The following is a 230,686-nucleotide window of genomic DNA, read 5'->3' as shown; positions in this document are numbered from 1 at the left end:
CAACCGGCCGATGTCGTCACCGTGGTCGTCGCGCTGGTCGCCGTTCCCGACGATGACGTCATCGACGTCGGCGGCTGCGATTCCGGTGCGCTCGGACAGAGCGGACAGGAGTTGCGCAACCAACTCCTGAGGGTGCACGTCGTGCAGTGCACCGCTCGGCTTGCCCTTGCCCCGCGGAGTTCGAACGCCGTCGAGTATCCATGCCTGAGTCATCTTTGTCGTGTCCTTGCTGCGAGTGACGTGTGATTCGGCAACCCATCGGTCCGCATGGTTGCTTGCCACGAAACTCTACTCATATACTATTTTCGTGTCGAGCTTTTGTGTGATGGCTCGGCCCCTACCGCTCAATACGCAGATCGGACAGATCATCATGCCGGGACAGATCCCGGTCGTCGACTACCTGGTGCTCGGCGACCCTCCCCATCTCCAGGCGCGGATGTGCGCGCAATGCGACGCGCTCTTCTTCGATCGCCGCAACGCCTGTGCTCATTGTGGTCAGCGCGACTTCACCATGAAGGCCCTCGCAAGCACCGGACAGCTCCGCGGCTACACCCAGGTCCACCGGGCAGCACCCTCGATTCCGGTGCCCTACATCTCCGCCATCGTCGAACTCGACGGTGGTGGCGTCGTCAAGGCAAACCTTCTCGACGCCGAACTGGACGACATCACTCCCGGTCTCGCCGTCACCATGACGACCTTCGTGGCCGGCGTCGACGACGACGGAACCGAGGCGATCGCATTCGGTTTCACGCCCGCGAAGGAGCACAAGTGAGTAGCGGCGACATCTGGATCATCGGTGCGTCCATGACGCCGTTCGGCCGTCACGACGACAAGGATCTCATCGACATCGCTGCCGAGTCAGCGCTCGCCGCGCTCGCCGATGCCGACGTTTCGATCAACGACATCAACATCCTCACCATGGGGAACGTTTACGAAGCGAACTCCCACAACGGACAGCGGCTACAGAAGCAGATCGGTCAGACGGGCATTCCGGTCTACAACGTCGTGAACGCCTGCGCGACCGGTGCTACCGCCCTTCGCGTCGCACTGTTGTCGATCAAGGCCGGTGAATCGGATATAGGCCTGGCTGTGGGCGTCGAAAAGATGGGTAAGGGAGGCCTGATCGGCGGTGCCGCCAAGAAGCGCGACGCCAAGAAGATTTACAGCCCCAGCGGCCGCTACGGCTCGGTACTCAAGACCGAGGGAATCCTGGGCACTGGAATCATGCCCGGCGTCTTCGCTCAGGCCGGAACCGAATACGCCCTTGCGCACGGGGTGACTGCAACCCATTTCGCCAAGGTCGCCCAGAAGAATCATGCCCATTCCGTGCTCAATCCGCTGGCGCACTATCGTAAAGAGTTCAGCCTCGACGACATCCTGAACGCCGATGTCATCGCCTTCCCCAACACTTTGCCGATGTGCTGCCCCAACACCGACGGCGCGGCCAGCGTGGTCGTGGTCTCCGATGCGAGACTGAAGACCATGGATCCCGATATCCGCAGGCGAGCCGTCAAGATCTCGGCGTCGGTACTGACCTCCGACCCATGGGTGGAAGGCTGTCAGGTGCAGCCCGACGTCAGCACACTCACCCGAAACGCGGCCGCCGCAGCCTATGAACAGGCCGGAGTCGGCCCCGCCGACCTCGACCTCGTCGAACTCCATGACTGCTTCGCGACCGCCGAACTGATCCACTACGACAACCTAGGCCTGTGCGAACCGGGCGGTGCCGGCGACTTCCTGGATTCCGGTGCGCCCTGGCGCGACGGAAAGACCCCGGTCAATGTGTCAGGGGGCCTGCTGTCGAAGGGACACCCCCTCGGCGCTACCGGTATCGCGAATATCTACGAGATCGCGACACATCTTCGCGGTGAGGCAGGAGACCGCCAGATCCCCGGCGCTAAGGTCGGGCTCACGCACGTCATCGGACTCGCATCGGCATGTGCCGTTCACATCCTCGAGGCAGGTGTGCACTAATGACCACGATCCAGCCGGCACTTCGCAGCGACATGTCGATCGACGAGTTGCGGACGGCCTTTCGCCGCTGGCTCACAGACCGGGCTGACTCGTTGGAGCAGTTCCGCGCACTTCCGACGGACGTCGAGGGCATCTTCTCGACTCTCTCGAAGATGCAGCGTGAGCTCTACGAGGCCGGCTGGATCCGATTGGGCTGGCCCGAGGAGCTCGGCGGCCTGGGTGGCGTGACGGCGTTGCGTGCGGTCGTCAGCGAGGAACTGGCCGGGGCCGGTTATCCCCCACCATTCTCGTTCGCAACCCAGGAAGTGCTGGGACCCGCCATCGCTCGTTACGCCCGATCTGAACTCGCAACCGAGGTTCTTCCCCGCCTGCTGCGCGGCGAGGAAAGTTGGTGCCAGGGCTTTTCCGAGCCGGGCGCCGGGAGCGACCTCGCCTCACTGCGCACGAAGGCCGTCGACGCCGGCGACCACTGGGTTGTCAACGGCGAAAAGATCTGGACCAGTTGGGCACAATTCGCCGATCGTTGCATCGTCCTGACTCGCACCGGGGCGGCCGACTCCGCTCATCGGGGGATCACGGCTCTTTTCGTCGACATGGACACACCGGGCATCACCGTGAGTCCGCTGGTCGCTATCACCGGCGAGGCAGACTTCTCCAGTCTCCACTTCGACAACGTGCAGGTGCCGAAGGCCCGCACCCTCGGCGACGTCGGCAGCGGCTGGGCCATCGCGATGTTCATCCTCAGCTGTGAGCGAGGTGCCGCCGCATGGCAACGGCAAGCATGGATGCGGTGGCGCCTGGACCGGCTCGTTGCGGACGCCGCGGAGCTCACCGATGCCCGTGCCGGTGAAGCTTTCGAACTCATCACGGCGCTGCGCCTGCTCTCTCGACGCACGCTGCGCTCGCTTTCCGCGGGTCGAGATCTCGGTGTACTTCCCTCGTTCGACAAGTACCTGATGTCGACCGCCGAGAAATTCTTGTTCGACACGGCGCTGCAAGCGATGCCGGAGACCCTTCTCCTTCACAACGATCGTGAGTCGAAAGACTGGCGCACCGACTACCTGTACTCACGAGCTTCCTCAATATATGGCGGCGCGAAGGAAATTCAGCGCAACGTCATCGCCGAGCGGATCCTCGGCCTTCCCCGGGAGAAATGATGGACACAGACGAAAAAGATCTGTTTCGCACCAGCCTGGAGAACGTGACCGCGTCGGCAAGTCCCGACGCATGGCCGACCGCTGTCGCGGACTTCGGCTGGCACGAACTGCTCGAGGAAGATGCGGAAACCGCCGTCAGCATCTTGTCGGACCTCCAAGGCAGATTCCTGCCCCACACATCCTTCGTCGATGATGTGGCACTGGCAGCGGCGAGCCGAACCGACTGGAGCCGTCACCCCGATGCACCGGTCGCGCGCATAGTCTTTCCCAGACTTGGAACGGCCGGGATCGGGAGCATCGTCCAGGACGGACCCGCGACAGATTCGGGTGACTGCACCGTCGCGGTGGCAGGAGTCGTTTCGCTGGACCCACGTGAGACCACGTCCCTGCTCGTTCCCGCACTCGACAGGGATCTCCTCGTCATCGTGATGGTTCCCTTCCGAGATGAAGACCTGACTCTCGAGCCTGCGGGGATCGAGCCGGAATCAGGGTGGACCCGCGTCACAGGCACCGTGGTGGCCAAGACCGTCGCAACTGGAGCGGAAGCCGCCAGCCTCTGGCAGGACATGCGCGGCGCAGCATACCGGGCCCTGGCGTACGAAATGAACTCGATCGGACGGGAGATGCTCGCGGCCACCGTCGAGCATGTGTCCTCACGAAAACAGTTTGGTCGCCAACTCGGCAGCTTCCAGGCCGTCAAGCATGCGCTCGCCGATACCCGAGTGTGGCAAGAATGCGCCGAGCTCGCATCCGACGCCGCGTGGGAGAGCAACACCCCTCAAGCAGCCATCCTTGCGAAAACACTCTCCGGCCGCTTCTTCCGCAGTGCCGCAGAAAACTGCCAACAATTGTTGGGAGGCATGGGATTTACCTGGGAGCACAGCTTTCACAGGTACCTTCGCCGCGGCCTGATTCTGGAACAACTGCTCGGCACCTCCGCCGAGCTTCGCGCCGAACTCGGCGCGACCGTCAAGAGCGGTGACATGCCCGTGCTCGCCCCACTGTGATCATGCAGGACGCGGGCTCCACCCGAAACCGGCCGAGCGGTCGGGAATCGACACCCGTACCGGAGAAACGATGACGTCGACAGTGGCCGAGGTGGTCAGCCTCCTCACCCTCGAGGAGATCGCTCCCGACACGTTTCGCGGCGCACAACCCAATGAAGATCGACAGCGGGTCTTCGGCGGCCAAGTCGCTGCGCAAGCCCTCATGGCAGCGGCCCACACTGTCCAGGGTCGTGTACCACACAGCCTTCACGGCTACTTTCTCCGGCCAGGTAATCCATCCGGTCCACTTCTCTATACGGTGGACTGTCTGCGGGACGGCGGGGCGTTCTCGGCGCGCAGAGTCACTGCGACCCAGGATGGCACCGCCATCTTCGAGGCGCTCGTCTCGTTCAGCGCACACATCAGCGGCATCGACTACCAGGAGAAGATGCCTACTGTCCCGCAGCCGGACAGCCTTGTCCGCATCGAAGCGCAACTCGCCCCGTACGCCGACGAATACGACGGATGGTGGATTCGTCGGCGCCCCTTCGATATGCGCTACGTGAATGCACCTCCACGCGTCGCGTTGGATCTCGACGTTGCGTCGCCACCGCAGAGCAGACTCTGGCTCCGACCCGACGGTGAGGTACCGAACGATCCAACCGTCAACAGCTGCCTCATCACCTTCCTCAGCGACCTGACCTTGCTGGACTCGGTCATGTTGCCGGCGCGCAGGACTTCCCGAGGTCCCGGAATCGTCGCCTCCCTCGATCATGCGATCTGGTTCCACCGGCCCGCTGACTTCTCCGATTGGGTTCTCTACGACCAACACTCGCCCAACGGCAGAGCAGGCCGCGGACTCGCATCCGGGCGCATCTTCAACCGTTCGGGAGCATTGGTCGCCAGCATCATGCAAGAGGGATATCTCGGCAAGAGCAGTTGACGCACCCCGGCGCGCTTCGCTCCGGCTACGACGCCCTCCAATGTCCCGCTCGCGTCCGGAAAGGAATACGCATGTACCGGCGGCTTTCCACAATTTCCACTGCGGCGGCAGCCCTCACCACCGCCTTTTGTTTGACGGCATGCGCCACGACCCCGGACTCCGCACACAGTGCCGAACAGACAGCCACTCGCGGCGAGACGGCCCCGATCACGCTCACCCTGATGCGCCACGCCGAGTCTGCAGGCAACGCATCCGGACTCATCGACACCTCGATTCCGGGTCCGGGCATCACGGACAAGGGCCGGCAGGAGGCACAAGCCGCCGCCTACAGATTCGCCGGACAGGACTTCGACGGTGTATCGCGTCCTCGATGGTACGAACACAGCAAACCGCCGACTACATGGCCCACGCCGTAGGCGAACCCGTCGAGGTGCTCCCGGGCCTGCGAGAAATCGAAGCCGGACAATACGAGGGACAGCCGGAATCCACGGCACAAAGTACCTATCTCGCAACCCCGGTCAGTTGGTTGCAGGACCACCGCGATGATCGGATTCCTGGTTCGATTGACGGCAACGAGTTCGATCGGCGATTCGACGACGCCGTGAAGCAGATATTCGACAGCGGGGACACCCACCCCATCGCGTTTGCTCACGGTGGCTCGATCATGATCTGGACGTTGATGAACGTAAACAATCCCGATCCCAGCTTGCTGAAGACCAATCCTCTGCGCAATACCGGGTATGTCGTCATTGCCGGATCCCCGAGCACCGGGTGGACGCTTGTGGACTGGAACGGTACGCCAGTCCCTCATTGACCCGACTAGTGCACGGGCAAGATGGGTGGGCCGCACCGTGTCGGCAAGACCCACCCATCACCGGTCGGACCTACACGCGTGCCACTTGCTCGGTGCTCGCAGGCGTGACGGAGGTGGGCTTACGCCAGCGAATCGCCGCGGTCACGATGAAGAGAACGCCCAAGACGGCAAGCCCGACGGGAAGCCATACGCCCAGGACCGACAGCAGCGAGCCGTTCTTCGACAACTCGCCCGCCAGGGCAGTGACTTCACTGTCCGCGGTGTGCAGCTTCACCGTCGAGAGCGGAAGCACGGGAACATCCTCGCCGTTCACCGGGATGGTCGCATACATGCTCTGTGTCTGGTTGACATCCAGAGGGGCACCGAATCGCTGGTCCACTGCCAGAGTCGCGGCGTTGGCGCTGCCGAACCCGAGGTCCAGAACATCGGGCAGGTTGGGGAGATTGTCCTGCAGGACTGCGCGGGATTCGTCGGGGACGACGCCCGCTTGCAGCAGGCCCGCGACGACGGCCTTGGGGAATTGTGACGGGAAGTCCTTGAACTGCGCCAGTACCGCCGGGCTTGCAATCGGACCGGACGCGTTGACTTCGTAGTTGTTTACCTCACGCCCCTCGAGAGTGCCCGAATCGACGAAGGTCGCTGCCTGCCCGGACCGAGTGACGGAGTCGTACAGGAGGTTACCGTCCTCAGCGGGCTCCATCGGGAAGCTGAACGCGATGCCCTCGTGGTCCTCGAATGTGGCCTTGTCGTCGGCGGGTATCAGGGTCTCCTTCTGCTCATCGGTGAGCGAGATCGGTGTGTAGTCCACGCGACTGACCGCGTAGCTGTGCACGTCCTTCTGCGTTGACCCGTCGGGCAGGGTGATGGTGGTGTTGCTGGTGACGATGGCGGTGTCACCGTCTGTCGCATCCACCGACAAGGATCGGTCGGCGGTGATCGGCATCTCCGGGGTGATCAGATTCGCGAGGTCGTTGGCCGCAAACGCCTGTGGGTTCAGTGCACTCATCGTCCCCTCGTACTTCTGGCTCTGGCTCAGGTCGGCCGGAAGCTTCGTCAGCGAGGGGAGAGCAACGAATCTGATCCCGCCGGCCGCTACGACGAGCGCCAGGCCGACCACTAACAGCACTATCGATGACCTGCGGATTGACATGCAGAACTCCTCGTTGTGGGTGAGCGAAATGCGATCGAGACAGCACCGCCGGAATCAGGGAAATCCGATTGCCGCCGGTGGGTTCCGACCCGGATGCGCTGCATCCGTGGAACCAACTCGACCAGGCGAAATGTGACGCCAGTCACCAACCATAGTCGGTTTGTGGACTATTTGTAAGTAGAGTTTGCAACCAATTGCGAATCGCCCACGCGGCCACACTGAGGGTTCCGACGACGTCTCGACAGAAGGATGATCCATCCATTCGCGCGAGTGGCATTTCGCTGTGCCATTCATTCCGGGTTGCCTGTCCCGGCCGCCGGCAGCCCGTTTTCAGTCAGCCGAGTGGCATCCGCCGATCCCCGATCGTCAGTTGCCGCCCAGGCCCGCGGCCTCACCTCACCGAAGGGGATCGAAGTGACAAGACAAAACCCGTACTCGCGGAGACGGGCCTCGATCGCAATCCTGGCGACCATCGCGACTGTGTGGACGCTCTCGATGACAGCAGCGACCGCCGCACCTGCGGCCGGGTTCGTGGAATACCCGGATCCGTTGCACGCGCCGTGTGAGGGCATCTATCACGCCTCGAGCGGGCGGATCTATATCGAAGAGATCGTCAACCCAGGGGAGAACGGGAACGTCGGAAGCCTTGGCGTCCTCGATCCGGCGACGGGTGCGATCGATCGCTACCCGCTTCCCGTACCGGGAACGACGGCCGGCGGAGCCGCATTAGGACCCGACGGAAATCTCTGGTTCACCTACTTCGGCTCCTCCAGCGGGGTGGCCTTCCTCGACCCCGACACCAAGGAGTACAGAACCTTCCCCACTGTCGATCCGACTGCGACTCCGACAGATATCTGGCCTGGACCGGACAATGCGATGTACTTTCCCGAGTCGATCGCACAGAAGCTGGGACGAATCGATGTAGCGACGCACCAAATCAGCGAAACACCGATTCCGGGCGGCGGATTGAATGTCCCCACCACGATCATCATGCCCGGAGCCGGAACTAAGATGATGTTCTCGGCGGCCCTCGCCAACCGGATCGTCGAGTACGACACGGCAACCGGAGAATTTACGCAGCACGACGTGCCCACGCCCGGTGCAGTGCCCCAGGGCCTGACGCTGGGTCCTGATGGCGCCATCTGGTTCAGCGAGACGCTGGGAGCGAAGATCGGTCGAATCGATTCCGTTTCCGGTGAGATCACCGAGTACCCGATCGCAACCCCCGAGGTACCCGTCCCCTCCATGGGCCCACTCGTTCTGGGTTCGGACGGCAACCTGTGGTCCGCCAATGGCGGCTTCACCGCAGGAAGCACAATCGGACGGTTCAACACCACCTCTCACCGCATCGACTACTTCACCCTTCCCCGTCCCGCCTCCGGACCGTGCGACATTGATTCGGCTGCTGCCGCGACCGGGAAGCTTGTCATCGGGCAAACGACAGGCGGGGCCGTCGCGGTCGCCGACATCGACGACCTGAACGCGATCAAGTAGACCGTCCACGGGCCCAGATGAACTTCCTCCTGTCCGGGATCAACTCGCGCACCCGATGGAAGATCATTGGTGGACGGCCGTACTCGAATCTGTCTGCCCGCGGGACATGGCGACCTGTAGGCCCGCCAGCAGCGCGAGTGCAGTCACCAGTCCCCCGCCGACCGCTATCCCGACATCCGAGGATTTGATCAGGGCCGACTCGGGGGTCCCGGACAGAGCAACGACATGCGCACCTCCCGTAGCTCGAGTCGCCTCCACGGCCCCCAAGGTGATGGGATTCAGTCCACTGAGGCTCACCGCCAGGAGTACGTTCGGAGTGGAAAGTCGGCCCGCCGTCAGTCTCTGGATCAGGGCATCGGACGGTGCCTCAGCCTGGCGATCTGATTGCAGGAACATCGCTGCCGCCACAGCCCCCAAAAGTGCCGATTCTCCGTTGCCGATGACAAGTATTCGCTCGGCCGCGGACAGCAGGTGAACTGCGCTGTCGACAGCCAACGGGTCCAGCGCACCGGGTGCCGTCCGGAGCCGGCCTGACATGTCCGCAAGGGTGGTGCGCAGGACCACGATGGCCGAGGCCGGGCCACCCGAACGATTCGGCGACGGCTCGTGGGCCGAGGCTCCGAGTTCCCGTAAGAGTGCATCGCGGAGCTGACCGAACCCGGTAAACCCCAAACTGCGGCAGGCACGGATCACGGTAGCGCCAGATGTGCGTGACTGTGCGGCGAGATCGGCGACCGATCCCCATGCGACGTCCTGCGGCCGCTCCACGCAGACTTCGGCGACTCGCCGCTCGCTTGCCGTCAGTGCTTGTGCAGCCAAGTAGATCTCGGACATCGACAGTCCGGGTGGTCCGGTCGATTTCGGTGGGAAATCGCTCGAGGCCACGGTCACCGACGCGGATGGGAGTGCGGCAGTTGTTCAGCCACGCTGCGCGGCTTGGAGGAATCGCACCGTGGCTTCCGACAGACCACCGTCGACGTACAGCACCTGTCCCGTTACGTATCGGGCGTCTTTCGATGCGAAGAAGGACACTACGTCCGCGATGTCCTCGGGCGCGGCCCTGCGGCCCAGCGGCACCAGCGTATTGAACCGCTCCTCACGGGCGGGGTCGGCCATCGCAGCGGCCGTCCCTTCCGTGGCCACTCCGCCGGGAGCCACGGCGTTGAATCGCACACCGGACTGGGCGAATTCCACCGCACAGAGCTTGGTCAATGACACCACCGCTGCCTTCGACGGTGAGTAGGCGCCGGTCCCCGGTGTCGGTACCTTCGCCGCCATCGATGCGATGTTGACCACCGAGCCGCCGGACGCCGTCAATTGGGGAAGCAGTTGCTGAGTGAGAAGCAGCGGGCCTACCACGTTGACGTCCATCACCCGACGGAACTGCGCGATGTCGACGTCCGCCAGCGACGCCGACGGGAAGATGCCGGCGTTGTTCACCAACACATCGAGGTCGTCCACGGTCGCCGCGAGCTCGTGCACTGCGTCCGGGTCCGATATGTCGCACGCCACCGCTCGACCACCGACTTCTGCCGCCGCCGCCTTCGCCGTCTCTGCATCCAGGTCGACGACGATGACGGAGTATCCGTCTTCCGTCAATCGTCGCGCGATCGCACGTCCGATGCCCTGTCCCGCGCCCGTGACCAACGCTGTACTCACTCGCCACACCTCTCTACAGATAATGCTCAGCTCGTCGCGGACTAGTCGCCCACGACAACAGTCTATTGATAGATAGTGCATTGCGCGACTATTGCGCTTATGCCAGTCTGACACTCCGACACCCCCGAGGCAATGGCCGCGGAAACAATTGCCGGGCGACTCGCTCGACGGTCGACACCATGAGCCTTTACGACATCGTTGATCTGAGTTCTACTGGAACCACCACAAGAGAGGTGACCGCATGATCACCCCATTGAGCCCACAGGCCGCCAAGACGTGGCAACTCCTCGCAGATCGCGCGACCGCAGAGCAGAACCCGCGCCTACGCGCGAATCTGGAGGTCGTGGCACGGCATGTCGAGGCCGAAGTTCGAGGCGATGTACCCGCCCTGATGGCGACCCTCGTGGCAGAACCGCGGTATCAAGTCTGGGGTGCCTCGGCGAGCGTCGGACCGCAGGGTTATGACGAGGTAGCGAACTTCTACCGGGCGGCGATCGAGATCGGGAAGAACCGGCTCGAGTTCGAAATTTCGCGGGTTATGGTGGACCATCACACTGTCCTCACCGAGGGCATATTCCGCCACGCATATTCCGGCGCCATGCTGACCGCCCGTGGTCATGACGGTCTACAGGACGATGCGAGCATCTGGTTCCTGGTGGAGTACCAGGCGCTGATTGTCTGGCCGATCAGCGCAGACGGGTTGATTCTGGGCGAAGACATGTATGCAGGCGAAACGCCCCGAATCGTGCGGCGACTCGGCGCGGGCGAACTCGATCACCTTGGCCCCGTCGACCGCGCCTGAGCGTTCGCGGCCGCTCGACCGCACACCTTCGACAACTCGCTCTAGTGAGACGACTCACACTACGATACGATAATCGTCCAGTAGATAATTGACGACGCCGGGTGCTTCCGGTATTCCAAAGACGAGTCGCCGGTCGGCGGTGCGGCGCGCACCGTGATTTCGGCAATCCCGACTCGGCGCACGCTCATGGCTTCGATGCCTGCAACCGCCATGAGTTTAAGCCACGTCGGCGGCGGAACCCGAGCACGCGCCACTGAAAGCACGACATCCCGAATCGGGCGTGCACCCCGTGCGGAGTCTCCTCGCGCGAAAGGAAGACCATGCTCAGCCCATACGACGAACTTCCCGTCCACCAGACGTCTCACCCGTTGTCGATAGTGTCCAACACTGACCCCGGATTCGACGACGGCTACTTCTTCAGTGTGTTCTCCGCTGACCAGGGGATCGTCTGCTTCCAGGGTCTGCGAATCAATCCCAATACCGACATCGTCGGTGGATACGTCGGCTTCATTCGCAATGGGGTACAGAGGACGGTCCGGTTCAGCCGGACCTGGCGCGAACTGTGCGATACCGCCGTAGGCCCTTATCGCATCGAGGTCGTCGAGCCCTACCGCGACATCCGTCTCACCCTCGACGACAATCCCTCCGGCATCCGATTCGATCTGCATTGGTTGGGCACCTCGCCAGCTTACGAGGAGGCCCACCATCTGGCGACCAATCGTGGTCGGCCGACCACGGACCAGACGAGATACTCGCAGGCAGGATCGGCGCGAGGATGGATCGACGTCGACGGTGAGCGAATCGACGTGGACCCAGAACACTGGTACGGCAGTCGGGACCATTCCTGGGGGCTGTACCACGAGCGCCCCCCGCTTGCACCGAACCCGCGGTTCCTTCCGCCACGGGAGGCGGAGGGCATCCCTCGCGCCCTGCGATTCTGGACCCTGTTCGGTTCCGATGAGCTGTCGGGGTTCTACGCCATCCACGAGTCACCCGACGGCAAGCAGGTACCGCTGAACGACACATTCGGCACGCCCTTCGAGGGCAGGCTTCACATCGGATGGGACACGGAGATAGTCGATCTCGTTGGCGGCTCACACGAACTCGAACTCGTACCCGGCACGCGGCTGTTGCGAGCCGGGACGGTCACCCTGCACGATGCCGACGGAGGGAAGTGGGTGCAGCACGTCGAGCCGGTGTCACCGCCATGGGTCACCGCCACCATCGGTTACCAGGCCGGCAGCTGGAAGGACGGCGGGTCGATGCGCACCTACCACGGCCCCGGGGTGAGCGTGGAGTGGGACGAATTCGATTTCGCGAAGCAGCCTTTCGATCACACGATGTATGACGGCACGGTCTACCGCAACCTGCACGGTAAGGAGTACCTGTCTCGGGTGACCACTACCGCCCCCGATGGTCGACGATGGGTCGGCGCCGGCCATACCGAATTGTTCCTCGACGGCCCCTTCTCACCGTACGAGTTGCAGTGATGGCACAACTCGGGGAAATCGACTTCGTCGAGCGGTGGTTCCACGAACGACTCGCCAGGATCGATCCGCAGGCGACCGCTATTCGAATCGACTCGGTCGATCGGCTTTCGCGGGGCGTGTCGCGCGAAACATGGGCGGTGGCCGGCACCGTATGCACTGCCGGAGTATGGAAACCGCGGCAGTTCATCGTCCGGCGCGACCACGCCAGTGGGAGTGTCATCCCGACCCCGCTGCGGACCGAGTACGACGTCTACCGGCTTCTGCGTGATTCCGCAATTCCGACGTCGACGGCGCTGTGGTTCGAAGACCACGCCGAGTGGTGCCCGGACGCGAGACCGGCGTACGTTCGCACGCACGTCTCCGGCGACTGGAGGCTGCCGTTCATCGGCAACACGGATGAGGCGTACGACGACGTCCGAATTGCCGCGTCGAAGGAACATCTCGACAAGCTCGCACTCGTGCACACCGCCGACTGGAAAGGTCTCGGATTCGGCGAAATCTTCGCGGTACCGGCCTCTCCTGCGGACTGCGCGGAGAACCTGATTCGCGCAAACCTGGCACAGCTGGCCCAATTCCAGTTCGAGCCGAGCCCGGCCCTTGCCGAAGGCGTCGCTCGCCTTCTACAGGTGGCTCCAAAACACTGCCCGCACATCACGCTATGCAAGGGAACCAACGGTCACGGCGAGGAGGTCTGGTCTGGCGGGCGCATCGTGGCGATGTCCGACTGGGAACTCGCCGCGCTCGGTGATCCGGCATACGACTTCGCCCAGATTCAGGAAATGATTCCCGAAATCGAACGGCACGGACGACGCCTCTGGGGGCTTCCGGAGGCGCTGGCCTACTACCACGACCGCACCGGCATCGAGGTCACCGTCGAGCGAATCGACTACTACCGAGACCTGTACGGGCTGCTGCAGTTTCTGTACACGCACCATGCGGCCGCCCAAGTCCGACGTCAACAGCGGCCCCCGTTGCGCTTCGTGTGGAACGCCGCCGAGATCGGATTCCACAGTGAAGTGCGCTTGGCCGCAACGTTCGGCAGCGCGCCCGGAAAAGTGAGGTCTTCGCAATGATCTATCCCACCACGGATGTGGTTCTCGCCTCGATCATCGACGCCGTCGAGGCCGACATCGCTCCGCACGTCCACGACGACTACGCCGCGAGTTTGTGCAAGACCGTGGCCCAGATGCTGCGCTCAGTGCGAGTTCGCGCATCCGAAGAAATTCCGGCCCTGCACGCCGGCAACGATGAGTTGCGCAGAATCCTCGCGACGGCCCTGGACCGAGAGGATCAGCCCGCAGACGTCCACGCATCCCTCACCGCAGCGCTCGATCAATCCCCCGCACCGCGTCACCCTGCCCTGGCAGAGCTTCAGCATGACGCATTCCGTCTCCGTGCCGCACTGACCGCGGTCATCGACGCCACGCCCGATGATCTACACCCCACCCGTCAGGCAGCGCGAGAATACGTGCGAAACCAACTCGAGCGCGAACAGCGCTGGCAGCAAGACGCATTCACCGGCCCGCGACGATAGTGCGGGGTGCCGAGGTCAACCACCGGCTGTGAGCACCTGCCGGATCCGAGTGACCTCGGCGCCCCGCCCGATCGACTCGACGAAGCTGTCGAAGGATCCGTGATCGTCGCGGAACGCGTCGAGGAACCCGAGCATTACCTCGGGCGGCGTGTACACCATCGATTCTTCATCTTTGACGATCGTGGCCATCGCTACCGGGTCGTTGGCGCGCATCCATTCGAGACTTCGTCGCATACCTGCTGAACTGCGCGCGTAGTCCTCGGCAATGTGCTCGTCTGGAACACCGAGGATCCCGAGAAGGACGGCGACGACAATCGCCGTCCGATCCCGTCCCGAGGTGCAGTGGATGATCGCGGGCATTCCCGCATCGGTGGCGAGAAGGGTCAACACCGCCGCGATCATCTCCCTGCCCTCGGCAAACATGGCACGGTACGCGTCGATCATCGGCGCAGGGGTACGCCACTCCTCCGACTGGGATCTCGTCGGCAGGGTCTCCCACGCCACAAGCGGCATCGCGTACGTTTCCGGGACCCGTTCGTACCACGAACACAAACCTTGCTGATCCACCTCTATTGGAGTCCGCAAGTCGATGATCGTCCTCAGGCCAATATCCGACAGCAGGCGCTGGTCGATCCGGTCGAGCCGCACAAGTGCATCCGATCTGAACAGCATTCGCTCACGGATCGAGGTCCCCGAGGCAGCAGGAAGCCCTCCAAGGTCCCGGAAATTGAAGCACCCACCGAGCTGGATTCCATTGGGACTGGTCGCACCCGACACCATGCTGATACGGCTCCTCGCTGCCTCGTCGAATCACGGGTTCCGGAAATTGGGAACTTGCTTCTTCATCCTGGCGCGGCCGGCCACCCGCGCCTCCTGACCTTTGAAGCTGACCGACTGGCTCAACGTCTCGCGGTCGATAGCCTGTCGAAACGACGACTCCGTCGACACGTTGACCAGGCTTTTCATCATCGCCAGGGCTGATGTCGGCCCGTCCGCCAACGTTTGCGCCCAGTCCTGGACGAAGACATCGAGTTCGGTGGCAGGCACTGCACGATTGGCGATCCCGATCTCTGCGGCTTCCTTGCCGGACAGCTGGCGCCCGAAGAACAGGAGCTCCTTCGACTTCGCGACTCCTATGAGACGAGGCAGGGACCAGGATGCCCCGCCGTCAGCAGAGATTCCGAGGTTCGCGAAGGTCTCGCCGAAGACGGCATCGTCTGCCGCCACGACGAGGTCACAGCACAGCGCGAAGTTGCATCCGAACCCGATGGCGGGTCCGGCAACCTTCGCAATGGTGGGCCGCGGCAGGTCATGGAGGAGTGTGCACAACTGACCCACACGACGCATGAAGGACAATTCGTCCGGCAAAAGCGGTGCACCGAGGTCCATACCGGAGCAGAAGGCGCCACCGGCTCCGGTGACCACGACTGCACGGTCGTCGGGCGTTCGTGCGATCTCCTCCAGAACCGAGATCGCCTCTTCCACGAGGTCACCAGTGAGCGCGTTCTTGCGCTGCGGACGGTTCAACGTGAGCGTCACAACCCCCTCGGACCGGGCGACCAGAACGTCAGACACTCCTTTCCCCCAACCCGGACAACCGAGCGACGCGCTCCCGGTGCTCATCCGCGGTGCCGAGGTACAGTTCGCCGAATTTAGCTCGGCGATAGTACAGGTGTGCGTCGTGCTCCCACGTGAAACCGATCCCGCCGAAGACGTGCAACGTTTCCTCGGCGATGTGCATGAATGCGTCGGCGCACACGGACTTCGACACGCTCGCCGCAATCGCAAAAGCGCTCGCATTCTCGGGTCCGGGGCTGTGCAGCCACTTCTCCCCGGCCGATGCTGCGGCATCAGCGGCGGACCGTGCCATCTCCAGCTCGAGCAGCACATCGACAAGCGTGTGCTTGATGGCCTGGAAGCTGCCGATCTTCCGATCGAACTGCACACGCTGCTTCGCATAGGCAACGGCCTGGTCGAGGCACTGCTGGCCCGCCCCGACCAGCTCCGCCGAGAGCAGGGTGACGGCCAGGTCGAGGCCACCAGCGACGGCCTGCGAGGCAGCTTCTCCGACTGCCAGGAGAGTTGCCGGCGTGTCCTCGAATTCGACGATGCCGAGTGGGCGCACCAGATCGAGCGACTCCAGCGTTCGCCTCTGCAGCCCGGCGGCGCCGGCGTTCACCGCGAAAAGGCCTGTTCCGGTGGGAGTAGCAGCGGTGACGAGAATGAAGTCGGCGGCCGCGGCATCGACGACGAAGCCCTTGGCTCCGGTGATGTGCCATTCTCCGTTCTTCTCCGTGGCTGCGGTCGAGCGGGGAGGCAGAAACCATCCGGAGTCGATCTCGTGGAACGCTACCGTTGCGACAACGGCCCGGTCGGCGACCTTCTGCAGGAGCCGCCGAGCGTCTGGTGCATCGCCGCACCCCAGCAGGATCGCCGAGGCCAGTCCCACTGTGGAGAACAGCGGTACCGGGGACAACGCACGGCCCGCCTCCTCGAAAACTGCGGCAGCGTCGGCGACCTGTGCGCCGGCGCCGCCGAGATCCTCCGCCACCAGCAGACCCGCGACGCCGACTTCTTCGGCGAGCGTTCGCCACAGACCCAGGTCGCAGCCGCCCCCGGGTTCCGCGGTCGATTCCAGCCACTCGCGAACGTCCCGATGTCGTGCGATCACGCTGCGGACGGCGGACCGCAGTTGCTCACGCTCTTCGAGCATCACGTCAGACATGAGAGCGAATGCTTTCGCCTGCTCGTGCCCGGATTGCGACTGGCGACTTCGGTGTGGTGCGGCTCGGCAGAGCCACGACGGCTGTTCCCGGCATCACGTTGTCTCCCCGCTGGTTTCGGGCGTACGTCTCGAGTTCGACGATGTACTCGCCGTCCTCGTCGACGCGCTTGCCCGTCACCGATCCGCCGAGTTCGATGACGTCGCCGAGGTAGACGAACCCTCGATATTCCGCGGTCACGTGCTTGACCCAGGCGTTGTCGCCGCACCAGTGCGTGAGCGCGAGGATCTGCCAGCATTGACGCTGGAATCCGACGTCGTACTGGTACGCGACGCCCATCGCGTTGGCCGCGGCCTGGTTGTAATGAACCGAGTAGATCGGCTCACGTGCCTTGGTCACCGGATCACGGAATGCCCACGCGGGGTGCGCTGCATAGTCGAGCGCAGCTGATGCGTTCGCCTTCAGCCGGGGAATGGGTGCGCCGCCACCGGCGACGAACGCGACCTCGTCGGTGAGCCCGATCGGGCCCTTTGTCATGGTCGAGACCGCATCACCGATCGTGACATCCTCCCACCACAGAGGATTCTCACCCCGCGGCTTTTCCGCCAGCACTCGGCGTTCGACGTCCTCGATCTCTTCGACGGTCCACCGGTGAGGCACCTGAATGTCGCGCTTCTTGCTCTTGCTCCGCGCGGCGCCTCGTTCGTAATTGACAACCTGCCATCGGATTTCGGCGACATCTTGCCCCAAGTGGTTGACATAGTTGTTGGTGAAGGTGTCGGTGACCATCTTGCCGGCGAAGTTGCTGGGCCGCGGGCCGGTGAAGCCGTCGTAGCGGCAGGTGGAGCTGATCTTGTCGTTCCAATAGATCGGGGCGACGAGGTCCATCTGGGTCGCGCAGTGGAAGGCGCCGAGGCCCGGCCATCCGAACTGGATTCCCGAGAAGCAGCCGATCGAGAACGAGGGCGGAGCAACCGGAGCGCCGTAGTCGGAGCGCCGGCCATGGTCCGCGTCCGTCCAGAGGGGGTTGATGTCCCCGATACCGCCAGCGAACTTCGCCACCGCGATGCGGGTTGCCTCCTCATTGTTCACCGAATGGTCGATCCGCAGCTGTGCGCCGATCTTCGCCGTCATCGAGTCGATCATCGCGTCGTCGATGACCGCTTCGGGCATCCGAGCCTCTTCCGTCTCCGGTGCAGACTGGATGGCGCCGGCGGTCACTTCGTACCTGCGTTCGGGTTCGCGGTCCACTTCTGACCCGACGGGATTCCGGCGTCCTGTACCGCCTTGGCCAGGTCGGAGACCGTCCATCGCCCTTCCGTCTGCAGCTTCCAGGCGGGATCCTTCTCCCAAGGCTTGATCCGCTGCACTCGGCTACCACCAACGAGGAAGACCTCGCCCGTCAGTTCGGATTCCGGCGACGCCAGGAAGACAACGAACGGGGAGACATTCGCGGGGTCCCACCGATCGAACTTTCCTTCGTCCGACGACAACGCATCACCGAAGGCGCTGACCGTCAGGCGCGTACGCGCCTGCGGGAGGATGGCGTTGACCCGAACTCCATACCGCTCGAGCTCCTTCGCGCTGACCTGCGTCAGGGATGCGACGGCGGCCTTGGCGGCGGCGTAGTTCGCCTGCCCCGGGTTGCCGAACACCCCCGACTCGCTGGAGGTGTTGATCACCGAGCCGTTGACCGACCGTCCCGCCTTGCTCTCTTCGCGCCAGTACCGTGCTGCCGCGCGAGTGACCAGGAAAGTTCCGCGGAGGTTGACCCGGACAACGAGATCCCAGTCGTCGTCGTCGATGTTGACGAGAACCCGGTCGCGCAGAATGCCGGCGTTGTTGACGACAACGTCGAGGCGGCCGAACGAGTCGATGGCGGTGTCGATGATCCGCTGGGCGCCGGCCGCATCGGAGACGTCGTCCCCGTTCGCGACGGCCTCACCGCCGTTCGCACGGATCTCGGCTGCGACCTCCTCCGCGGGAGTCGACGCCGCGCCGGTACCGTCCTGTCCGCCGCCGAGGTCGTTGACGACGACCTTGGCGCCCTCTGCCGCCAGCAGCAGTGCATGTTCACGGCCGATTCCTCGACCTGCGCCCGTCACGATTGCGACGGAATTGTCCAAGCTTCCCATGTGAAACTCCTCGAGTGTGTGTGGATGCCGCGCCCGCCCGCAGGCCGGCCACGGCGCCGAATGGGCAATCAGCCCTTGGTCGATGTGCTCGTCGCCGGGGCCGGTTCCTTCGGCAATCCCAGGACGCGCTCTGCAATGATGTTCCGCTGAATTTCGTCCGTTCCTCCACCGAGTCGGAAGCCCGGTACCCCCAACACGAACTCGGACCAGGAATACGTTCCCCACTCGCCCGTATCGGCGAGCAGTTTCGGTCCCAGAGCCTGGCTCACGAGATGTGCGAGAGCGGCCAGGTTTCGAGTGAGCGCCAATTTCGACAGGGACATCTCGGGTCCGGGCAGCTGCCCGGCCTTCGCAGCGGCCTCCGCACGCGCTCTCATCGCCTTCGCCGCGGCAACGCCGGAATAGACCTTGGCGTATGCCTGACGGATCGACGGATCGAATTGTGCACCCAGTTGAACGAGCATTCCCGCGAGGCGGTTCATGTCGAACAGCCCGCTTCCGCCACCCGCGGATCCTCCGATGGCGCCGCGTTCGTGCATGAGAGTGGCGAGAGCGACCTGCCACCCCTCGTCGACCTCGCCGAGCCTGTACGCGTCGTCGACACGTACGTTCTCGAGAAAGACCTCGTTGAAGTCGGCACCGCCGGTCATCTGCCGGAGCGGACGTACTTCGACGCCGGGTGCGTGCATGTCGATCACGAATGCGGTGAGGTTCTGGTGGCGGGGGGTCGGTGATGTCCTGGCAAGGAGCAGACCCACATCCGAATAGTGCGCCCCAGAGGTCCACACCTTTTGTCCGCTGATGATCCAATGGTCTTCGACCCGTATGGCTTTCGTCTTTACAGCCGCCAGATCCGACCCTGCAGCGGGTTCACTGAAGAGCTGGCAGCCGATGACGTCGCCCCGGTAGAGCGCCTTCAGCCAACGCTCCTTGGCGGTGTCGGATCCGAATTGGTCGAGGGTGGGTCCGACCATACCGAGGCTGACTCCGAGCGGTGAGCGCGACGGCGTCTCGTAGTTCCGCTCGATCTGCAGGTATGCTTTCTCGTACTTCGACGGCAGTCCGCGACCGCCCCATTCTCGTGGACCGCGGATCCATCCGAAGCCGGCGTCGAAGACCGTGCGCCGCCACTCGCATGCCTCCTCGGCATCCTCGGCGGTCGCGCCCCGGAAGAGGCTGAACGTGTCGTCGCCCTCACCCCAGGACTCAGCGGTACGCGGTCGCCGCGGCTGCGCGGCACCGTTGAGGAACTCTTTCGCGGCGGCTCGGAAGTCGTCGAGCGTGGGGATGGCGGTGTCGCCGTCCACGGTTCCGGTTGTCTCGATTGTCTGCATGCCGCTCACATCAGTTCCTCGACACTGCGGACAATCTTCGCCACCGTCGGATAGCCGGACAGCGCGGATGAGAACGGGACGGGCGAGTAGTCACTGCCCACGCGCTGCACGGGTGCCACCAGTTCGTTGAAGAGTTCTTCGTGGATCCGTGAGCTGATCTCGGCGCCCGGGCCACAGAATTGTGTTGCCTCGTGCACCACGACCGCACGCCGTGTCCGCTCCACCGAGGACAGGATGGTGTCGAAGTCGAGGGGAACAAGGGTCCGCAGGTCGATGACCTCCGCCTCGATGCCCTTCGCTGCCAGTTCCTCGGCTGCCTCCGCGACTACGGGTACCTGCGGTCCGTAGGTGATGAGGGTGACGTCTCGTCCGGGGCGTAGTACGTTCGCCTGTCCGAGCGGGATGCTGTAATGCCCGGTCGGCACATCTTCCTTCTTGCTGTACGCCAGCGAGATGTGCTCGATGTACAGGCACGGGTCGTCCGATTCGAGACAAGCCGCGAGCAGGCCCTTCGCGTCTGCGGGTGAGGACGGCATCACCACGTTGATTCCGGGAGTGTGCATGAACCAGGCCTCGAGCGACTGGGCGTGCTGAGCGCCGAACCGGCTGCTGCCCACGACTGTCCGGACGGTGATCGGTGTCGGGGTGGCTCCGCCCGTCATGTATCGGAACTTCGCTGCGTGATTGACAACCTGGTCCATACAGACTGCGATGAAGTCGAAGAACATGATTTCGGCGACGGCCCGGTACCCGCCGAGCGCGAGTCCGACCGCGGTCCCGACGATCGCTTGTTCCGCGATCGGCGTCGACCGGACGCGCTCGACGCCGTACCTGGTCGAGAGCCCCTTGCTGACCTTGAATACGCCGCCGGTGGGCTCGGCGATGTCCTCACCGAGGAGGATGATCTTCTCGTCGGCCGCCATCGCCACGTCGAGTGCGGAGTTCATTGCTGCCGCCGATGTCATCACGGCGGTCTCGGTGCTGCGTTCGATGGTGGTCACTTCACACTCCGTACCCAGGTGTCGTCGGCAAAAACGTCGGTGAACAACTCGTCCTCGCCGGGCAGGGGGCTGTTTTCCGCGAACTGGAAGGCGTCCGCGACGTAGGCTTCTGCTTCCCGGTCCAGCTCGTCGATTCGCTCGCCGGCCGTCAGCCCTTGTTCGATCAGCCACGAACGGAATGTCGGCGCAGGGTCGCGCTTCATGGCATCCTCCAGTTCGTCACGGGGAACGTACGAGAAGTCGGCGGTTCCACTGTGTCCTGTCAGTCGGTAGGTAACGCATTCGAGGAAGGTGGGGCCCTCGTTTCTGCGGGCCCGTTCGACGGCGGTTTCGAGGGCGTGCAGCGTCGCAAGTGGGTCGAAGCCGTCGACGCGTTCGGCGTGGATCGAATATGCGGCTGCTCGTTTCGCCAGTTCGACGGAGGGAGCGTACTCGGCGATCGGGGTGTGCTCCCCCCATTGGTTGTTCTGGCAGACAAAGACGATCGGGAGCTTCCACAGAGCGGCGAAGTTCATTGCCTCGTGGTAGGCGCCGATGGACGTGGCGGCGTCACCGAACGTGACGACGGTGGCTGCGCCGCTCCCGTCGAGCTGGTTGGCCAGCGCCAAACCCACAGCGATCGGGAGTCCGGAGCCGACGATGCCGGTGGTCGCCATGAACCCGACCGCGGTGTCGTGGAGGTGCATCGGGCCGCCCTTGCCTTTCGACGTGCCGTCGACCCGACCGTACAGCTCGGCCATGATCGATCGGAGGGTGACGCCCTTGGCGAGAGCGTCGCCGAGGTTGCGGTACGTCGAGACCAATCGGTCCTGCGGGGTCAGTGCCGCGCCGATCGCCGCACATACCGCTTCCATTCCCCGCACGGGGTAGAAGGCAGCCTGGAGTCTGCCGGCCTTCGCCTCCTCGGTCGAGCGCTTGTCGGCGAGGGTCGTGGTGACCATCAACCGGTACATCTGTTCGAGCACAGCGATATCCGGCGTTGATCCGGTATCGGTGGTCGTCGTGTGCGACAGCGTCTGTTCTGACATGTCGACCTCTCCGTCGTGTGTGATCACGCCTACCTACCGATCTGCTTGCGGTACAGGTCGTAGAAGTGGCGGATCTTGGTTTCCTGATACGCGCCGAACGTCACTCCCGGTTTGTTCTCGACGAGAGTGTGCAGTCCCTTCTGCACCCAACCGACGTTGTATTCGTCCTGGAAGAACACCCGCGCCAGCGTCCCCAGTTCGTCGGCGTCGACGAAGGTCTCGTCCAATCCCATTCGGCGGACCTTGGCCGGCGCTGGGCGCTCTCCCTGGAAGGGAGACAGAATGAGGCATTCCATGATGCAGGTTTCGGGATCGTCCCCATTGGGCTTGAACCGGTAGCACGTGCGGTTGTAGGCACCCCAGGGGTGGAAGTTCGGGTACACCGTGTAGAAGAAGGTGTCGACGCATTCGGAGTCCGACAGGCTCTGTGCCTTGTCTCCCAGGGTGTCGGCCATGGCTTTGCGGGTCGCGTCTGCGATCACGGTGCGAGCACGGACGTCGTCGGGCAACGTCTTGATCGGGGCGTCCTCGAGACCGAGGCCCATCATCGAATCGAAGATTTCTTGCTCGGTCGGCTGCACGGTGAGATGCGGGCTCGGGGTTCCCCGTGGTGTGACCGCGCGACTGACATTGCTCCAGTAGTCGTATTGGGAGTTGGCGTCGCCGATGCCTTGCAGCAACTGCGGGTGTGTGGTGACGACGTGGAAGGACTCCATGAACGCTTCCTGCGCCACCTTCCAGTTGCACGGCAGGACCTTCTCGACATGCGCCTGGGTGTAGCGATCCTCGAAGTCCCAGCGCGCGAATTGCGCCGGGATCTCTCCGAGGTAATCCAGGAGGGATTCGGCGTCACGGTCCATATTCACGAAGACGAATCCACCCCACGTGTCCACCAGCACCTCGGGCAGACCGAACTTGTCGGGTTCGATCTGTGGAAAGTCCCATTGGGCCGGCACGTGTTTCAGGGAACCGTCCAGGCCCCAGCAGAACCCGTGGAACTGGCAACGCAGTTCGCGCACACTGCCGGGCTCCTCCCGAAGCTGCCGACCCCGGTGAAGACAGGCGTTGTAGTATCCCTTGATCTCGTCGGGCGCAGTGCGGACGAGGAGAATGGAGATGTTCGCGATGTCGTAGATTTCGGTGTCACCGACATTCGGAATGAGTTCCTCGCGACAGGCAAACTGCCATGTCTTACGCCAGATTTTCTCCTTCTCCAACTCGTGGATCTCCGGTGAGAAGTAGAAGTACGCAGGGATATCTGCGGTTCCGAGATCGTGCGGCGACTCCATGCGGAGAAAGTCGGGCACTTGCTGGGTGTCGGCGTCCAGCAGGTCCTGATAACTCACTCCAGGCGAGCGGTCGATGCGTGTTCGCGGTTCGAGATCGGTCATAGCGTTGATCACACCTCCTTGGCAGACGGGGTCGGGGTTGATGCGTGGCTTCTCCCGAAACCCGAGGCGTGCCGGGACACCACTGCCTTCTCATGTGTCCCCACCCATCGGCACATCTCCGGATCCGCTGTACGGACCTCGCCGGAAAGCCAGACACCGTAGCGGTCGAAAACACCTGTTTTACCGCCTTTGTCGACCTCGACGCGCGCATCGGGCAGTGCGGAGTAGATGTGACCGTTGAGCGGGTGTCGCAGTTTGAAAACCATAATTACACCACCTTGCGGAAGGTCAGCGGAAGAGCCTTCAATCCATGAAGAACGACGTTGGGAAGATACTTCACATCGTTTGGGGCACAATCGAGTCGGATGTCATCGAGTCGGGACAGCAGGATTTCGATGCTGATCCCCGCCTCCATCCGGGCAAGGGGAGCACCAAGGCAAAAGTGCTCGCCCTTGCCGAACGCGAGATGCTGCCTCGACAGTGCGCCGTCGAGATCGAGGTCGTCCGCGGCTGGGTACGCCGACCGATCGCGGTTCGCCGATCCGTACACCAGCCAGATGAGGGATCCGGCAGGAATCGGTGTTCCGCCGATCTCGACGTCTTCGTTGGCGATGCGGAAGAGTCCCTGCACTGGGGGTTCGAGGCGAAGCACTTCCTCGGTGAGCGCACGGATCTCTTTGTGGTCGTGGCGCACTCGCGTCATGAGGTTGTGGTCCGTGACCAGTTTGTACATGATCGATGCCAGCAGGTTGGTTGTTGTTTCATTGCCGGCGATCAGGAACTGGACGAGCATTTGAAGGATCTCGTTCAGCGTGAGCGGTTCTTCTCCGCTCACGCTTGCCCTTACCAGGTCGGTGAGCAGATCGTCTCGGGGTCTGACGCGCCGATCTGCAATCTGGCTGGTGAAGTAGTCGTAGAACTGGTCGACTGCGGAGAACATGTCTTCCAGCTCGTCGTGTGTAAGGTTCAAGTTGCCGGTTTCGGCAGCGAAGGAATCTGACCACCACTTTAAGGTGTCAGTCATGGATTTCGGGACACCGAGGATGTTCGCGATCACCGCCATGGGGAGCTTGATCGCGAACTCCTGCACCAGGTCGACCTGTCCGACATCGATGAAAGTGTCGATCAGGTCGTTGGCGATAGCGTGCACTTCCGGCTCGAGTGCGGCGATGCGTCGGGCAGTGAAACCCTTGTTCACCAGTTTGCGTTGCCGCACGTGGATCGGCGGATCGGCGTTGAGGAGCACGGCCGATCGACTGATCTCGAGTCGACGCTGCAATTGTCCGCGGAGGATGGCGGACGCGTTCGGGTCTTCGGAGATCTTGCGTGCGAGCGGCGTAACCGACGCCGGAACACTGGCCATTGCCGACGAGTACGTCTGAGCGTCACTTAGTACCGACACGACGTCGTCGTATCGCGTCACCATGAAGGCGTTGAGTCGCTCCACCCACAGCGGTGCCTCTTCTCGGACTTGCGAGTAGGTGGTGTACGGGCAGCGGCCGCTCTGCGGATTCAACTCGAACAAACCGTCGAATTGAGTGTGAGTCACAGTCATGCTTCCTCCGTGCGATGGCGACTTCCGCTGCGACCGAGATTACTCTAACGATAGAACATTGACAAGAAGAGTGTTTGCAAACAGGCGCGGCGCGCAAAGGTCACATCAGGGGATCAGGAATGTTCCGATAGCAGCCCGTGCGCGCCGCCCGACTGCATCGAAAGCCACTACTGGAGTGTCCGATGGGCGCGTTTCATTCTTTTTGCAGGCCTCGCGGGTCGCGGACTGAAACCCGACACTCAAACGCAGCCCCTACGTCGCCGTGGAATCAGCTATATCAGCAGTTACCGACCCAAGCAGCGCCCCGACGGTAGCCGAATTTCGAGAACCACGCTCTGCCGATCGTCAATTAGCTAAGGCCGTGGGTGTCCCCAGGGGCCTGAGACAATCAGCCGCCATGCATGTCTTGAGTTGAGACGCCGTGCGGCAGTCGGCCAGCCTATGTGACGACTGCCGAGCCGGGCAGCTGATAACCTGGGTACTCTAGGGTTCGATTTTCACCGATCTGAGCATCTGTGCGTGCCCTGACCTGATGTGACAGAAGGAGAACGACAGTGGCACCCAAAGTCGCGAAGAAGCCGGTAGTGCGGAAAGCCGCGGAGAAAGCGGTTGCACCGAGAGCCGCGAAGAAAACGGTGACCCCGAGAGCTGCAAAGAAGACTGCACGCAACGCCGAGTTGACTGACGTAGAAAAGCTAGATCCCATGCAGTGGATCAAGTTCTACTGGCAGCAGCAGGTGGACGACGACCCGTATCCCTTCTTGGCGATGAGTTCGGTCCTGCGTCTGCACCAACTCATGACGTCAGTGCTGGAACAAGAGCTGAAGAAGGGCTTCGAGATGAGCCTGACGGACTACCTCATGCTGAAAACGCTCCAGCTCAGCGACACCGGCACTCGATTGCTAAGCCGGGTGGCGTGGCATCTTCTGGTTCACGCGACCACGGTGACGATTGCCACGGATCGTCTGGAAGCTCGCGGTTTGCTCACGCGGCAGGCGCACCCCAAGGACCGTCGAGCTACGCTCGTCACCATCACCGACGCTGGCCGCGTGCTCGTGGATGAGGCCACCGAAGTCCTGAGCAGAGCTGACTTCGGCCTCCCCGGCTTGACCCGGGATCAGGCGGAGGCTCTTGTGGAGATTGTCGCGCCGATCCGAAAAGCGGCCGGCGACCTCGACCGCGCCCACTAAAAGGCCTCGCTCACGGCGGCGCGGCGGGGTATCCAAGGCTGCCCAAGGTGGACACGCACCCTGCATGCTCGACCCAGGTTTCGGCGGCCTTCGTTTTGCACTGCCCGAGGCCAGGGTTCTCCCACCAGCTGTTCACATCGAGAGGTTTGATCTATACCGACGCGGTCGGCGCCATCGTCGATCGAGAACGTGGCCTGGGCAACAGCCACGCGCGCTGAAACCCCCGGCATCGAATGCGGATCGAATCCGCAGACGAGCGACCGGTAAGCCGAGACGCCGCACGTATCCTCGTCATGAGGTCCGTCCGATGGCCAGATCCCGCAGTGACCCGCCCGGATCAGGTTGATGCGTCGACCTGATCCGGGAACGCGGGGGATGACACATTCCGGGTGCGTCGCGCCTTACTGCCGCACAGGTGCCGATTCTTGATCCCAGTAGGGTGCGCGCAGCGTCCGCTTGTTGATCTTCCCTACCGCGCTGCGGTGCAGCGTCTCGACGAATTCGACGGACCGGGGGCACTTGTAGTGCGACAGCCGGTCCCGGCAGTAGGCGAGGACTTCACGCTCCGTCAGGTCTGGATCGTTCCGCACGACCAGTGCCAGTAGCTGCTCACCCATCTGCTCGTCCGGGATTCCGATGCATGCCACTTCGCCGATCCCGGGGTGGGCGGCCAGGACCTGCTCAGACTCGGCGGGGTAGATGTTCACTCCTCCCGAGACCACCATGTCCGAGAAGCGGTCCGTGATATAGACGTACCCGTCAGCATCCTGGTATCCGATCTCACCCAATGTGAACAGTCCGGGCTCGAGGTGCGCGTCCGTGTTGGAGGCGTTGTGGTAGACAACGCCGCGGCCGGTCGCATCACGGAAGTACAGGCGGCCGGTGACTTCGGGCGGTACCGGCTCTCCGTCGGCGTCGACGACCACCACTTCGAAGGGTGGAACGGGCCTGCCGACGGAACCACGGTGCTCCAGCCACTCCTGGGCGCTAATGCGGCATACCGTGCCGACCTCGCTGGCGCCGTAGCTTTCCCACACGACCGGTCCCCACCATTGGATGATTGCGGCCTTGACGTCGGTGGGGCACTTCGCCCCGACCTGCTGCACGAATCGCAACGACCCGAGGTCGTACCTCGACCGCACCTGGTCCGGCAGCGCGAGAATCCGTTGAAAGTGTGTCGGAACCATGATCGAGGAGCCGATCCGATCCCTCTCGATCGCCTCGAGCACCGCTTGCGGATCAAACTTGGGCAGCACCGTGACCGGAACGCCGGCCAGGAACAACCGGGTCCCCACCAATGGGCCACTGTGATACAGAGGCCCCACCACGAGGTGTCTCCCATGTTTGACCAGGGAGTTTTCGCCGAGCCGCACCAGGTGTTCGGCAATATCGGCGCCACCGGCGAAGGCAGTGGGTGGCAGTTCGGTTCCCTTGGGCCGTCCGGTCGTGCCCGAGGTGTACACCAGCGACGGCAGCGGCGTGAGGTCGGTGCTCGGCTCCGTGTCGGATGCGGCGCTGAGCCATTCGTGCCACCGATGACCTGCGGGATCCACCGTCTCCGGGATCTCGCCCCAGACAATGATCGTCGCGATGCCCGCCGTTTCTGCCGCGGCGCGGCCGCGCTCGAGCGTGTCGGCGTCGACGAATGCCACGGATGCGCCGGAGTCCTCGAAGATGTAGGCCGCTTCTTCGGCTGTCAGGTGGAAGTTGACCGGGACAGCCGAGGCGCCGGCAAGGGTGATGCCCCCGTACGCAAGGACGGCTTCGGTGGAGTTGCCACCGAAAACGGCTACGCGCCGGAGCGTACCGAGGTCGAGCGCGTTCAGTCCGTTTGCGATCCGCCGCAGAGCCGTGTCGGCCTGGTCCCAGGTCATCTCGGTGTCGCCGCAGCGCAGAGCAGGCTGCGCTCCACCATCCTCTGCGTTTCGCGAAGCAAACGTCATCAGCGCACACTCCTTCTGTCGTTCATGTGGGGACGGGGCCGCGCCGGGAACGAACACCGGCGCAGAGCCTGCAACTTACTCTAATAAACAACTATCGAGGAAGCAACGTAGTACGCTACGATCGAGACGCACCGAGCCCGAGTGCACGACGTCATCGACGCCACGACTCGCGCACATTCTGCGCGCGAGGTCACCGATGACCGAATTTTCTCGTCGAGTCGAAAGGCTGAAATGGCGGACTACAAGACTGTGAGACTGTCGAAGGACGGTCACGTGGGCGAGCTGCAACTGTGCCGTCCCAATGTGCTCAACCGCTTCGACAGCGACCTCCTCGGCGAACTTGGCGGGGCGCTGAGCGAACTCGGAAGGGATCGCGGCGTCCGCGCAGTGGTTCTCACATCGACCGGGCGCCACTTCTCCGCCGGAGGTGACACCGAGGCCATGCTCGCGGCCAACAGCGACCTGCAGGTCCTCCTGGAGCAGGTCGACGACGGCCGCCAGCTGTTCCGAACTTTCGCCGACTTCCCGAAGCCACTTGTGGTCGCCCTGCACGGGCACGTGTTCGGTGTGGCGACCAGTTTGATCCTGACCGCCGATGCGATCGTGTCCACTCCGTCGGTCCGTTTGTCCGACCCGCACGTCCAACTCGGGCTCGTGCCCGGAGACGGCGGCTGCGTGACCTGGCCGGCCAACTTGCCGATGGTCCGCGCGAAACGGCACCTGCTCTGGGGTGAACCACTCCTGGCCGAGGACGCATACCGGCTGGGCATGGTGACCGAACTGGTCGACTCCGCGGACGAGGTCGCGCCGCTGGCACGGTCGCTCGCCGCGAAGGTCGCCGAACTTCCCCCGGCCGCAGTCCAGCTCACGAAACGAGCGCTGAACAAGGGCATGCACGCGCGCATCGACGAGGTCTTCGACACCGCCTTCTACCTCGAAGCCATCAGCGCTTCCACCGGCGATCTTCGCGAAGCAGTCAATGCCTTCAAGGAAAAGAGGCCAGGAACATGGCAAGGACGATGACGAACACCCACAGCAGCGAGCGCGACACGCTCGAGCAGGTGTGGGGCACCGACGTTCGTTCGGCGGACTACGCGGGCCATCCCGGGCTGCTCTACGAGCCTCACCCGCGTTCGTTCGAGGAACTCCTCCTCGGCACCGAGCGGTGGAACACTCGCACGTACATGGTCCAAGGTGACCGTCGCATCACCTTCCGCCAGTTCTCCTCCGCGATTGCGCCGGCCTGCAAGCACTTTGCCGATCTCGGTGTTCGCGAAGGCGACCGGGTCATGCTCCTCGCCTACAACAGTCCCGACTGGGTTCTCGCGCTGTGGTCGCTGTGGATGATCGGCGCCGTGCCGGTGCTCGGCAACAGATGGTGGAGTCCGCACGAGATCGACAACGCCGTCGACGTGGTGTCACCGCGCTGCATTGTCACCGATATGCCCCAGCCGCCGGACTCGGTGACCGTCCCGACGACACCGGTGGCAGACCTCCGTCGGTTCTTCGAGGCAGCCGACTCGGAACTCTCACCCCGCCGAGAAGACACCACCTTGTCGCGGGGAGACGAGGACGCGCCGGCTCTCATTCTCTTCACTTCCGGCAGTTCCGGCATGCCCAAAGCTGTTGAGCTGTCACTTCGTTCCGTCATCGCCAATCAGCACAACCTGCTGCTCCGCTCGCGCCGGCTCCCCCAGCAACTCCCCGACGACGCACCGCAGGCATCGACCCTCGTCTGCACCCCGTTGTTTCACATCGGTGGAATCTCCAACCTCGTCACCCAGCTGATCAACGGCGGCAAGATCGTCCTGAACACAGGCCGCTTCGACCCGCATCAGGTGCTTACGTTGATCGAGCAGGAGAAGGTGCAGAGCTGGGGCGGTGTGCCCACCATGGCGAGCCGGGTACTCGAGCATCCCGACTTCGACTCGTTCGACCTGTCGAGCTTGCGGTCGTGGCCGTTGGGCGGCGCCCCGGTGACCCCCGGCCTTCTCGAGCGAATGCAGCGGAAGCTGCCCCAGCTTCGGGAGCGGGGACTGGGCAACACCTGGGGAATGACCGAATCCGGTGGGTTCCTCACCGTCGCCGGCAACCGCGATCTCGAGCGGTATCCCGGCACCGTGGGCCGCCCCTATCCGGTTGTGGAGCTCGAGATCCTCGGACCGGACGAGCGGGGCGTCGGCGAGATCCTGGTTCGCTCCCCAACGGTGATGCTCGGCTACATCGGCATCGACGACGGAACCGTCGATGCCGAAGGCTGGCTCCACACCGGAGACCTCGGGCACACCAATGACGAGGGCTATCTGTTCCTCGACGGCCGGAGCAAAGACATCGTCATCCGCGGTGGCGAGAACATTGCCTGCGCCCACGTCGAGGCCGCGCTGGCCAATCATCCCGACGTCATCGAGGTCGCCGCAATCGGTCTTCCCCACCCCGACCTCGGGGAAGAACTGGCAGCCGTTGTCGTCTTCCGTCCCGGAGGCACCCCTCCCACGTCCGATACACTGCGCGAATTCCTCACCGGCACGCTCTCATACTTCGCGATTCCAACTCGGTGGCAGTTCCAGGACACCCCACTTCCCACCCTGGCCGGCGAGAAGACCGACAAGAAGACTCTCGTCGCCCAGTTCCCGACCGACAATGACGAGCGAGGCTGAATCACCGTGGTCCGTCTGACACCGCCCGACGAGTACTTCACCCATCAGGTCTCGTACCCCCACGCGATGGTGGGATCGAGCGATCCCAGCTGGCGTGAGCGGTACTGGATCAGCATCCAGGACGTCGAGAACAAGGACACCGTTCTCAGCATCGGGATCGGGCAGTACCCGAACCAGGATGTACAAGAGGCGTTCGTTGCCCTGTCCTGCAACGGCAAACAGCACAACCTGAGACTTTCCCGGGCGCTGGCACCGGAAAGCCACGTCATGAAGGTCGGTCCGCTGACCATCGAGGTGATCAAACCCCTCGAAGAACTGCGTCTGACCCTCGAACCGAACCCGTCCGGGATCGAGTTCGACATCACGTGGTCCGGACGCATGGAGCCCACACTCGAGGGCCGCCATTTCCAAGTCAGTCGATCCAAGGTCACCTACGACGCCGTCCGGTACGTCCAGGTCGGCCGCGCGGCAGGCAGCCTGACCGCGCCCGACTATGCGGCCACCCTGACACCCGACACGTGGTGGAGCGAGCGTGACCACTCGTGGGGAACCCGGCCGCTGCCGCGCGCGCAGGGCGCCCCTCCCGGAGAACGCCCAGAGTGGAAGATGCTGATGTTCTGCCCACTTCAGCTGCCCGACTTCGGTCTCCATTTCTACTACTACGAGGCCGAACCCGGTCGGCCGGTGCACCTCTCCGCGGCGTTCTCGCGGCCGATCGGTGCACCGGAGGGAGATCAGGACGAGCTGATCGTCGGGGTGGACCACGACTTGCGCTGGGTGGACGGGGCCCCGGCCGCCACCCTGGCCGGGGGTCGCATCACCCTCACCCTGGACAGCGGCAAGAAACTCGAATTCGAACTGACCGCTCATCCCGGTCGCGCGCATCTGCGCGGCGGGGGATACGAGGGTTGGAACGGCTGGTACCAAGGTCACTGGAAAGGGGAGAACAGCCTCGAACACGAGGTGTGGGATCTCAACGACAAGGACAACTTCTACCGGTACGCGAAGGCAGGCAGCGACCACCTCGTGGAGGTGCGGCACAACGGCCAGGTCGGGTACGGCGTGATGGAGTACATGGTGCTGCCCGGTTACGCGCGGTACCCGGAAGCCATCCCCCCGAAGCCCGCGAAGGCGAAGGCAAGCGATGAGTAGCGCCGTGTCCACCGAAGAACTGACGATGCCGGAGTTGACCGACGCGTTGCGTGCCTTTCTGAGCCGGCACCTTCCTCCCGGTGCCGAACCCGAGATCGCGGCGCTCTATCGCGCCGGGACCGGCAGTTCCCGGGAAAACTGGCCATTCGATGCCACGTGGACCGAGGCCGGGGAACGATCGACTCATCGGCTCCTGATGCGCCGGGACCCGACCAGCGCGGTGGTGGATACGGCCAGAAGTGCCGAGTTCCGTCTCCTCGAAGCCCTGGAAGCAACCACGATTCCAGCGCCGCGGGTGCGCTGGCTCGACGACGAGGGCGCGGACCTCGCCCGCCCGACGATGATCGGTGACCGCTACGACGGCAGGGCGCATCGCGGTGTTCTCCGTGACAAGAATCCTCTGCACCTGACCGCTGAGCAGCGACTGACGCTGGCTCAGGGCATGTGTGACGTTCTGGGGCAGCTGCATTCGCTCGAAATCGACGCACTCGGGTTACGGCAGATCTTGCCGGTTCCGGCGAGTTCGCCGGCCGAACACGAACTCGAGCGGTGGATCGGCGAGCTCACCAGCAACGAACTCGAACCGCAACCGGGCCTGCGCCTGTGCGCCGAATGGCTTCGGGACCACCTTCCGACCGGCCCGGACCGCCTCGTGCTCGTCCACGGTGACTTTCGCCCGGCGAACGTGCTGGTCGACGGCGGCGATTTCGGTGTCCTCCTCGACTGGGAACTCGCCCGCCTCGGCGACCCCCTCGACGACCTCGGGTGGTACACAACCCCGCTGTATCGCGGCGAGCACTTCATTCCCGGTCAGTGGACCCAGGAGGACTTCCTGGCGCGGTACACCGCCCGAACCGGTATCGACGTATCACCGACAGCGCTGACCTTCTGGCAGATCCTATCCACGTTCCGTCTGGCGATCATCGCGCTCAACGGTGTCCGCAACTTCTGCGAGCTGGGATCGGATCGGCCGGCGGCGCCCGTCGATGCGCTGATCGCCAAGGTCGTCGACCAGGTACTCGCGGCGGAGAAAGGCTGAATCATGCGCCCCGCACCACAAGAGATCATCTCGGGAATCTCGAGGATCCTGAAAGAAACCATCGAACCTCAGCTCACCGACGAGCACGCCCTCAACAGGCTCCGCGAAGTCAGGGCTGTTCTTGCACAGGTCGATTGGAACGACACCACGACAAAGCTCGGCCTCGAGACGGAGTCGGTGGCTGCCGTGCTGGAGAACTGGCGCGTATGGACCGAAGCGGATGACGCCCGGGCGGCAGCGTTCGCCGCCCAACGCGCTCGACTCGACGAGCTCTCCGACGAGTCTCGTCGATCACCTCGCTACGAAGCCTTCGCCGTCCTCGATGCTCGGCATGCGCGGTACGGACAGCTGGTTGTCGACGTCGCGAGTGCCACATCCCGATGGGCCCGTGACGAGGACGGCCGCGCCGAGGCGGCGGAGCCGATCCTGCACAGCCTTCGGCAGCACTACTCCACTCGACGCGGCTGACCTCCGCCGCTCGACGGGTGAGCACCGCGCGCGAGGCGGCCCGGAAACCAGACGCAACAGCGGAGCATCAGGAGATGCCGTGACACATGACGATACTGCGGCGCGGGAGACCTCCACCCTCACGGAGGCCTTTCTTCACACCGTGGAGACCTGTGGCGAGCACCTCGCATTGACGTGCGGGGCCAGCGGGCGAGCCCTGACCTGGGCAGAGTACGGTCAGGAAGCCGCTGCCCTCGCGGACGGGTTCTCGTCGTCGGGCATTCGCGCCGGCGATCATGTCGTCCTCATGTTGACCAATCGAGCCGAGTTCTATCTGGTCGATACCGCCTTGATGCTCATCGGCGCGATACCGGTGTCGGTGTACAACTCGCCGTCGATCGACCGGCTGAGCTACATCTGGGGGCACTGCACTCCGGTCGCGGTTGTCGTCGAGGACGACCTTCAGCTCGAACGGGCCCGCGCCGCCGAAGCGAGGAGTAACCACCGTCCCCGGTTGATCGCGGTCGAGGCCGTGCCGGCGGACGACGACATCGTCAAGCTCGCAAGCCTCGCTGCGCGATCGCCGACGAATTTGGCTGAACTGTCGCGCCGCAGCAATCCGGACGACATTGCCACGATGCTGTATACGTCTGGTACGACGGGGAACCCGAAGGGTGTGCCACTGACCCACCGCAACTTGTTGTTTGCCGCTCGGACGCTCATGAGCCGGATGGGCATCAGCCTTCGCGGCCGCCGTCAGCTGTCGTACCTTCCGATGGCGCACATCGGTGAACGATTGGCGACCCACTACGTGCACATGTTTCAAGGCAGCGCGGTGACCTGTTGCGCAAGCCTCGAACTGTTCCCTGAGCTTCTGGCCCAGACCAAGCCACACATGCTGTTCGGTGCGCCGCGCATGTGGGAGAAGCTGTACGTCCGCATACAGGACTTGTCGGCAACGGATTCCACCATCGGACCGAGCGCTACGGTTCCCGGCCCCGGCGACGCCCTCCAGCGCCATCTGGACACGCTGGGACTCGGGCAGATCGACATCGCGATCGTGGGCTCGGCGCCACTCCCCCGACACATTCAGGAATTCTGGCTTGCTGCAGGCATACCCCTGGCCGACTGCTACGGCCAAAGCGAGACCTGCGGGGTAGGGACCTGGGACCCCCACCGACTCGTACTCGGAACGTGCGGAAAGCCTTTCGACGGAGTGGAGGTCACCGTCTCCGATCTCGGCGAGATCCTCGTACGAAGTGAGGCCGTGTTCGCCGGTTACTACCGTGACGACGCCCGAACGCGGACCGTCCTCGACAAGGACGGCTGGTTCCACACGAACGACCTCGGCTCAATGGACGCCGACCACAATTTGATCGTCCGAGGCCGGATGGACGACCTGCTGGTGCCCACGTCCGGGCACAACGTCAGTCCCGCACCGATCGAAGCGCGGCTACTGCAAATTCCACTGGTGAGCCACGCCGTGCTGTGTGGCAGCGGCAGGCCGTACATCACGGCGCTGCTGGTGCTCGATCCTGACGCCGTCGTCAAGCGCGCGGCCGACCTCGGAGTCGCGGAACGGTCGCCGGCGGAGCTCACTTCCGACCCGGCGGTCCGCTCGATCGTCAGCCGTCACCTCGACGAGATCAACGCGGGACTGCCGGGAGCGGAGAAGATCAGGTCGTTCGCGCTCGTGTCCGCGGAGAGCGAGTGGGACCCCGATTCCCCGTTGGTCACCGCCACGGGAAAGATTCGGCGGAACAACATCTTGCAGCGATATGCCGAGACCATCGAATCGATGTACGTCTGACTCGAGGTTTCACATTTCTCCCCTACGGCTTGCGCCGTAGGGGAGAAATGTTGCGCCGACCCGGCCAATGGTTGAAGCCGGGCCCCACCCCGAGGGTGGGTTCGTGGAGGATCGCCCCACGCGTCTGATGGTTACCGCGGAGATCGGGAATCTCCGTGCGACACGGCCGCTCGTTAGTGGGAGGAGACCACCGATTCCCTACGGGCGCGCCATGTCGCCATGTCGCAGTAGTCGCGGACTGTTGCGATGAGGCCGCCACCGTCCAGTTCGACGACTCCGACACACTCGATGGCTACCTCGCGTCCGGAGAACCAGAACCGGTCCACGCGCTCGAGCCAGATGCGGTCGCCGTCGAGCGCGGAGGTCACGAGGTCCCACTGCACCCGGTCGGAGGCTTCGAGTATTTTCGCGAAGGTGCCTGCGATGGCCTCCCGTCCACGGGCGGGCTCCTGAGGGACCGCGAAGTGGTAGACGCCATCCGGTGTGAAGCAGGCTGCGACCGCGGCGGCGTCGCGGGCGTGGACTGCAGCGAGGAATGCCTCCACGGCGCCGGGCATTGTCATGATGCAGCTCCGGACTTGGCCTTGTGAGCGGCTTCTTCGCCGGCGATCCGGCCGAAGCCACACGCGTTCGCCAAGGAGTTTCCGCTTCCCATGTAGGTTTCGCCGAGAATTCCGCCGGTGCATTCGCCGGCGGCGAACAGCCCGTCGATGGCCGAACCGTCTTGCCGCAGCACTCGTGCCTTCTGGTCGATTCGGAGCCCGCAGGAGGTCACGTTGACGGTCGCCGGGCGAACTTCGACAGCGTAGAAGGGCGGCGTCTTCAGCGGCATGAGGAACTTGCCCGCCTTCCCGAAGTCGATGTCTTCCCCCTCGATCGCGAGAGCGTTGTATCGCGCTACCTCACCTTCGAGGGTGTCGACGGGCACTCCGATCGCGTCCGCGAGAGCGGGCAGATCGGAAGCGGCCTTGGCCTTGCCTGTGGTGATGTTCTCGTCGACGAGGTCTGCCGTGTAGTTCTTGGGCCGGAAGGGCGGATGGTTCGGCCATACCTGCTTATAACAGTCCCGGTATCGGTCTGCCTGGTCTGTCGGCGGGCGCAGAGCAGCGTCGTCGAAGACGACGAACGCGCGGTTGCCGCGTGCCCGTACCAAGGTGTCGAGGATTCCGTACGGCGCAGTCTCGTCACAGAACCGGCGGCCGGACGCGTCCAGCAGCACGGTCCATCCCGGGAGGAACGCTTCGTTGAGTTTGGCGAAGTGGGGGTCGAGCGTCCGCAGGCCGCGGTCGAATCCAGTGAGCTGGGCTCCGAGCTGTTCGGCGAAGCCGATCGCATCGCCTCGCGACCCATCCGCACCGATATACCACGTCCAGTCCGTCGTCCACGACGAGGGGAAGTACTTCTGCAGCAGATCAGGATTGGCACCGAATCCCCCGGTGGCAATGACGACGGCGTCGGCTGTGATCGTCTCGCCTTCGGCGAGTACCCCTGTCACTTTGTCCCCGTCGGTGAGTAGTTGCTCGACACGGTGGCCCAGTGCCACATCGACGCCCGCGCGCTGACATGCCGACCACAAGGCGTTGACGAGGGCCTGTCCGCCGCCGTCGACACAGTGCGATCGCGGCTTTCGTTCGTCCCCGCCGAAAATCAGGCGATCGAAGAAGGCCACCCCGCGTTCGCTCAACCAGTCGATCGTTTCGCCGCTCCGCGCGGTCAGTCGCTTCACCGGACCCGCCGCGACATCCCAGTGGTTGAGCGACATGTATTCCTTGAACAGATCCGTCGGATCGTCCTCGATGCCTGCGTTGCGCTGGAGTTCACTGCCGCTGCCCATGATGACGCCGCCGGCGAGTCGTGAGGATCCGCCCACGACGGCCGTGGCCTCACTGATCAAGACCCGCTCGCAGCCCTGCTCGACGGCCGACAGCGCCGCGGCCAGGCCTGCGGCGCCGGCGCCGATGACAACGACGTCGAAATCCGAATCGGACACTCTCATGCTCCTTGCGTTCGAACTGCACGTATACCGAGGTCGAAACCGCGCAGGTGCGGGGTTTCGTTCAAACTGACGAGGGTGCGACGCGTGCGACCGGCTCGGATCCGCGCGAAGCCGGTGTACCCGGGCTCATGGATCGTCAGCCGGCTCGCACCGACCAGTCCTCCGATGAAGGCATTGGCGACGCCACCGTGAGAGACGACGAGGACTCGTTCGCCGGGGTGAGCGTCGATGATGCGGTCGAATTCCGCTGTGACGCGCTTCCTGAAGGAAGGAACATCAGTGCCCCAGGCACTCAGGTCGTCCCGGAGAAACGCCTCGTATCGAGGGTCGTTGTTGACGCGAAGATCTTCGAAGTGCAGATATTCGGCGGCGTCCCGATCGAACTCGGCGAGATCGGCCCTGATGTGGGGATTTAGACCCACGGCCTCCCCGATGATGTCCGCAGTGTCGATCGCGCGGGTGAGGGGCGAGGTGTAGAGCGCAGCGAAATCCTCAGCAGCGAGGTAGTCGGCGGCTCGGGCTGCCTGTTCGCGTCCTCGATCGCTGAGTCCCGGGTTCGCTCGTGCCGGCCCGGCGGCCGCTCGGTCCGGTTCAGCGTGTCGAACGAGTACCAGCTCCACCGAATTATTCCTCTCGACGTCACAGCGAGCCGACGGGGAACGCCGCTCGAAAACCCATACCCTCTACCACTCGATGTTCTATCAATAGAGTAAGCATGACCCCTGGAGATGTCCATTCATACTTGCGTTCTAGATATTCTATTGTAAGACTATCTGGTGTGACGTGATGCACATCGCGTCAGCGCATCTTTTCGGACGCCGCTTACCTAGAGCAACAGGAGCATCATGAGCACCCTCGACGAGCCGTGGTTGGCAGACACCCCGCCGAGCAAGCGGTTCCCCATCTACACCAGGTCCAACATCTCGGAGGTCTTTCCCGATGTGGTCACACCACTGGCCGCCACCGGTGAGGTCTGGCGCGGCGCAGAGCACGGGTGGCGCAACGGACTGATCCGATTCGGCGCGTTCGACAAGGACGAGTTCGACAGCGAACACGACGAAATGATCGGCATCTTCGGCGGTTACGGCTACCTGAACGTATCGGTCTCCCGAGTCATGGGCGTGCGGATGCCCGGAAGCAACCCCGACCTTGTCGACCAGTCCTACTTCGGCAGCCAGCCCGGTGTCCCGCCCTACGATCCTCGCCCCGAGGACGTAAACCCGGAGCTGACCGCACGCATGGGCGAGATCATCAACTGGGCGATGACGGCCGACGGGCTCCCCGAACTAGAGGAGTACCGCACCAGGGCTGCTGACCTGCGCAGGGAACGACCTGACCTCGACGCATTGACCAACGAGCAGCTTGCTGAACGCGCCCTGGGCATCCAGGAATCTCTGTTCCTTCCCTGGGTGAGTGACCACTTCTTTCTCATCTACGTCGCCTCCATCCCGGTCGGCGGTCTCGCTGCACTCACCGCCAGCCTGGGCGTGCCCGAGCTACTGACTCCGCTGATCAGCGGTTTCGGTGACGTCGACTCAGCCGCACCATCACTGGCGATGTGGGACCTCGGCAGAATCGCAAGGTCGTCCGATGCGCTACAGACACTCTTCACGGAAGGCGTCAAAGGCCTGGACACCCGCCTTCGCCAGTCCGTCGACGCGGACGTGGTGGCCTTCGTCAAGCAGTTCGATCACTTCCTGTACGAATTCGGGTCGCGCGGCGTCAACGAGTGGGAGATGAACACACCCACATGGCAGACACACCCTGATATCGCACTCGGCGCGATCGACCGAATGCGCATCGCAGACGAGAGCAAGGCACCACGAACAAACCTCGCACGAATGGCACAGGACCGTGCGGAGGCCATTGAGACCGTGCGGAACAAAATCGCCGGCGACGAGGCGACGGCGGCACAGTTCGAGGCCCTCCTACACGCCGCCGAAGTATTCCTTCCCGCCCGCGAGCGAAGCAAGACTTCGTTGGTCCGCATGATCGGCGAAGTCAAGGTACCGTTCCGTGAACTCGGCCTGCGACTCGCCGAAGCCGGGCATATCGACAACCCCGAGGACTTTGCACTCGTGACCCGGCAGGAATTCGACGGCTTCGTCGCGAATCCGGGCGGATACACCGAGATCATTCGGGAACGCCGGGCTCGCATGGCAGAGATGGCGGCCCTCGTGCCTCCGTTCATCGTTGTCGGCGAACCACCCGCCCCCGATACATGGGAACGACGGGACGCCCGGTCCGCGGAAACCGCCGCCGCTGGTGTGGTGCTTCAAGGTGTGGCCGCCTGTGCAGGCGTGGCCACCGGCCCGGCCCGGGTCATCAATGATCCAAGCCAGGCCGACGAGTTGGAACCGGGCGAGATCCTCGTCGCCCCTGGCACCGACCCGTCCTGGACGCCCTTATTCGTCTCGTCCGCAGCCGTTGTCGTGGATGTCGGTGCACCGATGAGTCATGCGGCCATCGTCAGCCGTGAATTGGGGATCCCCTGCGTCGTTTCCTGCACCGACGCAACACGGCGAATTACGAATGGAACTGTCATCACAGTCGATGGTGCTGCAGGAACAGTGACGATCGGCCACTGATCGGCCGTGAGAGGAGTGGTGGTCTGTGCAGCAGGCTTTGCCGACGCTGCGCGAACCACCCCCCTCACCCTCAGTACATCCGGAGACAGATAGCCAAGCTTTGGCGAGCCCAGTCCCGATCCGCGCACTGGTCGGAACAGTACAGATCGCCACTTCTCGTCGAGCAGAACAAGTCGCGCTCGCAGTAGCCGCAGAACATCTTTCGCACGGCACGCCTCGCACGCACCCCAGACCGAAAGTCGACGATACCACGACGCAGCCTTACGCAGAACGTGAGTTGCATTCCATTTCTCCCGTAATGGCACGACGACTGCATTTCAGCAATACTCCACTGGTAGACCTTCCATCACAAGAGCAGTTGATGAATTCTCAGTGTGTACGCATCGGATGACAGCCCGTCGTGCCGAATTGATTCCGGCTCCGGGCGAATCATCACAACGGGCCGCAAGGGTACCCTCTCGCACCCCGAACTGCAGTAGCCGGCTGTTGTCGGCGCAACGAGAAAGGCGGAACTTCATGGCCGACGACTTGACGATAGTGGAGCGTCTCACCGCCATCGAGGAAATCAAGCAACTAAAAGCCCGCTACTTCAGGTTTTTGGACCAACACAAGTGGGATGACTTTGCTGCACTCTTCGGCAGCAACCTTGTGGGTCAACATCGGCGAGTCGACTACCGGTCCGAAGGACCGGGACTCGTTCATCGCGTCGGTCCGTGCACACCTGGACGGTGCGGTGACGGTCCACCAGGGCCACACGCCCGAGATCACGATTATCGATGCCGATCACGCGACAGGTATCTGGGCGACGTTCGACCTGGTCGAACCTCCAGTGGACAGTGGGTTTCCGCTGCTGACCGGGTACGGACACTATCTCGATTACATTCGGGAAGACGGTGTCTGGCGAATCTCCCGGTTGGAACTAACCCGCATCAAGCGGTCCACAGCCTTCGATCGCGCCGGCGGATGAACTTGCCAGGTCTGTTCGGGGGAGCTCAATCAGGGGCAGAGAATCGGGAGATACGTGACGCGCTCAGCCCGCTGGCCCGTCTGGACCCGGTTTCACATGCCGGGATTCCGTGACACGCGGCAATTTGTGCGCGAGAAGTGAATCCCAGCTTCACAAGTAGGTGCTCGACGTGCCCCTGCGCCATCCGCGGGGAGATTCCTTGCGGGTGGCAATCTCGCGATTGGTCGGTCCCTCAGCGACCAGTTCGGCGACCTGAAGTTCTCGCTTCGTCGGCGTTGTCCCCGCCGGGAACTCCCGTGAAGAGGGCAAGGACATCCTCTCCTCGAGTGCATACGCGACGGCCTCTACAACGGCGAGCGCTCGACCTTTTCGTTGCGCCGCATCGAATGCCCTTTGGGTCAGCACTTGTCGGGCACCCGCGGCACCCAGCTCGCCGAAGGCGGCGCCCGGATCCAGACGATCTTGCCGTAGAGCGGGTGTTGACCCGGTGTTCGATGGCAATACTCGGACATCACAGCGCGACCATGTCCATGATTTACAGCCGCATCTCCGATCCCGAGATCCGCCGCCAATACGAGTCGGCGCTCGCCGACGGGCACCGGATCGCCGGCCCGGCGGCCGATGCCCTGCTGCACGATGCCCTCGACGACGACACCGTGGACTGGCTGAAGACGAATTTCCTCAAGATAACCGGGACACTGCCTGCGGCTACCCGCCGAGGGGCCGTGCGAATGCGACCTGATCCTGACCTGCCCGAAGTTCCTCACCACCAGCGAATACGCGCCACGGATCAGGGCCGCCCGCGACCGAACAAGTCCTGATCGACGACGCCCGCTCCCGCGGCTGGGACCGGGAAGTCGAAGGGCACGAAGCAACCTGCCGGTGGCTGCAGCACCTGCTCGAGGAACTCGACAACGACATCCGGTGAGAGGAATGGTGTGGGGCACAACAGGTCCGATGTCACCGACCAGTCATGCTGTGCACGCCAGTCCCGGACCGGCGCCGGGACCTCGTCGGTGCCGGGATCTGTTCCGGTGATCAGCGGTCCGTCCCCACACCGGCGGCAGCTGATCGCCAGACCGTGACCATTCGGACGAAATCGTTCGCAGCCTCAGTGGCTGTTTTCGTGGTTCTGCTGCCGCCGCAGGTGCCCTGACTCGTTGATGCTGACCAGGCGTCGCGAGCGGCCATGGTCAACCAAGACCCGGCTTATGCTCGTGTACTCCGGATCGTGGAACATGAATTCGGCGATGCCCAGGACCCCGCCGAGGTAGGCGTTGAGAACACCACCGTGGCACACGACTACCACACGCTCACCGGGCCGGCACTCGCGAAGCAATCTGTCGAAGGCTCGTGCGACTCGACTCCTGAAGCTGGTCACGTCGGTTCCCCATGGGCTGAGATCCTCGCGTAGGTATGCGTCGTAGCGAGGGTCCTTGTTTGCGATCAAGTCCTCGAAGAAGAGGTACTCGGTTGCATCTCGATCGAACTCCGCCAGGTCTGGATCGAAGGTGAGCCGCACATCCAGCTCACGCGCGATCGTGGCGGCGGTCTCGGCAGCGCGCAGCAGTGAAGAGGAGTGCACTCGATCCGCGCCTTCGGCTTTGAGATGTTCAGCCACGCGCCGTGCCTGTCGATGCCCGAGATCACCGAGCGGAGGATCAGCAGGATTCTGGCTTTCGCGCGGGTTTCCGGGCCGACCGTGGCGCACGATGATCAGTTCGACTGGCTCGTTGACGTCTTGATCCGGGTTTGCCACTGTCATCCCTCAGCGCTTCTCATCTGTTTCGACACTGCGAGATCGACCTTCGGGACGTCACCGGCGTCCAAGATCACGACAGTGCCTGTCGTACCGTCGACGACGATCCGGTCGCCTTCCTTGATGATCCGGGTGCCGTCGTCGGTTCCGATGACGTAGGGGATGCCGAGCTCGCGGGCAACGACCGCGCCATGGCTGGACTGGCTCCCGATGTCGATGACGAGTGCCTCCGCCAGCGACATCAGGGGCGCCCAGCTGGGATCGGTGAAGCGGCAGACAAGGATGTCTCCTTGGCAGAGTTCGATGTCGTCGGCAGCGTTGAGCACGAGACGGGCCCGACCCTCGACTCGACAGCCTCCCCATGCTTTGCCGGCGATCTCGGTGCGTCGGAGATCGCCGTTGGGTGCTGCCGTCACAGTAGGCATCCCGGTGAACGAGACCGGCAAGATCATGTCCGCGTATCGCTCACGTTCGCCTCGGCGGTATGCAATAAGGGGCCGCACGTCAACCGTGGAGTCTGCAAAGAGCGATTCGAGTTCCGGGATGGTGAGGAAGAAGGCGTCGTCGATCTCATCAAGCCGACCTGCCTCGACCAGCTCGGCCCCGACGACGCGTGCCGCGGCGCGGGCACCGTCGAGTGCCATCAGGTACGCGGCCTTACCCATTTCGAGCTTACGAATCAATCCAGCCGATCGGCGAAGCATGAACGACACCACCGGACGCTTCCGCCGTGGCAGGGCACGCAGCAGTTGCCTCTCGGCTTCCTCGCGGGCAGCCATCGTAGCTGCCTCACGATCGAGTGGTCGGGCGACGTCCGACCGGCCCCGGTATGACGCGACCAGACCTTCGACACGCTCCGGTTGTTCGCGCCACGACCGCGTGTAGACATTGCCTTCATTGGGACCGTGAAATGCATACTCGGCCAGAAAATCTTCGACGGTCACCTCGCCTCGACCGACCCTCCACAACCGTTCAGCCATCTCCGTCTCCGCGACATTGCCCCACCCCTGCAATGCGGGTGCCGCCAGCTCGGAAGCGCCCGCGGATTGCGCTGCGCTGTGCACAGCACCTTCGGCCGCGGGTAGTAGGAACCGGACCATCGCGTGCAGCGTCATCGCGACCGCAAAGCGGTCTGCGGCGCTCCTGAGGCGTTCGAGGGGGGACCCGGTCGGCGCGCTCCCCTTGCGGGAAACGTCATAAACCTCGCGTCGCCACCATGTACGTTGTTCGTCGTACATCCGTTGCATCCGTCCGTCCAGGCGGAGCATCGCAATGGGGAACTTGACCAGAACGATGGGTGCGCGAGCCGGGGTGCCTGGCTCCTGGCGGGTGTCGGGCCTGACGCTACCGAGGAGGTCCCGCTCGACCTCATCGGGCTTGACACCTGGAAGCCTTGCAAGGACCGCTCGAAGCAGGTCGACGTTGGCGGCCTGCCTTCCGTAGATGGAAGCAGTCGAGCGGCGGTTCATATCCTCGGCCATCGCGAGCTCGCTCTTGGCGAGGACACCGAACTCGTACATCGAGGTGAGCCAGGCACGCTCGAGACCATCGCCCCATACACTCCAGCACAACGGACTGAGGATGTCCGGTGTCGCTTCGGCGACGTTTGTCGTCGACCAATACCTCGCAGGTTCACTATTGCCACGTACCGGGTCAGTCATCTCGGCGTACTTCATGGATGATCCTTCTGTTCGTTGTCCCCGCTTGGCACGTCGCCGTGTTGCAACACCGCAGGCACGATGAAATCGGAGATCCACGGCCTCAGATCCGCGGGAAAGAGCGTTGAACTGGTCATAAAGAAGTAGTGGTTGGTCATGAACCACCGCACGATCTTCTCGTCTGAAAGATGGTCGGCGATTTCACCCCGAGCCCGACCATGGGCGAGGATCGGTCGCCAATACTCGAGTTCAACGCCGAGGAGTTGATCATCGGTAGCCACGAGCTCCGCTGTGACGCCCACCGTGTCGTCAGCAAACGCAACCGCAAGCAACATGTCCCTGTCGGTCCGCTCGACGCCCTCTGCGAGTGACTCGACGATCAGTTCCCGGACTGAGCCCTCCACGGGTAGACGCTGTCGTCGCTCGGCGTTTATCTTCGCGACCTCCGCGATGACCACCCGCTTGATCAGTTCGTCCTTGCTCGGGAAGTAGCGGTACAGGTTCGGCCGGGCGATACCGGCCCTGTCTGCGACATCGTCCATCCGCGTACCGTTGATGCCGCGCTCACCGAAAACGTCGCGAGCAGCATCGAGGATCACCGCGCGTTTGCCATGAGGCATGGGAGTTCTCCGTCGCTCTCAGGAGATTCGCTGCTCGGCGGGGATGCGGTCACGGAAGTATTCGAACCATCCGTAACCGAACTCGACCTTGCGGTCATCTCCCCGACGGGTCGTGATCCCAGCCATCGAACCGTACCCCGCCCATCGAGACGCCTCGAACGCATCCATGTGGCCGGTCTTGTCACTGCGATATTCCCAGACCTGGCCGGCCGACTCCTGATCGGCATAGTGGATTTGCCCCGATTCCTCCACGCGGTAGCGACAGTCGAGTTCGTTGTTCGCGAGCACAACCTTGCCGACGCCATCGAGATCCTCGACCACCGCTGCAACGCAGAGTCCGCGGTCGCCGCGCACCAAGTAGCCCCACTGCATGGTTCCGTCGTCGAGCAAGTTGCCGAAGGCGTTGAAGCTCCGCTCGAGTTTCTGGTAGAATTCCGCTTCCTTGGGCTCAACACCATGTTTCCAATAGCCGGTTTCGACGACCATGATTCCGCGGCACGGTCGCCCGAGAACTGTTCCGCTCACACGGTTGGGATAGGAAGAGTAAAACCACGGGTCGTTCGGCATAGGGGCGTATCCCTGGACTCCGAGAGCACCCGGCGTGCCCTCGAGGTGCAGCAGGTCACCCTCGTCCCACAACACCGACGTGTCGGTAATTTCCACCAAGAGCGGTCGCTCGTCAGCGGGAGCCAGACCCTCTCCGATCCGTTGAATGACAGGATCGGCCCAACGACGCATCTCCGGTGTGCTCGTGCGGCGCAGCTCACCACGGGCACTGAGGCTGGTCTCGGGCCGCAGACCGAGGGTGCCGAGTTCGTTGCACATCAGATAGAGGCCGCCGGTCATCGAACCCATGTACTTGCGCTCGACCACGTAGGAATTGCCCTGGTCGTCGCCGAGGTATGCGTAGGTGTATTGCACCTGCATGCCCAGACCGTGATAGGTCGAGGTGGGTTGCATGTTGGCAACCCTAGGGCGGAACGGGCCCACCACCGTATGGAAGTCGAACTCTGCAAACTCTGGAACGAGGCTGTTGGACATGAAGACTCCGCTGTTGAAGGAAGGACTGCCACCCGAGTGGAACGTGGCCTACTCGTGGCGATACACGAGAGTAGTTTGTGTATCGACCGTGACGATACATACAACACATGGTTGTCTCAAGGCTTTCGGCTATCCTCCGTGCGACGAGAAGATCTCGCCGACAGGCGGATACACAGCAGCCATTCAGGCCGGCAAGAGGCACGGCACCCACTCGGTTCCCTGCTCGTGATAGGTCAGCGTCGAATCCAGAATCGATCGATTCGCTTGCACCACTGCCTATAAAGGCAGGCTCGACCCCGAGTCGCGAGCAACCCATTTTCGTTCCGAGGCCAGGTTCGCCGACTGCGGACGCGCTATTCGTCAACGAGTAGACCACTTCCAGGAAGCGCGACCGCGGCTGCGAGGTCGATAGCACGTGAGGCGTGACACAGCGGCGAAATGCCTTCGCACGCATCGTTGCCGACGATTCCCACCGCAGTCCGAGGAGGTCGGCTTCGGTGGAGAATACGTGATTCTACGGACGACTGAGGATAGTGACAGTTCCGTTCGTACCGTCGACGCGGATCCGATCGCCGTCCTGAATCACTCGAGAGCCGTTGCCGGTGTTGATAACACAAGGAATACCTAGTTCTCGTGCAACGATCGCGCCGTGGCTTGCGGTGCTCCCGATGTCGATCACTACAGCGTCCACTAAAGTGAAAAGCGGCGTCCAACTCGGGTTGGTGCTGTAACAAACCAGGATGTCGCCATCCTCGAACAGGTCGTCCTCCTCCGTCGACACCAGTCGGGCCCTACCCTCCGCGATGCCGTTACTCGCTGCGATGCCTGTCAGCTCGCGGATGGCCGTTGTGTCCAACGTGGCTTGGATCGGATCGGGTACGCCGTAGAAGGTCATGGGGATCTCGACTGCCTCGTATTCCCTACGTCGTTGTCGACGAAACGAAACGAGTTCCCGTACGTTCTCTGGCGGATCGGCGAGTTCCTCGATGGTGAGGAAGAAGACGTCTTCGGAGTCGGAGAGCACCCTGGTCTGCTCGAACTGATTGCCGACGCGCCGGGCCGCGGCGCGGCAACCGTCCAACGCGATGTGATAGGCGGCCTTGCCGAGCTCGAGATTTCGGACCTGAGTAGCCGCTTGTGTGAACAAGAAACGCGTCAGTCTGCGTTGAGGGCCTGACATGCCGGCCACCAGCTCAGCCTCTGCCTCCTTCCGCGCGTCCATCGCGGCTTGGCTTCGAGTGGCACCGTGGTCTGTGCGCGCGGTGACGGACCGCACCAGCGAGTGAAGTGGACCCGGGTCTTCTCGCCACGACGATGTCCAGACCATTCCTTCGTTCGGCCCGTAGAACCCGTGCCGCGCGATGAAGGTGCCGAGGTCGATACGACCCGACCCGAGAGACCAGATGTCCTCGGCCAAAGCAGATTCGGAGACGTCACCGAAACCGGCGAACAAGGTGAGCGCGAGCTCTGGCCGCCCGGACTTCTCTGCGACACCGACCAGGGCGCCCTGCACGCCCTGCAGAAAGGTCCGCACACGGATATGGACGTTCATTGTCTCGTAAAAGCGTTGCCCGGCGGCGCGAAGGTCGGAGAGGGGATCGCCGGAACCATCGCCGTGCAGCACGTCGGTCTGCCACCAGGCGAGTGTGTCGTCGTGGAGCTGTTGGAGTTCCCGATTCGTCTGACGGTAAGCCCTGGGCAGCTTGGCAAGCATCGCCGGCACGCGTCGATTGCTACCCTTCTCGTCGGGCATCCCGCTTCGTACCGTTCCGCAAATGTCTCGCTCGAAGTCGTTCGGTGACGCTCCGGGAACCGACCCCATGAACGTCCGTACGTAGTCCACGTTGAGCGCGTGGCGGCCGTAGAATGGTGAGGTCTGCCGAAGATTCGGATCGTCGGGAAGGTAGACATCTTTCGAACTCATAATTCCGAGGTCGCACCAGGCGCGCCGGGTAGCGAGTTCGAAATTGTCCCAAATGCTCCAGTCGAGAGCCGCGAGGATGCCGGGTGTGACCTCACCTGTATTGGCGAGTGTCCAGAATCGGTCCGGTTCTGAGGTGACGTGCACGGGGTCGAACAGTGACGGTGTCGCGGGCGTGAGCACGTGCGTCTGATTTCCCGATCCGGGACCGGGACCGCCTGCTTCGAGGGATGACATCTCACTCCTGGTGTATGGCTGAACGCTAGAGATTGTGAGCATTGGCGAGACAAATCAGATGGAATCGAGTTCGTCGAGTCCAGACCATTTCGGCGGCTGACCTGCGCATTCGTGAACTTCCGGCTTGCGATGCAGTGTGGAACAGTGCCCCCGGAACCTCGGCGAAATCAGGGGGCGCCGCTTTCAGCTGGTATAGCTCAGTTGGGCTTGCCGTCGGGTCCGACACGCTCGACGGGGAAGCCCTCGTTCCAGGTGAGGCCGTCGACCAGTGCGCGGTCGTCGCCATCACGGCGTGTGCGGCCCAGTTGCGCCCTGTAGCCTGCCCAGCGTGACTCCGAGAACTGAGTCATCCGACCGGTTTTCGGTGCGTCTGTGCGGTAGGTGGCATCGCCTACTTGGAACGTCGCCTCGATCGGCCACCGATCCTCGTCGAGATCGAACCACGCGTCGGTGTCCGACGTGAGCTGCACGTCGCCGGTGCTCTGGATCACGACGCCCGGGGAAAAACCGTTACGGCCGGAGACCAAGTGTCCCCACTCGTAGGAACCGTCGTCGAACTTGTTGCAGAACACGTTCCACATGATCTGGTCGTCCAAGAAGTACCCGTATTCCTTCCACTCGACGCCGTGCTTCCAGAAGGAATTGTCGAACCAGATCGGACCGGAAACTCGCTTGCCCTGGAACAGGCCCGTCATCCAGAAACAGGTGCTCGTGTACAGCAGGGGCCGGTCGAGAGACGGGATGAAGAACTGCATACCTAGGCCGGCCGACTCCCCTTCCATCTCGACGATGTCACCCTCGCTGTAGGTCAGTCGGTTCTGGCTGAACTCGAGATCCATCGGCTGTTCACCCTCGGGAAAGCATCCCTTCGGGAGCTTCTGGAAAACTGGATCGTGCCACCGTCGTGTCTTGCCTTCAAGCACGCGCCGTAGTTCGCCGCGCGCGCTTCGACCCGAATCTGGGTGGACATCCAATTCGTTTTCGGCACTGCCGTTCTGGGTCATCACGAACAGGCCGGAGGTAAGTGAGCCGACGAAGTTGCGCTCCAGGCAGTAGGTCAGTCCGTCCTCGTCACGGAAGAAGCCGTACAACCACGACTTCTGGACGCCGAGGCCGTGCTTCTCGGCCAGCAGGTCCATCTCGTCGGGATCGGTCTCGAACGCTCCTACCGCGGGCCGTGTTCCGAAGTCGCCCAGTTTCCAGCGTGTGTCCATCCGTGCCTCCTATGACAAAATAGAATTTTGTAATGTGAGCGTAGACACATAGGAGCGTTTATGTCTATAGGTAGACATTCCATGGATGGACTATTGTCATGGGGGTGAAAGCCCGGGATCGCATTGTCGACGCAGCACGGGCGGAATTCCTTACTTCCGGGATCGGGCCGACGCGCATGGACACCATCGCCACCCGAGTGGGCATGGCCCGCCCGAACGTATATCGGTACTTCAGCAGAAAGCACGATCTCGTCAAGGAGGTGATTCTCCGTGAGGTCCGCGCCGTGAACGCGCAACGCCGAGCGACAATCTCCCTGGACGGTGGATCTGCCGACATCATGCTCGCAGCGCTGGTCTCGGGCGCAGAGCTAATCAAAGGTACCGAGTTCCTGTCAATGGCACTACGCACGGACAGAGAGCAGGTGACCAGGTTCTTGATCTCGAACGATGAAGACCTGTTCGCAACCCAGCATCAGTACTGGGAGCCCATCCTCAGACAGGCGAGAGAACGCGGCGACCTAAGGGCAGACTTGGACGACGACCGAATCATTCGCTGGTTCATGTCGAACAATTTCAGCTTGGTGACCCTGCCTGAGATGTACCCCGGCAGCACGACCGCATGGTTCGCAGACTTTGTGATACCGCCAGTACTGGCACAGAGATCTGAGCAGCAGCTCTGACCTCATGAGGTGTCACCGCCCCGGCCGTTGGTAGGGAGAAGATCCGCGAGTTCGCCCACACTCGGTGTCCACCACGAATGCCATCCACGTCGATGCCGACGCCGCCTGCGCCGCGGGCCATCCCGATGTTACTGTGCCACCGACTTTTGCGGCGGTGGTGGTCGAACCCGCGGTCGCACAGCTGCTTCGCAGCCCGGACACCGGCCTCGATCGATGTGCCCGTTCGCAGTTGTCTAATACGAGCACTACCTCACGGGCGACGAGGAAATCCTCGAGGACCTCCAGGAGCTGCCTCGCGGATCGGTCACGCAATCCCAGCGTCTCCGCGACCATGGTCACGACCAGTGAGTCGTCACGCAGCTCACCTAGCTCGACCAGAAACACTCCGTCCGCGAAGCTGAGCCGCGCCTGGTCGGCAACCCGCAGCGCCAGGCGGGTCTTTCCTACGCCACCCATACCGGTCAAGGTCACCATGCGGACCGTCGACAGCAGATTCTTGACCTCCACCGACTCCTCGCGACGGTCGATGAAGTTGGTCAGTTCCAGCGGGAGTGCCCCCGTTCGGCCCGAATGGACCGTACGTGGCCGGTCGTCGGATCCGTGCGGCGCTGGCGCGTAGGGGGAGGCGGTCTCGTTGGCCTCTTCAAATTCGGCGCGCGCAACCAGGTCGTCGCCGGCGAACCCATGCATAGTTCGCACGTGCCGGAGCTGGCTTGCCAGTTCCTCCACGGATGGACGACTGGCAGGGTCCGCTGCCATCGCGCCCTCAATCACGGCGCTGACATCGTCGGCGATGCCGTGCTCTCGCGGGTTCGGTGTCGGTTCGGTGGTGATCCGAATGAACTAAGCTAAGCAACCAGTTCCTCACCGCTAGGGCGCTCGAAGGCGGCGTGCCCGGTGACGGCGGCGAACAAGGTCGCGCCCACACCGTAGACATCGGCGGCCGGGCTTGGTGCGCCGCCAGCGATGACCTCGGGTGCAGTGAAGACCGGTGATCCCGTCACGACTCCGGTGGTGGTTTCGAATCCTCCCGAGACATGTGCAATACCGAAGTCTGTTAGCGCGGGCTCACCGTAGTCGGTGAGCAAGATGTTGGCCGGTTTGACGTCACGATGGAGGATACCGAGCTGATGTGCGGCGTGGAGTGCCCCGCCGATCTTGATTCCGACGCGCAATGTTTCCTCGAGCGTCAGCGGGCCGCTGCGCCGGATGCGCGCATCGAGAGAGTCGTGAACGTAGAAGGGCATGACGATATAGGGCCGGTCATGCTTTGTTCTTCCGACCTGCGGGATGTTGACAACATTGGGATGGCCGGTCAATCGACCCGCGGCACGCTGCTCGCGTAGAAACGGACATCGATAGACCACCCCGAACCCACCACGCCCGATCTCCCGGGCATCAACGAAACCATCCGCCGCCAATTCCGCGACCACCGTCCCGGCCACGCCGCGGTGGGTAGCGTAGGGATCGACGTCATTTATCGCCTACACCGATCCAGGGATCGTCGAGTAGAACACCAGCCGCACCTCGCTGACTACCCCGAGGATATCGTCCCGCACCTGTGATTCTCGGATTGCCGAATCCGCGTCAGTTGTTTGCTTGTTTCAAGCTACGCGACGGGATGACCCTCCCGCGTCGGGTTTGCGCCGGACGCGACCGAGCGCGCGGTTGTCGCCGTCAGCAGGTGGGGGCCGTCAACAGGTGAGTCTCTCGGGTACCGATGCCGGGGCCGAGTGGACTGCCCGACATTTCGACGGTCACTCGGTGAAGCGCTCGATCCAGAGCCGGATCGTCTCGTCGGTGGCGCCGAGCGAGCGCACCCACTCGTGCACGCCACCGGGGTGAGCGTCCCACTGAGTCAGAATACCCTCGATAGCCTCTGGGATGGCGCCTCGGAGATCGCGGTCGTTGGGGTGGGTCTGGCCGAGTTCGGGGGCAAACCGGGTGATCCGGGCAAGGACGGCGCTCATGTGCTCGTTGGTCGAGAGGTAGTCGGCGACGATGTGGTCGGGCTCGACGCCGGCCGTGCGCAACAGCAAGGCGATCGCGACGCCTGTGCGGTCCTTCCCCGCTGCGCAGTGCAGCAGCACCGGTCCGGGTGCGGTGGCTGCGATCTGCAGGACACCCGCGAGTTTTTTGCCCGCGTTGGTGAGGATGCCCTGGTAGATGTCGGTGAGCCGGGCTCCCTGGCTAGGAGCGGCGACTTCGGCGTCACTCAGGAGGGAGATCAGGTGCACGGTGGCGTCGGACTGCAGCGGGTGTGCGCGGGTGGCGAACTCGCGTGGGCTGCGCAGGTCGACGACGGTGCGGGCCGGCCAGTTGTCGACCGCGGTGGGGCGTGCGTCGCCCGGCGCAGGAAGTGCGCTGCGGTAGAGCACCCCCGCACGCGTGCTCCGCCCGCCGGCGGCGGGGAGGCCGCCGAGGTCACGCAGGTTGGGCAGGACGTCGATATCGGTCACTGTCATTTGAGCCTCTTTCTGAGATAGGACGCAGCGCGGTCGAGGGTCACCACGACCACCAGGACGACCAGGACGACCAGGACGACCAGGACGACCAGGACGACCAGGACGACCAGGACGACCAGGACGATGGTGAGGACGTTGCCGTATTCGAAGAGCCGGAGTTGCTGGGTGAGTTCCATGCCGATGCCGCCTGCGCCGACGATGCCGAGGAGCGAGGCGGCGCGCACGTTCCCGTCGAGCACGAGGAGGGTGTAGCTGGCGACGGTCGGCACGGACTGCGGCAGCAGTACCCAGCTGATGCGCTGGGAACGGGTGGCACCGGCTGCGGCGGCCGCTTCCCACGCGCGCATGTCCGTGGTTTCGAAGATGTCGGCGAACAGGCGTGCCATCCCGGCGGCGGATCCGATGATGATCGCCAGGGTGCCCGCGAGTGGGCCCAGCCCGACCGCAGAGACGAACAGCAGCGCCCACATTAGTTCCGGGACGGCCCGAGTGACGTTGATCGAGGACCGCGCCGCGTGATGGAGCCATGCCTGACCGAAAACCGAACGGGCCGCGAGCAACGCCCACGGCAGCGCCAGGAGGACCCCGACGGCGGTCCCGATGACCGCGATGGCAAGGGTTTCGCCCATCAGCGATACAGCGGCGGGAAGGATGGAGAGGTCGGGGGGGAACATGCGTCCGACGAAGTCGGCGATGTTGGGTAGTCCGTCGGCCAGTGCGGGCAGCGAGAATTCCGTTGCGTGCGCCGACCCGAGGATCATCACGGCGACCGCCAGAATTCCGGCGCCGGTCTGCCATGACGGCCGTCGCAGTGCCGCGAGGTCGGACATCGACACGGGCGGCGCCTGGGGGCGTTCGGTTTCGAGGGCCATCACTGCACCCCCGCCAGCGCACGCTCGGGATCGGCGTAGAGCTGATCGAGATCGTCCGCGCGCACCGACGCGGTGGGACGGTCGAAGACGAGGCGTCCGGCCCGCAAGCCGACGAGCCGGTCCGCGACGTGTCGCGCCAACTCGACATCGTGCAGATTCAGTACAGCGGTGAGGCCCTCGTCGCGGGCGAGGCGCACGATGTCGTCGACGACCCCGCGCGCGAGGACGGGATCGAGGTTGGCGACGGGCTCGTCGGCCAGGAGCATGTCGGGCTGCTGCGCGAGCGCGCGGGCGATCGCGACCCGCTGACGCTGCCCACCCGACAGCGCGTCGGCACGCTTGCGGAGTTGCTCTTCGAGACCGAGCCGGCGGACGGACTCGACAGCGATCTCCCGGTCACTGCGCCGGACGAAATGCACCAGGCTCGGCAGCAGCGGCTGGTACGCAAGTCGCCCGATCAGTGCGTTTGATAGCACCGTCGCCCGCTCGACGAGCTGGAACTCCTGGAACACCAATCCCACTCGCGCGTGCGCGCGACGCTTGGCGCGTCCTCGTAGTCCGCTGCGGTCGACTCCGTCGTGCAGTACGCGCCCCGACGTCGGCGCATCGAGGCCGGCGAGGCAGCGCATGAGCGTCGACTTCCCGGCCCCACTACGACCGAGGACCGCGACGATCTCGCCGGGCGCCACTCGCACCGACACCTCGTGCAACGCCGGGGTGCCGTCGGGGTATCGGTAGCTCACCGCGTCGGCTTCCACGCGCGCAGTTTCAACTCGTGAGGACGTCGTCATTTGCGCGACAGCTCCTCGAGATCCACACCGAGTTCGGTTGCGGCGTCGCGGAAGATCGCGAAATCGCTGTCCTGCGCCTGCTCGAAGCTTGTCGCACCGACCACGCCGAGTGCTGCGGCGTTATCGCCTTTGACGAACGCATCCACGATGCCCTGCTCCAGTGCGGGGTCGAGGTCCTTGCGCGCAATGATCACCAGGGAGACCGGAATGGGGTCGGATTCGGCGACGATTGTCTGTTCGGCGCCGTCGATCACACCCTTGTCCACCATCGTCTGATAGGACGACCGCGCGTCCGCGGCGCAATCAACCGAACCCTATTTGACGGCCAGTTCGGCCGTGTCGTGACCGCCGGCATAGCTGCCCTCGATGTCGGTCTCCGGGTCGAGCCCGGCGCGCTTGAGTAGGAGCTTGGGGATGTAGTTGCCGCTGGTCGATCCGGCGTCGACGAACGCGATCTTGCGTCCGCGGAGTTCGTCGATCGAGTCGATGCCGCTGTCTGTGCGGCACACGAACACCGAACTGTAGGCGGCGCCCTTCGCGACCACGAGCGGTTCGACACCGGCGACGGCCTCGGCGAGGGGCGTCGGGAAGGGGCTGAATGCGGCGACGTCGATGAGTCCGGACCGCATGGCCTCGACGATCGATAGGTAGTCACTTGTCGGCTTCACCTCCACGGCCTTGCCCGTGCCCGCGGCGATCAGCGAGGTGATCGGTTCGAACTTCGCCTGCAGGTTGGCGTTGGCCTCCGCGGGCGGCAGCCCGACTTTCAGCACGGCGGGCGCGCTTTCCTGGGCAGAGAGGAGTCACCGCAGGCGGCGGCGCCGCACACGGTGACCGCACACACGGCGGCGGCCAGTGTGCGGCTCAGTGTCGGGTTGATTCTCACGGGCGGGCCTTTCCAAGATGTATCCGAAGTTGGTACTCGAATATTCATCTAGACAAGTAGCCTAAACCACGTCCCTTCGTGTCCGACGAGTGAATGCCTTTTGAACAGCGGTGATGAAGCACGCTTGCACTCCGCGCCTCGTTGATGGTCCTCTAGACTTACTGCATGCCGAGCAAAACGTCCGCAGCCCGGGTGCCGCTCTACCGCCAGGTCCAGGACATCCTGTTGCAGCGACTCGACAGCGGAGTGCTGGGACCGGGTGACCGACTGCCGCCCGAGACCGACCTGGCCGCCGAACTCCGGGTCAACCGGCTCACAGTGCGGCAGGCTATCGGGGAACTGACCCGGGCCGGTCGGCTGGTAACGCGGCAGGGGTCGGGTACGTTCGTTGCCCCGCCGCCCCAGCACTTTCCCATCGAACTCGCGGCCAGCTACATCAGCGGTCCGGACGGGCTCACTGATGCCTTCGCCGCCGTCGGTCGCACGCTGACCGAGTCGCTCGTAGCGAGCAAGATCGTGCTCCGCGGCAGCGCACCGCAGGCCGAGGAGTATCTGCCCGAACGCCGCTTAAGGCGGATCGACACCGTGCTCGAGGTCGACGGCGAACCCTGGTTCGCGAACTCCGTGTGGATGGACGACCGCCGGTTTGCCGGGATCGACCGCCACCTGGGCGATGGCGTCTCCCTGTACACGGTCTGGCGCAACGTCTACGGGGTGCGATTGAAAGCCGCCTGGCGATCGTTCGCCGCCGCGGCGGCATCACCACGCGTGGCGGAACTACTCGAAATCCCAGCAGGCGCACCAATACTGATGCGCGACGGCCTGAACCTCGACGAGGACGACACGCCCACCGTGTACATCAACCGCGCCTGCCGCAGCGACCGGGTCCGATTCGTCGCAAACTACACCTCAAAAAGCGAGCCATCTACCTCATAGGCGTCATTATTTTCACCCCGCAATTGCTGGTGGACCGCGTGCGTCATCATGACACCCCTTCCAGTTTATTGGGACAGACCCCCAAGCCCCTGTAGCCAATAGCGGTAGGGGCGGGCTTACGCCCGGCGCCCGTTCCGTGTATGGCAACCACCTTCCACGGGCCCCTCTCTGTCAGGCTGTGATGAGACACTCGGCCTGACCCGAGATCACTCAATGAGGGCTTGAATGGAGCATCACCTGTGAGCAGCCCTACCTCTACGATCCCGGACGGTGAGCCGGTGGATCCGGCCCCGAAGCCGACCCGCCGGACCTTCACCGCGGAGTACCGCAACAAGATCATCGACGAGTACAACAAGGCCGCACACGGAGAGAAGTCGGCGGTCCTGCGCCGGGAGGGCTTGCATCAGTCCCAGCTCCGGGAATGGACCCTGACCCGCAACGCGAAGGCGGCCGGCAAGACACAATCCCGATCCCACACCGACGGGGAGGCGGCCACGCGCCGGGAGAACGCACGCCTGGCCAAGCAGCTGACGCAGGCGGAGGCGGCGCTGGAGATCATGGGAAAACTTCATGTGTTCTTGGAGTCCATCTCCGAGAACACGGGCACACCGCCATCGTCGACGAAGCCCTGAGCGGCACGTTCACCGAGCTTCGGGAGGCATCGATCCCGATCCGCCGCTCCTGCCAGCTGCTCGGCCGAGCACGCGCCACCCACTACCGGCATCAGCAACCACCGATCCTGGGCCCCAAGAAGCCCCGGGCGGTGCCGGACAACGGTCAGGCGCTGACCGCCGCGGAGCGAGCCCAGGTGCTCACCGTCATCAACAGCGCCCAGTACGCGGACCTCGCGATCTGCCAGATCTGGGCCCGCGAACTCGATGAGGGGAACTACCGGTGCTCGATGTCGAGTATGTACCGCATCGCCGCCGCCGCAGGTCAGAGTCGGGAACGGCGCCGGTTGGCGACCCATTCGGCGAAGGTCAAACCCGAACTCCTCGCCGACGGGCCGTCGCAGGTGTGGACCTGGGACATCACCAAGCTCCGCGGCCCCGGCAAAGGGGTCTGGTATCACCTGTACGTGTTGATCGACATCTACTCGAGGTACAACCCGGCCTAATTCGTTGCGCCTGGCGAAAGCGCTGATCTTGCGAAGGACTTCATCGACGAGGCCATCGCTCGTAACGGCGCTGTCCCGCATACCGTGCACGCCGACCGCGGCACGTCCATGACCTCCGGCCCGGTGTCGGCGCTGCTGACCAACCTCGGGATCACCCGGTCTCACTCGCGGCCGCGGGTCTCGAACGACAATCCGTTCTCGGATTATACCGAGTGTGTGATTATGCCGAGCCCGAACCCGAATGGGCGGGTTCGTGCTGGTCGGAGGACTGCCGGGGGCGAATCGTTCGGCATAATCACGTAGCCGATTGATGCTTACTCTGTACAGATTCTTCGTTCAGAGGAGGCCGAGATGAAGAAGCGACAGTCGGTAACCGATTCTGGTCCACTTTCTTTGTATGCAGAGGGGTTTGGGAAGAAGCTCGAACGCAGGGGCTACGCACCGGACTCGGTTCGTTGGAGGTTGCGGCAGCTCGCAGCACTGGATCGATGGTTACGCGAGCATCGTCTGGCCGCCGGCGATCTCGATGACGCGTGCGTGGATCGGATGGTCGCGGACCGACGGGCGGCGGGGCGAACGACATTGGTGGCAGTGGCGAACTTTTCGGTTCCGATCGCATATCTGCGCGAGATCGGCGTTGTGTCGCCGCAGGTCTCATCGCAGTCGGATCCGGTCACACAGATTCTCGAGCGGTATCGCAGATATCTGGTCACCGAACGTGGTCTTGTCACGAGTTCGATATCGGTCAACCTCCGTGTCGCCGAAGTCTTCTGCAGGAAACGAGATCTCCGGTTGGAGGAGCTATCGGCAGCCGAGGTCACCGCCCATATTGTGGCGATATCCACACGCTCGAGCATCGGGTGGACGAAGAAGACGGTGAGTGCGTTGGCCTCGTTTCTGCGGTTCCTCCACGCCGTTGGCGTCACCGCCCAACCGCTTGCCGCGGCATTGCCGAAGCTCGCCGGACACCGTCGCACCGTGCCATGTGAACTCGACGAATCCGATTTCGCACGCCTGCTCGGGGGCTGCGACTGCAGCCGCGACGTCGGGTTACGCGACTGTGCGATCTTGACGGTTCTCTGGCGGCTGGGACTGCGCCGTGCTGAAGTGGCCGGGTTGAGGGTCGATGACATCGACTGGCGGCGTGGTGAAATCACGATCCGAGGAAAAGGCAACCGCCACGAGCTTCTCCCGATCCCCATCGACGTCGGTGACGCAATCGTGCGGTACCTGCACGATGGTCATCGTCGGGTCCCGCCGGGCTGCCGTGCGTTGTTCGTTCAGGTGAGAGCGCCAGAGGGCGCGATGAGCCCCGACGGTGTGGGTGACGTGGTGGCACGCGTGTCCCGCCGCGTGGGGCTACCCGCGATGAGTGCGGATCGGCTCCGGCACGGCACCGCGACCCAGCCGGTGCGCAACGGCGCGTCCTGGCCCGAGATCGCCCAGGTCATGCGGCACCGCACCGTCGCGGTCACTGCGTCCTATGCCACCGTCGACCCTGCGCTCACGAGCGAGTTGGCGCGCCCCTGGCCGGGTGCGCTATGACCGACGTTGCCGCCGCGGTCGACTCCTATCTCGCCATGCGTCGCGGTGTGGGCTTCGCGCTCGTCGATGCCGGATCGTTGTTGCCGGACTTCGTCGGCTACCTGCACCACAACGGCGCTGAACATGTCAGCACCGAACTGGCCGTCGCATGGGCAATCCAGCCGGTGAACGCCGGGCCGATCTGGTGGCGTCAACGGCTGGGGATCGTGCGCGGCTTCGCCGAGTACCTGCGCACCATCGATCCGGACACCGAGGTGCCGCCACGGGACCTGCTACCGGCACGGCAGCAGCGGGTTGCGCCGTACTTGTACTCCGCCGCCGACATCGCGGCGCTAATGGCGGCCGCCCGGGCCCTGAACCCGCCGCTGCGTGCCGCGACCTACGAGACGTTCATCGGGTTGCTTTCGGTCACCGGCCTACGACTGGGAGAAGCTCTCGCGCTCAACCGCGACGACCTGGACAAGAAGCGATTACTGCTCATTGTCCGGCACGCCAAGCGAGGAGGCCGAAATATACCTTTGCACGAGAAGACCTTTCGTGCCCTGCAACACTATTTCGAGGGTGTCGACCGTTGCTTCCCGCAACCCGTGTCACCGTCGGTATTCGTTTCGATCCGAGGCACTCGGATGAACAAAGACTCGATACACGCGACGTTTCCCGCACTGATCGACAGGGCCGGGCTGACCGGGCGCGGACAACGACCCCGGCCCCGGATTCACGACCTCCGTCATACCTTCGCGGTTCGCCAACTGGTCGACTGGCACCAACAGCACGCCGACGTCGATGCCCGAATACCACTGCTGTCGGCTGTTCTCGGGCACAGTGATCCCGCATCCACGTACTGGTATTACTCCGATTCTCGGGTTATTCCGATGCCCGCTCCTTCCTGCGCGTAAGAGGCCTGGGACCTTGGCTGACGCGCTCTGGCAACTATCGCCTGTCGGAATAATCCGGTGTCACTCCTTAAGTCCGCACAGGCGCTGGATGATGTCCTCGCGGTCGTGCCAGAGCGGGGTCGGCAGAGGGCTGCGGGTTGTTGCGCTGTTTGCTTTCTCGAGAGCGTGGCGCTTCATCTCGGTGTCGGCGTGTGCGTAGATGAGCGTGGTCTCAGGGTCGGCGTGCCCGAGCCACTCGGTGAGCAGGGCCAGTGGCATGCCGGCCTGGTAGAGGTGCATCGCCCGGGAGTGCCGGAGCATGTGCGGGTGGATCCGGGCCGGGACGTCGGAGCATCTGGCTTTAGCGGTGGCGGCGTGCTGGCGAATGAGCCTGGCGACGTTGTCGTCAGACATCCGCGTCGGACGATGATTCCGCCTGGTGTAGAACATCGGGGTCGCCGGTTCCGGGCTGGGGTGGAACACCGCGGCGTAGCGGCCGAAGTGCTGGGCCGTCTCGCTGGTGATGGGCAGGCGCCTGGGTTTGGAGCCCTTCCCGAGCAGGTCCACGGTGAGTCGCCTGGTGTCGATGTCGGCGAGGGTCATGGCGAGCATCTCGGCGTCTCGGGCAGCCAGGTCATACATGAGGATCATGAAGAACTGGTCACGCAGCCCGATCCGGGTGCCCGGGTCCGGGGCGGCGAGCAGCGCCGTGACCGCGTCTGTGCTCATGTACTTCACCGGTGCCGCGGCCGGAGCCTTGAGTCGCGGGATGGCGGCGAGGTCGGCAAGGTAGATCGTGAGCGTCGGCTCAGCGGCCGCCGCGTAGGTGAAGAACGACCGGATGCACGCCAGTCGCTGGTTGTAGGTCGAGGGCGTCCACGACTTGGTGGCCCGCATGTGTTCAAGGAACCCGGTGACGGTGACCCGGTCAACCATAGTGAAGGTGACCTTCTCGACACCGATGTGGTGATGTTCGGCGACGTAGCCTAGGAGCATGTTCCAGGTCTGGCGGCACGAGGTGATCGTGTTCTCGGCTGCACCACGCTGGCGGGGCAAAAACGCTGTGAACCACTCGCGAAGGTGCCGGTAGAAGCCGTCCGCAGCCTGCTGGCGGGTCTTCATGACGTCACCGCCGGGATGATGCCGGCCGCGCGGGTCAGGCCGGCCGCTGCGAGGCGCTCGGGCAGCAAATGCACGTACCACGCTGTCGAGGAGTACTTCTGGTGTCCCATGTAGGCGGCGAGGTAGGGCAGCCATGCCTCAATGTCTTTGCCTTCTTCGACCCACCGCATCAGGGTGCGCGCGGCGTAATTGTGCCGCAGCGTATACGGGGTTGAGGCCGGCGCGATCCCGCCCGCACGTTCGCAGCAGCGGTGGTAGCTGGCGATGAGCCAGGATGGGGAGTACTGACAGCCATGCTGGTCCTCGAAGAACCACTCTCGGTCCGCGCGCCGCATGTCGGCTAGGTGATCGAAACGGGCAAGCAGCCCGGCCAGGTCCCCGCTGACGGGGACATGGCGGTCCTTGTTCCGTTTGGAGCGTTCGATCATCACCATCGCGCCTTCGGCGTCAACGTCGTGGCGGCGCAGGCGGCGGGCTTCGGGCGGGCGCAGGCCCGCGCCGAGGATCAGCCGGAAGATGACCGGGATCGTGTACTCGCGGAACGGGCTGCGGTAATCGGCGTCGATGGAGTCGGCCGCCCGGAAGAACGCGGCCAGCTCCTCATCGGTGAACATGTGCGGTAGGCCGCGGGTCGGGCTGGCGATCCACGCGGACGGCACGATGAACGCGTCCACGCCGGCCAGTTGGAGGTACTTGCCGAACTCACGGACCGCGCGGCTCCGGTAGGCGCCCCAGGTGCCCGTCGCGGTGTCCCTGCACCAGGCGGTCGCCAGTTCCCGGGTCAGCACCGTTTCGCCGGGGTGATGCGATGAGCAGAACCTGTCGAAACCGGCCATCGCGTTTCGCATGTCGCGCAGGCTGTGTCCGAGCGAGGTTCGCCATTCGAGCATCGCCTCGATGTGGGGTGCGAAATTGCTGGTGAATGTGTTCATCGCAGCCCCTCCTTCGTGCAGGCGAGATCCTGCAGCGGCAGGCAGCACTGTCGGAGCTGCTCGCTGGCCAGAGCGAAGTAGGGGCGGGAGGAATTGATGCGGGCGTGGCCCAGGATCTGCGCGGCCAGCGGCAGGCCGGCGCCCGACTCGATGAGCCTTGTCCCCGCGGTGCGCCGCAGGGCATGGAAGGACTTGCCGTCGTGGGCCACATGCTCGATGCCGGCCCGGGTCAGGCGGCGGCGCATGAGGGTCGAGCCGGTCGAGTTCCCGAGCTTCACGAACGGCGCTTGGAGCCGGACGAACACTTCCGGGGCGTCACAATCGGGCCGGCCATGCAAGATCCATTCAGCGACGGCGTTGCCTGCCAGTGCTGACAGCGGCAGTACCAGCGGCCTCGATGTCTTGGCCTGGACCAGCCGGATCTCGTCGCGGCGCCAGTCGATCTCATCCAGGCGCAGTGCGACGATGTCGCAGCACCGCAGCCCGGTCGAGACCGCGAGCAAGACCATCGCGTAGTCCCTCTTCCCGCAGGGGGTCTCGGTCTCGATCCTTTCAATGAGACGGCCGGTCTCCTCACGGGTAAAGCACGGCAGCGCCCGCACCCGCCGCGGCGCGGCATGCGCGAGCAAGCCATCGATGCGCACGTCGCTAAGCCCGGCGGCGTTGAGGAAGGCGAAGAACCTCTTGAGCGACCACACCAGGTTGCCGATGCCCGCTGGCCGCTTGGGCGCCATCTCGACCATGAACCCTCGTACGTCGTCCGCAGTGACGGTACCGGGAGCACCCCGGCCGATCCGGTCGAGGTAGGCCAGGAAATGACGGATCTCGCTGGCCAGCAACCTCACTGATCCCGGGGCCAGCTCTGGGCCGGCCGCCGCGGCGAACTGTTTCAGTACGGCACGGGAACTCTCGCTGAGCGTGAGATCAGGGTCTGGGCTCATCATCCGCCAGACCACGGCGCCGGTTGCCTGGAGCTCCAGCATCATGCGGGCTGACTTCACCAGAGCCTTTCGCCTGTTCGGGCCGATCTCACCGCGGCGGGCACGCTCCTGCTGGCACGCGACGAACTCGTCGACCACCCTGGCTGACAGCGCGTCGAGGCCCCGCTGCTCACAAAACTTCACGACCACGCCGCAGCACTTGCGGTAGCGAGCGACCGTGTCTGCCGACAAGCCCACGCTTGCCACCACGCCGAGCACGGCATCAGCCAGCTCGGACACCATCAATCCCATGACATCGACCTTTCATTCGATGGAGCCGCCGGTTCGGATGAATATGGCGGCACCGTCACCATGGGCGGAGAACGTCAGGGAGAGGAAGAGGTCCCGTGCGCGCACCGGATTATTCCGACAGGCGATAGTTGCCAGAGCGCGTCAGCCAAGGTCCCAGGCCTCTTACGCGCAGGAAGGAGCGGGCATCGGAATAACCCGAGAATCGGAGTAATACCAATAGGTGTCGACCGGGTTGCAATGCCCGAGCCAGAAGGACAATACGGCGAACGTGTGCCCGGGATCGCGTCCTGTCCGGTAGGCCTCGACCATCGTCAGGGTGGCGAAACTGTGGCGCAGGTCGTGCAGGCGTGGACGGGCGCCGGCACGATGGCCCAGTCCGACACGGCGGACCAGCTGGCCGAAGCCGCCGCAGACGGTGGAGTAGGAGACCGCGGTGCCTGTGCCGGTGACGAACAGCGGCCGATCGGTGCCGGTGCCCAGATCGCGTCGAGGCGGGTCGTGGAGGTAGGCCCGTAACGCCTCGGTGGTGCTGGTATCGAGGCAGACGATGCCTTCGCGACCGAGCTTCGCGTGCCGGATCATCAGGGTGTTCTGCTCGGTGTCGAGGTCGCCGACATTCAGGTGCAGCGTCTCACCGATGCGCATTCCGGTGACGAAGAGCAGCCCGATGAGGGTGCGCATGGTGGCGGCACGCAAGGGTGTGAACACCGCATCGGTGGCGTCCATGAGGTCGACGACCTCGCAGGTCGAATACAGATACGGGGTGGCTCGGCGAGACGAGGTCGGTGTCTGCCGGGAGGCCGGCACGACAACGGGTAGGCCGGATCCGGCGAGGTAGAGCGCGAAGCCCCGCACGATCGACAAGCGAGCCGACACCCAGGAAGGTGCTGCCTGATCAGGGAGGTTCGCCCAGGTCAGCGCATCGGCGTTGCTGAACAGCAGACCGTCGTCGCGGCTGTCGGGCAGCGAGGCGACGAACTGCGGGAGCAATCGTTCTATCTTGCGGCTCGGTTGGAATCCTCGTGCGATGCGGAAGTCGAGGTACTCGTCGATGAGGACAGTCCAGGTGGGCATCACTGCCCCCTGACCGGCCACGGGCGGGCAAGGGGACGCATCGACGCGAGGTCGAACGACGAGTACGCCATGGTGACCTGCCGGGTGGCGTGACCGAGCAGCTCACCGACCTCCTCGAACGTGCCGCCACCGACGAGCACGGCGCGAGCAGCACTGTGCCGCAACCGGTGTGCGTGCACCATCCCCAGACCCGCCGTGCGGGCATTGCGCTCGACCACCTGCGTCACCGCCCCGCGGGTCATCGGCACCGGCGCCCCGTAGTTTGTGAGGAATACTTCACGGTGAGGGGTCGGAGTGGGACGCCGCTGCAGGTACTCCACCAAAGCAGAGCCGACATCGCCGGGAATGGGCAACTCGAGGACGTTCCCTCCTTTGACCCGCACCCTGACTTTCGCATGCGCCCAGTCGATGTCGTCGAGGCGAAGTCCGCCGACTTCGCCGGCACGTAATCCGAGCCGGGACATCAGGACCAGCAGTGCGTAATCGCGGGTTCCGCCCAGAGTGCGCCGATCGGGTGCCGCCAACAGGCGTACCAGTTCGTCCAGGTGCAGCGCCTTGGGGATCTTGCCGGACCGATGAGTGATCACCGGGCCGACTGCGCCGGTCAGATCCGAGCTCATCTGTCCGGACATCCACGCAAACCGCAGAAAGATTCGCAGCGCAGTTGCCTTGAGTTTCAGTGATTGTGGAGCGTAACGTTCGCCCAGATCTGTGACATACGAACGGACCTGTGGCCCTGACAACTGTTCGAGGTCGACCGCAGCTGCCGACTGCGCGACAGTGTTCAGGAACGCTCGTGCGTGTCGGGTGTAGCACTGGCGGGTCATCTCGGATGCGTTCTTACCCGTGATCAGGTAACGGTCGAAGTCCTTGATCGCGTCGTCGATCATGATCCAGCGAGTGCCATCGTCGGTGGTGGACATGGCTGTGTTTCCTTCCCTTTGACACCAGGGAACACCAGCATTACGCCTGACTCGGCATTCGGTGATTATGCCGAACAATCCACCGGTGACGAGGCGACTACCAGCAACGATGCGACCCATGTCGGCATAACCCCGACATCGTCCTAACCCTTCTTAGGTCGAGTTCGACCTAAGAAAGGCTACGTCACCAACATCCCCGCCACACTGATGGACTCGGCGAGGTGATCGGCAAGTATCACGACCTTCGGCATGTCGAGCAGTCGTTCCGCATGTCGAAAACCGACCTACGGGCGCCGCCGATGTTCCACCACACCCGCGACGCGATCGAAGCCCACCTCACGGTCGTGTTCACCGCGCTCGCGGTCGCGCTATCTGCAGGCCGAGACCGGGGTCTCGATCGGGCGCATCGTGAAACCCTGCGCCCGCTACAAAAAATCAGCCTGACCATCGCCGGCCACCCACACCGCCGCCGACCCGCTCACCGTCGAAGCCGCAGCCATCCTCACCTCGCTGGAACTACCGACACGCTGACCGGGGCACTAAAACTGCGCAAGTCAGGGCCAAATATCGAGCCTGGTCAATCTGCCGCGCCGACCGCGCGCCGCCCGTGGAAAGATCCCACGATTCCCGTTTGGACCGCGCTCCGCCGTCCTGGGTGGCAGGTAGTTGGTGGCTCGACCGAGTACCGACTAATCTCGCCCTCGAACGCCGCCCGAGCCGGTATGGATCTGGATATCGGCCGAAACCACGTATTTATGGTCTCCTAACGGGCCTCTCGCCTATAGAAGGTGCCGTCGTCGTTAACAAGCAAGTCCGGGGCGATCAGCTCAAGATCATGGGCGAGTAATTTTGTAAGGGGGTGTCCCCCTGGATACCAAGTGCGCATTATTTCCAGAGCTTGCTGATAACAGTCACGGGCTTGTGGGGTCATCCCTGAAGCCGCGTTGGATTGACCCAAATGGCGGAGAGCTATAGCAACCTGAGGATGGTCATCGCCATAAAACTGTCTGAGGAGGTGAAGTGCCCGTTCGTTGAATTTTCGGCCCTTCGCAGGGTCGCCGAGTGCCCGCCAGACAAACCCTAAGTGATCGAGAATCGCTGCATATTTAGGGCTATTAGTACCGAAGGCCCACCCTATGCCGTCCAATGCCTGCTTGAGCAGATCAAGAGCCTCTGGGTACTTTCTCTGATTCGCCAATGCCACACCCAAATTGTGCAGGTTGATAGCGGTAAAAGGATGGTCTAGACCGAAATGTTCTGTGTTGATACGCAGCGCACGCTCAATCAACACTTGACCCTTCTTCGGATTATCTTCCTCACGCCAAGCTATACCGAGTAGTTGGGCCGTGACCGCTTCTCGCGTGTTTCCAGGAGGAAAATTCCATTCAATAATGCGCAATGAGCGTTTGAGCTGTTCGATCGCGTCCGAATGTTTTCCGAGATCTAAGAGGGCAGTACCGAGTTGGTCGAGATTTTGCGCGACGACGGCGGCGTTGCGACCGAACGCGTTTTCGTTGATCTCCAAAGCGCGCACAGCGAGCACGCGCGCCGTGTCGGGCTTCCCCAGGTCAAGCCATACCCCGGCCAAGAAATTGAGTGTGCTGGCCGCCTTGGGGTCGTCAAGACCGAACGCTGTCTCGTTGATGCTGCGGGCGCGTTCAAGTAGCTTAAGCGCCTTCGTAGGGTTCCCCAAGTTACGCCAGGTATTGCCGAGTTCGTTCAGTGTGGCAGCCACCGTGGGGTCGTTGGAACCGAACTCTGTCTCGTTGATTTCCAGTGCCTGGTCGTACAGTTCCGCGGCTTTCGACAGCTGACCGGTAGCGTCATAGGCGATACCCAAGCGCAGCAGGCTGACGGCCGCCTCTACCGATCGAGGACCATGTGCGAGTTGCGTCAACTTGAGTAGTCGACGCGCGGGAAGAATTTCGGCCTGGCGATTCCAACGAGCGAGGCTGTAGTCTGCGGCCCGCCTGAGCCAGACCGCAGAAGGTTCGTCGAGGGACGTCACCTTCGCCCACGCGTTTCCAGCGATCTTGTGGTCACCGCTGATGTGCGCGCGGAAGCCGATTTGCCCAATTGCCTCGGAGTCGCCGTTCGTGTGAGCCTCACCGAGGGCCGCGTCCCAAATCTCCTTGGGGGGTGATTCACCCTCTGACAAGCGGAGTTTGGCGATCTGCTGACTTGTATCAAAGGATTGTCCATCTGAAGCGGATGCAGTGAGGAGCGCCTTCCCACCCACAACCGGTGCCATAGCCCATCCAAACGCTTCAGTCATGTGTGACGGCGTCAGGAGTGTGGAGCTAAATTTGCGCCTCAACAGCTTTTCGAGCTGTTGACGCGTAATCGACCGCGGGGTTCCGGTAGATGCCCACGCCGTCGCAACATCGACGATCGCTCGTGAAAGTGTGCAATCGTTTCCGTACTGCTCGAAGGAACAACTCGTCTGGCCGGCCCGCAGTCGGACCAGCAGGGCTGTTAATCCCTGGAATGCTATGGCAATACCTTCGCTGAAGTCGATACCGGGATGCGCTTCCTCCGCACGAGTTTGCTCAGCGAGTGACGGCAACCGATCAATAGAGATAGGCGGACCAAACTCCGCTGCTAGAGGCGTATTGTCAGCGATCCATGCTTCGTATCTGGTGGACGGAATGGTCGCCACGATGCGCATTCCGGCAGTTCCGGACAACCGACGCAATAGCGCCACAGTCAGCCCACCATCGCTGAATTGGTCGAGGCGGTCTAGCCACACCAACAGACGTGTAGGCGAGGTAAGTCTGGAGAGGATCTCAAGATCGTCGACAGCACGCTTGAGCCCATCTGGTGGTTCCGGTACAAGGACCACAGGTTTTGTATGTAGCGAGCGCGACAATTCGTAGGCAGTGCGTGTGGTACCGCTGCCGGGTACTCCTAGCAGCAACACCAGACCGCTGGACTGAAGTTGCTTCTGCGCCTTCTGGTCGATGTCCCGGGCGACATATGTGGGGAGGTAGTCCGTTTTGGATTCTGGGAGCCCCACTCGGTCGATCCCCAGATCGTATGGGTTAACGTCCGAGATCGAAGGGGCTGGCCATAGCCGAAGGCAGGTTTCCACCGCACGTTTCCATTGCGCGTCCCTCTGCTCCTGCTTGAGGCGTTTCCGTTCCTCCTTGTCCGCGGCCATTCTTCGCTCAGTGCGTACCTTCTCGACCACCGCCCCAATGGTGAGTAAACAGAGGGCTGAAGCCGCAGTGAGCTGTGCCCAGGTCGGCCAATGCAACCTAATGGCCGCCGTCGCGATCGCAGTCGCCAGCGCGATCGATATCGCCCAAAGCGCCCAGTCGGGAACCTTGTGGATCCTGGTGCTTACGAACTCCATCTCAGCCCCTTAGAAAACTAGGGTTACGCACAGTTGTATTCTGCCGGGCCGGGGTACGAGGGGTGCATGTATTGGCCGTTCTAGGTAGGTAGCGACGAAATCGAACGAATACCATCCTGGATCAGGGTTTCGATCGGAGGATCGAACCGTGCGCGGAAGTACGGATGAAGCAACCGTCCCGACGGTTGCGGATCGGGTCGTTCAGGCGGCGCTGAAGCTGGTGCTGGAACCGATTTCGAGGCCGACTTCCTGCCGGTCTCCTATGGGTTCCGGCCGAGGCGGCGGGCGCACGACGCAGTCGCGGAGATTCAGTATTTCGGCACCAAGGGTTATCGCTGGTGCTTGATGCCGTCATCGAAGCGTGCTTCGATTCGATCGAGCACACGGCCCTGAGGGGCCGGGTGCGCGCCCGGGTCGCAGACAAGCGCGTGTTGTTGCTGGTCAAGTCGTTCCCCAAGGCCGGAGTGATGAGTGAAACCGGCCATCGCGAGGACAATCCGACCGGCACGCCGCAAGGAGCTTTATGCACAGCTGAACATAAGCCGCCTTGTGGCGTGCCCGTCACCGGACGCCGCACCAGACCATCCTCCATCACGCCCGCGCGCAGGATCGCGCGCAGCAATTTGAGAACGGACTGGTCACAGACACGTTCCTCGATCGCCTGCATCAACTTCTCGTGCGGAATCGCCGAGAAGCAATTGGCAATTGTCCGCCTCGAACGCCGGCTCCAGCACGATCTTCAGTGCAGCAGTCGCGATCCGGTCACGAACTAAAAGGAATCGACAGCGGTCTCCGCTCATCTGCCACGCCCGGCTTCGGAATGAACACCCGCCGGGCAGGAAGCGGCCGATACCGCCCCTCCCTCAATTCGTCAGCCAACTCATCGAGCAGCCGGACCACGGAAGTACTCGTCGACCTCGACCAGGGTGACCCTGTCGATACCCGGTGCGCCCTCGTTGCGCGCACCTTGGGCCCACCCACGCCATAGGACGTCTCTGCGACAGACTTTGTCCCACAGCGCATGAAACTTCTCGCCTGGGATCGGCCTTGGCCGCCCGGTACAGCGCATGCTGCAACCCGCGAACCGGATCTGCGGGAGAAGATCCCGCAGCGGCGGAACTAGTCACCCCGACACTCACGAGCCCCTCCAATACAGCACTACACATCGACGAAGTAGCGGCCCTTCCCTCACCTGCGGTTATGTTGTCCGCTCGGCTCGAGCAGTACTACGGCCGCCTCCGACGCCTTCCCAGCCGCGACACCCACTTCCCGGGTTACCGGTTATACGGCACGCCGCTCCGAAGAAGCACCAATCCGCAGGTTCCCGGGCCGGGAAGGGGGCCTCCCCCGGTTCCCGCCGCCACTATCGATACGTTCGAACACCCCATACGCCGGAGAGTCCTTCGGTGCCTGCACTTTCCAGGCCTTGGGCACCTTCCGTGGCCTTCACCCTGATGGAGCGGGCTCGGCACTCTCACTTTCCCACCCACAGGGCGGGCTACCCTAACGCGCCGCAGGTTTCGCTTCATGCCTACGGACCGCATCCTCGCTCCCCCTATTACAGGCACTGTCAACTTGAGCAGGTGTGGTCAGCGCTGGCAGGATCCTGGTCGTGACCAGCGCAGAAGTATCGTACAAGGGATTCCGGTACCCCGCGGAGATCATCAGCCATTGCATCTGGCTGTACTTCCGCTTCCCGCTCAGCTTCCGCGAGGTCGAGGAGTTGATGCTGCAACGCGGCGTTGTCGTCTCCCACGAGTCCGTCCGGCAGTGGTGCCACAAATTCGGGCAAACCTACGCCGACCGGCTGCGCCGCCGCCGACCGCGACCCGGCGATAAATGGAACCTCGACGAGGTGTACATCCGCATCAACGGCCAACAACACTACCTCTGGCGCGCCGTCGACCAGCAGGGCAACGTGCTCGACGTCCTGGTCCAGTCCCGCCGAAACACCAAGGCCGCCATCAAGTTCTTCCGCAGACTGCTCAAGGGGCTGCAGTATGTGCCGCGGGTCATCGTGACCGACAAGCTCGCCAGCTACCAGCTCGCACACCAGCAGATGCTGGCGTCGGTCGAGCATCGTCGGTCGAAGTACCTGAACAACCGCGCCGAGAACTCGCATCAGCCGACGAGGCAGCGTGAACGCGCGATGAAGCGGTTCAAATCGCCTGGTCACGCGCAACGGTTTCTGTCCGCGTTCAGCGGGATCTCACCGCACTTCCGGCCGCGCCGGCATTTGCTCTCGGCGGCGGGATGGCGAGCTGAGATGACCGACCGCTTCGCGGCCTGGCAGGACGCGACCGGGACCGCCCCTGCCGCCTGAATCGCGAACAGCAGCAGGAACAGTCACCCAACTTCATCCCAAAACAACTACGCTGACGCACCTTCCAGCCAAGTTGACAGTGCCGGCACGCGGAACGATTCCTGTCCGCCTTCTCGGGCATCTCTCCGCATTTCCGGCCCAACCGGCACAGACTCTCGGCGCCCGAATGGCGTACCGAGATGGCCGACCGATACGCGGTCTGGCAGGACGTCACAGCGACCGACGCCGCCGCCTGAAAGTGGACGGCTCGGCGGCGTACCGTAGCCTCATTCCCCAAATAGACAGCGCCGCTGTATTGTTCAACTAGCGTGACAGTGTCGTTTCCTCGATATGAGTGCTACCACGACCACGATCGCCACGACCAACAGATATACAGACCAGATCAACAGGAACGGTCGCAGCCACCCGGCGTCGATCGTTTGCCCACGGTCGCCGACGCAATGCAACGTGAAATTGGTGGAAGTCCCGTCGCCGGTCGCATAGGTGTCCGACACGACTATTCCCTCGCTCGTTGGTTCTTCGCAGAGCAACGGTGCAAGGTAGACCGCCTGACCCAGCCAGATCACCGACGAAACCAACGCGAGAATCCGGACGGACGCGACGACACCGGCCCCACCAGAATGTTCGCATCACGACAGGTCGTCTCCGACGTGCGGACTCCACAGCCAATTCCACGGGTTCGGTCACGGCCGCTGCACCCGACCAGAACTCCCCCGGCATCGAACACGACCAGTGACCGTGACCGCGGTGACTCGACCGCGCCCCATGGACGGTCACATCGGACGTGCATTGCGCCCTCGGATGCCACAACCTGCTGGTGGCTCCGGACGGTGCGGTAGCCGCCATCTTGGGCTGGGAGATGGCCAAGATCGGCAACCCAGCAACGTACCAATCCACTTCGCGGCACGGGTGCGATCAGGTGTGTTCATAAACTTGCCGCCACCGTTCGCCGCAGTCGCACAGTCCCTACGTCGCTAATAGCTCGCGACGAATCTCACGCGGTCGCTGCGGCATGAACGGCTGATGTACACGGTGGGCGTGTCGTCCTCGTCGAGGTTCAGGCCGTCGCGCAGGAGAACCGGTGCGCCCGGAGGGACTCCGAGCAGGTCTGCCACCCGCGGCGACGCGGCTCCGGCGGCGAACGAACGCCATGCGGCCTTCAGACGCACCCCGTAGACGTCGCGCCAGACCGTATACAGCGGGACGCCGTCTCGCAGATGTCGGTCGATTCCGGCGAACCGGCGGTCGTCGATCCAGACCGAGTTCGCGAACCAGGGTTCGTCGTCGACTTCGAGCACGGTGTCGATGCGCCGTAGCCGGCATCGGGGCAGATACTCCTCGGCCTGCGGTGCGCTGGCGCCGAGCACGATCTCGCTTGCCACGAGCGACTCGGTCAGCGTGCGTCCCACGGACCGAAAAGCTTCGCTGAGGCCGTCGGCGTCGTTGATGTAACTGGCCGCAAGTTCGATGGGAAAGTGCTGGGGCGGCGGGGCGACGAACGTGCCCGACCCCTGCCGCGAAACAAGCCGGCCGGCCCGGGTCAGTTCGCCGATGGCCTGCCGCACGGTGAGCCGGTTGACCCGCAGTTCGGCGGCGAGGTCGGTCTCGGGTGGCAGTCGGTCGCCCGGTCGCAGCGTGCCACTGTCGAGTCGCTGCAACAGGACGTCCTGTACCTGGCGGTAGAGCGGCACCCGGGCTACGGACGTTTTGCTCGGCATGGACATAAGTCTAGAGGACAGTGACAGAGGGAGTGGGTGCGATCAATCTTCATCGTTACTGTTCAAGAGGCATTCACTTCCCGGACATGACGGGGCGTGGTTTACGCTACTTGTCTAGATGAATATTCGGACATCAACTTCGGATACATCTCGGAAAGGCCCGCCCGTGAGCATCAACCCGACCCTGCGCCGCACCTTGGCCGCTGCCGCGTGTGCGGTCACCGTGTCCGGCGCCGCCGCCTGTGGTGACTCCTCTGCCCAGGACGGCGCGCCCGCCGTGCTGAAGGTGGGGCTGCCCCCGGCGGAGGCCAATGCGAACCTGCAGGCGAAGTTTGAACCGGTCACCTCGCTGATCGCCACAGGCACGGGTAAGGCGGTGGAGGTGAAGCCGACGAGCGACTACCTGTCGATTGTTGAGGCGATGCGGTCCGGACTCATCGACGTCGCCGCATTCAGCCCGTTTCCGACGCCGCTCGCCGAGGCTGTCGCCGGTGTCGAGCCGCTCGTGGTGGCCAAGGGCGCCGCCTACAGTTCGGTGTTCGTGTGCCGCACCGGCAGCGGCATCGACTCGATCGACGATCTCCGGGGACGCAAGATCGCGTTCGTCGACGCCGGATCGACCAGCGGCAACTACATTCCCAAGCTGTTGCTCAAGCGGGCCGGGATCAACCCGGAGACCGAGATCGAGGGCAGCTATGCCGGCGGTCACGACACGGCCGAACTGGCCGTCAAGCAGGGTTCGGTTGACTGCGCCGCGGACGCGCGGTCGTCCTATCAGACGATGGTGGACAAGGGCGTGATCGACGGCGCCGAACAGACGATCGTCGCCGAATCCGACCCCATTCCCGTCTCCCTGGTGATCATCGCACGCAAGGACCTCGACCCCGCAGTGGAGCAGGGCATCGTGGACGCGTTCGTCAGCGGTGACAACGCGGCGGCACTCGGCGTGGTCGGGGCAACGAGCTTCGAGCAGGCTCAGGACAGCGATTTCGCGATCTTCCGCGACGCCGCAACCGAACTCGGTGTGGATCTCGAGGAGCTGTCGCGCAAATGACGTCGACACGAAACGAACCTTCGCGCGTGGAAGCCGACGCGGTGAGCTACCGATACCCCGACGGCACCGCAGCGTTGCACGAGGTGTCGGTGCGGGTGGCGCCCGGGGAGATCGTCGCGGTGCTCGGTCGTAGTGGCGCCGGGAAGTCGACGCTCATGCGTTGCCTCGCCGGCCTGGAGAGTCCGACGTCGGGGCGGGTGCTGCACGACGGGGTCGACCGCAGCGGGCTGCGTGGCCGCGTCAAGCGTCGATCGCACGCGCGAGTGGGATTGGTGTTCCAGGAGTTCCAGCTCGTCGAGCGGGCGACGGTGCTGTCGAACGCGCTGATCGGACGACTCGCGTACCAGCCGCTGTTGCCGAGCCTGGTGCATTTCGTCCGGCGCAGTGACCGGGAGATCGCCGTCGAGTCCGTCCGCCAGCTTGGTCTCGAGGAGCAACTCCGCAAGCGGGCGGACGCGCTGTCGGGTGGGCAGCGTCAGCGGGTGGCGATCGCTCGTGCGCTGGCGCAGCAGCCGGATATGTTGCTGGCCGACGAACCGGTCGCCAACCTCGATCCCGTCCTCGCGCGTGGGGTCGTCGACGACATCGTGCGGCTCGCCCGCGACGAGGGCCTCACCGCGGTACTGAATCTGCATGACGTCGAGTTGGCACGCCGCGTTGCGGACCGGCTCGTGGGCTTGCGGGCGGGACGACTCGTATTCGATCGGTCGACCGAGACCATCTCCGACGCCGATCTCGATCTCCTGTACGCCGATCCGGCTCGCACCCTCGCAGGAGTGCAGTGATGACACTGGACGCAAAACCCGCCGAGAAGACGCCTGCGACCACCGATCTCGCGGCGCTGCGCCGACCCTCCTGGCAGACCGGCACCGGAGTGATTGTCGTGGTGGCACTCATCCTGTGGTCGGCACAGACCGCCGAATTTTCCCTGAATGCGCTTCTCGACGGACTGCCCAATATCGCGGACTTCGTCGGCCGCATGTTCCCGCCCGACCTCGCCATTCTCCCCACCGCTGTTTCTCTGATGGGTGAAACCCTAGCTATCGCGGTCATCGGTACCGCGGTCGGTGTCCTCCTCGCGCTCCCGTGGGCGCTGCTCGCGGCGCGGTCGGTGTTCGGTCAGGCCTGGCTTCATCACACGGCGCGGGCCTCGATCAACGTCACGCGGGCCGTCCCGGAACTGATGTGGGCGCTGCTGTTCGTTTCGGCGGTCGGGTTGGGCCCACTCGCGGGCACCCTGGCGATCATCATCGGATCCGCCGCTGGGATGGCCCGGCTGTTCGCCGACATCTTCGAGACCATGGATATGCGCGCGTGGGAGGCGGCCGCCGCGGCCGGTGCCACCCGCACTCAGCGCATCAGCTGGGTATTGCTGCCACAGTCCGTGCCGACCATCGCCAGCTACACCCTGCTCGTGCTCGACGGGAACGTGCGCGCCGCCTCGCTCCTCGGCATCGTCGGCGCAGGCGGCATCGGCATGGAACTCACCCAGCAACTCCGGCTCTTCGAATACGGAAACGTCCTCACCATCGTCCTGGTCGTCCTGGTGGTCGTAGTTGCGCTCGACCGCGCCGCCTCTTACCTCAGAAGGAAACTCATATGACCGTCACCGACATCGACATTCTCCCCAACCTCCGCGACCTCGGCGGACTCCCCGCCACTGACGGGCGCCGGACACGTCCCGGGGTGTTGTACCGCAGCGCACTGCCGATCGCAGGCGATACCTTCCCGACCACCGTTGCGACCTGGCCTGCTCGCACCGTCATCGACCTCCGCAGTCCGCGCGAGTTCGCCAAGGCGCCGCATCCGTTGCGGTCCTCAGACACCACCGTTTTTCAGGTACCTCTCATGTCCGACGACGACGTGTCCCAGCCACACCAGGGCCGCCTGATCGCCGACGTGTACCAGGGCGTGCTCGACAACTCCGGACCGGGACTGGCCCGAATCCTCGATATCGCCTCCACCGCACAGCCACCCGTGCTACTCCACTGCGCGGCAGGCAAGGACCGCACCGGCATCGCGATCGCCCTTCTGCTCCGCATCGCCGGAGTCGAACCCGACGACATCGTCGCCGACTACCTGTCCACCAACGAGCACATGGACGCCGTCTTGGCCCGCATCGCCCGGGTAGCACCCGAACTCGCGTCTACCGACCGCGATCTCGCCGGCGCCGTTCCGGGCGCGATCCACGGCGTCCTCGAACGGTGGGAAGCCTTCCCTGGCGGTATCGTCCGCTGGCTCGGAGGCCACGGCGCCACCAACCAGATGCTAGGGCGGTGGGTGGACCGGTTCACTGTCAGCGAGTAAGAGGCAAAGTCGAGGATGCGTGTGCCTCCGACAGTGCTGCTTTTACTCACCCCGCCGCCAGTCCAGGAGCGGGCCGTCACACCGCGTGACCGATCGTTCTCATAGACTGGTCCGATGACACGGGAAGAGCAGATCCTCGAGGCTGCAACGAAGCTGTTTTCCGAGCGAAGCTTCGACGGCGTCGGTGTGGACGCAATCGCAAAGGAGTCGGGCATTACCGGGTCCGCGATCTACCGGCACTTCACCAGCAAGGACGAGATCCTGTCGGTCCTGTTCGACCGCGCCACCGACGCACTTCTCGTGCGCATCGGCCGGCCGCTGGCGGATCCGCGGGACGAGCTGCGCCGCCTCGTCGACGCCCACATCGAGTTCTCGCTGAGCATGGACCGACTGGCCAGTATCTGGGCACGGGAACAGCGTGCCCTGTCGGACGCCCACCGCCGCAACCACCTGCGACGACAGCGCCAATACACTGACCGATGGATCGACTGCCTCAACGCGTGCTATCCGGGTCACCTCCGTGAGGACCTCGCCGCGACGGTGCGCGCGATGCACGGGCTCATCACCTCCGACATCACGCGTCCGCGCCGGACAGCGCGGCCCTCGCACCTCGCCGAACTGCTGGCGTCACTAGCCTTCGCGGCCCTCGATTCACTGCAGTCAACGGCTCCGCGCCCCGCGGCGACCCCGGCCGGCTGAGGGCCGAATATTTTTTGCCTTAAGGTCGCAAACAATCTCTACTTCAACGTTGCGCCAGGTTAGTCTGACGACGCGGCTACTGCAGAACGACTACTCCCCCGACGAACGAATTCGACCTCCGCCGATGGCCATGCAGGTCGACCTCCAGACTCCTATCTATCGAGCGACGCAGAACACCGGAACAGGCTTCCCGGCCCCCTTCGCGGGGTCGGTGGCGAAGTGCTTCTCGAGCGAAATGGCCAGGCAGGACTCCGACCTCGCCATGCAGCTCCATGGCGGCTATGGGTTTCCGTCGAGTACGAGGTGGAGCGACTCCGCCGTCACGCGCATGGCTGGGCACTGGCGGGCGGTACTCCGAACATCCAGCGGATGCGGATCGCCTCCGAGTACCTCGCTCGCCGATTCGATCAACGAACCTGAGCGCTCCCCAACTGACCGGGCACGGCGGGGCTCGGCCATTTCCATCAGCCGTCCGAGGTCACCGTGTCGATTGCTTCCTCGAATCGGTGGGGAACCTCAAACATCGGGTAGTGCCCGCACGCGGGCAGTGTGACGAGATCGCTGCCCAGCCTTTCCTGTAACCAAGACGCGCCTTCGGCGGAATGCACCGGGTCGTCCGCGCCGACCACTTGTACGACGGGCACGGTAAGCTCACCGACTCGCGGACTGAGATCGGTGCACAGGTAGCTCTCGTATGACGCAACCGCTGCCCATGACGGCATCTGGATCGACAGTGCCGCAAGCCAGTCCAGCAGCGCCGTTGTGGGCGGGACGTGGAAGCCCGCGGCGATGGCGCGCCGACGGGCGCCGATGCGATCGCGTGCCTCGTCCTCGATCATCGAGGGCAGAACCCGCTGTGCCGGCAAACCGAATGGATAGTTCTCGGTCCGGGAGGCACTGACCGCGTTGCTGCCGACCAGGACGAGCCGCCGCAACCTCTCCGGATGGTCGAGTGCGATCCGAAAGGCCACCTGACCGCCATAGGACCATCCGAGCAGGTCGGCGTCGCGAAGATCGAGCGCATCCAGAACAACCCCGAGGTCCGCTGCATGCCGCTCGATCGTGTATCCCTCGAGCGGCTTGTCCGACGCCCCCGTGCCCCGTAGATCCACGCACACCACCCGCCGACTCGGCGCAAGTCGACGGACCAGTCCGTCGAAGACGTCGTGACACATACCGATGCCGGCCAGCGCAATGATCGGGCGGCCGGACCCAAGGTCCTGGACGGACAGACTCACGCCGGCCTCCACCTCGATCCGGCTCGTTCCCGTGCTCACGGCTCTCCATTCCTGCCGGCGAGCCGCGTGACGTCTGCAGCAGACAGACCCCATTGTTGCAGGACCAACACCAAGGCAACGGTTTCGATGGGTCCGGCCTTCCTGCCGCCGAATCGCGGTGCCGGGGACGGAACCGTCAACTCGTTCTGCTGACGGAAGGAGTCCCGCGCGACATTGTGCGGGTGGGAAGGTGCCTCGTCGAGGGTGAGGACCGGGGTTGCGCAGGCGTCTGTGTGCTGAAGCAGATCGGTCCATTCCTGTCTCGTTCGCGTGCGAAACACGGCGGCGAACCGCTCCTTGGTCTGCGGCCATCTGTCGCGGTCCCATTGCGGGGCGTCGGCGGTCGTGATATCGAGAAACCGAAGCAGTTCCACGTAGAACTGCGATTCGATAGCGCCGACCGCCATATGGCCGCCGTCGGCTGTCTCGTATACCTCGTAGAAGGGCGCACCGCTGTCCAGGAGGTTGGTGCCCGGACGATCCCAGCCGCCCGCCGACTGAAAGGCGAAGAACAGGGTCGCCAGCTGTGCGGCACCGTCAACCATCGCGGCATCGACGACCTCCCCGCGGCCTGTCCGGGCCACCTGCACCAGTGCGGAGACGACGCCGAGGGCGAGAAGCATGCCGCCACCGCCGTAGTCGCCGACGAGATTGAGCGGAGCGAGAGGCCGCTCCCCATCTCGTCGAATCGCACCGAGAACACCGGCGATCGCAAGATAGTTGATGTCGTGTCCTGGGACCTGCGCCAACGGCCCGTTCTGGCCGTAGCCAGTCATCCGGCCGTAGATGAGCCGCGGATTGACGGCCAGCAGCTCGTCGGGACCGAGGCCCAATCGCTCCATGACGCCCGGCCTGTAACCCTCCAGGAGGACGTCGGCCTCGGCGACGAGACGACGGACCGAGTCACGGTCGTCCGCATCCTTCAGATCAGCAATTACCTCGGTGCGACCACGCAGTTCCGCACCGGTCCCGGGAAGCCCGCCGGGGACGGCGGCGCCGGCGCGCTGAACCCTAACGACCGTTGCGCCCATGTCTGCGAGCAACATCCCGGCGAACGGCGCGGGCCCCATTCCCGCGAACTCGACAACCTTGATCCCCGTGAGCGGCCCAGTCACACCGTCTCCACATTTGCGGAGGCAGCTGCAAGCATCATCGCCGCGGTGTCCCAATAGAACGCCTGAATACCCGATGCCTTGTCGTCGCGGAACGTCCACCACTCCAACGCCCGTGACCAGCTATCACCGATTCGGAAGTGCAACTCCACCAGTACATTCCACCCGTCAGCACAAGGGTCCACCAGTACGGTCCCGATCCGCATGGCCCCCGGGCCGCCGCTGTGTTTCGCCGCAGAGGTCGAGAATCGGCGGACCCGCTCGATTCCGTCGAGCCGGCCGCCGCCGCGCAACGATTCCGGCCGATGCACGAAGGAGTCGGTCGAGAAGTGCTCGACAACGAATGCGTCAACAGCTTCAACCTCACCGTTGTCGATCAACTCGTAGTAGCGCTCGACTGTTTCACGCGCGGTCGCTCTGCTCGCGGCGTGTGCTCTGGGGTTGTTCATGGCCCTCGTTCCTCAATGTCGGTCGCAGCACCGCCACGACGATTTCACAGTTTTCGAAAAGTCGTTCTTCAATAGTTCGTTCCTGAGAATCAATCATTGGAACGGAATACTTTTCCCTCGTAGCGTTTTTCACGATACGCTGACCGCCAGATCCGAACACAGAGGAGTGATCGTTCACATGACTGGTACACCGTCCACTCGCGAGATCGTCGAGACCTTCACCGCGGCGCGCGGCCGCAACGACGCGGACTCGATCAGCGCCCTGCTCGCGGAGAACGTCGAGTGGCACCCGCCCTACGCGGTACGCCCGCGCCCGTTCGTCGGGCGCGACCGAGTTGTCAAAGCCCTCACCGGTGGTACGACCGGGCCGATCCTCGATGTCGACTCGATCAAGCGAGAGATCTTGGAGACCGTCGTAGACGGTGACACCGGAGTCGTCCGTCAGCTCATGACCGCGACACTGCACTCTGGCGGCGAGTACCGGAACGAATACTGCTGGGTCTACCACTGTGCGGACGGCCAGATCGTGCGTCTATTTGAGTACGGTGATTCACTCGCCACGGCCCGCGCCGGGTTCGTCCCGCTGCGTCCCGGCGAGTAGTCCCCGCCGGAACCCTCGAGATCAGTCGACTGGTGCCGCGTTGACTCCGGCGATAAGTAGATGCCCGGAGTCGACCGGCACGGTCACGCCGGTCACGTTCGACGCCAACTCCGAGTTGAGGAACAGCGCCGCGTTCGCAATCACATCCGGTGACATGAACGTCGAGCCCTTGAGCGCCCCATAATGCTTGCCGGCCGTGATGACGTCATCTCGCGTGCCTCCTGGGTGCCCGGCATACATGTCCCATGCCTTCTGGTTGTCTGTCATTCCCGTGTAGACCGCACCGGGACTGACCGCGTTACATCGGATGCCGTGCGGCGCCAACTCGAGTGCGATGTTCTTCATCAGACCGATGACACCGTGCTTGGCCGAAACATAATGGGCATAGCCAAGTCCCGGCTCGAGGCCGTTGACCGACGACGTGATGACGATCGAACCGGTCTGACGCTCGATGAGGTGGGGGGTCACCGCCTTGGCGGACCGCCACACACCGGACAGATTGATGTCTATCATGTCGGCCCACTGTTCCTCGCTGATCTCCCAGAACGGGTTGCCCGACCAGATTCCGGCGTTGGCGATGAGCACGTCGATCTTGCCGAACGCGGCAATTGCCCGCTGAACAACGTCGTCCAGTTGCTTCTGCGACCGGACGTCGGCCGTCACGCCGAGGGCGCGGCGGCCGAGAGCCTCGACCTCCTTGACAGTCCGGGCCATGTCGTCTTCCCGCGCGAGCGGGTACTCAACGGTCTCGAGGTCTTCGACGACGTCGACGAGAACCACGTCCGCCCCCTCCCTGGCGGACGTCACAGCGTGCGCTCGGCCCTGGCCCCGCGCACCGCCGGTGATGAAGACGACCTTGTCTTCGAGCAATCCCATGATCTCTCTCGCTTTCTCTCCGTGGGTAATTCACGACAGGTAAGTGAATGACGTCGACGCACCGACCCGCCCCGTCACGACAGCGCCACTGCTCCCTCGGCAATCAGCCTCTGTCGGCCAATGATCAGCGCGCGCCTGTGTCCGATGCCGATGACGCCTACGAGGCGCTCGTCCCGGTAGCTGTGGACGACGACGTCGCTGTCGACCTTGCCGACCGCCACCTCATGGCGGTCGGCGAGTCCGGGAACACCGTAGGCCTGGATGCGCAGTCCGACTTGGTCACTCCAGAAGCTCGGCACCGGTCGGAACTCCCCGGGCTCCCCCAGCAGTGTGCGGGCGGCCTGGTTGCCGGTATCGGTGGCCATGGACCAGTGCTCGATTCGGCGTGGCACGTCGTCGATCAGTGGATTGGGGAACCGGGCGACGTCTCCTACCGCAAACAACCGCTCGTGTCCGACGGCACGCAAGGAGTTGTCGCACAGTACGCCGTCGGACAGGTCGAGGCCGTTGCCGTCCAGCCATCCGGTCTCGGGTCGGCAACCAACTGCCTCGACGACGACGGGTGCGGTGAGCACGGTGCCGTCGTCGAGGTGGAGATTCTCGACGCGTTCCGTCCCTTCGCATGCGGTCGGCATTCGACCGAGCAGGAACCGGACGCCATTCGCTTCGTGGCGGCGTCGCATCGCCGCGCCTAGTTCCTCGCCCAGCACCCGGATCATCGGCTCGGTTTCCGGCGCGACGATCGTGACGTCACATCCCAGGGCTCTGGCAGCGGATGCGATTTCACATCCGATGAAGCTTGCTCCCAGGATCACCACCGTTCCGTGATCGCGCAGTTCGGGGGCGAGCGCACGCGCGTCGTCATAGGTGCGGACGACGTGTCGGCCCTTCGCCGGTCCGGGAAGGTCGAGGCGCCGCGGGGTGAGGCCCGTCGCCGCCACGAGGACGTCGAAGGTCTCGATATCCGAGTCGTCGAGTTCGACGCGGCCCGCGTCGAGGTCGGCAGACACGGCGCGAACGCCGAGTCGCCACGTGACGTCGTCGCCCAGATCGTGTGGAAATTGGAAATCGGTGAGTTCGGCGTTCTCGCCGAGTGCCGACTTCGAGAGCGGCGGGCGGTTGTAGGGTGCGTGCGCCTCGTCTCCGATGACGGTCAGCGAACCTGCGAAGCCGTGTCTGCGGAGTGCCTCGGCGGTGCGTAAGCCGGCCAGCGAGGCTCCGACCACGACGATCTTTTCCACGTTCACCCGTCCTGCAGTGTGATGGCCTGGACGGGGCAGGCGCCGACAGCCGCCTTCAGTGCTTCACTCCTGGTGGGGTCTGGAGATTCCACCCACTCGAGTTCGCCGTCATCGGTGATGTCGAAAAGGTCCGGGGCGGCGAACACACACTGGCCGTGGTACTCGCACCGGTCCATGTTCACGAGGACCTTCATCGTGCACCGCCGGCTGTGCGACGGATCGGCAGAGACTTTAGCTGGTTGGCGAAGATGTTGGCCCCTCGTACCGCCTCACCGGCGAGCTCGAACTTGAGCCCTCGTGCGAAGACTTCCTCGAGGAAGAGCCGTACCTCGAGGCGTGCGACGTGGTTTCCCATGCAGTGATGGACACCGCCCCCGCCAAATGCCATGTGCATGTTCGGGCTTCGGGTGGGATCGAAGCGGTGCGGTTCTGGGAAGACCTTGGGATCGCGGTTTCCCGCGGTGTACCAGAGGACGACCTCGTCGCCCTTCCGAATTCGGCAACCGCTCAGTTCTACGTCCTCCGTTGCTGTACGAGAGAAATAGTTGACCGGGGTGACGAATCGCAAGAGTTCCTCGACTGCGCCGCTCGAGCCGCCGTCGGCCACCGCGGCTTGCAACTGATCGGCGATCTCGGGATGCTTGATCATGGCGAGCATCGTCTGCCCGAGGAGGGTGTGGGTGGTCTCGTAGCCCGCGAGCACCAGGAGGGCGATGTACTTGACGTATTCCTGGTCGGTGAGCAGCTCACCGTTCTCGTCGCGTGCGTCGATGAGGGACGTCACCATGTCGTCTCCCGGATACAAACGCTTGTGATCGCGTAGCTCGACGACATACTGCGCAAGACGCTCCTGAGCGCGCACGTGCCGCTCCGGACCGTCAGGGGCGTCGATCGCGAAGATGTCGTTCGCGCAGTCGACGATCAATTCGCGATCCTTCTCCTCGTCGATCCCGAGAATCGACGCGATCACCAATCCCGGAATGCGCGCAGCGACGACGCTGATGAAGTCGAACGATTCGGTCTCGGGGATTTCGTCAAGGATCTGAACCACGACGTCCCGGATCCACGTGTTGAACTTGCTGACGACCCGCGGAGTGAAGCTCTTCGACACCATCCTGCGCAGGCGCGTGTGGTCCGGAGGATCCATCAACAGCAGCATGCCCCGCTGCGAGTCGAGCACCTCCGGAGCCGGGCGAGGATAGAAGCTGCCCTGCTCGACAGTGAACCTGTCGTGATCCTTCGACACCGCCGCGATCTCGTCGTAGCCGGTCAGTGCCCAATAACCCCCGGTCGGCGGCTCGACCCACGAGATGCCACCGTGCTCTCGGAGCAGGTCGAAGGCCTCGTGCGGCACGCCGGGTACCCAGGTCTGTGGATCGGTGAGACTTGTCGCTGACAAATCCGACATGTCATCTCCTCAATGTTCGCGCGCTGCCGACCTGATGCCAGAAACGCAAATTTTGAACCAAGGGTCTCAATATTGAGTGACAGCTCTCACAGTGTCAAGCAGCGCCAACCGTCACTCTTGCAGGCATCCATTGACCACGCGACGGGTGTCCTTTAGCTTTATGACATAGCGAGTCTCAACAATTCACGTTCGCGTTTCTACGTCGCGGAACAGTCGAAGGAGATCCCATGGGTCGTGTAGAAGGCAAGGTCGCTCTCATCTCGGGAGTCGCACGAGGGCAGGGTCGGTCACATGCCCTGCGGCTCGCCGAGGAAGGGGCCGACATCATCGGGTTCGACGTGTGCGCGAACAACGATGTGGTCGCGTACCCCCTGGCCACCGAGGACGATCTCAAGGAGACCGGGCGCCTGATCGAAAAGTTCGGTCGCAAGTCGTATCTGCGCAAGGCCGACGTCCGCGATATCGACGCCGTCAAAGCGGTCATCGAGGGCGGCGTCGCGGAGTTCGGACGCCTCGACATCGTCTTGGCCAATGCCGGGATCATGCCGACGATCGGTGACGAGTGTCTGCTGGACTCGGCGTACTACCAGTCGATCGACGTCATGCTCAACGGCGTGTACAACACGGTCTACCCCGCTATCCCCCACATCAAAGCAGGCGATCGCGGCGGTGCAGTCGTCATCACCAGTTCCACCGCAGGACTCAAGGGCACCGGAGACGGCACCTCGGGTGTGCTCGGCTACGTGGCCGCCAAGCATGGAGTCGTCGGACTGATGCGGGCCTGGGCCAACGCACATGCCGCCGACCGCATCCGCATCAACACCGTGCATCCGGCCGGCGTGAACACCCCGATGATCCTCAACCAGGCGTTCACCGACTACGTCGAGTCACATCCCGAGATCCTGGACAATGTGAAGAATCCGTTGCCGACCATCGACGGTCTGATCGACGCAAACGACGTGAGCAATCTGGTGCTGCACCTCGTCTCCGACGAAGGCCGGTTCACCACCGGCGCCACCATGACAGTCGACGCCGGATTCACGAACAAGATCTGAGAGGCACAGATGACCACCACCATCGGCTCCGAAGCCACCGCCTCCCACCTCGACGTGCGCAGTCCGGTCGACGGCTCCACCGTCGCCACGGTGGCGGCCACGACGCCCACCGAGGTTGTCGACATCGCCGCCCGACTGCGCGCCGCCCAACCGGAATGGCACGCGATCGGCCCCCGCGGCCGCGCGGAATGGGTGCGGAAATGGCGCGACTGGATCGCCGCCAACACCGAACGCCTCGTGGCCATGATCCAACAGGAGACGGGCAAGGCGTACGGCGATGCCATCTCCGAACCCGGTTACTCGCTGCTGGTCGCCAGCTACTGGATCGACCATGCGGAAACCCTTCTGGCCGAGGAACATCCGGAATCAACCATCCCCACACAGCGACTGATCGTCGAGCACGCGCCCTACCCGTTGGTCGGCGTCATCTCGCCGTGGAACTGGCCTCTCACGATGCCGATGCTCGACATCCCGGCAGCGCTCATGGCCGGCTCGGCCGTGCTCTCGAAGCCGTCGGAACTCACCCCACTGACGTGGAACGAAGTCGTCCGCGCCTGGAGAGAAGAAATCGGCGCTCCCGACGTCCTCGCCTGCGTAAACGGTGGCGGCAACATCGGCGTCGCGGTAGTCGACACGGTCGACATGATCCAGTTCACCGGCTCGGTGCGCACGGGGCGTCTCGTTGCGGCTCGGGCCGGCGAACGGCTGATCCCCTGCGGCCTCGAACTCGGCGGTAAAGATCCGATGGTGGTGCTGGCGGACGCCGACGTCGAGCGCGCCGCCAATGCGGCGGTCTGGGGTGCCTGCGTCAACGGCGGTCAGGGCTGCAGCGCGATCGAGCGGGTGTATGTGGAGGGCCCGATCTACGACCGGTTCGTCGAACTCGTCACCGAGAAGACCCGCGCCCTGCGACTCGGCACCGATACCGAGTCGCCGTTCACCGTCGATGTCGGCGCGATGTCGAGTGAGGCGCAGCTGCGGATCGTCGAAGACCACGTCGAGCAGGCCGTCGCTGCCGGCGCCCGGGTTCTGACGGGCGGCAAGCGCGCCGACGGCGACGGTTGGTACTACGAGCCCACTGTGCTGGTCGATGTCGACCACTCGATGGCGGTCATGCGGGACGAGACGTTCGGTCCCGTCGTGCCGATCATGAATGTGGCCGACGTGGACGAGGCGATGCGGCTCGCGAACGACTCCGAATTCGGGCTCTGCGGGAGCATCTGGACCGGCGACCGCGAGCGGGGAATCGCCCTCGGACGCCAACTTGAAGTCGGTGCACTCTGCGTGAACGACGCCTGTGTCACTAACTTTCAGCTCGCCCTGCCCTCGGGTGGATGGAAATCCTCCGGCGTCGGGGCTCGCTTCGGTGGGGCCGAGGGAATCCGCAAGTACACCCGCCCCCGCGCCATCCTGAGCAATCTCGCCGAACCGGCCACCGAGCCGCACTGGTACCCGTTCGGAGGCTGATCCGTGGCCGCCCGCGCTGTCGGGCGGCCACGTGATTCCTACTCCCCCACCCCGAAGGACACCCATGTCCCAACCCATGACCCGGTCGGCCCGCGAAGACTGGTTCGCCCCCGAGGGACCGCACCTGCTGGGCGCCACCTGCACCACCTGCGGATCCATCTTCTTCCCACCGCAGATCGGCTTCTGCCGCAACCCGGCGTGTGACGGTGAGAACTTCGACCGCACGCCCCTGAGCCGGAGCGGCACCGTGTGGTCGTTCACCGTCAACCACTACAAGCCCCCGGCGCCGTATGTCAGTCCAGAACCGTTCACGCCCTACACCGTGGTTGCGGTCGAACTCCATACCGAGGGCATGGTCGTCCTCGGACAGCTCAGCCCCGACAGCCCGAGAATCGCTGTCGGTGACCGCGTGCATCTGGTGTCCGAAGTGCTCGTCCGCACCGACGATGAGGAACAACTCGTGTGGCGCTGGGCCCTCGATCAGGAAGGACGTGAGGTCGCATGAGCGATGTGGCAGTGCTCGGGGTGGGTATGCACCCGTGGGGCAAGTTCGGAAAGAGTTTCATCGAATACGGGCGTGTGGCGGCACGCGCCGCGCTCGCCGACGCCGGAATCGACTGGTCCGAGGTCCAGATGGTCGCCGGTGCCAATACCTGGCGCGGCGGATACCCGGGACTCGTGTCCGGTTCCACCTTCGCTCAGGCACTCGGGTGGAACGGCGCCCGCATAAGTAGCTCGTTCGCGGCCTGCGCCTCGGGATCTCAGGCAGTCAATGCCGCTCGAACGCATATCCTTTCGGGACTCTGCGATGTCGCTCTCGTCGTCGGTGCAGACACGACGCCGAAGGGGTTCTTCGGTCCGTCGGGTAGCGACGAGAACGACCCGGACTGGCTCCGTTTCCGCCTTCTCGGCGCCACCAACCCGACCTACTTCGGGCTCTACGCGCAGCGTCGGGTCGCCCGGTACGGCGCCACCCCGGAGGACTTCGCCCGGGTGAAGGCTAAGAACAGCCGGCACGGCATCAGCAACCCGAATGCCCGCTTTCGCAAGATCGTGACGGAGGAAGAAGTACTGGCGTCCCCGTACGTCTCGGAGCCTCTTCACCTGCTCGATGTCTGCGCGACCAGTGATGGCGCAGCCGCGATGGTGCTGACGAGTGTCGAGTATGCGAGGCGCAAATCGGCGGGCAACCCCGTTCGCATCAAGGCGGTCTCGACCAACACCCCCGTGTACCCGAACGATCTCATCGAGATGCCCAATTTCGCCACCGATTCCACGGTGAAGGTGTCTGCACCCGAACTCGGCTTCCGCCGATCGATCGCCGCCCACGCGTATGCGGAGGCGGGACTAGGTCCCGACGATGTGGATCTCGCCGAGGTGTACGACCTGTCGACCGCGCTCGAACTCGACTGGTATGAGGACATCGGACTGTGCGCGCCGGGCGAGGCCGAAAAGCTACTACTCGACGGCGCCACCGAGCTCGGTGGCCGCGTTCCGGTCAACGCGAGCGGCGGGCTCGCAAGCTTCGGCGAGGCGGTACCTGCCCAGGCGATCGCTCAGATGTGTGAGTTGACCACTCAGCTGCGCGGCGACGCCGGCGAGCGTCAGGTCGACGGTGCACGCGTGGGCATCTCGGTCAACCAGGGTCTGTTCGGCCACGGGTCCGCAGCCATCCTCGCTCGCTAGTTTTGATCCTCCTCGTACGGCGCGAAGAGGCTGTACGAGGAGGATCAAGTCACATCCTCTCGACACCAACGAGATCCGCCCGGCGCACACAGGCGGCCGGGCGGATCTCGTTGTTCGTTCTAGGCTAGTCCTTCTTCACGCGCGGGTGCCACGGGCAACCGTCACACCCCGACACCGAGCACCATGTCGGCAACCCGATCGCGATGGTGATCTACGCTGCCCCACGCGTTCAGCAGGCTCCAGGTCCGCATCAGGTGAAGGTGGAGATCGGCTTCCATCGTGTATCCGATCGCTCCGTGGCACTGCAATGCGGCTTTGGCGGTGATGCGTCCCGCTTCGCCGGCCAGCGCCTTGGCCATCGAGCACAGTCGCGGAGCGTCGGGTGACGAGGCGCTCATGGCCATTGCGGCGGCATCGACCACGGGGCGAGCGAATTCGACGGCGATGTACGCGTTGGCCAAATGATGCTTCACGGCCTGGAAGCTGCCGATCGACACGCCGAACTGGGTGCGCATCGTGTCGTAGGTGACGGTAGCGTCGATCATCGACGACGCAAGGCCCAGGAGAAATGATGCGGTGCCGAGTGCCGCGCGATCTTCGGCTCGGGCAACCGCCGCCGCGACCTGTGGGCCGGAGGCAAGAACCGTGGTTTCGCCGAGAGCTTCGTCCGGCAATGTGGCCACCTGCCGTGATTTGTCGAATGCCGCGGCGGCGGGGGTCTCGGACTGCGCGTCGAGCGCTACCCTGTGAATGGTGTCGCCGCGCAGGAAGAGTGCGGAATCGGACATCGCGGCGTACGGGACGACAGAACCGGCCGTCGCGGTCACGAGCTGTCCTTCGTCGAGCACAGTCTCGAGCACGCTCGGAGCGAGTTCGGCGAGCAGCGGGACGGCCACCGCCGCGTGTTCGACAAGGGGGCCGGGCGCCGCTGCTCTGCCCAGCTCGTCCAGGGCAGCGGTAAGTTCACGCTCGCTACCACCTCCGCCCAGTTCCTCGGGCGCAAGTAAGGTGGGAAATCCAGTGGCCACTAGCGCTTCCCACACGGCTGGACGCTCCACGGCGTCGAGTTCCCACGCCTCCCGGACGTCGGCCGGTTTGCTCGAGCGCGATACGACGGCGGCGACAGAGTCGCGGAACATCCTCTGTTCTTCGGTCTGAGCGAAGCGCATGTCAACCCCTCGGTAAGCCGAGCACACGTTCGGCGATGATGTTGCGTTGGATTTCGTTGGTACCGGCAAAGATCGGCGTCGCCATCGAGGTGATGAAACCGTGGGACCACGGATCCTCGAGCTCCGCGCCTTCGGCGAGGAGGTCGAGCGCGGTCTCGTGCATGTGCACGTCCATCTCGGACCAAAACACCTTGTTGGCGCTCGATTCGGCCCCGATCTTGCCACCGTCCGCCAGCGTGGTGACCGTGCGCATCGCCATCAGCTTGTATGCTTCCGCGGCCATCCACGCATCGACGACTTCACGGCGCGCGGACGGCGACGCGCCCGGCGTGCCACGGTAGAGGTCGACGAGTCGATTCGCCGCTGCGGAGAATCGTCCGGGCGATCGAAGAACCAGGCCACGCTCGGACCCCGTGGTCGCCATTGCGACCTTCCACCCGTTGCCAGCTCCACCGAGGACGTCCGAATCCGGGACGAAGGCCCCGTCGAACGTCACCTCGCCGAAGCCGGTCTCACCCCCGAGCTTCTGCACAGGGCGGACGGACACCCCCGGCGCTGTCAGGTCAATCAGCAGGTACGACAGACCCCGATGCCGGGTCGACCCCGGTTCGGTGCGCACGATGGCGAACAGTTTGTCGCAGAACGCGGCGCGGGTACTCCAGATCTTCCGGCCGTAGACACGCCATCCGCCCCCATCTTCGTCACGCTCCGCGTAGGTACGCACTCCGGCCAGGTCGCTACCTGCTTCCGGTTCGGACCAGCCCTGCGCCCACATGTCCTCCACTCCGGCGATCCTCGGCAGCAATTCGTGTTTCTGCTGTTCGGTTCCGAATTCGAAGAGCGACGGCGCGAGGAGGAAGATGCCGTTCTGCGCCGCGCGGGGACCGAGCCCGGCCGCGAAGTACTCCTCCTCGAAGATCATCCACTCCCACAGGCCGAGTCCGCGACCGCCGTATTCCTTCGGCCAGGACACGACTGACCATTCGGCGTCGAACAGCGTGCGCTCCCAGGCGCGGTTCTGCGCGAACCCCTCCGGAGTGTCGGGTGAGGGCAAAGGTTCGGATGGTTTGTTGGCATGTAACCATTTTCGAGCTTCGAGGCGGAAGGCCTCGTCCTCGGGTGATTCGAAGAAGTCCACGCAACCGACCATATGGCATGGCAGACCGGAAATCCAGAGGTTTTGATACTTTATGTCTCTCTATTTTGGGGAAGGCTCGATCTCCTGAAATTCGAACGGGGTGCCGCTCGTGAACGAGGTGTCGACGTGAAGCACCCACTGCCCCTCATGGTTTTCGCTGCGCGTGAATGGTGTTCCTCGCACCTCGAGGTCGAGCGCGAACTGTTCTAGTCCGCGGACCGCGAGAACGACGGCATGCGGTCCCGGCCCCCACTTCCCCGCAAAGTCGGCGAGGTCGGAGTCCGCACTCGTCGGCTGAGCCAGCTCGATCCCAGCGCTTGCGCCGATCCCGAAGGTATAGCGAGCACGCCGAGCGACGGTATCGGTGACGAGGCCGGACGGGGTGAGCAGAAGATTCGCGTCCAGCGCGCGCACCGCCTCGTCCAGGTCCGCCACAAGGAACCGCCGGGCGGCCACCCGCACGATCGTGCCAGGGGCATAAGAGTCGAAGTCCGCGGGATCGGCGTATTCGGTCGGCAGTCCGGCGAGGTCCGGCGAGATCACCTCCGCGAGGAGGCCGCCGTCCACGGTCGGGTCGTATCCGAGCGGATCGTCGTCGGTGACCCCGATCCAGACACGCGGCGAGGGGAAGTCGTTTCCCGCCGGCGAGACCCGGTGACGCACTCCGCGCCGCTCCAGGTTCGTGATGACAGATTCGACGTCGCCGGCGAACACTGTCGCGTGGGTCCGAACAGGCCGGGGTAGTTGAGCGGACATGCGCTCCTCGAGGTGGTCGCCCGGTTCGGTCCGAGGCCGCGGGCCGATCACTTCGATGCGGGTCGGCGATACCTTCATCGATGGGTGCGCACGCATCCACACGGCCCGGAAACCATGCCCGGGCGGTTCGGAGAACGCCGAAGGGCGAGGCGTCGGCAGACCAAGCGAAGCGACGAGCTGTTGAGACGATCCGTCTGGATCGTCAGTGACCAAATCCGCGGAGACCAATGCGTCGTACATGAGCGTGAACCTCGAAACGTCGGTGAGAGAGGTTGCCAGAAGGCAGACAGTGAACGTACGTTCCGAACTAGTTGTACCTCACTAATCCCCTTCGTCGCGAGGAGTCGCCATGTCCGACGCCGTCATCCTGTCCGCCTGCCGTACTGCGATCGGCACCTCATTCAAAGGCGCGCTGCGGGACACCCCTGCCACCGAATTGTCAGTTCCTGTCGTGACCGAGGCGGTTCTCCGATCGGGGATCGCCCCGGAATCGTTCGACGACATCGTTCTCGCGGAGTCGCTTTACGGCGGGGGCGTCCTCGCCCGATACACCGCCCTCGAGGTGGGAATGCGTAACGTTCCCGGTGTGGCGGTGAACCGCCACTGCGCGGGCGGGCTGACAAGCGTGATGGTCTCGGCCGCAAACCTCCGCGGCGGCTTCGACGAGGCGATAGTCGCCGGCGGCGTGCAGTCGTCATCCACCGCTCCGGGTCTGGTGCAGCGCCTGGACGGCACCGTCGAGTGGCGGTCGGAGTCGCACCGCCCGACCTCGGACGCACCCGCGCACGACATGTCGATCACGGTCGGCTGGAACGCAGCTCGCCAAGCCGGCATCCGCCGCGAGGATATGGACGCCTGGGCCTACCGGTCCCACGTCCGCGCCGTCGCGGCAACGAGCGCAGGCCAGTTCACGGACGAGATCGTCCCACTGAAGATCACAACCTCAGACGGCTCGATCTCGACATTCGACGTCGACGAGCACCCTCGATCGAACACCAGCGTCGAACGGCTCGCCGGCCTGCGCGTTCTGCACCCAGAGATCGAAGGTTTCTCCATCACTGCGGGAAATTCGAGCGGGATCAACGACGCTGCCGCAGCCGTGACGGTCGCGAGTTCTGACCTGGCGAGTCGACTTGGCCTGACCCCACTTGCGGTGGTGCGGGGATGGGCGGCCGTCGGTGTCGAGCCCGGCGAGACCGGTACCGCCGCCGTTGCCGCGATTCGCAAAGCCTTGCAGCGCACGAGCTTGTCGCCCGGGGAGATCGACCTGTGGGAGATCAACGAGGCTTTCGCGTCGGTGCCGATCGCGGCGGTTCGGGCCCTCGATCTCGACGAAGACCGTGTCAATCCATGGGGCAGCGGCTGTTCGCTCGGGCATCCGGTCGCCGCATCCGGAACCCGCATGCTCACCACCCTGTCACACGAATTGGCACGTCGCGGCAGAGGCATCGCGGTCGCCGCGATGTGCGCGGGCGGCGGCATGGCGGCGGCAGTGATCATCGAAGCCATCTGAACCGAGAACAGACCTGCGAACCCTTAGAACGATCGTTCGCAGGGTCCGCAGACGATCGAAACACCCCTTGGCCTTCGCCGGTAGGCCCGTGCAATCGCGTCAGAATCGTTCTTGACGGTAACTCCCACCTGACCTATATTGAGACGCATAAGCTCTTTATTGGTCTCGACGACCGCACGGCATGCGGAACCTTCCACCCATAGGCATCACGGGGTTCCAAGTAACGGCTGACGCTCGTCCGACCCATCGACCACTTAATGAAGGAGTCCCTCGTGTCGGAATCCGTGCTCACCGGAACCCCCGCGACCCTGGCGACCGTCGAGGATCACCAGTTGCGCCTCGCACTCGAAGACGCGAACCTGCCGACGCTGATGCTCGTTCTCGCCCACCTGACCGGTGACACCAAGTGGCTTCACGAGCCGTACACCCCGCGCAAGGGCAATCCACTGGACGACAACGATTCCGCCGGGCTCCCGGCTGAACTCGGTGACGAGGTTCGCGCCGCGGCGTACGACGCCGTGACGGCCGTCCGCGAGGGCCGGCTCGTTCCCGGAGACCTGACCCCAGAACAGGTCGCGGAGTATCTCGAGATCGCACTGGGCGAGGAAGTTCCGCGTTCGTACGGTCCACTGCTGTCTGAAGAACTGGGGCTGCTCAGCCGGGACGTCGACGTCCACGAGCCGCCGTCCGGATTCTCGGCCCTCGTGGTCGGCACCGGCATGTCCGGTCTGTGTGCTGCCATCAAACTCCAGGAGGCCGGCATCGACTACACGGTCATCGAGAAGGACCCGGACGTGGGCGGCGCCTGGTTGGAGAACGTTTACCCCGGCTGCGGCGTCGACACACCGAGTCACCTGTACTCGTTCTCGTTCGATCCCAACACCCGATGGTCGCGGTACTTCGCCAAACGTGACGAGTTGCACTCATACTTCGCGCGGCTCACCGACGAGAACGACCTGCGAAAGAACATCCGCTTCAACACCGAAGTCCTCGGTGCCGTATTCGACGAAGAGTCCAACCTGTGGCGGGTGACCATACGTAATCCCGACTCGTCGATCGAGGAACTGACGACCACGGTACTGATCACTGCGGTCGGGATGGTCAACCGTCCCTCCATACCGGCACTTGCCGGCCTCGACACGTTCGACGGTCCGACACTGCACACCGCGGCGTGGGACCAGAGCGTCGAGATCGCCGGAAAACGCGTCGCCGTTGTCGGCACGGGGGCCAGTGCCATGCAGTTGGTCCCCTCGATCGCGGACGAGGCAGAACGCGTACTCGTATTTCAGCGGTCGAAGCAGTGGGCGCTGCCGCACCCCAACTACCAACGGGATGTCTCCGAGGGCGTCCGCCATCTCATGGATCACGTTCCGTATTACTCGGGCTGGTACCGTCTGCGCGCGTTCTGGAACTTCAGCGACCGACTGCACGCCGATCTCCAGATCGACCCCACCTGGGAACACCCGGAACGAGCGATCAACGCGGCCAACGACCGGCACCGCATCTTCCTGACGAAGTACATCACAGACCAGTTGGGCGACCGCACGGACCTGATCGACGCGTGCGTGCCTGATTACCCCCCGTACTCGAAGCGAGCCCTTCTCGACAACGGGTGGTTCGCGACCATGACCCGCGATGACGTCGACCTGATCACCGACGCCGTGGCCGAGATCCGCGAGCACAGCCTCGTGACGCGCGGCGGTGAGGAGTACGACGCGGACGTGATCGTCTTCGCCACCGGTTTCAAGATCCTTCAATTCCTGGCTCCCATGGAGATCATCGGGAAGGGCGGTGTCGTCCTGCGTGAACAATGGGGAGACGACGACGCTCGCGCCTATCTGGGCATCACGGTGCCGAACTTCCCAAACCTCTTCGTCCTCAACGGCCCCAACACTAACGCCGGCCACGGCGGCAGTGCCGTGATCGCGGCCGAGTTCCAGGTGCGTTACATCATGCAGGCCATCGACCACCTCGTTACGCACGACGTAGGCAGCGTGGAAATCCGTCAGGAGCCGTACGAGCAGTACAACCGTGAACTCGATGATGCGCTCGGCCACAGCATCTGGGCACACCACGGCACGACGACCTACCACCGCAACGCCGCGGGCCGGGTCGTGGTGAGCAGTCCGTGGAAATATCTCGACTACTGGAAGCGGACTCTGAACTTCGACCCCAGCGAGTACGAAGAGAGGCCTGCACCGACCTCGGTCTGAAGCCTCGACGACTATCGCGCCCTCGGACTTGTGACCTGGCGCACATCTATGGCATTTTTGAGAAGACCAGTACAAATATCATCACACTCAGCAGCGATACGAACCATGGCGCACCAGCCGGACAGTCAGGAGGACTCACCCACCATGAGTGCAGCAACCGTCGGTGCGAGCGCCGATCCCGCCACCGCAAGCGTCATCGCTCCAGTCGAGTCGCCGACTTTGGCCGCAGCGTTCCAGCGCACCGTGGAACTCCACGGAGACCGACCCGGGCTCCGGACGATTGGTGGTGACGTGGAGTTGACGTGGGGGGAGGTCGGCAGTCGGGTCAAGGCGATCGCCGGGGGGCTGTCGTCGCTCGGGCTCCGCAAAGGGGACACCATCGCGTTCCTCGCCACGAATTCGGTCGAGAACCACCTCGTCGATTACGCCGCCGTCCACGTCGGCGCGCTCCCATTCGGAATTTTCAACAGTTCCTCCCCCGAGCAGATCGCCTACCAGGTCGGCAACGCCGAGGCACGCATCATCGTCGTCGAACAGCAATTCCTCGCCAAAACCCGGGTCGCGATCGCGGAGCTCGGCCGCCTCGTCGAACATGTAGTCCTCCTCGACGGTGATCCCGCTGAGGGCACCCTGCCGCTCGCCGAGCTCGAAACGCTCGTCGATCCGGGGTTCGACTTCGAGACCAGCTGGCGGAGCCTCACGGCTGACGACCTGGAATGCATCATCTACACCTCAGGCACCACCGGACCGCCGAAGGCGGTGCAATGGTCGAACCGCACGGTGATGTCGCAGCTGCGTGCACTCGACGCCGCACTCCCCCTGCCGAAGAAGGCGCTCATCTCCTTCCTCCCCATGGCACACGCCGGAGGACGGATCAACGGCCCGCACACGGCCGTCGTCTACGGAGCCACGATCACCGCCTGCCCGGTCATGAACGACGTACCGAAGGCACTCGTCGACGCGCACCCCGACGTCCTGTTCTCCTCGCCCAGACTCTTCGAGAAGCTGCAGGTCGCCATCGAATCGCTCATCGAGTCCGAGAGCGACCCAGACCTGCGCGACCGGATCCGGAAGGCGATCGAACTGGGCCTGCAGATCGCACGCGCGGAAGAGGCCGGCACGGAGGCAACCATCGAGATGACGCCGGACCTGCTCGACGAGCGGGCGGCTGGCCTGAACCTCTTCGCGCCAGTCCTGCATCGGCTGGGGCTCGACAAGGTCAACGTCGCCATCATCGGTGGCGCGCCGGTGGCCGCCGAAGTCGTCCACTTCTTCCGCGCCGTCGGCGTTCCCATGCTCGAGGCATACGGCGCCACCGAGACGTCACTCAACATCTTCAACCGGATCGACGATTTCAAGACGGGAACCGCGGGCAAGCCGCTGCCCGGCGTCGAAGTGATACTCGGTCCCGACGGCGAGATCCTCTGCCGTTCGGACCTCAACATGGTCGGGTACCGCAACAACCCCGAGCAGAATGCCGCCACCATCGATTCCGACGGCTGGGTGCGTACCGGCGACATCGCCGAACTCGACGACGACGGCTTCGTGAAGATCGTCGACCGCAAGAAAGAAATCATCATCAACTCGGCAGGCAAGAACATGTCGCCGGCCAACATCGAGATGGCGATCCTCGGCGAGAGCTCCCTGATCGGCCAGGTCGTCGCGATCGGCGACGGCCGCAAGTACGTCACCGCACTCATCACTCTCGACCTGGACGCCGTGCCGACCGCAGCAGCCAGGCTCGGCCTCACCGGTATGCCGCTCGAGGACATCGTGCGCTCGCCGGACCTTCGGGCCGAGATCCAGCGCGCGGTCGACCGCGGAAACACGCACCTCAACAGCAACGAACAGATCAAAAACTTCGTGCTTTTGCCCGGAGCGTGGGCCCCCGACAGCGAAGAACTCACACCGACCGCCAAGCTTCGACGCCGCGTCATCTATCAGAAGTACGCGGAGCAGATCGACTCCCTCTACGCCTGACCGGCCTCACGCTCTCCCTATACGGACAAGGACTGACCATGCTGAGCCCCTATGACGAGCTCCCCATCCACCAGACGCCGCACCCGGTGTCCATCGTCTCCAACACTGATCCATCCTTCGACGACGGCTACTACTTCGGGGTGTTCTCACCCGAGGCCAAGGTATTCGTGTTCCAGGGCATGCGCATCAATCCGAACACCGACGTCGTCGGCGGGTACGTCGGCATCAATCGTGACGGGAAGCAGCGAACGGTGCGCTTCAGCCGCACCTGGCGCGAGTTGAGCAAGACCGAGATCGGACCATATTCGATCGAGGTCATCGAACCTTTCCGAGAAATCCGCCTCAAACTCGACGAGAACGACTCGGGAATCTCGTTCGACCTCCGCTGGTACGGGTCCTCTCCTGCCTTCGAAGAAGCACATCACTGGGCGGTCAACCGTGGCCGGCCGACGACCGATCAGACGCGGTACTCGCAGAGCGGTGAACCGCGGGGCTGGATCCAGATCGACGGCGATCGATGGGAGGTCGAACCCGGTGCCTGGTATGCGAGCCGCGATCACTCATGGGGGCTCTACCACGAGCGCGCACCCATGGCTCCTGACCCGAAGTGGCTGCCACCCCGCAACCCGGGTGGCATCCCCCGTGCACTGCGCTTCTGGACCATCTTCGGCGCCGGCGAGCTGTCGGGCTTCTACGGTTTCCACGAGGATGCCAAGGGACGCCAGGTAAAGATGAACGACACCTTCGGCACACCGTTCGAGGGTCAGCTCACGATCGGCTGGGACGACGAAGTGATCGACCTGGTCGGCGGCACGCGGGAACTTGAATTTGTTCCGGGCACAAGGCTTCTCGCTCGGGCGACCATTACCCTGGAGGATTCCGAAGGCGGCAAGTGGGTCCAGGAGATCGATCCCGTGAGCCCGCCGTGGGTGGCCAACACCATGGGCTACGACGCCGGCAGTTGGCGTGACGGCGGCTCGCTGCGCACCTACCACGGTCCGGGCGTCTCGCTCGAATGGGACGAGTTCGACTTCTCGAAGCAGCCGTTCGACCACGAACTCTACGACGGAACGGTCCGCAAGGACCTCATCGGCCGTGAGTACCTCTCGGTCATCACAACCACGGCCCCCGATGGACGCAGCTGGACCGGGGCCGGACAGACGGAGTTGTTCCTCGACGGCCCGTACGAGCCGTACGGATTCACGTCATGACTGCGTACGAGCAGACGCTCGACGACGTCGCGTTCGTCGATGCCTGGTTCCGGCACCGTAAGGACCGCATCGGTTCGGACGTCCAAGATATCTCGGTGGTCTCGGTCGAGCGCCTGACACGCGGTGTCAGTCGACAAACGTGGTCGCTCGATGCACTTGTCGACGGGACACCGCGGTGCTTCATCGTCCGTCGCGATCACGAGACCGGAGCGGTCATCCCAACGTTGCTGACCACGGAGTACGAGGTCTACCGGGGGCTGAACGACGCGCCGGTTCCGACCGCACGCGCCCTGTGGTTCGAGGACGACCCGCAGTGGCAGCCCGACCACCGTGCGGCCTACGTGCGGGAGAAGATCGCCGGCGATTGGTACCTGCCCTTCATCGCCGACGGGTCTCCCGAGCACGACGAGCGACGCATCGCTGCGTCCAAGGAACACCTGACGCAGCTCGCGCGACTGCACACGGCAGACTGGCAGTCACTGGGCTTCGGCGAAGTGTTCGCCGTACCAAAGTCTCCTGCCGATTGCGCCGCGAACCTGATCCGCGACAATCTACGCCGACTCGCGGAGTACCAGTTCGAGCCGAGCCCGGTGCTCGCCGAGGGTGTCGCCCAGCTACTCGAGAGCGCACCGCGAGATGTCCCGCGGATCAGCCTGTGCAAGGGGACGAACGGGCACGGCGAGGAGGTGTGGGCCGACGGCCGGATCGTCGCGATGTCCGACTGGGAGCTCGCGTGCCTCGGGGATCCCGCGTACGACTTTGCGCAACTTCAGGAGATGGTGCCGGAGATCGTCCGCGACGGGCGCGAGGTGTGGGGCTGGGACCAGGCACTGGAGTTCTACCGGGAGCAGTCTGGAATCGATGTCAGCCTGGAGAGGATCCACTACTACCGGGCCGTCAACGGACTCCTACAGTTCCTGTACACCCACCACTCCGGTTCCCAGGTGAAGCAACTCGGCGTCACCGATCTGCGTTTCGTCTGGACGGCGTGGGAGAACTCGTTCCGCAGCAACATCCGCCTCGCTCAGGAGTACGGATTCGAACCCGAAGGATCGGCGATCAAATGATCTACCCCGGAGTCGACGAGGCGCTACGCGCCATCATCCATACCGTCGAGGACGAGATCGCACCTCACGTCGAGGACGACCTCGCGCAGAGCCGCTGCCGCACAGTCGCGCAGATGCTGCGCTCGGTGCAGGTACGTGTACGCGAGGAGACGCAGGCACTCGCCGCAGACAACGCCGAATTGCGCGAGCTGTTCGCCGAGTGGTCCGGCACCCTCCCCGCCGATGTCGCCCCGCAGGTAGCAGCGGCGCTCGCCGATCCCGCTCCGGCCGTGTATCCATCGCTGACGGACCTCCAAGCGGACGCTGTGCGATTGCGTCAGGCCCTCGTGCACGTCATCGAGGCCGTGCCGGACTCCGGCGACCCGATCCGCAAGACGGCGCGCGACTACCTGCGACGCCAGCTCGGCAGGGAGAAGGCGTGGATGCAGGACGCATTCACCGGCCCCCGCCGCTGAGCAGGCATTACAGCGATTTGTGAACGATCGTTTCCACAAGTGACCACGCTGGTATACGCTGATGTGAGCGCTACTGGTACCCCGTGCCGCGAACGACTATTTCCGCCATCGCGCCACGGCCCCCGAGTTCGAGGAGAGACCCGTGGGTTATCCGATTCCCACCGATGCCCGGTTCAAGGGCCCGTTCCAACCGATGCGGTTCGAGGCAACCGTCGAGGAGTGCATTGTCACTCACGGCGAGATTCCCAAGGATATTGCCGGCGGTTTCTACCGGACCGGACCGACCTGGAAGCGTCCGACCAAGCAAGGCACCGACGGCCTGCTGTCCATGGATGGCATGGTGCAGGGCCTCGTCATCGAGAACGGCAACGCAACCTTCCGCAACCGCTGGATCCGCACCCCGAAGTATGTGCTCGAAGAGCAGCACGGCAAGGGCATGTTCGCATGGACCGACGGCGACTGGCACGACTGGCGCAACTTCGGCCTCGGTGACGTCGTCCGAGACATGTGCACAACGGGCGTGCCGCAGGGCACCAACAACATCAACATCTTTCCGTTCCAGGGCAAAATGGTCGCCACCGCGGACTCCGTCGGCGCGCCGATCGCGATCGACCCGATCACTCTCGACACCATCGGGATCGTGCCGTGGTCGACCCAGCTGTCGGCGGGCATCCATGAGAAGGCTGCGTTCGGGGACGCCGGGTTCACCGCACATCCGAAATGGGACCCGGAGACCGGCGAACTGTACGGCTGGGCCTATCGTGATCGCCAGCCGTACGTCACGCTGCACTTCGTCAACCCCGACGGCACGGTTCGCTCACGTGACATCACCGATGCTCCCTACAACACTGTGGCGCACGATATCTGGCTCACTCCGGAGCACGTCGTCATGCCCTTCCAGCCCTTCCTCGTCGACAAGCAGCGAATTCTCCAGGACAAGAGCGTCTACGCCTGGGAACCCGACCTGCCGATCGTCCTGGCGCTCATTCCGCGCTGTGACATCAACGGCCCCATCAAGTGGGTCACGATGGACGTCGAGCCGCAGTACGTCATGCACACCATGTCGGGGAACATGACGGGTAGTCGACTGACATTGGATGCGCCGATCTTCAACCGCCCGCCCTTCCCGTTCGAGCAGGACTTCGCGGACGGCGACGACGTCGCCCTGTTCTTCAGCATCGCCAAGAGTCACCTCGGCCGCTGGACGGTCGATCTCGAGACCGGTGCCACGAAGTCAGAGCAGCTTTCCGACCGACCGTCCGAACTGCCCAAGGTCGACGAACGGTTCTACGGCAAGGGCTACCGATGGGGCTACCAGGTCGGTGGCCGGGTCAAGCGCAGCGGCATGTCGATGAACAGCCTCGTGATCACCGACATGCACACGCTGCAGGATCAGGAATACCAGATTCGTCACGAGCAGCCGGCGGGCGTGCTCGAGGCCACGTTCGTCCCCCGCACCCTGGATGCACCCGAAGGAGACGGTTACATCATCGTTCCCGTTTCGTGGTGGGCAGAAAACCGCGGTGAATACCTCATCTTCGACACGCACGACATCACGAAGGGGCCGATCACCCGCATCGACATCCCGTTCCGTCTCGGCTGGACCGCACACGGACATTGGATGGACTTCCGCTGACGGCGATCGCCCCGGTTCTCGCCCGTGGGAGCCGGGGCGATCTCCTCAAACCCGAAGGGAAAGCAGGCGGTTACCGGCACTTCTTCATGATTTGCCACCGAGTATGCGATTATTGAGACGACCCAGCTCTCCGACCGCGAGGGACCCGCGCCATGACCGACCACACCACGGACTCGACCGTTCTCAGCACCAACGGATCCGGGTCTGACGAGCCGGTCCGTCGTGGACCGGGCCGTCCACGACGCAGCATATCCATGTCGGACGTCGCCGACGTCGCCGTCCAACTGTTCTCCGAGGGCGGCTATGACGCCGTCTCGATCGAGGCCGCCGCCGAACGCCTCTCCGTCTCCCGCGCCACCCTCTACCGCACCGTTTCCACCAAGGACGACCTGCTCGGCATCGTTCTCGAACGCCTCACCCGCGAATTGAGTGAAGGCGCCACCGAACTCATGGAATCCACCGACGATCCCGAAGAGGCCCTCCTCGGACTCCTTCGTCTACAGATCGACGCGGCAATCAAGACCCGCCGCTACCTCGCCGTGCTCTTCGGAGGCGTCGGCCTCGCACCGGAAGCCTACGCACGCTGGCAGGAGTGGAGCCGCGACTACGAGGCACTCTGGACCACCGCTGTCACCCGCGCCATGAAGGCCGACGTTCTGCAGTGGTCCGACCCCCGCATCACCACCCGACTCCTCCTGGGCATGGCCATCTGGGTCTCCCGCTGGTTCCGGCCCACCGAAGGTTTCACCGCCGATGAAATCGCTGAAGCCGCGGTGCAACTCATCTCTTCCCACCGCGTCAGCTGATGCATCCGAGTGCGGACCGCACGATGTCGGTTTGATAAGCGACCGTACAACCGACATCAAATCGCCCGGTACACCTGGCGGAGGGGCCAGTTCGCGAGGCTACGCCGAGGATGATCGACATCAATGTCGCGGTCTCGTCGCCACGAATGGACCACACCGCGGGACGACGAACGAATCACCAAAGTCGTGCACACGCTCGGACCCGTATTTGAGTTCGCACACTACGGATCCCGAGCCAGGCAAGTACCCACCGACCCGGGATGTAGAAACCCGAAACTGCGCCAGGCGTGCCCACTATTTGCTCGTGGAAAAAGAACGCCGGCTTCCCGTTCTCGACGAAACCGGTCATCATCCTTGTGTTCCGCACTGCGGGCCGAAAAGCGATGCACGTCAGAGTGCGCCACCAGCATCCACGAGGTGGGTGGTACCGGTCACCGCCCTTCCGCTGTTACCGACCAGGTACAAAACTGCGGCGGAAATGTCCGACGACTCCGTCAAAGGCATAGGAAGGGCGTTCAATGTGGCCGCCGCCTGCATGAAGTCGTCTCGGGTCGGCGCCTCCAGGTCGGGCCGGAACAGTCGATACGTTGCGTCGTTCAGAACCATCTCGGTCGCCACGGTGGTCGGGTGGATGGTGTTGACGCGGATACCGTCCGGCGCGAGCTCTTTTGCAAGCACACGCATGAATCCCACAAGGCCCGACTTGGCCGCCGAGTAGTGCGCGATATTTGCGTTCGGGCGTAGGGCCGCCAATGAGCTCGTGATGACGACCGAGCCACCTCGCCCGCCGGCGACGATGTGGGGCACAGCAGCGCGGACGGTCTTCCACACGCCGGTGAGATTGACGTCTATCATCGTCGACCACATGTTCTCCGTCATCGTGAGCGTTGGCGCCGGAGCCGAGATGCCTGCGTTGGCCAACACGATGTCCAGCCGACCGAATAGCGCTATCCCACGTTCCACCACCGACTCCAGACCGGCGAGATCGCGCACATCCACTTGCTCTGCGAGAATTCGCCTGCCGAGTTGTTCGACCTGGCGGACTGTCTCGGCGAGATCGTTCTCCGTGGCCGCAGGATATGGAACGGTGTCTGAGGTTGCCCCTCGGGAGTGGACACCGGATTTCATGCGGCGACTGACAGCGTAGACGACGCGATGAGTCGTTGTTCGAACTCCACTGGGGTGAGGTATCCGAGGGCGGAGTGACGGCGACGTCGATTGAAGTACGAGAGCCACTCGAACAACTCCAGCCGTGCCTGCGACTTCGACGTCCAACTCCGTCCGTGCAGCCACTCCCTCTTGAGTCCTTGGAAGAACGACTCGGCGAGAGCATTATCGTAACTTGACCCGACCCGTCCTCGACTTTGCTGAATCCCATGACGGCGGCATACATCGACGAAAGCTGCTGCGGTGTACTGTGATCCGCGGTCGCTGTGGAAGATAACGCCACCGACGTCACCACCGCGGGTGCGCACCGCCATCTCGATCGCGTCCGTGACGAGATCGGTGCGCATGTGGTCAGCGATCGACCAGCCCACCACCCGGCGTGAGAAGATGTCGATCACCGTGGCCAAGAACAACCACGAGGATCCCACCGGGATGTAGGTTATGTCCCCACACCACTTGGTATCGACAGCCGTAGCGGTGAAGTCTCGCATCACCAGATCCGGCACCGACGGAGCCGACTTGTCCGCGATGGTCGTGCGCTTGCTGCGGCGCAGGTGCCTGCCCACCACGTGGTGGATTCGCATCAGCCGGGTCACCCGTTTGCGGTTGATCCTGCGCCCGCGGGAGCGGAGTTCGGCGTGAACCCGCGGAGCGCCGTAGGCGCTCCGGTGCTCGGTATGGATTGCGCGGATCTCGGCGACTGTCGCGGCTTCCTCGGCCTGGCGCTCGACACGGGCCGGCTCCGTGATCAGGTGCTTGTAGTAGGCGGAACGGGAGGTCCCGAGCACCCGGCACAGCCGCTGCACGCCGAACTCGGCGCGATGGTCGGAGATGAAGTCCCAGCGGCGGGTCTTCACTTCACCTCCTTTGCGAAATACGCGGCTGCCCGGCGCAGAATCTCGCGTTCGAGCTGCCATTCCTTTTCCGCACCGCGCAGCCGCGCATTCTCCGCGCGCAGCCGCGCGAGCTCGTCCGCCTCGGTCCCGTCGGCGCCGGTACTGCGGTCCTGCGAGCGCGCGTTACGGGCGGTGTCCTTGCGGACCCACGTCCGTAGCGTTTCGCCACTGACGCCCACATCCGCGGCCACCGCCGCGTACGTGCGTTTGCCGTCGGCCGCGCGATACAACGCGACCGCGTCTTTCCGGAATTCCTCCGTGTACAGAGACTGGCGTCCCACCTCGACATCCCTCCTGGCTCTCCTAGAACCATTGTCCGGGGTGTCCACTCAAAGGGTGCAGCCTCAGTCGATCTGCTGGCAGGCGTCGACCGCGATGATGTCGGCCCCCTCGCTCGCGAGAGCGATCGCATGGCTCCGCCCCTGTCCGCGCGCGGCACCGGTCACGAATGCAACCATTCCATCCAATTGCCCCATGGTGTGAGTTTCCTTTCCACATGCACTGGTGATAGCAAATGCCACACCGGCCGGTTGGCCGGAGAACGATCTCGTTGGCACTTTCCAATCCGGCTGAGCTGACGATCTAGACGGGCCGCCAAGGCTGTGCTGACACGATTCAGAACATCGTGCCGGTCTGCGGTATTAGCGTTACAGGATGAGGCTTGCTGGCCTTCGACCTAATTGTCGGAGATCGGGCACGACGAACTCGATGATGAGTGTGGCGCACCCTCGATGACGGCCGCCACGAGGCCCACACCATCAGGCGTATTTCGCGACGGGACTGCGGCTGCGTCAGCGGCGAGGACCGAGGCGCGGCCCTATCAATTTCCCCAATCTTGTCTCACAATCTAGGTGATGTGCGCCACTCTGTCCAGTCCTTCGCGCGACAGAGATCGACAACCAGCTTCGGCAATCCCTGCGCCATGCCAGTTTCGAAAATTGGATCCGCCGGTCGTTGACGGCGCAATGTCCCGGTATGTAGATTTGTGAGACACATAGACTTAAAACTGCGAATCGTGGTGCGTCGCCTGTGCGTCGCCTGTGCGTCGCTTAGCCCTCCGCGACCGAAGGAGACTCCATGACTGCTCAAGACTCGCTTACAGCCACTGTGGCATCGAGCGTGATACAGAGTCCGTCGGATGGTCGCGAGCTGGCCCGGGTGCCCGATACCTCCCGGGCCGATGTCGTGGCGATCGCCGCGCGGTTGCGTGGAGCTCAGCCGGAGTGGCTCGCACTAGGGGTGGAGGGCCGGGCACAGTGGTTGCGCCGTTGGAGCGAGTGGCTGGTCGAGCACAATGACAAACTTGTCACTCTCATCCGCGCCGAAACCGGCAAAGCCCCTGGCGACACCGCTGGCGAGCCCGCCTATGGCGCCTCGGTCGCCGAGTACTGGATCGACAACGCCGGAGCGTTCCTCGAGCCCGGGCGCCCGGAGTCGACGAATCCGACGCAGGCCTTGGAGATCCAGTACTGCCCCTATCCGCTGGTGGGTGTCATCTCGCCGTGGAACGGCCCGCTCTCGATGCCGATGCTCGACATCCCCGCGGCCCTGATGGCGGGCTGTGCCGTCATCTCGAAACCCTCCGATCTCACTCCGCTCACGTGGCGGGAAGTCGTGCGGGGCTGGCGTGAAGACCTCGGCGCACCCGACGTGCTGGAATGCGTGCCCGGTGGCGGTGAGACGGGCGCTGCCGTGGTGGACGTTGTGGACATGATTCAGTTCACGGGTTCGGTGCGCACCGGCCGGATCGTGGCATCCCGGGCCGGCGAGCGGCTCATCCCTTGCAGCCTCGAGCTCGGCGGCAAGGACCCGATGATTGTTCTAGCCGACGCCGACCTCGAACGCGCGTCCAACGCGGCGGTCTGGGGCGCCTGCTTCAACGTCGGGCAGGGTTGCAGCTGCGTGGAGCGGGTCTACGTGGAGAGTTCAGCCTACGACGAGTTCGTTCGGCTCCTGACCGAAAAGGCAACACAACTTCGTCAGGGTTCGGGCGATACGGAGACCGTCGATATCGGCGCGATGTCCAGCGAAAATCAGATGCGAATCGTGGAACGGCAGGTAGAGGACGCCGTCCGTGCCGGTGCGCGGATACTCACCGGTGGGCAACGGCGGCCAGGTCCCGGCTGGTATTACCCACCGACCGTTCTGGTCGATGTCGATCACACGATGGATGTCATGCGCGAGGAAACCTTTGGCCCGGTCATCCCGGTCATGCGGGTGGCAGACGCCGATGAGGCCGTCCGTCTTGCCAACGACTCCGACTTTGGCCTTTGTGGGAGCGTGTGGACGCGCGACCGGGCTCGCGGGATCGCGATAGCGGATCTGGTGGAAGTAGGCGGAATATGCGTGAACGACGTCTGCTCCACCAACTTCCAGCTGTCGCTTCCGTCCGGCGGGTGGAAGAACTCCGGTGTCGGCAGCAGGTTCGGCGGCGAATCGGGTATCAAGAAGTACACCCGGCCCAGGGTCGTGCTCAGCACGACCGAGGAACCGGCGAAGGAACCGCATTGGTACCCGGTGGGATGATCTCGCCCGACGCCCCTCCCGAACAGCGGCCGGCCACGGCGGTGCTGCGCTCGCTGATGACGTCCCGGTGCAGCACTCGCGGGTTCACGGCCGAGCCTGTGGCGCGGGATCGGATCGAGACCCTGCTCGACCTCGCACGGCTCGCTCCATCATGGTGCAACACCCAGCCGTGGCATGTCGTCGTGACCGAGGGCGCCGGAACGGAGCGGTTCCGCTCCGCGTTAGCAGAGCATGCCGCCGACCATGAGCCCCGACCCGACTTCGCTTTTCCTGCAAAGAACTCCGTTATCAGCGCTGAACGTCGCCGCCAATGCGCCCGGCAACTCTACGCCGCGGTGGGGGTCGAGTGGGGCGACCGTGACTCGTCCGCGCGCGAGGCAGCGCGGAACTTCGAGTTTTTCGGCGCCCTGCACGTCGCAGTCGTGTCCAGTCCTGCCGAGCTCGGGATATACGGCGCGGTCGACTGCGGCCTGTACGTGCAGAGCTTCCTGCTTGCCGCGGAAGGTCTCGGACTCGACGCCGTCCCGCAGGCCGCCCTCGCCGTTCACTCGGAGTTCGTCCGCAAGCACCTGGGAATACCCGCCGATCACCGCGTCGTGTGCGGAATCTCGTTCGGACATCGTGACGAGGCGCACCCCGCGAACACCTTCCGCACCCCACGCACATCGACCGAGGATTACGTCCTCTGGAGGACACGATGACAACCGCCACCCGAACCGGCAATGATGAACATGTGACGTGCAAAAGCTGGGATGAGGTCTCCGTCGACGACGCGCTGCCCGAACTGCGCTACCCGATCACCCTCAAGACATTGCTCCTACAGTCGGTCGGCAATCGGGACTTCTTTCCCTACCACCACAACCGTGACTTCACCCAGAAGCTGGGGATACGAGACGCATTCGTCAACACGACGTTCTTCCAGGCCCTGTTCGGCCGCTACGTGACGGACTGGTCGGGACCGGAATCCGTGCTCGTTTCGATGACACTGCGCATGCGCGACCAGCTCTGCCCCGGCGACACCGCAATCGTCGCGGGCCGCGTCACCGATCGCTCCGCAGACACCACTCGCGCCCTCGTTACCGTCGACCTCGACCTACACAACGAACACGGCCCGGTAGCGAGCTGCACGGTCGTGCTGGTGATGCCGTCGGCCGACCTGGGTCCGGTAGTGGTGCAGATGCCCCCTGCGGCCCCCGAACCGCAACGCCTCGACGGCACGCCGGAGCAGGCGATCGCCGAACTGGGCCGCCGCATCGAACGGGACGGGCCGTATCCCGTCAGCGAAGCACAGATCATGTACTGGTGCGAGATGGTCCGCGATGGCCACCCCGGCTATGTCGACGGCGATTTCGCGACATCGCACGGTGGGGTCGTCGCACCGGCACAGTCGCTCATCATGTGGGCGCAACCGCGGGCAACGCAGATGGGCCTCGACTGGGATCACCCTGATGTCGACCTGCCCGATCAGAGACCGTGGCCGGAGCCGGCGGGTGGGCGACCGTTCGAATTCCGGGTGACGGGCACGACTGACATCATCGTCCAGGACGTGCACTGCGAGTTCGGTGAGCCGCTACGTCCGGGCGACCGCGTGACAGCGTCCTGCGAACTCATTTCCTGCTCGGGCCTCAAGCGCACCCGGTTGGGCGACGGGTACTTCGTGACGAGCCTGGAGGTATACCGCAATCAGCATGGCACGGTGGTGGGACACACTGTCATGACGATGCTGCAGTACGGGCCACCACCGAGTGATCGGCAGTAACACAGAGGAACCCGGGCAGTCTGGACGACGCCCGGGTTCCTCTGTGTTACTGCTCTGTCGAACCGGCCACGGCGAGCAGGTGTTCCATACTCGTCAGTTTGACGCGCGGACGTTGCTGTGCGACACCGAGACCGCGCTCCCGCTCATCGATGAGTATCCAACCCTGATAGTCGGTAACCACCCCACCATCGGCAGCCAGGTCGTCGTGGAACGACTCCGTGTGCCCTGGGGGATTCACCAGAAGACCCGCGTCGAAATCCTCGAGGAGTTGCTGGGCGGTTTCGACCGCGTCCTTGCGGTTCGTGCCGATGACGCCTGACGGTCCTCGCTTGGCCCACCCCGCAACGTAGACACCAGGTGACACCCTCCCCTGCTTGTGCCGAAATACTCCGCGACCGGCTTCGTACGGCACCGTCGCGATCGGCCGTGCCACGTAACCCGTGGCAGCGATCACGAGTGCCGTCGCGAGGGTCTCGGTGGTGTCGGTAGCAACGGCGAAGGTGGTGCCGTCGTCCCGGACACGCAATTCCGTGCGCGCGAGCGTGATTCCCTCGACCGCCGATTCTCCGACCACCTCGACGGGTGCAGCGAAGAACCTGAGGACCACTCGGATTCGCCGCCCTTCCGTACGCCGCCCGCCCAGATCCCGGTAGAGGTCGGCGAGCGGTGCGTCGGGGTGGTCGGATGCCGGGCCGAATGCCCGCAGATGCTCGTCCATCCAGTCGTGCGCTCCGGGAACGATGACGTCGACATCTTCCATGCCCGCCAGTTCCGTGAGCTCGGCTCGCGTGAACGCGGCTTGGGCGGGTCCCCGTCTACCGACCACAACGATCTCCGAAATACGCGACGCGGAGAGCACATCGACGGCATGATCCGCAATGTCGGTGGATCTCAGCGCCTCGATCCGACTTGCCAGGATTCGGGTGATGTCGAGTGCGACGTTACCGTTCCCCACGATCACGACGCGCTCGCCCGACACCTCGAGATGCCGATCCGAGTGCTCGGGGTGACCGTTGTACCACGGCACCACATCCGCGGCGGTGTGGAAACCCGACAGTCCTTCACCCGGGATGCCCAGTGGCCGTGGGACAGGTGCGCCGGTGGCGTACACGACCGCATGATGTCGCGCGGCGAGGGTCGCATGGTCGATATCGTCGCCGATCGTCACCCCGCCGTGGAAACAAACCGACGGAGAAGCGGCGATCTTGTCGAACACGCGCGTGACCGCTTTGATGTGCTGGTGGTCCGGCGCGACGCCGGCACGGACGAGTCCGTAGGGTGTGGGCAACCGATCGATCAACTCGACGTGGACACCGGTACCCTTCTCCCGCACCAGCGTGTCTGCGGTGTAGAAGCCGGCCGGCCCGGCGCCGACGATCGCGACTCGGAGGATGTCAGTCACGGTCGGCTCCGCGCGGAAGCGACGCAACGAATGCAACGTCCCGGTCGGTCAGGTCCACGTCCGTGGCACCACCCGGAGCGCCGATGTCGTCGAAGAACTGCTCGTTGGCCGCCCGGAATGCGACCAGGGGGTCGGGCAGGTCGTGTTCGTTGTAGATGGCGCGCTGGGGGCACACCGGAAGGCACGCAGCGCATTCGATGCACTCCTGCGGATTGATGTATGCCATCCGCCCGCCCTCGTAGATGCAGTCGACCGGGCACTCCTGCATGCAGGATTTGTCCAGGCAGTCCACACACGCCTGCGTCACCACGTATGCCATGGCACTTACCTCCTTCTGCGGTTCAGCGGATGTCGATCGCGCGCTCGGGACAGGCCGCCGCACCCTTGCGGGCCGATTCCTCCAACCCAGCAGCGATGTCACCGGATCCGATCTGGTTGTAGCCGAAGTCATCGATCTCATAGACCTCGGGCGCCGCCATGAAACATCGCGCGTGCCCTGTACAGGCGTCTTTGTTCACCTCGATCCTCATGCCGTCACCTCCACGCGGTCCCCGTACGTCCGCTCGTCGGGCCGCGTGACGATCCGCTCGCCCGGGGTGAAGGTCGCGCGCACGCTGGCCCATCCGGCCATGCCTGCCTGATTGGCGTTGCGGTGCGCCGCCGTTTCATCGACCAGGTAGTCCGGCATGCGCACGAGGACCTGCCCGACCAGATGTTGGAGGACGTAGCGGGCGAGGTGCATCCCCGGGCAGCGATGGATGCCGAGGCCGAAGGCGACGTGCCGGTTCGGGAATCGGTCGAGGACGACGGTGTCGGCGTTTGGGAACTCGTCCTCGTCCCAGCACGCGGACGCCTCGCTGACCAGCACCCGGTCACCGGCTTTCATCGGGCAGCCCCCGACCTCGACGTCCTGGGCGACCGTGCGGCCGTGTCCGAGGACCGGTGGGTACCGCCGCAGGAATTCGTCCACCGCAGTCCCCCACAGTTCCGGGTTTTGCCGGAGTTCCTCGCGATGGTCGGGGTGTTGGTGCAGGTGCACGAGGGTCGAAGTGGACCCGGATGCGGTGGTGTCGACGCCGCCGGCAATGAGAAGGCGCACCATCGCCTCGGCCATCTCGGCCGTCATGGGCTCGCCGTCGATCTTCTGTGCCACCAGGTAGGACATGGCATCCTCACGCGGGGTGCCCTCTGCCAGTTCCCGGCGGCGAATCGCGATCTCCTCGGTGATGCGGCGCGCCTGGAACACGGCGATGTCGGCGAACGCCTTCTGGGCACGCTCCGACTCCGGCGGATAGCCCACGGCATCGTGGAAGCTCTCGCTGATCCGGCGCCAGTCTTCACTCGGGAAGCCGAGCCACTCCAGAACTACCGCTCCGATCACCGGTGATGCCAAGTCGTAGACGAGGTCACATTCACCTGTTTCGATGACCTGGTCGAGGTGCCAGTCCACCCAGTAGCGGGCGCGCGCGCTGAGCGGGCCCTCCTGCACCTTCTGCAGCGACAGCACGCCGTTGAGCAGACGGCGGTATGGCAGGAAGTCCGGCGGGTCGAGTTCTTCGGGAACCTGAATCTTAAACGGGGACGGCGGAATACTCAGATTCGTCAGATCGGGCGTCTCGGGGTTCCGGGCCGTGGTGAACGACTTGTAATCCTGGAACACCTTCGACACGTGCTCATGCTTGGTCACGATCCAGTAGCCGCCGTGCTCCTCCGACCACGCCACGGGGCAGGAGTTCCGTAACTCCCTGTAGGCGTCCTCCGGAGCGTTACCGTCGGCCAGGAAGTGGTGGTTGAAGTCGACTGCGCTGCGCTGCTGCTGATCGGGTTGGGTCGTCACGAGTCCTCCGCTGGGGTCGTTGTGCGCGACGGGGTGCGGCGAACATACGCCCGACGCCTATTTTGGATCAGTACGTCTCAATACTAAGTGGCTCGGGTCACATGTCAAGCAGCCGTCATCGTCCGGTCCATTGCGGGGCCCGTCTTTCGATGAACGACCGCACCCCCTCACGGGCATCCTCCGCCGCCATCACCGGCTCCCAGGCAGAGTCCTGCTCACTCCAGCCGTCAGCGTATGCCCAGCTCGCACTGGCTCCCGCGATTCGTTTGGTCGCCGCGAGAGCCAGAGGTCCGTTCCCTGCGATCCGGTTCGCGAGCCGGAGCGCGGTCTCGAGCGCTTCGCCGTCCGGCACTGCCCGGGTAATCAGACCGAGAGCGGCAGCACGCTCGCCGTCGATAGGGTCGCCGGTCAGCAGCATCTCCATCGCGACCGCGTACGGGATCCGGCGGGGAAGCAGCAGTGCGCCGCCCCCGCCCGCGACGAGCGACAGCTGCACCTCGGGTAGTCCGAATTTCGCGGTCCTGCCTGCGACGACGAGGTCACAGGCGAGCATCAGCTCGAATCCGCCCGCGAGCGCCCACCCTTCCACCGCCGCGATCACCGGCTTACGCGGCGCAGACTTCGTGATTCCGCACAGCCCGCGGTCACCGACGACCGGCCACTCCCCGCGTTGCCAAGCCGCGAGATCCATCCCCGACGAGAAGCACCCGTCGGCGCCAGTAATGACGGCGACGCGCAGGTCGTCGTCGGCATCGAGTTCGTCGACAGCGGCGGCCACGGCGTGCGCGACCGCTTCGTCGATCGCGTTCCTCACCTCGGGACGATTGATGGTGATGACCTGCACCGCATCCCGACGTTCGACCAGCACAGGGGCGGACATCAGCGCTTCACCAGCTGAAGGTCGGAGCTGTTGCGATCCCAGGTCGACGGCGTGCATCCCTCGCCGCGGAGCTGAAACTTCAGCACTCGACCCAGCGGATTCTTGGGCAGCGCGTCCCGAAATTCAACATATCGGGGCACGGCGAAGTATGGGACGTAGTCGATCGACCACGTACACAAGTTCTCTGCCGTAAGAGTGGCACCGGGCCTGAGGACAACAGTCACCTTGACATCGTCCTCGGCGATCTCACTCGGGACCGAGTGTACGGCGACCTCGGCGATGTCAGGGTGCCGCATGAACGTCGACTCCATCTCGAAGCTGGAGATGTTCTCACCGCCCCGCCGCAGGTAGTCCTTCTTCCTGTCCGCGAAGAAGAAGTTACCCTGCTCGTCGAAGCGTCCCAGGTCGCCCGTGTGAAACCAGAGGTTGCGCATGACAGCCGCGGTGGCTTCGGGGCGATTCCAGTACCCCTCGAACATCACATGCGGCCGCTTCGGTCGCGCCACGATCTCCCCGACCTCGCCAGGTGGCAGTTCGCGGTCCGCCTCGTCGACGATTCGGACGTCGAAGTCATCGTTTCGACGGCCGCAAGCGTCAGGCACCGGAAACTCAGTCAATGGAGCAGACACGATCATCGCGGCTTCGGAATTGCCGTAGCCGGGAGCGCCCGCCACTTCGACGCCGAACCGCTCCCGCCATGCCTGCACCATGTCGTGCCGGAATGGTGCGCCGAGCGCGATTCGCAGCTGGCCGTGGCACCGCGCCATCGCATCGGTCTCGGGCATCTGGGCAATCAACGGGATCATCACTCCGAGGAGGCTGACCATCCGCGCATTGCTGCGTTCGATCTCATCCCAAAAGCGCGACACCGAGAAGCGCGGATAGACGCTGATGGTCCCCTGGAGCATCGCGGTCGACAAGACGGACCCAGCCGCGGCATTGACGTGAAAGAGCGGCAAGGGTGTCCACAGTGTCTCGTCCGCACGTCGCGTCGACATCGCGGTCACCTGTCGAGCCAAATTGCCGGCGTAGTTGTGGCTGATCATGCAGCCCTTGGCCGGTCCTGTCGTGCCCGCGGTGTAGATCAGCATCGAGAGATCAGACGGGTCGGGCGCCGAGCCCGGGTCGCGCGTATCGCCGCTGTCGAGGTCGTCGAGGTCCGTGACCCGTAGTCGGGTGCACCGCCCGCTCGCCGGCAGCGGCCCGCGCACGTACAGGTGCGCAACATCGGGCAGACCGTCCGATATGGCGAGAATGCGTTCGGCGTAGTCGGATTCGGCGATGACTAGCCGAGCACGCGCGTCAGCGATTTGGTGCCGCAGGAATTCGCCTTTGTACGCAGTGTTGACGGGCACGCTGACAGCGCCGGCGGCATTGATCGCAAACCAGGAAGTCACGGCGTCGAGACTGTTGTCGAGGACCGTGACCACGGTGTCGCCGCCGCCGATGCCTCGGGCACGCAGTCCATTGGCCATACTCATAACCCGAGTGAAAAATGACGCGTACGTAGAGGTGTCTCCGCTGAAATCGAGGAACACGGTATCCGGCGACATCTCAGCCGCGATTCGGAGTACCCCCGTCGTCGTGACCTGCTCCCCTGTCGACCAACCGGGGGAAAATGCCGTTTGGGCCATGCAACTCTCCTTCGTCTGTCGTATCAGGGTCGGCCGCGCGACGGGCTACAGACCCCTCGTATTTTGATACAGATAGTCTCAGCGTAACGCGGGTCACACTGTCGGTCAAAGAGCGGTAAGCAGTCGTTCTCTACGTACGATGCGGACTGCCTTCCACATCCATGCCACTCGGCCTCGCGAGCGCCCCCACTGCCATCGCGCCGTTAACCTTGGTCGTAAGGCGGCCCTCGGCGTCATAGACGGCCACCCGCACGAAAGCGAGGCTGCGGCCGATTCGGTCGACCTGCGCGTCGAAGGCCAACGGGGCAAGGTTCGGGAGATGGAACTCCGACGTCAGCGTCGCAGTGACCGGTAGTCGGTCACCCGAGATCGAACGCACGGTCACGGCCCCAAAACAATGATCGGCCGCCGCCAGGACCAATCCGCCGTGGACTGCCCCGTTCGGATTGAGGGGCCATGGAGAGGCAGCCATGACGAACGAGGCGCGGCCGACGTCGATCCGTGTGCATTCGAGCCCGAGACAAGCGCTGACGGCCATCCCGTTGGCCCAATCCAGCCACAAGCGTTCGTCGGCGCCGGGACGCGGAGGTGTGATGGCGGTATCAATCATGCATGCATCCTAGGCTTCTGTGAACGAGTGTTCACACGGTTGTCACCTGAGCATGTCTGCGCCGCCGGTAACCCCGGAACACGCGTAGCGGGCACCGGCCTATGGGGCCCATGCCCGCTACGAGGAGGGGATCCGCTCAGCTCAGGCGGCAGCAGGCTCCGGCAGAGGAAGTTCCTCGCGTCCCGTCCTCTTGGATAAAGTCACGAGCCCCAGCAGCGCCAGAGAAACCGCAGCGGTCGCCGCGGGCACGCTGGCGAACATGAAGATCGCCTTCGAGCTCATGCCCGAACTAAGCATGAGACCACCGATTGCTGGTCCGATCACCGAGCCGACGCGTCCGATGCCATATGCCCATCCGATTCCGGTCGAGCGCATGGGTGACGGGTAGATCGATGCCGCGACCGCCGTGACGCAGATTTGCGTGCCGATCGCGCCGAAACCAACTGCGAAGATCGCGATGAGCATGGGCACCAGGTTCCCCAGGGTCATGGAGGTGACGAGGATCGCGACGGCGGCGAGGAGGAAGCCACCGACCAGCATCGAGTACTTAGCGCGGACACGGTCGTAGAAGATGCCGAACAGCGAGCCACCGACCAGGCCGCCGAACGTGCACAGCGTCGACGACGCGACGGCGAGCTGAGAGTCGAGGCCGGCGTTTGCAAAGACGGAGGGTAACCAGCTGAAGATGAAAAGGCTCAACAAAAGTGCGCTGAAGAAGACGCACCACAGGAGAAGGGTGCTCACGGCTCTACCGTCGGTGAACAGCGAGCGGAGGGGGGCTTTGACGGTGTCCTTCTGCGGTACGAAGAAATCGTCTTCAGGATTGACCGTGACAGTCCTGTCAATCTTGGACAGGGACTCGATGATGATCTCCCGCGGAGCCCGAGTGGCGACGAGGAACTGGATAGACTCAGGGAGCATCCGCACCGAGACGGCCACGAGGACAACCGAGCAGAGGCCGCCGAGAACAAAGACAGACGGCCAGCCGAACGCGGGGATCATCAGGGTGGCCACGAACCCACCGATGAATCCGCCGCCGGCAAGTCCGCAGCTCACTGCGGTCACCAGCGCTGTGCGCGACCGCGCCGGCGCCAACTCCGAGCCCAACGCAAGAAGGATCGATGGGACCGCGCCGAGTCCGAGGCCTGCGATGAACCGAAGAACCGCCATCTGCTCTACGTTCTGGGCGAACGCCGCAGCGAACGTGAAGAGACCGAAGAGCAGCGAGCCGGCGATCAACATCTTCCGCCGGCCGAAGCGGTCCGCCAACGGAGCAATGAACAGGGAGCTCAAAATCATGCCGATGAGCCCGGAGAGAACCACTGGGGTAAAGCTCGACGGCGCGATCCCCCAATCCTTCGAGATTGCAGGTGTGACGAAACCTAGAGTGAGACTGTCGAATCCATCCACAAGGCCCAACGCGACAGTAAGAATCAAGGCGCGCTTCTGGGTCTTCGATATCGGCGCGTCGTCTACAATCTGCTGAACATTGTGAGTGCGTGCTGACTGCATGGGCTTTCCTTCAGGGAAGGGCACGGTGCCAGGGTGAACGAGATGGATCAATCGCCGAACCTCGCTGCTGCAAGATCGGCTGCAAAGCCGTGAGCCGAAGAGTGGCCGCAGAGATGCGCCCAGCCCGGCGCATTCCCGCAAATCAATCCGGAGGTGTGGGCCGAAGAGTCAGCTTCATGAGATGAATCCCTACGTCCTGCGGAAAGCCGCCCACGTCTTCTTTCTGAGCTTATGTGTATCATTATTAAGTGACTCGGAGCACAAAGTCAACGCTTTGCCTTGAATCACCGACGCCGCAGCCGGGAAGCACCGCCGCCACGCCGCACTGGAGTCGATCTGCCGATGCCGGCCACTGAACGCAGTGGAGCCAGTAACAGCAGGGCGAGGTCAATTCACTAGCGGTGGGCACAGCAGCGATCTAAGTCCATGCGCAGGCGCCAACCATGTTGTTGGTGATGGAGGCCCATTCCGCACCGTCGAAGCTTTGCCCTTCGGAGGGCGACCCGCAAAGTGCGTCGACCAGGGAAGCCGACGATCGCCGCCATAGCCCAGGAGGGCTAGATGCATCGCCTGGGGCTTGATGCCCCCGACTGGTGGCGCTCGCAGCGATGCTGGGGAATTCCTGGGCACCCACTCGCGATGACCACCGACTTGATGGAGGACGGGGTGACGTCGACGACGACTCCACGGCCGCACTGCGGGCCGAAGCAAGCCCGCCCGACGGACCCGACCAGCGCCTTACGCGGATCGCCACAAAGCGACTGCGCTCGCCAGCGGTCAACCTTCGCCCGACTCGATGACTATCCTTCCAACCGCCCACTCCTTATAATTTGATCCCGACCGTCTCAGTATAATGGGCGCGGCGCAGCGCGGCCCCCGGATGCTGCTCACCCGGAGAGGTGTCACTTGCCGTTCGCCAGGATCACTAAGAGGAAGTTGGAAATCGGATGATGTTCGATCTGGAAGGGAAGGCCGTCCTAGTCACCGGGGGCGCCTCCGGTATCGGTCTGGCGGTCTCACGGGCTGCGGCCGAACAGGGCATGTCGATCGCTGTACTGGACGTCAACGTCGAGGCAGTTGAAAGAGCGACGACCGAGCTGCGGGGGCGAGGCGTGCAGTGCCACGGGCTCACCGTCGACGTATCGGACTCAGCCGCTGTGGCCCGGGCGGTCGAGGCCGCGGAAGCCCAGTTGGGATCGCTCGAGGGATTGGTCGCGTGTGCCGGCATCTCCCAGAACACGCCGGTCGTCGATATGCCGGACGAGGAGTGGGACCGCGTCATGAGTGTCAACCTGCGAGGCGTGTTCGCAATCTCCCGCGAGGTGGGTCGTCGCATGGTCGAGCGCCAGCGAGGATCGATCGTGATAATTGGGTCGACCGATAGCATCGGGGGGCACTTGAACCATGCGGCGTACGCGGCCACCAAGCATGCCGTGGCCGGATTCGCCAAGAGCGCCGCGATCGAATGGGGCCGTGCGGGCGTTCGGGTCAACGTCGTGGCCCCCGGAGGTGTGGACACTCCGCTGCTGCGCCGGGCGCATGACGACGCGTCCGTCACGCGTCGCCTGCTGTACAACATCCCGCTCGGTCGACTCTCCCAGCCCAGGGAACAGGCAAGCGCATGCATGTTCATGCTTTCCGCCGCGGCGTCCTACATCAGCGGCACCACCCTGTGCGTCGACGGCGGACTGACCACGGGCTTCTTCTACAACGACCAGGTGAACTGATCGAGCGGCGGACGAGCGGCCCGGAACGAGCGAGGCCAAGAAGCAGCTTGGCCAGCCCAACCCTCCATCAAGACCGTAACTTCCGCCGCCGAAACAAAAGCACACTGGCGCTGAACACCACCGCGAGGACGACCCGCAGCTACCCCTTCAGGTATATCCGAACCCCGAGTCTGACACCCCTGCAACTAACGGCACGCCCAATGTCGGCACGTCCCTCACACCGCACATCGGAACTGATCAGCGGCGGGCCAACCGTTGACCTCACACGCCGAAGTCGGTATTTTTGCGACATATGGTCGCTTAAAGGCTCGGGGGCTTAATCACCATCCGAGGTGTTACGCGACGACTCGACCGGACAGAGTTCGGTCGAGCTGCACAGGATTACTCGAAGGATGCGTAAGTGACGAGCACAACCTGGATCGGAGTTCCGTCGGTGACGCGCCGCCTGCCTCGAACTACCCCATCGCACTCAATACCTCGCTTCTGCAGTCGGTCGGAACGGACGAGGCACTCGCCGCGCTGGGTCATCGGACCGAGAGGAAGAGACCATACTGAGTGAACGAGCGCAGACCGCGTACGGTGTGAGGCAGTCAGAGACCCAAGTTACGTTGAGCGCAACTTCGCCAGCACGCACGGTGGCATCGTTCATCCAGCCTCACGCGCAAACCGAGAGGTTAGACGCCGCTGCCTCTTCTACTCCACCGAAGGTTGCCGCGCGAAGGCATCGGCGTGTTAGTCGGAAGCGGCGGTCTACCGCCAGCGCGCTTGTCAGAAACCCAGATCAAGTTCTTCCACTCATGATAGTGACCGACATGTTCGAATCAACGAGAACGACTTCGCATTCACCCACATCGAACCGTGGCGGTGAAGGAGCAGGCCCGTCAAGCCCAGGCAGTTCCGTACTGGACACAGCGATACGTGACTACCGACTCCAACGTCGCCGTCGACTTGCGCACGCTCACAGCGCCGCTCCTGGACTCAACGACGCCACGGAGCTTGTGCGGCTCGCCGAAATGTGGGCACCATTCGGCGGAGTTCCTGCTGACCAAATATTTGTAAAGTATGGACTTACTCGGGAAACTTTCGACGCTCGTCTAGAGCGCGCACTCGTCCAGTTAGGTTACGCGCCAACTGAGATCAACGATTTGTTAGCCTCTCCTTCTGAATGGAACAACCCATGATGACCAACCGCAGACTGGTTCCTCCGGTCTCCACCGACCCCCACGCCCTGGATGACCTGCGCGCCGATGTCCGTGACTTTCTTGCCGATCAACTCGGCCGACGAGAGATCTGCCGACAGGTCGACTCGTGGCTGACAGGCTGGGACGAGGACTTCACACGCGCATTGGCGGACCGCGGATGGCTTGGCATGACTGTGCCCGTCGAGTACGGCGGTCACGGCCGTAACCACTCCGAGAGGTTCGTTGTTACTGAGGAACTGGTGGCAGCCGGCGCACCAGTGGCCGCGCACTGGATCGCGGACCGGCAGATCGTGCCGTCGCTGCTCAAGTACGGCACGGAGATCCAGAAGCAAAAGTATCTGTCGGCAATCGCGAACGGGGAGTGTTACTTCGGCATCGGCATGAGCGAGCCAGACTCGGGATCGGATCTGGCGAGCGTGCGCACCAAGGCCACCCGAGTCGACGGCGGCTGGTCCGTTACCGGTGCCAAGGTGTGGACCTCCGGTGCACACAAGGCCGACGCGTTCATCTGCCTCGCCCGTACTACCCCGGTCGATCCCACGCAGCGTCACAGCGGACTGAGCCAGTTCCTGGTCGACCTGCGGTCCCCCGGCATCGATATCCGGCCCATCGTCTCAATGAACGGGCAGCACCACTTCAATGAGGTTCTCCTCGACGAGGTCTTCGTCGACGATGACATGGTGTTCGGCGAGATCGGCAACGGATGGCAGCAGGTCACCTCCGAACTGAGCTTCGAACGTAGCGGTCCGGAACGCTTCCTGTCCACGTTCACGCTTCTCGCCGAGACCGCAGAGCAGATGCGCCAGGACACCCTGCCAAGGCACAGCGACCTCGGGCGGTACCTCGCGAGAGTCGCTGGATTGCACCAGATGTCGACTGCCGTCGCAAGTGCACTCGAGCGCGATGAACCAGCCCATATCGCCGCAGCCCTGGTCAAAGTCCTGGGCACGTCCACCGAAGGCGACATCGCCGATTTCGCGGACCTGCTCACCGGTAATTGCACAGCGGACCAGGTCGAATACCAAATGATGCTGAACGACGCGATAGTCCAACGCCCCGGATTTACGCTCCGCGGCGGCACCAACGAGGTATTGCGCGGGGTAGTCGCGCGAGGATTGGGGATGCGCTGATGCCCACACCAACCACCGTCGACCAGGATCTCGTAGAGATGATGTCCTCGTTGTTCGCGAACCACCGGGAACACCACGCACCCGAAATCGGCACTGCCAGGCTGGATATCGGACTATGGAACCATCTCGACGAGCTGGGCCTGGTCCGGTTCACCGGCCGGGAAGAGTACGGCGGTAGCGGTGCCAGCTGGTTCGAAGCAGCGGAACTGCTGCGTGCCACCGCGTGGAACGGTGTCCGCGTACCTCTTCCCGAACATGACTTGCTTGCCGGCTGGTTGCTCGATGTCGCCGGACTTGCCGTCGACGAAAAACGCCGCACCGTCTGCGTACTCGACGACAACGGTACCGCGTCCGGAGTGCCGTGGGCCGCGGCGTCCGAGAAAGTGGTCACTGTGTGGCGGCAATCCGGAACCTACCGAGTCGCCGACGTCGAGACCTCCGCGCTGACTGTCACCACCGGCGCCAACATCGCGAACGAACCGCGCGACACCGTCGCCGCCGACATCACGACCCTCGCGGGTACACCAGTCGCCGACGCCGTGATCGATCAGCTCCGGCTGCGCGGCGCCCTTGTGCGCGGTCTGCAAGTGTGCGCGGCGCTCGAACGCATCCTCGATCTGTCGATCGCCCACACCACCGAACGCATCCAGTTCGGCCGGGCGCTCGCCCAATTCCAAGCTGTACAGAACCTGGTCGCTGACATCGCCGCCGAAACCTCGCTTGCTCGTGCCGCCACCGACGCGGCCCTCATCCAGGCAGTCCGCACCGACTGGTCCGGAACGAACCTCGAGTTTCCCATCGCCGTCGCCCGCTCCTGCGCCGGCCACGCCGCGTCAGTCGTCGTCCGCAACGCCCATCAGGTGCATGGGGCGATCGGAACGACCCGCGAGCACCGCTTGCACGAGTTCACGAACTCTGCCCTGGCGTGGCGCTCGGAATTCGGCTCCGTCCACCATTGGGACGACACGCTCACCACCGCCGCCGTTAGCGCCGGCCGCAAGGACCTCTGGAGGCTCATCACCGGATGACGGCACCTCAGGTCCTACAGCCGGATCTTCCGTAGAAATCCACCGATGTCGGACACGGGTCTTCCACATCTTCACTATGGCACCCGCCCCTTCCAACACTGCTCCGCTATCCCACACCGCAAACCCACAGCTGCAACAGCTAGTCAGAATCTCGCCCAACGACATAGATCAGACCGAATTCGTCGGCGCCTGCGTCCTCAATCGCCTGGGCGCGAGACCCAAGGTACAAGAACTACGTCGCCTACCTCTATTCCGCCATCTCCATACTCACTCACCTCTTCATCGGGAAGCCCGGGACGTGGACCTGGTCCGAACACAGACCGCACCTTAGGCCGCCAAGACCGCGTCGACCGCCACGCAGAGAAAAGGACACGACAATGGCTGACCTCCAATACACCGTCGCGAACGGCATCGGAACCATCCTGCTCAACCGTCCACAACGCAAGAACGCCTTCACCCTCGACATGCTCGATCAGTGGGCTGGGGCGCTGAGATCAGCCCGCATCGACCCCGACGTGCGCGTCGTCCGCGTCACCGGCGCCGACGGCGCGTTCTGCGCAGGCGTCGACCTCGACGACTTCGCCGAAATCACCTCGACCCTCGGTCGCCAAGAGGTTCTGCACGACCGCGTCCACCGTGTCGCAGCAGCGGCAATGGAACTCGACAAACCCCTCATCGCCGCGGTCGACGGCGTCGCCGTCGGCGCCGGCATGGACATGGCCCTTGCCTGCGACATCCGCCTCGCCTCCACCCGCGCACGGTTCTCCGAAGCCTACGTTCGCGTCGGCCTCATCCCCGGTGACGGCGGCGCCCACCTGCTGCCCCGCATCGTCGGGCAGGCCCGCGCGCTCGAACTGCTGTGGACCGGACGATTCGTCGAGGCACAGGAAGCCCTCGACCTCGGAATCGTGCTGTCGCTACACAGCCCCGACGACCTCCCCGCCGTAGTCGACGACCTCTGCCGACGTCTAGCCGACGGCCCACCCGTCGCCATCCGCGCGATCAAACGCCTCGTCCGCAACGGCGAACGAACCGACTTCATGACCTCACTGTCGATGGTCGCCGCCGAACAGGCCGTCGTCCAGTCAACGCGAGACTCCGCCGAAGCAGCCGCGGCCTTCCGCGACAAGAGAACTCCCACATTCGTCGGCGAATGACCACTTGCTTCGCCTCTGTTCACACTCGCCGAACGGAACAGCACTGCGGTGACGACGAGCAATGAGGTGCGCTGTCCGCCAAGTATGCTGTCACGGGCGACCTCGGCAGCATGGACCGGGCGGCAAATACGTCGGTTATCCCCCGAAACGCCGCAGTACCTCGATTTCGTTGTGGCACATACTCCGTCCCGTTCGAGGTCGCAGCCGAGGAGTGGTTCCCCGCGGCGGCCGGGTTCGCCGTCACGGTCATCGTGCACATCGTCGACGCGCAGACGGGCGTGCCGCGGTATCTGCCGCCGGCGGAGCCCGCCGAGTGGGAGCGGGCGCTCTTCTCGACCGTCGACAACGCTCACGGGTACTTCCTCGGCGCCGTCGACCCAGGCACCGGCGGCCATCGACACGGGCAACTCGCATACCGCCTCTACCTCGACACCGACCGCCGGGCGATTCCCGTACCTCGGCAGGTGGTCGCCTGCCCGCACTACCTACTATCTGCCATCGACGGCAGAGCCGAGATCGCCATTCCCACCACGGCCTGACCCGGACGGCCAGCTGGGAGCTGGACCACGGTCTGCGGGCGCGGCTTCCTCCGCTGTCCGATCTGTGCGACCTCCGAAGGGGGCGACCTTGAAGTCGCGTCCACGCTGCTCGCTCATGCGGTTCCTCCATCCGTCTCGATCCGATCCCCTGCCAAAGACAGCTGGTCGCCGCTGCCCACAAAATCGAGGACGACGCCCTGGGGCGGAATCGAGACGGTGATCCACCCGGGGAGGGCTGCGGCACTTGGATACAGTTGTGCCACAAGCTCATTGCCACTTCTGAAGCCGACCACGACAGACTTCAGGAATCTCCCGGGTGGGAGCGCGGCGACAAGACTACCAGCGCACCGAATCCCGCGGCAGGGGACGTGTCATTTCGGCTGGTCAAAGAGCAATTCAGGTGCGGATTCGGCACCACCACCCACCGCCGGCGCTGATGTCGATCCGGTGCCGGCGGTGGCGAGCTTCTCGAACGACGAGGCAAGCATGTCCGCGGTCGGCCGCCATCACAATCGCCGCCCTCCCGGTCCGGTTAAGCTTCCCGGCATGGCGCTTGGACTCACCAGGCGCACGCGCGCCCACCCCGTCGATCTCGAACACCTCGCCTACGCTGCGTACGAGTTCCGGGAAGCGCTGATTCCGCGCCGCGGCATCACCCCCGACCGCTGCGATGCCGCAGCCACCGAGTTGCGGAACAGAGCACTCGTAGCTGAGGAACGATTCTTCGCTGCTGCCGCTGGGCTCCCCCGCCGCGAGCGCACACTCGCCGGCCACTGGGAGAACGCCGCGGTCATGCGGTACCGGTATTGGCTGGAGGTCTTCGCCCGCGCCGAAGACCTCGGCGCCGACATGCTCGCCCAACTCGCCACCCACCGGCGGCCGTCGTTGCCCGCGCTCACCGAACTGTGTGACGTCTGTACCCATGCCCGCACCCTCGATCAGCACCAACGGCCCGAGATGTTCGGGGCCATACCCCGCAGGGCCACCCGACTCCTTCGCACCGCCACCGCCGACTCGGCCGACGCCGACCACGGTATGGCCACCGGGAGGTCCTGCATTGTCGATCAAACTGAACTCCGGTGGCGGATCCGCCGCGATCTGACAAGCCTTCTCGTCGAGAATCCCTAGCGGGCAACGGAATCACCCGGGAAGCCGAACGCCACCTCGTCCCGTGGCTGAAACTGGCATGCGAAACCCTCGACAGTCCGATGAGCATCGACGGTCTCGAGGACGTCGCCGCGCAATGGCGCGAGCGCCGCCGGCCCTACATGCTCGCCGCCGCAGATCGGGCCGACGTGATCATCGTTGACCCGATCCCTCGTCAGCCCGCGACCCTGTGGTGGAAACTCGTCCACGGCGACGAACCACCACCGCCGCAGTAAGACGGCACGCGTCGTCGTCGCCCAGAAGAGATGGGGACGTGTCATGTCCACAGTTCATCACCACTTTTCGCAGAGACCGGCGGTGCAATTGGCCTCGCGGGCTGCACCGTACGCTCCGGGCCCGCGCCAATCGGGGTACAGCGCATCACGCCCGCACTGCCGTTCTACCTATGGGGACGACATTTCACGGGGCCGAGTCCCTGGCCGCACATCACCCGCGCCATTCGAGTGAGGGGGCCGCGGCACGCGGCGGTCGCGTACCTAGGCGAGGACGCGCCGACGCTGCTGCCGTTGCGGGCCGGTGATCTCCTCGTCGTGAACGCCTCCCGGGCGGCGGTGCGCGCGCATGTGACCTCACCGATTGCGCTTGCGTACTACGTCGAGGCCGGGGTCCGGGTCCTGTCGTCGCCGAACCTGCACGCCAACGTGATCGCCACCAGTCGGGGGGCGGTCATCGGCTCCGCGAATGCCTCCCACAGCTCGACGATCGCCGATGAGGCCGTGGTCATCACCGATGATCCGGAGGTCGTTGCCGGCGTGCGGAAGTTTATCGACGGTATCGAGGAGATCACCGAGGTCGATCAGGTGTTTCTCGACAACGCCACCCGGAAAGCGCACAGGTTCGTGCGAACGTGTGCACGGTGACGCCTGAAATCTCACAGGTCCGCGAGCAGGGTGGGATCGACACGGTCGGCGAAGTAGGCCAGGACGCCCTCGGCGCTCATGCCGTAGGTGGTGGCAATCAGATTGGGATCGTGGCTGTTGGCCAAGGCCAGCAGTCGGGAGGCGCGCAGCGTGGAGATCGTGGTGTCGGCGGGGTCGAGGAGGTGGCTGAGGTAGGGCCGGGACGCCGGTGTCCGCCCGGATCGGGTTCGGCTGGTGACGATGACGTGGGGATTGTGGGTGCCGGATGTGAGCTGCGCCGCCTGCTCGCCGAACGCGGCGGACTCGAGCTGTCGTCCCGAACGGGCCCTGCCCGAAGTAGACGTCCGCGATCTCGAGTTTGGACGCCTCATCGGAGCGCAACCCGGCGTGATACAAGGTCCGGAACAGCGCATAATCCCGGGCCGCTGGCGCGTACTTGCGAGCCGAGCCGATCCGTTCCTTGAGGAAGTCGAAGAAGACGGCCACCCGACTCACGCTCGGAGGTGGAAGCAGCCTCGGTGAATCGTCACCTACATGACGGCTCGCATTGAACTCGTCGATCGGGTTCGTCAACCGCACCCCGAACAACGCCTCGATCTCCCCGGCGCGGCGGGTGATCAGGCCCGCCGTCGCCGCGTTCGAACGCGCAATGCTCGACGAACGAGGCCGCGCCCGCCGCGCCGGGACCCGGCCCCGCGCCGACACCACCATCGACAAGCGATTGGCCCAGGTCCGTGACCTGACCCGCTCGATCCCGCAGCGGGGACACGGCGACTTCGCCGCAGCGGCGACCGCGTTGCGCCAGCACCGGCAGCACAAATCGCGGCCCAGTCGGCCCCGCGGCCGACCGCAGCGGGCGCAGTCCCCGACCTTCTTCGTCACACCGGCGGCATCGACCGGCCGCCGACTCGCCGCGCCGCGGGCTCCGACGCTGTCGGCGCCGAGGGCTCGGCGGGGACCCGATCGGGCGTGGTGTCGAGGTCGAACAGGTCGTTCGGGGTGCAGTCGAGCGCAGTGCACAACGCCAGCAGCGTGCTGAGCTTGATCTGCGAGGGTTCCTTGGTGAACAACGCCGACACCGACGCCGACGACAGCTCGAGTCCGCCGCGTTCGGCGAGCAGGCGGCGCAGCTGGGTGCCGGTCCATACTTCCCGTTGCGCCGCGGCCATCCGCAGTTTCCATCTAATGTGCATCATCATCTCCCTGCAGGAACGCGACGGTGTCGGACACCGCGCTGCGGTAGGCGTCCTCGATGAACGTCTCCGACGGACGGACGTACCGCATCGTCGATCCCACCGTCCAGTGCCCTAACATCTGTTGTATCGCAACGAGATCGACTCCTCGTTCATAGTTGTGGGTGGCGCATGCCCGGCGCAACGCGTGCGGGCTGAACCGGTCCGCCGGCGAGCAGTGCTCGAGATCCTGCAGATACCGCAGACGGTTGCGGATCGTGCCCCGGGCCATCGCACCACCACTCTGATCGCAGAACAACACCGCCGATTCCGGCAACTTCGGTCGTACATCCTCGAGATACCACCGCACCACCAGATCGAGGTGGTCGAGCATCGGAACCCACCGCGGCCGCGGCCCGGAGGTGCGGGCACCCTTGCCGAACCGCACATGCAACTTCCCGAACGGGCCCTGCCCGAAGTAGACGTCCGCGATCTCGAGTTTGGACGCCTCATCGGAGCGCAACCCGGCGTGATACAAGGTCCGGAACAGCGCATAATCCCGGGCCGCTGGCGCGTACTTGCGAGCCGAGCCGATCCGTTCCTTGAGGAAGTCGAAGAAGACGGCCACCCGACTCACGCTCGGAGGTGGAAGCAGCCTCGGTGAATCGTCACCTACATGACGGCTCGCATTGAACTCGTCGATCGGGTTCGTCAACCGCACCCCGAACAACGCCTCGATCTCCCCGGCGCGGCGGGTGATCAGGAACCGGTGAAAACTGCTCAGCGCCTGCACATATCTGCGTCGAGTCGACGCCAGCAAGCCGTCCGCGGCCATCGCTCCGACCACTCGATCGACATCGTCGGCGGTGGCCTCCCACACCGGTTTGCCCAGCGCCGCCAGCATCCGCTCGAGCTCACCTGTCTCGTTCTCGATGGTCACCGCACTGAAGCCTCGGACCACCCGCGAGGTCACGAACGCCTCGACGCATTCGAGTTGAAAGGTCAGCGGATCGGTCGACGCGTGGGCGACCTCGACCGTCCTGCCCTGCACCACACGAAATGTGTGACTCATGCCACACAGGTTAAGGCCACCTTGCTCGTCAAGGTGGTACCGACACGAATGGAATCCCACCTCGAAAACAGTGGACTCCCCAAACCGGGCTGAATGACCAGCTCGCAGGCAATTTCCGAGAGAACGAACGTATGCCACTTCCAATCGAATGGCAGATCGGTCGGTCGGTGCCGATCCCTGGGGTCGGTGGCCGGGTGCGCGCCGAACTGGATTTCCTTCCTGCACGGGTGAACCGGATGTTCCTGCGGCACATCGTCGAGTACGAACCCAGCGCAACCGAGCAACAGACATGGGCCACCCAGGCCGGCCGATCCTCAGCCTCCACCGGCGGGCCGGCAGCGACATATCAGCTCGAATGGTTCCGCCCAGGCGACCGACGTGCCCGCCTCAACCGAGGCGATGTCCTCATTTTCGTCACCGACGACAACGAATGGATCTACCCGCCCGCGGGCACCCGGCGCCCGATACGCCCGGGACCAGCGACGAATTCCTCCGTCGCCCTCCTGGACCAAGCACCGTCAGGAGGCGGATCAGTTCAACACGTGGTCAGTCCCGCCCCCCTGGGGAGAACCCTGCGGACCGGTCGCCCCTCGGGGGCGCGGCCCCCATGTGGTTCTTCCACCGCCCAGGACCGGTCTACCCGGCGGATCCTGGCGTGCTCGGGTCGGCAGTGAGGTCGTCGGTGTCGGCGAAGACCAGCCGCCCGTCGTCGAGAGCGACGGCCCACCGATGCACAGGAGCCCAGGCATGCCCACGCTCCTCGGTGTCGGTCAGCTCGGCGTAGTCCTCGACGATCCGACCGGTCTGCGCCGATTCGGACGGCCGGCGCACCAGCACCCGCGCGCCCGCGCCGAGCGGACCAGGTTCGGGTCTCGGACTGTGATCCTTCTTCTCGGGCATCGGTCTGCGCCTTCCGGTCGGGCTACACGCCCGGATCATAAGCACCTCGCCGACGAAACCTCATGCTCGACACCGCCAGGGGCTAGCAATCGACGACGAACCGACCGGACTCCGGTGCTCGCGCCTGCGCCAACGGTGGCTCACACCGCCCGGCGAGCACCAGCTCATTACCTCAGGACCGCCCCCAGGCGCCGTAGACACCCATAACGCTGTAAACGGGGTCAACGTTTAGGGACCGCCACTCCGCTACCGGGGATTCTTCTCGGCGACCGCGGTCGCCGGGTGCACCGCGACCAGGCCAAGGCCTTGCCGTCGCTTACACAGCCGCGCCAACTCCCGATACGCGGCCTCACCGAGCAACTCCGTCAGCTCCGGCGCATACGACTGCCACACCGCCTTCGCGCCGACATGCGCGTCCGGCGAGCCGGAGCAGTACCAGTCCAGATCCGCGCCGCCCTCACCCCACCCGCGACGGTCGTACTCGGTGATCGTCGTCTTCAAGATCAGCTCGCCGTCGGGTCGCTCCACCCATTCCTGGGTGCGCCGGATCGGCAGCTGCCAGCACACGTCCGGCTTCACCTCGAGCGGCTCGATCCCACGCTCGAGCGCCATCGAATGCAACGCGCACCCGATGCCACCCTCGAAGCCGGGACGGTTGAGGAAGATGCACGCACCCTTGTAGCGGCGGGTACGCAGCGCCGGCTCGCCCTCGAGCTCGTCCTCCTCGATGTACCCCTTCTTCCCGAGACCCTGCTTCATGAACTGCCAGTCCCCGGGCCGGAGCAGCGTCACCGACTCGTGCAACCTCGCGACGTCCTCCTCGTCCGAGAAGAACGCGCCGTGCGAGCAGCAGCCGTCGTCGGGTCGACCCGCGATGATGCCCTGGCAGGCCGGGGTGCCGAACACGCAGGTCCAGTGCGAGAGCAGCCACGCCATGTCCGCGGCGATGAGATGCTCGGCGTTATCGGGATCGAGGAACTCCACCCATTCCCGTGCGAAGTCGAGCGCAACCTCGGGGCTCAGCGCCATCTTGTCCGACGGCCCCGGAATACCTGCTGCCACAAACCCCCACGGTAGCCAACCCACATAACAGACAAGGACTGATCAGATCCCCGTCCGGGAGCGAACAACACTCGACCCGAATCGCGCCGACGTGGGTGTAACGCCGCGGCCTCCACCGCGAATAACCAGCGAACGTTCTCGCGCCTATGTCGGGGCACGGGAGGAGGCAACAACCCTCCTGATGTCGACACCCTCGGGTGGGGCGTGTCGTCACCGGTGTCGACGGTGCGAAGGGAAGGATCGACGTAGAACGCGACAGTCGAGGAGGGTGCGATGAACCCCAGTCGCATACGCAGGCTCCGGCCGGTGCCCGACGCCGAGCCGCAAATGATGTTCCGCACCATCCACGGGTACCGGCGCGCCTTCCGCATGATCGGGGAAGGCCCCGCGCTGCTGCTGTTGCACGGCATCGGCGACAACTCGGCGACATGGACCGAGATCATCCCGCACCTCGCCGAGAATTACACCGTGATCGCACCCGATCTTCTCGGCCACGGTCGCTCCGACAAGCCCCGTGCCGACTATTCGGTCGCCGCCTATGCCAACGGCATGCGCGATCTACTCTCGACCCTGGGAATCGACCACGCCACCGTGATCGGACATTCGCTCGGCGGCGGCATCGCGATGCAGTTCGCCTACCAGTTCCCGCAGATGGTGGATCGGCTCATTCTGGTTTCCGCCGGCGGTATCACCAAGGACGTTCATCCACTCCTGCGGCTCGCGGCGACGCCGATCCTCAATGAGGCACTGAAGTTACTGCGCCTGCCGGGAGCGGTGCCCGCGGTGCGGTGGGTGGGAACGGTGTTGACTCGGCTGCACGGCACTGCCCTGCACCCCGGTGCGACGCTGCACGACACACCGGATCTGGTGCGTATCTTGACCGAACTGCCCGACCCCACCGCGTACGAGGCCTACCTACGCACCCTGCGTGCGGTGGTCGACTGGCGCGGACAGACGGTGACCATGCTCGACCGCTGCTATCTGACGGCAAGTCTCCCTGTTCAACTCATCTGGGGAGATCGGGATACGGTTATCCCCGTCAGCCACGCCCACACCGCCCACGCGGCAATGCCGGATTCGCGGCTGGACATCTTCCGGGGCACCGGTCACTTCCCCTTCCGAGACGACCCCATGCGCTTTGTCCACACCGTCGAGGAGTTCCTGTCCGATACGCGCCCATCGCCGTTCGACGAGGCCAGGTGGCGGCAGCTGCTCAACATCGGAACCGTCGAGACGGTCCTTACCCCCGACGTCTCCACGCGTGCCGCCGTGCTCGACGCGGTCGGATCCGCCGAACGCAACGCCACCTGATCCGGGCTCAGGTGACCGTCACCGGGCACAACACCCACCCGGTACCTGGGGTAGGTACCACTCGGCACGGTCACCGGTCGCGAGCAGGCGCCACTCCGGTGCCGATAGCGGCTTGAGCATGGCGGCGGTCGGCACACACTTACGGCGCGGCATCGGAATCCGAATCCAAATTCCGTCCAGGCGATCCGAGAGAGATCCCCTCGCTGCCGCGATCGGCTTTCGCTCTGGCAGAGGAGAACAGCCTGCCACTCTGTCAACGGCACTTGAACCCTCCTGGTCATTCTTCACACCTCGTCGATAGACCGGTTCGAGGCGCACGAGTTCGGCGCTGAACGCGAACTCCCGAGGCTATGAAGCGAGTTCGACGGCCGACCACCAACCGAACATCGCCATCACCCAGTTCCAACCTGAGCACACCCACCGCGTTGTGAGAAAATTGAGATTGGAGGACTATTCCCGAAACATCGACTCGGACAACGGGGTTGGTGCAATGATCCGGTGCTGTCCATCCTGGACTTGAAAGACCAGATGAGCTTGCGCAACAGAAACATCCGATGCCGCGTCCAGATACGAGACATTGGTCTGCCCACGATTTCCGAGGTAGTACGCGCCGTTGACCCCGCGATGAACGGCTTCCCGGAGCCGGGCATTGACCTCCCTGAAATCCCTCGGCGACGCGCATCTCGACCATGCCAGTGCCAACAGATGCACCATGTCGTAATGAATCCCGGCGCTCGAGAGCCCTGGGCGCTCGCCGAACCGCCGGTGGAACCGCTCCCCGAACTGTCGACCGAATCGGTCACCGTAGAGACCGGTAACAGTGGCCCACAGAAGGCCCTCTGCAGCCTCACCGGCTTGCTCGAGGAATCCCGGCACGGACGGCGCATACAGGGTGTAGATCAGCGGACCCGGCAGCTCGGACCGGATGAGCTTAACGAACGCCGCAACTTGCGGAGCGGAGAAGTTTGTCACCATCACCGCGGCGGGATCGCGAACGACGATCTCGCGGACCGCTACAGGCCAGTCCGATTTCACCGAGTCGATGTGTTCGACATCGAGCTGCCATCCCGCTCGATCGGCAGCAACGAGCGCGCCCGGGCGGAGCGTGACCATGTCGGGATCCTGCGACTCCAGTACCAGAATCCGTGATGACGCCGGCACCCACACCCCGGAATCCCTCAAATCGGTGATCGCGCGGACGAACCCGATACCGTACATATCTTCCGCGGCGCACACCTGGAACACATTCCCGTACCGTTCGGGGTCCTCCAACGTCAGACGCGTTGCATTCGCCGAGGTCGAATGATGCAGCAAAGGACATTCGGCCGACGAAGCACTATCGAACTGCGCAGCGAGGCCGGCGATGGTGCGGTCATAGGTGTAGCCGAGGGTCAGGGCATCGACATTGCTGTCGATGAGCCCTTCAATGGCACTTCGGACGCTGCGCCCATCTGTCGCATCGACGTGCAGCGGTAGAACCTCGATGCGGCGGCCGGCGACACCTCCTCGCTCGTTGATCTCCTCAACCGCGAGGCGCGTGCCCTTCGTCATCTGCGCCCCGTCAGCCGCCGACGAGGTGTCCCGCGGGTAGATCGCACCCAGTGTCAACGGACTGCGCGTGCGGGGTGGCCGCGTGGACAAAGTGGTTTCATTCGCGCCCGATCGCAACCACCGTTCCAACCTCAAAGCGCCCACTGGTGGGATCGCCCGTACATCGCCCACGAGAGGAAGCGCGATCAACTCCTGGTCGGCCGCAACCGCGGCTGCGGCTGCCCTGTTCGGTAGGCACAGCTTGCTGAAGAGACTCTCAACGTGGGAGGCCGCCGTTCTGCGCTCGACCGACAGGCAGTCGGCGATCGCGCTGTTGGTCAGACCGCACACCATCAAGGTCAACACCTGTAGCTCACGTCGGGTAAGTCCGGACAGGTCGGTTTGATCTGTCTCGGTGACGTCCACCTCACAGGTCTCCGGTGTGCCGGTCGGAAGAACTCGAACGCGCAACACCGCGTTCCGGCTCGCCGCGTTCCGGTCTCCGGGGGCGAGCCACAGAAATCCGAACGGCACCTCGTGACCGAAGCGCACCCCGACACGCAGGTAGTCGATCAGTCGCGAGTGCTGAGCCAACGCGCCGCGCGGACGGTCACGGACTACCCCGGACCGGGAAACAAGCGCCGTGGCATTCCGGCCGTGCGCGCGATTGGCCGCCATCACGCCACGCTACCACCACCCGTTTACCAGGCAAATCGGTCATTCGACCGATGTGCGGAGGGTCATCGCCACGGGAGCATAAATACAGATCACACGTGAAAGGACCCGCCGACGTGCCACGCATCGCTAGTTGCTCCACTGTCTTCCGCAACGTCCCGGACTTCGAATCGTTCGCGGCCCACATGGTCGAAGTTCTCGACCACGCGGCCGGGGCGGATCTCGTCGTTCTCCCCGAGCTCGTCACCTTCGAGCTGATGACTGCGGTGCCCGGATGGCAGGACGCCACCGACCTGCAGCCGGCCGTCCGTACCGCAGATTTCGCCGACCGCTACCGCGAATTTATGAGCGCCGAGGCCCGACGCCGCCAACAACACGTCCTCGCCGGCTCGCATCTCGTGCAGACCGAGGACGGGAGGCTGCTCAATGTTGCGCCGCTGTTTGGGCCGACCGGGAGGCTGCTCCACGAACACGCCAAGACCCACCTGTTCCCGCTCGAATTCACGCTCGATATCGCCGAAGGCGATGACATGAAGGTCGTGGATCTGCCGTTCGCGAGAATCGGTGTCAACATCTGTTACGAGGCCGAAATCCCGGAGTGTTCGGCGTCATTGGTCGAGCAAGGCGCCCACATCATTCTCTGCCCATCGCTGACCTTGAACGAAGCAGGATTCTGGCGGGTGCGCCATTGCCTTGCCGCCCGGTCGATCGAGAACCAAGTCTTCACCGTGCACGCCGGATCAGCGAGTCCACCACGCGGCCCATGGCCGGGAACCTGGGCGCAGAGCGCGCTGCTCGGTCCGTGCGACACAAGATGGCCCGCAGATGGGGTGCTCGCCCAGACCCCGCCCAACATCGACGCCGTCGCCATCGCCGACCTCGACCTGAACCACCTGGAGGACAACCGGAGCAGCGGCGCAGCGACAACATTCGCGGACCGGCGGCGCCGCGCCGACCGATATCGCGCATGGCCCACCCATGTCACCACCGCCTCCACACCCGTCCACCCCTAGCTCGAGGAGCATCTTCATGTCACAACCAACGGTGTGCCTGACCTTCGATTTCGATGCCATTTCCGTGTGGCTGGGATCGTTCGGCGTCGCCACCCCCACCTATGTCTCGCGTGGCGAGTTCGCAGCAAATGTCGCCACCCCCCGGATCCTCGACCTGCTCGAGAGAGAAGGAGTGACCAGCACCTGGTTCATCCCCGGACTCGACGCAGATACCTACCCCGATGTGTGCAGACGCATCCGGGACGCCGGACACGAAATCGGACACCACGGCTACGCCCACGAAGGCCCCACAAGCCTCGACGAAGCCGCCGAACGCACCGTGATCGAACGTGGCCTCGACGCACTGGACCGGGTGCTCGGCGTTCGCCCAGCCGGATACCGATCCCCCGCGTTCGACCTCTCCCCGAACTCCACACGGCTTCTCAGTGAGTACGGATTCACCTACGACAGCAGCATGATGGGACACGACTTCGAGCTCTATCGCTGCCGCACAGGAGATGTCATCCATACCGATCGCGCAGCGGAGTTCGGGCCCGAACTCGATCTCGTCGAGGTGCCCGTCTCCTGGACACTCGACGACTTCCCATTCATGGAGTTCGCCCTCGTCCCCCCGATCTTGGTTCCCGGTTCAACAGATGTGAACGCGCTGGCCGATAGATGGGTCGGAGATCTCGACTTCATGGTCGACGAACTACCGCACGGAGTGTTCACTCAGACATTCCACCCACAATCGATCGGACGAGCCGCCCGGATCAGGATCCTTGAGCGCATGATCCACAGAGCCAAGGAACACGGTGCCCTGTTCTCCACAGTCAGCGCCGCAGCGAACGCCTGGTCGAGAAACCCCGACAACACCACACCCCCAGCGTCAGTCCTGAACTAGACCACCCGATACCCCGGTGGCACCGTCGGCAGCGCCGAACTGCCGGGGTCGCTCGTCGTTCGACCGGAGCCACATCGGAGACTCACGCCGGCTCGCCCGGCGAGGGCGCCCCTACACACTAAGAGGTTGTCTCACGTGGGGAGCTTCTTGTAGCAAGTGAGCGCGGCCGCGAGATGGAGGAATCCGGCAAAGTGCTCGGAGTGGCGTTCGTAGCGGATGGTCAGGCGTCGGTAGCCGGTGAGCCAGGCGGTGGTGCGTTCGATCTTCCACCGGTACCGGCCCAGCCGGTCGTTCCTCTCGATTCCGCGGCGGGCGATGCGTGGAACAATTCCCTCTTCGCGCAGCCACCGGCGGTGCTTGTCGTAGTCGTAGTCCTTGTCGGCGCGAAGCTTTCCGGGTTTGCGACGGCGCGGACCGCGTCGGGACTTCACCGCCGGGATCGCGCTGACCATCGGTTGCAGCAGGGTGCTGTCGTGGGTATTCGCCGCGGACACATCGACGACCAGCGGGATGCCGTTGGCCTCGGACAGGACGTGGATCTTCGACCCCTTCTTGCCGCGATCGACCGGACTCGGCCCGGTCAGCGATCCCCTTTTTTCGCCCGCACGCTCGCAGCGTCCAGGATTGCTGCCGTCCAGTCGAGTTCACCGGCGCTACCGAGGCGGTCGAGCACCTCGCGGTGCAGTCTGTCGAACACCCGGCCGCCGCCCAGGCGGTAAACCTTCGGTGCGCGGTAGGAACGGTGACCCCGAACCAGGGCGGCAGATGCCGCCACGCACATCCACTGGTCAGCACGTACACGATCGCGGTTGAACACCGCCCGATCATCCACCGGTGCACTGCCACCTCCCTGCGGCCGCGCGGCGAATCGCGGAATCAACGGTTCGACGGTCTCCCACAACGCATCCGGCACCAACCGCAGTGACAACCCATCTAACACGCGTCACATTATGTCCCACACATCACTTCATCCACATGAGACACGCTCTAAATGCGCTCCGACAGTTGCTGCGCGGGATTGTAACGTCCGAACTGGCCCTCTCCCTACATATATCGTTGTCGCACACCAGAACGCATGAATACTCAACTCGTGCCGGCGAACCACTCGCACGACAGCCATGGATCACTCACCTCTATCCACGATGAAGTGCACAAACGGGAGAACGGCGTTGCGACGACGGCGGCGTTCATCATCTTTGATTGCCGCCTGCGCGCATCCGCTTACTCCTGTCAGTGGACACGAATAGTTCGGCCGAGACTCGGATTCGCACGACTGTCCGCTCCAGCGGCGCCGCCGCCTACCCCCTCATGTGACGGGCTACTCGCCTTCGGATTCCGCGATCTCCGACCTCGGCTGTTCATTCTGCTTCGGCGCTGCCGGCACCCATTCCCGCAGTTGTTGAACCACTGTCCCGTAGAACGCGTCGGTCGATGACGTCACGCTGGTGATGAAGCTCGCCGCGGTGCCCGACCGCCGGCCGCCCATCGGGAAGGTTTGTTCGAGGGAGAAGGAGACGATGTCTCCGGAGCGCCCATTGGTCAGTACCTTCGGGTCCGCTCGCACCGTGTCGAGGTGCTCGCAGGCTTCGTTGCCGCGCTCGGAGAACACCGCTTCGACCTGAACATCGCCGGGTACGTCCTTGAGTTGCTTGAGTAGCCACGACAGCCGACGACCGGAGGTTCCCTCGTTCGGTGCCTCCACGGTGGTGCGGCAGCGGATCTTGTTGGTCCGCACATCCGCGATCACCACCAAATCCCCGGCCGTTTCCGGGATCCGCAGCACCGCTTCGAACACCCCGTCGGTCGCCAACCTTTCGGCTACCGCCGCATTGCGGGCCGCGGGGTCGCTGCCGTGACGGCGGGGCAGAATGTGTTTGACGGTGACACCGAGTTCGGCGGTCAGCCGCAGCGCGAGATGACGGGAGAGGGACACCCAGGTGTCGGCCACGGTGGCGGCTTTCTGGTCGCCGGCGCGGAGGGTGCCGGCGGTGACCGCGTCGCGGACGGTCACCCAGTGCCGGCCCATGTCGACGAACTCGGCCGCCCCGGAGCGGGGGTGGTCGAGGTAGCGCAGGAATTCGGCCAGGATCCAGGCCTGCAGGTTATCGTCGATACCGCCGTGCGAGAGCAACATCCGTGCCTCGTGCGCCACCTCCGCCCACGACAAATGGCGCAGCGCGACCTTGGCAAGCTTGCGACGGTCGACCTCCACCGGCAACTCCCCGGCACTGGCGGGGACGTCGTTCGACAGGCTGACCACCACGTCGTACTTCTTCTTCCGCGCCACGTCGAGATAGTTCTCGAGCTGTTCCTTCTTGAGCTTGCCGTTGCCGGTCTTGACCTCGAGCAGGCCGGTCCACACCCTGGTGCCGCGGGAGACCTTCAGCACCGCGTCGGGGATCACCTTCGTCTCACCCCGCTCGTACGCGACCTCGACGTAGCCTTCGAAGACACCGACCGGGGCCCCCATCCGGGCGCACACCGCGCGTGCGAAGGGGCGCATGGCCTGCATGGTGGCGATCAGGGCTGAGGTAGCGCGCCGCTCCTGTTCCTCCCCGGTGCCGACGCCGATGACCGAGAACAACCGCGCCGGCTGCCAGGTGTCCTGTTCGGCGAGGGTGAATTCGACCGGCTTCGACTTTTTCACCGCCCGCTTGGCGGTGCGGACACCCCGGCCTCTCGCCTTCGCCGGTGTCGCCGGCGCGACGGCGGGTGGGGTGGGCAGTTCGGGCACCAGTTGCGGGGCGTCGCCGGCGGACCCGTTCGGCGGTGCAGCGGGTTCGACACTGCCGGATGAGTCATCGCCGGTGGTGAGCTCGAGATCCGGTTCGTTGTCGATGTCGACACCGAAATCCGTGGCCAAACCGGCCAGCCCGGACTCCCAGCCCTGCCCGACCGCTCGGATCTTCCACTCCCCGTTGCGGCGGTACACCTCGCCGAACACGAACGCCGACTCGGTTGTGGCATCGGCCGTGACGTACTCCGCCAACGTGTACCCGGCCCCGTCGACGACACGCAGAGCGAGCTTTCCGAGATCACCGAACCTGCCCTCGGCGACACTGCCGACCAAGGCCACGGTGTGCACGTCCTCCGGCACAGTGGACAGGTCGATCGCGATCCGCGCCTGCGCACCTTCCTCGGTGCCGCTCGTACCCAGGAACCGGATCGACCCGTCCGTCGACTCGGGCTGGTTGTAGAACACGAAATCCTCGTCGGAGCGCACTTTCCCCTGCGCGTTCAACAACAGCGCGGAGGCATCGACCTCGACCTCCGACTCGGTCCACCCCAGCACCACATCGATCTGCTCCACCTCAGCGGGCAGCGACACGTTCTGTCCCTTGGACAGCATCGGAAACTCCACCAGAAACCACCCTCGTTCGACCCGGAACCGCACCAACCCTGCGCGGCCGGACAAGAGCCGAAGCCTTTGCTTCCGACGTCCGTCGCATCAACTGCGCATACTAATCGGTTCGTTTCAGTCGCGGACACCACCCGGCAAACATTGTGACACCGTGGAACCGCACGGCGTCCACGGGTTGATTCTCCCGAGCCGACCGGTGTCATCTACGTGAATGACACTGCACATCAGTAGAAGTGAGCCCCGATTGGCGGCAATCCGATAACCGCGGGCTCAACGCGCGGCTCCCGGCCGGCGCACCACGGAGAAAGATACGCACGCTGCAGCTATCACGCCCGCGACCGATTACCCGCCTCTGCTCGCACCCACGTCGACGCGGCCAGCCGACGTCTCCACTGGAGTCCGTGATTCCGGCAAACCGTGGTGGATATCCGGCGGAAGATGGCCTCACATCGCCCGACAGGACCGGTCATGAGGGATTCATTGCGACCCTGTCTGCCGCCTGGTGACGCTGACTGCCGCGATCGTCGGTGCACCTGCCGTGTTCGCGGCACCGGTCGATACGGTTCTGCCCGTGCCGGTGGCCGGCAACACGTTGTCGTTTCAGTATGCGACGTGGATGGGCATCTGCCAGGGCCGCGTCATCGCGCGAACCGACACCGCGACACCGGGTCTGACGTACTTCCGCATGGCGACCGGATGCACCGGAACCGCGCATTGGCGCAACCTCACCACCGGCGCGGCCGGGGATGCCGAGGTGCGCGCATCCCACTCCCCGCAATCACCGCCACCGGCGGCCGCCGCGACCGGGGCCGGTGTCCTCGTCGCCACCATCACCCTGGGCATCCCCTACAGCACCACATTCTGGCCGGGGATGGGCATGTGGACTGTGCCCTGACCCGGTAAAGGTGGGCTGTTTCCAAGCGCGGGGATGACGTGGCAGCGCATGCCAGACCCTTCGGTGACGTCACCTGGGTGCGACCCCTTCACACCGGTGACCAGCACCCCGGGCTCTGCACGGCATCAGGTGGGATCCCACGGTGATCGTTCGAGACTGTTGAACTCATCGAGGACCTGGTCGACGGCGGTGGTCGGGACGCGGAAGTCGTTGCCCTCCGAAGCCCGCAGGCGGTCACGCACGTGGGCGAGCATGGCGCGTTCACACTCGACGTCGGCTGCGGTGCGGTCTCTCACGGTTTCATCCTGCCCTGAGTGCGGTGATCAGCAGCAGGCCCTTCCGCTGGCCGCAACGGAAGCAACGATGTAATATTGCGGTGCAAACGTAGCAAGGAGTGCTCATGTCGACCCACCGATCGATCTCTCCCCGGCGACACCACAAGCTCGCCGGCTACCGGCTGCGCCCCGACACCGTCACCGGCCGCTACACCCGCGCCGGCGACCGCCCGCAAGGCATTCCGTCGCCGGACGAACGGCACCGTTTGTCGGATCTGTCGACCCCCGAACTGATCGACGTCGTCGCCTCCGAACTCGCCGCCCGCCCCGAGATGCACCTGGTCCGCAACCAGGTGACCGCGCTGCTCGCGATGGCACCGACCCTGACCGACCGCACCCAGGCCGCCCGGATCGGCGCCGACCTCGTCGACGACGCCATCGCACAAGCCGACCTCGAGCAAGCCGCCCGCCGGCACATCCTCGACCACCCGATGCTCACCGCCGGCCAGGTCGCCGCCACCCTGCACCGGCCCGCAGCCGACCGCACCGTCGCCTCCCGCCTGCGCACCACCGGCAAGGTCGTCGCCCTGCCCGTCGGCAACAGCTACCGGTACCCGGCATTCCAGTTCGACGAGGCCACCGCCTCGGTCCGCGACACCGTGGCCGCCGTCAACACGGCCCTCGGCGCCGCTGATGACCCATGGGGTGTGGCGTCGTGGTGGCTGACCCCCTCCACCCGCCTACCCGAGGGGCAGACCCCAGCCGACCTCGCCGCCGACCCCGACCCCGCCACCGGCCGGAAGCTCGAGCGGCTCGCCTCCGCGGTGCTGCCCGACTGATGCCGAACATCGAACCACCGGCCGCAGGACTGCTCCGGCCGGCGCACCGAACCGTGCTGACTGCCGGAACAGTGGTGTGGCGGGTGCACAGCAGCCACCGCGCCCCGCACGCCCCGAACCCGACGGCGCAGCCCGACGAACTCGCCGGCGGCCGGTTCGACTCCCTCGACGGCAGCTACGCCTACCTCTATATCGCCGACAGCCCCGACGGGGCGATCGCCGAAACCATCTGCCGGGACCTCCCCTTGGACCCCACGATCGCGCGGATCGTTCCTGCCTCCGCCGTGACCGGCCGCACCCTGACCGCCCTCACCGTCACCCGCACCCTCACCACCGCCGCACTCCACGGCCCGCACCTCTCTGCGGTCGGACAAGACCTCTGGCTCACCAAATGCGAAGCCCGGCACTACGTCACCACAAGGCGGTGGGCGAACGCCATCCGCGCCGCCGACCCCGACATCGACGGCCTCGCCTACCGGCCCCGGCACAACGAAGACACCCTCGCCTGGATCCTCACCACCAACCCCGCACTCACACCCCACCCCGACCTGACCCTCGACCCCACCACCCCACCCCTGCCCCTCGACCAGCGCCCCGGCCGCGACCTCGTCGCCCGCATCATCGCCGACCACAGCGCCATCCTCTCCCCTACCTGAGCCCCATTGAGCCGCACCAGCGTCAACGCCCTTCGACACACGACATCGAGGGTGATGCGTACCGACCGCGACGAGCGGCAGTCGCGCTCGTCTCTGTGAACGATCCGTCGGTGGACGAACCCAGCCGAGAAGTGCGTGCGCGCAGACCACGAAGGAAGGTTCGGCCTCACCCAAAGATTTCCCGCAATCACTGCTCACCAGCCTTCCAGAATGGCACGGTCGTCGCTGAACTGCTTGCGCACTGGCTATGCGCGATTGTTGAATAGCGTTACTTGACAATGAGTCTCAGGCAAGAAGAACCAACGTTCACGCATGACTTCGCGTTTACCTCGAGCACACCGTTCGCGGACACGACGGGTAAGGCAACCCGACGGATCCTCGGACCGGGCTCGGCGCCGCGGCAACGACGCCCCGAACCCCGATCACCTACGGGCCCGCCGTGGCGCGAAGAGCCGGTGTAGGCATCGTCCGAAGCGCCGTTCCCTCGACCGACGTGCGTCCGGGCACCTAAACAGGCACCCCACCCCGCCGGATGGCCGGTCCGGATCCGTGGGTGATCGCGAACTATGGAAGAACCCGATCAGTTCTACACCCGCCAGAGGCATCCATGCTCGAAAATCCCGCCCCACCGCCGAGGACGTCACCGGCAACGCTCGACCCCTCCGCTGCAGAAGCAGTCGTCCCGTGCCGGGCTCACCCCGAGCGCATCCGGATCGGCAACCGCGGCGCCCGTCGGCGGCGCGCGGGCATCGCCGTTCCCACCGACTCTCCCGAACTCAACTGGCTACGGCAGTCCCTGCGCGTCTGCGACCTGCTCGCCAGCGTGCACTCCATCACCCCCGCGGACCGGGCGCTCGTTGCCTTCGCCATCGAATGGGCGCCCTACGGCGGCGCCGACGCCGAGGACTTATTCATCAAATTCGGCGTACAACGGAACAGGTTCCTCCATCTACTCCAAGCCGCGATGACCCCGCGACCATCAGACCTGGGGCACCTGCGCAACGTCAAGACCACCCTCTGCAACGACCTCCTCCGCGCATGGAACGACACCCACCACACAATCTGAAGTAGCGCCGCAGGATTTCAGCACAGAGGCGTCCGTGGGCAACACAGAACCGCGCCCGAACCACGAACAGAGCCGGCAACCGGCAATCTCCATCCGGGGGCGCATTCGGTTGCCGGACCGACATCACTGGGCAATGAAACCCCGGACGTGTGTCGCGTCGACCGACCCTCTAATCTGGCGGATCCGAACACCCAGAGCATGAGGTACAACAACCATGGCCACCGACTACGACGCCCCCAGAGTCACCGAATCCGACGAGAGCGACACGTCCCTCGAACAGCTGACCGCCAGCCGGAAAGACACGCAGTCCCCCGTCGTGGACGTCGAGGATACCGACACCGCCGAATCCTTCGAACTGCCCGGCGCCGACCTGTCCGGTGAAGAACTCACAGTCCGCGTCATCCCCAAGCAGGCAGACGAATTCACCTGCACCAGTTGCTTCCTCGTCCATCACCGCAGCCGACTCGCCGACCCCGCGCAGCTGATCTGCCGGGACTGCGCCTAACCGAACACCGAATCCCTGCCGGGCACCTCCGACGCCTTCGGGCTCCTCACCGCACGGGGCACCCCACATCCCCGGGGGCCGGGACCCGTCGGCGGGCGGCGCGGGGTGCGACCGTCACTCTCCCCGGTGCCGGCCGGATGTGCGCACGACCCGATCGCGGTCCGGGTCCGGGATGGGGTGGTGGAAACTCGGATCGATGGTCAGGTCCTCGGTGTCGGCGAAGACCAGTCGCCCGTCGTCGACCGCGATCGCCCACCGATGCACCGGCGCCCACTCGTGCCCACCACCACCGGGGTCGGTCACTGCCGCATAGTCCTCGATGATCTCCCCGATGACGTCGGCCGCGGCGCTCCTGCGGACCAGCACCCGGACACCGACCGTCAACACCGGGCCATCGACCGGCCGGTTGCCGCTGTTCCCGGCCATGCTGCGCCACCTTTCCGCTCCGCGAACACCCCGGGATCGAGCATAAGCACCGCCCGCACCCGGCACGCGAGCGGACCTGCACTAACACCGCCCACGCACGCCGCGCTCCGCGGCCGCCCTCTCAACACTCCCGCCCATCGCCGCGGCGCGCAACGCCCCTGGCGGGCACGACACCCGGACCCGGCCGCTGCCCGGCACCGGCCATCCCCACCTCGACGACACCGAGGCTCACACCCCCGCACCGGTGCGCGCTGGAGCAGGTCCGGTCACCGGCCGTACTCATCCCGCTGTTGTGCCGATCGCGGTCGCCGCGTCGTGCGGATGGCGCACTTATCGGTCTGCAGCAAGCACGTGCAGTCGTTCCGGCGCGCTGAGCGCACTAATCCTGACCGCCGGGCGATCCGGTGACGGCAACATCGGTGCGGGCCGCCCGGATCCGCATCATGCCGGAGTGCCGGGCGGTCGGCATGATCCCCGGCAGCAGGAACCCCCACATCTCGTCCACCCGCTGCTCGAGATCCACGCGATGGGTCAGGACCTGAGACAGGGTCTGGACCCCGGTGAACGCGCCGATGACGAACCGCGCGAACGTCGGCGGGTCGATAGTGTCCACAAGGTCGCCCTCGGCGACCGCACGCGCCGCCAACCCTTGACAGGCGGCGATCCAATCCAAGTACGGGCCCGCGGGGCCACGGTCGTCGGCGCTGAGCTCGAGGGTGATGCGGATCCCGGCCCGCACGATCGGATCCTGCACGATCTGCCGGGCCATCTCGTGGCAGAGCATCACGATCTGCTCGATCGCCGACGCCTCCTGCGCGGCGATGGCCTGCACCGCGGAGATGGAGATCCGGTGCTGCTCGGCGATGATGTGCCGGGCCAAATCTTCCTTGGACCGGAAATGAAAGTACAAGGCCCCCTTCGTCATGCCCGCCGCCTCGAGGATCTCGACGAGACTGGCGCCCTCGAACCCGGACTTGTCGAACATTTCCGCTGCCCCGCGGACGATCTGCGCCCGGGTCACCGCCGCCCGTTGCTGTTGCACCATCTACCGCACCTTCCGTGCCCTTCGCCGCTGCAGCCCTTGGTCAAGATTGGGAGCGACGTCGCCCCGGGGACTTTCGATCGCACCCCATGCAGCCTGCGCGACGCTACCACCGGCACCGGCGCGCCGTACCTCCGGGAAACCCGCGTCCACCTGCACAGCCGCCGACACCCGCTCACACGAAAACAGACCACGGTGCCGCTTCTTCGGTGGGCGCCGCCCGGTCAGCTCCAGCGCCATCGCGGCTCGGGTGTGTCGCTATCGGTGGTCGCGGTACTGCTCGGCGATCTCGTCGGCGTCCCGGGCCAGCCAGGTCAGCTCCCCCACCGATTCATCCCCAGGTAAGAGCAAATCCGCCCATCGGCGCTGCGGCCCGCGGACGCACACCAATGCCAACCCGGAATCGGACAACGTCTGCCACAGCTGCTCACCCGCCGACGACCCCATGGCACGCATTCAACCGCAACACACCGCACTTACCCGAGTAACAGACCGGCCAGTCCGACCTCGCCGACGATCTCTCATTGCCCGGGCGGGCAGAGTTCGGCACCAGGCGAGTCGATCGGTCAGGCACCGAATCCGCCCTGGCAGAACAAAGGCCCGTACTCGAATGCATGTATTTGAATCGGCGAGCCTGCACCGACGGCCGCCGGCCGACGTACGGGCCACCGAGAAAGTCATGTGGCCTGTGTCACATTGCGCCGGTTGGGGTGGGCGGCGGATCTACCATTTCCTCGCACCGGAACACGACGGAGCAGGTCACCAAAACAATACGGCGCCAGCCAAACCTGTACTGGCTAGCAGGGCTTGGCGCACTGTTCCGCCGAGCTCCGTGGATCCGGTCGCTATTTCCACCCGTAGCACATCCGAGGAGACATCAGCGACGCTGACCACCCCGGTGCACCAACGCGGAACCGCGCTTCTCGACCGGAGCGCGTCTCCCGGACGCGCACTGCGTGAGGAGCGCGGTCAGGATTCACGCGGCGGGTACCGGTTGTACGTCCCGGCGAGGCCCGGCCGGAGGGGACTGCACTCCGACCGGGCCGCTTCGGCTCACCTGGGCGTGCCCGCATCGAGGGGGCCTCTGGCGCATATGTCACAGCGGCCGAGATGGTTTCATCTTCGTTGATCTTTAAACTGCGGGTTCGCAGGTTGTGGGCTCAGCCCACCCCGTAACGACAGTCGCGAGCCACCACACGCACTCCCGGCTTACGTCGTCGGCTTCACCCGACACAGATCAAGACACCCACGACCGCTACTGCGACCAGCGAGGCGCCGCCGCAGATCAACCACGCCCGCGTCGCCAGCTGCCGCCACCGATCGCACCGCTCGTCCACATCCGCGACAGCGACCGAGCCCACCGGATTCGGATGGGACGCCCGGGACTCCGCAAGGCGGCGGACCTTCGCGTCCGCTCGTGCCGCCACACCCAACGAGACGGGCACCACCAGAAGCGCCACCACCAGCAGGCCAACCATGAGACCTACGCCCGTCCCGAACATCATCGTCCCTTCCACAGCAAACAGGGCCCGTCACGGGTATCGCGCGTTGATCACCGGCCACGCGAGGCCACGGGCACAACCACGCCCCTGTCAGCTCTATCGCCGAACTGCCACCTGGTGTTTCACTCGCCAGGCATCGGCGCAGGACCAGGAGTCGCCGCGGGACTACACGCCGGGCATCGGGAACTTCCACACTGCCACCACAACCACGCCCATGATCAGCCCCGCGTACAGAACAGTGCCAACCACACCGACCCGCAACGTATTCAGCAGATTTATACCCAAGTTTTAGGCGATCCGTGCCATGACAACTCTTCTCTCACGTGCAGATAATTCTCGACTGCCACGTCGACGACGCGCACCAGCCACTTTGGACCGACTTCGGCATTTGCACATTGGCCGAAATACCTACACCCATACCCGAAATTAGGTCTGGAGGCTTTGGGTCTCAGCCTAGGGTTGCAACCGAACGCCCCCGAGCACCAGACTTCTCCCACAAATTCAGCTGTGGTCTGCATCACATGAGGGGTGTTCAAACCATGCCTGACCAAGCATTTCGCGACAACTGCACAAATCGTGCGAGCCTTGCCGACCACCCGCCAGCACTGAACCGACCGGGCCGTTGGTCGTCAGCGTCCACGGCAAGTGAGCGGCTCGCCACACATACTCGATTGCACAGACAGTTACGAATAGGCCCGGACACGCTGCAGCACAGAACAACCAGTGGACGATACAAGCTTGTCGCTCAATCACTCGATGCCGAAATCCGCCGGCACTGTTGTGGCGAAGCAGAACTCATCGGGTCCGGCGGTACCACCCCCTGTTGCCGGATCGCGCCGACCCGTGACCGAGAGACTGCCACCGGATCGCACACCGTGAAAGAAGACGTGAAATCGCACTTACTGGTCGGTAATTCAGGTTGCGGAGAAAGTGCAATGGCATGGATCACACTCCCTGGACTTCCAGGGTCCGGCTCACGAAGATCAATTGTGCGCTGCTCGTTCCTACGTGCAGGTTGTCCGTGTAGCGCCCCTGCCAGCTGATATACATCGTTGGCGGGGGCTGCGCTTGGCCGCACCACAACACATCAACCGTGTCGCCGCCGCTGTTCGCACCTGTGACGCGGCGAGCCTCGGCTGACGTGTCACCCCTCGGAGCGAATCCCCCTCGCCCCCATCTCGTTCGTCTACTTCTGCGCACGTCCATCCTCGACGCCGCCCTTCGACCGCCCTGACACGACGCAGACCATCGGCGAACCCGAAGTCGGCAGATCGCCTCCCGACTCCTACACGAACCCCAGTGTCCACCAGTCATAGTCGACTGTTTCGGACCGTTACGTCGCAGAGCCGACACCGACAACCGGACCCAATGGCTGACGTCTCCACACGATGCCGCGACGTGTGTGCAGTCCCATGGAAACGGGCGAGGAACGTGCGCGCGTTTCGCTGCCATAGTGTGTTCCCGGTGGGAATCGAACGAATGTCGCTGGAGTTGCCGGCCGGCGCGGCCCGTGACGGCGCGGAGGAGAGGGCGGTCGCGCAGTTGCGCGCGCAGGGCGTCCGCGCCTGGTCCGATCTGTCCCTGCAGACGGTCTTGACGACCGATTCGCCCGGGATCAGCCGGTACACCTTCACCTACTGGGTCGACGAGAACGACCGTCACTAACCACCCCAGCGATCACCCACCGCCCGGCGATCTCGCACGCGACGATCCTGTGCTGCCGGCACCATCGAGGTATCCGCCCAGCACAACCCGCTTCGAAGGTACTTTTCGGCGCGGCCGCGTCGCCGGCCTCTACCTGACGTCCCGCTCCGCCCCGAATCAGCTGCAAGGCTGTCGCGACCTCGGCGTGCCGCTGTCTGCCGGCACGCGGGATCAGGGTCCGAGCGCGGCGTTGTGCGGGGTGAGGATCGCACCCAACAGGTAGTGCCCGTCGGCGGAGTCGAGCGCGATCACCCCTCCGGCGGCGGTGACGGCGGGGTGGGTGTGCGCGGCCGGGTCATCGGCCAGCATCCAGGCGAGGGTGTTCTCGTCGTGCCGCGGCCGGTACTGCACGCCATCGACATCGGGGTTCGCGGCGAGGATCGCGGCGACCCACCGGCGGGTGTGCAGATACCCGGAGGGGTCGCACTTGGACAACCAGGCGCCGGCATTGATCCGGGACGCCCCGGTCCCGGTCAGATCCACGACTTTCACCGTGCGGGTGGTCCGCAGTTCACTCAGGACCCGGCCGGCGACCGTCGCCCGCGGGATAAGCCGCGGGGACTTCTCGACCGGCAGGTTGCGGCAGAGGGTCTCGGCGACCGCCGCAGCCGGACTGTCACCGAGGTACAGGTAGCCGTAGGAGCCGTCGAGACTGTCGAACCGGCCCCCAACCCTGACGCGGGGCCGGGCGGTGGGGTTCAACTCCGCGGCGCCGCGGGTGGCGCTGTGGATGCGCCACAGCGAGGTATCGGCGGGAATGGTGGTGATCAGGGCAGCAGGCAGCGGTGTGGGTGGATCCGGGTAGGTCACGCGGGTTCAGTCCTGCGTCAGGTCGTCGGCCAGGTCCCGCAGATCCTGCTCGTGCCCACCGTCGACGGCCAGCGCGGCCGGGGATCGCGGGTCGTCGGCGAAGTCGGTCGGGCTGAGCCACCAGGACGCCACCCCCCACGGGTCGCCCTTCGCGTCGAGGGCCCGGTTGAGCTCGGCGACGATCGGGCGGACCTGCCGACGGTCGGGATCGAACTGGAACGCCGGGTAGAGCTTGTGCCCCGATACCGGCAGCGCGATCACCGTGCCGGCCGCCGACAGGCGGCTGGCGGTGTTCCGGCTGGTGGCCGCCTTCCCCAGGACACGGCTGACGGCGGTGGAGTCGAGCATCTCGTGCTTCTCGACGATCGCGTTCAGCACGGACGCGACGATCCGCGTGCGGGCCACCGCCGCGGCGGCCGGGTTGGCGACCGCACGCTCCTGCTGACGCGCCAGCGCGGGGCTCATCGACAGCAATGCCGTCACATCGTCCCGCACGGGACGCAGGGCCGGCCGCCGGGCGAACTCCTCAACCAACAGCTCCACGAGGTCCGGATCCGACAAGGCATGGATCGAGTCGCGGGCACGATCACGGTCGACCAGCATGTCCACCACCTCCATTTGTGCCAACAGTGTACCGCGTACCATCCGTGTCACGATAGACGGGCGGACGGACTCGACACTGGCACCCTCTCGCCGATACTGCGCCAATCAGCGGGTCCGCAACACGCGCCCCACCCTGCCGCGCCGACATAAATCGGCATTCGCACTCAGCGACATCGCGGGAACCGCCTCGGCTCCCCAGACAACGAAGCGCCCTTCGCTCGACAACCGAGCCAGCACCGTCCACCCCTCGGGCCTGGGCGAATGTCCACGGCCACGGAGCCCGGGGTGGATACACCTACGCAGCGGGCGGCGAGGTCATGAAATTACTTAGCGAAAAGAGTTAGCACTCACACGATACGAGTGCTAAATTCGTATGGGGTCTTCGTCACAAGCGACAGACCCTCGATCGAGTCGCAACCCTCGACCACCGAAACGGCTTCGACAACACCGTTCCCGTTGCGCCCGAACAGTTTCGAAGACACTTTCGGTCTCGTCAACCCTATGTGCCCCGTCGACCCGACTCGTCAACCGTGAGAAGGAGGATCATGACCGCCGCCGTCCCCGACAGCCCCGGTGCCGACCACCGCATGTGTTCCCCCCTCGACGACACCGGGATACGGAAACAGCATGGGTCGCGGTTGCCCGCCATGTCGATCACCCTCGGGGCGCTGTCCGTGGCGTCGTTCTGGGTGGTCGGACTCGGCTTCCTCTTCGGAGTGGCCGCGGTGGCCTGCGGCGCCCTCGCCACCTCGCGGTCCGCGGTGGCGGACGACGAGGCGGCATCGTTGCGGGCCCTCCTGGGCGTCGTTGCCGGCGCCGCGGGGATCACCGTCTCCGCGATCGCCCTGTTCCCCATGCTCGCGCACCTGTGAACCGAGAACTCGGCCCACACATTTGCGGTCATCATCCTGCCTGACCCACACCACCCCGGCACCACCGTCCCTGACCAAGGGTGACACCATCGCGACCAACAGGCCTCGGGGTGCCGCACCACCGGAAATCACGTGGGATCACATGGTGATAGTTCGACACTGGTCAGCTCATGGAGAGCCTGGTCGAACGTGGTCGTCGGGATGTGGAATCCTCGCCCTCCGGCGTGCGGAAACAGTCGCGAACGTATGCCAGTTCACGCGCGAGGTCTACTGCTGTTCGATCGCCCACGGTCTCATCCTGCCCTGAGTGGGCGGGAATCACACTGCGACGATCGACGAACGTGAAGACACGCAGCATCCGGTTCACGGGAGGGGATTTGGCGTTCGAGCAGCTCCGCCAACTCCTCGATTGCGACCTCCACGGTGCCGAACAAATGTTCAGACGCCTGATTTACCCCGCGGCAATGCGATCGACCGGCCGCACGCCCAGATCGTCGGCTGCCTTCGCCAGATTAGCGCGCCGCTCTTCGACGGTGGCACCCTTCCAGATCGAGTCCGCCCACACGACCAGGTTGGTCATGCCGCAATCGTGGTACCGCTGTAGCTGAGTCACGCTCGTTGCGTCGACACGAACATAGCAAACGAATTCGTCTGTTTTACCGTACTTTTCACGTAACTGTGCTATCTCGGTTACCAGTTCCAGCGATCCCTCGAACGAGGGCGTGCCTGACGTGAACCATCCGTCTCCGAGCCTCGCTGCGCGGTCCAGCGCCTTGGGTCCGTTTCCTCCCAGTATGACGGGGATGTCCACCTTTCGCGAATGCATCTGCACTGAGCCGATGTGGAAGTGTTTGCCATTGTGCACGAACGGTTTCCCGGACCACGCCGCCCTCAGCACCTCGATGCACTCCTCTGTTCGCGACATCCGGGTCCTGTAGGGCACTCCGAGTGAAGCGAACTCTTCCTCCAACCATCCGGCACCGACGCCGAGTAACACTCGGCCCCCGCTCAATTCCTGAACGGTGATGGTGGTGCGCGCGGTGAGCAACGGATGGCGCAGTGGGGCCAGGTACACGGCGGTACCGAGTCGGATCCGTGTCGTCGAGGCCGCGATCGCCGCATGCACCGCCCAGGGGTCGGTCAGTTCGGTGTCGGTGTCCAGGATCGGGCCGGCATGGTGACTGTGCGCCTGCGTCCCGTCGGTCGGATGATCACTTCCGTACCCGATCGGATGGAAGATGTGTTCACCGAGCCATAGCGCATCGAATCCCAGTTGGTCCGCTGATATCGCCAACTCCAACAGGTCGTGACCTGTCATGCCGAACGCGGACAATCCAAGTGACGTCACTGGCCTTCCTTTCGTGATCTCCCGAGGCATCTGGGCGTTCCGCCCCCATGCGTCAACTCAGTGCGAGTTCGAGAAGGCGCTCGGCATGATGCTGCGGCGTGCCCAGCAACCCCGCACTGCTCAGCGCCCGCCGATAATAGAGATGAGCAGGGTGCTCCCAGGTGAATCCGATACCGCCGTGGACCTGAATACACTCGCCCGCAGCGAGAACTGCTGCGGGAGCGCATGCCATTGCCACCATCGCGGCCGCGCGCGACAGTTCGTCGGCGGTGCCCTTCGCTGCCGCCCAGATACCGTGCTCGACTGCAGACTCGGCGCTCTGCACGGCGACCGCCACCTCGGCGAGCTTGTGCTTGATCGCTTGGAATGAACCAATGGGCCTTCCGAACTGTATGCGTTCACGTGCGTACTCGACAGCCATATTCAGGACGGTCTTCGACTGTCCCAGCTGTTCGCATCCGATTGCCAGCAACGCGAGATCGCGGGCACGGGCGAGCAGCTGTCCGGCGTCGCCGACCGTACCGATCAACTCGGCCGGTGCATTTTCGGCCGTGATCACGGCCAGCGGCCGCGTGGGATCGAGTGTATGCATGGCGTCCCGCCGCAGGTGTTTGCCTTCGACGGCGAAGAGGGTGCACCCCGAGCCGTCTCGGACCGGTATCAGGATGAGATCTGCTGTTGCTCCGTCGATCACGAACTCTGCCGTTCCCGACAGGGTGTATGCGTCGGGCGTCCGTTGTGCAGTGAAGGGAGCGGACTGTTCGGCGTATGCGTGGTCACCGATCAGGACCGGATCGAAGATGACGGTGGCGGTGGCCTCTCCGGCGGCAAGCCGAGGAACCCACGTGTCCGAAACTTCGCAACCTGCTGCAGCGAGAAGAACTTCGGTGGCGACGACGGTAGTTAGGTAGGGCACAGTGGCCAACGCTGCTCCGAGTTCCTCGAGGACCACAGCGGCCTCTGCGAAGGTCGCCCCCACCCCGCCGAGAGCCTCGGGAACTGCCAGGGCAGGCGCCGCGAAATCTCCACTGAGTGCCGACCACAGCTCCGTGTCGGTGCCACCGGCCGACGCCGTCTCGGCCCGTTCGAGGAGATTTTCGGGTGGATTGACCTTGCGGACCATCGCGATGATCGATTCGCGAAGCAGTATCCGATCTTCGGTGGCTTCGGAGTATTCGAGGATCATGCCGTCGCTCCTTCGAGACGGGCGGCCAGTTCGGTGCGAACCTCACGACGCAACAGCTTCCCGAGCTCGTTGTAGGGCAACTCGTCACGATAGTGGATCTCGGCGGGAACCCGGGTCGAGCGCAGGGTCACGCGGACCAATTCCTGCAATTCCTCGACGCCTGCGGCTGTGCCGGCAGCAAGCACCACCACAGCTTCGACGCGCTCACCCCACTCCGGATCGGGCACACCGACCACGGCGACGTCGGCCACAGCTTCATGGCTACGCAAACAGTCCTCGATCTCCGCCGGAGCAATGTTCTCGCCCCCGCGGACGATCACATCGTCCGCGCGGCCGTGTAGGAACAGGTAACCATCAGCGTCGAGATGCCCATGATCGCGGGTGGGGTACCACCCTCCCTCCCCCATTGCCGAGTGCGAAAGGTACTCCCCTGACACTTGTTCGCCGCGCACCCAAACTTCCCCCGCCGCACCGGCCGGTAGCACTGACCCATCGTCGGACCGCACCTCGAGTTCGATCGACGGGATCGGGCGGCCCACCGAGCCGAGCCGCGCGCGAACTGACGGGTCGGTACTGGCCGCGGCGACCCGATGATCGTCAGGCCCCAGAACCGCGATGGTCGAGCTGGTCTCGGTGAGACCGTACGCATTGACCAAATCGACTCCGGGTAGCAGTGCGAGAGCGCGCTCGACCGTCTCCACCGGCATCCGCCCACCGCCGTACGACAGATGTCGCAGCGCGTCGAGCCGCTGGCCACGCTGTTCGAGCACATCGAGGATCCGGCCCAGCATCGTCGGAACCACCATGGCGTGCGTGATGGCCTCTTCCGCGGCGAGATCCACCCAGGATTCCGGTTCGAACGCGGGAAGTTGAACGATACGACGTCCCGAATACACCGATGTGAGCGCTGAGCTCACCGAGGCGATATGGTAGGGCGGGACCGATACCAGGATCGCTTCCTCGGGACCCGCATTGAAAAACTCGACTGTACTGACCACGTACGGCACGAGATTGCTGCTTCGCAGAACTGCGGCTTTCGGATCACCACTGGTACCGCTCGTGAACAGCAACACCGCCGGTGAACGTTCGTTGCGTGCCGCGACGGCTTCCTCCGCGGTGTCCGGTGTGGACAGATCGAGCAGGCTGACGCTGTCGCTGGACTCGACTCGGGCGGTGAAGTCGGCGCCGGCGACCACCGCGACCGGCGCGAGTCGTTCGAGCGCGCGGCCAACCTGTTGGTCGGTCCAACGGTAGTTGATGGGAGCGAACGGCACACCCGCGTAGCTGCATCCGAACAGCAGCGCAATGCACGTCGGCGAGTTCAGGTCGAGATACGCCAACGCCTGCGCGTCGAGCCGGCCGATCTGAGAGCCGTAACCACGACTCAGTTCGAGCAGTTCGCGGTAGGTCAGACCGTCTCGTCGGGTACCGACGGCGATTCGGTCACCGTCCGCGTCTGCGGCCATTTCCAACAGCATCGCAAGATTCATGGTCGTACCCATCAGTCCGAGGAGGGAAGGGCCTTGGGCACCGACAACTCGAGTGGCCGGTCATCGGCCGATACGGAGCCGGCACCGGGCTTGACGCACAGGACTTCCACGCCGGACTCCGTGTCGATGTACCTTTTTCCCAGCACGGTGCCCGCAGCGAAGCCGGCCGCAGGGGCGCCGACCGCCTCGGTCGACTCGTCCGGTGCCAGCATCGGTGCACCACCGCAGCACAGGGTGATGTCTCCGGTACCGGCGCGGATGACCATGACTTCGGTGCTGCAGACCGCGCTGCGCATTTTGGCACCAGTTTTCATTACATACTCCTCGTTGTTTTCATCGCGGAATTCGATATCAGGACAGCAACCCGAGGGCGCGACGAGCGAGCGGCGGAATCAGTGCGCCACGCTCCCCCATCCGGGCATCGGTGGTCTGACCTCGAACGTAGCGGGCGTAGAGCTGTTGGAGAATCACCGACGTCTTCCAACATCCGAGTGCTTCGTACCAGGCGATGTCGGACAGGTCGAGACTGCTGCTCTTCCCGTATCGGTCGATGACAGCGGCACGGGGCGGCAGGCCGAGTCCGTGCATCCCCGGAACCGCGATGAAGGCCGCATCCGAGTCGGGATCGAGTGTGCTGTCCGGCCAGTAGTTCAACAATGTGCCCAGATCCGACAGCGTGTCACCGGTTGTCGCCATGTCCCAATCGAAGACCGCTGTGACGCGGTCCGGGTCACCCGGCCTGAATTGGCAGTTGTCGATCTTGTAGTCGTTGTGCACGATCCCGCTGCGCTGGCTTCGCGGCTGGCCCTTCACGAGCCGGACCGCGACCTCCCGTATGACGGCCGCGGTCTCCGGCGAGTCGACCTCCGGTTCCACAGCAGCCCAGCGCCTCTGCCAACCGCGGAGCTGCCGGTCGAGGTAGCCCTCGGGCCGGCCCAAATCGGACAGTCCCGCCTTCCCCGGATCCACCTCGTGCAAGTCGGCGAGTGCATCGATCACTGCCAGCCCGATACGTTCGCCAGCATTGTCGGAGCCGGACATCGAGTCAGGTACCCGGTCCCAGACGACGATGCCCTCGCGGTACTCGTTGACGAAGAACTCCGCGCCGATGACCGACTCGTCGGCGCAGTGCAGGAGAGCGCGCGGCGCACGGGGAAACTCGGTGTGCAGCTGTGCGAGAACCTTGTACTCGCGGGCCATGTCGTGGGCGCCGGCGGCGATCGTGCCGAAGGGTGGTCGGCGGACCACCAGTTGCCGATCACCGAAGGTGACCTGATATGTCAGGTTCGCTGATCCGCGGGGGAACTGGAGAACCGAGAAGTCGCCCTCGAGGTCCGGGAGCTGCTCGCGGAGATAGCTTTCGAGCCGGTCCCAGTCGAGTATCTCGCCGGCGCGAACCGGTGCGAGCTCGGCCTGATCGTGGTTGACCTCGGTGCTCATGGCAGTGTGGCCAGATCGAGATGCGCATACTTTTCCTGGGCCGCCGCCTCCAGGGCGGGAAGATGACGGGTGGGAAACAGTCCCGGTGCCGGGGTTGCGGTGCGCAGCAGTTGCTTTGCCACGGTCTGCAGGTGCAACTCGGTGGCCCCGTCGGCGAGCCCCATGTGGTAGCTCTCCATGATCCAGCGCCCGAACGGCAATTCCGTCGAAATGCCCAGTGATCCGTGGATCTGGGCCGCGCGTGAGGTCACGTCGAGGAGAACCTTGGGCATCGCGGCCTTGACCGCCGAGATGTCGACCAGGACTCGCTTGTAGTCGTTGTACTTGTCGATCTTCCACGCGGTCTGCAGCACCAGAAGCCGGAACTGCTGGAGCTGAATCCAGGATTCGGCGATCATGGCCTGCACCATTTGCAGGTCCGCGAGCCGCTGCCCGCGGGTATGGCGGGACACCGCTCGCTCGAGCATCATGTCCAGCGACGCCTTCACCAGTCCTACGGTTCGCATCGCGTGGTGGATCCGGCCGCCTCCGAGTCGGGTTTGCGCGACCTCGAAGCCCTGGCCCTCGTCCCCGAGGCGGTTGCCCGCGGGGATTCGCACGTCCGTGTACCGCATGTAGGCGTGAGTGGCCTCATGGTCCTCATGGCCGGACACACCGACGTTGCGGACGATCTCCACACCCGGGGTGTCGATCGGTACCAGGAACATGGATGCTCGCTTGTGCGGTGCGGCCTCGGGGTCGGTGACCGCCATGACGATGAGGAATGTCGCGAACCGGGCGTGTGAAGAGAACCACTTCTCGCCGTTGATGACGTACTCGTCGCCGTCTCGTACCGCACGAGTGATGAATCCCGTCGGGTCGGAGCCCCCGGCCGGCTCGGTCATCGAGTAGGCCGACATGATGTCACCGTCGATCAGCGGCTCCATGTAGCGCTTCTTGAGATCGGCGCTGCCGAAGTGCGCCAGCACCTCCGCGTTGCCCGAGTCCGGGGCCTGGCAGCCGAACACCACCGGGCCACTGTGGGTTCGCCCGAGGATCTCGTTGAGAAGGGCTAGCTTGAGCTGTCCGTAGCCTCGTCCGCCGAGATCGGGCGTGAGATGGCAGGCCCACAGGTTCCGCTCACGTACCTGCTGCTGCAGCGGGCGGATGAGCTCGTTGCGCTTGGGATCCGTTACGTCCCAGGCGTGCTCGATCAGCCTGTCGAGGGGTTCGACCTCGGTGCGGACGAAGTCCTCCACCCACTCCAACTGGGCCTGGAATTCGGGATCGGTTTCAAAGTCCCAGCTCATCGCATGCTCCTAGAATACGTAGTGAAAGAGGAAAGTTCGTTGAGGGCTACCGGGACAGCACGGTGCACGCGCTGATGCCCGGTGCCCCGTAGACGTGGCTGAAGGCCAGCTTCGGATCACCCGGTACCTGCCGGGCACCGGCGGCGCCGCGTAACTGCACCACGTTCTCGTACACCTGCCGCAGCCCGGTCGCGCCGATGGGTTCACCGTTGGCGATGCAGCCGCCGTCGGTGTTGATCGGGATCCGCCCGCCGATGGCGGTCTCCCCCGCCGCGATCAGCGCCTGCTGCTCTCCGTGTTTGCAGAGTCCGGTCTCGGCCATGTGCATGATTTCGGCCCCCGATTCGGTGTCCTGGATCTGTGCGACGTTGATATCGGCCGGGTCCACGCCGGCAGCCTCGAAGGCCGCTCGCGCCGCTGTCACCGTGGGCCCGTCGGCACGTTCGGGCGAGACCCACGGACTGAACACCTCGAACGAGCCGAACTGACGTGAACGCAGCTCCGCGGCCTCGAGGAACACCGGGGTATCGGTGTACTTCTTCGCCTGATCGGCACGCGCGAGAATCAGCGCTACGGCGCCCTCTGCGGGAGAGCAGAACATGAACTGCGTCAACGGATGGCTGACCATTGTCGAGGACAAGACCTGTTCCTCGGTCATCGGAGTCCGGCGCCACGCATGAGGAGCCAGGGATCCGTTACCGAACGCCTTCACCGCGACCTGCGCGAGTGTGTTCTCGCTGATGCCGTGTTCGGCCATGTACCGCTGAATCTTCATCGCGAAGAACTGGGTGGTCACCATCATGCCCGTCTCGCCGTACCACTGCCCCAGCCCATTCGCCTTGGGATCGGCGTTGAAGGCGCCCTTGGGATGCTTGTCGAACCCGATGGCGATCCCCAGGTCGTGCTTGCCCGATGCGATCGTGTTCACCGCGGACGTCAACGCGCTCCCGCCGGTGGCGCAACCATTGGAGACGTTGATGAACGGCAGGCCGGTCAGTCCGAGTTCGGAGACGAGGGTGTCGGCGTTTCCGGCGGAATCACTGCCACCGTAGGCAAATTGAATGTCCGACCATTCGACACGCGCATCCTCGAGCGCCTGTCGCGCGGCATAGACCGCTTGAGCGCGGCCGCTCACACCCTCGGTCCGCCCGAATTGGTGGATGCCTACTCCGACGATCGCGACCTTCATTTCGTTTCCTTAGTGCTGCCGGGGCCGAACGCGTAGGTCAGGACCTCGGAACCGTCGGCGTCACGGTGGTTGACCATCGTGGTCAATGTCATCGAATCGCCGATCTCGAGTTGGTCTGGGTCATTGACCGTCAGCCGGGCCTCCACGATGACTGGACCCAGGTCGATATATCCGACACCGAACGGGACGAAGTCATCCGGACCGAGGAACGGGCGTTTCGGCCGAAATGCCTGCACGGTGTACGACCACAACGTTCCGGCCGATGGAAGCTCGACGCTGACCATCGAGGAGCCGCTGCACCGCGGACACGTATCCTGCACCGGAAAGGTGACGGTCCCACAGTCGCCGCACCGCCCGCCGAGTAGAACCACACCCTGATCATCGATCCGAAGCACCTCGCTATCGATCGATCTACCTGGCAACGATGCCTGCGTCGGCGTCATTCTCGAACTCCTGACTCGTGTGTCCCGAGGCTCCGCCGATCGACCGCATGTTGCTCGACAGCAGTCATGACGTACCTCCAATTTTCTTCGCCCGGGTCGCGGTCAGGTATCTCAGCACCGACCGGCCCTGTGCCTCGCGTCACTCCCGATACACCGAGCATAATTATCATGAGGAAATTTCGCAATACGGTTTTCACGAGCCAGGGGAAGTGGAGGGAACCCTGCGGCCGGCCGGCTGTCACGGACCGGCAGAATGGGCCCCGAGAGGTACTTTCGGCTCGTCACCGCCGCAATTTTGCAGTGCCGGGGATGGCCGGGCGCCGGCAAGATCGCCCATCCACCTCGTCGTCCGGCGACGCGTCGGTCGATCATCGGCGCGCGCAGTGAGGGTGATCCTGTAGCGTTCGGGCCGCGAGCAGGTTGGGATCGCCGAGCTCGAGGACGAACTGAGATCAGGACAGCTCCGGACGGCCGTCCACGCCCCGATCGTGACCGCAATGCTGGCTTCGCCGCCGACGGGTATCGGGTGACGCACTGGAGCAGCGAGCTATTCGCCGGCCGACATATATTTCTGATTGAGTGGTTTACTGCGAATGCTTGTGGAAGTTCTCAGGAGCTGTCGGACCGCCAGTGGCCTGGCCATCCGCGACCGGCGAGTGACTTACCGAATGGGTCGGGAACCGCTCGGACGCAGGTGGTTGTGGATATACGCACGTTAGAATGCGTATCTCTTCCTGGTCGCAGTTCGATTCAGGAATGACCTGCCACAGACGCTCGACGAACCGGCGCGTTGTCATTCCGAAGTTCACAAGGATCTCCTCCCTGGTGGGGCCCCCGTATGGTGCCCATCTCCTGGCGAAGTCGATGAGGAGCTCCGCATCGTTGTCAGGATGTATACGCTTGCGGTTGACTTCGATCCACGTGGCACGACGCCTTTGACGCCATTGGCGATATTCTGCAGGGTTCATGGTATTCAACACATCTATTCGGGCCTGGGCAGGCCATTGGAATTGCGAATCTTCCTCACTGCGGCTAGGTATGCATTCGGTAGATGACGGTTTCCGTCCACCCATCTGCTCGGCGATTCCGAGATACCCTGGACTGCCAGGGCAGCCGGGTGACGACTCCTGTCTGCAATTGCAAACCCACCTTTTATGTAGCGGTGGAGACGCGCGCCCTCGAACTCGCCTTTGTGCGGGCGACCTGGACCAGGTCAGATCCTGCGGTTGTCCCCCATACGTTCCTTCGCGATGGTCCATGTGGGAAGCACCCTGGCGTTGCCCTCACGATCGGGTCCGAGATCCTCGAATTCGACGACGAGTTCAGTGGTCTCGTCGACGTCCACCCTGCCGGGTAGATGGCCGATCATCCGGACGTTCTGTTCGCCGTGGACGTCGATCAGGACCACCGTGTACGGCACCGGAAAGAGTGGATGGACCTGGTGTTCCACAACGGTCCACGACTTCGCCCGGCCGCGGCCGGCGACGGCGGACCATTCGAGATTGTTTCCGCCGCATCCCACACACCGGGGCCTGGGCAGATGGATCCGGGTTCCGCAGTCCGTGCAGGTGAGGACTCCAAGTTTCCCTTCCGCCGCCAACTCGAAGAAGCCGCGACTCGCTGGGTCGTCGACCCTCGGTGCCAGCCGGGCGCTCATGCCGACACCAGGATCAGCGCGGCGGTGGACGGCGGTGGTGCCGACGTCACGAGGGACACCGACGCCCCCTGCACCTGGTTCGACGACTGTCCGCGAATCTGCCGAACACCTTCGACGACATGGTTCATTCCGTGGATGTAACCCTCGGACATATGACCTCCACTCGTGTTGAACGGCATCGCCCCACCGACTTCGAGTTCACCGGATTCGATGAAGGCGCCGGCCTCCCCTCGGGCGCAGAAGCCGTAGTCTTCGATCTGCAGCAGCGCAGTGATGGAGAAGCAGTCGTAGAGCTGTGCCGAGTCGATGTCTTTAGGTCCGAGACCTGCACGCGCATACAGTGTCTCCGCACACTGCCGCGACGGCATCGATAATGGATCCTCGCGCATCAGTGCCGGATACATCTGCCCCGGTTGCGGGCGGGGCCCGCTCGCCATGGCTGCGGCACGGATCACGGCGGGGGGTTGCCGCAGGTCCTTCGCGCGTTCGGTCGTGGTGACGACAACCGCGGCGGCACCATCGGTTTCGAGACAATAGTCGAACAGGCGCAATGGTGTGGACAGCATGCGCGAGTCCATGTAGTCGTCCAACGTCATCGTTCGGTGATGCATTTGCGCCGCGGGATTGTTGTTGGCGTGTTTGCGCGCAACAAGTGCGATGTTCGCGAGTTGCTCGGACTTTAGCCCGGTCTCGTTCATGTACTGCTGCGCGATGAGCGCGAAGAACATTCCCGGGGAGAGCAACCCGTACGGGCCGTAGAACTCTGTGAACGACTCGGCGCCGCCGATGACGGGATCCAGCTCGGCGGAGAGTCCGAACCGGTTGCCGGAGCGTCCGTTGAGGGAGCGGAAGACCACCACGGTGTCCGCCTGTCCACTCATGATCGCGGCGACGGCCTGTGCAACCATCGCGCAGGGACCCGATCCACCGGGACCGGCCTCACCGTAGTAGCTCAGATTGCGTGCGCCGATCGCATCTCCGAGAGCCGCGCAGGAGACGAGGTCCATGTCGTTGCGAATGATGCCGTCGACCTCGGCGGGGTCGATGCCTGCGTCTGCCAGCGCCGCGAGCGCCGCGTCCGCCGCGAGAGCTGTCACGCTCACACCGGAGTTCTTCGAATAGGCGCTCTGCCCGACCCCAGTGATTGCGCAGACGTCGCGTTGCCATCGATCAGTCATGTGCCAGGACCTCTTCTGTGTGCTCGCCGAGGCGTGGTGGACGGGTCGGTGCGCCGTCACCGCCGGAGAATCGGTACGGGGTGCCGGGAAAGAGCGCACGGGAGCCGTCGTGCATCTCGACGGGGACGAAGAACCCGCGTTCGGCGAGGTGCTCGTCGTCGAACAACTCTTCCGGGGCCCGCAGAGGTCCGATCGGCAGACCGCGCCCCTGGCCCTCGCGGTAGATGGTTCCCGAATCCTGAATGAGGAAGAAGACCTCGAGCAGTTCCTGGATGTGTGAGAAATTCTTCTGCCGATGCGCCAGCGACAGGTATTCGTCGTCGACGAGGTCCGCCGCGACGCTAGCCGATTCCATCCACGAGGTCAGTGCCTTCCATGCATGCTGGTCGGCGAGAATGAGAGCGAAGTACACCCACACCCCGTCCGCGCACTGGAACAACGCCGGCTGTGTCGGCTCCGGTTGGGCGTGGCGGCAGGTCTGCCTCTGCACCAGTGCCTTCGGGTAGAACCAGTAGGGGTTTGCCAACTCGCCCGTGACCGCGATCGATTCGTGCATGGACACGTCGACCAACTGTCCCTGTCCGGTGTTCTGGCGCTCGATGAGTGCCAGAAGGAGTCCGCAGAGCGCGAAGCTCGCGGCGGTCATGTAGCCCTGATTTCCGCCTGGACGGATCGGCGGAATCGAATGATCGTCGTACCCGCAGGTGGTGAGCAGCCCGCCCATCGCGAGACCGACCAGGTCGGAGCTGCGGTAATTTGCCCAGGGGCCGGTCAATCCGAATGGGGAGACCGATAGTGCGATCAGCCGAGGTTGTTCCGCGCACAGCCGTTCGAGGTCCAATCCCTGCGCCTCGAGATCCACCGGCCGGCCGGTGGTCAGAAGAATGTCCGCGCCGGCGATGAGATCGGCAAGTGCGGCGCGTCCCTCCTCGCGATCGGTATCCAGGGTGACCGAACGCTTCGAGGTGTTGTACGTCCAGAAGTTCAGGCTCTTGTCCGGATCGACATCGCCACCCACGTAGGGTCCGATATGTCGGCTCGCCGCGCCACCGAGGGGCTCGACCTTGATGACGTCGGCGCCCTGATCGGCAAGGAGCTTGCCGGTATATTCGCCGGCCGGATCGTCAGCGAGTTCGACGACGACCAGTCCACTGTATGCAAGTTCCATCAGATCACGCCCTCTGCGGTAAGCGTCGCAATCTCGTCCGCGCCGAGTCCGAGGATGTCGCCGAACACATACTGATTGTCTTCTCCGAGTAGTGGTGCGCTGCGCCAATTGTCCTGGACGGTGCGGGAAAACTGCATGGGTGAGCCTTCGAATTTGGCCATACCGATGACCGGGTGATCCAACTCGAAGAATGTTCCGCGTAGGCCGATCTGGGGGTCCGATTCGGTGAGGTCCTGCGAGTTCCGCACGGCACCGGCCGCCACACCGGCAGTCTGCAGCAACTCCATGGACTCGTGTGCGGGCCGACTGGCGGACCAGCGGGAGATGTGTTCGTCGAGCTGGTCGTGGTGGGCGAAGCGCGAGGATTGATTCGCGAACTCCGGCGACGACGCCCATGCGGGATTGCCGAGTGCTGTGACGAACCGGGACCAGTCCGCGTCGTCGAACACCGCGATTGCGAGCCATTTGTCCTCGCCCGCGGCTGGATAGACACCGTGCGGGGCCGCATGCGGATTGTTCAGGCGGTTTCCGTTCGGGTATCCGGGTCTGCGGGTGGTGGCCTTGTTCACGGACACGTCGAGCAGGTCAGGGCCGATCAGATTGATGCCGGCCTCGACGGCAGAAACGTCGATCTCCTGCCCCTGGCCGGTGGTGTTGCGCTGCATGATCGCCATCATGAGTGCCATCGAATTGTAGTAGGCGGCTTGGTTATCCATGTAGGACAGTCCCCAGCCGGACGGCTCCCGATCCGGCAGACCGGAGATGAAGGACAGGCCGCACACCGCTTGGATTACCGGGCCGTAGCTCTTGAATCGGTGGTGTGGCCCGCTGTGCCCGAATCCGCTCATCCGCGCGAAGATGATCTCGGGATTGATCTCCCGCAGGTCGTCGTAGGTCAGTCCCCACTTCTCCATGACACCGGGTGCGAAGTTTTCTGTCACGACCGAACTGGCGGCGATGAGCTGCCGCACCAACTGCTGGCCGCGTTCGGTCTTCATGTTGACGGTGATGCCGAGCTTGTTGCGGCTGTAATTGTTGAACAGCCCGCCCTTGTTCGGATCCGGATTCGGATCTTCGTCTCCGTACGAACGCAGTTCATTCTTGTAGATGGGCAAGCGCCTGGGCATGTCCAGACGATCACGTGCCTCGATCTTGATGACCTCGGCGCCGAAATCTGCCAGCAGGCGGGTGGCGACAGCACCGACACCCATCCAGCAGAAGTCTGCGATCCGCACACCGGCAAGCGGTCCCGTGCGCTGTTGGGGCAGGCGCCCACTGTCCAGGTGTGTCTGCGTTGGCCGCGTGTGCTCTATTGCCGTCACCACGTGCCTCCCATCCTCGTCGTGTTGTCGGGGTTTCAGCCGGGCAGCTCACTCACCGGCAGTTCGTGTGCCTCGGGTCACTCCCGCTGCACCGAGCATAATTATCATGAGGAAATATGGCAATAGGCTTGATGCAGGGTAATACCCGCACAAGCTGCGAACCCCGCGCACCGGGGGGCAATGCGCGGGGTTCGAAGGGATTGGCGCTGAAAGTTCGCAGCGGCCAATCAAGTAGGCGAGGTCTGTCAGGGGACCGGCAACGGATTATCCGACGGCCATTCGCCCACCGTCGACCGGCAGGATCGTCCCCGTGGTGTAACTCGACGAATCGCCGGCGAAGTACAGCACCGCCCCGACGATCTCCTCCGGCCTGCCACCACGCGAGATGGGCCAGGCCCCAGCGAGATCGTCGAATTCGTCCATGTCCCACCCCTTGCTGATGTCGGTGAAGAAGGAGCCGGCCATCACGCAGTTGACGCGGACCCCGGGTCCGTAGGCGGAAGCGAGTCCCTTGGTCAGCGAGTTCAAACCGGCTTTGGCTGCGCCGTACGGGATGTAGGCGGGGGCCGGCCGCTCGGACGCGTTGCTACTGATGTTGATGATCGATCCGCCGCCCGCTGCGGTCATTCGCGTCGCGGCGAGGGCGCTCAGCCGGAAGGGACCCTTGAGGTTCACGTCGACGATCTTGTCGAACAGTTCCTCGCTCACCTCTTCGATACTCGGATAGAGCGGTGCGATGCCGGCATTGTTGACCAGCACGTCCAACTTGCCGAAGGTCGAGTACACCTCGTCGATCAGCGTCGGTAGAGTCGCCCAGTCCCCCACGTGCGCCGCCACACCGAGCGCCTTGACCCCAGTCTTGGCCTCGATTTCCGCAGCGAGTTCCCGGCACGGCTCGACCTTGCGGCTCGCGATCACGACGTGTGCGCCCTCTTCTGCGAACGCCCAGGCCATCGAGGCTCCCAGACCCCTGCTGCCGCCGGTGATCAGGGCTACCTTGCCGGCGAGATTGTGTCGATCGGTACTCATGGTTCCTCGATTCGTTCAGGCGCGCGAGCGCGACGTCGATTCACGCCACGACTTGCCCTTGTCGGCCCGCGCTTCTGCGGGGAGCCCCAGCAGTCGTTCGGCGATGATGTTGCGCTGGATCTCGTCGGAGCCGCCCGCAATGCGGTAACCGGGCGCCCCGAGCACGTGCTCGTTCCACGCGTATGTTCCCGGTCGCCCCGTGTCGGCGAGTAGCGTCCGTCCGAGTATCGCAGTGGCGGTGTCGGACACCAGATTCAGCTTGTCCACCCACTGGACCTTGCGCACCGATCCCACCGCGCCGGGGGCGCCTCCCGCCGCCCGTGCCTGGCGATCGCGCAGCAGGTCGATCTCGGCCAGAGTCTGGCGAAGGTAGACCTCGGCCAGCTGCTGCCGAATCTGTGGATCACCGATCCGTCCGGCAGCGCGTGCGGAGGCAACGAGCTGGCTGAACTGTCCGCCGACTCCCGCTGTGTTGGAGTTTCCGCCTCGTTCGAATGCCAGGGTCGTCAACGCGACATTCCAGCCTGCCCCCACCTCGCCCAGTCGCAGACGATCCGGGACACGGACGTCGGTGAAGAAGACCTCGTTGAAACTGGTACCTCCGGACATTTGCCGGATCTGGCGTACCTCCACACCCGGTGCGTCGAGCGGCACGAGGAACGCGGTCATTCCCGCATGTTTCGGTACGTCGGGATCGGTGCGTGCGATGAGTTCGCCCCACTCGGCGAATTGCGCCCCCGAGGTCCACACCTTCTGTCCGTTGATCACCCATTCGTCGCCGTGCCGGACGGCGCGGGTGCCGAGGGAGGCGAGGTCCGAGCCGGCACCGGGCTCGGAGAACAACTGGCAGGCCAGGAGTTCGCCGCGGAGCATCGAGGGCAGGAAGGTCTCTTTCTGTCTCGGCGTCCCGAGGATCCGAATGGTCGGGGCGATCAAGTGCATCGTGACCGAGAACAACTCGTGTGGCGCCAACGGCAACAGTAGCGACTCCTCCCTCGCGAACACATCGGCGTGCTCGACGCTCAATCCGGCGCCGCCATCCTCGATCGGCCAGTCGAGGGCACCGTAGCCGGCGTCGAACTTGATACGCTGCCATCGCTTGTGTTCCTCGAGCAATGCCTGTTCCGCCTCGAACGGCAGTGAATGGAATACCGCCACATCGAACGGGTCCCGCTCCGTGGTGCCCGCGACGGCGCCGACGTTCTCGCGCAGCCATTGCCCGGCCTGTTCACGAAACTCTGACAGGGTCATACAACCTCCGAAATTTGTGCGGCGACAGGCGCCCCGGCCAGCCGGGAAGCGCCGATGCTCAGTACAACGACTCTCCGCCGTCGACGATCTGGTTGGTGCCGGTGATGAACTTCGCGCTCGGACTGCACACGAACACCGCGGCCGCGGCCATGTCTTCGACGCTGCCGGCTCGACCCAAGGGAACTGTGGCGGCCATCCTCTCGAAGACCTCCGGGTTCCGCTCCAACGCCATCGGGGTTGCGGTGATACCGGGCGAGAGAGCGTTGACGCGGACACCCTGCTCGGCCAGCTCATAGGCTGCCACGCGCACGAACTGATTGAGTCCCGCCTTGGTGGTCGCGTAGTGGATCGTGCCTGGCCGCGTCCCCAGTGCGCGGACCGACGAGAGCACCAGAATCGCCGCGTTCTCGCTCTTGTCCGCCCTTGCCGCCATCCGCGTCGCGGCCTGGTGACAGCAGCGGAAGGTGCCCGTGAGGTTCAAGTCGATCGTGTTGGTCCACACCTCCTCCGTCATCTCCAGGAACGGGACCATCGACCCGCTGCCCGCGTTGGCGACGAAGATGTTGAGCGTAGGGAAGGTGCGGTCTACGAGTTCGAACATCGCGCAAACCGATTCCGGGTCACGGATGTCCACTTCCGCAATCTCGACCTGCTGACCGGGCGCGGCCAGCTCCTGCAGTTCCTTACGGGCCAGCTCCAGCTGTGGTCGCCGACGGGCCGCGATCATCACGCTGGCGCCGGCTTCCACCATTCCCTTCGCGATGCCGAGCCCGATGCCTTCGCTGGCACCTGTGACGAGCACGTACTGCCCGGCCAGCGAGCCCTGGATTCCGCTCTCTCGACTCACGACACCGCTCTCCTTGTGTTCTGTCCGCTGCGCGACTGCGGGTTCAGCGCCACTACCGATGTCCGAATGGACGGATGTATCACGCGTCGAGACGCAGTGAGACCGAGCGCGCACGTGACACGCACAGCATCATGGTCTGACCGCATTCACGCTCATCGTCGGTCAACACCGAATCCCGGTGGTCTGGAATGCCCTCGAGGACGGGAGTTTCACAGGTTCCGCAGGTTCCCTCGTTGCACGAAGAGAGAATGTCGATTCCGTTCTCCTCCGCCACGTACAGGATCGTTCGATCTGCGGGAACGGTGACCGTGATACCGGACTGTACGAACTCGACGTCGATGTCGTGATCGGGTCCGTCCAGTTCGATCTCTTTTGCCACAAAACGCTCGGTGCGCAGAGTCCGCTTCACCGGCCCGGCCGTGCAGACATCTTCCAACTTGGCCAGCAGCCCTTCGGGACCGCAGGAGTAGATGATTGTCTGCGGATCTGTGGCGGTGACGAGCCCGTCGATGTCGGGCATCCCCCGTTCGTCGTCCGGCCAGATCTGGACCCGATCGCCGAACTGGGCCAACTCGTCGAGGTAGGCCATGCTGGCCCGCGATCGTCCGGCGTAGAACAACTTCCAATCCCGGCCTTCACGCTCGAGCTGCATGATCATGGGGATGAGGGGGGTGATGCCGATCCCACCGGCCACGAACTGAACCGCGACGCCCCCGGCGAGAGGGAAATGATTGCGGGGCGCGCTGACTGTGACCGACGACTGCTCCGCGAGCGAGTCGTGAACGGACACCGAACCGCCGCGACTGTTCGGCTCCCGGAGCACCGAGATGACCCATCGGGTGTCGGCGACGCCGAAACCGGTCAGCGAATACTGGCGAATCAATCCGTTGCCCACGTGAAGATCGATGTGGGATCCGGGTTCCCAGCGCGGAAGTGCGTCACCGCTGTCGGCTTCGAGTGCCAGTTCGACGATGCCGTCGGCGACCGTGCGTCGTTCGACGACGCGAAGATCGAGGTTCATGTTCACTTCCCAGAAGTTTGTCGAAAGGTGCCGACTCCCTCGAAGCAGGACCAACCCGCTTCGAGGGAACGCCGCGGCCTATCCGTAGTCGCACCACTCGGTCAACCGACCATTCTCGAACGTCATGATCGACAGGACGTTGAGCTTGCAGAACTCGCCGGCCTTGCCGAACCCGGGAACATCCGCTGTCGCGGTGCCCTGCCACGTGGTCTCGCGCAGGACCGAGTTGCCGGTCACTGCCCAACGGGTGGTCTCACCGATCGAGCGGTCGGGGAACACCTGCTTCATCTGTTTTACCGTCTCGATCATGAGATCGCGACCGGTTGCCGCGACGCCCCGATTCTGGTGCACCACCACGATGTTCTCGTCGACGAGGTCGTGGAGCACGTCGAGTTCGAGGTTGTTCCACGCATCGACGACCTTGTGGGCCTGCGCCAACAGTTCTTCCGGAGCCGGGTTGGTCATGAGTAATCAGTCCTTCTACGTGAGATGGCCAGGGATGGGGTGGGGGTCGTCAGTCGGTGAGTACTTCGATGTCGAACTCGTGGATTCCGCGGGTGGGCATCGAGTGGTACCCGATGGCCTGTCCCTCCACCAGTGTGAACTTCGGCATCTTGGTGACGATCCGCTCGAGTACGAGAATCATCATCACGCGCGCGAAGTTGGAGCCGAGGCACCGGTGTGGACCGATGCTGAAGGCGATGTGGTTCTTGTCCTTGCGATGCAGGTCCCACTGGTGCGGGTTCGGGAACTTCGTTTCGTCACGGTTGGCCCCGTTGTAGGACGTCCATACCTTGGCGCCCTCATCGAGATCGGTCTGGCCGACGGTGACGGGGCACGTGGTGGTCCGCTGGAGTGCAGTGACATTCGCGAACATGCGAAGGCCTTCTTCGACGGCGTTGGGAACCAGATCTGGATTCTCCACCAGTTCGGTCAGGTCGTCGGGATGAGTGGCGAGGTGGTGAACGATGCCGCCGAGGATGGTTCCGGTCGATTCCAGGCCGGCGATCGACAGCGGGAGTACCACGGCAATGCGCTCGGACAGGGTGGGCTCGCGGCCGTCGATCTCTTTGACCTGGCACACCAGGCTGACCAGGTCGTCCTCGATCGGATCGGCCATACGCGCCTTCACCAGGGCTTCGATGGCGGCGTACAGGCTGACGAACGCATTCTCCGACGCCTCCGCCGTCTCGCCGACGAAGATATCGTGAGCCCACTGCATCCAGTCGTCGATCTTGTCGCCCTCGAGCTGGAGCAGATTACTGAAGACCGCCCGCAGCTGCAGCGGGCGCAGGAAGTCTTCCATGACGCTGAACCGGCCACGCTCGATCCCCGCATCCAGGAGAGTATCGATCTCGGCGGTGATCGACGGCGCGAAGACTCTCATCTTCTCTTCCGTCAGTTCAGGGTTGAGGATTTTACGCCAGTCCGTCTGCGCCGGCGGATCGAGATCCTCGGGCAGGAACCGGCCCTCGTTCTTCGGAGGCGCCGCCCGGTTGTCATGGCCGAGAATCGCGACGCCCCCTTCTGAGGAGAAGCGCTTCCAGTCACGCAGGATCTTGAAGACATCCTCGTAGCGGGTGGCCACATAGCAGGGGGTATCGCCCTGCGTATGGACGCTGAGCTCGTCGAGTTTCTGCATGCGATTGATCTCGGGCCAGAAATTGTCGTTGAACTCCGACGACCACATATCGACGGGGCATCGACCGGTCGTGGTCGTCTCCGACTGCAACTGTTCAGTCATTTCCAATACCTGTCTCTCACACGGAGGTAATAGCGGCTTCGGGGCACACGGCCAGGATCTCGTCTACCGTGTTCGACTCCGGCACCGCGCCGTCGTTCTTCACCTGTGCGCGGCCCTCGTCGTCGGGTTCGAACAGATCAGGGAACATTGCGTAGCACCTACCGTGCGCCTGGCAGAAGTCCTGATCTACCGATACCTTGTTCGTCATTTTCGCTCCAATCGATGTCATCCGGTGCACCTCAGGCGCGGGCGAGTTGTCCGCCGTCGACGGGAATCGCTGCGCCAGTGACAAATCGGGCCTCATCCGAGGCGAGCCACAGCACCGCGTTGCTCACATCCTCGGGCTCTACCCACGGGATCGGGAGAAGCGTGAGGTTGCTGAAAAGGTCTGCCGCGTCCGCGGGAGTCGGGTTCTCGATATCGGGAAGGAACATCTTCAGCAGGCTTTCGTTGATCGCCATTTCGGTGTTGACGGCGCCGGGATTGACCGAGTTGACCCGGATGTTGTGTTGACCCACCTCGTTGGCCAGCGACAGCATCAGACCCTGCATGCCGTGCTTGGAAGCGCTGTAGTGCGCCTGCCCGGGCGCACCGCGCAACCCGACCGTTGAGCTGACGAAGATGACGGACCCACCCGCGCCGCGCTCGATCATCGAGGGCAGAACTGCGCGGCACGAATGCCAGGCTCCGACCAGGTTAGTACCGAGAATGTCTTCCCACTGCTGGTCGGTGAGCCCGACCACCGATCCCTGGTTCGAGATGCCGGCGTTGGAGACGAGGATGTCGATCCCACCGAACTCACGGAGCGCCTCTTCGACAACCACATCCAAAGATGCCTGGTCCCGCACATCGGCGGCACGCGCGATGATCCGGCGGCCTTCCTTTTCGACCAGCCGCACCGTTTCCTCGAGATCCTCGGGAGTGCCGGACGTGTAGTCGAGGTTGGCCTGCTGCCTGCACAGATCGACCGCAACGATGTCGGCGCCTTCCTGCGCAAGCCGGACGGCGTGGGTACGCCCCTGTCCGCGTGCAGCACCAGTGATGAACGCGATCTTGCCATCCAGCCGTGTCACTTGATTGCCTCCTATTGGCAGCTGTCTCGACGGTTACGCCAGGTACTTGAATAATTGGCGACGCCAAGCAGAAGAAGAGATGTCGGGAGCGCATCACAGCAAACTGTCGAGCTCCGGTTCGTAGGGCCTTGTTAATCCAGTCACACCCCGGACAACATGAGATCAATATTGCTCATGAGGAACTCCGATGTCAAGGGGTGGTCTCACTTTGCGCTGCACCACCTATACGGCTTGACAAAATTGGCTTGACCAGCACGTTCAACGTGTCCGCCCACAGCCTAAGGAATAGTGTCGAGACCCCGGCAAAGCACAAGCGCGATTTCGAGCCGTTCGAGACTCGGTGAACCAACGAAGAGGACAGGACAGACAAGCGCCCGCGGATCGTGCACAGCCGCCCGAATGCGATTCGGGTACGACAGATTTCGGGCAGATAAGTTCCCCGGTGGCTGCGGCGCATGTCAGCCGCAGAGAAACACGCCGACCTCCATCATGAAGTCGGCGTTCGGTGTTCGGCTCAACCCGGGCGCGCCGGTTGCGCGCGTATCCAGTTCGGCGTCAGCTCACAACCACTCGATCGCAGAATCGAGCGATCCTCCCAGGCGATCCCGGCAGTAGTCGACCACGCCACGCAAGTGCTCTTCCATGAGATCGCGGGCGCGCTTGGGCTGCCCAGCAGCGACCGCCCTGGCAATCTTGTGATGATCATCGACGAGAACGCTTCGGAGAGTGCGCGGGTCGTCGACCATGGCGACGTGGTGCGCGACGATCTGGCCGTAGGATTCGAGACTCAACTCGAGGACCCGATTGCGAACCAACGAGGCAACCGCCCCGTGAAACCCGGCATGCTCCTCGAGGTAGCGCTCGAGGAGCTCGTCGGATTCGTGGTGGTGCCCGTCCATGAACGGCGCCATGGTGGAGGCGCGCATGTCGGCGTCGGGATGCCGAGCCGCACGCTCGGCCAGCTCCCCCTGCCCCCACACCCACGCCTCGAAAAGTTCCTGGTAGGTGGCACCCGACATGTGAAAGAACAACGCGGAGACTCTTCCGAGGTGTGCTGCGCCCACAGACCCGACCACGGGACCGCCTCCGGGGCCGCGTCGAATCGCGATCATTCCCTGCACCTCGAGTAGGCGCAGTCCCTCCCTCAGCGATTCTCGGCTCACACCGTACTGCGTCAGCATCGCCGCTTCCGACGGCAGTCCATCGCCCGGCCGGAGGTTCTGAGCACGGATGTCGCCCACAATGTTCCGCGCGATGACTTCTGCAGCTTTGAGCGGTCGGAGCAGCGAGGATCCGCCCGCCGCGATCGGAATCGGGCGGTCACCGTTCGTCTCGCGCTTGCGCGTCTCGCGCTTGCGCGTACCTTCGCTGCGTACGACCATCGCGCCATCCTCTTCGAGTACCGGACCCACACACCACCGGTTCGCGGTGCGCACGGCACCCTAGAACACGGACGTGCTGGACATCACACCGGATATTATCATGATGTTTTGCCACCTGCTCCGACACGGGAGTCTCCCCTCGAGGTCGTATAGGCACGCTCATCACTGCCCCGAATTGATCTCGTCCACGAGACCCCACGCCAGCGCGGTGCCGGCGTCGAGGGCGGCACCCGTCGCACACAGCCAGAACGCCCGCCACCGCCCGATCCGCCGAGGCACACCCACCGTTCCACCCGCCCCGGGGATCAATCCCATCGACACCTCCGGCAACCGGAACACCGTGCCCGGCGCGGCCACGATCCGGCCCGCGAACGCGGGTACCTCGATGCCCGCCCCGACACAGCTGCCGTGCACCCGGACCTCCATCCGGTCGGCCAACTGCGAAACCAGCCGGGCCGCGCCGGCACGGGTGCGGATCAAATGCGCGGTCGCGAGGTCAGGGGTGGTGCCGAACTCGTCCAGGTCGCCGCCCGCGGAGAACACCGGGCCCGCCCCGTCGAGCACGATCGAAGTGATCGTGTCGTCCATTATTGCCAGCCGCAGCGCCTCGACCAGGCCGTCCCGCACCTCGGCCCCGTAGGCGTTGCGCCGCTCGGGCCGGTTCAGGGTGATGTGTAGCCGCTCGGCCTCGCGGCGCATCAGCACCGGATCCTGCGGCGCTGGCGGCGGCAACGGGCGAGGACCGCGCTGCTGCAGCCAGCGCCGGAAACCCGGGGTGCCGAGGAGGGTGGAGTACGCGAGCGACTCGACGTCTATCGCCTGCGGCACCGGCAACTCCTCCGACAACCGCAGCACCTGCCCCAGCACGATCGCGGCGTGCACATTGGCGGCCACGACGTCGCGTAGTTCGGCGACCGCGGCGTCCGGATCTCGGGCGCCGACCAGCCGGCGGTCAACCGGAGCGGCGTCAGCGACAAACGTGGTGTCGAGACCGGCCGCCAGATCCGCGACCGCCTCCGGGACCGGTCCGGGTGTGCGCTGCACCCCGACCAGCAACCGGTCGGAGTGCAGCGCCCGCTCCGCGGCCCGGACCGCGGTCGCCGCATCGACCGCGATGTCGAGATCCACGACCAGCATCGGGATGTCGACGACGGCGCCCTCGCCGAGCAGGGGGGTATCGGCGACCCCGTCGGCAAGGTCCTGCGGGCTGATCACGGGTAGCACGGTATCCACGACGGACAGCTTGCCAGCATAGGATCAACCGGTGTCACCTACTCCCCCGCTCAGCCCCTCGGCGCCGGATCCGGTGCGGGACTGGGCCGAAAGCGGAGTCGTCACCCTCACCGGCCACCCAGACGGACCACCGGTCATACCGCCCGGCCGGGCCGCGACCGTCGCGCGCGCCATGTCGACATGGATCTCCGACGTCAGTGCCCTCGGCGGTCGGCGGATCGACGTCGACGGCGCCCGCCTACTCTCCGAGCGCGCGGCCTTCACCGGACGTACGCGTCGCGGCGAGGTGTCGGTAGGCGGCAGTTGCCGGCTGCTGCCGACCGCCGACGGGTGGGCTGCCGTGTCCTGCGCCCGCCCCGACGACCCAACCCTGCTGGGGGCGCTGATCAGCGACACCATCAACGAGAACGACCCCTGGCCTGCCGTTGCCGATTGGCTCCGCACCCACACCGGCGCCGAGTTGGCCCAACGCGCGGAACTGCTCGGCGTCGCTGCCGGCCCCGTGTCGCGGGCAGGCGCCCTGCCGTCGGTCCCGGTGCCGCTGTATCCCCGGCCTGTCGACGGGCACCTCGTCGTCGACTTCAGCTCCCTCTGGGCAGGCCCGCTGTGCGCCCACCTACTCGGGCTCGCCGGCGCACGCGTGGTGAAGATCGAAACCCCCGACCGCCCCGACGGCGCCCGGCGTGGCAATCCGCACTTCTACCGGCTCCTACACGGCGGTCACGAATCGGTGGTCCTCGACCCCACGACCACCGGGGGACGAGGAACGATGGCCGCGCTCGTCGACGCCGCCGACATCGTCATCGAGGCCTCCCGCCCCCGCGCCCTGACCCGCTTCGGGCTCGACGCCGACGCCGCAGTCGCCCGCGGCGCCACCTGGGTGTCGATCACCGCCGCGGGACGATCCTCCGACCGCATCGGCTTCGGCGACGACCTCGCCGCCGCAGCCGGACTCATCGCCTACGACTCCGACGGCACACCCCTCTTCGTGGGCGACGCCCTCGCCGACCCGCTCACCGGGGTCACCGCCGCGGCCCTCGCGATGTCCGCGCCCGCCGACGGGTCCGGACGGCTGTGGGATCTGTCGATGTCCGACGTCGTCGCGTCAACCCTCACCGACCACCCGGTGCCGCAACCCTTCCGAAGTGACGGCCACTGGGTGGTCGGAACCTCCTCCGGTGTCGTTCCCGTCGCCGAGCCGCGTCCGCGCGTGCCCGCCGGACGGGTCGCCACACCCGGCGCGGACACCACCACCGTGCTGCAATCGCTGGGGATCGCAGTCCCGTGACCGATCTCGTCATCCGTGGTGCGGAGGTCAACGGCGTTCCTGGTGTCGACGTCGCCGTCACCGGCGACCGCATCACGGCAGTCGGGGCGCATCTACCCGCCTCCCGGGCCGAGGTGTTCGACGCCGACGGCGGTGCCCTGATCCCCGGTCTGCACGATCATCACCTGCACCTGCATGCGATGGCCGCCGACGCCGCCTCGGTGCGCTGCGGGCCACCGCGCGTCCGCGACCCGGCTGCCCTCGCGGACGCGCTCGGCCGTGCGCCGGGTGACGACAGCGGCTGGGTCCGCGGCGTCGGCTACATCGAAACTGTCGCAGGTGATCTCGACGCCGACGCCCTCGATCGCCTGCACCCGGCGCGCCCGGTGCGGATCCAGCACCGTAGCGGTGCGATGTGGATCCTCAACGGCGCGGCGGTGACCGCGACGCACCTCGACGGGGCATCGCATCCCGGGATCGAACGTGGCCAGGACGGTCGGCCGACCGGACGGGTGTGGCGAGCCGACACCTGGCTGCGCGCCCGGCTCCCACCGTCCCGACCGCCGCGCCTCGACAACATCGGCGCCGCCCTCTCGCGGATGGGAATCACTGGCGTCACCGACGCCACACCCGACCTCGACCCACAATCTCGCTCGGCGATCGAGACATCGATCACCGACGGTATCCTGCCGCAACGCGTACATCTGCTCGGCGCACCACCGGATGCCGAATCGGTCTCTCCGGCGGCCCGTCTGACCGTCGGCCCATACAAGATCGTCCTCGCCGACTCCGAGCTCCCCGACCTCGACGACCTGGCACGCCGGATCCACCGCGTTCATAACCGAGGGCGGGCGGTGGCCGTGCACTGCGTCACCCGCGAGGCGCTGCTGATCCTGCTGACGGTCCTCGACGAGGTGGGCACTCTCCCCGGTGACCGCATCGAACACGGCGCCCTCATCCCCGCCGAGACCATCGACGATCTCCGTCGGCGCGGACTCACCGTGGTCACCCAGCCCGGCTTTCTCGCCGACCGCGGCCACGACTACCTGCGCGACATCGACAGGCGAGACCAGTCCGACCTCTACCGTTGCCGGTCGCTTATCGACGCGAGCGTCGCGGTCGCGTTGTCCAGCGACGCACCGTACGGCCCCCTCGACCCCTGGGCGGTGATCACCGCCGCAGTGACCCGCCGTGCACCGACAGGCGAGATCGTCGGAAGCACCGAACGCATCACCGCTGCACAGGCATTGGCGCGATACCTTACCCCCGCTGATAATCCGGGCGGAACCCCACGCCGCATCCGCGTGGGTGCGACCGCCGACATGGTCCTCCTATCCGCGCCCCTCGCCGACATACTCACTGCGCCCGCCGCCGACGCGGTACAGGCCACGATGATTGGTGGACACTGGGCTTATCCGGACTAGTAACCCGAGGCGAGAGGTGGTCTTTCCTCACCCGTAGCCAGGCCTGGAACGCATTATGACGAGGAGGAACGGCGCGGTCGGATACCGACGGTTCGTCGAGGACTACTCCGACGAGGGGCAGGCTTCCACGACATCGGTTGCGGGTACGCCCGACCCAAGGCAACCCAGATCGCCGTGGTGCAGGAGGTTGAGTTCGCAATCGGCCTGTCGACCGAACCACATGATGCACTGGTGTCGGACGCCGGAACGATCGACTCAGTCGCACCGGTGAACCACTCCGCGGAGTTCGCTCCGGTTGCTCAACCACCCTCGACACCGGTACGCCGGCACTCGTGGTCGCCGCGCTCGCCTTGCTCTCGCCGTCCACCTGAGGTACGGGCCGCGTCGCCGAGCGTTGCAGGGGTGCGGTCGTTTTCGGACATCGACCGGGTCCCATCGCGACAGCCGTTCCCGCATCAGCTTGTGAAAATGACTTTCTTGTAGTCGAATCCGGGACTGACTTGCATAACAATGTCGGCAGGATCGGTGACTGCGTACGCGACCCGGAACGCCGACTCTCGACCAGGCAGTGTCGGGGTATTCGGGGAACCACCGACACCGTTAGCGGAGTCGAAGATCTTGCTCGCCTCGCGGTTCCCGCTCTGCAACGTCGTTGCGAACACCATCGTCTCGTAGTTTTCGGGTGACCCGTTGACGATGGTGATATCGAAGACCACAGGCGACAACAGCGAGCACGTTCTTGATGGATTTCACTTATTCTCCCAGCTCAAGGTCAATACGTCACCCGATATATCGGGTCAGCTGTCCAAGCGTTCACGACCGTCCGCCGCCCACTTCTTGACGACACGCCGAGTCCACACGCGCGGGTTCAAGAACTAATTGGACCGCGGACGGCACCCTGTACGTCGGCGTGTCGCGGGTGCCTGTGGACGCTACCGGCGGCACTGCAGCAGAGTGCACGACTTGTCAGCGCGGGGCTAGAGAGCAATTACTCTGACAGGCAGTGACGTTGGCTGCACGGGAGTGCACAACGTGTTTTCTTCGGTCCCCCTCGGTCATGCCACCCCAAACGCCGTAGTGCTCACCCACCGTCAGAGCGTGATCGCGGCACTGCGCGAGCACGGGGCAGAGCTGACAAACCTGTCGGGCCTGCGCTTCGCGCCGGTCGCGAGCGTGGCCACGTTCACCCTCGGGTGAAAAGAACACCGACACGTCGGCGCCGCGGCACACCGCACGCTCCCGCCACTCACCGGAATCGGAGGTGGCCGTCACCTCTCGCGTGGGACCTTCCAGGGGGAACAATTGCCGGCCCTTCCTCATCGAGAACCGCCGACGTCAGGGGAGCCGGATGCCAGATCGACCGTGGGACGGGGATGTTGCGGTTCACAGCGACCGGTAACCAGGGACGGCCGGGACAAGACGTCTTGAGCTGCGGTGGCGACACTGATGTGGTTGCTTCGGGCACCATCGATCAGGGCATCGAAGGCGGCGTCATGGCTGCAGGCGCACCGCTCGGCCATAATGGCCGCTGCGGTGGCCAGCAATTGCGCGCCAGCAGGTCCCGGCAAAGGGCGTCGCCCGGATAATGCTGACGCGTCGGTCGACACGATAGCCCTTTCGGTCATTGGCGGTGCACATGACGTAGGCAGCACTGGTGTCCCGCACTCGTATCGCCGAGGTCACCGGTCGTCACTCCAGTCTCGTCGAAGACGATGGCCAGAGAACACAGGAATTTACCTAGTCGTACCTAGGCACCTCACTGTCGACCGATGCACCCTGGAGCTGCCGACGGGCTGGTTGTCGAGGTCCAACGAACTGCGCAATGTCGTCAGATGTCTCGGAAGCGGCGTTCGAAGATGCTCACGGTACGTCTGCGGGCGGCATCGACCCTTCCCGCGGTTGGAGATCACGCTAGTTTCGGAAGACCCTGGAATACTTCCCTTTTCCGTCGTCTGTGACGAAAGAATGGGCTGTGCGGTGTGCGCGTGCCGGCGGATCGCCGCCCGAGGCACCGGGTTGCGGGCGAGAGCGTCACTCCGCACCTTCGAGGTCGAGCCGCCAACGGTGGTCCATCGCGTATCTCACACCCAGCAAGTTGAAGATTCAACTTTAGGTGTGTGAATATCGGATGACATGGAGGTGGCGAGGTGGAGCGGTTCAACAGGACTGAGGACGCACGGACGCGTCAGGCACGGATATTCGTCGACCATCTCCTGTCGAAGATCGTGAGCCTGTCGAAATCGATCGAACATGAAGAGCGCTTCCATCCCGCCGGTTCACCCGCGCTACGCATCGAACTGTACGAGGCGCACCGACAGGTCGGCCAGTTGTGTCGCCGTTTCCCGGCGATCGAGGATCAGGTCCGCCAGCCGAGCAGGTGTGCGGGCCGGGAATTGTTGTTTTAGAAACTATTTCGAATCGCAGAGAAGACCGAGGAAGGAGTCGATTATGTCCATTGATGAGGAACGACGTCAGGTCGAGCGGGTCGCCGCCAGGCTCGCCGCGCACCACGCGGACCTACCACACCACAGGGTCGAGCAGATCGTGCACGAGGCGCATACCGCATTCGACGCGGGGAGGGTGCGCGACTTCGTTCCATTGCTGGTCGAACGGTCCGCGAAGCGGAAGATCGTTGCCCTCAACAGTTCCTGAGGTACGGTCGCCTGCTCGACCCGCGTTGCCAATCGCACCAACCAGAGGGTTCTAGGTGCCGGTCGATGACCGGGTCTGCCGACACTGGCCGTGAAGACGCATAGCTGGCCGATGCCGGCAACCCTTGCATGTCCACCGATGCAGGATGGAACGGGACCTGTGACCGTCCCCGCACAGTAGTGGATCGGCGAAATTACACAGAAGGAGATGGATTTCGACGGATATACGAGATCGACTGCGTCGGGTCCACTCTCACCGCCCGCAGTCCGGCCGGAGCACATTGTGACGAAATGGCGGGCTGGGATACTGACGGCCCGTCGAGAACTACCCGATGCGGGGCAGGCTTCCACGACCTCAGTCTCGGTACGCCCAGCCCGAGGCAACCCCTGATCGCTGTGGCGCGTGAGCCCGAATTCGTCAACACCCCTGCCGGCCGAACCACACGATGTACCGATGTCTCACACCCTCGTCGTCGATCGTTGCCGGGAACCCTCCCCCTGGTCAGCAGCGGAGGTATGTTTGGAAGCCACATCCACGGATCCCGATGATTGCCCGCGGTGGTTACAGCCAGGCGAGCGCGGCCACGACGAGGGCCTCGGTTCCGGTGCCGAGGGTGGGTTGGAGCACCGGGGCGAAGGTGGCCGAGTGGTTGACCGGAATATCTTCGGCCACGCGCCCGGCCTCCTCGGCGGTGCGGTAGCTGTCGGGGTCGATGCCGCCGATACCCCAGTAGGTGTAGGGCACCCCGAGGGCGGTCGGGAGGTCGCTGAAGTCCTCGCTCGCGGTCTGCAACGGCATCACCCGGCTGCGGCCACCGAAATGCTCGGTAAACGCGGCCGCGACCCGCGCGGTGGTGTCCGGGTCGTTGACGGTGGGCGGGAACCGGTCGAACAACTCGAACTCCGGATCCTTCGGGGACCTGGAGGCCTGACACTCGGCGACCACGATCCGGCGGATCGCATCGAGGATCGCGGTGCGGGTCGCGTCACTGTACGTCCTGACGTTCAGCTCGAGGACCGCATGATCGGCAATCACGTTGCTCTTGGTCCCGGCGACGATGCGGCCGACGGTCAGGACCGCGGCCTCCGCCGGCGCGGTTTCCCGCGAGATGACGGTCTGCAACCGGATCACGATCATCGCAGCCAGCACCACCGGGTCCACCGTGGCCTGCGGCATGGACCCGTGCCCGCCGCGGCCGTGCACGGTGATCCGCATGCTGTCGGCCGCCGACAGCACCGGCCCGGGGTGGGTGCCGACCACCCCGGCCGGGGCGGGCAGCACATGCTGGGCCAGCGCGACATCAACCGCCGGGAGCACCTCTGCCAGGCGGTCGTCGATCATTCCGCGGGCACCGTCGCCGGTCTCCTCGGCCGGCTGGAAGACGGTGACCAGGGTGCCGTGCCAGTGCTCGGTTCCGTCGGCGAGCAGCTGGGCGGCGCCGAGCAGGCAGGCGACGTGGACGTCGTGGCCGCACGCGTGCATCACCGGCACCTCGTCCCCGGCCGCATCGACGGCGGTGACGGTGCTGGCAAATGGCAGACCGGTCGCCTCCCGGATGGGCAGGGCGTCCATGTCCGCCCGCAGCAGCACGGCCGGGCCGTCCCCGTTGCGCAGCACCCCGACCACCCCGGTGCCGCCGATGCCCTCGTGCACCGAATACCCGCTCTGGCGTAACTGCCCCGCGACGATGCCGGCTGTGCGGTGCTCCTGGTGCGAGAGCTCCGGGTGCTGGTGCAGGTCCCGGTACAGCTCCTCCTGCCAGCCCCGGATACCGGCGAGTCCGGTCAACACTGCCTCGCTCCGCGACAATGTGGCCATCACTTCTCCTTCCGCCGTCGATGCCGAAAACGGTCGGGCCGACGCCAGGCGATCTGTTCCGGCAGCATCCAGCCCCGCCAACGCGCGAGCAGGCACAACACCGCCCCGACCACGGTGGCCGCGACCAGCCCCGCCTGCGGGTACCCGGAATACTGGACGAGCACCAGTGTGCCACTGGCGATCAGCGCGCACGTCGCATACAGGGTGTTCCCGCCGAAGACCGCCGGGATCCTGCCCACCGCGACATCACGGACGGCGCCGCCGCCGACCGCGGTCACCGTGCCCAACAGCACCGCCGGCAACCAGCCCAACCCCACTGTGAGGGTCTTCTGCGCACCGGCAGCCGCCCAGCACCCCAACGCCAGCGCATCCACGAACGGGAACACCCGATCCCAGCCGCGGCCCTCGAACCGCACCACGAACGCGACCACCGCACCGATCAACGCCGTCGTCAAATACGCGTAGTCGGTCAACGCCACCGGCGTGCCCCGCTGCAACAAGGTGTCGCGGATGATGCCGCCGCCCAGACCCGACACGATCGCCAACGCCGCGAACCCGACCAGGTCGAACCGCAGGCCCCGCGCGACCGCGCCACCGAGCAGTGCGTTGGCGAACACGCCGGTCAGATCGAGCGCCCGCAACAGGTCCGGCACCGACGCAGACACAGCCGCCATCACTGATCCTCTCCGGCCACGGCGCGAGTACCCCCTTCACACGTTAACCGGCTCGACTTCTCGTCGGCGCCGACATGTTCTCGGCACCCGAGCTCGTTCCCACCGCCGATGAACTCGCCTGCGCGCCGAGGAACCAGCGCGTCGTCTGGCTGTCACTGAACTTCAGGCCAAGATCTCGCAGGTAACGTTGTTTCCGGCGCCGCGCACGGTCCTCGCACCCACATCCTGTGGGGTGTTGCCTCTCCTGATCGAGAGAACCACGCGATACGTCGGGCTGACCGACGCCGGTCCGGTGCTCGGGTTGGCACGGGTTCGCACAGCGGGACATCGGCCCATCGCCGAAGCCAAGAGCTTTGCTGTGGGGTGCTGCGGTGCTGTCGATCATTCTTCTGCCGATACACACCGAGGGCTCGTTTCACCTCGCCCCGCGCCGCGAGGAGCGCGAGGACTAGGGGTCTGCGGCTGCGCGAACGCCGGAAACAGGCTGTGTGTCACCCGGTCGGCCCAGTCCGGCTCCACCTGGCCGCTGCGGGCCCGTTCGGCGACGTACGCCCCCACGATGCAATCGAGGAACGTCTCCACCTCGAGATCCTCACGGATCTGCCCGGCGGCAATGCGCTGCTGCAAAACCTGCGCCAACGAGCTCCGATGCTGCACCAACAACGACCGCATCAGCTCCGTGAACCACGGTTCGTCCTCCATGACCAGAGCCGCCATCCCCCCGAATCCGATCCCGCCCTCGACCGCACGCCGGGACTGCTCGACCACCCAGCGCAGCACCTGAATCGGCGGCACGTCCGGGCCCGGGGGTGTGGGCTGGGTGATCGGCGCCATCGCCGCGGTCAGCATCTCGTCGCGATCGCGATAGCGACGATAAATCGTCGTGCGGGCCATGCCGGTGCGCGTGGCCACAGCCTCGATCGTCACCGCCCTGGGCCCCCTGCTGCGGAGCAGGTCCACAACGGCGCCCGCAATCCGCTGCTCCGGTGAAGCCCCGCCAGTGCTCCGCGGCATCATCGCCCCCTGTTCCCGTCGTCCCTTACCGTGCTCGGCCGATAACGCTACACTGTATGTAGCTACACCACGCGTAGCGTATCTGTTGAAGGAGTGGTATGAACACATCAACTCGATGGATCGGCGTTGCCGCGCTGATCCTGGGTCTTTTCACGATGTCGGCCTCGTTCTGGTCCGGGACCACAGCGGCCGGAGCGGGATTCACGCTCGGTTTCGGAGCCATCGCCTCGCTCTACGCCTTGTGGTCGCTTCTCGCCCGCGATCCCACCAAGGACCACTGGTCCCTGACCGTGGTGGGGTTGGTGTTGTTCATATCGCCGTGGCTGGGCCAGTTCGCCGGTGACGGCGCCGCATGGACCTCGTGGATTGCCGGCGCGTTGATCATGGGTCTCGCGGCCTTCGCGTACACCCACGACGAGTCGGCCAACGTCACCGAAGTCACCCGAGAACAGAACCGGTCGACCTACGAAAGGCACGCCAGCAAGATTCGGGCCCACTGAATTCGCACCGAGTCCGGCGCCGTTGCACCGGTGCAGCTGCGGGGGAACATCCACATCGACCGCCGGCCGGCGTCCACCGGCCGGCGCGCCTCGCATCAAGGCTTATCCGAGCGCGCCGAGGCACCCGGTACGATTCCGGAGAAACCTTTGACCTGAACGGTATCGGGCACAGGTAGTTTGGAAGCGGGAAACGAATCGCGTGTGCCGGCGGTCGCGCAGCCGGCAGGGACTGCACCCGAGGCGCCCGCTTCCCGGCACCCTCGCTGTCGACTCCATTACGCTGCGCTGGCGGTGCGCTGCGGCTGCCGGCCCTTGGGGGTCGTCCGCCTGGCCCCTTTCAGGTCCGGCGTCGCTCAAACCCGTACCGCGGCAACGCGATCGGGGCGTCGTTCAATGCCTTCCTTCTCGCCGCGTCCATACGGGCCGGTGAACTGTTCTCGCGGCAAAGTTGTGTGTGCAGTGGCGACCACGCGGATCGCCTGCACCGTCCGCTCGGCTACATATCGGCTCTGCTTCTCGAGAGCAGCGAACTCCGCACTCGCTGACTGCGCTCCATGCCTCACGTCTGTTGAGGTACCTGCAGAATTTCGCACCGCAACCCGGGGATGTGTGCGCGTGGCGAGCCGTGACCGGAATCCGTTGTTCCCAGCGTGGTTATCTGCCGTCGGCGTTGTGCGCACATGACACAGCGGTCCCGTTGTTCGGGCGCGTTCCGGCTGCTGTCGGCGCTGTCGGCGCTGTCGAACACCCTCATGTCTTCGGTACCGAGCTGAATCTGCCTCGTCGGCGACGTTCCGATGACCGACCGAATCCCCGGACGCCGACCTGCGGCAGCCGAGTCGGTGTCGGATGCCCAGATCGCTGTCGTGCGGGGAAGACCCGAGGGAGGGCCTTGACCACCCACTCGGGCGGCACCCGAACTACACACCACCAGCACACGCACCACGCACACCTCAGAAGGATTGTGTGTCGCGGCGCCCGGTTCGGCGGGGTCGGCGCCACACGGGGGCGTCGGTCGATGTTGCTGTGCACCGACAGGATCTGGGGTGGACAGCGGTCCTCAGTCGGATGCCAGGCCGGGCCACAGGGTGTCGAGGAGTCGTTGCGCCCAGGTCTGCTCGACGGTTCCGTGGCGCAGTAGTTCGGCAAGGTAGGCGCCGAGGATGGTGCTGATGGTCATGTCGGTGTCGAGTCCCGTCGGCAGAGCCCCGGCCTCGATCGCGGCCTCGAGGACATCGATCATGGTGCGCCGGTGGGCGGCGGTGACCTCACGGAACAACTCGGTGAACTCCGGGTCCTGATTGGTCAGGACCGCAGCGATCATCCCCCGGCCGGCGTGTTCCTCGACGGTGCGGCGGGTGTCGTCGAACATCCACAGCAGTTGCCGGCGAATCGGCAGCTCCGACGGGATCTCGGGGGCGGTCTCCTCCACCGCCACTGTCAGTGCCGCTCGCAACATCTCCGCCCGGTCCTGATAGTGCCGATAGATGGTGGTTTTCGCGACACCAGACCGCTCGGAGACGGCCTCGATGGTGACCCGGTGCGGGCCCTTCGTGCGCAACAATTCGAGGGTGGCCGCGTTGATCCGGGCCACACTGAGTTGCCCCCGCTGCGCATACGGCACCGAAATATCCGTGCTGGGCATGATTGTCCCGTCCTTCCCACTCCGTGAGCGGCTTCCGAGGGAACCGCGGTAGGCCGTCCGCACTCGCACCGGTATCCCGAGTTCCGCCTCGCACTCGGCGAACGCGATTCGTACGCTACGGTCATAGTAGCGTATCGTGTGCCCGGCGCACCGGACCGGCGCAAGGTCGGCGGCGGATCGTTCGACCCGGCCGCGGCGTGGCGGCTGCACCCTCAGGTAGCGCTTCGTCCCGAACCTTTCGGGGCGTTGCTCTACCACTTCGGGACCCGCAAGCTGCCGTTCTCGAAGAACACCACCATCGTGCAGGTCGCCGAAACCTTCGAGCACCCGTCCGTGCGTGCGGCGTTGACCGCGCCCGGCATCGACGAGACTGCCTCACAGCCGTATCTGCGCGCGCTCGACACCTTGTCGGATTCCCAGATGATCGTGCCGGCCTAGGTTTTCGCCGGCTCCGTTGCATACGCCCACCATGAGGACGCAGCCATGGCCTCTGCAATCGAAACGCCCGCGACATCCGGACCGCCGAAGGTCGGCCGCCTGGCTGACCAATTCGAGAAGGGCCTCGACGCCCCCATCTACCCGACCCGGGAACTGACCTCGCCCGCAACCTCGTGCGTGCACTGCCTGTCGCGTCCGGCAAACGCGACCCGCAGTTTCTTGCCGGAAACGTGCTGTCCGACGGCGGATTCCAGCACGTCTGGCAGCATTCGAAGCTCTTTGCCGAGCTGCGCGCACCGCAGGCCGGCGGGGCACGGGACACGGGGTACGTGCACCTTCTACGACTCGTGTCCCGGCGGTTGCATGGCCGCGAAATTCTTCACCAGCCTGCCGATCGACGGTCCCGATCCCGAATGTGCTCGGCGCTTCGGGGTATCGGCACGGACGGCCGACCGGACCGTGCCATGCCGCAGCCGAGCGTGGACCATTCGCGCACCGGTACGCGCGCCGCGCCGCGTGCGCCCGCGCCGCTGGAACTCCTGGTGCACCACCGTCGCATGCCCTGACGAAAACCCACTCACCGGCCTGGCGTAGACAGCACCAATCGGGCAGTTAGTTGACTTCGCAACAAAAAGAGCTATGTGACGATAGTTGAAGATGCAACTACATCGGTGCTGGACGCCACGCCGCACCACTCTCCTGAACTTGCAGGAGCAACCACGGGATAGAGGTGGAACATGGCCAACGACTGGTCCGAACCGTCGCCGTCGCCCAGAAACGGGCGAAGAAGAAGTTGCCTTTGCCCAAATCCGTTGACGCCGCAATCATCACCGGGTCGGAGAAGGGCGTGACCGTCGAGGACAACACCGCTGCGTCGCCGAACTCGGGCTCGCACCCACGCGGCGAATCTGTCCGGTAACCGCGAGATGGACATCCACGCACTGGGTCAAGACGTATCGCCGCCGGTGCTGAGATCTCCCCCACCGGAGCACAGGCCGTACACCCGACCGAACGGATGCGGGCACGCCGAGTCCGGCGATCGGTCCGTCACCCGCCGAGAGTCGGCCGACATCGAGCGGGCGACCGGAGTTCGCCCCGCCACCGCCGAATACGTGTCGGTATCGAGACTCAGCGAACTCACATAAACATTCGCTACGCTATTCGTAGCGCAGCGTTCAGCGGGCGAACCTGAGGCTCTTCCCCTCGGTGGCACACGGCGCACGCTTCGCCCCGCGAGATCAGAACTCGCGGTTACAGAGGAAACAACTGGAGATACACCCATGCACATCAACCCCCATCACACGCTCACCCGGATCGAATCGGCGCACACCAACCGCGGAACACACCCGGAGTCCGACCACTCGCCGCTGCCGGTGATTGCCGTCGCCGCCTCCGTGTCGGCCGCGGTGCCAGGGGCCGCGGTGACCCAGTCGGTGGGGGTCGGGGTCCTGATCGGACTGTTGATGCTGGCCTGTATCTCCCTGGCCGCGTGGATGATCTGAGGAGAAACACGCCGCAGCGGCCCGCCAACTACCCACAACGGACAGGAAACGACAATGAACCTGACGAGAACGCCGACCACCACCCTCTACGGATCCGTCGCCTTCGGCGGATCGATGAGCACCCCAGAAATCAAGGCCCATCTCGAATCCATGCTCGACTCCGACCACACGGCGACTGAATCAGTCGACACCCCGCGCCGTACTTCATTTACCGACAGCAACTCCCATCGCCGGGATGGGTTTGACGGGAACCGTTTAGTGAAGTAGATCGCGGTCGCCCCATGCGGAGCCCTGCCAGGGGCCCGCGATCCCACCGACCGGGCCGAGCACCGTGCGCACTGCGTCGAGGCATTCGGCGATGCCCCAGCCGCCGGATCACCTCACGGAAGCAGCGATGTTCCGGTGACAAAAGGCCCATTTAGTTCCATTTTCAATCATATTTGACGTCGCACCCTTCTGGTCGCGGAGGGTCACGGCCGAAACTCAACGTACGGAGGACATCATGATCAGCAGTTCGACTCAGCCCAGTGGCTCCATCGGGACCGTGTCCCAGAAGGGCATCCCCGGCCAGGTCGACGCGACGATCGTCGGGTCCGGCGGTGCCGGCCTGATGGCAGCACTCACCGCCGCCAAGGAGGGCGCACGCGTCCTCGTGGTCGAGTCCCGCGAGATCGTCGGGGGCGCCACCGGGATCTCGGCGGGTGCCGCCTGGATCCCCAACCACGGCTTCTCGACCAAGGCCCTGAAGGTCAACGACGACCTGGACCAGGCTCGGCGGTACATCTACGGCGAAGGTCGCGACCAGATCCTCGACCACGACCTGGTGGAGAAATTCCTGGAAACCGGACCCCACGTCGCCCGGTTCATCGAAGAGCACACCTCCTTCGGGTGGATCCCGACGATCTGGCCGGACTATCGATCCGACATCGACGGCGCGTCCGTCGGCCGGGCACTGTTCCCCGGCCCCTACTCCCCCGAGGGACTGGGAGAGAACGCGAAGTTCGTGCGCCCCGCTCTGACGACGGGCATGGCCAAGAATCCGCTCCCGTTCTGGTTGCTGGGCGGCATCGGCATCGACGACGTCTGGCTCGCCGGACCGGCATTGATCGGAGCGCTCCTCGAGGCATGCCTGCGCAACGGTGTCGACGTACGCGTCGAGACACCCGCGACCCGGCTCGTCACCGATGAGTCGGGGGTGCGCGGGATCGTCATCCGGGCTGACGGCGTCGAGCACACAGTGCATGCCACCAGCGGGGTCCTGCTGGCCACCGGCGGATTCGAGAGCTCGACCGAGACCACCACCACCTACCTCGGCGCGCCCTTCGGCGTGCAGGTCTCCCCCACGGGCCATGACGGCATCGCGGTGCAGTTGGCCCAGGAGATGGGCGCCGATCTGACCGGAATGGACGACGCCTGGTGGATGCCCGGGGTGCAGTTGCCCGGTGAGGAGCTCGAGGGCCGCCCGCTCGCTCGGGTGTTCCTCGGCGAGCGCGCGCTGCCGCACAGCATCATGGTCAACAGCAAGGGTGAACGCTTCGCGAACGAGGCCCTCGCCTACGACCAGTTCGGCCAGATCATGCGCGAGGTCGACCCGGAGACCGGCACCATGCCCAATGCCACGGCGTGGCTGATCTTCGACCAGAACTACTGGACGAAATTCGGAATCTTCGGCATCACCCCGGGCGCAGCGGTGCCCGACTACCTCCACCGCGCCGACACCCTGTCGGAGCTGGCGGACAAGATCGGGGTCGACGAGGCGGGGCTGCTCCGCACGGTCGACCGGTTCAACCCCGAGGCCGCGCGAGCTCGCGACCGGCAGTTCCACCGCGGCGACACGGTCTTCGACCGCTACTTCGGCGCCTACTATCCCTGGCTGGGCAAGAACTCCCCCGACGCGCGGTTCCCCGCCGCCACCGCACAGGCCCGGCAGGGCATCGCCGCGACGATCGGCCCGATCGTGAGCAAGCTCGCCGGCCGGGTGGCGCAGAAGAACGACCCCGAACGCGTGCGTTCCCTCGTGGTCGGGCCCCTGGCGAAGATCATCCGACCCGTGCTGAAAAGCCCGAAATCGAGCGTGCTGGGGCCGATCGACACCGCGCCGTACTACGCCCTCGAGGTTCAGGCCAGCGCCCTCGGCACCGTCGGTGGTCCGAAGACCGACGCACTCGGGCGCGCGCTGAACACCGAAGGCAACATCATTCCGGGCCTGTACGCCGCCGGCAACGCAGGTGGTGCGCCCATGAAGGGGTTCTACGGAGGCGCCGGAGGGACGATCTCCCTCGGGCTGGTGTTCGGCTACCTGGCGGGACGGGAAGCAGCCAAACGACAGAATGACGCCTGAGCATCTCGTTGGTGACCTCGACCGTCGAGATGGCGGTCGAGGTCACCCCTCACTGGGCAACACCCCATCCGCCGCCGCGACTCCACCCGGGAAAACCGGTGTGCGAACCGCGCATAGAACGCTGTGACATTGGGATCGCGGTCAGCGCGCACTCCGCCTGAATGCCGCCTCGGCACCGTTGGACTGGCGCCTGTTCCTGCCCGGGGCATGGGACGATCGGTCCACCACCAACCCCGACGCCATCGCGACGATCACCGCCCGCCGGAAGCGGTCCGCGATCCCCGAGACCGAACATCACCGTCCCAAGTGGGAGATGACGATCGAGATGATCGACGAGCTGACCGAGTGGGGTCGCACCCCACCAACGGCGGTCGCGGACCCCGGCTACGGCGACACCACTGCCTTCCGGCTTGTCGCGTTGTTCGATAGGTTCGGTGCACCGAGTGTTCGGATACGGTGTGAGAGAGCAGCGTTAGGCGGTTCTTATTGATGAAGCGGTGGTGCTCCCGGTGGTCTCATGTCAGACCGCGAAGGTCGGCCATCACCTGTCGGTAGTCGTTGGCTAAGCCTGTGCCGGCGCGGTCGAAAGTGCGAGGATAAGACGCCGACCGCGGATAGGAACCGGTGCGTATGCGCTGAGGATTTGAACCGCCGCACTTCGGGCCGCGATGCTCCTCCGACGGCATGAACTCGCGGTGCGCGATCTGGTAGCTGGTCAGCTTGTCGGCGGTCAGCACCGGCGGCCGGTAGCGCACCGTGCTTGAATAGCTTCCGGCGGAATCGCTTGACATCCTGCGTATTTCACCCAACTGTGCCCGCGCGTCGAGGACGATGTCCTGATCGACGGCCGCACCACAGGTACTGCCGCCCGGCCGTTGATCGTCAAGAACATCTCGTCAAGATGCCAGTTGTTGCCGGGGTTCAGTCGTTCGGGCGGAACGGCGTACCGCGGGTGCTGCGGCGACTGCCGGGCCGCCTCAGAAGAGCCTGCAGGACCGCGGTGCCGCCGATTCCTCCGGCGAGCAACACCAGTAGCAGTGCCACGTTAGTGTTCATGTCGACGTCCCTTCGGGTGTGATGATGACCGGACGATGTTTCGGCGAGCTTGACCCCGTGCTCGCGTACGCATAGTCGAATGACGGGCGGACCCGTCTCTACTTCGCCGTGCCCGCTGTCGTCACGGATACCTCTGCGAAAGTCTGCGGGCGCCGGCGCGCCTTAGCTTCGCGGGCGTAGGCCTTGGACCGCAGGGGGTTGCCTGTCTTGGCCACACGATGTCCGACAAGAGTCAGCATCGGTCGTGGAATTCCGACACCCTTCACCGGCATGCCTGTCACATATCCCTCCTTGAAGAGATAGTTCGAGGCGTCGTACACCTCGTCGTCGTTGAGCGCCGACGCTGCCCACCCGACTTCTCCTCCGATGGCGTCCGCGTCCAAAATTGGGCTGCGATAACCTTCCGTTGTCTTTGCAAGAAGCCAACGCAGGACAGCGTCACGAACCGCCCATTGACGATCGGTAGCTGCACTCACACTTCAGTCCTCCAGTGGATGTCGTTGATGCCTCCATGCACCATAGCCGTCGGCAATGAATAGGCAAGTATCGAATCATTCTGCACGTATTGGGATTTCGGAGACTCCTCAGGTTGAGGCTGCAAGCCGGTAGACACGGGCGTGATTGAGGCGCAGGGTATCTCGCGCGAGAACAGACCGGCGACAACTTACTGGCCGATCCCGTCGTCCCCGTCGACGCAATCCGAACCGACCCTTTGTGCATGGCTCACTGGGCGTGCCGTTCCCTGAATCTGCCTCTGAACTGGACTTATTTCTTTTATTGGGTATGGTCGAGGTCAGTTCGCGGTTGCCGATTCGGAAAGGACCGACAATGGCTGACAAGTCCGCCGTCAAGAGTTCAAAACAGTCTGCACGTGCTCTCAAGGAGCGTCGGGCGGAGAAGAGAGCGAAGGCCCTCGAATCGACTCAGTTCATTCGAAAGCGTAAGAGCTGACGTCACCCTGGAGCATCGTCACCGCATCCGCCATCCTCTTCACTGCCTGAGTGGTGGAATGTCGCACCCGAAGCTCGGCCAATAGAAAAGCCGACTCGCCCCATCACGGACTGATGATATCGGGTTCGAGCTACGCAGGGGTGAGGACCTCGCCGGGCTTCCCTCTTTTCCGCTCATATATACAGAAACGGAAAAGACGCACGGAGCGCTGAAGAGTTTACTGGAAACATGGCGTATGTCATTTGTCGGCATTCGCGTGAGACCTAGCGGGGGGCCAACTTCCAGCGCTCTTTAATGCTGGGTGTCGGATCGACTGAAACGAGTGGTGACGATGCGAGTGTTGAACGTGATGCAGCGACCGGTTCGAGTGGTGCGCCAATCCGACAGTATGCGCACGGCCGCAGTGCTACTGGCCGAGTACGGGTTCGCGGCGGTGCCGGTGGTCGACGACCACGACCGGCTGGTTGGGATGTTGAACAGCGGAGACGTGTTGCGGGCCGGACAAGCGTCCTCGAAGACGGTGGGCGAGGTGATGACTGCACCCGCCGTTGCTGCGCCGATGTATCAATATTTGGCCGATGTGAGCCAGATGCTGCTTCAACAGGGACTACGCAGTCTGCCGGTCGTGGATATCGACGGACGGGTAGTGGGCATCCTCAGCCGCAGTGACGTGGTGCGGTTGATGCTCAAACCGAACGAGATGATCGCCGTGGGCGCCCAACGCCGCCTCGACGACTACACCGGGGACGGACGCTGGCGTGTGACGGTCGAAGAGGGCTGCGTCACCATCGCAGGCCAGTTCGCGGACGAATCCGAACGCCGCATCGCGATCGCGTTGAGCAAGACCGTACCGGGCACCCGCATAGTGTCTGTCGCCGCTGGAGAATAAGAGCTGGTCGATGAGGCACAGGGCACAACCTGTTGGCAACAGCGTCCCGGTGATCACTGCAACGCCGACTCTGTGCGCGATGAGGGTGTCTCGGCATCGCCCCGACGGCCTGAGTGATCAGTCCGCGGCCTCGCCGACCAGGTTGTGGCCGAAGGCACTCTGCGCGCGGCTCCCGTCGTGGCGCTGCGCCGCACGCACGGCCACCCCGCGCCGATAGCGGCCGGGGGCCGAGAAAGAGAGAACGAGGAATGTATCGATCACGCACGCCCGCCGTGGCACTCCACCGATCCTTCGCCCACGGCGGATCGATGAGCACCCGCCAGATCAAGGCCCATCTCGAGGCGATGTTCACCCCCGAGACCGATCACGGCGCCCAGCCCGGAAACGCCGGTTCAGTGCCCGCAAACCGGCTCAGCGAGGCTGAGGAGAACACAGTTCTGCTTCTCGAGGACACTGCCTGAGATCGCGGAGCGTCGGGCACCCCGCAGCACACGTGGGTACCGATCACACCGATGGGCGCGGTCCCCCACCATGCCGACACAGCACAATCGGGGCGGCCTCGGCCTGGATGACCACAACCAGGACCCCGACACAGACACCGACCTACGGAACGTCAGGAGCAACCATGACCACCACCCCCATCACCACCACCCTCGACGCCGAGCAGCAGCGGATCGCCGGCGTTGCCCTGCAGGGCACGGTCGTCGACCTGATCGACCTGAGCCTGATCGCCAAACAGGCCCACTGGAACGTCATCGGACCCCGCTTCCTGGCGGTACACCCCTCCCTCGACGAGCTGGTCACGGTCGCACGCAATTTCACCGATGAGGCGGCCGAACGGGCCACCGCGATCGGCGTCAGCCCGGACGGCCGCGCGGCGACCGTGGCCGCGGACGCGGGTACCGCAGGATTCGGCGAAGGTTGGACGCCCGACGCCGAGGTGGTCGAGACGATCGTCGCGAACCTGGCCGCCGTCATCGAGCGGCTGCGGGCACGCATCGAGTCCACCGAGAAGGCGGACCCGGTCACCCAGGACCTGCTGATCGGCATCACCGCCCGACTCGAGCAACTGCACTGGATGTGGCAGGCCCAGAACGCGCAACCATCTGCCCAGCGTCGTCGACTCGGACAATTGCTCGTCACATAGCTCCGCCAGACCCGCGCATGAGGAGGCGGCCGCGACGGGCGATCGGCACCGGTGGTCTCGGCCTCAGCGCCGTAACGACCGCGTTTGCACGCCGCACTCCAGTAACCCCAGCACGCGAAACCCGAGTGCGACGACAGTCCATGCCGCCTCATGATCGGTTGCGGGCCATTCCAGCGGCTGCGCCAGAGGGCGTGTGAGAACTCGCGACGGCGCGCCTGCGCCTCGCCGAGAATCGAAGACAGTGGGCTCCTGTTGGGTCGGTGATCATCAGATCACCGACCCAACAGGAGCTCACAACGCCATCATCACCGACTTCGTTGTGCCCGTGGGACGTGGTTGCGCGGTGTGCTCGCCGTCGGTCCCCGACGCAGAGTGCGCCCCTCGACCCGCCGTTGTCTGCACCGGGTGGCACGGCAGGTCGCGGGAGGCGACCCGAGAAGTATTGCCGCCGTTGCCAGTGGATGGCATCCAGTACATCGTGCGCGGTGGCACCGCGTGTCGGGAAACTGCCGGCGGAGTTCTGGTCAACCGGGACGGTGTGTGCGGTCTTCGCCCGCAAAAGACCTTGCACGAAACTCGCCCAGAAACTCATCGCAATGGTCTGCGGATCTGGATTTCGACGAACACCGTCTGTACTCGACGGGACACCGGAATCCGGACGATCAGGTGCAGCCTGCGGTACCCCGTTCGGCTCTGTCGACGGTACGTGAAAACTCGATCGCGAGCCGTCACCTGACAGTCCTTCGGGCCGCCAGGACGATGCTCTTCCGTGCCTCGCCGAAGCGCTCCGACGGTACGAATCGGCCCGGTCCAGGTCGGCGTGGGTGTCAGCCGGTGGTGGGTGACCCGTCGACGCGCCACCGGTGTACGCGCGGTCGAGCGCCACGGTGGATGCGGCCCGGTCTATCCCCGATGTGGCGCCGACAGGTTGATCACGGAAAGACCCGAGCGGTCGACGCTCACCGCGGCGGGAACGGTGGGTGTGCTTGCGTCGGTCCGTCTCGGTCATGCCACCCCACACGCCGTAGGATTCACCCACCGTCAGCGCGTGATCGCGACACCGCACCAGCATGGGGCAGACCTGACAGATCTGCCGGGCCAGCGCTTCACGCCGATCGCGAGCGGAGCGCCGTTCGCCGTCGGGGGAGAAGAACACCGACAGATCGGCGCCGCGGCACGCGGCACGCACCCGCCACTCACTGGAATCAACGGTGACCGCCGCCGGGAACGGATCCTTCGGGATCGGCAAGGGCGGATTCCTATCCATTGACACCACCACCGGCACCGCGATCGTGGCGCGGCAGATGCGCTGTTGCACGGGAATGCTGCTTCTGCTTCGCCTGGCCACCGCGATCCACAGACGGCCGCGACAGGACACGTACAGCCGCGGTGGTGACGCTGACGTGGCTACGGCGGGCCACATCGAGGAGAGCGTCGAAGCCGGCGTCATGGCTACAGGCTCGCTGCTCGGCCAGGACTGCAGCCGCGGCGGACAGCAACTGCGCGTCCGCGCGCTGCGGCGAAGGCCCTCGTCCGGGTACTGCTGAGGTGTCGGTGGGCATGGGAGTCCTTTCGCTACATCGGGCGGTGCAGCGGTACAGGTGATGTCGGCGCAGGTGGGTGCTGTCTCGCACCTCCCTGTTGACGCCGCCGGGCATGGTCCGTCACTCCAGTCTCCAGGAAGGGACATCCCGAGAACACAGGCCTTTACCTAGGCCTTACCTAGCTGGGTGAGTGCGGTGTCGTGGATGGGACCGTTGATGGGGTGCTCGGTCTTGTGTCGCGTACCACATACGTCGGCGGCGGCGATCTACGACCCGATACCGATACGCCGGCGTTTACGAGCGTTTCACGTCGGCGAAGGTCCAGATGAATGTGGCTGCGCCAGGATAAGTATGACGAGACCTTCGGCCTCAGCGAGAGCTGACGTTCCTGCCGAACGATCGGTCGCATGCCTTCGCCGAGCAGTGCCTGATGCGACAGTGTTCGTCGCAGTGGTCGATTCCTGCGCGTGGCACCCACTCCGAACGGTGCGATGCACCCCCGCCGGGTCGGTCGGGACGGTCTCGACCCGGAGCAAGGAACCGGAATCGGCCCCGAGCCCGCTCGGGGAGATTCCGCCTCCGGCCGACAGATCCCCGCCACGATGGCATGCACCACCACCGTCGACAGCGAGCAAGCACTTTCGCTGAGTCTTCCTGCATGTCTTAGGCTCTCGAGACGAGCGTGCGGTGATGGACGAGGATCGAGGTTGATGTGGTCGAGGTTGTGGTGCGCATCGACATCGGGTGTGCGGCGGATCTGGTGCCCGTCGTCTCGGCGAACCTCCAGCGGGGCGTAGACCAGGTGTACCGCGCACACCAGGGTGCATCAGCTTCCAGGGTGCGGACGGCTCTCAAACGCAAGTTCGGCAGGGCGATCGGGACAACGGCAATCGAGGCCCTCGCCGGGTGCATCTTGGATGGGAACACTCCGGTGATCACGTACTCGTCCCCGTAGTGATCGGGCCGGCAGATCAGAGGAGAGCCCGAGCGATCTGTATATCCCGGTCTTCATCACCGCCACTCGCAGTTGCAGCCTGCCCGGGCGATCGCACGGGAGGCCCAATGCGGTGCACCCGGAAGACCCACGGGCGGACTGGCGCGGGGGTAGTGATCAAACGGTCGCCGGCGACTGGCCACCGCCGAAGGCTTCGGGCGTTGGCAGCCTCGGTATCGCCCGGCATAGATGACGTATCCGGGGATCGGCCCTGATGGCGCACCTCGACGTTGTGCAGGGCCCCTTCGACACCACGGCGCCAATCTCCGGCCGGGCGTGTTCGCCGTCCTTATGGGATCCTCAGCGCTGTGGGTCGACGAGGTCGCCAAGGCATCTGCCCGGGCCCGCACGCACCCGGTTGCAGGGACTTGCACCTGTCGTCTTCGTCGGCTTCGCGGACATCAATGAAAGTGGGTCGGCGACAGTAGTACCCGTGCCAGACACACCCATCGCATGAACGCTCACACGAATTTCCTTCTCGGCCCTCGATGGGCCTGGCTCCGAGAAATTTGGATCAGCCGCCGATGTGGAACACCGCACGCCGACCGCGGTCAGCGGAACGGCGCAACGCGGCCTGTACGGCGGCGGTGCCACCGATTCCGCCGGCGAGGACAAGTAACAGCAGGGCGACATTGAGGTTCACGGGACAGGTCCTCCTCGGGGTGGGCCAAATGTGACGTCCGGTGCGGATGGTGATGCGGTGGAGCTCAGTTCGCTCACAGCCTGCGGGGTCGGCAACGAGAGCGACGGGGTGTCGGCGTTGTCGTCCCCGACCATCGCGGCAAGTCGGGCCGTGAACTGAGCGGTGCCGATCGACCCGGCACCGGCGAGGGTCGACGATGTCGTGTGGTCGGAATATCACACGCACCTACTCATCGTCGAGTGGCCGGTCGAGGCCATCCTCCCTTTACTTCACGGCCGCCGGCCCGTCGCGGATGTCTCCGCGAACGGAGCCGGCAGATGCTGACGCAACTTCGCTACGTGAACGTCGATCTTGGACCTTAACGGTTTGCCTGCCTTGGCAACCCGGCGTCCCGCGACAGTCAGCATCGGACGTGGAATCCCGATACCCATGACCGGCACGCCTGTCACATAGTTCTCCTTGAAGAGAAACATCGAGGCGTCGACCACTTCGTCATGGGTGAGCGCCGAAGCCACCCACCCGACCTCTGCTCCGATGGCATCCGCGTCCAGAATCGGGCTGCGATAGCCCTCCGTTGTCTTCGCGAGAAGCCAACGCAGAACAGCGTCACGAACCGCCCACTGACGATCGGTAGCTGCACTCACACTTCAGTCCTCCAAATAGATGCCACTAATGCTGCCCTGCACCATAGCCATCGATAGGAAATACGCAAGCCCCGTGAAATTTCCTGCGCGCCTTGCACCTCGGAAACCGCCGACGGACGTCGGACGGCGACCGCACCGGACGGCATCGGAGGTGAGAGCACCCAGGATCGGGGAACAACCCGCCGGCGCACCAACCGACCCTCTCGCCGCGACCCGCGCATCACCGAACCCCTCTAAATCCTATAAATCGGCCGCTGAACTGGACTTACTTCTTTTGTTGGGTATGGTCAAGGTCAGTTCGCGGTTGCCGATTCGGAAAGGACCGACAATGGCTGACAAGTCCGCCGTCAAGAGTTCGAAACAGTCCGCACGGGCTCTCAAGGAGCGCCGGGCGGAGAAGCGAGAGAAGGCGCTCGAGTCCACTCAACTCATCCGAAAGCGGAAGAGCTGATACGACGCTGGGATTAACACCCCCGGCCACCCTCCTTGACTGCCTGAGGATCGATGATGTTGCCCCGGGAACTCGGCCAATACCCCTGACCCGTGCCCACAGTGAGAAGTAGCGGCTTCGGAAGAGAACGGTTCGGACCGTGGCGATATCACCGACTGCACTCGCTTCCATTTTTCTACAGCAGCGAAAAAGGCCCATAAGGCTATTCCGCGTTCGACGGAAGCACACCGCAGGCTTTCGGCCTGCCCCTGCGTGTGACCACCCGATCGGGGGCCAACTTCCGGCCTCTGACACGGCCGTCCCGGCCCCTGCGCGGCCGGGACGGCCGTGTTTCTCACAGAGTTCGGGAGGAGCGAGGCAGGGGCACTCACCCAACGACGTCCGGGATGACGTCTCCTGTGCCGACCCATGGGGTCGGCACAGGAGCGCCGGATGCGTCGAGAATTGATGGAACAGAAATGAATCGTCCTGGACTCGTGACCCGTCGGCCGGACCCGGTTTCGCTGTCGCCTGGGAGACGCCGGGCACTGTTGCGGGTCATTCTGCTGCCGTTGGATATCGTGGAAAGCGCTGACCCGGTCCCGGTGCCCGCGGTCGACGAGGTCGAACCGTTCCTGCCGGCCCGCATCAGCGCCCCCTCCGCCACCGGAGACGATGGACCCCGGGCACAGTTGCTGGCGTTCCGGCACATCGTCGATCGCAGCAGTCCCCCGATTTCCTTCGGTCTCGCACTCGATGGGGAGCGCGCACCTGACGGCCTGCAACGCCCGTACGTCGGCCCGCCGGCAACATGCCTGTCACTGTGGGAGGTGCCCGGCAACGGACTGGTGCTGGCCTGCGAGGAACTCACCTCCGACCGTGCCGGCAGACTGGTCGACCGACACCATGACCCGCTCCGCGGCGGCGGTAGCCCCGAATTCTGGGCCACTATCGATGCATTTCTTCGCCCCTTCGGGCTGACGGTCGACGCCACCCCGCTCGATATCTTCCCACGGCTGAACACCCGACTGCCCAGCCCACAGGTTTCCTGGCCGCTGCGCACCCTGACAATCCACGGCCCTCACAGGACCGAGCCGGACACCCTCGAGGCCCTGATCGTCGAGGTCCACATCGACGGGGGCGATACGGTACGGCGACTGGTCGATGAACCGGGCACCACACCCTGTACGGGGGCCGCGTCCCGCTCCTGCCGTGGACTCTTGCGCTGGCACCGGGTCCCGCTTATCGACAGGGCGTCGCGTCTTGGGTCGGGGATCGCGATTCGCGGGGACGCCCGCGTCCTCGCCGTCGACCTCGGTGGCCCCGTTATCGGTCCCGAATATCTCGGTCAGGGCACCCGTGAGATGCTCTACGGCCTCATCGGCTGGGTCGCCCTCCGCGCACAGCACTCGGCGGACCACCGACGGGTCCTGTCGCTCCTGCGCAACCGCCGCCACCTGAGCGAACGCGGCGCCCTCGCCGGCCTCGGCGACATCGCGGCGGCCCGCAGACGGATGATCGAGACACGGCTTCTGCAAGCACATCTCACCGGTGCACACCGACGTCCGCCACGGATCGCATCGACACACCTGCGATCAACGCTGGTCCACCACACCGCCGACGAGATCGCCTTCCTGCATACCGAGCTCGGTAAGCTGTGTGACAGTGCCGAAAGCAGTCTGCTGTCCCACGCTGCCGCCTCCGCCCGAGACCTGCGATCCACGCTCGTAGCGGTCGCCGCCGGGGCGCTGTTCGCGACGTCGCTCCACACCGCCGACGCGGCATCACCGGAGGATTTGCAGCGCTGGGGGCTCACCGTGGCGGCTGTCACCGCGATCGGCGCTGTCACACTACTCGCGGCTGTCGCACGTCGTCGCCCCTCCAGGACACTCACGATCCAGACAACACCGGTTGCGATACCGCGTGCCTCGCCCGCCGTGAAGCCTGTCAAGGACCTCGAACGTCGACGGCGCGAGTCCATCTTCCCATTCGAGACGCACGTGTGGCGCACCGCTCCCAAGCGCCGCGACATGACGCCCACACTGCGAGAGTGCCGAGAGGCCAACAACCTTTCCGGCTTCGAACCTTCCAACCCGCCGTTGGTGGTGGCAAGTCAGTCGTCCCGTCCAGAATGAATAGACCCGCCCCTCAGAAACAGCGGCACCCTGACAGCACCCACACGTGAGGATCAGAATGTTCCAGCGGACGGGCGCAACTGTTCCTATTCTCTTATTGTCAAAGGATTATCCGAGCGATGCTCGTGACCTCGCACCCGCCCTGGTGGCGGTGTTGTCGGTGGCCGTCGCGCTCTCCGCTGCGGTGGGCATGGAGCGACAACTGCGGCAGAAGTCCGCCGGGATGCGCACCCATCCCCTGGTCGGCCTCGGAGCCGCACTGTTCATGATCGTCAGTAAGTACAGACGACCCGAGAAAGATATGTGGCGTGAGTCACATTTCAGCGATCGGAGCAGGCGGCGGATCTACCCCATCCTCGCACCGCAAACACGAAGGAACAGGTCGACAAACCAATACCGCACCAGCCACACCTACACTGGCTGGCAGGGATTGGTGCACACCGGTCTGCCGAGATCCGTAGATCCGGTCGAGAATTTCACCCGCTGTCAAACGCCCGAGGTGACATCAGCGACGCCCACAACCCAGCACACCAACGCGGAACCGCACCGCCCAACGGGAGCGCACCCCTTCCCGGACGCACACCGGGACGAGTGCGGTCATGACGTACGCGGCGGGTACCTGCTGCACGTCCCGGCGAGGCCCGGCCGGAGCGGACTACACTCCGACCGGGCCGCTTCGGCCCACCTGGTTTCAGGGCTCGACCCGTCCCGCACCGACAGCCGCGAACCGCCCACCGCACATACCCGGCAACGTCGTCACCCCTCACCCGACACAGATCAGCACACCCACAACCGCCACAGCAACCAGCGAGGCGCCGCCACAGATCAGCCACGCCCGCGTTGCCAGCTGCCGCCACCGATCGCACCGCTCGTCCACGTCCGCGACCGATCCGCTCAGATACGGATCGGATGGTCGGAACATTGAGAGGCGGCGAACCTTCGCGTCCGCTCGTGCCGCCACACCGAACGAGACGGGCACCACCACCAGCGCAGCCACCAGTAGACCCACCATCGCGCCCGTGCCCGTCCCGAACATCGTCGCTTCCTTCCACATCAACAGGCGCCCGTTACGGGTACCGCGCGTTGATCACCCGCCACGCGGAGCCACGGGCACGACCGCGCCCCCTGTCAGCTCTATCGCCGAACTGCCACCGAGTGTTTCACCCGCCGGGCGTCGGCGGAGAACCATGAGTCGCCGCTTGGCCTACACGCCGGGCATCGGGAACTTCCACACCGCCACCACAACCACTCCCATGATGAGCCCGGCGTACAGAACAGTGCCAACCACACCGACCCGCAACGTATTCAGCAGATTGGTGCCCAGGTTCTCGGCAATCCGTGCCATGACAACTCTTCTCTCACGTGCAGATATTTTCGATTGCCACGTCGATGACCCGCACCAGTTACCTTGGACCGACTTCGACACCTGCACATTGGCCGAACTACCTACACCCATACCCGAAATTGGGCCTGGAGGTTATGGGTCTCGGCTTAGGGTTGCAACCGAACACCCCCGAGCGCCAGGCTTTTTCCACAAATTCAGGTGTGCTCTACGTCACACACCGGCGTTTGAACTCTGTCGCCGAAGCATTTCGTTACGCCAGCACAGATCGTTAGGGGGTTCGTCAGCGACACTGGGAGGTAGAGCAGCTCGCCGCACATACTCGATTGCGCAGAACAGCTGCGCGCTATCGGACATGCTGCAGCACAAAATAATCGGCGTCCCGACCGAAACGGGATTGTCACTCAATCACTCGATGCCGAAGCCCGCCGCCATTGCTGTGGCGAAGCAAAACACGCCGGTTCCGGCAGTACCCCCCGTCGCAGGCTCGCGCCGATCGCGACTCAGCCGATTCGTGTACGCACCGCAGGAAGCGTCGAAATCGCACTTACCGGTCGGTAATTCAGGTTGCGAAAATTACTGCAATGGCATGGATCACACTCCCTGGACTTCCAGGGTCCGGCTCACGAAGATCATTGATGCGCTGCTCGTTACTACGTGCAGGTTGTCCGTGTAGCGCCCCTGCCAGCTGATCTACATCGTTGGCGGGGGCTGCGCTTGGCTGCACCACAACACACCAATCGGAGCCGCCGCCGCTCTGGGCACCTCGGACGCGGCGACCCTCGACTGACGTGTCACCCTCGCAGCGAGTCGCCCGTCGCCTACCTCGTTCGTCTACTTCTGCGCACGCATCCTCGACGCCGCCCCCCTTCGCTGCCCGGACACGACGCAGACCATCGGCGTACCCCACCTCGGCAGACCGCTTCCGACTCGTACACGAACCCCAGTGTCCACCAGTCATAGTCGACTGTTCCGGGCCGTTACGCCGCAGAGCCGATCCGAAACCTGACCCCACGGCTGACGTCTCCACACGATGCCGCGACGTGTGTGCAGTCCCATGGAAACCGGCGAGGAATGTGCGCGCATATCGCTGCCATACTGTGTTCCCGGTGGGAATCAAACGAATGTCACTGGAGTTGCAGGCCGGCGCGGCCCGTGACGACGCGGAGAAAGAGGCGGTCGCACAGTTGCGCGCACAGGGCGTCCGCACCTGGTCCGATCTGTCCCTGCAGACGATCCTGACCACCGATTCGCCCGAGATCAGCCGGTACACCTTCACCTACTGGGTCGACGACAACGACCGTCACTGACCACCAGCGATCACCCACCGCCCGGCGATCACGCACGCGACGATCATTTGCTGCCGGCACCATCGAGGCAACCGCCCAGCACAACCCGCTTCGACGGTCTCCGGGTCGACCTCGCGCATGATCTGTCCGAACTGGTCGTCCGCCGACGGGCACTACCTGTTGGGTGCGATTCTCACCCCGCACAACGCCGCGCTCGGACCCTGATCCAGCCCGTGCCGGCAGACAGCGGCACGCCGAGGTCGCGACAGCCCTGGAGCTGACTCGGGGCGGAGCGCGACGTCAGGTAGCGGCCGGCGACGCGGCCGCGTCAAAAGTACCTTCCCCAGTTCCACCGCGGCGACACGATGTTCGACCGCTACTTCGGCGCCTACTATCCCCGACTTGGGCAAGAACTCCCCCGATGCACGGTTCCCCGCCGCCACCGCACAGGCCCGGATGCGCATCGCCGCGGCGATCGGTCCGATCGTGAGCAAGCTCGCGGGGCGGGTGGCGAAGAAGAACGACCCCGAACGCGTGCGTTCCCTCGTGGTCGGGCCCCTGGCGAAGATCATCCGACCCGTGCTGAAGAGCCCGAAGTCGAGCGTTCTCGGACCGGTCGACACCGCACCGTACTACGCCCTCGAGGTCGGTGCCAGCGCGCTCGGCACCGTGGGCGGTCCGAAGACCGACGCACTCGGGCGCGCCCTGGACACCGACGGCAAGGTCATCCCGGGCCTATACGCCGCCGGCAATTCCGGTGGCGCGCCCACCAAGGGGTTCTACGGAGGCGCCGGCACCATGCCGAATGCCAAGGCGTGGCTGATCTTCGACCAGAACTACTGGACGAAGTTCGGGATCTTCGGCGTCACACCGGGCGGAGAGGTGCCCGACTACCTCCACCGCGCCGGCACCCTGTCGGAGCTTGCGAGCACGATCGGGGTCGACGAGACGGGGCTACTCCGCACGGTCGACAGGTTCAACCCCGAGGCCGCACGAGCTCGCGACCCTCCCATCCGAGCGGGATGACAACTGTACCCAACTCGATTCGACTCGTGCGCTATGAGGCCGCAGCCAGCACAGCGACCGGGGACGAAACGGCGTACTGCAGATGTTCGGTGCCGCACCCACGCGCCCCCCGGATCAGTCGCTCATCGCGGACCCGCTCCTGACCCCAGGGCGTACTCCTCGTGATCGAGTTCGCGTTCGAGGATTCGCAGGCTCGCATCGGGTAGTCGGCCGGCATCGCGCCAGCGCAGCAATTCTTCGCGCTGGACGTCGATGACCAGATGCCGTGCGCTCAGTGCCGACTCGAACGCCGGCGAAATTACGCTCGTGCCGTCCCCGTAATCCTGCAGTGCCTCGAGCCGACGGCGGTAACGCGCGGCGCGTTGGTCCAAGCTCGTTCGCAATGCGCTGGTCACGCCCGGCTCGAGTCCCTCGTCGTGAGCGATCTGGTCCAGTCCCGCCAGCGCCGCGCTCACCGATGCCGCGCGCGCTTCGTTCCGCAGCCGCGCCTCGTCTGCGGCGTCGGCCTGCAAGCCCATCGCACGGACCAGCGGGCCGAACGTCATTCCCTGGCCCACCAATGTCACGAGCACGATCACGAAGGCACAGAACTGCAGCAGATCGCGGCCCGGGAACGGCGCCCCGGTCGACGTGACGAGGGGCAGCGAAAAGATGGCGGCCAGCGTGATGACGCCGCGGGTGCCGGCCCAGCTGAGCACCAACACCTCTTTGCCGCTCAATCGCCGATTGTCGTCGGCGCCTTCCGCGCCCAGGCGCATGTGCAGTCGTCGCGGCAGGTATTCGGTGAACGTCAGCCACAGCGGCCGGAGCAGCAGGACGATTCCTACGCTCGCGACGGACGCGACGACGATCGTGCCGGTGGAGTAGGCGTCGAGTCCGGTCAAGATCGTCGGAAGCTGCTCACCGATCAACAGGAACACGAACCCTTCGAGCAAGAAGTCGACCAGCCGCCACACCGCACCGGTCTGCAGGCGGCTGGCGCCCGATACCGCGCGCGGTGTGTCATGCCCGACGAGCAGACCAGCCACTACCACTGCCAGAACTCCCGAGGCGTGCAACTGCTCCCCCAGCAGGTACGCGGCAAACGGAGTTGCCAACGAAATGGTGTTGAGCATCAATGGTTCCCGTACCACCGAGCGCACCAGCCGAACGGCGAACGCGATGACCGCGCCGACAAAGACACCGCCGATCGCCGCCAGCAGGAACAGACCACCGGCATGGCCGAGCGAGAAGCCGCCGCTGGTCGCAGCCGCAACGGCCACGCTGAACACCGTCAGTGCAGTTGCGTCGTTGAGCAGGCCTTCGCCCTCGATAAGGGTGATGATCTTCGGGTGCAATCCAGCCCGCCTACCCACCGCGAGTGCAGCCACCGGATCCGGCGGAGCAATGGCTGCGCCGAACGCGATGCCGGCAGCAAGCGTCACACCAGGTATCAGCAGATCGATACCGAGACCCACCAGCACCGCGGTGGCAACTATCAACGCCACCGACAAACTGAACACCGAGCGAAGGTTCTTCCCGATGGCAAGCAGTGACGAGTTCAGTGCTGCGCTGTAGAGCAGCGGCGGAATGACGAAGGTCAGAATCACCTCCGGATCGAGCTCGATGCCGGGTATCGGCAACGCCGCACCCACCAGACCTGCCAGTGTCAGGAGCGCAGCAGCAGGTAACCCCGTCTTGTCGGCGACGAGATGCACGACAACGATGACGGCAACCGCCAGCAGAACGAACGCGAGAATCCCCAACATCGGAGGTTCTAACCCCGACTCTGGAACGGGCGGTCAATCGCCGCGACTGCGCGACTCAGATAATTAGCCATACTATGGATTCTGCCAGGCAGGCCGACGAGCGCCTGTGTCAATTCTGATTCGGCCGTGCTGCTCGCTCGTCACCGAGATCGAACATACTGGGCGCTTGCCTTCACCGCCATCGAGGAACGCTTCGGCGCGGTCGATGTGCCCGAGTTCTCGCCGGCGCCCAAGAGTGCGGCGTCTACGCCGCTCAGCTCCACACATTTCTTCGCCGGAGCCTGCACATCTACTGCGCGGGAGGTGTCCTCTACCGTGAATGCCTTCGACCCAAGCCGCCCGCGGCCGCGGCTTCCAGTAGATCAGGCAAGCTTCGCCGCCGGCACCCGCCCCGGGCACGCCATCAGGATCGGCAGCGCCGACGAGCCGACCATGAAGGTCGTCCTCGCCCACGAAGTGCTGGGCATCGACCGATTCTTCGGGCAGGCAGATTGGGGCGGAATGCCCCGCACTCTCGTCGAGGAGTCGATCGCCCGCCTCGCGACCGAGATTGCACCCGCCACCCGAAATGCAATGACACTGAACAGAAAAGCGCAACACGATGAACGTCACCGTATTAGGCGCAGCCGGAGCAACCGGACAACTGGGTGGTGCAGGACCTGCAGAGCGCGTGACGATGTCACTGCGCACTGAAGAGCATGCGGTGGATTTCCTCGCCGGTCTTACTCTCAGGATTGGCGGCGGGGGTGACGGAACCGGCCAGTGCTCCGTCCGGCCTGGTTGTCGCCTGGCCGATCTCCGCTTGTGGGTCGTAGAAGAGCAGTTCGTCTACCTCATGCCCACTGTTCACAGTGCTCCTTTGTCGTAATTGCATGTGGCACGCGGCCACACCCACGATTCACGCCGTTTCCCCGGTCCTGCCGCTATAAGTCCGAGCGAGGCAGTCGATGGTCCATTCCGAGGACGCCTTGTGCGCTGCTCAGATACTCAAACACCGATACGAGCGCCTGGTGTTGCGAGATCGCCGACCGCCGGGGTCGAGAAACCCATCGGCGTGTACTCCATTGTACGACTCCGGCGTAAAAGACTCCCGCCCGCCATCGACTCCGGTGAGCGATGACCGAAAGCCCAGGTTCTTCACACATCCATCCAGCAATGTGGACCGTTACGTCGGCCGACTGACGCGACTGTCCGCAGACGGGCGACACGTGCTCTGCATGGCAGTCGGGCAGAGCACGTGTCGCATGCGATGCATGCTCTGCGACGTCGCACCACAAGGACGTGGATTCATCCGGTGACGTAAGGATGTTATCGGCAATGCAATTGCACTGCTCAGCAATGTCTTTCACATCTTGCGACGGCACTTTTCAACTAACCCGTGATCCCGGTTCTCGGTCATCGCTGCATGTCACGATCGGCCGGATGGTACTCAAGGAGAATTGTGTGGTGCACGCCCGCATCGGTCTCAGCTGATCCGCGGATTCGCGTCGAATCGGCGAGCGGCGGCAAGTGCGAACTGCCATATGATCACTGATCGGCGTGGCCCGGAGCACACTACGTACGGCCGACGGCACCGAGTGCCTCCGCTGCGGGTCTTCGCCGACGGTCGTGGAGACGGCACGTCCAGGTCAGGGATCGGTCGCCCGGAGGAACCCATCGAGAGCCGCATATGCTCTTGCCGTTGTGAGGGTCTCGGTCGTAGCAGGTGGCACGCCCGGCAGGACCCGCGACGGTTGCCGTGACCGGGCACGCAGTTGTCACAACCAGGCCAGTGCGGCGACGACCAACGCCTCGGTGCCGGTGTCGAGGGTGGGTTGGATCACCGGGGCGAAGGTCGCCGAATGGTTGACCGGAATATCCTCCGATATCCGCCCGGCCCGCTCGGCGGTGCGGTAGGTGTCGGGGTCGATGCCGCCGAAACCCCAGTAGGTGTACGGCACGCCGAGCGCGGTGGGGATGTCGCTGAAGTCCTCGCGCGCGGTCTGCATCGGCATCACCCGGCTGCGGTCACCGAAATGCTCGGCGAACGCGGCCGCCACCCGGGCGGTGGTGTCCGGGTCGTTGACGGTGGGTGGGAAACGGTCGAACAACTCGAACTCCGGGTCCCTCGGCGACCGGGAGGCGTGGCATTCGGCGATCACGATCCGGCGGATCGCACCCAGGATCGCGGTGCGGGTCGCGTCGCTGTAGGTCCGGATGTTGAGTTGCAGGACCGCGTGGTCGGCGATGACGTTGCTCTTGGTTCCGGCGGTGAGGCTGCCGACGGTGAGGACCGCGGACTCCCCCGGCGCGGTTTCCCGGGAGATGACGGTCTGCAACCGGATCACGGTCATCGCGGCCAGCACCACCGGGTCGACCGTGGCCTGCGGCATGGAGCCGTGCCCGCCGCGGCCGTGGACGGTGATCCGCATGCTGTCGGCCGCGGACAGCACCGGCCCGGGATGGGTGCCCACGACGCCGGCCGGGGCGGGCAGCACGTGCTGGGCCATCGCGACATCGACCGTCGGACCACGGGCTGTCCACCGATGCCTTCCTTCCGGCATGGGCGAGCTGAATCGCCGGCACCGCCCCGTGGGCGCGAATGGCGGTTGTGATTGGCGCAAACGCGTTCAGTTGGGTGTCGTTCCACAGGCCTAGGTCCCAGGGAGTGATGCGTCCATCCGGTCGGACGGCCGTGGCCTCGACCATGATCAGACCGGCACCGCCAGCCGCGCGACTTGCCAGGTGGGCGAGGTGAAAGTCCGTCGGCGCGCCGGTCGCCGGGCCTTCGGGTGCGGCGGAGTACATGCACATCGGCGACATCCAGACCCTGTTCGGGGTTTCCAGTTCTCGCAGCTTCAATGAGGTGAACAGATTACTCATAGGTACTCCTTAAGTTCGTAAGCGCAGTTACTTCGTCCGATAACTTCGATTGCGTTGTGCTGCGGCCCGGGCGCGGATGAGGCGGAGGGTGGTTTGCCTGCTCTCGGGTGTGGGCTGATGGCTCACATCAGGGCGAGTGTGGAACCGTCACTTCGCCTGCGCTCGCCGAGTTGTGGAGGACCTGTGCGGCGTGGAGGAGGACCAGTGTGGGGCCTTCGAGGGCCGGGATCAAGTCGAGAGCAGCACGGACAAACCTCCCGCAGCGATCAGCACAATCACTCCCTTGCGGAAGGTGTCCGCGGGCAGCCGCCGTGCGAAGCGGGTACTGATGGCTGTTACAACCAACGCGACCGGTAGCCAACAGGCGACTCCGATCAGAATGGTCCCGGTGTCGCGGGGTGCGCTCATCACGACCACCACAGCGGACAGGATGCTGGAGGACACCAGGAATCCGGCCAGGTCGGCGAGTGTCGAGGTCGCGCTGCGCCCTTCACGGGCGTACATGACCGCAGGAGGTACTCCGTTCAGCGATGCGACGATGCCCAGCACACCGGCTACGGCGCCGACCCCGGATGCTGCGGCACGCCCGAACCGTCGGCCAGTGGGCCGCGACGTCGCCAACACGAGTGCCGCCACGAGAACGGCGACTCCCACCCCCTTCTTGAGGATGGCCGTATCCGCGTGTTCGAGAAGGAGCCACCCGAGAGCTATCCCTGGCACAGTGCCGACGAGAAGAGTCAGTACACGGCCGTAGTCGATCTCCCGCCACAACTGAATGGCAACGGCCAGTCGGGTCGACATGCCGAAAGCCAAGTTGATCGCCACCACCGTCGGTAGGGGCAGGCCGATCAGCAGGAACAGCGGGGTGGAGACCAAGGCGAACCCGAATCCCGACACTCCCCCGATCGCCGCCGCAACCGCGACGACCACTGCTCCCAGGAACAACTGCTCCACGACCACGCCATCTCTCCTTCCTTTTCGCACCGATCAGGTTCTGGCACGCTGGATGCGGGGCGACCGGCCCGGGTACTCGAGTCGCCGACCGGTCGGTCGCGAACCTGTTCAGAGCAGTTGGGTAAGACATACGCCTGCCCCCAACGCCATTGAGACACTGACGGCCGCCGGGCCGAGGTCAGGCATGGGGCGCGGGTCGTGGGGATTTCTCCGATAGCGGCGAGCGCGCACAATCGAACACGACGCCAGGACGCCGATCGTTACCAGCACAAGTCCGACGACGCCGAGCAGAGCTGGCGACGACGCGGTCGTTGCGGCGCGTAGGCAGAGCAAGAGCGTGCATACTGCGGTGAGCAGGGTGCGTCGCCACGCCAGAGTGGTTCGTTCGGGTTGAAGTCCCGGATCTCGGCCGTCCGCAAGGTTCACGTGAGGACCAAGGTCCCGCATACGAGGGCCGCGGCGCAGACCCCGCCCACGGTCAGTCGCACCATGGAGGAGGTTGGTAGGGGGTCACCCCGTCGCATCGCTGATTGCACCTGCCGCCACCGGACGAACGCGCCCAGCGCGATCGTGGTCGCGAGTGTGATGCACACGATTCCCAGTACTTGGTGGAGGGATTCGTCGTGCGTCGCCGTGAACAACTGGCCTACGGCGACACCTGCGGCGAGTAGCGCCAGTGCCGTCCGGATCCAGGCGAGGAAGGTGCGTTCGTTGGCGAGTGTGAAGCGGTAGTCGGGTTCACTGTCTATCACGATATTTCCTAGTGACGGTGACGGGGTTCGTCGATGCGGATGGCGCGGAGTTGCGGGAGTGGTTGGTGGCCGATAAGAGTGGAAGGGCTATGCCCCCAGACCATTTCCGGCCGTGGCGCGCTCCCCGAGAACCTTGAAGACGACGGCGATGTCGTCCTGCCCATGTCCGAGCCGATGGCAGTCCTCGTAGAGTTCGAGCGCCCCGAGACCGTGCGTGACGACGTCGCCGGGGTCGCGAGTCGCAAGTGCGTCCATGTACAGTCGGAGGTCCTTGAGGAGGATGTCGACCTTCGCGCCGCCGCTGTAGTCGTCTTTCAGGGCTGGCGCGAAGAGCCACTCGAGCGCGAAGGAGTTCGTCGAGGACGAGCGAAAGACGTCCCAGGCCACATCTGGATCAATGCCGAAACCCCGCGCCACGGCGAATGCTTCCGCCGTGGACGTCGCGATCGAGGCCAGCAGGGTGTTGTGGACGAGTTTGGTCATCTGTCCGGCGCCCGGGATGCCCATGTGAAAGGTGCGGGCGCTGAAGCAGCGGAACAGCTGCTCCGTTCCTGCCGGGATCGGCCCGTCGCTGCCTGCCAGGATCTTCAGGTTGCCGGCCTCGGCGGCCGGAGCACCCCCGCCGATGACCGGTGCGTCGAGGTAGGTCACTCCCTTTGTCCGGGCCGCCTCGGCCTCGCGCACAGCTTCGGCGTATCCGATCGTGCCCAGCTGCACCAGGATCGAGGTTGCCGGGGCATGAGTGAGGACCTCGTCGAACACCAGGCGGGAGATTTCGACCGTCGGCAGCATCATCAGTACCACGTCGGCGTCCGCGACGGCTTCGGTGAGTGATTCGGTCATGCGGATCCCCGCGGCGTGGGCATTGGCGCGGACCGCCTCGGAGTTGTCCACTCCGGTGAGGTCGAACCCGGCTTCGTGGATTCTCTTCGCGATCGGGAATCCCATGATCCCGAGACCGGCGAACACGACCTTTGTCTTCTCATTCATCTGCTGCTCTCTTCTGAGGGTGTCTGTGCGCCTAATGCGCGTGGCGGGGCGGGGCGGATCGAGACGGCCGCGGCTATGCCGTCGGGCGCGACTCCGTGGACGCCGCCTCCAACCGCTTGCGGTCCCGGTCCGGGTTACCCAGGGCGATCAGCATCCCGCCGGCCGCCACCATGAGCACGCCCGAGACGACGAAACTGATGAAATACCCGTCACTCTCACTAGCTGCGAGGTCGAGGACACGACCGGTGAACGCCGGCGCAATGACCCCGGCAGACGTGCCGAAGGCGATGTAGGAACCCAACCCCAACCCGTGCTGCTGAGACGGGATGATGTGGGCGATCGCGTTGGGTGCCGCGCTTCCTACGGCCAGGCACAACGAAAACGCCACCAGCATCACGACGATATTCACGACGCCGTTACCGGGCAGCACAGCGAAGACGAGCATCGCGACTCCACTGGTCAGGACCGCACCGCCACTGACCCAACCGAGTGCGATCCAGCTGGAGCCGCCACGGGACATGACGCGGTCACCGATCAAGCCCTGCAACAGCATCGCGATCGCGCAGAGCAGCGCTGCGGCACCCACGAGGTTACCGGCGGTGACCGCCGAGAACCCGAGCTGAGAGGTCAGGAAGTGGGGCATCCAGCTCAGCAGCAGCGCGGAGGTCCAGTAGGCGGCGAACAGTCCGAGGGTGAAGCACAGCCACGTCCGCGTGCAGAGGAGCTTCCACCACGGCAGTCTGACGGTGCTGACGGACTCCGACTTCGCGGCCGCCTCCGTATCCTCAGCAGTGTCCGCTGAGAGGTACGGGCCTTCCTTACCGACGACCAGCCAGACGAGGGCCCAGATCAGTCCGAGGGCGGCCATCAGGATGAACGCCGAACGCCATCCCCAGTTCGAGATCACCCAGCTCAGCGTCGGCGCGGCGACGGCGAGGCCGATGAGGGAGCCGGTAACGACGATGGAGACCGGAAGGGTCCGTTTCTCGGCGGGGAACCATTTCATGGCGGCAATACTGGCCAGCGGGGAGGCGGGGCCTTCTGCGGCGCCCAGGAGGGTGCGACCGGCGATGAGTGCTCCGAGGGTCGGCACGAGTAGGACCGGGACCATCGCGACGGACCACAGCACCGCCATGACGAGCAGCAAGCGGCGGGTTCCGACTCGGTCCGACAAAGTGCTGGTGAACAGGGCGGAGAGGCCGAACAGGAGGAAGACAGCGCTGCTCGCGAGGCCGAACTGCGAGGCCGACAGACCCAGTTCCTTCATGAGCGGCTCGGCGGCGAGCCCGAGGATCGCCTTATCCGCCCAGTTCAGCAGCATGAAGACGAAGAGGACGATCGCCACCGTCCAAGCGCGTGCCGTGCTCGGAGTCGACCGTACAGGGTGTGCTGGCGGCTTCACCTGACTCGTCTGACTTGTCGTGGTCATGGGACATTCCTTGTCATATCGTCTCCCACACGGTGCTCCCGTGCGGGTGGATCGTCACTGCGTAGGCCCAGGCGGTGGTATCGGCGAAGAGCTGGTTCTCCGCCGCCGTGTGAAGGGGCACGGGCGGAATTGACGTGCAGGGTCGTTCGGTGGTCAGTGCGCCGAGCGGGTGATACCGCCGTCGATGCAAATGACCTGGCCGGTGATGAAGTCGGACTTCGGTCCTGCAAGGAACTCGACGAGGTCGGCGCAGTCCTCGGGAGTACCGAGCCGGCGCAGAGCGCTCATGTTGGTCCACTCCTCGAGGCGTTTCGGGTCGGCGGCGCCGAGTCGGGCTTTGAACTGACCGCTGGCGATGAAACCCGGGGCGATCGCGTTGGCCGTGATGCCCGCGGGACCGAGGTCTTGCGCGAGACAGCGGGTGTAGTGGGCGACAGCCCCCTTGGCGACGGCGTAGTCCGCGCCGTGTCCGTCACCGAGGACCATCGTCCCGGTGAAGGACGAGATCGTGATGATCTTCCCGGACTTCTGCTGCTTCATATAGGGAGCAACGGCGGCGACGGTGTGGATCGTGGAGAAGATGTTCCGCTCGAATGTCGCGTGCATCGCCGACTCCTCGATTTCCGAGGGCCGCTGTGCGGCGAAGTTGCCGCCGCCGCCGGCATTACAGACCAGCACGTCGATGCGTCCCCAGGTCTGATGGACCGTGTCGGCGAAGTTCTGGAGAGAGTCCCGGTCGGTGGCGTCGACCTGTTCGAGGATCACATCGGTTCCCCACTGGCGCAGCGTCTTTTCGAGATCGCCGTCGACGAGACGGTTCAACTCCTCGTCGTATTCCTGCGCCGACTGCAGGTTCAGGTCGCAGATCGCGATGTTCGCGCCCCGCTCGGCCAGTCGAAGGGCGTAATCGAGTCCGATTCCGCGGGCGGCGCCGGTCACGATGGCGACCTTGCCCTCGAGGTCCTTCATGTCATTTCTCCGTTTCGACGAAAAGGTCGTGTGTTCGGCTCAGTGGCCGGCGTGTGCGAGCGGGTGTGTGTTGTGAACGTGTTCGAGGAGCAGCTGGGTGCAGACATCGACGGATTCGATTTGCGGCCAGTGTCCGACTCCGTCGAGGACGACGGTCCGCGTCTGTGCCGGCCGCAGGCTGTGCTCAACTGCGAAGACCAGCTCGTGCGAGGAAATTCTGTCGTCGGATCCTCGGACGAGTAACGCCCGGCATGCCTGGGCCATCGGAGCACCGGGTTCGGTGGCGTCACCGATGACAGCGCAGCACGCCGCGTAACTGGTGGGGTCCTGTCCCAGGAGGAACTCCCGAACCAGGGCAACGGAGAGCGGCTTGCCGGCGAGGGTGTGCGCGGCGAGGCTCGCGACTCCGAAATTGTCCGCGACGGCGGGCATGCCGTCGGTGAGGGCGGCCTGTCCCCTCGAGGTGAAGATCGGGCGCTGCTCGTCGCTGGGGGCGGTGATCGGACCGAACAGCACCAGCGCATCCACCCGCGCGTCGCGGGCCGCGACACGACGAGCGATCAAGGTGCCCAACGAATGTCCCACGAGGATCAGGTGTTGGAACCGTCCCGCCGCGGCCACGGCCTCCTGGATCTGGTCGACCCAGGTCTCCATTGATTCCGGAACACTGTGCCGGCTCCGGCCGAGACCGATGAGGTCGATTGCGACGGTGGCGTGGATACCGGCGACGGCTTCCTGCAGTGGATGGTGGACCATCGAGTTGCCGCCGAGGCCGTGGACGAATACGACACAGGTATCGGTGTCCGGGTTCATCTCCGGCTTGGTGCCTTCGGCGAAGAACCGTGGCGTGGTCAGGTCAGTGCGTACGTGCGACATCGCTGTCCAACTCCCGGTAGATATCGTCGGCGTGTGCGGTTCCTCGTTCGTCGTCGGGGTAACGCACGACGAAGTCGTCCAGAGACGTGGACCGGGTCATGTTCCAGTAGTCGGCTGAGGTCCAGGGCATGTTGGCGGTGACCCTGCCCTTCGAGTTCCGGTACCAGGTGGTACCGACGGGAAGCGACCAGATCAGCGTCTCCATCTCCTGGTCGAGGCGGCGGTTGTAGTCCTCGAAGACGTCCTGCCGGACCTCGGCGCTGGAGGCGCCGCGTTCGATCATGTCGCGGATCAGCCGGGCGATGCAGGTGCTCTGGGCCTCGGCCTGGAAGAAGATGCTTCCCCCGACACCGATGTTCGTGTTCGGCCCATACAGGATGAAGAGGTTGGGGAACCCGGTGACCGTGAGCCCGAGGTAGGCGCGCGGGTCCTCCTCGCCCCACACGTCGCGGATGGAGACGCCGTCACGGCCGACGACCTCGTAGGACGAGAGCATGCGCGCCGCCTTGAAACCGGTCGCGAAGATGATGACGTCGGCTTCGTGCTGCCGGCCGTGTTCGTCGACGATGCCGTTCTCCGTGAACCGGCTGGCCGCCCCGGTCACCAGCTCGACGTTCGGGCGTCCGAACATCCGGCACCAGCCGTTGTCGCGGAGCATCCGCTTCATCATCGGGGGAAAGTCCGGCACCATCTGGTCCAGAAGATCCTGCCGCTCCCCGAGCTCGGATCTCATGTAGCCAATCAGGCGTTCACGCAGCTTTTCGTTGGCCTCGTTGATCGTTCCCTCGGGTCCGTCCCAGTTCTTGTCGACAGTTGCCGCGGGGCGCATGATGTCGTTCATCGAGAGCATGGTCCGTACCCGGAACCACCGTTCGTACGCGGGAAGGTTGGAGAGCACCCACTTCTCGTCCTCGGGGACCGAGTCGAGGTACCCGGTGACACCGTTGACCCACTGCGGGCTGCGCTGCAGCACCGTCAGTCTTTCGACATCAGGTGCGATCGCCGGGCCGATCTGGTTGGCGCTCGCCCCGTTCCCGACCAGGACGACCTTCTTACCGGTCACGTCGATGGTCGGGTCCCACTCCGCCGAGTGGCACACCTTTCCCCGAAACTCCCCTCGGCCGGGAAGCTCCGGGACGGAGGGTGTGCTCAGCGCGCCGACACCGCTGACAACCACCTTCGCTCGCATGGTTCGGGCCGGTCCGTCGCCGGTCCGGATTTCCAGGACCCACTCCTGTGTGGCCTCTTCGTAGGAAACCGACTGAACGGTGGTGCGGAACTCGATCTTCTCGCCGATACCGAAGGTGCGAACGATGTCCTTCAGGTACGCGAGGATCTCCGGCTGTTTCGCGTAGTACCGGCTCCAGTCGGATTTGGGCGCGAAGGAGAACGAGAAGTAGTGGCTTGCGATGTCGACCCCGCATCCCGGGTACGTGTTGACCAACCAGGTGCCGCCGACCTCGTCGTTCTTGTCGAGCACGACGAACGGAATCCCCATCCGCTCGAGGTGGATCGCGGTGGCGATCCCGGACATGCCGGCACCGATGATCACGACCGGGAACTGGTCCGCACGATCCGGTCGTACGGCGCCCCAGTCGACGAACGCCTCGTCGAGCAGGCCCATTTCCTTCAGTACCAGCGGCTTCTCCGCATCGGGTATCACCCGGTCGGTCGCGGCCGCGGTGAGCGCCCGGAACAGCTCCGAATCCTCCGACAGACGCTCCGTCTGTGCCCCCCGCTCGATCAGCAGGTCGGCGACCCGAGCCCGGATTTCCTCGGCTTCGGCCGTGGGGAACTCGGCATTGATCGGTGTCGGACCCTGGATCCACTTGCCCCACCGGTCGAGCGATGCGGTGTCGCCGGTCATCTCCACCAGGGCAAGGAGCAACGACGCGGTTTCCGCGGACGCGAGCTTCCTTGTCAGCTCGGCGACCGACATGGACTTGAACTGGGCTTTGATCATCAAAATTGCACCCTTTCGTCAACCTTGCGCTCCGCGAGTGTGGCCATTGCGCGGGCGAGGCTCGAGAGATCTTTGTTCGGATGGTGGTGAAGACTGGGAAATCGAGGAAGGCGGCGAGACACGGTCGGAAGGCGCACCCCGGGAGGCGTCAGCGGACGGTGCGTATGAGCTTCTTGTTGGCAAACTCGTCGATGCCGAATCGACCGAGCTCTCGACCGACTCCCGAACACTTCGCGCCGCCGAACGGCAGATCGGGTGAACTCTTGCTGGTGCCGTTGATCCACACCATGCCCACGTCCAAACGTTCCGCGACTCGTCGTCCCTGCTGGGGGTCACCGGTGAACACAGCCGCACCGAGACCGAACGGCGACTCGTTCGCGACGACGATCGCGTCCTCCTCGTCCCGGACGCGATGAACCACGGCGACCGGTCCGAACAGTTCCTCGTGGTAGGCCCTCATATCGGGAGTCACCCCGGCGAGAACCGTGGGTTCGTAGGCGGCGTCGGCATCGCCGGAGCGTCGTCCGCCGGTCAGAAGCGTCGCGCCCTTGTCGATCGCATCGTCGACCTGCTCGGCGAGTTCGTCGGTCGCGTGGCGGGACGAGAGCGGCCCCAGAGTTGTCGCCGGATCGGTTGGGTCGCCGGGGTTCACGGAATCCATGGCTCGGGTGAACTTGTCGAGGAACCGGTCGTAGACCTGGTCGAGGACGAGGAAACGCTTCGATGCCGTGCACGCCTGACCGGCGTTGTAGAGCCGGTTGTTCACTGCCGCGGCGACCGACGAGTCGAGATCACTGTCGTCGAGCACGATAAACGGGTCGGAACCGCCGAGTTCGAGGACGAACTTCTTCATGTGCCGGCCGGCGATCTCGGCGACGGCGGAGCCGGCGCGCTCGGAGCCGGTCAGGGACACACCGCGGATGCGGGAGTCGGCGACCATCCGTCCCACCTGTGTGCTGTCGGCGAACACATTCACATACACGTCGCCGGGCAGCCCGGCGTCGGCGAACATCCGGCTGATGGCGAGGGCGGACTGTGGGCAATTCCGCGAATGTTTGATCACTATCGTGTTGCCCAGTAACAGGTTCGGTGCCGCGAATCGGACCACCTGGTAGTAGGGGAAGTTCCACGGCATCACCCCCATCAGTGGACCGATCGGTTCGGTGCGTACGACAGCGGTGCCGCCGGCGGCGATCGAGAGAACCTCGTCCTCGAGGAAAGCTGGGCCTTGGTCTGCGTAGTAATCGAAGATGTCGGCGCACAACGAGACTTCCGCTCGTGCTTGTGCGACCGGCTTGCCTAGTTCGACGGTCAGTGTGGGAGCGAGGTCGTTCGTTTGCTCGCGCCAGGTCTTGGCGATCCGTCGCAGGATATCGGCGCGTTCTGCCAGGGGTACCGCACGCCAACCGTGGTATGCCGCTGCCGAGTTCGCCAACGCGGCATCGATCTCCGCCTCGGTTGCGCGGTCGAACTCGCATACCCGCTCACCGGTTGCCGGATTGATGGTGGCGTAGTAGCTCATGATCCTCGATTCCTGGAACTGGTAGATGTCACCATCGGCTTCAGCGGTCGGCCACGATCGGCAGTCGGATGGGGGCCGGTCACTTACCTCGTTGGCGCGTGACTCACGTTACAACGCGCATTAGACATAGAAGAATGATTCTGGCTAGAATTCCGCTATGTCGAATGCTGCGACCTACACCTCGGCGGACAACGTGTTGCGACTGCTGCGCTATCTGCAGCACACGGACGCGGCGCGAGTCAGCGACGCCGCCGACGAACTGGGCGTGGCCAGGTCGACGGCCCACCGACTCCTCGGCAGTCTCTGCGGTAACGGTTTCGCCAAACAGAACTCCGACCGGACCTACACCTACACCGGGCCTGTGGACGGTCCGGCGGGTGTGAGTACTGCACAACTTGCGGAGCTCGTCCGACCGCACATCGAATGGCTTGTCGAAGAGACCGACGAAACGGCTCACCTGATGACCCTCGAAGGACAAATGGTCAGGGTCATCGACAGCGTCGAAGCATCGCAGCCTCTGCGCATAGGGAGCAGAATGGGAGTCTTGCTACCCAGTCACATCGCAGCAACCGGCAGACTTCTTCTCGCGGCGATACCGGAGGACACCTTCACTGCCATCTACACGGACGGGCCGCCAGAGGACAGTGGCTATGCAGACATTGAAGCGTTTCGCCGGGCGATTCGAGTGCAGCGGGACTACCTTCCGATCTTCGGCGAAGCGGAACGCGGGGTTCACGCTGTGGCCATGCTGGTGAAGTCACCGAGCGGAAATCCGCTCGGTGCGATTTCCCTGTCGGGGCCGTCGATGCGGCTCACCCGAGCGCGGATGCCATGGGCTGTCGCCCACGTGCAACAGACGGTGCAGCGCATTCACGCAAGCCTGGTCGTCCACCTCATGGGACGCTAAGAACGGGAAATACCCGCCGACCAATCGTATCGGTCGAGGATGTCGAGTTGGACGCGGTCTCGGTGGCCGATCTCCCACCGGCCGCTTCCAGATCCGCGAGGAGGTCCCGGCACCGCTCCTCAGTGCTCACGTCCGCGCCGTGTCCGATCACGTTTATCGGGCCGCGGATTCCGTTGCGCCAGTCGATGACCGAGTAGACAAACTCACCGGTGGTGAAGTCGCGTGGGCGGGTGCAGACGACGAAGTGCTTCGAGAGTGCGCGGACGGTGTAGGGACGGCAGGTTCGATAGCGAAGCGGATCCGCCCACCGGCGACGAGTGGGATCGGGGTGGTGGGTGATCTCGGGGCGTTCATCAGTGTCACCGCGCACCGTCCACTGGGAATTGGCCTTCGAAGAGGTTCGCCCCCACTGATTCTCGGCGAGCGTGTCCCGATCGATGTCGCCGTTGTGTAAACAAACTCTCGTGTTCGCCACAATCCTCAAAGGACGTGTCACAGCATCCCAGCTGTTGTCCGGGTGCACCTTCGACCTCACCACCGCTTCAATTGCTCCCGACGGTGAAAGGACACTGAGCGGCATCAAGCTCGGTTCGGCATGTCCACCCTCGTCCAGGCCAACGGACTGAATCTCGTCTTCGACGCAGGACGCGGCGCGACCACCCGGTTGACTCAGGCCGGCGTCCCGCTCGGACAGATCGACGGAGTCTTCCTGACGCACTTCCATTCCGACCACGTCAATGGCCTCGCTGACATGTGGCTGAGCGGATACATCCCCGCACTCGGCGGACGCGAGGGCGCCTTCGATCTATACGGACCGGCCGGTGTGAAGAGCATTGGCGACGGACTCGTGCAGACGTTCCGCAACGACATCGACGTCCGCGTCGCGGACGCGGAAGTCGACCCTGCCACGACACCGATCGTCTCCCACGAATTCGAAGGTGACCGAGTGATTTTCGATCGCGACGGTGTCGCGGTGACCATGTTCACGGTGCAACACGACCCGAAGAACGCCATCGAACCAGCCGTTGGCTACCGCGTCGACTACGCCGGCAAATCGGTACTCATCAGCGGTGACACCGTGCCAGTGGACAACGTGATCCGTTACGGCACCGGCGTCGACGTCCTGATCCACGAAGTCGCCGACTTCCAAGACCCGTCGGCGCTGCCGAACGTCTACGCCCACCACACCAATCCGCGGCAGGCGGGCGAGATCTTCGCCAAGACCCGCCCGGAGATGGCGGTATACAGCCACATCGTCAACGGAATCCCCGGACGCGTGCCCGGCATCCCTGACGAGACCCTCATCGAGCGGACCCGGGAAAGCTACGACGGACCGCTGACCGTCGGTCAAGATCTAATGAGCTTCCAGATCACCGACAACGAAGTGCAGGTCAGCCAGACCTGACACCGCAAAGGGCGCAATTCGCTCCCCAGATCGCGAACGCGCCGCGTTAGGTCACTGCGGACTTCGTGCTCTCTGCTCTATCGAGTAGGTGCGGGTGAGCGGTCCGTGGGTAAAACAGTGCTGCCCGCAACACCGACCGGGCACCGCAAAGGAGCGCGGTGGAAAAGCGGTGTGGCCTGTTTCGTTTGTGTCACCAATCCGAGTGCATCCGCAAAACTCTGAGCGCCGCGTCTGACGCCACGGGGCGAGGTGGTTCCAGTCGTCGAAGACCTGCGGCCACTGATCGGCGGCGACCCGGCTCAGGACGGGGTAGGCCGGGCTGTCGTCGTGAACACCGAGGTTCCCTCAGCATGAACCTTGACCTCGTCGCCGACATTCAGACCCGCGCGGGTTCCCGGGTTCTCGGTCATAAGACATGACTAACCCGTCCGGATTCGGTGTGCAAGCCGCCGATACTTTCCGGGTTCGATCGATCGTGCTCCGACTGCCGCATCGGGGTGCCACAGCACTGTGCCGCTATCCGATCGCTGAGCGGGCAACGGCAGACTATTTCAGTGCCTCAAGCACCCTGATTGCACCGGCCTCAACCACTTCACGGCCGTGCAGGTGAATCGCTCGCTCGATCAGTTTATCGATGGGGCGGCCATGTCCAGCTCGAGCGTGGATGTCATCGACGATCCACAGATGCGGGTGAGCACCCAGACCATTTGCCAATCGCTCTACCAACCGTCCGCGGCGGACTCGAACACACCCTCACCCGATCGCTGCGGACTGGACGTCGGCTGCGCCGACCCAGTCGGAAGGTCGGCCAGCGCAAGAACTGGATCCCCGACATTGCCAATATCGCCGACCGCCCCAAAGACGTGAACGCCCGTTCTGATCATGGACCTTGGGAGACAAATCGCATTGTCGGCAAACGGAATCTGGGCGCGATCTGCACACTCGTCGAACGTTCGACGGGCACCGGCACGCTCGTTCATCTGCCCGGCGGCGAATACAAGCCCGAGCACACCGCGCCGGCGATGTCCGAACACCTCGAGACGCTGCCCGCTAACCTGCGACGGACCCTGACGTGGGACCAGGGTTCGGAGATGCGGGACTGGAAGAGCGTCAGCGCGGCCACCGGCATCGACATCTACTTCTGTGATCCACACTCACCATGGCAGCGCGGAACCAACGAGAATACGACGGCATTCTCCGTCAGCACTTCCCCTCAGGCACGGACCTGACTGTGCACTCGAAGCGGACCTGGAACGTGTCACGGCAACTCAATCAGCGCCACCGGAAACGGCTAGGCCTTCGCACACCCATCGAAGAGATGGAACGACTGCTGTAGCGATGACCGCCACAATCCGCCGCTACGCCGGCTGCTATCCCCGCCACTCACCTCCAGCATTTTCCGGTCAGGAACCCACCGGAAAATGCCGGTAGGTCCCCTCACCATCACGCAACTGTCCGCGTTCCTGAGAATTGTATTGAGCGTCGCCATCGACTCCATGGCAACCGATTTCCGTGCGTCGGGCGCACTCACATGCGCAATTCCACGCGGTCGATCATAACCTTGTTTCAATCGACTTGGATAATCGTCTTCCCGAGGTTGCCACCTTTCAAGAGCAGTTCAAGAGCTTCAGGCGCACGCTCAATGCCTACCAAAACATGTTCTCTGTATTTTAGCGCACCGCTATCCACAAGAGTAGTAAGATGGTCAACTACGCTATCGAATTCGTGACTGTGATCTTGCAACAAGAATCCTTCCATCCGCGCACGCTTTGTCAGCAGCTGCCGATGAATTCTAGGACCAGTAGGTAAGGGATCCCAGGATTCAATCGCCGCTGTACCGCATACGATTATCCTAGCATTTTTGTTTAGATAGCCCATGACAGCGTCGCTAATTCGACCCGATGTGTTATCGAAATATATATCAACTCCATCAGCGCATGCGTCTTCAAGATGATCGAGAAACGTATCCGATTTGTAGTTAATTGCTACGTCGTAACCGAACTCGTTCAGGCAAATGTCTGCTTTTTCATCGCTACCCACGATGCCGATCGTGCGGCATCCGGCCAGTCGTGCGAGTTGGCCAACGAGAGACCCGACTGCGCCAGCAGCGGTGGACACAACGACCACATCACCGCGTTTTGGTTGCCCGATATTCATAAACCCTAGCCAGGCAGTGACTCCATTGGCACCCAACGCGCCGAGGGCGAGAGAAGGAGGGTAAGACGCGCTGACAACTCTTACTTCGGTCATGTCGTCCACAATGGCATACTCCTGCCATCCAAACCTTCCGACGACAATCTCTCCGAGTTTCAGATGAGTCGATCGGCTTGAAACTACCCGGCCCACGGCAGAGGCGCGCATCACAGCACCAATGGCAACTGGATCGGCATAGTTCGACTCATCGCTAACCCAGCCACGCATCGCTGGATCAACAGATAAGTATTGGTTCTCGACTAGAGCTTGCCCCGGCCCAAGCTCGCCAACTATGTCATCAATGATTCTGAAATTCCCTCGATTCGGTAATCCGAGTGGGCGGGATGCGAGTACGGCTTTTCGATTCTTACGCAGTGTCATTCTGTCCTCACAAGCTATTCCTCATAGGAAATAAATCTCGGAATTCGGTAGTTGACATCGGACTGTCCGACTTGTTCGGAATAAATTAACTCTAATTCTAGAGATTATTCGTGCTCGAAGTCTCATAAAGATGCCTTAACTGGTGGACACCGCGAAACATCGCTCGCGTAACGATGGACTCTGCGCTGCCGATGGCGCCGTGTACGTATGCGCAGACTCGCACGTTACATCGGGCCAACTCAGATTACCGGCCTTCCAACGTGGGCGCGCCAAGCTATCGCCTCGCTCAGCAATACATCCCGAAGAATGATTGAACTTTCTCGATCTGTTCAGCGATGAATCTGTATGTAATTGACTGCTTCTCAAGAGTATTGGCACCTTCGGCAGTGAGGATGCGAGCAGGATTGGCTTTGAATCCGGCTTTCCCTAAAAAGTGCCGGTCCGTACCCGACGCTGCGAAATATTTCTCACTGATACCTGCATGTTCGCTGTTTGGCGACAACCAACATCCGAGTCGGCCCCGAAATGGCGTCGGCGGATTGTCCGGGGTGCACACCGAGGAATGCAGCTAGCTCTTATTGTCAGTTTCTGCCGTCGGTACCTCAGATAGCGGTGACGCCCGCATCTACAATGAACTCCGAACCTGTCGAATAACTTGACTCGTCTGAGGCAAGGAAGAGCACGAGGTTCGAGACCTCTTCAGGCTGAGCAACTCGACCGAGTGGGATGCCTTCCACCACACGCGCAAGCAGATCGTTGGGAGTGCCCTCGAGCATCGTGGTGGCGATCATACCGGGGTGAACGGAGTTCACCCGGATTCCGTCGCGTCCGAGTTCGGCGGCGGCGGCTTTCGTCAGCCCCCGCACGCCGAACTTAGACGATGTATACGCCGCATAGTTCTTGTTTCCGATGATCCCGGCTGCGGACGAGATGTTGATGATTGATCCCCCGCCTGCTGCGCGCATCGAGACGAGGGCGGACTTGATTCCCAGCCACGTACCGATGAGGTTGATGTCCAAGGTTCGGCGAAACTGCTCCTCGGTGGTTTCTTCGAACGATCCGGCCGGCGCGATGCCCGCGTTGTTGACCAGGACGTTCACGTGACCGAAGCGCTCCTCGGTGGTGCGGATCACCACTCCCCAGTCATCGGCCTTGGTCACATCCTGCGGTACGAATGCGACATTCTTACCCAGCTCGTCTGCCAGTGCCTTGCCCTCAGCCTCAAGGAGGTCGCTGAACACCACCATGGCTCCTTCTCTCACCATGAAACGCACATGCGAGGCGCCCATGCCGCGTGAGCCACCTGTGACTACCGCAACCTTGCCACTCAACCGACCCATGAAATGCACCTCTCATCGTGACGAACCAAACGAACAGATCCTATGTTTTGTGTCGCCGCCCTGGCGCTTGGTTGCGATCCTTAGAAGATTGCACCGCGCTACAGTTTCGCAACCTAGTCATTGTCTTCTCACCATGTTGAGATTCCCCGCTTCCCCGGAAACCGGGGCGACGATCTCGCCGGCGCAGCCGGTGCGCCCGTCCGGGGTGTACACGTCGTCGCTGCGGCGGGTGGCCAGCACGTGGGAAATATCGCGTTCCTCGAGACAGACACGGAGGTACTTGACCTGACCGTCGGCCTCGTCCGCGGTGAGCCAGGAGAACGGGACCTTCGCGTCGAGCGCGCGTTGCATCATGTGCTGTGCCAGCACGGGTTTGGTCGCGAAGTCGACATTGTCTCCGCTGCCAGCGGCGCGGCAGCGTTCTCTGTCGGCGGTCCACGATTCGGGGCGGTAGAGATTCCGGTCGATCAACGCGTGGCCGGCCGCGCTTGCATAGGCGAGTAACATCCGGTCTGACAATTTTCCACCCGCCCGGCGGTGCCCGAATACTGGCGCTGCACGCCGGCCGAGCGGGTGCCCTTCTTAAGGAGGCCGGTGTCGTCGACGATCAACACCCCGGCCATATCGCCGAGCCGTTCGACTGCATAATCACGGACATCGTCACGGACATCGTCACGGACCCCGTCGACGTCCCAGTCCGACTGCCGCAGCAAACGTTACATCCCCTCCCGGGCTCACCTCGCCAGCACGCTCGGCGAGGGTCCACCCGTTCTTGCGTTCCAGACCCGCAACATACTCCCGCACCCGGGTCCGCGGCTCCGACCGAACGAACCGACCGGAGATCCGCTCTTGCAACGCTTCCAATTCGGCAGCAACCAGATCGACAACCACCCAACCAGTGCCGTTGCAGTACTAACCCCCGTCCGCAAGTTTTTGGAACCCGCCGGACCGTCATCCGCCTGGGCCGTTGGTTCGGCGGTTGTGCGGGTATGCGCTCGCCAAACTGCGTATTTGTTCTTGGACACAGTTTGATTCGGGGATGACCTGCCACAATCGCTCGATAAACCGGTGCGTTGTCATTCCGAAGTTCACAAGGATTTCCTGCGCGGGAGCGCCCCCAAATGGTGCCCACCTGCTCGCGAACTCGATGAGGTGTTCGGTCTCGGTGTCGGTATGGTTGTGCTTGTGGTTGGCTTCGATCGAAGCGGCACCACACCTCTGGCGCCATTTGCGATACTCACGCGAGCTCATGGGAAGTCTCACATCTCATCGGGATTATGTAAGCCTTGAAAGTTGATTCTTGGGGTGGCCCTTGCCGTACCGAGGGAAATTTGCGGAGTGCCAGTCGCTCTCGCCGTGACCGTCAGGGTTGCCTATGCCCCGCGAGACTAGAGAGCAAGCGTTGCACGTGCGCTGACTACTTGATCGATGCCCCACCGTCGATAGGAAGTGCCACCCCTGTAACGGAATGCGACTGGTCCGAGGCAAGGAAGAGCGCTGCATTGCTGACGTCGACTGATTCCACTCATGGAATAGGCAACGTCTCTCCAGTCGAACGAGCGAAATCATCCTTGGTTGGACTCTCAATGTCAGATGAGAACAGTTCGGATCTGTGAATTCTGGACCATCTCCGCATCGACCTGAGTAGAAATAACAGCGATCGGCCGAATGCTATGTGCTGCAGACAAAGTCGCGAACATCTTCATCTACCCGAATGCCGGGCGGCGACATAGTGCGCAACCCTCGCGCATGGGCGGAGTCCAGCCACCGACGACGTGAGAACAATAGAGCCAAACTCTCCACTTGTCCTTACTGACCCGACGAGGAGTCCACCCATCTGACGTCGATCTCTCCCGATCATGACCGAGTGCTCGGACGCGCTTATGTCCCCTCGATAAAGGACGTCACGATCCGATTGAACTCATCTGAGTGTTCGAGCTGCACCCAGTGCCCGCACCGGTTGATGATGACCAGTCGTGCATCTTTGATAGTCGATACCAGTCGCAGCGAATTCTCGACGCTTAACACTCGATCATCTCTGCCGTGAAGCAAAAGGACTGGCACCTTGATCCCTGCGATCTCGCTTGGAGTCGCAGGCTTTAGAATGATGGGGAGGTGCTCGTCCAGATCGGCGACGAAGTTCTCGCGATGCTCGGGATACATCAGAGTGTTGGTCGAGCGCTCGACTGCCACTTCCTCCGAATTGCCACTCGAGTCGAAGGTCATCACATCAACCAGCCGCATCATATTCCGCGGAGTGGGATCGCGGTATGCCTGGAACAGCACCTTCAGTCCCTCGGTCGGACCGTCTGCCGGTCCGAATATCATCTGCTGCCCAACCATCGCCGCCCCCATCGTCACCACGTGCGTCACGCGCTCGGGATGCCGCGCTGCGAATGCAAGCGCAGTGACCGCCCCCATCGAGTTGCCCACGACAGCAACACGCCCTATCTCGAGCGCGTCGAGAACCTCGAGAAGCGTGGCCGCATGGTCCCGTTCTCGCACTCTCACCGCGTGGGATCCACCCCAACCCGGCATGTCAATTCCCAAAACTCGGAACCGCTTCGACAGGACTTCGATGTTTGATCCGAAGTTGCTCCACGCTGTCGCACCGGGACCACTTCCGTGAAGGAGAACCAGGACCGGCCCGTTACCGATGTCGTGGTAGCGGATATCACCGGTCGATACGGTGACATATTGCTCTGACCGCTTCTCGAGCATTGACGCTGTCATTCGAACACCTCATGGTCGTCGTCGTCGTGCTTTGGGAGTATGGAGGAGAGGGAGTCGCGCTGGGTTCAAATAGTCGCTCCGACGGGTGATCCCTTTTTGGCGAGCGCGGCGTTCACTGCCGGCACCACGTCCTCGGACATCAATTGCATCGAACGGATCCAGAGATCTTTCCGGTCCTCGTAGTCAACGCATTCCAACAGCAGCGTGCCGAATCCGCCTGTCTCTTGCTGCATCTGGATGAGCTGCTCGGTCACTGTATCGACTGAGCCGACAAGGAACTGATGCTTCAGCAGGTACTCCATATCGATATCCTCGGATTTCACTGCCTCATCGTGCTTCCAACTCTCACTGAATCCGAGAAACTTGAAAATGGGAAGCAAGAACCCATTCTGGAACTCAGCAAAATAGCCCTCTCGCGCAAGGCTGAGTGCTTCATCGTCAGTGTCCGCAACGATGACTTCCCGCGAGATCCTCCAGTCGTTACGGTCAGCCACGCGGCCCCGGCTCTCAGCTGCGGCCCGATATGTCTCCCACTGGCCTGCCATGAATCGAGTGTTCATGCCCTTCGAGATCGGCAGGAGACCTTCTTCGCCGGCCCACTTAAGTGTGGCGGAGTTAGCGCTGAGCCCAGCAACAGCGATCGGCGGATGGGGACGCTGGTACGGCAGCAGGTGGTGACCGAGCGTTCCTGGGACCGAGGGAAAAGCCTCCGAGGCCACCTTTTCACAGGTCCAGAACTCACCCTCGAAACGCCATGGGCCTTCGTCCGTCCAATACTTCTTCATGATCTCCAGACCCTCGGCTGCCCTCCGCCGATGCTCGCCGGTTGACATGTCGATGTCGAACATCTGCGCATCTGTCGGCGTTCCACCCGAGCCGATCCCGATCATGTAGCGGCCCTCAAGCAGCTGATCTTGGTAGGCGATGCGAGCCGCCAGCTCCGCTGGATGGTGGAAGCCGGGAACGTGTGCGCCCGCAGCGAGAACGATGTTCTCAGTCTCCGTGATCGCCGCCTGGATCAGTAGATCGGGCGAGGGGAGAGGTTCCCAGAGATTCGTGAAATGCTCTCCTACCCATGCCTCCGAGTATCCGAGCCGGTCGCCCGTCGTGATCATCTCGAGGTCCCATTCGAAACCCTTTTTGTACCCGCCGGGGGACATCGATTGCGACGGCCGGTGGTTCGTCATCAGAAACATTCCGAGCTTCATACTGTTCTCCTTGTGCATTCAGAAGTGAAAGGCTTTGATCGTGTGGGCGATTACCGACTGAGACGTACGCTCGTCGCTTTGCCCGGCATCTCCGCTCCGGGTAGCGGAAGGCGGGGACGAGGGCCTGAATTACTCGCTTGTGGCGGCGGCTACGAGGTCCCGAAATTGCGCCCTGTGCCAGACAAGTGGATCCTCACCGGAGAAACCCATCTTCGTCGTCTCCAGAAGAATCATCCAGTGGTCACCGGCTTCGACTTCGTCGTGCACGACACACTCGAGCCACAGGGCGGCATCTTCTATGAAGACCGCTCCCGAGTCAGCGACCTCTACCGCGACTTCGTCGAATCGAGCGGCCCGGTTCTTGCCCGCGAACTGTCGGGTAAGAGGTCCCTGCCCTCGGCTGAAAACAGACACGCCAAGCGTTTTGCCGCTCCTCACCAACGGCCACGTCTTGGAGGATCGTTGCACGGCGACCGCCACCAAACACGGATCTAGTGAAACTCCCACCATGAACGACGACGCCACCAGAGCGTGCTTTTGCAGATTATGTTCGGTCGCCACCACTACCACACCGGAGGGGAACCGGCCGAACGTCTCGCGAATAAGCGCCGGGTCATCACTGCAAGTGGTCACCTTCGAAGTCGAAGTTGTAGTCTTCGCTAATGCTGTGATTGTCATTGCTTGATTCCTTGCTTCCGCACGTACCTGCAGTTGATATGCGCCGTGCTTGGATGTTGATCTTCGCGACAGGGAGAAGAATTGTCAGTGCGTCACCCTGAGCCGTACAGATCAAATTCTTCTGACCGACGACTGGCGATATCCCGTACCGACATGATCAGGATCACATGGGCCGACCGAAAGGGCTAGACATAACTGTGGTATCGCTCTGCAACCGATGCGGTATCACGATGACGTGAACCGCTAGCACGGTGAACGCGACACACTGTCTAGGTGCGTCTATGCGCACCGGCCGACCTGTTGCCTACGATGCCCCCGGCCACATCGTCTGCAGAGCGAGCGGTGCCCGGCTACCTAGATCAGGAGTTCTCCTCCGGGGAGCAGATTGATGTGCTTGTCGGCGGAAGCTGCGATTACGTCGATCGCGTCCCGGACCAACCGTCGCGTATCGGATTTGCGCTGCGCAACGGCGAACACCGACGGCAACAGTCCTTCGACAATCAGTCCCCGAACAACGCCGGATGGTGCGAGTCGCATCGTCGACTGCGACATCGTGATCGCGGCGTCAGTCGTCGTCAGCGCCAGTTGAGCGCCCAACACCGTGCGCACGTGCCCCATCGACTTGTCGAGAAGCGAGCTTCCCCGAAGATCGTCGAGTTGCCACTCCCTCGCCCACTCGGGTGGAGCGTCCAGACCGAGCATTCGCAGCTTCAATACTTCTTCAGCGCTGACCTGGCCAGCCTCGGCCAACGGGTGCTGCTGCCCCACGACAAGGCACCGTGGCTCCTGTGCTATCGGCACCAACGCCAGGTCCGAGGCGCCGACCGGAGGGCGAACGAAGGCGATATCAACTTCACCGCTACGCAACGACTCGACCTGATCGGCGAATGTGGTCTCGTGCAGGACCACCTCCGTATTCTCCAAGCCGGCCTGCAGGTCCATGAGAATCGGGGCCGTCAGTTCACCCGCTACGAATTCACCATTCAGGACTGCGATCTTGAGGACTGTTCTGGGCACACCAGCGCCGAACTTCATCGCATCGCGGGCCGCGTCGACCTGCGCGAGAATCTCCCGCGCGCGTCGCACTAGCTCCCAACCTGCGTCCGTCGGGACAACGCCCCTTGTGCTCCGCTCGAAGAGCGTCACTCGAAGTTCAGCCTCCAGCTGCCGGATCGCCGCGGACAACGGGGGTTGAGCGGTGTACAACCGCCTCGCCGCCGGCCGAAACCCACCCTCCTCGGCCACCGCAACCACGTATTCGAGCTTTCTGAGATCCATGTCGGAGTCCTCTTCCGTGCGTGCGATCGAGTGCCTCAGCTCGCTGAGGGCTCGGACGCTGGTGGAGAGAGTAACATGGAGCTGTCGCACTTCCAACGTATCCGCAGAAAATGCAAACTTCCTGGAACATAGTGGAATTCGATGCCACAGCGTGATCACGCCGTGCGGTCGACAGCGCCTCTGGCAGCCTTTACTAAGCCGCTCCTTCCGGGCTCTGCAGCGATGGCCCCCGAGCGGATGTGGCGTGTGCCCACTGCAAGGTCGCCCCGATGTCGGTGCGCAGTGTGGCGTCCTCGGCAGTTGTCGACGTCGATTGGATGCTGCGGTGTCCGTGCAACTTGGCGCCCAACCAGACGGTCACGAACTCATTCGGGAGCTCGTCCCCTGAATCGACTAGGTGAGCCGAGAGGAATGTGGCGTCACGACCCGGACCATGGGAGCCGCCGATCGAGACGACGGCGAGGTGTCGTCTCCCGTCCTGTCGGTCGAGCCATCCTGCCCAGACGCCCGCGGTGTCAGCGCTGGGGACATCGTCGCTGCTGAGTCGCACGGCCGGCGCGGAGGAGTCTGTTGGATCTCGGCGCGGCGGGTCGGTGATACCTTGCACCACAAAAAGCAGCGGAGGCAGCTCCGTACCGGCTACCTCAACCCCTCCCGTCGTCGGTGAGCTGGCGCGCTGCGGCCGCGACGACGGGCGGGTGGTGACATCGAGCGGCATCATTCCCAGGCGGTGAACCATCCGGCTGGTGGCCGGGTCCGGAACGAAGGTACGCCCCGGGGTTACAGCGTGGGGGTCGGTACCGCGAAGGTAGAGGAGTGCGCCGGATCCGTCCGCGGCCAAGCGCGCCATGGCAGCGTCAAGGTCAGTCGCACAACCACAATCGGTCGAACCGAAAGTGTCGCCGGTGTCGCAGCCGTGGTGGATTCTAATCGGTAGCGGTTTTCCCGGGGTGACGGTGCCGGCGATCAGTGCGCTGTGTGTGACCCCGGTGCGGGTGTCATGGAAATCGATGATGCCGAAGTTCCCGTGCGTGGTGTTGATGCGGCGCAGCGGTGTGGTCACCAGGTCTTTGTTGCGGAGGTGCAGGTGTGCGGCAAGGTCGTCGATGGTGACCCACTGCATGCTGTGGCGTTCGGCGAACTGCACGAGTTCTCGACGATCGGCCATCTGGACGGGGTTTTCGGGGGAGACGAGTTCGGCATAGACAGCGCCGGAGTGTTGGCCACCCATCCTGGACAGCTCGAGCGCTGCACACGGCAGAGAGGGTCGCCGCTCGCGGTGACCGGTCGGTACCCGAACAGGAACGACATGACCTGGTCTGGTGAAATCCTCAGGGACACTGATCGGGTCTGCCAGAGCTCGCACTGTGGCTGCGCGATCGGCCGCGGAAATTCCGGTTGTGATCCCGGCTCGAGCGTCGACGGTAACCACCATGGACGTGGTCTCCGCAGATACCGCTCCTGCCATATGCACGAGCTCGAGTCTGAGACAATCGGATTCAGGCAAAGCGACGCACAGGAATCCCGAGGAGTGTCGGATGGCGAAGGCGGTGTTCTCGACCGTTGCCATGGCTGCAGAGTAGATGATGGCGCCTTCGTCGATGCGGTCGTCGACGAGCACGATGCTGTGGCCGGCCGCCAGCGCACTCGTTGCTGCATCGATACGGTCGAGCGCGCCGCTACGGCGCCCGATTTGGATCATGACCTCTAATGTCCTTTCTGAGCGAACGAGGTTCGTCTCTGCACTTTGTTCCGGTGCCGAGCTGCGTCTCGGGGCGCAGAAGGACCATCGAGCGGACGGCCGCGCGCAGCACCTGTCGCCACATCAGTCGTGCAGCGTCAACCCCGTTCTATCCTCAAGGTCGGATACGGTGACGCCGCCGAACGTCTCCCGAATCCGGAATCCGACGGCCGTCACGTTGAATACCGCGTGATCGGTGTAAACCCTTGCGACGCAGCGTGCGGCGGTCAATGGATATGTGCACGACGCGACAAGTTTCGGCTCACCGGATTTCGTGAAGAGATCAGTCATGACGTAGACCTTCTTCGCACCACGTGCAAGGTCCATCGCACCGCCGACCGCAGGCACTGAGCCAGACTCCCCTGTCGACCAATTGGCCAGATCGCCGTGTTCCGAAACCTGAAACGCGCCGAGCACACACAGGTCGAGGTGACCGCCACGCATCATCGCGAACGAATCCGCATGGTGAAAATAGGCTGCACCCGGACGTTCGGTCACGGGATGTTTCCCCGCGTTGATGAGATCGGGATCGATGAGATCGGATAAGGGTTCCGGGCCCATCCCAAGCATACCGTTCTCGGTGTGCAGCACTACCTCTCGATCAGAGGGGATGAAACCGGCGATGAGCGTCGGTGCACCGATACCCAGATTGACGACGGCTCCTTCGGGAACATCCCGGGCGATTTTGGCTGCCACTTCAGCACGGCTGAGTAGTCTTGTCATCCAAATCCCTCCTCACGACCGGCGTCGGCGTTCCGGCCGCGTCGGTGCCACCGATGAATTTCCCATTTGCCAGCCACAAGCGCTCCCCGACCGGCACCACACAGTCGACAAATATTCCGGGAGTGATGATGGCCTCGGGATTGAGCTCACCGAGGTCGACGCACATATCGACTTGAGCGATCGTCGTAGTGGCGGCCGTAGCCATGATGGGACCGAAGTTCCGGCCAGTCTTGCGGTAGATCAAATTGCCGAATCGGTCACCCCGTAGCGCACTGATGAGCGCCACATCCGCGAACAGTGGGTGTTCCAGTATGTATTCGCGCCCGTTAAGTGTGCGGTGTTCCTTACCCGACGCAAGGGCCGTACCGACGCCCGTGGGCGTGAAGAAGGCGCCGATACCGGCGCCGGCCGCACGAATTCGTTCCGCGAGGTTTCCTTGCGGAACGAGTTCGAGCTCGACCTCACCCGCTCGATACAGGCGATCGAACACCCACGAATCGCTCTGCCGCGGGAAGGAGCAGATCACTTTTCGGACACGGCCCGCCGCGAGGAGAGCCGCGATCCCAGTGTCGCCGCTACCGGCGTTGTTACTCACTATCGTGAGATCATCGGCTCCGTGTTCGATAAGTGCGTTGATCAGTTCAACCGGCTGGCCTCCGCGACCGAATCCACCGATCATGACAGTCGAGCCATCAGAGACGGCCGCGACCGCTTCGCGGATATCCGATCTAATCTTCGATA

General features: G+C 64.2%; 215 protein-coding genes and 21 pseudogenes (2 of these 236 cut by a window edge). 99 read left to right on the top strand and 137 right to left on the bottom strand.

Annotation, left to right across the window (positions count from 1 at the left end; genetic code table 11):
• Window positions 1-213, bottom strand: partial view of an acetyl-CoA C-acetyltransferase gene (locus JVH1_RS42980; RefSeq protein WP_009760468.1) — the 5' end (the start) only. 1,017 nt of this gene lie to the left of the window's left edge; 213 of the gene's 1,230 nt are visible here — the first part of the coding sequence; it begins with the start codon at window positions 211-213; its stop codon lies off the left edge, out of view.
• Window positions 214-370: 157 nt separating this feature from the next.
• On the opposite strand from JVH1_RS42980, the gene JVH1_RS42975 reads away from it, so the two are divergent.
• From JVH1_RS42975 to JVH1_RS42950, 6 genes and pseudogenes are all read left to right on the top strand, one after another.
• A complete protein-coding gene (locus tag JVH1_RS42975; RefSeq protein ID WP_043779787.1) occupies window positions 371-772 on the top strand; it encodes a Zn-ribbon domain-containing OB-fold protein in 402 nt (133 codons plus the stop codon).
• Entirely contained in the window at window positions 769-1,974 is a 1,206-nt protein-coding gene (locus JVH1_RS42970; protein ID WP_009760466.1) for a thiolase family protein, read from the top strand. The genes JVH1_RS42975 and JVH1_RS42970 overlap by 4 nt, the downstream gene beginning before the upstream one ends.
• Window positions 1,974-3,131 carry an acyl-CoA dehydrogenase family protein gene (locus JVH1_RS42965; protein WP_009760465.1) on the top strand — a complete coding sequence of 386 codons (1,158 nt, stop codon included), beginning with the start codon at window positions 1,974-1,976 and terminating at the stop codon, window positions 3,129-3,131. The genes JVH1_RS42970 and JVH1_RS42965 overlap by 1 nt, the downstream gene beginning before the upstream one ends.
• Window positions 3,131-4,138: an acyl-CoA dehydrogenase family protein gene (locus JVH1_RS42960; RefSeq protein WP_009760464.1), complete on the top strand. Its 1,008-nt coding sequence runs from the start codon at window positions 3,131-3,133 to the stop codon at window positions 4,136-4,138. Before JVH1_RS42965 ends, JVH1_RS42960 begins: the two co-directional genes overlap by 1 nt.
• A gap of 70 nt (window positions 4,139-4,208) precedes the next feature.
• Entirely contained in the window at window positions 4,209-5,060 is an 852-nt protein-coding gene (locus JVH1_RS42955) for an acyl-CoA thioesterase II (RefSeq protein ID WP_043779758.1), read from the top strand.
• Window positions 5,061-5,131: 71 nt separating this feature from the next.
• Window positions 5,132-5,874, top strand: a pseudogene (locus tag JVH1_RS42950) (histidine phosphatase family protein).
• Between the two features lie 70 nt (window positions 5,875-5,944).
• Here JVH1_RS42950 and JVH1_RS42945 read toward each other — a convergent pair.
• Entirely contained in the window at window positions 5,945-7,024 is a 1,080-nt protein-coding gene (locus tag JVH1_RS42945; protein WP_009760460.1) for a porin PorA family protein, read from the bottom strand.
• A 495-nt stretch (window positions 7,025-7,519) separates the two neighbouring features.
• Between JVH1_RS42945 and JVH1_RS42940 the strand changes: the two genes are divergently transcribed.
• Complete coding sequence (locus JVH1_RS42940; protein ID WP_237735185.1) at window positions 7,520-8,518, top strand: hypothetical protein; 999 nt, start codon at window positions 7,520-7,522, stop codon at window positions 8,516-8,518.
• Between the two features lie 63 nt (window positions 8,519-8,581).
• On the opposite strand, the gene JVH1_RS42935 is transcribed toward JVH1_RS42940, so the two are convergent.
• Complete coding sequence (locus JVH1_RS42935; RefSeq protein ID WP_051033703.1) at window positions 8,582-9,352, bottom strand: MurR/RpiR family transcriptional regulator; 771 nt, start codon at window positions 9,350-9,352, stop codon at window positions 8,582-8,584.
• A gap of 84 nt (window positions 9,353-9,436) precedes the next feature.
• A complete protein-coding gene (locus tag JVH1_RS42930) occupies window positions 9,437-10,177 on the bottom strand; it encodes an SDR family NAD(P)-dependent oxidoreductase (protein ID WP_009760456.1) in 741 nt (246 codons plus the stop codon).
• 343 nt (window positions 10,178-10,520) lie between these two features.
• Between JVH1_RS42930 and JVH1_RS42925 the strand changes: the two genes are divergently transcribed.
• Window positions 10,521-10,979, top strand: a complete 459-nt coding sequence (locus JVH1_RS42925; protein WP_237735184.1) for a nuclear transport factor 2 family protein — start codon at window positions 10,521-10,523, stop codon at window positions 10,977-10,979.
• A 59-nt stretch (window positions 10,980-11,038) separates the two neighbouring features.
• On the opposite strand, the gene JVH1_RS42920 is transcribed toward JVH1_RS42925, so the two are convergent.
• Window positions 11,039-11,647, bottom strand: coding sequence for a hypothetical protein (locus JVH1_RS42920; protein WP_237735183.1), 609 nt, complete (start codon window positions 11,645-11,647; stop codon window positions 11,039-11,041).
• A gap of 138 nt (window positions 11,648-11,785) precedes the next feature.
• Here JVH1_RS42920 and JVH1_RS42915 point away from each other — a divergent pair, with 138 nt between their 5' ends.
• Genes JVH1_RS42915 through JVH1_RS42905 form a run of 3 tightly spaced genes read left to right on the top strand, consistent with a single transcriptional unit; the run spans window position 11,786 to window position 14,003 of the window.
• Complete coding sequence (locus tag JVH1_RS42915; protein ID WP_237735182.1) at window positions 11,786-12,469, top strand: hypothetical protein; 684 nt, start codon at window positions 11,786-11,788, stop codon at window positions 12,467-12,469.
• Window positions 12,469-13,542, top strand: coding sequence for a phosphotransferase (locus tag JVH1_RS42910; RefSeq protein WP_009760452.1), 1,074 nt, complete (start codon window positions 12,469-12,471; stop codon window positions 13,540-13,542). The genes JVH1_RS42915 and JVH1_RS42910 overlap by 1 nt, the downstream gene beginning before the upstream one ends.
• Complete coding sequence (locus tag JVH1_RS42905; RefSeq protein WP_009760451.1) at window positions 13,539-14,003, top strand: hypothetical protein; 465 nt, start codon at window positions 13,539-13,541, stop codon at window positions 14,001-14,003. Before JVH1_RS42910 ends, JVH1_RS42905 begins: the two co-directional genes overlap by 4 nt.
• Before the next feature lie 15 nt (window positions 14,004-14,018).
• Here the strand turns inward: JVH1_RS42905 and JVH1_RS42900 are convergent, their stop codons facing one another.
• The 11 genes from JVH1_RS42900 to JVH1_RS42850 all read right to left on the bottom strand — a co-directional run bounded on the left by JVH1_RS42900 (window position 14,019) and on the right by JVH1_RS42850 (window position 24,978).
• Window positions 14,019-14,783 carry a tyrosine-protein phosphatase gene (locus JVH1_RS42900; RefSeq protein WP_009760450.1) on the bottom strand — a complete coding sequence of 255 codons (765 nt, stop codon included), beginning with the start codon at window positions 14,781-14,783 and terminating at the stop codon, window positions 14,019-14,021.
• A 30-nt stretch (window positions 14,784-14,813) separates the two neighbouring features.
• Window positions 14,814-15,578 carry an enoyl-CoA hydratase/isomerase family protein gene (locus JVH1_RS42895; protein ID WP_009760449.1) on the bottom strand — a complete coding sequence of 255 codons (765 nt, stop codon included), beginning with the start codon at window positions 15,576-15,578 and terminating at the stop codon, window positions 14,814-14,816.
• Window positions 15,571-16,728 carry an acyl-CoA dehydrogenase family protein gene (locus JVH1_RS42890; protein WP_043779750.1) on the bottom strand — a complete coding sequence of 386 codons (1,158 nt, stop codon included), beginning with the start codon at window positions 16,726-16,728 and terminating at the stop codon, window positions 15,571-15,573. Before JVH1_RS42890 ends, JVH1_RS42895 begins: the two co-directional genes overlap by 8 nt.
• Window positions 16,721-17,899, bottom strand: coding sequence for a MaoC family dehydratase N-terminal domain-containing protein (locus tag JVH1_RS42885; RefSeq protein WP_237735181.1), 1,179 nt, complete (start codon window positions 17,897-17,899; stop codon window positions 16,721-16,723). Before JVH1_RS42885 ends, JVH1_RS42890 begins: the two co-directional genes overlap by 8 nt.
• Window positions 17,900-17,943: 44 nt before the next feature.
• Window positions 17,944-18,861, bottom strand: a complete 918-nt coding sequence (locus JVH1_RS42880) for an SDR family oxidoreductase (RefSeq protein WP_009760446.1) — start codon at window positions 18,859-18,861, stop codon at window positions 17,944-17,946.
• A 68-nt stretch (window positions 18,862-18,929) separates the two neighbouring features.
• Complete coding sequence (locus JVH1_RS42875; protein WP_051033706.1) at window positions 18,930-20,195, bottom strand: acyl-CoA dehydrogenase family protein; 1,266 nt, start codon at window positions 20,193-20,195, stop codon at window positions 18,930-18,932.
• Between the two features lie 5 nt (window positions 20,196-20,200).
• Window positions 20,201-21,196: an alpha-ketoacid dehydrogenase subunit beta gene (locus tag JVH1_RS42870; protein ID WP_009760444.1), complete on the bottom strand. Its 996-nt coding sequence runs from the start codon at window positions 21,194-21,196 to the stop codon at window positions 20,201-20,203.
• On the bottom strand, window positions 21,193-22,224 hold the full coding sequence (locus tag JVH1_RS42865; protein ID WP_237735180.1) for a thiamine pyrophosphate-dependent dehydrogenase E1 component subunit alpha: 1,032 nt from the start codon (window positions 22,222-22,224) through the stop codon (window positions 21,193-21,195). Before JVH1_RS42865 ends, JVH1_RS42870 begins: the two co-directional genes overlap by 4 nt.
• Window positions 22,225-22,253: 29 nt before the next feature.
• On the bottom strand, window positions 22,254-23,615 hold the full coding sequence (locus JVH1_RS42860; protein ID WP_051033702.1) for an SRPBCC family protein: 1,362 nt from the start codon (window positions 23,613-23,615) through the stop codon (window positions 22,254-22,256).
• 8 nt (window positions 23,616-23,623) lie between these two features.
• The gene (locus tag JVH1_RS42855; protein ID WP_009760441.1) at window positions 23,624-23,881 is read right to left on the bottom strand and encodes a hypothetical protein; all 258 of its coding nucleotides are present in this window, start codon (window positions 23,879-23,881) and stop codon (window positions 23,624-23,626) included.
• 2 nt (window positions 23,882-23,883) lie between these two features.
• Entirely contained in the window at window positions 23,884-24,978 is a 1,095-nt protein-coding gene (locus tag JVH1_RS42850) for a cytochrome P450 (protein ID WP_202803488.1), read from the bottom strand.
• Between the two features lie 746 nt (window positions 24,979-25,724).
• Here JVH1_RS42850 and JVH1_RS42845 point away from each other — a divergent pair.
• Window positions 25,725-26,360 carry a MarR family winged helix-turn-helix transcriptional regulator gene (locus JVH1_RS42845; protein WP_009760439.1) on the top strand — a complete coding sequence of 212 codons (636 nt, stop codon included), beginning with the start codon at window positions 25,725-25,727 and terminating at the stop codon, window positions 26,358-26,360.
• A 401-nt stretch (window positions 26,361-26,761) separates the two neighbouring features.
• On the opposite strand, the gene JVH1_RS42840 is transcribed toward JVH1_RS42845, so the two are convergent.
• Complete coding sequence (locus JVH1_RS42840; protein ID WP_009760438.1) at window positions 26,762-28,303, bottom strand: AMP-binding protein; 1,542 nt, start codon at window positions 28,301-28,303, stop codon at window positions 26,762-26,764.
• A gap of 273 nt (window positions 28,304-28,576) precedes the next feature.
• On the opposite strand from JVH1_RS42840, the gene JVH1_RS42835 reads away from it, so the two are divergent.
• The 6 genes from JVH1_RS42835 (at window position 28,577) to JVH1_RS42810 (ending at window position 35,408) form a co-directional block, all read left to right on the top strand.
• Window positions 28,577-29,326 (top strand): enoyl-CoA hydratase/isomerase family protein, encoded by a 750-nt coding sequence (locus JVH1_RS42835; RefSeq protein ID WP_237735179.1) that lies wholly within the window; start codon window positions 28,577-28,579, stop codon window positions 29,324-29,326.
• Window positions 29,323-30,960: a class I adenylate-forming enzyme family protein gene (locus JVH1_RS42830; protein WP_009760436.1), complete on the top strand. Its 1,638-nt coding sequence runs from the start codon at window positions 29,323-29,325 to the stop codon at window positions 30,958-30,960. Before JVH1_RS42835 ends, JVH1_RS42830 begins: the two co-directional genes overlap by 4 nt.
• Window positions 30,961-30,966: 6 nt before the next feature.
• Complete coding sequence (locus tag JVH1_RS42825; protein WP_009760435.1) at window positions 30,967-32,112, top strand: hypothetical protein; 1,146 nt, start codon at window positions 30,967-30,969, stop codon at window positions 32,110-32,112.
• Window positions 32,105-33,151 carry a phosphotransferase family protein gene (locus JVH1_RS42820; RefSeq protein WP_237735178.1) on the top strand — a complete coding sequence of 349 codons (1,047 nt, stop codon included), beginning with the start codon at window positions 32,105-32,107 and terminating at the stop codon, window positions 33,149-33,151. The genes JVH1_RS42825 and JVH1_RS42820 overlap by 8 nt, the downstream gene beginning before the upstream one ends.
• A gap of 3 nt (window positions 33,152-33,154) precedes the next feature.
• Window positions 33,155-33,619, top strand: a complete 465-nt coding sequence (locus tag JVH1_RS42815) for a hypothetical protein (protein ID WP_009760433.1) — start codon at window positions 33,155-33,157, stop codon at window positions 33,617-33,619.
• A gap of 79 nt (window positions 33,620-33,698) precedes the next feature.
• Entirely contained in the window at window positions 33,699-35,408 is a 1,710-nt protein-coding gene (locus JVH1_RS42810; RefSeq protein ID WP_009760432.1) for a long-chain fatty acid--CoA ligase, read from the top strand.
• 173 nt (window positions 35,409-35,581) lie between these two features.
• Here the strand turns inward: JVH1_RS42810 and JVH1_RS42805 are convergent, their stop codons facing one another.
• Genes JVH1_RS42805 through JVH1_RS42795 form a run of 3 tightly spaced genes read right to left on the bottom strand, consistent with a single transcriptional unit; the run spans window position 35,582 to window position 38,024 of the window.
• Window positions 35,582-35,971 carry a nuclear transport factor 2 family protein gene (locus JVH1_RS42805; protein ID WP_009760431.1) on the bottom strand — a complete coding sequence of 130 codons (390 nt, stop codon included), beginning with the start codon at window positions 35,969-35,971 and terminating at the stop codon, window positions 35,582-35,584.
• A complete protein-coding gene (locus tag JVH1_RS42800; protein ID WP_043779744.1) occupies window positions 35,968-37,404 on the bottom strand; it encodes an FAD-dependent oxidoreductase in 1,437 nt (478 codons plus the stop codon). Before JVH1_RS42800 ends, JVH1_RS42805 begins: the two co-directional genes overlap by 4 nt.
• Entirely contained in the window at window positions 37,401-38,024 is a 624-nt protein-coding gene (locus JVH1_RS42795; RefSeq protein WP_009760429.1) for a histidine phosphatase family protein, read from the bottom strand. Before JVH1_RS42795 ends, JVH1_RS42800 begins: the two co-directional genes overlap by 4 nt.
• A 225-nt stretch (window positions 38,025-38,249) precedes the next feature.
• Here JVH1_RS42795 and JVH1_RS42790 point away from each other — a divergent pair, with 225 nt between their 5' ends.
• From JVH1_RS42790 to JVH1_RS42780, 3 genes and pseudogenes are all read left to right on the top strand, one after another.
• Complete coding sequence (locus JVH1_RS42790) at window positions 38,250-39,992, top strand: PEP-utilizing enzyme (protein WP_009760428.1); 1,743 nt, start codon at window positions 38,250-38,252, stop codon at window positions 39,990-39,992.
• Between the two features lie 387 nt (window positions 39,993-40,379).
• Window positions 40,380-40,619: pseudogene (locus JVH1_RS42785) on the top strand (nuclear transport factor 2 family protein); the annotation flags it as partial.
• Window positions 40,609-40,959: a nuclear transport factor 2 family protein gene (locus JVH1_RS42780; protein ID WP_009760427.1), complete on the top strand. Its 351-nt coding sequence runs from the start codon at window positions 40,609-40,611 to the stop codon at window positions 40,957-40,959. The pseudogene JVH1_RS42785 and the gene JVH1_RS42780, both read left to right, overlap by 11 nt.
• Before the next feature lie 63 nt (window positions 40,960-41,022).
• Here JVH1_RS42780 and JVH1_RS42775 read toward each other — a convergent pair.
• Window positions 41,023-41,370: pseudogene (locus JVH1_RS42775) on the bottom strand (response regulator transcription factor); the annotation flags it as partial.
• Between the two features lie 113 nt (window positions 41,371-41,483).
• Here JVH1_RS42775 and JVH1_RS42770 point away from each other — a divergent pair.
• Complete coding sequence (locus JVH1_RS42770) at window positions 41,484-41,780, top strand: hypothetical protein (protein ID WP_051033700.1); 297 nt, start codon at window positions 41,484-41,486, stop codon at window positions 41,778-41,780.
• 290 nt (window positions 41,781-42,070) lie between these two features.
• On the opposite strand, the gene JVH1_RS42765 is transcribed toward JVH1_RS42770, so the two are convergent.
• The 6 genes from JVH1_RS42765 to JVH1_RS42740 form a co-directional block, all read right to left on the bottom strand.
• Window positions 42,071-42,724 (bottom strand): histidine phosphatase family protein, encoded by a 654-nt coding sequence (locus tag JVH1_RS42765; RefSeq protein ID WP_051033699.1) that lies wholly within the window; start codon window positions 42,722-42,724, stop codon window positions 42,071-42,073.
• Window positions 42,721-43,143, bottom strand: coding sequence for a PEP-utilizing enzyme (locus tag JVH1_RS42760; RefSeq protein ID WP_371113191.1), 423 nt, complete (start codon window positions 43,141-43,143; stop codon window positions 42,721-42,723). The genes JVH1_RS42765 and JVH1_RS42760 overlap by 4 nt, the downstream gene beginning before the upstream one ends.
• A 1,247-nt stretch (window positions 43,144-44,390) precedes the next feature.
• Entirely contained in the window at window positions 44,391-44,996 is a 606-nt protein-coding gene (locus JVH1_RS42755; RefSeq protein ID WP_009760419.1) for a TetR/AcrR family transcriptional regulator, read from the bottom strand.
• A gap of 18 nt (window positions 44,997-45,014) precedes the next feature.
• Entirely contained in the window at window positions 45,015-46,037 is a 1,023-nt protein-coding gene (locus JVH1_RS42750) for a hypothetical protein (protein ID WP_157174001.1), read from the bottom strand.
• A 514-nt stretch (window positions 46,038-46,551) separates the two neighbouring features.
• Entirely contained in the window at window positions 46,552-48,141 is a 1,590-nt protein-coding gene (locus tag JVH1_RS42745; RefSeq protein WP_043779765.1) for a PEP-utilizing enzyme, read from the bottom strand.
• Window positions 48,142-48,392: 251 nt separating this feature from the next.
• Window positions 48,393-49,409 (bottom strand): hypothetical protein, encoded by a 1,017-nt coding sequence (locus JVH1_RS42740; protein ID WP_009760414.1) that lies wholly within the window; start codon window positions 49,407-49,409, stop codon window positions 48,393-48,395.
• 98 nt (window positions 49,410-49,507) lie between these two features.
• Here JVH1_RS42740 and JVH1_RS42735 point away from each other — a divergent pair, with 98 nt between their 5' ends.
• Both JVH1_RS42735 and JVH1_RS42730 read left to right on the top strand, forming a co-directional pair.
• The gene (locus JVH1_RS42735) at window positions 49,508-50,089 is read left to right on the top strand and encodes a TetR/AcrR family transcriptional regulator (protein WP_051033698.1); all 582 of its coding nucleotides are present in this window, start codon (window positions 49,508-49,510) and stop codon (window positions 50,087-50,089) included.
• A gap of 64 nt (window positions 50,090-50,153) precedes the next feature.
• Window positions 50,154-50,225 (top strand): annotated as a pseudogene (locus JVH1_RS42730) (hypothetical protein); the annotation flags it as partial.
• 83 nt (window positions 50,226-50,308) lie between these two features.
• Here JVH1_RS42730 and JVH1_RS42725 read toward each other — a convergent pair.
• From JVH1_RS42725 to JVH1_RS42705, 5 genes and pseudogenes are all read right to left on the bottom strand, one after another.
• Window positions 50,309-51,570 (bottom strand): annotated as a pseudogene (locus JVH1_RS42725) (protein kinase); the annotation flags it as partial.
• Between the two features lie 276 nt (window positions 51,571-51,846).
• Window positions 51,847-52,554, bottom strand: coding sequence for a tyrosine-protein phosphatase (locus JVH1_RS42720; RefSeq protein ID WP_009760410.1), 708 nt, complete (start codon window positions 52,552-52,554; stop codon window positions 51,847-51,849).
• Window positions 52,551-53,426 (bottom strand): phosphonate ABC transporter, permease protein PhnE, encoded by an 876-nt coding sequence (phnE, locus tag JVH1_RS42715; protein ID WP_009760409.1) that lies wholly within the window; start codon window positions 53,424-53,426, stop codon window positions 52,551-52,553. Before phnE (JVH1_RS42715) ends, JVH1_RS42720 begins: the two co-directional genes overlap by 4 nt.
• Window positions 53,426-54,184, bottom strand: a complete 759-nt coding sequence (gene phnC / locus JVH1_RS42710) for a phosphonate ABC transporter ATP-binding protein (RefSeq protein WP_157174000.1) — start codon at window positions 54,182-54,184, stop codon at window positions 53,426-53,428. The genes phnE (JVH1_RS42715) and phnC (JVH1_RS42710) overlap by 1 nt, the downstream gene beginning before the upstream one ends.
• Before the next feature lie 29 nt (window positions 54,185-54,213).
• A pseudogene (locus tag JVH1_RS42705) lies at window positions 54,214-54,990 on the bottom strand (phosphate/phosphite/phosphonate ABC transporter substrate-binding protein).
• A 278-nt stretch (window positions 54,991-55,268) separates the two neighbouring features.
• Between JVH1_RS42705 and JVH1_RS42700 the strand changes: the two are divergent.
• The 6 genes and pseudogenes from JVH1_RS42700 to JVH1_RS42675 all read left to right on the top strand — a co-directional run bounded on the left by JVH1_RS42700 (window position 55,269) and on the right by JVH1_RS42675 (window position 59,597).
• Window positions 55,269-56,039, top strand: a complete 771-nt coding sequence (locus tag JVH1_RS42700; protein ID WP_051033695.1) for a GntR family transcriptional regulator — start codon at window positions 55,269-55,271, stop codon at window positions 56,037-56,039.
• A 239-nt stretch (window positions 56,040-56,278) separates the two neighbouring features.
• Window positions 56,279-56,671 carry a hypothetical protein gene (locus JVH1_RS42695; protein ID WP_043779738.1) on the top strand — a complete coding sequence of 131 codons (393 nt, stop codon included), beginning with the start codon at window positions 56,279-56,281 and terminating at the stop codon, window positions 56,669-56,671.
• 131 nt (window positions 56,672-56,802) lie between these two features.
• Window positions 56,803-57,156 carry an IS3 family transposase gene (locus JVH1_RS42690; RefSeq protein ID WP_009475979.1) on the top strand — a complete coding sequence of 118 codons (354 nt, stop codon included), beginning with the start codon at window positions 56,803-56,805 and terminating at the stop codon, window positions 57,154-57,156.
• Window positions 57,157-57,183: 27 nt separating this feature from the next.
• A pseudogene (locus JVH1_RS42685) lies at window positions 57,184-57,459 on the top strand (hypothetical protein); the annotation flags it as partial.
• Window positions 57,460-58,032: 573 nt separating this feature from the next.
• Window positions 58,033-58,701, top strand: coding sequence for a tyrosine-type recombinase/integrase (locus JVH1_RS42680; RefSeq protein ID WP_157173999.1), 669 nt, complete (start codon window positions 58,033-58,035; stop codon window positions 58,699-58,701).
• The gene (locus JVH1_RS42675) at window positions 58,698-59,597 is read left to right on the top strand and encodes a tyrosine-type recombinase/integrase (RefSeq protein ID WP_371113182.1); all 900 of its coding nucleotides are present in this window, start codon (window positions 58,698-58,700) and stop codon (window positions 59,595-59,597) included. The genes JVH1_RS42680 and JVH1_RS42675 overlap by 4 nt, the downstream gene beginning before the upstream one ends.
• Window positions 59,598-59,657: 60 nt before the next feature.
• Here the strand turns inward: JVH1_RS42675 and JVH1_RS42670 are convergent, their stop codons facing one another.
• The 5 genes from JVH1_RS42670 to JVH1_RS42650 form a co-directional block, all read right to left on the bottom strand.
• Window positions 59,658-60,698, bottom strand: a complete 1,041-nt coding sequence (locus tag JVH1_RS42670; RefSeq protein ID WP_043783119.1) for a tyrosine-type recombinase/integrase — start codon at window positions 60,696-60,698, stop codon at window positions 59,658-59,660.
• Window positions 60,695-61,630 (bottom strand): tyrosine-type recombinase/integrase, encoded by a 936-nt coding sequence (locus JVH1_RS42665; RefSeq protein WP_043783120.1) that lies wholly within the window; start codon window positions 61,628-61,630, stop codon window positions 60,695-60,697. Before JVH1_RS42665 ends, JVH1_RS42670 begins: the two co-directional genes overlap by 4 nt.
• A complete protein-coding gene (locus JVH1_RS42660; protein WP_371113181.1) occupies window positions 61,627-62,862 on the bottom strand; it encodes a tyrosine-type recombinase/integrase in 1,236 nt (411 codons plus the stop codon). The genes JVH1_RS42665 and JVH1_RS42660 overlap by 4 nt, the downstream gene beginning before the upstream one ends.
• A 162-nt stretch (window positions 62,863-63,024) precedes the next feature.
• Window positions 63,025-63,936 carry a tyrosine-type recombinase/integrase gene (locus JVH1_RS42655; RefSeq protein WP_063720719.1) on the bottom strand — a complete coding sequence of 304 codons (912 nt, stop codon included), beginning with the start codon at window positions 63,934-63,936 and terminating at the stop codon, window positions 63,025-63,027.
• A complete protein-coding gene (locus JVH1_RS42650) occupies window positions 63,936-64,859 on the bottom strand; it encodes a tyrosine-type recombinase/integrase (RefSeq protein WP_043782834.1) in 924 nt (307 codons plus the stop codon). The genes JVH1_RS42655 and JVH1_RS42650 overlap by 1 nt, the downstream gene beginning before the upstream one ends.
• 174 nt (window positions 64,860-65,033) lie before the next feature.
• Between JVH1_RS42650 and JVH1_RS42645 the strand changes: the two are divergent.
• Window positions 65,034-65,338, top strand: a pseudogene (locus JVH1_RS42645) (IS1634 family transposase); the annotation flags it as partial.
• A 284-nt stretch (window positions 65,339-65,622) separates the two neighbouring features.
• Here the strand turns inward: JVH1_RS42645 and JVH1_RS42640 are convergent.
• The gene (locus JVH1_RS42640; RefSeq protein ID WP_009480576.1) at window positions 65,623-68,214 is read right to left on the bottom strand and encodes a tetratricopeptide repeat protein; all 2,592 of its coding nucleotides are present in this window, start codon (window positions 68,212-68,214) and stop codon (window positions 65,623-65,625) included.
• Between the two features lie 175 nt (window positions 68,215-68,389).
• On the opposite strand from JVH1_RS42640, the pseudogene JVH1_RS42635 reads away from it, so the two are divergent.
• From JVH1_RS42635 to JVH1_RS42625, 3 genes and pseudogenes are all read left to right on the top strand, one after another.
• Window positions 68,390-68,657: pseudogene (locus tag JVH1_RS42635) on the top strand (reverse transcriptase domain-containing protein); the annotation flags it as partial.
• Window positions 68,658-69,826: 1,169 nt separating this feature from the next.
• A complete protein-coding gene (locus JVH1_RS42630) occupies window positions 69,827-70,537 on the top strand; it encodes an IS6 family transposase (RefSeq protein WP_009480574.1) in 711 nt (236 codons plus the stop codon).
• 95 nt (window positions 70,538-70,632) lie between these two features.
• Window positions 70,633-70,773: pseudogene (locus JVH1_RS42625) on the top strand (IS6 family transposase); the annotation flags it as partial.
• A 738-nt stretch (window positions 70,774-71,511) separates the two neighbouring features.
• Here the strand turns inward: JVH1_RS42625 and JVH1_RS42620 are convergent.
• A complete protein-coding gene (locus JVH1_RS42620; protein ID WP_051033835.1) occupies window positions 71,512-72,255 on the bottom strand; it encodes a GntR family transcriptional regulator in 744 nt (247 codons plus the stop codon).
• A gap of 166 nt (window positions 72,256-72,421) precedes the next feature.
• Between JVH1_RS42620 and JVH1_RS42615 the strand changes: the two genes are divergently transcribed.
• From JVH1_RS42615 to JVH1_RS42590, 6 genes are all read left to right on the top strand, one after another.
• Window positions 72,422-73,309 (top strand): phosphate/phosphite/phosphonate ABC transporter substrate-binding protein, encoded by an 888-nt coding sequence (locus JVH1_RS42615; RefSeq protein WP_009480570.1) that lies wholly within the window; start codon window positions 72,422-72,424, stop codon window positions 73,307-73,309.
• Window positions 73,306-74,094, top strand: a complete 789-nt coding sequence (gene phnC, locus JVH1_RS42610; protein WP_043782832.1) for a phosphonate ABC transporter ATP-binding protein — start codon at window positions 73,306-73,308, stop codon at window positions 74,092-74,094. The genes JVH1_RS42615 and phnC (JVH1_RS42610) overlap by 4 nt, the downstream gene beginning before the upstream one ends.
• The gene (phnE, locus tag JVH1_RS42605; RefSeq protein WP_043782830.1) at window positions 74,094-74,912 is read left to right on the top strand and encodes a phosphonate ABC transporter, permease protein PhnE; all 819 of its coding nucleotides are present in this window, start codon (window positions 74,094-74,096) and stop codon (window positions 74,910-74,912) included. Before phnC (JVH1_RS42610) ends, phnE (JVH1_RS42605) begins: the two co-directional genes overlap by 1 nt.
• On the top strand, window positions 74,909-75,616 hold the full coding sequence (locus JVH1_RS42600; RefSeq protein WP_009480567.1) for a tyrosine-protein phosphatase: 708 nt from the start codon (window positions 74,909-74,911) through the stop codon (window positions 75,614-75,616). Before phnE (JVH1_RS42605) ends, JVH1_RS42600 begins: the two co-directional genes overlap by 4 nt.
• Before the next feature lie 114 nt (window positions 75,617-75,730).
• Window positions 75,731-76,315: a TetR/AcrR family transcriptional regulator gene (locus tag JVH1_RS42595; protein ID WP_009480566.1), complete on the top strand. Its 585-nt coding sequence runs from the start codon at window positions 75,731-75,733 to the stop codon at window positions 76,313-76,315.
• A 124-nt stretch (window positions 76,316-76,439) separates the two neighbouring features.
• Window positions 76,440-76,868 (top strand): acyl-CoA dehydrogenase family protein, encoded by a 429-nt coding sequence (locus JVH1_RS42590; protein ID WP_083849924.1) that lies wholly within the window; start codon window positions 76,440-76,442, stop codon window positions 76,866-76,868.
• Here JVH1_RS42590 and JVH1_RS42585 read toward each other — a convergent pair.
• From JVH1_RS42585 to JVH1_RS42575, 3 genes are read right to left on the bottom strand one after another with little or no spacing between them, the layout of a single operon-like run.
• Window positions 76,780-77,592 carry an alpha/beta fold hydrolase gene (locus JVH1_RS42585; protein ID WP_009480564.1) on the bottom strand — a complete coding sequence of 271 codons (813 nt, stop codon included), beginning with the start codon at window positions 77,590-77,592 and terminating at the stop codon, window positions 76,780-76,782. The genes JVH1_RS42590 and JVH1_RS42585 overlap by 89 nt on opposite strands.
• Window positions 77,589-78,707 carry a CaiB/BaiF CoA-transferase family protein gene (locus tag JVH1_RS42580; RefSeq protein ID WP_009480563.1) on the bottom strand — a complete coding sequence of 373 codons (1,119 nt, stop codon included), beginning with the start codon at window positions 78,705-78,707 and terminating at the stop codon, window positions 77,589-77,591. Before JVH1_RS42580 ends, JVH1_RS42585 begins: the two co-directional genes overlap by 4 nt.
• Window positions 78,704-79,084, bottom strand: coding sequence for a hypothetical protein (locus JVH1_RS42575; protein ID WP_157174106.1), 381 nt, complete (start codon window positions 79,082-79,084; stop codon window positions 78,704-78,706). Before JVH1_RS42575 ends, JVH1_RS42580 begins: the two co-directional genes overlap by 4 nt.
• 247 nt (window positions 79,085-79,331) lie before the next feature.
• On the opposite strand from JVH1_RS42575, the gene JVH1_RS42570 reads away from it, so the two are divergent.
• Window positions 79,332-79,754 (top strand): nuclear transport factor 2 family protein, encoded by a 423-nt coding sequence (locus tag JVH1_RS42570; protein ID WP_009480561.1) that lies wholly within the window; start codon window positions 79,332-79,334, stop codon window positions 79,752-79,754.
• Between the two features lie 21 nt (window positions 79,755-79,775).
• On the opposite strand, the gene JVH1_RS42565 is transcribed toward JVH1_RS42570, so the two are convergent.
• From JVH1_RS42565 to JVH1_RS42550, 4 genes are all read right to left on the bottom strand, one after another.
• The gene (locus JVH1_RS42565; RefSeq protein ID WP_009480560.1) at window positions 79,776-80,630 is read right to left on the bottom strand and encodes a mycofactocin-coupled SDR family oxidoreductase; all 855 of its coding nucleotides are present in this window, start codon (window positions 80,628-80,630) and stop codon (window positions 79,776-79,778) included.
• 74 nt (window positions 80,631-80,704) lie between these two features.
• Window positions 80,705-81,877, bottom strand: coding sequence for an FAD-dependent oxidoreductase (locus JVH1_RS42560; protein ID WP_051033832.1), 1,173 nt, complete (start codon window positions 81,875-81,877; stop codon window positions 80,705-80,707).
• Window positions 81,874-82,065, bottom strand: coding sequence for a ferredoxin (locus tag JVH1_RS42555; protein WP_009480558.1), 192 nt, complete (start codon window positions 82,063-82,065; stop codon window positions 81,874-81,876). Before JVH1_RS42555 ends, JVH1_RS42560 begins: the two co-directional genes overlap by 4 nt.
• On the bottom strand, window positions 82,062-83,279 hold the full coding sequence (locus JVH1_RS42550; protein WP_009480557.1) for a cytochrome P450: 1,218 nt from the start codon (window positions 83,277-83,279) through the stop codon (window positions 82,062-82,064). The genes JVH1_RS42555 and JVH1_RS42550 overlap by 4 nt, the downstream gene beginning before the upstream one ends.
• Before the next feature lie 227 nt (window positions 83,280-83,506).
• Here JVH1_RS42550 and JVH1_RS42545 point away from each other — a divergent pair, with 227 nt between their 5' ends.
• The 4 genes from JVH1_RS42545 (at window position 83,507) to JVH1_RS42530 (ending at window position 87,487) form a co-directional block, all read left to right on the top strand.
• A complete protein-coding gene (locus JVH1_RS42545; protein WP_009480556.1) occupies window positions 83,507-84,334 on the top strand; it encodes a mycofactocin-coupled SDR family oxidoreductase in 828 nt (275 codons plus the stop codon).
• A 9-nt stretch (window positions 84,335-84,343) separates the two neighbouring features.
• Window positions 84,344-85,801: an aldehyde dehydrogenase family protein gene (locus JVH1_RS42540; protein WP_009480555.1), complete on the top strand. Its 1,458-nt coding sequence runs from the start codon at window positions 84,344-84,346 to the stop codon at window positions 85,799-85,801.
• Window positions 85,802-85,865: 64 nt separating this feature from the next.
• On the top strand, window positions 85,866-86,306 hold the full coding sequence (locus JVH1_RS42535; RefSeq protein ID WP_009480554.1) for a Zn-ribbon domain-containing OB-fold protein: 441 nt from the start codon (window positions 85,866-85,868) through the stop codon (window positions 86,304-86,306).
• Entirely contained in the window at window positions 86,303-87,487 is a 1,185-nt protein-coding gene (locus tag JVH1_RS42530; RefSeq protein WP_043782825.1) for a lipid-transfer protein, read from the top strand. Before JVH1_RS42535 ends, JVH1_RS42530 begins: the two co-directional genes overlap by 4 nt.
• Window positions 87,488-87,648: 161 nt before the next feature.
• Here JVH1_RS42530 and JVH1_RS42525 read toward each other — a convergent pair whose 3' ends face one another.
• From JVH1_RS42525 to JVH1_RS42515, 3 genes are read right to left on the bottom strand one after another with little or no spacing between them, the layout of a single operon-like run.
• Window positions 87,649-88,656: an acyl-CoA dehydrogenase family protein gene (locus JVH1_RS42525; protein WP_009480552.1), complete on the bottom strand. Its 1,008-nt coding sequence runs from the start codon at window positions 88,654-88,656 to the stop codon at window positions 87,649-87,651.
• Between the two features lies 1 nt (window position 88,657).
• Entirely contained in the window at window positions 88,658-89,794 is a 1,137-nt protein-coding gene (locus tag JVH1_RS42520; RefSeq protein ID WP_009480551.1) for an acyl-CoA dehydrogenase family protein, read from the bottom strand.
• Window positions 89,795-89,854: 60 nt separating this feature from the next.
• Entirely contained in the window at window positions 89,855-90,628 is a 774-nt protein-coding gene (locus JVH1_RS42515) for a hypothetical protein (protein WP_043782823.1), read from the bottom strand.
• Window positions 90,629-90,899: 271 nt separating this feature from the next.
• On the opposite strand from JVH1_RS42515, the gene JVH1_RS42510 reads away from it, so the two are divergent.
• The 8 genes from JVH1_RS42510 (at window position 90,900) to JVH1_RS42475 (ending at window position 101,431) form a co-directional block, all read left to right on the top strand.
• A complete protein-coding gene (locus tag JVH1_RS42510) occupies window positions 90,900-92,063 on the top strand; it encodes a thiolase family protein (RefSeq protein ID WP_009480549.1) in 1,164 nt (387 codons plus the stop codon).
• Window positions 92,064-92,335: 272 nt separating this feature from the next.
• The gene (locus JVH1_RS42505) at window positions 92,336-94,276 is read left to right on the top strand and encodes an NAD(P)/FAD-dependent oxidoreductase (protein ID WP_009480548.1); all 1,941 of its coding nucleotides are present in this window, start codon (window positions 92,336-92,338) and stop codon (window positions 94,274-94,276) included.
• A gap of 144 nt (window positions 94,277-94,420) precedes the next feature.
• Entirely contained in the window at window positions 94,421-96,256 is a 1,836-nt protein-coding gene (locus JVH1_RS42500; RefSeq protein WP_009480547.1) for a long-chain fatty acid--CoA ligase, read from the top strand.
• A gap of 38 nt (window positions 96,257-96,294) precedes the next feature.
• Window positions 96,295-97,467 carry a hypothetical protein gene (locus JVH1_RS42495; RefSeq protein WP_009480546.1) on the top strand — a complete coding sequence of 391 codons (1,173 nt, stop codon included), beginning with the start codon at window positions 96,295-96,297 and terminating at the stop codon, window positions 97,465-97,467.
• Window positions 97,464-98,534: a phosphotransferase family protein gene (locus tag JVH1_RS42490; RefSeq protein WP_009480545.1), complete on the top strand. Its 1,071-nt coding sequence runs from the start codon at window positions 97,464-97,466 to the stop codon at window positions 98,532-98,534. The genes JVH1_RS42495 and JVH1_RS42490 overlap by 4 nt, the downstream gene beginning before the upstream one ends.
• Window positions 98,531-98,989, top strand: coding sequence for a hypothetical protein (locus JVH1_RS42485; RefSeq protein ID WP_009480544.1), 459 nt, complete (start codon window positions 98,531-98,533; stop codon window positions 98,987-98,989). Before JVH1_RS42490 ends, JVH1_RS42485 begins: the two co-directional genes overlap by 4 nt.
• A gap of 142 nt (window positions 98,990-99,131) precedes the next feature.
• Window positions 99,132-100,625, top strand: coding sequence for a carotenoid oxygenase family protein (locus JVH1_RS42480; RefSeq protein ID WP_009480543.1), 1,494 nt, complete (start codon window positions 99,132-99,134; stop codon window positions 100,623-100,625).
• 152 nt (window positions 100,626-100,777) lie between these two features.
• Entirely contained in the window at window positions 100,778-101,431 is a 654-nt protein-coding gene (locus tag JVH1_RS42475; RefSeq protein ID WP_009480541.1) for a TetR/AcrR family transcriptional regulator, read from the top strand.
• 390 nt (window positions 101,432-101,821) lie between these two features.
• Here the strand turns inward: JVH1_RS42475 and JVH1_RS42470 are convergent, their stop codons facing one another.
• The 3 genes and pseudogenes from JVH1_RS42470 to JVH1_RS42460 form a co-directional block, all read right to left on the bottom strand.
• A complete protein-coding gene (locus JVH1_RS42470; RefSeq protein WP_371113180.1) occupies window positions 101,822-102,559 on the bottom strand; it encodes a mycofactocin-coupled SDR family oxidoreductase in 738 nt (245 codons plus the stop codon).
• Window positions 102,556-103,775 (bottom strand): IS3 family transposase gene (locus tag JVH1_RS42465; protein WP_085998427.1). Its coding sequence is split into 2 segments (ribosomal slippage): window positions 102,556-103,523 and window positions 103,523-103,775, totalling 1,221 coding nucleotides; the frame shifts between segments, so codons are not numbered across the junction. The genes JVH1_RS42470 and JVH1_RS42465 overlap by 4 nt, the downstream gene beginning before the upstream one ends.
• Window positions 103,776-103,841: 66 nt before the next feature.
• A pseudogene (locus JVH1_RS42460) lies at window positions 103,842-103,970 on the bottom strand (SDR family mycofactocin-dependent oxidoreductase); the annotation flags it as partial.
• Between the two features lie 601 nt (window positions 103,971-104,571).
• On the opposite strand from JVH1_RS42460, the gene JVH1_RS42455 reads away from it, so the two are divergent.
• From JVH1_RS42455 to JVH1_RS42445, 3 genes are read left to right on the top strand one after another with little or no spacing between them, the layout of a single operon-like run.
• Entirely contained in the window at window positions 104,572-106,020 is a 1,449-nt protein-coding gene (locus JVH1_RS42455; RefSeq protein WP_009475981.1) for an aldehyde dehydrogenase family protein, read from the top strand.
• On the top strand, window positions 106,017-106,721 hold the full coding sequence (locus tag JVH1_RS42450; protein WP_051033708.1) for a nitroreductase: 705 nt from the start codon (window positions 106,017-106,019) through the stop codon (window positions 106,719-106,721). Before JVH1_RS42455 ends, JVH1_RS42450 begins: the two co-directional genes overlap by 4 nt.
• Window positions 106,722-106,753: 32 nt before the next feature.
• Window positions 106,754-107,779, top strand: coding sequence for a MaoC family dehydratase N-terminal domain-containing protein (locus tag JVH1_RS42445; RefSeq protein WP_157174005.1), 1,026 nt, complete (start codon window positions 106,754-106,756; stop codon window positions 107,777-107,779).
• 46 nt (window positions 107,780-107,825) lie between these two features.
• On the opposite strand, the gene JVH1_RS42440 is transcribed toward JVH1_RS42445, so the two are convergent.
• From JVH1_RS42440 to JVH1_RS42405, 8 genes are all read right to left on the bottom strand, one after another.
• Complete coding sequence (locus JVH1_RS42440; RefSeq protein ID WP_009475984.1) at window positions 107,826-109,181, bottom strand: FAD-dependent oxidoreductase; 1,356 nt, start codon at window positions 109,179-109,181, stop codon at window positions 107,826-107,828.
• A complete protein-coding gene (gene fdxA / locus JVH1_RS42435) occupies window positions 109,174-109,500 on the bottom strand; it encodes a ferredoxin (protein WP_009475985.1) in 327 nt (108 codons plus the stop codon). Before fdxA ends, JVH1_RS42440 begins: the two co-directional genes overlap by 8 nt.
• A 22-nt stretch (window positions 109,501-109,522) precedes the next feature.
• Window positions 109,523-109,711, bottom strand: a complete 189-nt coding sequence (locus tag JVH1_RS42430) for a ferredoxin (protein WP_009475986.1) — start codon at window positions 109,709-109,711, stop codon at window positions 109,523-109,525.
• On the bottom strand, window positions 109,708-111,018 hold the full coding sequence (locus JVH1_RS42425) for a cytochrome P450 (protein WP_009475987.1): 1,311 nt from the start codon (window positions 111,016-111,018) through the stop codon (window positions 109,708-109,710). The genes JVH1_RS42430 and JVH1_RS42425 overlap by 4 nt, the downstream gene beginning before the upstream one ends.
• A 115-nt stretch (window positions 111,019-111,133) precedes the next feature.
• Entirely contained in the window at window positions 111,134-111,898 is a 765-nt protein-coding gene (locus tag JVH1_RS42420) for a crotonase/enoyl-CoA hydratase family protein (protein WP_043779806.1), read from the bottom strand.
• Window positions 111,898-113,532: an AMP-binding protein gene (locus tag JVH1_RS42415; RefSeq protein ID WP_009475989.1), complete on the bottom strand. Its 1,635-nt coding sequence runs from the start codon at window positions 113,530-113,532 to the stop codon at window positions 111,898-111,900. The genes JVH1_RS42420 and JVH1_RS42415 overlap by 1 nt, the downstream gene beginning before the upstream one ends.
• A gap of 130 nt (window positions 113,533-113,662) precedes the next feature.
• Window positions 113,663-114,142 carry a PaaI family thioesterase gene (locus tag JVH1_RS42410; protein ID WP_009475990.1) on the bottom strand — a complete coding sequence of 160 codons (480 nt, stop codon included), beginning with the start codon at window positions 114,140-114,142 and terminating at the stop codon, window positions 113,663-113,665.
• Between the two features lie 141 nt (window positions 114,143-114,283).
• On the bottom strand, window positions 114,284-115,654 hold the full coding sequence (locus JVH1_RS42405; protein WP_043779809.1) for an MFS transporter: 1,371 nt from the start codon (window positions 115,652-115,654) through the stop codon (window positions 114,284-114,286).
• Between the two features lie 947 nt (window positions 115,655-116,601).
• Between JVH1_RS42405 and JVH1_RS42400 the strand changes: the two genes are divergently transcribed.
• From JVH1_RS42400 to JVH1_RS42365, 8 genes and pseudogenes are all read left to right on the top strand, one after another.
• Window positions 116,602-117,381 carry an SDR family NAD(P)-dependent oxidoreductase gene (locus tag JVH1_RS42400; protein WP_009475993.1) on the top strand — a complete coding sequence of 260 codons (780 nt, stop codon included), beginning with the start codon at window positions 116,602-116,604 and terminating at the stop codon, window positions 117,379-117,381.
• Between the two features lie 1,180 nt (window positions 117,382-118,561).
• Complete coding sequence (locus tag JVH1_RS42395) at window positions 118,562-119,713, top strand: acyl-CoA dehydrogenase family protein (RefSeq protein ID WP_043779877.1); 1,152 nt, start codon at window positions 118,562-118,564, stop codon at window positions 119,711-119,713.
• Complete coding sequence (locus JVH1_RS42390) at window positions 119,713-120,741, top strand: acyl-CoA dehydrogenase family protein (protein ID WP_043779814.1); 1,029 nt, start codon at window positions 119,713-119,715, stop codon at window positions 120,739-120,741. The genes JVH1_RS42395 and JVH1_RS42390 overlap by 1 nt, the downstream gene beginning before the upstream one ends.
• 377 nt (window positions 120,742-121,118) lie before the next feature.
• The gene (locus JVH1_RS42385) at window positions 121,119-121,898 is read left to right on the top strand and encodes an enoyl-CoA hydratase/isomerase family protein (RefSeq protein WP_009475996.1); all 780 of its coding nucleotides are present in this window, start codon (window positions 121,119-121,121) and stop codon (window positions 121,896-121,898) included.
• A gap of 110 nt (window positions 121,899-122,008) precedes the next feature.
• A complete protein-coding gene (locus tag JVH1_RS42380) occupies window positions 122,009-122,437 on the top strand; it encodes a hypothetical protein (protein ID WP_009475997.1) in 429 nt (142 codons plus the stop codon).
• Between the two features lie 546 nt (window positions 122,438-122,983).
• Window positions 122,984-123,565: a hypothetical protein gene (locus JVH1_RS42375; protein WP_237735188.1), complete on the top strand. Its 582-nt coding sequence runs from the start codon at window positions 122,984-122,986 to the stop codon at window positions 123,563-123,565.
• An 80-nt stretch (window positions 123,566-123,645) separates the two neighbouring features.
• Window positions 123,646-123,819: a hypothetical protein gene (locus JVH1_RS42370; protein ID WP_237735189.1), complete on the top strand. Its 174-nt coding sequence runs from the start codon at window positions 123,646-123,648 to the stop codon at window positions 123,817-123,819.
• A gap of 170 nt (window positions 123,820-123,989) precedes the next feature.
• Window positions 123,990-124,425, top strand: a pseudogene (locus JVH1_RS42365) (phosphatidylserine/phosphatidylglycerophosphate/cardiolipin synthase family protein); the annotation flags it as partial.
• Between the two features lie 50 nt (window positions 124,426-124,475).
• Here JVH1_RS42365 and JVH1_RS42360 read toward each other — a convergent pair.
• The 3 genes from JVH1_RS42360 to JVH1_RS42350 all read right to left on the bottom strand — a co-directional run bounded on the left by JVH1_RS42360 (window position 124,476) and on the right by JVH1_RS42350 (window position 126,708).
• Window positions 124,476-124,835: a hypothetical protein gene (locus JVH1_RS42360; protein ID WP_009476003.1), complete on the bottom strand. Its 360-nt coding sequence runs from the start codon at window positions 124,833-124,835 to the stop codon at window positions 124,476-124,478.
• Between the two features lie 507 nt (window positions 124,836-125,342).
• On the bottom strand, window positions 125,343-125,657 hold the full coding sequence (locus JVH1_RS42355) for a helix-turn-helix transcriptional regulator (protein ID WP_005265299.1): 315 nt from the start codon (window positions 125,655-125,657) through the stop codon (window positions 125,343-125,345).
• Window positions 125,647-126,708 (bottom strand): tyrosine-type recombinase/integrase, encoded by a 1,062-nt coding sequence (locus tag JVH1_RS42350; protein ID WP_043779817.1) that lies wholly within the window; start codon window positions 126,706-126,708, stop codon window positions 125,647-125,649. The genes JVH1_RS42355 and JVH1_RS42350 overlap by 11 nt, the downstream gene beginning before the upstream one ends.
• A 146-nt stretch (window positions 126,709-126,854) precedes the next feature.
• Between JVH1_RS42350 and JVH1_RS42345 the strand changes: the two are divergent.
• Window positions 126,855-127,157 (top strand): annotated as a pseudogene (locus tag JVH1_RS42345) (phosphatidylserine/phosphatidylglycerophosphate/cardiolipin synthase family protein); the annotation flags it as partial.
• 187 nt (window positions 127,158-127,344) lie between these two features.
• Here the strand turns inward: JVH1_RS42345 and JVH1_RS42340 are convergent.
• Together JVH1_RS42340 and JVH1_RS42335 are read right to left on the bottom strand one after the other, a co-directional pair.
• Complete coding sequence (locus JVH1_RS42340) at window positions 127,345-127,608, bottom strand: hypothetical protein (protein ID WP_009476007.1); 264 nt, start codon at window positions 127,606-127,608, stop codon at window positions 127,345-127,347.
• A gap of 246 nt (window positions 127,609-127,854) precedes the next feature.
• A complete protein-coding gene (locus JVH1_RS42335) occupies window positions 127,855-128,637 on the bottom strand; it encodes a hypothetical protein (RefSeq protein WP_043779819.1) in 783 nt (260 codons plus the stop codon).
• Window positions 128,638-128,943: 306 nt separating this feature from the next.
• Here JVH1_RS42335 and JVH1_RS42330 point away from each other — a divergent pair, with 306 nt between their 5' ends.
• On the top strand, window positions 128,944-129,981 hold the full coding sequence (locus JVH1_RS42330; protein WP_009476009.1) for an alpha/beta fold hydrolase: 1,038 nt from the start codon (window positions 128,944-128,946) through the stop codon (window positions 129,979-129,981).
• A gap of 450 nt (window positions 129,982-130,431) precedes the next feature.
• Here JVH1_RS42330 and JVH1_RS42325 read toward each other — a convergent pair whose 3' ends face one another.
• Window positions 130,432-132,189 carry an ABC transporter substrate-binding protein gene (locus tag JVH1_RS42325; protein WP_043779821.1) on the bottom strand — a complete coding sequence of 586 codons (1,758 nt, stop codon included), beginning with the start codon at window positions 132,187-132,189 and terminating at the stop codon, window positions 130,432-130,434.
• A 113-nt stretch (window positions 132,190-132,302) separates the two neighbouring features.
• Here JVH1_RS42325 and JVH1_RS42320 point away from each other — a divergent pair, with 113 nt between their 5' ends.
• Entirely contained in the window at window positions 132,303-133,199 is an 897-nt protein-coding gene (locus JVH1_RS42320) for a nitrilase-related carbon-nitrogen hydrolase (protein ID WP_009476012.1), read from the top strand.
• 16 nt (window positions 133,200-133,215) lie between these two features.
• Window positions 133,216-134,082 (top strand): polysaccharide deacetylase, encoded by an 867-nt coding sequence (locus JVH1_RS42315; RefSeq protein WP_009476013.1) that lies wholly within the window; start codon window positions 133,216-133,218, stop codon window positions 134,080-134,082.
• A gap of 131 nt (window positions 134,083-134,213) precedes the next feature.
• Here the strand turns inward: JVH1_RS42315 and JVH1_RS42310 are convergent.
• Window positions 134,214-135,022, bottom strand: a pseudogene (locus tag JVH1_RS42310) (IS5 family transposase).
• 378 nt (window positions 135,023-135,400) lie between these two features.
• Window positions 135,401-137,443: a TerD family protein gene (locus JVH1_RS42305; protein ID WP_009476016.1), complete on the bottom strand. Its 2,043-nt coding sequence runs from the start codon at window positions 137,441-137,443 to the stop codon at window positions 135,401-135,403.
• Between the two features lie 502 nt (window positions 137,444-137,945).
• Between JVH1_RS42305 and JVH1_RS42300 the strand changes: the two genes are divergently transcribed.
• Window positions 137,946-138,338, top strand: a complete 393-nt coding sequence (locus JVH1_RS42300) for a hypothetical protein (RefSeq protein ID WP_009476017.1) — start codon at window positions 137,946-137,948, stop codon at window positions 138,336-138,338.
• 125 nt (window positions 138,339-138,463) lie between these two features.
• Here the strand turns inward: JVH1_RS42300 and JVH1_RS42295 are convergent, their stop codons facing one another.
• Window positions 138,464-138,634, bottom strand: coding sequence for a hypothetical protein (locus JVH1_RS42295; protein WP_009476018.1), 171 nt, complete (start codon window positions 138,632-138,634; stop codon window positions 138,464-138,466).
• Window positions 138,635-138,738: 104 nt separating this feature from the next.
• Between JVH1_RS42295 and JVH1_RS42290 the strand changes: the two genes are divergently transcribed.
• From JVH1_RS42290 to JVH1_RS42275, 4 genes are all read left to right on the top strand, one after another.
• On the top strand, window positions 138,739-139,452 hold the full coding sequence (locus JVH1_RS42290) for a hypothetical protein (protein ID WP_009476019.1): 714 nt from the start codon (window positions 138,739-138,741) through the stop codon (window positions 139,450-139,452).
• Complete coding sequence (locus JVH1_RS42285) at window positions 139,452-140,108, top strand: RES family NAD+ phosphorylase (RefSeq protein ID WP_009476020.1); 657 nt, start codon at window positions 139,452-139,454, stop codon at window positions 140,106-140,108. The genes JVH1_RS42290 and JVH1_RS42285 overlap by 1 nt, the downstream gene beginning before the upstream one ends.
• A gap of 607 nt (window positions 140,109-140,715) precedes the next feature.
• Complete coding sequence (locus tag JVH1_RS42280; RefSeq protein ID WP_009476021.1) at window positions 140,716-141,174, top strand: hypothetical protein; 459 nt, start codon at window positions 140,716-140,718, stop codon at window positions 141,172-141,174.
• Window positions 141,175-141,388: 214 nt separating this feature from the next.
• A complete protein-coding gene (locus tag JVH1_RS42275; protein ID WP_009476022.1) occupies window positions 141,389-141,679 on the top strand; it encodes a DUF4193 domain-containing protein in 291 nt (96 codons plus the stop codon).
• A gap of 114 nt (window positions 141,680-141,793) precedes the next feature.
• Here JVH1_RS42275 and JVH1_RS42270 read toward each other — a convergent pair whose 3' ends face one another.
• The 4 genes from JVH1_RS42270 to JVH1_RS42255 all read right to left on the bottom strand — a co-directional run bounded on the left by JVH1_RS42270 (window position 141,794) and on the right by JVH1_RS42255 (window position 144,649).
• Window positions 141,794-142,105, bottom strand: a complete 312-nt coding sequence (locus JVH1_RS42270; RefSeq protein ID WP_009476023.1) for a hypothetical protein — start codon at window positions 142,103-142,105, stop codon at window positions 141,794-141,796.
• 379 nt (window positions 142,106-142,484) lie between these two features.
• Window positions 142,485-143,150 (bottom strand): ScbR family autoregulator-binding transcription factor, encoded by a 666-nt coding sequence (locus tag JVH1_RS42265; protein WP_009476024.1) that lies wholly within the window; start codon window positions 143,148-143,150, stop codon window positions 142,485-142,487.
• Window positions 143,151-143,405: 255 nt separating this feature from the next.
• A complete protein-coding gene (locus tag JVH1_RS42260) occupies window positions 143,406-143,594 on the bottom strand; it encodes a hypothetical protein (protein WP_009476026.1) in 189 nt (62 codons plus the stop codon).
• Between the two features lie 776 nt (window positions 143,595-144,370).
• Window positions 144,371-144,649: a hypothetical protein gene (locus JVH1_RS42255; protein ID WP_043779888.1), complete on the bottom strand. Its 279-nt coding sequence runs from the start codon at window positions 144,647-144,649 to the stop codon at window positions 144,371-144,373.
• Window positions 144,650-146,113: 1,464 nt separating this feature from the next.
• On the opposite strand from JVH1_RS42255, the gene JVH1_RS42250 reads away from it, so the two are divergent.
• Complete coding sequence (locus JVH1_RS42250; protein ID WP_009476030.1) at window positions 146,114-146,314, top strand: hypothetical protein; 201 nt, start codon at window positions 146,114-146,116, stop codon at window positions 146,312-146,314.
• A gap of 210 nt (window positions 146,315-146,524) precedes the next feature.
• Here the strand turns inward: JVH1_RS42250 and JVH1_RS42245 are convergent, their stop codons facing one another.
• Together JVH1_RS42245 and JVH1_RS42240 are read right to left on the bottom strand one after the other, a co-directional pair.
• Window positions 146,525-147,163, bottom strand: a complete 639-nt coding sequence (locus JVH1_RS42245) for an RES family NAD+ phosphorylase (RefSeq protein ID WP_009476031.1) — start codon at window positions 147,161-147,163, stop codon at window positions 146,525-146,527.
• 6 nt (window positions 147,164-147,169) lie between these two features.
• Entirely contained in the window at window positions 147,170-147,766 is a 597-nt protein-coding gene (locus JVH1_RS42240; protein WP_009476032.1) for a hypothetical protein, read from the bottom strand.
• A 545-nt stretch (window positions 147,767-148,311) separates the two neighbouring features.
• On the opposite strand from JVH1_RS42240, the gene JVH1_RS42235 reads away from it, so the two are divergent.
• Window positions 148,312-148,638, top strand: a complete 327-nt coding sequence (locus JVH1_RS42235) for a hypothetical protein (protein WP_009476035.1) — start codon at window positions 148,312-148,314, stop codon at window positions 148,636-148,638.
• Window positions 148,639-149,089: 451 nt separating this feature from the next.
• Here the strand turns inward: JVH1_RS42235 and JVH1_RS42230 are convergent, their stop codons facing one another.
• The 23 genes and pseudogenes from JVH1_RS42230 to JVH1_RS42120 form a co-directional block, all read right to left on the bottom strand.
• Entirely contained in the window at window positions 149,090-149,956 is an 867-nt protein-coding gene (locus tag JVH1_RS42230; protein WP_371113190.1) for a TIGR03619 family F420-dependent LLM class oxidoreductase, read from the bottom strand.
• A gap of 82 nt (window positions 149,957-150,038) precedes the next feature.
• Window positions 150,039-151,172 (bottom strand): acyl-CoA dehydrogenase family protein, encoded by a 1,134-nt coding sequence (locus JVH1_RS42225; RefSeq protein ID WP_009476038.1) that lies wholly within the window; start codon window positions 151,170-151,172, stop codon window positions 150,039-150,041.
• Window positions 151,169-152,662, bottom strand: coding sequence for a class I adenylate-forming enzyme family protein (locus tag JVH1_RS42220; RefSeq protein ID WP_009476039.1), 1,494 nt, complete (start codon window positions 152,660-152,662; stop codon window positions 151,169-151,171). The genes JVH1_RS42225 and JVH1_RS42220 overlap by 4 nt, the downstream gene beginning before the upstream one ends.
• An 11-nt stretch (window positions 152,663-152,673) precedes the next feature.
• On the bottom strand, window positions 152,674-152,976 hold the full coding sequence (locus JVH1_RS42215; RefSeq protein ID WP_009476040.1) for a hypothetical protein: 303 nt from the start codon (window positions 152,974-152,976) through the stop codon (window positions 152,674-152,676).
• Window positions 152,977-153,013: 37 nt separating this feature from the next.
• Window positions 153,014-154,102, bottom strand: coding sequence for a phosphotransferase family protein (locus tag JVH1_RS42210; protein ID WP_009476041.1), 1,089 nt, complete (start codon window positions 154,100-154,102; stop codon window positions 153,014-153,016).
• Window positions 154,099-155,391, bottom strand: coding sequence for an acyl-CoA dehydrogenase family protein (locus JVH1_RS42205; protein WP_009476042.1), 1,293 nt, complete (start codon window positions 155,389-155,391; stop codon window positions 154,099-154,101). Before JVH1_RS42205 ends, JVH1_RS42210 begins: the two co-directional genes overlap by 4 nt.
• A gap of 46 nt (window positions 155,392-155,437) precedes the next feature.
• A complete protein-coding gene (locus tag JVH1_RS42200) occupies window positions 155,438-156,580 on the bottom strand; it encodes a thiolase family protein (protein WP_009476043.1) in 1,143 nt (380 codons plus the stop codon).
• A complete protein-coding gene (locus JVH1_RS42195; RefSeq protein ID WP_009476044.1) occupies window positions 156,577-156,864 on the bottom strand; it encodes a Zn-ribbon domain-containing OB-fold protein in 288 nt (95 codons plus the stop codon). The genes JVH1_RS42200 and JVH1_RS42195 overlap by 4 nt, the downstream gene beginning before the upstream one ends.
• 9 nt (window positions 156,865-156,873) lie before the next feature.
• Window positions 156,874-157,023 (bottom strand): annotated as a pseudogene (locus JVH1_RS42190) (zinc ribbon domain-containing protein); the annotation flags it as partial.
• Between the two features lie 1,213 nt (window positions 157,024-158,236).
• Complete coding sequence (locus JVH1_RS42185; RefSeq protein ID WP_009476046.1) at window positions 158,237-158,680, bottom strand: Zn-ribbon domain-containing OB-fold protein; 444 nt, start codon at window positions 158,678-158,680, stop codon at window positions 158,237-158,239.
• Window positions 158,677-159,858 (bottom strand): lipid-transfer protein, encoded by a 1,182-nt coding sequence (locus tag JVH1_RS42180; RefSeq protein ID WP_009476047.1) that lies wholly within the window; start codon window positions 159,856-159,858, stop codon window positions 158,677-158,679. The genes JVH1_RS42185 and JVH1_RS42180 overlap by 4 nt, the downstream gene beginning before the upstream one ends.
• Window positions 159,851-161,026 carry a CaiB/BaiF CoA-transferase family protein gene (locus tag JVH1_RS42175; RefSeq protein ID WP_043779835.1) on the bottom strand — a complete coding sequence of 392 codons (1,176 nt, stop codon included), beginning with the start codon at window positions 161,024-161,026 and terminating at the stop codon, window positions 159,851-159,853. The genes JVH1_RS42180 and JVH1_RS42175 overlap by 8 nt, the downstream gene beginning before the upstream one ends.
• Window positions 161,026-162,261: a CaiB/BaiF CoA transferase family protein gene (locus JVH1_RS42170; protein ID WP_371113179.1), complete on the bottom strand. Its 1,236-nt coding sequence runs from the start codon at window positions 162,259-162,261 to the stop codon at window positions 161,026-161,028. The genes JVH1_RS42175 and JVH1_RS42170 overlap by 1 nt, the downstream gene beginning before the upstream one ends.
• Window positions 162,262-162,612: 351 nt before the next feature.
• Window positions 162,613-163,377 (bottom strand): SDR family NAD(P)-dependent oxidoreductase, encoded by a 765-nt coding sequence (locus tag JVH1_RS42165; RefSeq protein WP_009476048.1) that lies wholly within the window; start codon window positions 163,375-163,377, stop codon window positions 162,613-162,615.
• 15 nt (window positions 163,378-163,392) lie between these two features.
• Window positions 163,393-164,628, bottom strand: coding sequence for an acyl-CoA dehydrogenase family protein (locus JVH1_RS42160; RefSeq protein ID WP_009476049.1), 1,236 nt, complete (start codon window positions 164,626-164,628; stop codon window positions 163,393-163,395).
• Between the two features lie 58 nt (window positions 164,629-164,686).
• Window positions 164,687-165,475, bottom strand: coding sequence for an SDR family NAD(P)-dependent oxidoreductase (locus JVH1_RS42155; protein WP_009476050.1), 789 nt, complete (start codon window positions 165,473-165,475; stop codon window positions 164,687-164,689).
• Window positions 165,476-165,554: 79 nt separating this feature from the next.
• Window positions 165,555-166,496, bottom strand: a complete 942-nt coding sequence (locus JVH1_RS42150; RefSeq protein WP_009476051.1) for a PDR/VanB family oxidoreductase — start codon at window positions 166,494-166,496, stop codon at window positions 165,555-165,557.
• Window positions 166,497-166,574: 78 nt separating this feature from the next.
• A complete protein-coding gene (locus JVH1_RS42145; protein WP_009476052.1) occupies window positions 166,575-166,961 on the bottom strand; it encodes an ester cyclase in 387 nt (128 codons plus the stop codon).
• A 49-nt stretch (window positions 166,962-167,010) separates the two neighbouring features.
• Complete coding sequence (locus JVH1_RS42140; protein ID WP_009476053.1) at window positions 167,011-168,240, bottom strand: cytochrome P450; 1,230 nt, start codon at window positions 168,238-168,240, stop codon at window positions 167,011-167,013.
• Between the two features lie 16 nt (window positions 168,241-168,256).
• The gene (locus tag JVH1_RS42135) at window positions 168,257-168,448 is read right to left on the bottom strand and encodes a ferredoxin (RefSeq protein WP_051033709.1); all 192 of its coding nucleotides are present in this window, start codon (window positions 168,446-168,448) and stop codon (window positions 168,257-168,259) included.
• A 31-nt stretch (window positions 168,449-168,479) separates the two neighbouring features.
• A complete protein-coding gene (locus JVH1_RS42130) occupies window positions 168,480-169,313 on the bottom strand; it encodes a mycofactocin-coupled SDR family oxidoreductase (RefSeq protein WP_009476055.1) in 834 nt (277 codons plus the stop codon).
• A 560-nt stretch (window positions 169,314-169,873) separates the two neighbouring features.
• Window positions 169,874-170,695, bottom strand: coding sequence for a FadR/GntR family transcriptional regulator (locus JVH1_RS42125; protein WP_009476056.1), 822 nt, complete (start codon window positions 170,693-170,695; stop codon window positions 169,874-169,876).
• A 162-nt stretch (window positions 170,696-170,857) separates the two neighbouring features.
• Complete coding sequence (locus JVH1_RS42120; RefSeq protein ID WP_009476057.1) at window positions 170,858-171,910, bottom strand: enoyl-CoA hydratase/isomerase family protein; 1,053 nt, start codon at window positions 171,908-171,910, stop codon at window positions 170,858-170,860.
• 49 nt (window positions 171,911-171,959) lie between these two features.
• Here JVH1_RS42120 and JVH1_RS42115 point away from each other — a divergent pair, with 49 nt between their 5' ends.
• Together JVH1_RS42115 and JVH1_RS42110 are read left to right on the top strand one after the other, a co-directional pair.
• Complete coding sequence (locus JVH1_RS42115; protein WP_009476058.1) at window positions 171,960-173,216, top strand: CoA transferase; 1,257 nt, start codon at window positions 171,960-171,962, stop codon at window positions 173,214-173,216.
• The gene (locus tag JVH1_RS42110; RefSeq protein ID WP_009476059.1) at window positions 173,213-174,619 is read left to right on the top strand and encodes an amidohydrolase family protein; all 1,407 of its coding nucleotides are present in this window, start codon (window positions 173,213-173,215) and stop codon (window positions 174,617-174,619) included. The genes JVH1_RS42115 and JVH1_RS42110 overlap by 4 nt, the downstream gene beginning before the upstream one ends.
• A 966-nt stretch (window positions 174,620-175,585) precedes the next feature.
• Here the strand turns inward: JVH1_RS42110 and JVH1_RS42105 are convergent.
• The gene (locus JVH1_RS42105; protein ID WP_083849770.1) at window positions 175,586-175,939 is read right to left on the bottom strand and encodes a WhiB family transcriptional regulator; all 354 of its coding nucleotides are present in this window, start codon (window positions 175,937-175,939) and stop codon (window positions 175,586-175,588) included.
• A gap of 905 nt (window positions 175,940-176,844) precedes the next feature.
• Between JVH1_RS42105 and JVH1_RS42100 the strand changes: the two genes are divergently transcribed.
• Window positions 176,845-177,024 (top strand): hypothetical protein, encoded by a 180-nt coding sequence (locus JVH1_RS42100; RefSeq protein WP_157174007.1) that lies wholly within the window; start codon window positions 176,845-176,847, stop codon window positions 177,022-177,024.
• A gap of 43 nt (window positions 177,025-177,067) precedes the next feature.
• Window positions 177,068-177,271, top strand: a complete 204-nt coding sequence (locus JVH1_RS42095; RefSeq protein WP_009476063.1) for a three-helix bundle dimerization domain-containing protein — start codon at window positions 177,068-177,070, stop codon at window positions 177,269-177,271.
• Window positions 177,272-177,832: 561 nt separating this feature from the next.
• On the opposite strand, the gene JVH1_RS42090 is transcribed toward JVH1_RS42095, so the two are convergent.
• From JVH1_RS42090 to JVH1_RS42080, 3 genes are all read right to left on the bottom strand, one after another.
• Window positions 177,833-179,089, bottom strand: coding sequence for an amidohydrolase (locus JVH1_RS42090; protein ID WP_009476065.1), 1,257 nt, complete (start codon window positions 179,087-179,089; stop codon window positions 177,833-177,835).
• The gene (locus JVH1_RS42085; RefSeq protein WP_009476066.1) at window positions 179,089-179,763 is read right to left on the bottom strand and encodes a trimeric intracellular cation channel family protein; all 675 of its coding nucleotides are present in this window, start codon (window positions 179,761-179,763) and stop codon (window positions 179,089-179,091) included. The genes JVH1_RS42090 and JVH1_RS42085 overlap by 1 nt, the downstream gene beginning before the upstream one ends.
• A gap of 381 nt (window positions 179,764-180,144) precedes the next feature.
• The gene (locus JVH1_RS42080; protein ID WP_051033715.1) at window positions 180,145-180,777 is read right to left on the bottom strand and encodes a TetR/AcrR family transcriptional regulator; all 633 of its coding nucleotides are present in this window, start codon (window positions 180,775-180,777) and stop codon (window positions 180,145-180,147) included.
• A gap of 98 nt (window positions 180,778-180,875) precedes the next feature.
• On the opposite strand from JVH1_RS42080, the gene JVH1_RS42075 reads away from it, so the two are divergent.
• The gene (locus JVH1_RS42075; RefSeq protein ID WP_009476068.1) at window positions 180,876-181,277 is read left to right on the top strand and encodes an SPW repeat protein; all 402 of its coding nucleotides are present in this window, start codon (window positions 180,876-180,878) and stop codon (window positions 181,275-181,277) included.
• Window positions 181,278-182,337: 1,060 nt separating this feature from the next.
• On the opposite strand, the gene JVH1_RS42070 is transcribed toward JVH1_RS42075, so the two are convergent.
• Window positions 182,338-182,922 (bottom strand): TetR/AcrR family transcriptional regulator, encoded by a 585-nt coding sequence (locus tag JVH1_RS42070; protein ID WP_009476071.1) that lies wholly within the window; start codon window positions 182,920-182,922, stop codon window positions 182,338-182,340.
• 138 nt (window positions 182,923-183,060) lie between these two features.
• Here JVH1_RS42070 and mftB point away from each other — a divergent pair, with 138 nt between their 5' ends.
• The 6 genes and pseudogenes from mftB (at window position 183,061) to JVH1_RS42040 (ending at window position 187,693) form a co-directional block, all read left to right on the top strand.
• A complete protein-coding gene (gene mftB, locus JVH1_RS42065; protein ID WP_009476072.1) occupies window positions 183,061-183,360 on the top strand; it encodes a mycofactocin biosynthesis chaperone MftB in 300 nt (99 codons plus the stop codon).
• Window positions 183,361-183,572: 212 nt separating this feature from the next.
• Window positions 183,573-183,954 (top strand): annotated as a pseudogene (locus JVH1_RS42060) (mycofactocin radical SAM maturase); the annotation flags it as partial.
• A gap of 686 nt (window positions 183,955-184,640) precedes the next feature.
• A complete protein-coding gene (locus JVH1_RS42055; RefSeq protein WP_009476076.1) occupies window positions 184,641-184,862 on the top strand; it encodes a hypothetical protein in 222 nt (73 codons plus the stop codon).
• A 54-nt stretch (window positions 184,863-184,916) separates the two neighbouring features.
• Window positions 184,917-185,129, top strand: coding sequence for a hypothetical protein (locus tag JVH1_RS42050; RefSeq protein WP_009476077.1), 213 nt, complete (start codon window positions 184,917-184,919; stop codon window positions 185,127-185,129).
• A gap of 235 nt (window positions 185,130-185,364) precedes the next feature.
• The gene (locus JVH1_RS42045) at window positions 185,365-187,203 is read left to right on the top strand and encodes an FAD-dependent oxidoreductase (protein ID WP_009476078.1); all 1,839 of its coding nucleotides are present in this window, start codon (window positions 185,365-185,367) and stop codon (window positions 187,201-187,203) included.
• 178 nt (window positions 187,204-187,381) lie between these two features.
• Complete coding sequence (locus tag JVH1_RS42040; RefSeq protein WP_009476080.1) at window positions 187,382-187,693, top strand: transposase; 312 nt, start codon at window positions 187,382-187,384, stop codon at window positions 187,691-187,693.
• Window positions 187,694-187,718: 25 nt separating this feature from the next.
• On the opposite strand, the gene JVH1_RS42035 is transcribed toward JVH1_RS42040, so the two are convergent.
• The 3 genes from JVH1_RS42035 to JVH1_RS42025 all read right to left on the bottom strand — a co-directional run bounded on the left by JVH1_RS42035 (window position 187,719) and on the right by JVH1_RS42025 (window position 188,735).
• Entirely contained in the window at window positions 187,719-187,940 is a 222-nt protein-coding gene (locus JVH1_RS42035; RefSeq protein ID WP_157174008.1) for a hypothetical protein, read from the bottom strand.
• Window positions 187,941-188,124: 184 nt separating this feature from the next.
• Window positions 188,125-188,259, bottom strand: coding sequence for a hypothetical protein (locus tag JVH1_RS42030; protein ID WP_043779844.1), 135 nt, complete (start codon window positions 188,257-188,259; stop codon window positions 188,125-188,127).
• Between the two features lie 98 nt (window positions 188,260-188,357).
• On the bottom strand, window positions 188,358-188,735 hold the full coding sequence (locus JVH1_RS42025; protein ID WP_043779846.1) for a hypothetical protein: 378 nt from the start codon (window positions 188,733-188,735) through the stop codon (window positions 188,358-188,360).
• A gap of 806 nt (window positions 188,736-189,541) precedes the next feature.
• Between JVH1_RS42025 and JVH1_RS42020 the strand changes: the two genes are divergently transcribed.
• Complete coding sequence (locus JVH1_RS42020; RefSeq protein WP_043779901.1) at window positions 189,542-190,099, top strand: HPP family protein; 558 nt, start codon at window positions 189,542-189,544, stop codon at window positions 190,097-190,099.
• 117 nt (window positions 190,100-190,216) lie between these two features.
• On the opposite strand, the gene JVH1_RS42015 is transcribed toward JVH1_RS42020, so the two are convergent.
• Window positions 190,217-190,360 (bottom strand): hypothetical protein, encoded by a 144-nt coding sequence (locus tag JVH1_RS42015; RefSeq protein ID WP_157174009.1) that lies wholly within the window; start codon window positions 190,358-190,360, stop codon window positions 190,217-190,219.
• Window positions 190,361-190,407: 47 nt separating this feature from the next.
• Between JVH1_RS42015 and JVH1_RS42010 the strand changes: the two genes are divergently transcribed.
• Together JVH1_RS42010 and JVH1_RS42005 are read left to right on the top strand one after the other, a co-directional pair.
• Window positions 190,408-190,560 carry a hypothetical protein gene (locus JVH1_RS42010; RefSeq protein ID WP_237735191.1) on the top strand — a complete coding sequence of 51 codons (153 nt, stop codon included), beginning with the start codon at window positions 190,408-190,410 and terminating at the stop codon, window positions 190,558-190,560.
• 164 nt (window positions 190,561-190,724) lie between these two features.
• Window positions 190,725-191,246: a Dps family protein gene (locus JVH1_RS42005; protein ID WP_009476088.1), complete on the top strand. Its 522-nt coding sequence runs from the start codon at window positions 190,725-190,727 to the stop codon at window positions 191,244-191,246.
• A gap of 148 nt (window positions 191,247-191,394) precedes the next feature.
• Here the strand turns inward: JVH1_RS42005 and JVH1_RS42000 are convergent, their stop codons facing one another.
• Window positions 191,395-192,513, bottom strand: a complete 1,119-nt coding sequence (locus tag JVH1_RS42000; protein WP_371113178.1) for a WhiB family transcriptional regulator — start codon at window positions 192,511-192,513, stop codon at window positions 191,395-191,397.
• Here JVH1_RS42000 and JVH1_RS41995 point away from each other — a divergent pair.
• Window positions 192,458-192,793, top strand: coding sequence for a hypothetical protein (locus JVH1_RS41995; protein WP_009476090.1), 336 nt, complete (start codon window positions 192,458-192,460; stop codon window positions 192,791-192,793). The two genes, JVH1_RS42000 and JVH1_RS41995, sit on opposite strands and share 56 nt — an antisense overlap.
• 709 nt (window positions 192,794-193,502) lie before the next feature.
• Window positions 193,503-193,745 carry a hypothetical protein gene (locus JVH1_RS41990; RefSeq protein WP_009476091.1) on the top strand — a complete coding sequence of 81 codons (243 nt, stop codon included), beginning with the start codon at window positions 193,503-193,505 and terminating at the stop codon, window positions 193,743-193,745.
• 553 nt (window positions 193,746-194,298) lie between these two features.
• On the opposite strand, the gene JVH1_RS41985 is transcribed toward JVH1_RS41990, so the two are convergent.
• Window positions 194,299-194,427 (bottom strand): hypothetical protein, encoded by a 129-nt coding sequence (locus tag JVH1_RS41985; RefSeq protein ID WP_009476092.1) that lies wholly within the window; start codon window positions 194,425-194,427, stop codon window positions 194,299-194,301.
• A 269-nt stretch (window positions 194,428-194,696) separates the two neighbouring features.
• Complete coding sequence (locus tag JVH1_RS41980) at window positions 194,697-195,071, bottom strand: hypothetical protein (RefSeq protein WP_009476094.1); 375 nt, start codon at window positions 195,069-195,071, stop codon at window positions 194,697-194,699.
• Between the two features lie 328 nt (window positions 195,072-195,399).
• Here JVH1_RS41980 and JVH1_RS41975 point away from each other — a divergent pair, with 328 nt between their 5' ends.
• The 3 genes and pseudogenes from JVH1_RS41975 to JVH1_RS41965 form a co-directional block, all read left to right on the top strand.
• On the top strand, window positions 195,400-195,522 hold the full coding sequence (locus JVH1_RS41975; protein ID WP_009476095.1) for a hypothetical protein: 123 nt from the start codon (window positions 195,400-195,402) through the stop codon (window positions 195,520-195,522).
• 560 nt (window positions 195,523-196,082) lie between these two features.
• The gene (locus tag JVH1_RS41970; RefSeq protein ID WP_237735192.1) at window positions 196,083-197,636 is read left to right on the top strand and encodes a hypothetical protein; all 1,554 of its coding nucleotides are present in this window, start codon (window positions 196,083-196,085) and stop codon (window positions 197,634-197,636) included.
• Window positions 197,637-197,694: 58 nt separating this feature from the next.
• Window positions 197,695-197,862 (top strand): annotated as a pseudogene (locus JVH1_RS41965) (hypothetical protein); the annotation flags it as partial.
• A gap of 537 nt (window positions 197,863-198,399) precedes the next feature.
• Here the strand turns inward: JVH1_RS41965 and JVH1_RS41960 are convergent.
• Both JVH1_RS41960 and JVH1_RS41955 read right to left on the bottom strand, forming a co-directional pair.
• Complete coding sequence (locus JVH1_RS41960; RefSeq protein WP_009476097.1) at window positions 198,400-198,672, bottom strand: hypothetical protein; 273 nt, start codon at window positions 198,670-198,672, stop codon at window positions 198,400-198,402.
• A gap of 168 nt (window positions 198,673-198,840) precedes the next feature.
• Window positions 198,841-198,981: a hypothetical protein gene (locus JVH1_RS41955; protein WP_009476098.1), complete on the bottom strand. Its 141-nt coding sequence runs from the start codon at window positions 198,979-198,981 to the stop codon at window positions 198,841-198,843.
• Window positions 198,982-200,087: 1,106 nt separating this feature from the next.
• Here JVH1_RS41955 and JVH1_RS41950 point away from each other — a divergent pair.
• Together JVH1_RS41950 and JVH1_RS41945 are read left to right on the top strand one after the other, a co-directional pair.
• Window positions 200,088-200,288 carry a hypothetical protein gene (locus JVH1_RS41950; RefSeq protein WP_009476100.1) on the top strand — a complete coding sequence of 67 codons (201 nt, stop codon included), beginning with the start codon at window positions 200,088-200,090 and terminating at the stop codon, window positions 200,286-200,288.
• 320 nt (window positions 200,289-200,608) lie between these two features.
• Window positions 200,609-201,275, top strand: a pseudogene (locus JVH1_RS41945) (FAD-binding protein); the annotation flags it as partial.
• Window positions 201,276-201,415: 140 nt separating this feature from the next.
• Here the strand turns inward: JVH1_RS41945 and JVH1_RS41940 are convergent.
• The 13 genes and pseudogenes from JVH1_RS41940 to JVH1_RS41880 all read right to left on the bottom strand — a co-directional run bounded on the left by JVH1_RS41940 (window position 201,416) and on the right by JVH1_RS41880 (window position 215,358).
• Window positions 201,416-203,041 (bottom strand): Na+/H+ antiporter, encoded by a 1,626-nt coding sequence (locus JVH1_RS41940; protein ID WP_009476103.1) that lies wholly within the window; start codon window positions 203,039-203,041, stop codon window positions 201,416-201,418.
• Window positions 203,042-203,720: 679 nt separating this feature from the next.
• Window positions 203,721-203,891, bottom strand: a complete 171-nt coding sequence (locus JVH1_RS41935; protein ID WP_009476105.1) for a hypothetical protein — start codon at window positions 203,889-203,891, stop codon at window positions 203,721-203,723.
• A 907-nt stretch (window positions 203,892-204,798) separates the two neighbouring features.
• Window positions 204,799-205,542, bottom strand: a pseudogene (locus JVH1_RS41930) (peptidase dimerization domain-containing protein); the annotation flags it as partial.
• Between the two features lie 58 nt (window positions 205,543-205,600).
• Window positions 205,601-205,834, bottom strand: a pseudogene (locus JVH1_RS41925) (NADH:flavin oxidoreductase/NADH oxidase); the annotation flags it as partial.
• Window positions 205,835-206,131: 297 nt separating this feature from the next.
• Window positions 206,132-206,863: a sulfite exporter TauE/SafE family protein gene (locus JVH1_RS41920; protein ID WP_009476107.1), complete on the bottom strand. Its 732-nt coding sequence runs from the start codon at window positions 206,861-206,863 to the stop codon at window positions 206,132-206,134.
• A gap of 102 nt (window positions 206,864-206,965) precedes the next feature.
• Window positions 206,966-207,304 (bottom strand): DUF202 domain-containing protein, encoded by a 339-nt coding sequence (locus tag JVH1_RS41915; protein ID WP_083849774.1) that lies wholly within the window; start codon window positions 207,302-207,304, stop codon window positions 206,966-206,968.
• The gene (locus JVH1_RS41910) at window positions 207,280-207,609 is read right to left on the bottom strand and encodes a YidH family protein (protein ID WP_009476109.1); all 330 of its coding nucleotides are present in this window, start codon (window positions 207,607-207,609) and stop codon (window positions 207,280-207,282) included. The genes JVH1_RS41915 and JVH1_RS41910 overlap by 25 nt, the downstream gene beginning before the upstream one ends.
• 87 nt (window positions 207,610-207,696) lie before the next feature.
• Entirely contained in the window at window positions 207,697-208,599 is a 903-nt protein-coding gene (locus JVH1_RS41905) for an NAD(P)-dependent oxidoreductase (RefSeq protein WP_043779853.1), read from the bottom strand.
• A gap of 73 nt (window positions 208,600-208,672) precedes the next feature.
• A complete protein-coding gene (locus JVH1_RS41900; RefSeq protein ID WP_009476111.1) occupies window positions 208,673-210,028 on the bottom strand; it encodes an MFS transporter in 1,356 nt (451 codons plus the stop codon).
• Window positions 210,029-210,181: 153 nt separating this feature from the next.
• Window positions 210,182-210,997: an SDR family NAD(P)-dependent oxidoreductase gene (locus JVH1_RS41895; RefSeq protein WP_009476112.1), complete on the bottom strand. Its 816-nt coding sequence runs from the start codon at window positions 210,995-210,997 to the stop codon at window positions 210,182-210,184.
• A 39-nt stretch (window positions 210,998-211,036) separates the two neighbouring features.
• The gene (locus JVH1_RS41890; protein WP_009476113.1) at window positions 211,037-211,873 is read right to left on the bottom strand and encodes an alpha/beta fold hydrolase; all 837 of its coding nucleotides are present in this window, start codon (window positions 211,871-211,873) and stop codon (window positions 211,037-211,039) included.
• Window positions 211,854-213,836, bottom strand: coding sequence for an NAD(P)/FAD-dependent oxidoreductase (locus JVH1_RS41885; RefSeq protein ID WP_237735194.1), 1,983 nt, complete (start codon window positions 213,834-213,836; stop codon window positions 211,854-211,856). The genes JVH1_RS41890 and JVH1_RS41885 overlap by 20 nt, the downstream gene beginning before the upstream one ends.
• A 148-nt stretch (window positions 213,837-213,984) precedes the next feature.
• The gene (locus JVH1_RS41880; protein ID WP_009476115.1) at window positions 213,985-215,358 is read right to left on the bottom strand and encodes an NAD-dependent succinate-semialdehyde dehydrogenase; all 1,374 of its coding nucleotides are present in this window, start codon (window positions 215,356-215,358) and stop codon (window positions 213,985-213,987) included.
• 157 nt (window positions 215,359-215,515) lie between these two features.
• Here JVH1_RS41880 and JVH1_RS41875 point away from each other — a divergent pair, with 157 nt between their 5' ends.
• Entirely contained in the window at window positions 215,516-216,265 is a 750-nt protein-coding gene (locus tag JVH1_RS41875; RefSeq protein ID WP_009476116.1) for an IclR family transcriptional regulator, read from the top strand.
• On the opposite strand, the gene JVH1_RS41870 is transcribed toward JVH1_RS41875, so the two are convergent.
• Complete coding sequence (locus tag JVH1_RS41870) at window positions 216,252-216,845, bottom strand: hypothetical protein (protein ID WP_009476117.1); 594 nt, start codon at window positions 216,843-216,845, stop codon at window positions 216,252-216,254. The genes JVH1_RS41875 and JVH1_RS41870 overlap by 14 nt on opposite strands.
• A gap of 15 nt (window positions 216,846-216,860) precedes the next feature.
• Here JVH1_RS41870 and JVH1_RS41865 point away from each other — a divergent pair, with 15 nt between their 5' ends.
• Window positions 216,861-217,670: an MBL fold metallo-hydrolase gene (locus JVH1_RS41865; RefSeq protein ID WP_009476118.1), complete on the top strand. Its 810-nt coding sequence runs from the start codon at window positions 216,861-216,863 to the stop codon at window positions 217,668-217,670.
• A 707-nt stretch (window positions 217,671-218,377) separates the two neighbouring features.
• A complete protein-coding gene (locus JVH1_RS41860) occupies window positions 218,378-218,899 on the top strand; it encodes an IS30 family transposase (RefSeq protein ID WP_009476119.1) in 522 nt (173 codons plus the stop codon).
• A 337-nt stretch (window positions 218,900-219,236) separates the two neighbouring features.
• On the opposite strand, the gene JVH1_RS41855 is transcribed toward JVH1_RS41860, so the two are convergent.
• The 11 genes and pseudogenes from JVH1_RS41855 to JVH1_RS41805 all read right to left on the bottom strand — a co-directional run.
• On the bottom strand, window positions 219,237-220,244 hold the full coding sequence (locus JVH1_RS41855; RefSeq protein ID WP_083849775.1) for an NADP-dependent oxidoreductase: 1,008 nt from the start codon (window positions 220,242-220,244) through the stop codon (window positions 219,237-219,239).
• A 602-nt stretch (window positions 220,245-220,846) separates the two neighbouring features.
• Window positions 220,847-221,584, bottom strand: coding sequence for a glucose 1-dehydrogenase (locus tag JVH1_RS41850; protein ID WP_009476123.1), 738 nt, complete (start codon window positions 221,582-221,584; stop codon window positions 220,847-220,849).
• Window positions 221,585-221,743: 159 nt separating this feature from the next.
• A pseudogene (locus JVH1_RS41845) lies at window positions 221,744-222,475 on the bottom strand (IS701 family transposase); the annotation flags it as partial.
• A 526-nt stretch (window positions 222,476-223,001) separates the two neighbouring features.
• Entirely contained in the window at window positions 223,002-223,109 is a 108-nt protein-coding gene (locus tag JVH1_RS41840) for an SDR family oxidoreductase (RefSeq protein WP_157174011.1), read from the bottom strand.
• 356 nt (window positions 223,110-223,465) lie between these two features.
• Window positions 223,466-224,317: an alpha/beta fold hydrolase gene (locus JVH1_RS41835; RefSeq protein ID WP_043779855.1), complete on the bottom strand. Its 852-nt coding sequence runs from the start codon at window positions 224,315-224,317 to the stop codon at window positions 223,466-223,468.
• A gap of 65 nt (window positions 224,318-224,382) precedes the next feature.
• On the bottom strand, window positions 224,383-225,525 hold the full coding sequence (locus JVH1_RS41830; RefSeq protein ID WP_009476129.1) for an LLM class flavin-dependent oxidoreductase: 1,143 nt from the start codon (window positions 225,523-225,525) through the stop codon (window positions 224,383-224,385).
• A gap of 129 nt (window positions 225,526-225,654) precedes the next feature.
• Window positions 225,655-226,203, bottom strand: a complete 549-nt coding sequence (locus tag JVH1_RS41825; protein ID WP_083849777.1) for a flavin reductase family protein — start codon at window positions 226,201-226,203, stop codon at window positions 225,655-225,657.
• 354 nt (window positions 226,204-226,557) lie between these two features.
• A complete protein-coding gene (locus tag JVH1_RS41820; RefSeq protein ID WP_009476132.1) occupies window positions 226,558-227,481 on the bottom strand; it encodes a LysR family transcriptional regulator in 924 nt (307 codons plus the stop codon).
• A 193-nt stretch (window positions 227,482-227,674) separates the two neighbouring features.
• The gene (locus JVH1_RS41815) at window positions 227,675-229,183 is read right to left on the bottom strand and encodes a 3,4-dihydroxy-2-butanone-4-phosphate synthase (protein ID WP_009476133.1); all 1,509 of its coding nucleotides are present in this window, start codon (window positions 229,181-229,183) and stop codon (window positions 227,675-227,677) included.
• 123 nt (window positions 229,184-229,306) lie between these two features.
• Window positions 229,307-229,945, bottom strand: coding sequence for a 3-oxoacid CoA-transferase subunit B (locus tag JVH1_RS41810; RefSeq protein WP_009476134.1), 639 nt, complete (start codon window positions 229,943-229,945; stop codon window positions 229,307-229,309).
• On the bottom strand, window positions 229,920-230,686 hold the 3' portion of the coding sequence (locus JVH1_RS41805) for a 3-oxoacid CoA-transferase subunit A (protein ID WP_009476135.1). It continues 4 nt past the right edge of the window; the window shows 767 of its 771 coding nt (coding positions 5-771); the start codon falls outside the window, past its right edge; it ends in the stop codon at window positions 229,920-229,922. The genes JVH1_RS41810 and JVH1_RS41805 overlap by 26 nt, the downstream gene beginning before the upstream one ends.

The organism is Rhodococcus sp. JVH1, assembly GCF_000280725.2.
In the GTDB taxonomy this organism is placed as follows: domain Bacteria; phylum Actinomycetota; class Actinomycetes; order Mycobacteriales; family Mycobacteriaceae; genus Rhodococcus_F; species Rhodococcus_F jostii_A.
This window is presented reverse-complemented; position numbering and strand designations above follow the sequence as displayed.

Coding starts and splice junctions, on each gene's coding strand:
- JVH1_RS42975 (WP_043779787.1), top strand. CDS start 371: ATGCCGGGACAGATCCCGGTCGTCGACTACCTGGTGCTCGGCGACCCT.
- JVH1_RS42965 (WP_009760465.1), top strand. CDS start 1,974: ATGACCACGATCCAGCCGGCACTTCGCAGCGACATGTCGATCGACGAG.
- JVH1_RS42960 (WP_009760464.1), top strand. CDS start 3,131: ATGGACACAGACGAAAAAGATCTGTTTCGCACCAGCCTGGAGAACGTG.
- JVH1_RS42955 (WP_043779758.1), top strand. CDS start 4,209: ATGACGTCGACAGTGGCCGAGGTGGTCAGCCTCCTCACCCTCGAGGAG.
- JVH1_RS42945 (WP_009760460.1), bottom strand. CDS start 7,024: ATGTCAATCCGCAGGTCATCGATAGTGCTGTTAGTGGTCGGCCTGGCG.
- JVH1_RS42940 (WP_237735185.1), top strand. CDS start 7,520: ATGACAGCAGCGACCGCCGCACCTGCGGCCGGGTTCGTGGAATACCCG.
- JVH1_RS42935 (WP_051033703.1), bottom strand. CDS start 9,352: ATGTCCGAGATCTACTTGGCTGCACAAGCACTGACGGCAAGCGAGCGG.
- JVH1_RS42920 (WP_237735183.1), bottom strand. CDS start 11,647: ATGCAGATCGAATCGGATGCCGGAGGGATTGTCGTCGAGGGTGAGACG.
- JVH1_RS42910 (WP_009760452.1), top strand. CDS start 12,469: ATGGCACAACTCGGGGAAATCGACTTCGTCGAGCGGTGGTTCCACGAA.
- JVH1_RS42905 (WP_009760451.1), top strand. CDS start 13,539: ATGATCTATCCCACCACGGATGTGGTTCTCGCCTCGATCATCGACGCC.
- JVH1_RS42900 (WP_009760450.1), bottom strand. CDS start 14,783: ATGGTGTCGGGTGCGACCAGTCCCAATGGAATCCAGCTCGGTGGGTGC.
- JVH1_RS42890 (WP_043779750.1), bottom strand. CDS start 16,728: ATGTCTGACGTGATGCTCGAAGAGCGTGAGCAACTGCGGTCCGCCGTC.
- JVH1_RS42885 (WP_237735181.1), bottom strand. CDS start 17,899: ATGCCCGAAGCGGTCATCGACGACGCGATGATCGACTCGATGACGGCG.
- JVH1_RS42880 (WP_009760446.1), bottom strand. CDS start 18,861: ATGGGAAGCTTGGACAATTCCGTCGCAATCGTGACGGGCGCAGGTCGA.
- JVH1_RS42875 (WP_051033706.1), bottom strand. CDS start 20,195: ATGCAGACAATCGAGACAACCGGAACCGTGGACGGCGACACCGCCATC.
- JVH1_RS42865 (WP_237735180.1), bottom strand. CDS start 22,224: ATGTCAGAACAGACGCTGTCGCACACGACGACCACCGATACCGGATCA.
- JVH1_RS42860 (WP_051033702.1), bottom strand. CDS start 23,615: ATGACCGATCTCGAACCGCGAACACGCATCGACCGCTCGCCTGGAGTG.
- JVH1_RS42855 (WP_009760441.1), bottom strand. CDS start 23,881: ATGGTTTTCAAACTGCGACACCCGCTCAACGGTCACATCTACTCCGCA.
- JVH1_RS42850 (WP_202803488.1), bottom strand. CDS start 24,978: ATGGCCAGTGTTCCGGCGTCGGTTACGCCGCTCGCACGCAAGATCTCC.
- JVH1_RS42840 (WP_009760438.1), bottom strand. CDS start 28,303: ATGACGTTTGCTTCGCGAAACGCAGAGGATGGTGGAGCGCAGCCTGCT.
- JVH1_RS42830 (WP_009760436.1), top strand. CDS start 29,323: ATGACGAACACCCACAGCAGCGAGCGCGACACGCTCGAGCAGGTGTGG.
- JVH1_RS42820 (WP_237735178.1), top strand. CDS start 32,105: ATGAGTAGCGCCGTGTCCACCGAAGAACTGACGATGCCGGAGTTGACC.
- JVH1_RS42815 (WP_009760433.1), top strand. CDS start 33,155: ATGCGCCCCGCACCACAAGAGATCATCTCGGGAATCTCGAGGATCCTG.
- JVH1_RS42805 (WP_009760431.1), bottom strand. CDS start 35,971: ATGACAATGCCCGGCGCCGTGGAGGCATTCCTCGCTGCAGTCCACGCC.
- JVH1_RS42800 (WP_043779744.1), bottom strand. CDS start 37,404: ATGAGAGTGTCCGATTCGGATTTCGACGTCGTTGTCATCGGCGCCGGC.
- JVH1_RS42790 (WP_009760428.1), top strand. CDS start 38,250: ATGAGCACCCTCGACGAGCCGTGGTTGGCAGACACCCCGCCGAGCAAG.
- JVH1_RS42780 (WP_009760427.1), top strand. CDS start 40,609: ATGACTTTGCTGCACTCTTCGGCAGCAACCTTGTGGGTCAACATCGGC.
- JVH1_RS42770 (WP_051033700.1), top strand. CDS start 41,484: ATGTCCATGATTTACAGCCGCATCTCCGATCCCGAGATCCGCCGCCAA.
- JVH1_RS42765 (WP_051033699.1), bottom strand. CDS start 42,724: ATGACAGTGGCAAACCCGGATCAAGACGTCAACGAGCCAGTCGAACTG.
- JVH1_RS42760 (WP_371113191.1), bottom strand. CDS start 43,143: ATGCCTACTGTGACGGCAGCACCCAACGGCGATCTCCGACGCACCGAG.
- JVH1_RS42755 (WP_009760419.1), bottom strand. CDS start 44,996: ATGCCTCATGGCAAACGCGCGGTGATCCTCGATGCTGCTCGCGACGTT.
- JVH1_RS42750 (WP_157174001.1), bottom strand. CDS start 46,037: ATGTCCAACAGCCTCGTTCCAGAGTTTGCAGAGTTCGACTTCCATACG.
- JVH1_RS42740 (WP_009760414.1), bottom strand. CDS start 49,409: ATGGACACACGCTGGAAACTGGGCGACTTCGGAACACGGCCCGCGGTA.
- JVH1_RS42735 (WP_051033698.1), top strand. CDS start 49,508: ATGGGGGTGAAAGCCCGGGATCGCATTGTCGACGCAGCACGGGCGGAA.
- JVH1_RS42720 (WP_009760410.1), bottom strand. CDS start 52,554: ATGACAGTGACCGATATCGACGTCCTGCCCAACCTGCGTGACCTCGGC.
- phnE (WP_009760409.1), bottom strand. CDS start 53,426: ATGGCCCTCGAAACCGAACGCCCCCAGGCGCCGCCCGTGTCGATGTCC.
- JVH1_RS42700 (WP_051033695.1), top strand. CDS start 55,269: ATGCCGAGCAAAACGTCCGCAGCCCGGGTGCCGCTCTACCGCCAGGTC.
- JVH1_RS42675 (WP_371113182.1), top strand. CDS start 58,698: ATGACCGACGTTGCCGCCGCGGTCGACTCCTATCTCGCCATGCGTCGC.
- JVH1_RS42670 (WP_043783119.1), bottom strand. CDS start 60,698: ATGAAGACCCGCCAGCAGGCTGCGGACGGCTTCTACCGGCACCTTCGC.
- JVH1_RS42665 (WP_043783120.1), bottom strand. CDS start 61,630: ATGAACACATTCACCAGCAATTTCGCACCCCACATCGAGGCGATGCTC.
- JVH1_RS42660 (WP_371113181.1), bottom strand. CDS start 62,862: ATGGGATTGATGGTGTCCGAGCTGGCTGATGCCGTGCTCGGCGTGGTG.
- JVH1_RS42655 (WP_063720719.1), bottom strand. CDS start 63,936: ATGCCCACCTGGACTGTCCTCATCGACGAGTACCTCGACTTCCGCATC.
- JVH1_RS42650 (WP_043782834.1), bottom strand. CDS start 64,859: ATGTCCACCACCGACGATGGCACTCGCTGGATCATGATCGACGACGCG.
- JVH1_RS42640 (WP_009480576.1), bottom strand. CDS start 68,214: ATGGAGTTCGTAAGCACCAGGATCCACAAGGTTCCCGACTGGGCGCTT.
- JVH1_RS42620 (WP_051033835.1), bottom strand. CDS start 72,255: ATGCCGAGCAAAACGTCCGTAGCCCGGGTGCCGCTCTACCGCCAGGTA.
- phnC (WP_043782832.1), top strand. CDS start 73,306: ATGACGTCGACACGAAACGAACCTTCGCGCGTGGAAGCCGACGCGGTG.
- phnE (WP_043782830.1), top strand. CDS start 74,094: ATGACACTGGACGCAAAACCCGCCGAGAAGACGCCTGCGACCACCGAT.
- JVH1_RS42600 (WP_009480567.1), top strand. CDS start 74,909: ATGACCGTCACCGACATCGACATTCTCCCCAACCTCCGCGACCTCGGC.
- JVH1_RS42595 (WP_009480566.1), top strand. CDS start 75,731: ATGACACGGGAAGAGCAGATCCTCGAGGCTGCAACGAAGCTGTTTTCC.
- JVH1_RS42590 (WP_083849924.1), top strand. CDS start 76,440: ATGGCCATGCAGGTCGACCTCCAGACTCCTATCTATCGAGCGACGCAG.
- JVH1_RS42570 (WP_009480561.1), top strand. CDS start 79,332: ATGACTGGTACACCGTCCACTCGCGAGATCGTCGAGACCTTCACCGCG.
- JVH1_RS42565 (WP_009480560.1), bottom strand. CDS start 80,630: ATGGGATTGCTCGAAGACAAGGTCGTCTTCATCACCGGCGGTGCGCGG.
- JVH1_RS42555 (WP_009480558.1), bottom strand. CDS start 82,065: ATGAAGGTCCTCGTGAACATGGACCGGTGCGAGTACCACGGCCAGTGT.
- JVH1_RS42550 (WP_009480557.1), bottom strand. CDS start 83,279: ATGTCGGATTTGTCAGCGACAAGTCTCACCGATCCACAGACCTGGGTA.
- JVH1_RS42545 (WP_009480556.1), top strand. CDS start 83,507: ATGGGTCGTGTAGAAGGCAAGGTCGCTCTCATCTCGGGAGTCGCACGA.
- JVH1_RS42540 (WP_009480555.1), top strand. CDS start 84,344: ATGACCACCACCATCGGCTCCGAAGCCACCGCCTCCCACCTCGACGTG.
- JVH1_RS42535 (WP_009480554.1), top strand. CDS start 85,866: ATGTCCCAACCCATGACCCGGTCGGCCCGCGAAGACTGGTTCGCCCCC.
- JVH1_RS42530 (WP_043782825.1), top strand. CDS start 86,303: ATGAGCGATGTGGCAGTGCTCGGGGTGGGTATGCACCCGTGGGGCAAG.
- JVH1_RS42525 (WP_009480552.1), bottom strand. CDS start 88,656: ATGCGCTTCGCTCAGACCGAAGAACAGAGGATGTTCCGCGACTCTGTC.
- JVH1_RS42515 (WP_043782823.1), bottom strand. CDS start 90,628: ATGAAGGTATCGCCGACCCGCATCGAAGTGATCGGCCCGCGGCCTCGG.
- JVH1_RS42510 (WP_009480549.1), top strand. CDS start 90,900: ATGTCCGACGCCGTCATCCTGTCCGCCTGCCGTACTGCGATCGGCACC.
- JVH1_RS42500 (WP_009480547.1), top strand. CDS start 94,421: ATGAGTGCAGCAACCGTCGGTGCGAGCGCCGATCCCGCCACCGCAAGC.
- JVH1_RS42495 (WP_009480546.1), top strand. CDS start 96,295: ATGCTGAGCCCCTATGACGAGCTCCCCATCCACCAGACGCCGCACCCG.
- JVH1_RS42490 (WP_009480545.1), top strand. CDS start 97,464: ATGACTGCGTACGAGCAGACGCTCGACGACGTCGCGTTCGTCGATGCC.
- JVH1_RS42485 (WP_009480544.1), top strand. CDS start 98,531: ATGATCTACCCCGGAGTCGACGAGGCGCTACGCGCCATCATCCATACC.
- JVH1_RS42475 (WP_009480541.1), top strand. CDS start 100,778: ATGACCGACCACACCACGGACTCGACCGTTCTCAGCACCAACGGATCC.
- JVH1_RS42470 (WP_371113180.1), bottom strand. CDS start 102,559: ATGAAATCCGGTGTCCACTCCCGAGGGGCAACCTCAGACACCGTTCCA.
- JVH1_RS42455 (WP_009475981.1), top strand. CDS start 104,572: ATGACTGCTCAAGACTCGCTTACAGCCACTGTGGCATCGAGCGTGATA.
- JVH1_RS42450 (WP_051033708.1), top strand. CDS start 106,017: ATGATCTCGCCCGACGCCCCTCCCGAACAGCGGCCGGCCACGGCGGTG.
- fdxA (WP_009475985.1), bottom strand. CDS start 109,500: ATGGCATACGTGGTGACGCAGGCGTGTGTGGACTGCCTGGACAAATCC.
- JVH1_RS42430 (WP_009475986.1), bottom strand. CDS start 109,711: ATGAGGATCGAGGTGAACAAAGACGCCTGTACAGGGCACGCGCGATGT.
- JVH1_RS42420 (WP_043779806.1), bottom strand. CDS start 111,898: ATGTCCGCCCCTGTGCTGGTCGAACGTCGGGATGCGGTGCAGGTCATC.
- JVH1_RS42415 (WP_009475989.1), bottom strand. CDS start 113,532: ATGGCCCAAACGGCATTTTCCCCCGGTTGGTCGACAGGGGAGCAGGTC.
- JVH1_RS42410 (WP_009475990.1), bottom strand. CDS start 114,142: ATGATTGATACCGCCATCACACCTCCGCGTCCCGGCGCCGACGAACGC.
- JVH1_RS42405 (WP_043779809.1), bottom strand. CDS start 115,654: ATGCAGTCAGCACGCACTCACAATGTTCAGCAGATTGTAGACGACGCG.
- JVH1_RS42400 (WP_009475993.1), top strand. CDS start 116,602: ATGATGTTCGATCTGGAAGGGAAGGCCGTCCTAGTCACCGGGGGCGCC.
- JVH1_RS42395 (WP_043779877.1), top strand. CDS start 118,562: ATGACCAACCGCAGACTGGTTCCTCCGGTCTCCACCGACCCCCACGCC.
- JVH1_RS42390 (WP_043779814.1), top strand. CDS start 119,713: ATGCCCACACCAACCACCGTCGACCAGGATCTCGTAGAGATGATGTCC.
- JVH1_RS42385 (WP_009475996.1), top strand. CDS start 121,119: ATGGCTGACCTCCAATACACCGTCGCGAACGGCATCGGAACCATCCTG.
- JVH1_RS42380 (WP_009475997.1), top strand. CDS start 122,009: ATGGACCGGGCGGCAAATACGTCGGTTATCCCCCGAAACGCCGCAGTA.
- JVH1_RS42375 (WP_237735188.1), top strand. CDS start 122,984: ATGGCGCTTGGACTCACCAGGCGCACGCGCGCCCACCCCGTCGATCTC.
- JVH1_RS42370 (WP_237735189.1), top strand. CDS start 123,646: ATGAGCATCGACGGTCTCGAGGACGTCGCCGCGCAATGGCGCGAGCGC.
- JVH1_RS42360 (WP_009476003.1), bottom strand. CDS start 124,835: ATGAGGCGTCCAAACTCGAGATCGCGGACGTCTACTTCGGGCAGGGCC.
- JVH1_RS42355 (WP_005265299.1), bottom strand. CDS start 125,657: ATGCACATTAGATGGAAACTGCGGATGGCCGCGGCGCAACGGGAAGTA.
- JVH1_RS42350 (WP_043779817.1), bottom strand. CDS start 126,708: ATGAGTCACACATTTCGTGTGGTGCAGGGCAGGACGGTCGAGGTCGCC.
- JVH1_RS42340 (WP_009476007.1), bottom strand. CDS start 127,608: ATGCCCGAGAAGAAGGATCACAGTCCGAGACCCGAACCTGGTCCGCTC.
- JVH1_RS42335 (WP_043779819.1), bottom strand. CDS start 128,637: ATGGCGCTGAGCCCCGAGGTTGCGCTCGACTTCGCACGGGAATGGGTG.
- JVH1_RS42330 (WP_009476009.1), top strand. CDS start 128,944: ATGAACCCCAGTCGCATACGCAGGCTCCGGCCGGTGCCCGACGCCGAG.
- JVH1_RS42325 (WP_043779821.1), bottom strand. CDS start 132,189: ATGGCGGCCAATCGCGCGCACGGCCGGAATGCCACGGCGCTTGTTTCC.
- JVH1_RS42315 (WP_009476013.1), top strand. CDS start 133,216: ATGTCACAACCAACGGTGTGCCTGACCTTCGATTTCGATGCCATTTCC.
- JVH1_RS42290 (WP_009476019.1), top strand. CDS start 138,739: ATGTCGACCCACCGATCGATCTCTCCCCGGCGACACCACAAGCTCGCC.
- JVH1_RS42285 (WP_009476020.1), top strand. CDS start 139,452: ATGCCGAACATCGAACCACCGGCCGCAGGACTGCTCCGGCCGGCGCAC.
- JVH1_RS42280 (WP_009476021.1), top strand. CDS start 140,716: ATGCTCGAAAATCCCGCCCCACCGCCGAGGACGTCACCGGCAACGCTC.
- JVH1_RS42275 (WP_009476022.1), top strand. CDS start 141,389: ATGGCCACCGACTACGACGCCCCCAGAGTCACCGAATCCGACGAGAGC.
- JVH1_RS42270 (WP_009476023.1), bottom strand. CDS start 142,105: ATGGCCGGGAACAGCGGCAACCGGCCGGTCGATGGCCCGGTGTTGACG.
- JVH1_RS42265 (WP_009476024.1), bottom strand. CDS start 143,150: ATGGTGCAACAGCAACGGGCGGCGGTGACCCGGGCGCAGATCGTCCGC.
- JVH1_RS42260 (WP_009476026.1), bottom strand. CDS start 143,594: ATGGGGTCGTCGGCGGGTGAGCAGCTGTGGCAGACGTTGTCCGATTCC.
- JVH1_RS42255 (WP_043779888.1), bottom strand. CDS start 144,649: ATGTTCGGGACGGGCGTAGGTCTCATGGTTGGCCTGCTGGTGGTGGCG.
- JVH1_RS42240 (WP_009476032.1), bottom strand. CDS start 147,766: ATGCTGGTCGACCGTGATCGTGCCCGCGACTCGATCCATGCCTTGTCG.
- JVH1_RS42235 (WP_009476035.1), top strand. CDS start 148,312: ATGACCGCCGCCGTCCCCGACAGCCCCGGTGCCGACCACCGCATGTGT.
- JVH1_RS42230 (WP_371113190.1), bottom strand. CDS start 149,956: ATGACAGGTCACGACCTGTTGGAGTTGGCGATATCAGCGGACCAACTG.
- JVH1_RS42225 (WP_009476038.1), bottom strand. CDS start 151,172: ATGATCCTCGAATACTCCGAAGCCACCGAAGATCGGATACTGCTTCGC.
- JVH1_RS42220 (WP_009476039.1), bottom strand. CDS start 152,662: ATGAATCTTGCGATGCTGTTGGAAATGGCCGCAGACGCGGACGGTGAC.
- JVH1_RS42215 (WP_009476040.1), bottom strand. CDS start 152,976: ATGAAAACTGGTGCCAAAATGCGCAGCGCGGTCTGCAGCACCGAAGTC.
- JVH1_RS42210 (WP_009476041.1), bottom strand. CDS start 154,102: ATGAGCACCGAGGTCAACCACGATCAGGCCGAGCTCGCACCGGTTCGC.
- JVH1_RS42205 (WP_009476042.1), bottom strand. CDS start 155,391: ATGAGCTGGGACTTTGAAACCGATCCCGAATTCCAGGCCCAGTTGGAG.
- JVH1_RS42200 (WP_009476043.1), bottom strand. CDS start 156,580: ATGAAGGTCGCGATCGTCGGAGTAGGCATCCACCAATTCGGGCGGACC.
- JVH1_RS42195 (WP_009476044.1), bottom strand. CDS start 156,864: ATGGTCAGCGTCGAGCTTCCATCGGCCGGAACGTTGTGGTCGTACACC.
- JVH1_RS42185 (WP_009476046.1), bottom strand. CDS start 158,680: ATGAGCGCCCGGCTGGCACCGAGGGTCGACGACCCAGCGAGTCGCGGC.
- JVH1_RS42180 (WP_009476047.1), bottom strand. CDS start 159,858: ATGACTGATCGATGGCAACGCGACGTCTGCGCAATCACTGGGGTCGGG.
- JVH1_RS42175 (WP_043779835.1), bottom strand. CDS start 161,026: ATGGAACTTGCATACAGTGGACTGGTCGTCGTCGAACTCGCTGACGAT.
- JVH1_RS42165 (WP_009476048.1), bottom strand. CDS start 163,377: ATGAGTACCGATCGACACAATCTCGCCGGCAAGGTAGCCCTGATCACC.
- JVH1_RS42160 (WP_009476049.1), bottom strand. CDS start 164,628: ATGACCCTGTCAGAGTTTCGTGAACAGGCCGGGCAATGGCTGCGCGAG.
- JVH1_RS42150 (WP_009476051.1), bottom strand. CDS start 166,496: ATGAACCTCGATCTTCGCGTCGTCGAACGACGCACGGTCGCCGACGGC.
- JVH1_RS42145 (WP_009476052.1), bottom strand. CDS start 166,961: ATGACCAACCCGGCTCCGGAAGAACTGTTGGCGCAGGCCCACAAGGTC.
- JVH1_RS42140 (WP_009476053.1), bottom strand. CDS start 168,240: ATGACTGAACAGTTGCAGTCGGAGACGACCACGACCGGTCGATGCCCC.
- JVH1_RS42135 (WP_051033709.1), bottom strand. CDS start 168,448: ATGACGAACAAGGTATCGGTAGATCAGGACTTCTGCCAGGCGCACGGT.
- JVH1_RS42125 (WP_009476056.1), bottom strand. CDS start 170,695: ATGGTCGTACGCAGCGAAGGTACGCGCAAGCGCGAGACGCGCAAGCGC.
- JVH1_RS42105 (WP_083849770.1), bottom strand. CDS start 175,939: ATGAGGAAGGGCCGGCAATTGTTCCCCCTGGAAGGTCCCACGCGAGAG.
- JVH1_RS42095 (WP_009476063.1), top strand. CDS start 177,068: ATGTCCATTGATGAGGAACGACGTCAGGTCGAGCGGGTCGCCGCCAGG.
- JVH1_RS42090 (WP_009476065.1), bottom strand. CDS start 179,089: ATGGCCACATTGTCGCGGAGCGAGGCAGTGTTGACCGGACTCGCCGGT.
- JVH1_RS42085 (WP_009476066.1), bottom strand. CDS start 179,763: ATGGCGGCTGTGTCTGCGTCGGTGCCGGACCTGTTGCGGGCGCTCGAT.
- JVH1_RS42080 (WP_051033715.1), bottom strand. CDS start 180,777: ATGCCGCGGAGCACTGGCGGGGCTTCACCGGAGCAGCGGATTGCGGGC.
- JVH1_RS42075 (WP_009476068.1), top strand. CDS start 180,876: ATGAACACATCAACTCGATGGATCGGCGTTGCCGCGCTGATCCTGGGT.
- JVH1_RS42070 (WP_009476071.1), bottom strand. CDS start 182,922: ATGCCCAGCACGGATATTTCGGTGCCGTATGCGCAGCGGGGGCAACTC.
- JVH1_RS42055 (WP_009476076.1), top strand. CDS start 184,641: ATGCACATCAACCCCCATCACACGCTCACCCGGATCGAATCGGCGCAC.
- JVH1_RS42050 (WP_009476077.1), top strand. CDS start 184,917: ATGAACCTGACGAGAACGCCGACCACCACCCTCTACGGATCCGTCGCC.
- JVH1_RS42045 (WP_009476078.1), top strand. CDS start 185,365: ATGATCAGCAGTTCGACTCAGCCCAGTGGCTCCATCGGGACCGTGTCC.
- JVH1_RS42030 (WP_043779844.1), bottom strand. CDS start 188,259: ATGAACACTAACGTGGCACTGCTACTGGTGTTGCTCGCCGGAGGAATC.
- JVH1_RS42020 (WP_043779901.1), top strand. CDS start 189,542: ATGCGAGTGTTGAACGTGATGCAGCGACCGGTTCGAGTGGTGCGCCAA.
- JVH1_RS42010 (WP_237735191.1), top strand. CDS start 190,408: ATGAGCACCCGCCAGATCAAGGCCCATCTCGAGGCGATGTTCACCCCC.
- JVH1_RS42005 (WP_009476088.1), top strand. CDS start 190,725: ATGACCACCACCCCCATCACCACCACCCTCGACGCCGAGCAGCAGCGG.
- JVH1_RS42000 (WP_371113178.1), bottom strand. CDS start 192,513: ATGGATAGGAATCCGCCCTTGCCGATCCCGAAGGATCCGTTCCCGGCG.
- JVH1_RS41975 (WP_009476095.1), top strand. CDS start 195,400: ATGGCTGACAAGTCCGCCGTCAAGAGTTCGAAACAGTCCGCACGGGCT.
- JVH1_RS41960 (WP_009476097.1), bottom strand. CDS start 198,672: ATGTTCGGGACGGGCACGGGCGCGATGGTGGGTCTACTGGTGGCTGCG.
- JVH1_RS41955 (WP_009476098.1), bottom strand. CDS start 198,981: ATGGCACGGATTGCCGAGAACCTGGGCACCAATCTGCTGAATACGTTG.
- JVH1_RS41940 (WP_009476103.1), bottom strand. CDS start 203,041: ATGTTGGGGATTCTCGCGTTCGTTCTGCTGGCGGTTGCCGTCATCGTT.
- JVH1_RS41915 (WP_083849774.1), bottom strand. CDS start 207,304: ATGCGGGACCTTGGTCCTCACGTGAACCTTGCGGACGGCCGAGATCCG.
- JVH1_RS41905 (WP_043779853.1), bottom strand. CDS start 208,599: ATGAATGAGAAGACAAAGGTCGTGTTCGCCGGTCTCGGGATCATGGGA.
- JVH1_RS41900 (WP_009476111.1), bottom strand. CDS start 210,028: ATGACCACGACAAGTCAGACGAGTCAGGTGAAGCCGCCAGCACACCCT.
- JVH1_RS41895 (WP_009476112.1), bottom strand. CDS start 210,997: ATGAAGGACCTCGAGGGCAAGGTCGCCATCGTGACCGGCGCCGCCCGC.
- JVH1_RS41890 (WP_009476113.1), bottom strand. CDS start 211,873: ATGTCGCACGTACGCACTGACCTGACCACGCCACGGTTCTTCGCCGAA.
- JVH1_RS41885 (WP_237735194.1), bottom strand. CDS start 213,836: ATGATCAAAGCCCAGTTCAAGTCCATGTCGGTCGCCGAGCTGACAAGG.
- JVH1_RS41880 (WP_009476115.1), bottom strand. CDS start 215,358: ATGAGCTACTACGCCACCATCAATCCGGCAACCGGTGAGCGGGTATGC.
- JVH1_RS41875 (WP_009476116.1), top strand. CDS start 215,516: ATGTCGAATGCTGCGACCTACACCTCGGCGGACAACGTGTTGCGACTG.
- JVH1_RS41870 (WP_009476117.1), bottom strand. CDS start 216,845: ATGCCGCTCAGTGTCCTTTCACCGTCGGGAGCAATTGAAGCGGTGGTG.
- JVH1_RS41865 (WP_009476118.1), top strand. CDS start 216,861: ATGTCCACCCTCGTCCAGGCCAACGGACTGAATCTCGTCTTCGACGCA.
- JVH1_RS41855 (WP_083849775.1), bottom strand. CDS start 220,244: ATGACACTGCGTAAGAATCGAAAAGCCGTACTCGCATCCCGCCCACTC.
- JVH1_RS41850 (WP_009476123.1), bottom strand. CDS start 221,584: ATGGGTCGGTTGAGTGGCAAGGTTGCGGTAGTCACAGGTGGCTCACGC.
- JVH1_RS41835 (WP_043779855.1), bottom strand. CDS start 224,317: ATGACAGCGTCAATGCTCGAGAAGCGGTCAGAGCAATATGTCACCGTA.
- JVH1_RS41830 (WP_009476129.1), bottom strand. CDS start 225,525: ATGAAGCTCGGAATGTTTCTGATGACGAACCACCGGCCGTCGCAATCG.
- JVH1_RS41825 (WP_083849777.1), bottom strand. CDS start 226,203: ATGACAATCACAGCATTAGCGAAGACTACAACTTCGACTTCGAAGGTG.
- JVH1_RS41820 (WP_009476132.1), bottom strand. CDS start 227,481: ATGGATCTCAGAAAGCTCGAATACGTGGTTGCGGTGGCCGAGGAGGGT.
- JVH1_RS41815 (WP_009476133.1), bottom strand. CDS start 229,183: ATGATCCAAATCGGGCGCCGTAGCGGCGCGCTCGACCGTATCGATGCA.
- JVH1_RS41810 (WP_009476134.1), bottom strand. CDS start 229,945: ATGACAAGACTACTCAGCCGTGCTGAAGTGGCAGCCAAAATCGCCCGG.